Origin of the sequence: Mesorhizobium sp. LMG 17147 (genome assembly GCF_024297145.1) — a bacterium.
Lineage (GTDB): Bacteria > Pseudomonadota > Alphaproteobacteria > Rhizobiales > Rhizobiaceae > Mesorhizobium.
This window is the reverse complement of record NZ_JANCTC010000009.1, coordinates 1-224,204: the sequence shown is the minus strand read 5'-3', so window position 1 is coordinate 224,204 and position 224,204 is coordinate 1. Positions and strand designations below refer to the sequence as shown.

Annotated in this window: 199 protein-coding genes, 2 other RNA genes and 3 pseudogenes; 132 read left to right on the top strand and 72 right to left on the bottom strand. The window is 63.0% G+C overall.

The window, feature by feature from the left end:
* Window positions 1-604: 604 nt before the first annotated feature.
* On the bottom strand, window positions 605-1,543 hold the full coding sequence (locus NMG46_RS18795; RefSeq protein ID WP_254819095.1) for an NAD(P)-dependent oxidoreductase: 939 nt from the start codon (window positions 1,541-1,543) through the stop codon (window positions 605-607).
* A 145-nt stretch (window positions 1,544-1,688) separates the two neighbouring features.
* Here NMG46_RS18795 and NMG46_RS18790 point away from each other — a divergent pair, with 145 nt between their 5' ends.
* Complete coding sequence (locus tag NMG46_RS18790; RefSeq protein ID WP_254819094.1) at window positions 1,689-2,585, top strand: NAD(P)-dependent oxidoreductase; 897 nt, start codon at window positions 1,689-1,691, stop codon at window positions 2,583-2,585.
* 96 nt (window positions 2,586-2,681) lie between these two features.
* Here NMG46_RS18790 and NMG46_RS18785 read toward each other — a convergent pair whose 3' ends face one another.
* The 5 genes from NMG46_RS18785 to NMG46_RS18765 form a co-directional block, all read right to left on the bottom strand.
* Window positions 2,682-3,170 carry a nucleoside deaminase gene (locus NMG46_RS18785; protein ID WP_254819093.1) on the bottom strand — a complete coding sequence of 163 codons (489 nt, stop codon included), beginning with the start codon at window positions 3,168-3,170 and terminating at the stop codon, window positions 2,682-2,684.
* A 52-nt stretch (window positions 3,171-3,222) separates the two neighbouring features.
* A complete protein-coding gene (locus tag NMG46_RS18780; RefSeq protein ID WP_254819092.1) occupies window positions 3,223-3,531 on the bottom strand; it encodes a hypothetical protein in 309 nt (102 codons plus the stop codon).
* An 82-nt stretch (window positions 3,532-3,613) separates the two neighbouring features.
* Window positions 3,614-3,850 (bottom strand): RNA-binding protein, encoded by a 237-nt coding sequence (locus NMG46_RS18775; protein WP_254819091.1) that lies wholly within the window; start codon window positions 3,848-3,850, stop codon window positions 3,614-3,616.
* A gap of 759 nt (window positions 3,851-4,609) precedes the next feature.
* Window positions 4,610-5,467 (bottom strand): EamA family transporter, encoded by an 858-nt coding sequence (locus tag NMG46_RS18770; RefSeq protein WP_254819090.1) that lies wholly within the window; start codon window positions 5,465-5,467, stop codon window positions 4,610-4,612.
* Complete coding sequence (locus tag NMG46_RS18765) at window positions 5,464-6,078, bottom strand: nitroreductase family protein (protein WP_254819089.1); 615 nt, start codon at window positions 6,076-6,078, stop codon at window positions 5,464-5,466. The genes NMG46_RS18770 and NMG46_RS18765 overlap by 4 nt, the downstream gene beginning before the upstream one ends.
* 110 nt (window positions 6,079-6,188) lie before the next feature.
* Between NMG46_RS18765 and NMG46_RS18760 the strand changes: the two genes are divergently transcribed.
* On the top strand, window positions 6,189-7,190 hold the full coding sequence (locus NMG46_RS18760; RefSeq protein ID WP_254819088.1) for a LysR family transcriptional regulator: 1,002 nt from the start codon (window positions 6,189-6,191) through the stop codon (window positions 7,188-7,190).
* Between the two features lie 30 nt (window positions 7,191-7,220).
* Window positions 7,221-7,994 (top strand): FadR/GntR family transcriptional regulator, encoded by a 774-nt coding sequence (locus NMG46_RS18755; protein WP_254819087.1) that lies wholly within the window; start codon window positions 7,221-7,223, stop codon window positions 7,992-7,994.
* 11 nt (window positions 7,995-8,005) lie between these two features.
* Here the strand turns inward: NMG46_RS18755 and NMG46_RS18750 are convergent, their stop codons facing one another.
* From NMG46_RS18750 to NMG46_RS18730, 5 genes are all read right to left on the bottom strand, one after another.
* Complete coding sequence (locus NMG46_RS18750; RefSeq protein ID WP_254819086.1) at window positions 8,006-9,127, bottom strand: Gfo/Idh/MocA family protein; 1,122 nt, start codon at window positions 9,125-9,127, stop codon at window positions 8,006-8,008.
* A 32-nt stretch (window positions 9,128-9,159) separates the two neighbouring features.
* The gene (locus NMG46_RS18745) at window positions 9,160-9,972 is read right to left on the bottom strand and encodes an ATP-binding cassette domain-containing protein (RefSeq protein ID WP_254819104.1); all 813 of its coding nucleotides are present in this window, start codon (window positions 9,970-9,972) and stop codon (window positions 9,160-9,162) included.
* A gap of 14 nt (window positions 9,973-9,986) precedes the next feature.
* Window positions 9,987-11,102 (bottom strand): ABC transporter permease, encoded by a 1,116-nt coding sequence (locus tag NMG46_RS18740; protein WP_254819103.1) that lies wholly within the window; start codon window positions 11,100-11,102, stop codon window positions 9,987-9,989.
* A 205-nt stretch (window positions 11,103-11,307) separates the two neighbouring features.
* The gene (locus tag NMG46_RS18735) at window positions 11,308-12,276 is read right to left on the bottom strand and encodes a sugar ABC transporter substrate-binding protein (RefSeq protein ID WP_254819085.1); all 969 of its coding nucleotides are present in this window, start codon (window positions 12,274-12,276) and stop codon (window positions 11,308-11,310) included.
* Window positions 12,277-12,343: 67 nt separating this feature from the next.
* Complete coding sequence (locus NMG46_RS18730; protein ID WP_254819084.1) at window positions 12,344-13,318, bottom strand: polysaccharide deacetylase family protein; 975 nt, start codon at window positions 13,316-13,318, stop codon at window positions 12,344-12,346.
* Window positions 13,319-13,665: 347 nt separating this feature from the next.
* Here NMG46_RS18730 and NMG46_RS18725 point away from each other — a divergent pair, with 347 nt between their 5' ends.
* Together NMG46_RS18725 and NMG46_RS18720 are read left to right on the top strand one after the other, a co-directional pair.
* Complete coding sequence (locus tag NMG46_RS18725; RefSeq protein WP_254819083.1) at window positions 13,666-14,910, top strand: DegT/DnrJ/EryC1/StrS aminotransferase family protein; 1,245 nt, start codon at window positions 13,666-13,668, stop codon at window positions 14,908-14,910.
* Between the two features lie 164 nt (window positions 14,911-15,074).
* The gene (locus tag NMG46_RS18720; protein WP_023675820.1) at window positions 15,075-15,518 is read left to right on the top strand and encodes an SRPBCC family protein; all 444 of its coding nucleotides are present in this window, start codon (window positions 15,075-15,077) and stop codon (window positions 15,516-15,518) included.
* Between the two features lie 31 nt (window positions 15,519-15,549).
* On the opposite strand, the gene NMG46_RS18715 is transcribed toward NMG46_RS18720, so the two are convergent.
* From NMG46_RS18715 to NMG46_RS18695, 5 genes are all read right to left on the bottom strand, one after another.
* Window positions 15,550-15,915 (bottom strand): GFA family protein, encoded by a 366-nt coding sequence (locus NMG46_RS18715; protein WP_254819082.1) that lies wholly within the window; start codon window positions 15,913-15,915, stop codon window positions 15,550-15,552.
* A gap of 189 nt (window positions 15,916-16,104) precedes the next feature.
* On the bottom strand, window positions 16,105-17,571 hold the full coding sequence (locus tag NMG46_RS18710; protein ID WP_254819081.1) for a PLP-dependent aminotransferase family protein: 1,467 nt from the start codon (window positions 17,569-17,571) through the stop codon (window positions 16,105-16,107).
* A gap of 4 nt (window positions 17,572-17,575) precedes the next feature.
* Complete coding sequence (locus NMG46_RS18705; protein WP_254819080.1) at window positions 17,576-17,782, bottom strand: LacI family DNA-binding transcriptional regulator; 207 nt, start codon at window positions 17,780-17,782, stop codon at window positions 17,576-17,578.
* Between the two features lie 201 nt (window positions 17,783-17,983).
* The gene (iolE, locus tag NMG46_RS18700) at window positions 17,984-18,895 is read right to left on the bottom strand and encodes a myo-inosose-2 dehydratase (RefSeq protein WP_254819079.1); all 912 of its coding nucleotides are present in this window, start codon (window positions 18,893-18,895) and stop codon (window positions 17,984-17,986) included.
* Window positions 18,896-19,013: 118 nt separating this feature from the next.
* Window positions 19,014-19,301: a DUF3175 domain-containing protein gene (locus tag NMG46_RS18695; RefSeq protein WP_254819078.1), complete on the bottom strand. Its 288-nt coding sequence runs from the start codon at window positions 19,299-19,301 to the stop codon at window positions 19,014-19,016.
* Between the two features lie 177 nt (window positions 19,302-19,478).
* Here NMG46_RS18695 and NMG46_RS18690 point away from each other — a divergent pair, with 177 nt between their 5' ends.
* The 7 genes from NMG46_RS18690 (at window position 19,479) to NMG46_RS18660 (ending at window position 27,465) form a co-directional block, all read left to right on the top strand.
* Window positions 19,479-20,711 carry an MFS transporter gene (locus NMG46_RS18690; protein ID WP_254819077.1) on the top strand — a complete coding sequence of 411 codons (1,233 nt, stop codon included), beginning with the start codon at window positions 19,479-19,481 and terminating at the stop codon, window positions 20,709-20,711.
* A gap of 171 nt (window positions 20,712-20,882) precedes the next feature.
* Window positions 20,883-21,911 carry a LacI family DNA-binding transcriptional regulator gene (locus NMG46_RS18685; RefSeq protein ID WP_254819076.1) on the top strand — a complete coding sequence of 343 codons (1,029 nt, stop codon included), beginning with the start codon at window positions 20,883-20,885 and terminating at the stop codon, window positions 21,909-21,911.
* A gap of 296 nt (window positions 21,912-22,207) precedes the next feature.
* A complete protein-coding gene (locus NMG46_RS18680; protein WP_254819075.1) occupies window positions 22,208-23,332 on the top strand; it encodes a sugar ABC transporter substrate-binding protein in 1,125 nt (374 codons plus the stop codon).
* 80 nt (window positions 23,333-23,412) lie between these two features.
* Window positions 23,413-24,954 (top strand): sugar ABC transporter ATP-binding protein, encoded by a 1,542-nt coding sequence (locus NMG46_RS18675; protein ID WP_254819074.1) that lies wholly within the window; start codon window positions 23,413-23,415, stop codon window positions 24,952-24,954.
* The gene (locus tag NMG46_RS18670) at window positions 24,951-25,931 is read left to right on the top strand and encodes an ABC transporter permease (protein ID WP_254819073.1); all 981 of its coding nucleotides are present in this window, start codon (window positions 24,951-24,953) and stop codon (window positions 25,929-25,931) included. Before NMG46_RS18675 ends, NMG46_RS18670 begins: the two co-directional genes overlap by 4 nt.
* Complete coding sequence (locus NMG46_RS18665) at window positions 25,928-26,914, top strand: ABC transporter permease (RefSeq protein WP_254819072.1); 987 nt, start codon at window positions 25,928-25,930, stop codon at window positions 26,912-26,914. The genes NMG46_RS18670 and NMG46_RS18665 overlap by 4 nt, the downstream gene beginning before the upstream one ends.
* 5 nt (window positions 26,915-26,919) lie before the next feature.
* Entirely contained in the window at window positions 26,920-27,465 is a 546-nt protein-coding gene (locus NMG46_RS18660; RefSeq protein WP_254819071.1) for a gluconokinase, read from the top strand.
* On the opposite strand, the gene NMG46_RS18655 is transcribed toward NMG46_RS18660, so the two are convergent.
* Together NMG46_RS18655 and NMG46_RS18650 are read right to left on the bottom strand one after the other, a co-directional pair.
* Window positions 27,462-27,911, bottom strand: coding sequence for an Rrf2 family transcriptional regulator (locus tag NMG46_RS18655; RefSeq protein WP_006202816.1), 450 nt, complete (start codon window positions 27,909-27,911; stop codon window positions 27,462-27,464). The two genes, NMG46_RS18660 and NMG46_RS18655, sit on opposite strands and share 4 nt — an antisense overlap.
* A 245-nt stretch (window positions 27,912-28,156) precedes the next feature.
* Window positions 28,157-29,143, bottom strand: a complete 987-nt coding sequence (locus NMG46_RS18650) for a sulfate ABC transporter substrate-binding protein (RefSeq protein ID WP_254819070.1) — start codon at window positions 29,141-29,143, stop codon at window positions 28,157-28,159.
* 282 nt (window positions 29,144-29,425) lie between these two features.
* Between NMG46_RS18650 and NMG46_RS18645 the strand changes: the two genes are divergently transcribed.
* A complete protein-coding gene (locus NMG46_RS18645; RefSeq protein WP_254819069.1) occupies window positions 29,426-29,698 on the top strand; it encodes an antitoxin in 273 nt (90 codons plus the stop codon).
* Window positions 29,695-30,096 (top strand): type II toxin-antitoxin system VapC family toxin, encoded by a 402-nt coding sequence (locus NMG46_RS18640; RefSeq protein WP_254819068.1) that lies wholly within the window; start codon window positions 29,695-29,697, stop codon window positions 30,094-30,096. The genes NMG46_RS18645 and NMG46_RS18640 overlap by 4 nt, the downstream gene beginning before the upstream one ends.
* 14 nt (window positions 30,097-30,110) lie before the next feature.
* On the opposite strand, the gene NMG46_RS18635 is transcribed toward NMG46_RS18640, so the two are convergent.
* From NMG46_RS18635 to NMG46_RS18605, 7 genes are all read right to left on the bottom strand, one after another.
* Complete coding sequence (locus NMG46_RS18635) at window positions 30,111-31,151, bottom strand: sulfate/molybdate ABC transporter ATP-binding protein (protein ID WP_254819067.1); 1,041 nt, start codon at window positions 31,149-31,151, stop codon at window positions 30,111-30,113.
* Between the two features lie 73 nt (window positions 31,152-31,224).
* On the bottom strand, window positions 31,225-32,109 hold the full coding sequence (gene cysW / locus NMG46_RS18630) for a sulfate ABC transporter permease subunit CysW (RefSeq protein ID WP_254819066.1): 885 nt from the start codon (window positions 32,107-32,109) through the stop codon (window positions 31,225-31,227).
* Window positions 32,102-32,953 carry a sulfate ABC transporter permease subunit CysT gene (gene cysT, locus NMG46_RS18625; protein WP_023720880.1) on the bottom strand — a complete coding sequence of 284 codons (852 nt, stop codon included), beginning with the start codon at window positions 32,951-32,953 and terminating at the stop codon, window positions 32,102-32,104. The genes cysW and cysT overlap by 8 nt, the downstream gene beginning before the upstream one ends.
* Before the next feature lie 18 nt (window positions 32,954-32,971).
* Window positions 32,972-34,000, bottom strand: a complete 1,029-nt coding sequence (locus NMG46_RS18620; protein WP_254819065.1) for a sulfate ABC transporter substrate-binding protein — start codon at window positions 33,998-34,000, stop codon at window positions 32,972-32,974.
* Between the two features lie 221 nt (window positions 34,001-34,221).
* Window positions 34,222-34,926, bottom strand: a complete 705-nt coding sequence (locus tag NMG46_RS18615) for a M15 family metallopeptidase (protein WP_254819064.1) — start codon at window positions 34,924-34,926, stop codon at window positions 34,222-34,224.
* Window positions 34,927-34,980: 54 nt separating this feature from the next.
* Window positions 34,981-37,071, bottom strand: a complete 2,091-nt coding sequence (gene pbpC, locus NMG46_RS18610) for a penicillin-binding protein 1C (protein ID WP_254819063.1) — start codon at window positions 37,069-37,071, stop codon at window positions 34,981-34,983.
* Window positions 37,072-37,284: 213 nt separating this feature from the next.
* The gene (locus NMG46_RS18605) at window positions 37,285-42,765 is read right to left on the bottom strand and encodes an alpha-2-macroglobulin family protein (protein WP_254819062.1); all 5,481 of its coding nucleotides are present in this window, start codon (window positions 42,763-42,765) and stop codon (window positions 37,285-37,287) included.
* Between the two features lie 273 nt (window positions 42,766-43,038).
* Here NMG46_RS18605 and NMG46_RS18600 point away from each other — a divergent pair, with 273 nt between their 5' ends.
* The 6 genes from NMG46_RS18600 (at window position 43,039) to NMG46_RS18575 (ending at window position 57,877) form a co-directional block, all read left to right on the top strand.
* Window positions 43,039-44,967: an autotransporter assembly complex family protein gene (locus tag NMG46_RS18600; protein WP_254819061.1), complete on the top strand. Its 1,929-nt coding sequence runs from the start codon at window positions 43,039-43,041 to the stop codon at window positions 44,965-44,967.
* Window positions 44,967-51,017, top strand: a complete 6,051-nt coding sequence (locus NMG46_RS18595) for a translocation/assembly module TamB domain-containing protein (RefSeq protein WP_254819060.1) — start codon at window positions 44,967-44,969, stop codon at window positions 51,015-51,017. The genes NMG46_RS18600 and NMG46_RS18595 overlap by 1 nt, the downstream gene beginning before the upstream one ends.
* Window positions 51,018-51,278: 261 nt before the next feature.
* Window positions 51,279-52,931: an ABC transporter substrate-binding protein gene (locus NMG46_RS18590; protein ID WP_254819059.1), complete on the top strand. Its 1,653-nt coding sequence runs from the start codon at window positions 51,279-51,281 to the stop codon at window positions 52,929-52,931.
* Between the two features lie 222 nt (window positions 52,932-53,153).
* The gene (locus NMG46_RS18585; RefSeq protein ID WP_254819058.1) at window positions 53,154-54,188 is read left to right on the top strand and encodes an ABC transporter permease; all 1,035 of its coding nucleotides are present in this window, start codon (window positions 53,154-53,156) and stop codon (window positions 54,186-54,188) included.
* A gap of 12 nt (window positions 54,189-54,200) precedes the next feature.
* Window positions 54,201-55,358, top strand: a complete 1,158-nt coding sequence (locus NMG46_RS18580) for an ABC transporter permease (RefSeq protein WP_254819057.1) — start codon at window positions 54,201-54,203, stop codon at window positions 55,356-55,358.
* A gap of 95 nt (window positions 55,359-55,453) precedes the next feature.
* Window positions 55,454-57,877 (top strand): ABC transporter ATP-binding protein, encoded by a 2,424-nt coding sequence (locus NMG46_RS18575; RefSeq protein ID WP_254819056.1) that lies wholly within the window; start codon window positions 55,454-55,456, stop codon window positions 57,875-57,877.
* Between the two features lie 14 nt (window positions 57,878-57,891).
* Here the strand turns inward: NMG46_RS18575 and NMG46_RS18570 are convergent, their stop codons facing one another.
* Window positions 57,892-58,482 (bottom strand): transglycosylase SLT domain-containing protein, encoded by a 591-nt coding sequence (locus NMG46_RS18570; protein ID WP_254819055.1) that lies wholly within the window; start codon window positions 58,480-58,482, stop codon window positions 57,892-57,894.
* Between the two features lie 218 nt (window positions 58,483-58,700).
* On the opposite strand from NMG46_RS18570, the gene NMG46_RS18565 reads away from it, so the two are divergent.
* On the top strand, window positions 58,701-60,239 hold the full coding sequence (locus NMG46_RS18565) for a trimethylamine methyltransferase family protein (RefSeq protein ID WP_254819054.1): 1,539 nt from the start codon (window positions 58,701-58,703) through the stop codon (window positions 60,237-60,239).
* 74 nt (window positions 60,240-60,313) lie between these two features.
* Complete coding sequence (locus NMG46_RS18560; RefSeq protein ID WP_254819053.1) at window positions 60,314-62,755, top strand: FAD-dependent oxidoreductase; 2,442 nt, start codon at window positions 60,314-60,316, stop codon at window positions 62,753-62,755.
* 105 nt (window positions 62,756-62,860) lie between these two features.
* On the opposite strand, the gene NMG46_RS18555 is transcribed toward NMG46_RS18560, so the two are convergent.
* Both NMG46_RS18555 and NMG46_RS18550 read right to left on the bottom strand, forming a co-directional pair.
* The gene (locus tag NMG46_RS18555; protein ID WP_254819052.1) at window positions 62,861-63,253 is read right to left on the bottom strand and encodes a DoxX family protein; all 393 of its coding nucleotides are present in this window, start codon (window positions 63,251-63,253) and stop codon (window positions 62,861-62,863) included.
* 156 nt (window positions 63,254-63,409) lie between these two features.
* Window positions 63,410-64,186, bottom strand: a complete 777-nt coding sequence (locus NMG46_RS18550; RefSeq protein WP_254819051.1) for a VOC family protein — start codon at window positions 64,184-64,186, stop codon at window positions 63,410-63,412.
* 472 nt (window positions 64,187-64,658) lie between these two features.
* On the opposite strand from NMG46_RS18550, the gene NMG46_RS18545 reads away from it, so the two are divergent.
* From NMG46_RS18545 to NMG46_RS18525, 5 genes are all read left to right on the top strand, one after another.
* The gene (locus tag NMG46_RS18545; RefSeq protein WP_254819050.1) at window positions 64,659-66,023 is read left to right on the top strand and encodes an NAD(P)-dependent oxidoreductase; all 1,365 of its coding nucleotides are present in this window, start codon (window positions 64,659-64,661) and stop codon (window positions 66,021-66,023) included.
* Between the two features lie 2 nt (window positions 66,024-66,025).
* Window positions 66,026-67,339, top strand: coding sequence for an NAD-dependent dihydropyrimidine dehydrogenase subunit PreA (gene preA / locus NMG46_RS18540; RefSeq protein WP_254819049.1), 1,314 nt, complete (start codon window positions 66,026-66,028; stop codon window positions 67,337-67,339).
* Window positions 67,340-67,448: 109 nt separating this feature from the next.
* Window positions 67,449-67,967: an Rrf2 family transcriptional regulator gene (locus NMG46_RS18535; protein WP_254819048.1), complete on the top strand. Its 519-nt coding sequence runs from the start codon at window positions 67,449-67,451 to the stop codon at window positions 67,965-67,967.
* A 13-nt stretch (window positions 67,968-67,980) separates the two neighbouring features.
* Entirely contained in the window at window positions 67,981-68,439 is a 459-nt protein-coding gene (locus NMG46_RS18530) for a carboxymuconolactone decarboxylase family protein (RefSeq protein WP_254819047.1), read from the top strand.
* A 51-nt stretch (window positions 68,440-68,490) separates the two neighbouring features.
* Window positions 68,491-68,868, top strand: coding sequence for a DoxX family protein (locus NMG46_RS18525; protein ID WP_254819046.1), 378 nt, complete (start codon window positions 68,491-68,493; stop codon window positions 68,866-68,868).
* 27 nt (window positions 68,869-68,895) lie between these two features.
* Here the strand turns inward: NMG46_RS18525 and NMG46_RS18520 are convergent, their stop codons facing one another.
* Both NMG46_RS18520 and NMG46_RS18515 read right to left on the bottom strand, forming a co-directional pair.
* Window positions 68,896-69,618: an SDR family oxidoreductase gene (locus NMG46_RS18520; protein WP_254819045.1), complete on the bottom strand. Its 723-nt coding sequence runs from the start codon at window positions 69,616-69,618 to the stop codon at window positions 68,896-68,898.
* Window positions 69,615-70,466: an SDR family NAD(P)-dependent oxidoreductase gene (locus tag NMG46_RS18515; protein ID WP_254819044.1), complete on the bottom strand. Its 852-nt coding sequence runs from the start codon at window positions 70,464-70,466 to the stop codon at window positions 69,615-69,617. The genes NMG46_RS18520 and NMG46_RS18515 overlap by 4 nt, the downstream gene beginning before the upstream one ends.
* Before the next feature lie 105 nt (window positions 70,467-70,571).
* Between NMG46_RS18515 and NMG46_RS18510 the strand changes: the two genes are divergently transcribed.
* Window positions 70,572-71,444, top strand: coding sequence for a helix-turn-helix transcriptional regulator (locus NMG46_RS18510; RefSeq protein ID WP_254819043.1), 873 nt, complete (start codon window positions 70,572-70,574; stop codon window positions 71,442-71,444).
* Window positions 71,445-71,466: 22 nt separating this feature from the next.
* On the opposite strand, the gene NMG46_RS18505 is transcribed toward NMG46_RS18510, so the two are convergent.
* Entirely contained in the window at window positions 71,467-72,108 is a 642-nt protein-coding gene (locus NMG46_RS18505; RefSeq protein ID WP_254819042.1) for a TetR family transcriptional regulator C-terminal domain-containing protein, read from the bottom strand.
* A 243-nt stretch (window positions 72,109-72,351) separates the two neighbouring features.
* Between NMG46_RS18505 and NMG46_RS18500 the strand changes: the two genes are divergently transcribed.
* From NMG46_RS18500 to NMG46_RS18465, 8 genes are all read left to right on the top strand, one after another.
* Window positions 72,352-73,680 carry an aspartate aminotransferase family protein gene (locus tag NMG46_RS18500; protein ID WP_254819041.1) on the top strand — a complete coding sequence of 443 codons (1,329 nt, stop codon included), beginning with the start codon at window positions 72,352-72,354 and terminating at the stop codon, window positions 73,678-73,680.
* Between the two features lie 139 nt (window positions 73,681-73,819).
* On the top strand, window positions 73,820-74,221 hold the full coding sequence (locus tag NMG46_RS18495; protein WP_254819040.1) for an endonuclease domain-containing protein: 402 nt from the start codon (window positions 73,820-73,822) through the stop codon (window positions 74,219-74,221).
* A 13-nt stretch (window positions 74,222-74,234) separates the two neighbouring features.
* Window positions 74,235-75,485, top strand: coding sequence for a Zn-dependent hydrolase (locus NMG46_RS18490; RefSeq protein ID WP_254819039.1), 1,251 nt, complete (start codon window positions 74,235-74,237; stop codon window positions 75,483-75,485).
* A gap of 244 nt (window positions 75,486-75,729) precedes the next feature.
* Window positions 75,730-76,110 carry an endonuclease domain-containing protein gene (locus NMG46_RS18485; RefSeq protein WP_254819038.1) on the top strand — a complete coding sequence of 127 codons (381 nt, stop codon included), beginning with the start codon at window positions 75,730-75,732 and terminating at the stop codon, window positions 76,108-76,110.
* 89 nt (window positions 76,111-76,199) lie between these two features.
* The gene (gene hydA, locus NMG46_RS18480; protein WP_254819037.1) at window positions 76,200-77,651 is read left to right on the top strand and encodes a dihydropyrimidinase; all 1,452 of its coding nucleotides are present in this window, start codon (window positions 76,200-76,202) and stop codon (window positions 77,649-77,651) included.
* Window positions 77,652-77,653: 2 nt separating this feature from the next.
* Window positions 77,654-78,031 carry a hypothetical protein gene (locus NMG46_RS18475; RefSeq protein WP_254819036.1) on the top strand — a complete coding sequence of 126 codons (378 nt, stop codon included), beginning with the start codon at window positions 77,654-77,656 and terminating at the stop codon, window positions 78,029-78,031.
* 18 nt (window positions 78,032-78,049) lie between these two features.
* Entirely contained in the window at window positions 78,050-78,247 is a 198-nt protein-coding gene (locus NMG46_RS18470; protein ID WP_254819035.1) for a hypothetical protein, read from the top strand.
* A 49-nt stretch (window positions 78,248-78,296) separates the two neighbouring features.
* A complete protein-coding gene (locus NMG46_RS18465; protein WP_254819034.1) occupies window positions 78,297-78,764 on the top strand; it encodes a hypothetical protein in 468 nt (155 codons plus the stop codon).
* 183 nt (window positions 78,765-78,947) lie between these two features.
* On the opposite strand, the gene NMG46_RS18460 is transcribed toward NMG46_RS18465, so the two are convergent.
* The gene (locus NMG46_RS18460) at window positions 78,948-79,352 is read right to left on the bottom strand and encodes a cupin domain-containing protein (protein ID WP_254819033.1); all 405 of its coding nucleotides are present in this window, start codon (window positions 79,350-79,352) and stop codon (window positions 78,948-78,950) included.
* A gap of 146 nt (window positions 79,353-79,498) precedes the next feature.
* On the opposite strand from NMG46_RS18460, the gene NMG46_RS18455 reads away from it, so the two are divergent.
* The 5 genes from NMG46_RS18455 (at window position 79,499) to NMG46_RS18435 (ending at window position 84,384) form a co-directional block, all read left to right on the top strand.
* Complete coding sequence (locus tag NMG46_RS18455; protein WP_254819032.1) at window positions 79,499-80,290, top strand: ABC transporter ATP-binding protein; 792 nt, start codon at window positions 79,499-79,501, stop codon at window positions 80,288-80,290.
* A gap of 470 nt (window positions 80,291-80,760) precedes the next feature.
* Window positions 80,761-81,639: an ABC transporter permease gene (locus NMG46_RS18450; protein WP_254819031.1), complete on the top strand. Its 879-nt coding sequence runs from the start codon at window positions 80,761-80,763 to the stop codon at window positions 81,637-81,639.
* Complete coding sequence (locus NMG46_RS18445; protein ID WP_254819030.1) at window positions 81,636-82,772, top strand: ABC transporter permease; 1,137 nt, start codon at window positions 81,636-81,638, stop codon at window positions 82,770-82,772. The genes NMG46_RS18450 and NMG46_RS18445 overlap by 4 nt, the downstream gene beginning before the upstream one ends.
* 40 nt (window positions 82,773-82,812) lie before the next feature.
* Window positions 82,813-83,784, top strand: coding sequence for an ABC transporter substrate-binding protein (locus NMG46_RS18440; protein WP_254819029.1), 972 nt, complete (start codon window positions 82,813-82,815; stop codon window positions 83,782-83,784).
* Between the two features lie 147 nt (window positions 83,785-83,931).
* Window positions 83,932-84,384, top strand: a complete 453-nt coding sequence (locus NMG46_RS18435; RefSeq protein ID WP_254819028.1) for a CHRD domain-containing protein — start codon at window positions 83,932-83,934, stop codon at window positions 84,382-84,384.
* A 69-nt stretch (window positions 84,385-84,453) separates the two neighbouring features.
* Here NMG46_RS18435 and NMG46_RS18430 read toward each other — a convergent pair whose 3' ends face one another.
* The 3 genes from NMG46_RS18430 to NMG46_RS18420 form a co-directional block, all read right to left on the bottom strand.
* Window positions 84,454-86,103, bottom strand: a complete 1,650-nt coding sequence (locus tag NMG46_RS18430; RefSeq protein WP_254819027.1) for a thiamine pyrophosphate-binding protein — start codon at window positions 86,101-86,103, stop codon at window positions 84,454-84,456.
* On the bottom strand, window positions 86,100-87,275 hold the full coding sequence (locus tag NMG46_RS18425; RefSeq protein WP_254819026.1) for a CaiB/BaiF CoA-transferase family protein: 1,176 nt from the start codon (window positions 87,273-87,275) through the stop codon (window positions 86,100-86,102). The genes NMG46_RS18430 and NMG46_RS18425 overlap by 4 nt, the downstream gene beginning before the upstream one ends.
* Window positions 87,276-87,353: 78 nt before the next feature.
* A complete protein-coding gene (locus NMG46_RS18420; RefSeq protein ID WP_254819025.1) occupies window positions 87,354-88,289 on the bottom strand; it encodes an alpha/beta fold hydrolase in 936 nt (311 codons plus the stop codon).
* 266 nt (window positions 88,290-88,555) lie between these two features.
* Between NMG46_RS18420 and NMG46_RS18415 the strand changes: the two genes are divergently transcribed.
* The 4 genes from NMG46_RS18415 to NMG46_RS18400 all read left to right on the top strand — a co-directional run bounded on the left by NMG46_RS18415 (window position 88,556) and on the right by NMG46_RS18400 (window position 91,607).
* Window positions 88,556-89,341 carry an alpha/beta fold hydrolase gene (locus NMG46_RS18415; RefSeq protein ID WP_254819024.1) on the top strand — a complete coding sequence of 262 codons (786 nt, stop codon included), beginning with the start codon at window positions 88,556-88,558 and terminating at the stop codon, window positions 89,339-89,341.
* A 23-nt stretch (window positions 89,342-89,364) separates the two neighbouring features.
* Window positions 89,365-89,787: a MarR family transcriptional regulator gene (locus tag NMG46_RS18410; RefSeq protein WP_254819023.1), complete on the top strand. Its 423-nt coding sequence runs from the start codon at window positions 89,365-89,367 to the stop codon at window positions 89,785-89,787.
* 119 nt (window positions 89,788-89,906) lie between these two features.
* The gene (locus NMG46_RS18405; RefSeq protein ID WP_254819022.1) at window positions 89,907-90,920 is read left to right on the top strand and encodes a ribonuclease T2; all 1,014 of its coding nucleotides are present in this window, start codon (window positions 89,907-89,909) and stop codon (window positions 90,918-90,920) included.
* Window positions 90,921-90,992: 72 nt separating this feature from the next.
* Window positions 90,993-91,607, top strand: a complete 615-nt coding sequence (locus NMG46_RS18400) for a hypothetical protein (protein WP_254819021.1) — start codon at window positions 90,993-90,995, stop codon at window positions 91,605-91,607.
* A 27-nt stretch (window positions 91,608-91,634) separates the two neighbouring features.
* On the opposite strand, the gene NMG46_RS18395 is transcribed toward NMG46_RS18400, so the two are convergent.
* Window positions 91,635-92,930, bottom strand: a complete 1,296-nt coding sequence (locus NMG46_RS18395) for a GGDEF domain-containing protein (RefSeq protein ID WP_254819020.1) — start codon at window positions 92,928-92,930, stop codon at window positions 91,635-91,637.
* 241 nt (window positions 92,931-93,171) lie between these two features.
* On the opposite strand from NMG46_RS18395, the gene ettA reads away from it, so the two are divergent.
* Complete coding sequence (gene ettA, locus NMG46_RS18390; RefSeq protein WP_254819019.1) at window positions 93,172-94,821, top strand: energy-dependent translational throttle protein EttA; 1,650 nt, start codon at window positions 93,172-93,174, stop codon at window positions 94,819-94,821.
* 340 nt (window positions 94,822-95,161) lie between these two features.
* Here ettA and NMG46_RS18385 read toward each other — a convergent pair whose 3' ends face one another.
* Window positions 95,162-95,929, bottom strand: coding sequence for a DpnI domain-containing protein (locus NMG46_RS18385; RefSeq protein WP_254819018.1), 768 nt, complete (start codon window positions 95,927-95,929; stop codon window positions 95,162-95,164).
* A gap of 113 nt (window positions 95,930-96,042) precedes the next feature.
* Between NMG46_RS18385 and tam the strand changes: the two are divergent.
* The 3 genes and pseudogenes from tam to NMG46_RS18370 all read left to right on the top strand — a co-directional run.
* A pseudogene (tam, locus tag NMG46_RS18380) lies at window positions 96,043-96,807 on the top strand (trans-aconitate 2-methyltransferase); the annotation flags it as partial.
* 129 nt (window positions 96,808-96,936) lie between these two features.
* Window positions 96,937-98,058: a beta-ketoacyl-ACP synthase III gene (locus NMG46_RS18375; protein WP_254819017.1), complete on the top strand. Its 1,122-nt coding sequence runs from the start codon at window positions 96,937-96,939 to the stop codon at window positions 98,056-98,058.
* A gap of 140 nt (window positions 98,059-98,198) precedes the next feature.
* Window positions 98,199-98,816, top strand: a complete 618-nt coding sequence (locus tag NMG46_RS18370) for an MOSC domain-containing protein (RefSeq protein ID WP_254819016.1) — start codon at window positions 98,199-98,201, stop codon at window positions 98,814-98,816.
* 233 nt (window positions 98,817-99,049) lie between these two features.
* Here NMG46_RS18370 and NMG46_RS18365 read toward each other — a convergent pair whose 3' ends face one another.
* Window positions 99,050-99,361 (bottom strand): DUF2293 domain-containing protein, encoded by a 312-nt coding sequence (locus NMG46_RS18365; RefSeq protein WP_254819015.1) that lies wholly within the window; start codon window positions 99,359-99,361, stop codon window positions 99,050-99,052.
* Entirely contained in the window at window positions 99,358-99,882 is a 525-nt protein-coding gene (gene tsaA, locus NMG46_RS18360; RefSeq protein WP_254819014.1) for a tRNA (N6-threonylcarbamoyladenosine(37)-N6)-methyltransferase TrmO, read from the bottom strand. The genes NMG46_RS18365 and tsaA overlap by 4 nt, the downstream gene beginning before the upstream one ends.
* 139 nt (window positions 99,883-100,021) lie before the next feature.
* Between tsaA and NMG46_RS18355 the strand changes: the two genes are divergently transcribed.
* Both NMG46_RS18355 and metF read left to right on the top strand, forming a co-directional pair.
* Window positions 100,022-101,044 carry a metalloregulator ArsR/SmtB family transcription factor gene (locus NMG46_RS18355; protein WP_254819013.1) on the top strand — a complete coding sequence of 341 codons (1,023 nt, stop codon included), beginning with the start codon at window positions 100,022-100,024 and terminating at the stop codon, window positions 101,042-101,044.
* On the top strand, window positions 101,044-101,961 hold the full coding sequence (gene metF / locus NMG46_RS18350) for a methylenetetrahydrofolate reductase [NAD(P)H] (RefSeq protein WP_254819012.1): 918 nt from the start codon (window positions 101,044-101,046) through the stop codon (window positions 101,959-101,961). The genes NMG46_RS18355 and metF overlap by 1 nt, the downstream gene beginning before the upstream one ends.
* A 460-nt stretch (window positions 101,962-102,421) precedes the next feature.
* Here the strand turns inward: metF and NMG46_RS18345 are convergent, their stop codons facing one another.
* Window positions 102,422-103,339: a DMT family transporter gene (locus NMG46_RS18345; RefSeq protein WP_254819011.1), complete on the bottom strand. Its 918-nt coding sequence runs from the start codon at window positions 103,337-103,339 to the stop codon at window positions 102,422-102,424.
* A 224-nt stretch (window positions 103,340-103,563) separates the two neighbouring features.
* Here NMG46_RS18345 and NMG46_RS18340 point away from each other — a divergent pair, with 224 nt between their 5' ends.
* Window positions 103,564-104,784 carry an alanine racemase gene (locus tag NMG46_RS18340; RefSeq protein ID WP_254819010.1) on the top strand — a complete coding sequence of 407 codons (1,221 nt, stop codon included), beginning with the start codon at window positions 103,564-103,566 and terminating at the stop codon, window positions 104,782-104,784.
* Between the two features lie 88 nt (window positions 104,785-104,872).
* On the opposite strand, the gene NMG46_RS18335 is transcribed toward NMG46_RS18340, so the two are convergent.
* Entirely contained in the window at window positions 104,873-105,604 is a 732-nt protein-coding gene (locus tag NMG46_RS18335; RefSeq protein ID WP_254819009.1) for an SDR family oxidoreductase, read from the bottom strand.
* 123 nt (window positions 105,605-105,727) lie between these two features.
* Between NMG46_RS18335 and NMG46_RS18330 the strand changes: the two genes are divergently transcribed.
* Window positions 105,728-106,621: a LysR family transcriptional regulator gene (locus NMG46_RS18330; RefSeq protein ID WP_254819008.1), complete on the top strand. Its 894-nt coding sequence runs from the start codon at window positions 105,728-105,730 to the stop codon at window positions 106,619-106,621.
* Window positions 106,622-106,703: 82 nt separating this feature from the next.
* Here NMG46_RS18330 and NMG46_RS18325 read toward each other — a convergent pair whose 3' ends face one another.
* Together NMG46_RS18325 and NMG46_RS18320 are read right to left on the bottom strand one after the other, a co-directional pair.
* A complete protein-coding gene (locus NMG46_RS18325; RefSeq protein WP_254819007.1) occupies window positions 106,704-107,876 on the bottom strand; it encodes a peptidoglycan-binding protein in 1,173 nt (390 codons plus the stop codon).
* A gap of 80 nt (window positions 107,877-107,956) precedes the next feature.
* Entirely contained in the window at window positions 107,957-108,748 is a 792-nt protein-coding gene (locus NMG46_RS18320) for a glycoside hydrolase family 25 protein (RefSeq protein WP_254819006.1), read from the bottom strand.
* A 406-nt stretch (window positions 108,749-109,154) separates the two neighbouring features.
* On the opposite strand from NMG46_RS18320, the gene NMG46_RS18315 reads away from it, so the two are divergent.
* Window positions 109,155-110,534 (top strand): serine hydrolase, encoded by a 1,380-nt coding sequence (locus NMG46_RS18315; protein WP_254819005.1) that lies wholly within the window; start codon window positions 109,155-109,157, stop codon window positions 110,532-110,534.
* Between the two features lie 211 nt (window positions 110,535-110,745).
* Here the strand turns inward: NMG46_RS18315 and NMG46_RS18310 are convergent, their stop codons facing one another.
* The 3 genes from NMG46_RS18310 to NMG46_RS18300 all read right to left on the bottom strand — a co-directional run bounded on the left by NMG46_RS18310 (window position 110,746) and on the right by NMG46_RS18300 (window position 116,613).
* Window positions 110,746-111,411, bottom strand: a complete 666-nt coding sequence (locus NMG46_RS18310) for a class I SAM-dependent methyltransferase (protein ID WP_254819004.1) — start codon at window positions 111,409-111,411, stop codon at window positions 110,746-110,748.
* Window positions 111,408-112,655 (bottom strand): DUF3419 family protein, encoded by a 1,248-nt coding sequence (locus tag NMG46_RS18305; protein WP_254819003.1) that lies wholly within the window; start codon window positions 112,653-112,655, stop codon window positions 111,408-111,410. The genes NMG46_RS18310 and NMG46_RS18305 overlap by 4 nt, the downstream gene beginning before the upstream one ends.
* A gap of 82 nt (window positions 112,656-112,737) precedes the next feature.
* Complete coding sequence (locus NMG46_RS18300; RefSeq protein WP_254819101.1) at window positions 112,738-116,613, bottom strand: hydantoinase B/oxoprolinase family protein; 3,876 nt, start codon at window positions 116,611-116,613, stop codon at window positions 112,738-112,740.
* A 174-nt stretch (window positions 116,614-116,787) separates the two neighbouring features.
* On the opposite strand from NMG46_RS18300, the gene NMG46_RS18295 reads away from it, so the two are divergent.
* From NMG46_RS18295 to rnpB, 5 genes are all read left to right on the top strand, one after another.
* On the top strand, window positions 116,788-116,994 hold the full coding sequence (locus tag NMG46_RS18295) for a hypothetical protein (protein WP_254819002.1): 207 nt from the start codon (window positions 116,788-116,790) through the stop codon (window positions 116,992-116,994).
* 248 nt (window positions 116,995-117,242) lie between these two features.
* Window positions 117,243-117,962: a DnaJ family molecular chaperone gene (locus NMG46_RS18290; protein WP_254819001.1), complete on the top strand. Its 720-nt coding sequence runs from the start codon at window positions 117,243-117,245 to the stop codon at window positions 117,960-117,962.
* Complete coding sequence (locus tag NMG46_RS18285; RefSeq protein ID WP_254819000.1) at window positions 117,959-118,726, top strand: N-acetylmuramoyl-L-alanine amidase; 768 nt, start codon at window positions 117,959-117,961, stop codon at window positions 118,724-118,726. The genes NMG46_RS18290 and NMG46_RS18285 overlap by 4 nt, the downstream gene beginning before the upstream one ends.
* A gap of 185 nt (window positions 118,727-118,911) precedes the next feature.
* The gene (locus NMG46_RS18280; protein ID WP_254818999.1) at window positions 118,912-119,655 is read left to right on the top strand and encodes a lytic transglycosylase domain-containing protein; all 744 of its coding nucleotides are present in this window, start codon (window positions 118,912-118,914) and stop codon (window positions 119,653-119,655) included.
* Window positions 119,656-119,714: 59 nt separating this feature from the next.
* Window positions 119,715-120,113, top strand: an RNA gene (rnpB, locus tag NMG46_RS18275) — RNase P RNA component class A.
* Window positions 120,114-120,345: 232 nt separating this feature from the next.
* On the opposite strand, the gene NMG46_RS18270 is transcribed toward rnpB, so the two are convergent.
* Window positions 120,346-121,461 carry a cystathionine gamma-lyase gene (locus NMG46_RS18270; protein WP_254818998.1) on the bottom strand — a complete coding sequence of 372 codons (1,116 nt, stop codon included), beginning with the start codon at window positions 121,459-121,461 and terminating at the stop codon, window positions 120,346-120,348.
* A 405-nt stretch (window positions 121,462-121,866) separates the two neighbouring features.
* Between NMG46_RS18270 and mraZ the strand changes: the two genes are divergently transcribed.
* The 21 genes from mraZ to NMG46_RS18165 all read left to right on the top strand — a co-directional run bounded on the left by mraZ (window position 121,867) and on the right by NMG46_RS18165 (window position 147,917).
* Entirely contained in the window at window positions 121,867-122,325 is a 459-nt protein-coding gene (mraZ, locus tag NMG46_RS18265) for a division/cell wall cluster transcriptional repressor MraZ (protein ID WP_254818997.1), read from the top strand.
* Window positions 122,322-123,353 (top strand): 16S rRNA (cytosine(1402)-N(4))-methyltransferase RsmH, encoded by a 1,032-nt coding sequence (rsmH, locus tag NMG46_RS18260; protein ID WP_254818996.1) that lies wholly within the window; start codon window positions 122,322-122,324, stop codon window positions 123,351-123,353. Before mraZ ends, rsmH begins: the two co-directional genes overlap by 4 nt.
* Window positions 123,354-123,357: 4 nt before the next feature.
* A complete protein-coding gene (locus NMG46_RS18255; RefSeq protein ID WP_254818995.1) occupies window positions 123,358-123,735 on the top strand; it encodes a hypothetical protein in 378 nt (125 codons plus the stop codon).
* Complete coding sequence (locus NMG46_RS18250; RefSeq protein ID WP_254818994.1) at window positions 123,732-125,477, top strand: penicillin-binding protein 2; 1,746 nt, start codon at window positions 123,732-123,734, stop codon at window positions 125,475-125,477. Before NMG46_RS18255 ends, NMG46_RS18250 begins: the two co-directional genes overlap by 4 nt.
* 54 nt (window positions 125,478-125,531) lie before the next feature.
* Window positions 125,532-126,986, top strand: a complete 1,455-nt coding sequence (locus tag NMG46_RS18245) for a UDP-N-acetylmuramoyl-L-alanyl-D-glutamate--2,6-diaminopimelate ligase (RefSeq protein ID WP_254818993.1) — start codon at window positions 125,532-125,534, stop codon at window positions 126,984-126,986.
* Complete coding sequence (locus NMG46_RS18240; RefSeq protein WP_254818992.1) at window positions 126,983-128,416, top strand: UDP-N-acetylmuramoylalanyl-D-glutamyl-2,6-diaminopimelate--D-alanyl-D-alanine ligase; 1,434 nt, start codon at window positions 126,983-126,985, stop codon at window positions 128,414-128,416. The genes NMG46_RS18245 and NMG46_RS18240 overlap by 4 nt, the downstream gene beginning before the upstream one ends.
* A gap of 24 nt (window positions 128,417-128,440) precedes the next feature.
* On the top strand, window positions 128,441-129,523 hold the full coding sequence (mraY, locus tag NMG46_RS18235) for a phospho-N-acetylmuramoyl-pentapeptide-transferase (protein ID WP_254818991.1): 1,083 nt from the start codon (window positions 128,441-128,443) through the stop codon (window positions 129,521-129,523).
* 8 nt (window positions 129,524-129,531) lie between these two features.
* Window positions 129,532-130,932, top strand: a complete 1,401-nt coding sequence (gene murD / locus NMG46_RS18230) for a UDP-N-acetylmuramoyl-L-alanine--D-glutamate ligase (RefSeq protein WP_254818990.1) — start codon at window positions 129,532-129,534, stop codon at window positions 130,930-130,932.
* Entirely contained in the window at window positions 130,932-132,083 is a 1,152-nt protein-coding gene (gene ftsW / locus NMG46_RS18225) for a putative lipid II flippase FtsW (RefSeq protein WP_023676765.1), read from the top strand. Before murD ends, ftsW begins: the two co-directional genes overlap by 1 nt.
* Before the next feature lies 1 nt (window position 132,084).
* Entirely contained in the window at window positions 132,085-133,212 is a 1,128-nt protein-coding gene (murG, locus tag NMG46_RS18220; protein WP_254818989.1) for an undecaprenyldiphospho-muramoylpentapeptide beta-N-acetylglucosaminyltransferase, read from the top strand.
* Window positions 133,209-134,615 carry a UDP-N-acetylmuramate--L-alanine ligase gene (murC, locus tag NMG46_RS18215; RefSeq protein WP_254818988.1) on the top strand — a complete coding sequence of 469 codons (1,407 nt, stop codon included), beginning with the start codon at window positions 133,209-133,211 and terminating at the stop codon, window positions 134,613-134,615. Before murG ends, murC begins: the two co-directional genes overlap by 4 nt.
* Complete coding sequence (murB, locus tag NMG46_RS18210; RefSeq protein WP_254818987.1) at window positions 134,612-135,577, top strand: UDP-N-acetylmuramate dehydrogenase; 966 nt, start codon at window positions 134,612-134,614, stop codon at window positions 135,575-135,577. The genes murC and murB overlap by 4 nt, the downstream gene beginning before the upstream one ends.
* A gap of 313 nt (window positions 135,578-135,890) precedes the next feature.
* Window positions 135,891-136,817 carry a D-alanine--D-alanine ligase gene (locus tag NMG46_RS18205; protein WP_254818986.1) on the top strand — a complete coding sequence of 309 codons (927 nt, stop codon included), beginning with the start codon at window positions 135,891-135,893 and terminating at the stop codon, window positions 136,815-136,817.
* Complete coding sequence (locus tag NMG46_RS18200; RefSeq protein WP_254818985.1) at window positions 136,805-137,746, top strand: cell division protein FtsQ/DivIB; 942 nt, start codon at window positions 136,805-136,807, stop codon at window positions 137,744-137,746. Before NMG46_RS18205 ends, NMG46_RS18200 begins: the two co-directional genes overlap by 13 nt.
* Window positions 137,743-139,050 (top strand): cell division protein FtsA, encoded by a 1,308-nt coding sequence (ftsA, locus tag NMG46_RS18195; RefSeq protein WP_254818984.1) that lies wholly within the window; start codon window positions 137,743-137,745, stop codon window positions 139,048-139,050. Before NMG46_RS18200 ends, ftsA begins: the two co-directional genes overlap by 4 nt.
* Before the next feature lie 67 nt (window positions 139,051-139,117).
* Window positions 139,118-140,788, top strand: coding sequence for a cell division protein FtsZ (gene ftsZ, locus NMG46_RS18190; RefSeq protein WP_254818983.1), 1,671 nt, complete (start codon window positions 139,118-139,120; stop codon window positions 140,786-140,788).
* A 279-nt stretch (window positions 140,789-141,067) separates the two neighbouring features.
* Window positions 141,068-142,015 carry a UDP-3-O-acyl-N-acetylglucosamine deacetylase gene (gene lpxC / locus NMG46_RS18185; RefSeq protein ID WP_254818982.1) on the top strand — a complete coding sequence of 316 codons (948 nt, stop codon included), beginning with the start codon at window positions 141,068-141,070 and terminating at the stop codon, window positions 142,013-142,015.
* A gap of 204 nt (window positions 142,016-142,219) precedes the next feature.
* Window positions 142,220-143,089: an outer membrane protein assembly factor BamD gene (locus NMG46_RS18180; protein ID WP_254818981.1), complete on the top strand. Its 870-nt coding sequence runs from the start codon at window positions 142,220-142,222 to the stop codon at window positions 143,087-143,089.
* A 13-nt stretch (window positions 143,090-143,102) separates the two neighbouring features.
* Entirely contained in the window at window positions 143,103-144,776 is a 1,674-nt protein-coding gene (gene recN, locus NMG46_RS18175; protein ID WP_254818980.1) for a DNA repair protein RecN, read from the top strand.
* A 241-nt stretch (window positions 144,777-145,017) separates the two neighbouring features.
* Window positions 145,018-147,225, top strand: a complete 2,208-nt coding sequence (gene ligA, locus NMG46_RS18170) for an NAD-dependent DNA ligase LigA (protein WP_254818979.1) — start codon at window positions 145,018-145,020, stop codon at window positions 147,223-147,225.
* Complete coding sequence (locus NMG46_RS18165; protein WP_254818978.1) at window positions 147,225-147,917, top strand: DUF2461 domain-containing protein; 693 nt, start codon at window positions 147,225-147,227, stop codon at window positions 147,915-147,917. Before ligA ends, NMG46_RS18165 begins: the two co-directional genes overlap by 1 nt.
* Window positions 147,918-147,933: 16 nt before the next feature.
* Here the strand turns inward: NMG46_RS18165 and NMG46_RS18160 are convergent, their stop codons facing one another.
* Window positions 147,934-148,731 carry a bifunctional 2-polyprenyl-6-hydroxyphenol methylase/3-demethylubiquinol 3-O-methyltransferase UbiG gene (locus NMG46_RS18160; protein WP_254818977.1) on the bottom strand — a complete coding sequence of 266 codons (798 nt, stop codon included), beginning with the start codon at window positions 148,729-148,731 and terminating at the stop codon, window positions 147,934-147,936.
* Window positions 148,732-148,963: 232 nt separating this feature from the next.
* Between NMG46_RS18160 and NMG46_RS18155 the strand changes: the two genes are divergently transcribed.
* From NMG46_RS18155 to NMG46_RS18145, 3 genes are all read left to right on the top strand, one after another.
* Complete coding sequence (locus NMG46_RS18155) at window positions 148,964-149,692, top strand: AzlC family ABC transporter permease (RefSeq protein ID WP_254818976.1); 729 nt, start codon at window positions 148,964-148,966, stop codon at window positions 149,690-149,692.
* A complete protein-coding gene (locus NMG46_RS18150) occupies window positions 149,689-149,985 on the top strand; it encodes an AzlD family protein (protein WP_254818975.1) in 297 nt (98 codons plus the stop codon). Before NMG46_RS18155 ends, NMG46_RS18150 begins: the two co-directional genes overlap by 4 nt.
* Before the next feature lie 321 nt (window positions 149,986-150,306).
* Entirely contained in the window at window positions 150,307-151,191 is an 885-nt protein-coding gene (locus NMG46_RS18145) for a LysR family transcriptional regulator (protein WP_254818974.1), read from the top strand.
* On the opposite strand, the gene NMG46_RS18140 is transcribed toward NMG46_RS18145, so the two are convergent.
* Complete coding sequence (locus tag NMG46_RS18140) at window positions 151,181-153,025, bottom strand: aminopeptidase P family protein (RefSeq protein ID WP_254818973.1); 1,845 nt, start codon at window positions 153,023-153,025, stop codon at window positions 151,181-151,183. The genes NMG46_RS18145 and NMG46_RS18140 overlap by 11 nt on opposite strands.
* Window positions 153,026-153,061: 36 nt before the next feature.
* On the opposite strand from NMG46_RS18140, the gene NMG46_RS18135 reads away from it, so the two are divergent.
* On the top strand, window positions 153,062-153,406 hold the full coding sequence (locus NMG46_RS18135) for a hypothetical protein (protein WP_254818972.1): 345 nt from the start codon (window positions 153,062-153,064) through the stop codon (window positions 153,404-153,406).
* A gap of 39 nt (window positions 153,407-153,445) precedes the next feature.
* Here NMG46_RS18135 and NMG46_RS18130 read toward each other — a convergent pair whose 3' ends face one another.
* Together NMG46_RS18130 and NMG46_RS18125 are read right to left on the bottom strand one after the other, a co-directional pair.
* Window positions 153,446-154,318, bottom strand: a complete 873-nt coding sequence (locus NMG46_RS18130) for a 50S ribosomal protein L11 methyltransferase (RefSeq protein ID WP_254818971.1) — start codon at window positions 154,316-154,318, stop codon at window positions 153,446-153,448.
* A gap of 11 nt (window positions 154,319-154,329) precedes the next feature.
* On the bottom strand, window positions 154,330-154,908 hold the full coding sequence (locus tag NMG46_RS18125; protein ID WP_254818970.1) for an SCO family protein: 579 nt from the start codon (window positions 154,906-154,908) through the stop codon (window positions 154,330-154,332).
* A gap of 204 nt (window positions 154,909-155,112) precedes the next feature.
* On the opposite strand from NMG46_RS18125, the gene NMG46_RS18120 reads away from it, so the two are divergent.
* From NMG46_RS18120 to NMG46_RS18110, 3 genes are all read left to right on the top strand, one after another.
* Window positions 155,113-155,601 carry a CreA family protein gene (locus tag NMG46_RS18120; protein WP_254818969.1) on the top strand — a complete coding sequence of 163 codons (489 nt, stop codon included), beginning with the start codon at window positions 155,113-155,115 and terminating at the stop codon, window positions 155,599-155,601.
* A gap of 96 nt (window positions 155,602-155,697) precedes the next feature.
* On the top strand, window positions 155,698-156,339 hold the full coding sequence (locus NMG46_RS18115) for a DapH/DapD/GlmU-related protein (protein WP_254818968.1): 642 nt from the start codon (window positions 155,698-155,700) through the stop codon (window positions 156,337-156,339).
* Between the two features lie 87 nt (window positions 156,340-156,426).
* Window positions 156,427-156,858, top strand: coding sequence for a low affinity iron permease family protein (locus tag NMG46_RS18110; protein WP_254819100.1), 432 nt, complete (start codon window positions 156,427-156,429; stop codon window positions 156,856-156,858).
* A gap of 41 nt (window positions 156,859-156,899) precedes the next feature.
* Here the strand turns inward: NMG46_RS18110 and NMG46_RS18105 are convergent, their stop codons facing one another.
* Window positions 156,900-157,763 carry an SDR family NAD(P)-dependent oxidoreductase gene (locus NMG46_RS18105; RefSeq protein WP_254818967.1) on the bottom strand — a complete coding sequence of 288 codons (864 nt, stop codon included), beginning with the start codon at window positions 157,761-157,763 and terminating at the stop codon, window positions 156,900-156,902.
* A 128-nt stretch (window positions 157,764-157,891) separates the two neighbouring features.
* Here NMG46_RS18105 and NMG46_RS18100 point away from each other — a divergent pair, with 128 nt between their 5' ends.
* A complete protein-coding gene (locus NMG46_RS18100) occupies window positions 157,892-158,173 on the top strand; it encodes a hypothetical protein (RefSeq protein WP_023721174.1) in 282 nt (93 codons plus the stop codon).
* Window positions 158,174-158,285: 112 nt separating this feature from the next.
* On the opposite strand, the gene NMG46_RS18095 is transcribed toward NMG46_RS18100, so the two are convergent.
* On the bottom strand, window positions 158,286-158,861 hold the full coding sequence (locus NMG46_RS18095) for a TMEM175 family protein (RefSeq protein ID WP_254818966.1): 576 nt from the start codon (window positions 158,859-158,861) through the stop codon (window positions 158,286-158,288).
* Window positions 158,862-159,017: 156 nt separating this feature from the next.
* Here NMG46_RS18095 and NMG46_RS18090 point away from each other — a divergent pair, with 156 nt between their 5' ends.
* A complete protein-coding gene (locus tag NMG46_RS18090) occupies window positions 159,018-160,226 on the top strand; it encodes an MFS transporter (protein WP_254818965.1) in 1,209 nt (402 codons plus the stop codon).
* A gap of 36 nt (window positions 160,227-160,262) precedes the next feature.
* A complete protein-coding gene (locus NMG46_RS18085; RefSeq protein WP_254818964.1) occupies window positions 160,263-160,556 on the top strand; it encodes a PfkB family carbohydrate kinase in 294 nt (97 codons plus the stop codon).
* Window positions 160,557-160,588: 32 nt separating this feature from the next.
* Here NMG46_RS18085 and NMG46_RS18080 read toward each other — a convergent pair whose 3' ends face one another.
* Entirely contained in the window at window positions 160,589-161,614 is a 1,026-nt protein-coding gene (locus NMG46_RS18080) for a LacI family DNA-binding transcriptional regulator (protein ID WP_254818963.1), read from the bottom strand.
* Window positions 161,615-161,809: 195 nt separating this feature from the next.
* Between NMG46_RS18080 and NMG46_RS18075 the strand changes: the two genes are divergently transcribed.
* From NMG46_RS18075 to NMG46_RS18055, 5 genes are all read left to right on the top strand, one after another.
* Window positions 161,810-162,844: a Gfo/Idh/MocA family protein gene (locus tag NMG46_RS18075; protein ID WP_254818962.1), complete on the top strand. Its 1,035-nt coding sequence runs from the start codon at window positions 161,810-161,812 to the stop codon at window positions 162,842-162,844.
* Window positions 162,841-163,749 (top strand): sugar phosphate isomerase/epimerase, encoded by a 909-nt coding sequence (locus tag NMG46_RS18070; protein WP_254818961.1) that lies wholly within the window; start codon window positions 162,841-162,843, stop codon window positions 163,747-163,749. Before NMG46_RS18075 ends, NMG46_RS18070 begins: the two co-directional genes overlap by 4 nt.
* Window positions 163,750-163,853: 104 nt before the next feature.
* Window positions 163,854-164,867 (top strand): substrate-binding domain-containing protein, encoded by a 1,014-nt coding sequence (locus NMG46_RS18065; RefSeq protein WP_254818960.1) that lies wholly within the window; start codon window positions 163,854-163,856, stop codon window positions 164,865-164,867.
* A gap of 86 nt (window positions 164,868-164,953) precedes the next feature.
* Entirely contained in the window at window positions 164,954-165,751 is a 798-nt protein-coding gene (locus NMG46_RS18060) for an ATP-binding cassette domain-containing protein (protein WP_254818959.1), read from the top strand.
* Window positions 165,748-166,797, top strand: a complete 1,050-nt coding sequence (locus NMG46_RS18055; RefSeq protein ID WP_254818958.1) for an ABC transporter permease — start codon at window positions 165,748-165,750, stop codon at window positions 166,795-166,797. Before NMG46_RS18060 ends, NMG46_RS18055 begins: the two co-directional genes overlap by 4 nt.
* 9 nt (window positions 166,798-166,806) lie before the next feature.
* Here NMG46_RS18055 and NMG46_RS18050 read toward each other — a convergent pair whose 3' ends face one another.
* Complete coding sequence (locus NMG46_RS18050; RefSeq protein ID WP_254818957.1) at window positions 166,807-169,509, bottom strand: ATP-dependent helicase; 2,703 nt, start codon at window positions 169,507-169,509, stop codon at window positions 166,807-166,809.
* Between the two features lie 253 nt (window positions 169,510-169,762).
* Between NMG46_RS18050 and NMG46_RS18045 the strand changes: the two genes are divergently transcribed.
* On the top strand, window positions 169,763-172,075 hold the full coding sequence (locus NMG46_RS18045; protein WP_254818956.1) for a glucose/quinate/shikimate family membrane-bound PQQ-dependent dehydrogenase: 2,313 nt from the start codon (window positions 169,763-169,765) through the stop codon (window positions 172,073-172,075).
* Window positions 172,076-172,085: 10 nt separating this feature from the next.
* Here NMG46_RS18045 and NMG46_RS18040 read toward each other — a convergent pair whose 3' ends face one another.
* Entirely contained in the window at window positions 172,086-172,517 is a 432-nt protein-coding gene (locus NMG46_RS18040; protein ID WP_254818955.1) for a hypothetical protein, read from the bottom strand.
* 9 nt (window positions 172,518-172,526) lie between these two features.
* Window positions 172,527-172,676, bottom strand: coding sequence for a hypothetical protein (locus tag NMG46_RS18035; protein ID WP_254818954.1), 150 nt, complete (start codon window positions 172,674-172,676; stop codon window positions 172,527-172,529).
* A gap of 272 nt (window positions 172,677-172,948) precedes the next feature.
* Here NMG46_RS18035 and NMG46_RS18030 point away from each other — a divergent pair, with 272 nt between their 5' ends.
* Complete coding sequence (locus NMG46_RS18030; RefSeq protein WP_254818953.1) at window positions 172,949-173,848, top strand: dienelactone hydrolase family protein; 900 nt, start codon at window positions 172,949-172,951, stop codon at window positions 173,846-173,848.
* Here NMG46_RS18030 and NMG46_RS18025 read toward each other — a convergent pair whose 3' ends face one another.
* The gene (locus NMG46_RS18025; protein ID WP_254818952.1) at window positions 173,849-174,757 is read right to left on the bottom strand and encodes a DMT family transporter; all 909 of its coding nucleotides are present in this window, start codon (window positions 174,755-174,757) and stop codon (window positions 173,849-173,851) included. It lies immediately after the preceding gene.
* 90 nt (window positions 174,758-174,847) lie between these two features.
* Between NMG46_RS18025 and NMG46_RS18020 the strand changes: the two genes are divergently transcribed.
* Complete coding sequence (locus NMG46_RS18020; protein WP_254819099.1) at window positions 174,848-175,327, top strand: Lrp/AsnC family transcriptional regulator; 480 nt, start codon at window positions 174,848-174,850, stop codon at window positions 175,325-175,327.
* Window positions 175,328-175,586: 259 nt separating this feature from the next.
* Here the strand turns inward: NMG46_RS18020 and NMG46_RS18015 are convergent, their stop codons facing one another.
* Together NMG46_RS18015 and NMG46_RS18010 are read right to left on the bottom strand one after the other, a co-directional pair.
* Window positions 175,587-175,784, bottom strand: coding sequence for a hypothetical protein (locus tag NMG46_RS18015; RefSeq protein WP_023676715.1), 198 nt, complete (start codon window positions 175,782-175,784; stop codon window positions 175,587-175,589).
* Window positions 175,785-175,948: 164 nt separating this feature from the next.
* Complete coding sequence (locus tag NMG46_RS18010) at window positions 175,949-176,434, bottom strand: thioesterase family protein (RefSeq protein WP_254818951.1); 486 nt, start codon at window positions 176,432-176,434, stop codon at window positions 175,949-175,951.
* A gap of 119 nt (window positions 176,435-176,553) precedes the next feature.
* On the opposite strand from NMG46_RS18010, the gene NMG46_RS18005 reads away from it, so the two are divergent.
* Entirely contained in the window at window positions 176,554-177,969 is a 1,416-nt protein-coding gene (locus tag NMG46_RS18005; RefSeq protein ID WP_254818950.1) for an FAD-binding oxidoreductase, read from the top strand.
* Between the two features lie 97 nt (window positions 177,970-178,066).
* A complete protein-coding gene (locus NMG46_RS18000) occupies window positions 178,067-182,113 on the top strand; it encodes an AsmA-like C-terminal region-containing protein (RefSeq protein WP_254818949.1) in 4,047 nt (1,348 codons plus the stop codon).
* Between the two features lie 11 nt (window positions 182,114-182,124).
* On the opposite strand, the gene NMG46_RS17995 is transcribed toward NMG46_RS18000, so the two are convergent.
* Window positions 182,125-182,562 (bottom strand): MarR family winged helix-turn-helix transcriptional regulator, encoded by a 438-nt coding sequence (locus NMG46_RS17995; protein WP_254818948.1) that lies wholly within the window; start codon window positions 182,560-182,562, stop codon window positions 182,125-182,127.
* Window positions 182,563-182,716: 154 nt separating this feature from the next.
* Between NMG46_RS17995 and NMG46_RS17990 the strand changes: the two genes are divergently transcribed.
* Window positions 182,717-184,510 carry a chloride channel protein gene (locus tag NMG46_RS17990; RefSeq protein ID WP_254818947.1) on the top strand — a complete coding sequence of 598 codons (1,794 nt, stop codon included), beginning with the start codon at window positions 182,717-182,719 and terminating at the stop codon, window positions 184,508-184,510.
* Between the two features lie 3 nt (window positions 184,511-184,513).
* Here NMG46_RS17990 and NMG46_RS17985 read toward each other — a convergent pair whose 3' ends face one another.
* The 4 genes from NMG46_RS17985 to NMG46_RS17970 form a co-directional block, all read right to left on the bottom strand.
* Complete coding sequence (locus tag NMG46_RS17985) at window positions 184,514-184,735, bottom strand: ribbon-helix-helix domain-containing protein (protein WP_254818946.1); 222 nt, start codon at window positions 184,733-184,735, stop codon at window positions 184,514-184,516.
* Between the two features lie 19 nt (window positions 184,736-184,754).
* Window positions 184,755-184,958, bottom strand: a complete 204-nt coding sequence (locus tag NMG46_RS17980; protein WP_254818945.1) for a DUF4169 family protein — start codon at window positions 184,956-184,958, stop codon at window positions 184,755-184,757.
* Between the two features lie 18 nt (window positions 184,959-184,976).
* Window positions 184,977-185,513 (bottom strand): SspB family protein, encoded by a 537-nt coding sequence (locus NMG46_RS17975; RefSeq protein WP_254818944.1) that lies wholly within the window; start codon window positions 185,511-185,513, stop codon window positions 184,977-184,979.
* Window positions 185,514-185,647: 134 nt separating this feature from the next.
* Window positions 185,648-186,331 carry a TetR/AcrR family transcriptional regulator gene (locus NMG46_RS17970; protein WP_254818943.1) on the bottom strand — a complete coding sequence of 228 codons (684 nt, stop codon included), beginning with the start codon at window positions 186,329-186,331 and terminating at the stop codon, window positions 185,648-185,650.
* Window positions 186,332-186,498: 167 nt separating this feature from the next.
* On the opposite strand from NMG46_RS17970, the gene NMG46_RS17965 reads away from it, so the two are divergent.
* Both NMG46_RS17965 and NMG46_RS17960 read left to right on the top strand, forming a co-directional pair.
* Window positions 186,499-187,704 carry a multidrug effflux MFS transporter gene (locus NMG46_RS17965; protein ID WP_254818942.1) on the top strand — a complete coding sequence of 402 codons (1,206 nt, stop codon included), beginning with the start codon at window positions 186,499-186,501 and terminating at the stop codon, window positions 187,702-187,704.
* A gap of 77 nt (window positions 187,705-187,781) precedes the next feature.
* Window positions 187,782-188,669, top strand: a pseudogene (locus NMG46_RS17960) (LysR family transcriptional regulator); the annotation flags it as partial.
* Between the two features lie 24 nt (window positions 188,670-188,693).
* Here NMG46_RS17960 and NMG46_RS17955 read toward each other — a convergent pair.
* Window positions 188,694-189,432, bottom strand: a pseudogene (locus tag NMG46_RS17955) (SDR family oxidoreductase).
* A 402-nt stretch (window positions 189,433-189,834) separates the two neighbouring features.
* Here NMG46_RS17955 and NMG46_RS17950 point away from each other — a divergent pair.
* A complete protein-coding gene (locus tag NMG46_RS17950; RefSeq protein ID WP_254818941.1) occupies window positions 189,835-191,634 on the top strand; it encodes an acetolactate synthase 3 large subunit in 1,800 nt (599 codons plus the stop codon).
* Between the two features lie 82 nt (window positions 191,635-191,716).
* Here the strand turns inward: NMG46_RS17950 and ssrA are convergent.
* Window positions 191,717-192,072, bottom strand: a transfer-messenger RNA (tmRNA) gene (gene ssrA, locus NMG46_RS17945).
* A gap of 162 nt (window positions 192,073-192,234) precedes the next feature.
* On the opposite strand from ssrA, the gene NMG46_RS17940 reads away from it, so the two are divergent.
* From NMG46_RS17940 to NMG46_RS17915, 6 genes are all read left to right on the top strand, one after another.
* Entirely contained in the window at window positions 192,235-192,546 is a 312-nt protein-coding gene (locus NMG46_RS17940) for a DUF2853 family protein (protein ID WP_254818940.1), read from the top strand.
* 113 nt (window positions 192,547-192,659) lie between these two features.
* On the top strand, window positions 192,660-193,454 hold the full coding sequence (locus NMG46_RS17935; protein ID WP_254818939.1) for a thymidylate synthase: 795 nt from the start codon (window positions 192,660-192,662) through the stop codon (window positions 193,452-193,454).
* 281 nt (window positions 193,455-193,735) lie between these two features.
* Window positions 193,736-194,527, top strand: a complete 792-nt coding sequence (gene modA / locus NMG46_RS17930; RefSeq protein ID WP_254818938.1) for a molybdate ABC transporter substrate-binding protein — start codon at window positions 193,736-193,738, stop codon at window positions 194,525-194,527.
* A gap of 16 nt (window positions 194,528-194,543) precedes the next feature.
* Complete coding sequence (modB, locus tag NMG46_RS17925; RefSeq protein WP_254818937.1) at window positions 194,544-195,248, top strand: molybdate ABC transporter permease subunit; 705 nt, start codon at window positions 194,544-194,546, stop codon at window positions 195,246-195,248.
* Window positions 195,245-196,357 carry a molybdenum ABC transporter ATP-binding protein gene (gene modC, locus NMG46_RS17920; protein ID WP_254818936.1) on the top strand — a complete coding sequence of 371 codons (1,113 nt, stop codon included), beginning with the start codon at window positions 195,245-195,247 and terminating at the stop codon, window positions 196,355-196,357. Before modB ends, modC begins: the two co-directional genes overlap by 4 nt.
* 81 nt (window positions 196,358-196,438) lie before the next feature.
* The gene (locus NMG46_RS17915) at window positions 196,439-196,780 is read left to right on the top strand and encodes a winged helix-turn-helix domain-containing protein (protein ID WP_023676697.1); all 342 of its coding nucleotides are present in this window, start codon (window positions 196,439-196,441) and stop codon (window positions 196,778-196,780) included.
* Between the two features lie 33 nt (window positions 196,781-196,813).
* Here the strand turns inward: NMG46_RS17915 and cobF are convergent, their stop codons facing one another.
* The gene (gene cobF, locus NMG46_RS17910; RefSeq protein WP_254818935.1) at window positions 196,814-197,587 is read right to left on the bottom strand and encodes a precorrin-6A synthase (deacetylating); all 774 of its coding nucleotides are present in this window, start codon (window positions 197,585-197,587) and stop codon (window positions 196,814-196,816) included.
* A gap of 141 nt (window positions 197,588-197,728) precedes the next feature.
* Here cobF and NMG46_RS17905 point away from each other — a divergent pair, with 141 nt between their 5' ends.
* The 5 genes from NMG46_RS17905 (at window position 197,729) to NMG46_RS17885 (ending at window position 203,129) form a co-directional block, all read left to right on the top strand.
* Window positions 197,729-198,739, top strand: a complete 1,011-nt coding sequence (locus tag NMG46_RS17905) for a DUF4424 domain-containing protein (RefSeq protein ID WP_254818934.1) — start codon at window positions 197,729-197,731, stop codon at window positions 198,737-198,739.
* On the top strand, window positions 198,739-199,257 hold the full coding sequence (locus NMG46_RS17900; RefSeq protein ID WP_254818933.1) for a dihydrofolate reductase: 519 nt from the start codon (window positions 198,739-198,741) through the stop codon (window positions 199,255-199,257). The genes NMG46_RS17905 and NMG46_RS17900 overlap by 1 nt, the downstream gene beginning before the upstream one ends.
* Window positions 199,258-199,418: 161 nt before the next feature.
* Window positions 199,419-200,513, top strand: a complete 1,095-nt coding sequence (gene hflK, locus NMG46_RS17895) for an FtsH protease activity modulator HflK (RefSeq protein ID WP_023676693.1) — start codon at window positions 199,419-199,421, stop codon at window positions 200,511-200,513.
* Entirely contained in the window at window positions 200,513-201,469 is a 957-nt protein-coding gene (hflC, locus tag NMG46_RS17890) for a protease modulator HflC (RefSeq protein ID WP_254818932.1), read from the top strand. The genes hflK and hflC overlap by 1 nt, the downstream gene beginning before the upstream one ends.
* 142 nt (window positions 201,470-201,611) lie before the next feature.
* Complete coding sequence (locus NMG46_RS17885) at window positions 201,612-203,129, top strand: DegQ family serine endoprotease (protein ID WP_254818931.1); 1,518 nt, start codon at window positions 201,612-201,614, stop codon at window positions 203,127-203,129.
* 46 nt (window positions 203,130-203,175) lie between these two features.
* Here the strand turns inward: NMG46_RS17885 and NMG46_RS17880 are convergent, their stop codons facing one another.
* Together NMG46_RS17880 and serB are read right to left on the bottom strand one after the other, a co-directional pair.
* Window positions 203,176-203,748, bottom strand: a complete 573-nt coding sequence (locus NMG46_RS17880) for a GNAT family N-acetyltransferase (protein WP_254818930.1) — start codon at window positions 203,746-203,748, stop codon at window positions 203,176-203,178.
* A complete protein-coding gene (gene serB / locus NMG46_RS17875) occupies window positions 203,745-204,632 on the bottom strand; it encodes a phosphoserine phosphatase SerB (protein WP_254818929.1) in 888 nt (295 codons plus the stop codon). The genes NMG46_RS17880 and serB overlap by 4 nt, the downstream gene beginning before the upstream one ends.
* Here serB and miaA point away from each other — a divergent pair.
* The 3 genes from miaA to NMG46_RS17860 all read left to right on the top strand — a co-directional run bounded on the left by miaA (window position 204,622) and on the right by NMG46_RS17860 (window position 207,023).
* On the top strand, window positions 204,622-205,590 hold the full coding sequence (gene miaA, locus NMG46_RS17870) for a tRNA (adenosine(37)-N6)-dimethylallyltransferase MiaA (protein WP_254819098.1): 969 nt from the start codon (window positions 204,622-204,624) through the stop codon (window positions 205,588-205,590). The two genes, serB and miaA, sit on opposite strands and share 11 nt — an antisense overlap.
* Before the next feature lie 104 nt (window positions 205,591-205,694).
* Complete coding sequence (locus NMG46_RS17865) at window positions 205,695-206,489, top strand: GGDEF domain-containing protein (RefSeq protein ID WP_254818928.1); 795 nt, start codon at window positions 205,695-205,697, stop codon at window positions 206,487-206,489.
* Window positions 206,490-206,636: 147 nt separating this feature from the next.
* Window positions 206,637-207,023, top strand: coding sequence for an ester cyclase (locus NMG46_RS17860; protein WP_254818927.1), 387 nt, complete (start codon window positions 206,637-206,639; stop codon window positions 207,021-207,023).
* A 36-nt stretch (window positions 207,024-207,059) separates the two neighbouring features.
* Here the strand turns inward: NMG46_RS17860 and NMG46_RS17855 are convergent, their stop codons facing one another.
* Complete coding sequence (locus NMG46_RS17855; RefSeq protein WP_254818926.1) at window positions 207,060-208,886, bottom strand: ATP-binding protein; 1,827 nt, start codon at window positions 208,884-208,886, stop codon at window positions 207,060-207,062.
* A gap of 152 nt (window positions 208,887-209,038) precedes the next feature.
* Here NMG46_RS17855 and NMG46_RS17850 point away from each other — a divergent pair, with 152 nt between their 5' ends.
* From NMG46_RS17850 to NMG46_RS17795, 12 genes are all read left to right on the top strand, one after another.
* Window positions 209,039-209,605: an XRE family transcriptional regulator gene (locus NMG46_RS17850; RefSeq protein ID WP_254818925.1), complete on the top strand. Its 567-nt coding sequence runs from the start codon at window positions 209,039-209,041 to the stop codon at window positions 209,603-209,605.
* Window position 209,606: 1 nt separating this feature from the next.
* The gene (locus NMG46_RS17845; protein ID WP_254818924.1) at window positions 209,607-209,918 is read left to right on the top strand and encodes a hypothetical protein; all 312 of its coding nucleotides are present in this window, start codon (window positions 209,607-209,609) and stop codon (window positions 209,916-209,918) included.
* A 21-nt stretch (window positions 209,919-209,939) separates the two neighbouring features.
* Window positions 209,940-210,464, top strand: a complete 525-nt coding sequence (locus NMG46_RS17840) for an N-acetyltransferase (RefSeq protein ID WP_254818923.1) — start codon at window positions 209,940-209,942, stop codon at window positions 210,462-210,464.
* A gap of 291 nt (window positions 210,465-210,755) precedes the next feature.
* Window positions 210,756-212,507: an acetolactate synthase 3 large subunit gene (locus tag NMG46_RS17835; RefSeq protein WP_254819097.1), complete on the top strand. Its 1,752-nt coding sequence runs from the start codon at window positions 210,756-210,758 to the stop codon at window positions 212,505-212,507.
* A gap of 66 nt (window positions 212,508-212,573) precedes the next feature.
* A complete protein-coding gene (gene ilvN / locus NMG46_RS17830) occupies window positions 212,574-213,146 on the top strand; it encodes an acetolactate synthase small subunit (protein ID WP_023676680.1) in 573 nt (190 codons plus the stop codon).
* A gap of 61 nt (window positions 213,147-213,207) precedes the next feature.
* Complete coding sequence (locus tag NMG46_RS17825) at window positions 213,208-213,804, top strand: LysE family translocator (RefSeq protein ID WP_254818922.1); 597 nt, start codon at window positions 213,208-213,210, stop codon at window positions 213,802-213,804.
* A gap of 168 nt (window positions 213,805-213,972) precedes the next feature.
* Window positions 213,973-215,220: an efflux RND transporter periplasmic adaptor subunit gene (locus NMG46_RS17820; RefSeq protein WP_254818921.1), complete on the top strand. Its 1,248-nt coding sequence runs from the start codon at window positions 213,973-213,975 to the stop codon at window positions 215,218-215,220.
* Window positions 215,217-218,375, top strand: a complete 3,159-nt coding sequence (locus NMG46_RS17815) for an efflux RND transporter permease subunit (protein ID WP_254818920.1) — start codon at window positions 215,217-215,219, stop codon at window positions 218,373-218,375. Before NMG46_RS17820 ends, NMG46_RS17815 begins: the two co-directional genes overlap by 4 nt.
* A gap of 56 nt (window positions 218,376-218,431) precedes the next feature.
* Complete coding sequence (gene nthA, locus NMG46_RS17810) at window positions 218,432-219,037, top strand: nitrile hydratase subunit alpha (RefSeq protein WP_254818919.1); 606 nt, start codon at window positions 218,432-218,434, stop codon at window positions 219,035-219,037.
* Entirely contained in the window at window positions 219,034-219,693 is a 660-nt protein-coding gene (gene nthB / locus NMG46_RS17805; protein ID WP_254818918.1) for a nitrile hydratase subunit beta, read from the top strand. Before nthA ends, nthB begins: the two co-directional genes overlap by 4 nt.
* A gap of 19 nt (window positions 219,694-219,712) precedes the next feature.
* Complete coding sequence (locus NMG46_RS17800; RefSeq protein ID WP_254819096.1) at window positions 219,713-220,045, top strand: nitrile hydratase accessory protein; 333 nt, start codon at window positions 219,713-219,715, stop codon at window positions 220,043-220,045.
* Window positions 220,046-220,186: 141 nt separating this feature from the next.
* Window positions 220,187-221,314 (top strand): ATP-dependent RecD-like DNA helicase, encoded by a 1,128-nt coding sequence (locus NMG46_RS17795; protein WP_254818917.1) that lies wholly within the window; start codon window positions 220,187-220,189, stop codon window positions 221,312-221,314.
* Between the two features lie 6 nt (window positions 221,315-221,320).
* Here the strand turns inward: NMG46_RS17795 and NMG46_RS17790 are convergent, their stop codons facing one another.
* On the bottom strand, window positions 221,321-221,725 hold the full coding sequence (locus tag NMG46_RS17790) for an STAS/SEC14 domain-containing protein (protein ID WP_254818916.1): 405 nt from the start codon (window positions 221,723-221,725) through the stop codon (window positions 221,321-221,323).
* Between the two features lie 114 nt (window positions 221,726-221,839).
* Between NMG46_RS17790 and NMG46_RS17785 the strand changes: the two genes are divergently transcribed.
* Window positions 221,840-222,580, top strand: a complete 741-nt coding sequence (locus tag NMG46_RS17785) for a pyridoxine 5'-phosphate synthase (protein WP_254818915.1) — start codon at window positions 221,840-221,842, stop codon at window positions 222,578-222,580.
* Between the two features lie 96 nt (window positions 222,581-222,676).
* Window positions 222,677-224,204 (top strand): potassium transporter Kup (locus tag NMG46_RS17780; protein WP_254818914.1); only part of this gene is annotated, 1,528 nt, incomplete at its 3' end.

Genomic DNA, 224,204 nt, shown 5'->3' with positions numbered 1-224,204 from the left:
ACAACGCGTTCACGCAAATCGAGCGAATAGGGCTTGGGCATGGCAAATCACCTCCTTAAGGAAGTGAATCACAAACCCGACGTTAGCGGAATCCTTCGCGATTCAACCTGAATGTCCGACGCTCTAGGAGATTAGCCGAGACCCTCCCTTCGTCATCCCCTCCCTTCGTCATCCCTGGGCAGAGCAAGGAGCGAAGCGACGCGGCGCAGACCCGTTACCTTGCGGCAGTGCTCCAGCGGGCCAGAACCAAACGCTGCCACCCCCGTCCTGCGCAAAAGCTCGAAGCACTCTGGGACTGGTCGTCTCGATCAATTCGGTCGTCCATTGGCGGAGCCAGCGCTTCAGCAGCTTCTGGCTCGCGGTCATGGTGGAAGGGCAACGAGCGCAATGGGATACAAGCGCCGTTCTGAGCCGCTGCATTCTTCGGCTGATATCACGGCATGGATCCCAGGGTCTGCGCGACGTCGCTTCGCTCCTGCTCCGCCCTGGGATGACGAGGTGTGGTGTCATGTGGCTAATCGCTAGCGTTGGAGATTGGCGGCTGTAGCTGGTCGGCAGCGAACGTCTACAGTTGCGACACTCCCAGGCGTTAATCTCAACGTTCTCAGATCGTCTGATTCTTGCCGTCCCTGGTCGGCATCAGGTCGACGCCGTTGACCTTGCCGATATGCGTGGCCAGCATCGGCACGTACTGGTCGGCGGGGCCGGTGGCAAAGGCGCCGGCGAAGGCGTTCTTGGTGGCGTTGCCGAGCGGGTTGGCGATACCGGCGGCACCCGCCATCGATTCGAGATAGGTGAGATCCTTGAAGGCATTGGCGATGGTGAATTTGTGGGCGTCGCGGTCGCCTTCCAGCGTCCAGCGCATGAAGGTCTGGTAGAAGCCGCAATCCATGCGGCCGTTGCGGATGACGCTGTCGAAGCGCGGCGGCGAGATGCCGACTTTCTGCGCCAGCGCCAGCGCCTCGGAATAGATCGCGGCGTAGCCGAGCGAAATGAAGTTGTTGAGTAGCTTCATGCGGTGGCCGTCGCCGGTGTCGCCGATATGGACGATGCGCCCGGCCCAGGTTTCGAGCACCGGCCTCAGCCGGGCAAAGACCGCATCGGGCGCGCCGACCATGGCGTCGAGCGTGCCTTCCCAAGCCTCCTTCGGCGTGCGGCTGAGCGGGGCATCGACATAATCGACGCCTAGCCCCTTGAGTTCGGCGGCCAGCGCCACCGTCGAAACGGGATCAGAGGTCGAGCAGTCGACGACAACCGATCCCTGCTTCAGGCCTTCCTTGAGGCCGCCTGGGCCGCGGATGATGGCTTCGACCTCGCGCGAGCCGGTGACGCAGATGAAGACGATGTCGGAGGCCGTCGCGACGTCGCGCGAGGTCGCCGCTTCCCTGGCGCCGCGGCCGAGCAGGTCTTGCGCCGGCGTGCGGTTCTTGCGGCCGAGAAACGTCAGCGGATAACCCTTGTCGACGATGTTCTTCGCTATGCCGTGCCCCATCAGGCCAAGCCCGATGAAGCCGATCTTTTCGCTCGCGGCGGTCGTGTTCATGTCGTTTCGTCCTATTTTGCAATGATGGATGACGGCGCTGCACCTTGCCGGCGAATTGTTGAAGCGGGTTTTTGCCGCATGCCGTGGCAGGCGATTGCAGAGTTCGGTATTGTCTGACAATACACATGAATCTTAGGAGAGCAAAATGACGAAGCGGATCATGTTCACCGGCGGCAGCGGCAAGGCCGGGCGCCACGTCGTGCAGTATCTGGTCGAGCAGGGCTGCCAGGTGCTCAACATCGACACCAAGCCGCTCGACAATCCCAAGGTGCGCACGCTGATCACCGACATCACCGACAGCGGGCAGGTGTTCAATGCGCTGTCGAGCTATATGGGCCTGCATGAATTCGATCCTTCGCTGCGTTCGCAGCCGGTCGATGCCGTGGTGCATTTCGCGGCGATCCCGCGCATCATGATCACGCCCGACAACGAGGTGTTCCGCATCAACGCGCTCGGCACCTACAACGTCATCGAGGCTGCGGTGAAGCTCGGCATCCGCAAGGTGGTGATCGCCTCCAGCGAAACCACCTACGGCCTGGTCTTCGCCAACGAACCGCGCGACCCGACGCATTTTCCGCTCGACGAGGAGTACGACGTCGATCCGATGGATAGCTATGCGCTGTCCAAGGTCGTCAACGAGAAGACCGCGCGGGCGTTTGCACAACGCGATGGCACCGACATCTACGCCCTGCGCATTGGCAACGTCATCGAGCCGCATGAATATTCGCTGTTTCCGAAATGGTTCGCCGATCCGGGTTTCCGCAAGCGCATCGCCTGGAGCTATATCGACGCGCGCGACCTCGGCCAGATCACGCTGCGCGCCATCGAGAAGGACGGGCTCGGTTACCAGGTGTTCAACGCCGCCAATGACGACACCTCGTCCGACCTGCCGACAGCCGAACTTTTGAAGCGGTTTTACCCCGATGTGCCGGTCAAGGGCGAACTTGGCGAATACGAGACGCTGCTCTCCAACCGCAAGGCGCGCGACATGCTCGGCTTCCGGCCGGAGCACAGCTGGCGGAAGTACGTCAAGACGAGCTGACTGGCGCGCAGCTGACGCGGAGCCGCCACTGAGCCAGCCCCGATTTTTCGTCACGAGGCTAGGCTCGCGTGTTTGCCGCGCGCGCGGGCAATCGAGCTACTTGTCTTTCCAGAAATCGGCCTGGAGTTGCGCCGCTTCATCGGCAAGCAGCGGGCCGACGACTTCAGTCGGACGCTGCCCGGCTTCGAAGACGATCCTGCAGGGCAGGTCGAGCGTGGGATTCTCGACATGTGCACCCGTTACCCGCTTGAGGTCATGTTCGCTCTGCCCAAAGACGACCCGTCCGATGCCCGCCCAATAGATTGTCCCGGAGCACATCGCGCAAGGTTCGGCCGAGGTGTAGAGGGTGCAGGAAGCCAGCTTTTCGAGACTGACATTCATCGCCGCCCACGAGGCCAGCAGCCTTTCGGCGTGAGCGGTGCGGTCGCCGCCGCCGGCTTTGTAACCGTTGGGCTGCTCGCGCAACACATTGCCGTCCTTGTCGGCGAGGAGCGAACCAAAGGGATGTTCGCCAGCATCGCGGGCTCTGCGCGCGACTTCGAACGCCTGACGGAGCAGACGCTCATCATAGGGCCGTTGTGGCATCGGCAGATCCTCCGCCGCCTGACCATAGTGCCGAACAATCCGCCGACACAAGTCAACGGCCTAGGCGGTAGTGAGTCAGTTTTGAATTTTGGACATTTTTCAGAGTCTTGTGAACACGGATGAAGTGCACCAGCCGGTGTACAGCGCAACCATGTAAGCGCGGTTTTCGAACTTTCTTTGAGAACGCATTAGCCAGGGGCGTAAGGGGGCGCATCTGCATGCGCATGGTAAGGATCTGCCGTTCACCGAGCGACGTGCTGGCGGCCCTAATGATGAATTCCGTGGGATTGGGATTAGCTTTGTTGGCAGCCTTGAGGGGCCAGCGCCAGAGCCATTCCGTCTTGAACGGCGCGTTGGTCATGCTTGGGATTCCAACACGTTCTTTTCACTAGCGCCGCTCTCGACCGATGACCATATCGAGACACTTACGGAATTAGAGAAACTTATCTCTTAGCCGCCCAACGCTTCTCAGCAGCCTTCCTAGCGATCTCGGCGTGCCGCACCGGCGTTATGGTCTCGGCGCGCTTCTTTCCGCCCTTTGCGCCAAGTGCCTTTGCGGCAGGGTCTTTGCCGTCGTCCTGCACGTCGTCGGCTTCCTCGCCGGTAGCAATGCGCATGACGCGGACGGCGTTGCCGATAACGTCGGCGGGGCGCTTCTGGCCTTTAGGTTCGGTTGGCATTCAGCCTCGCCCCAAGCGTCCGCGCATCATTTATACCTTCAGTTTTAAGGGCATCGTAGTCGGACCCGTGGCGTTCGACCGAACGACCGTCAAAATGACGGCCACGGATTCGGTATTGGCCAACCGATATCTCGTCAGCCACGAACGTCCAGCCCTCCAATCCATCTTGCGTGAAACTGAGCACTGTCGCTCTCCATGCTTTCGGGTAAGCATATAGGCGTTTCCGCCTTGGCCGACAAAACCGGGATAAGCGCTTTCGCATATTTCAAATTTCAAACTGAGACATCACCGACCGCTGGCGTCACTGGCGAGCTTTGGGAAATCAGTGGTATCGTCGCGCTGATCCAAAGCCAAAGAGGCAGAGAAGCCGATGGTCCGCGGCCAAAAAGCAAGGGAGTGAGGACATTTGAAGTACGAGTGGGCGAACAATCCTCACTTGTTTATTCCAATAACAGCCTGTGTCGTTGTCTTGGCCATGAGCTTCGCAGCCATGTTCGTCGCACTCCTAAGCATAATTCTGCGCACCGATTTCTATGGGTCAATTGATGAGCAGAACCTTCCATGGAGCAAACGACTGGGGAGGCGAGACGCAAGACTTCGTGCTGGATTTTGGTCAGCCCGCTTTCTGATACCGGGCCGGGTGATTGCATGTGGTGCTGTTGTGTTTTTCTGCAGCTTCGGTGCGGTCCCGCTTATTTTAACCGTCTTCGGCCATCCGTCTTGATCGAATTTTCAAACTGACCCACTTCCCGCTCAGGCTCAAGCCTCGTTCCGACTAGGGCGTTGAGCCAGCCAGATGCTGCCGATGACGAAAACGACGCCGGCGATTTGAGGCAAGGTCAGTGTCTGATCCAGGAATACCCATCCAAGCAGCACGGCGGTCACCGGGCTGAGGAAAAGCAGCGATGACACCACTGCGGATTCCAGTCGCGCAATGCCCCGGAACCAGAGGACATAGGTCAGCGCCGCACCGATCAGCCCGAGCCACGCCAGTCCAAGCAGGTTGGCGCCGGTCGGGAGCGGGATGGAAGGCTCGAAAAGCAGCGCCACTGGAACGAGCAGCAGACCGCCGGCGGTCAGTTGCCATGCCGTGAAGGTAAGCAGCGATACTGGCGGTTGCCATTTACGGGCCAATACGCTTCCGAAGGCCATAGAGGCCGCCCCGGCGAGGCCGGCGGCAACGCCAACCGCATCGAGCGCCGCATTCGGGGTCAGCACCAGCAATGCGACACCTGCGATCCCAACAAGGGCGGCCACGATCGCCAACCGGCGGACAGGGCTGTCAAGCAGGGCAGCGGCAAGGAAAATCACGATCAACGGCTGGACCGACAGCACGGTCGCGGCGACCCCGCCCGGAAGCCGGTAGGCGGCGACAAACAACAGGCTCAGGAAGATCGAGATGTTGAGGGCCCCGAGGACGAAACTGCGCAGCCACCAGATGCCCGTCGGCAGTTGCCGAACGATCGCGAGCAGCAGCAATCCGGCGGGCAAGGCTCGCAGCATCGCAACCGTCATCGGCGAAAAGTTCGGCAGGAACTGCGTGGTGACGATGTAGGTGCTGCCCCATATCGCCGGCGCAATGGCTGTAAGCAACAGATCGGAACGGCGCGTTTTCATAAGATTTCCAGTACTTCGGCAAGAGGGCGGCGGGGCTTTTGCGGCCAGTTTCCGGGCGCGGCGCGGCCGACCGCGATGAGCATCACCGGCACTTCATTGCGCCCAAGGCCAAACTCGCGCGCCACGCCTTCGGCATCGAAGCCGGCCATCGGACCGGAGACGAGCCCCAGCGCTTCGGCCGCGAAAATCAGCGTTGCGGCGCCGAGCGTTGCCGAGCGCACCGCCTCGTCGCGGGCCGCTAGAGGATCGGCATATTGGGCGCGGGCGCCCTCCCGCCAGCCCGAAGCCATATCCGCCGGCATGAAACCGGCTTCCACGAAAGGACGCAGCCTGGCATTGAGGGCAGCGTGGTCGGGCAGTACGCCGCAGATAACGAAGGTGACCGCTGCTTCCTGCACCTTGGCCTGGCCATGGGCCACGCTGCGCAACCGCGCCTTTGCTTCCGGCGTTCGCACGGCGATGAACCGCCAATTCTGAAGGTTGTAGGCGGTTGGCGCGCGCGTTGCGAGGCGTGCCAGTTCCTCGACCGCGGCATCCGTCAATGCATGCGAGGCATCGAACCGATTGGCCGACATGCGCCGCTCGATCAGGGAGATTGTGGGGTTGGTCATCATGTCATTCCGAAATTGAGCAAGCCGTTCGGATAGCAGATAGAGAATTTACCAACGAGCGATAATACGCGATAATTGAAAGACATTGTTTACTAGAAGAGAATGATGAGATGGATCGCCTGACTGCGTTGCAGGTTTTCCGCCATGTGGCGGAACTGAACAGCTTTGCCGAAGCCGGACGGCGGCTCGGTCTCTCTCCTCCCGCGGTCAGCAAGAACATCGTCGAATTGGAGGCGCATCTGGGAGTGCGGCTCATCAACCGGACAACGCGGCGCATGGCCCTGACCGAAGAAGGCAGAATCTATCTGGAGCATGTCACGCATGGGCTCGATGCGCTGGCCAGGGCCGACCAGGTCCTCGGCCCGATCAAGACGGCGCCGAGCGGCACGTTGCGGGTCAGCGCGCCGATGACTGTCACGTTGACGCGGCTTTCGGCTGCCATCCCCGCGTTCCTATCGCGCTATCCCGATTTGAAACTCGATCTGCATCTTGACGACAGGCGCGTCGATATCGTGCGGGAGGGATTTGACCTGGCCATTCGCGGCAGCGACAATCTCGAGGATTCCAGCCTGGTCGCGAGAAAGCTTGCGGTCATGCCGCACGTGCTTTGCGCAGCTCCGTCCTATTTCGAGGAGCATGGCCGGCCCAAGACGCCTGCCGATTTGAAGGCGGCCAATTGCATCCGGTTCAGCCTCTCGGGGCATGCGGACATATGGGAATTCCGCAAGGACGGCCGCGTCGAGCGGATCGCTATCGACGGACGATATTCGGTCTCGTCAAGCCTTGCCGTGCGCGATGCGCTGCGCGCCGGCTTCGGCGTCAGCCTGATCCCCTATCCCTATGTCGAGAGCGACCTGAAAGCAGGCCGGCTGCAATCGGCTCTGGATGACTGGGAAAACGTCGAAACCACGCTCTACGCGGTCTATCCGGCACGGCAGCATCTTGCCCCGAAAATCCGCGTCTTCCTTGATTTCCTGATCGAGGAATTCAATCGGAACAAAGAGAAGCTGTTTGTGCCGCTCCGGCGGGAGCGCTCGGCAAAGCGCGGTGTCGAGGAGGGGACTGAGGCGGAAAACCAAACTGAGATATTGCCGTCGATTTCATCTCCTTGACACGCCTCCAAATCCGGACTTTGTGGAGCTATGCAGGACGCGAAGCCGAACAAGGGAAAGACAGCGGCCGAGGCGTTCGCCGAACGCACGAGCGGTATTCGCCGGGCCGATGCGGCGCGCATACCCGGGTCGAGCGTTCACGCGTCGCTGGCCAACGAAATCGGGCTGAGGATCGTGCGCGGCGATTATCCGCCGGGAACCATCCTGCCCAACGAAGCCAAATGGTCCGAGACCTTCGACGTCAGCCGCTCGGCGGTGCGCGAAGCCATCAAAATGCTGATGGCGAAGAGCCTGCTGTCGTCACGTCCCAAAATCGGCAGTTGGGTCGAGCCGAAAGAGCGTTGGAACCTGCTCGATCGCGACGTGCTGGCCTGGTACGCGACCTCGCCGGATCGCGAGGTGTTCCTCAGGACCGTGCAGGAATTCCGCCACATCATCGAGCCGGAGGCCAGCGCCTTTGCCGCGATGCGGCGCACCGACGAGCAGATGGCCGAGATCAGCCAGGCCTGCCGCGAGATGGGCGAGGCGACCAATCTGCAGGAGCGAACGCGCGCCGACACGCGGTTCCACCTCGCCATCCTGCGCGCCTCGGGCAACGATCTGCTGGTGCCGCTCGGCGTGCTGATCGAATCGGCGTTCGATCATCTGTTCGCTTTTACGACGCGGGAACTCGACGATTTGCAGCATGCGCAGAGGCTGCACGAGGCAATCGAGAAGAGCATCCGCCTGCAGCGGCCGGACGCGGCGCGCAATGCGGTGCGCAAGCTGCTTGCCAATACCGACAGCGTCATCAAGTCCAGGTAGCGGCCGTTCGGCTACAGGTTGAGCGCCCAGTCGAAGGGTGCGGTCGCCAGATGCTGCCATGTCAGGCCGAGGAGCAGCTCCTGGTCGCGGGCGGCGTGTTCGGGCGGGTTGACGACGGGGTCGCCATTGACGATGGCCGCCCGGAAGCCACGCATCTCCTCGACGAAGGCTTCTGCGTAGCCGGCCCGCAAATCACGCTTCGACAGTACGTGACCGTCCGAGGTCGTCACCGTCAGCCGGGTCGGATGATGGTTGAGCCAGGGCGAGGGGAATTCGAGCTCGAGGCTGGCATCGTCGAAGAACAGCGTGATCCGCTCCTTGTAGTCGGCAAGCTTGGGCACGGTGAGATGGGTCATGGTCCACAGGGCCTGCCCGTCCAGCGACTTGACGGCGCCCTGGCCGCCGTCGCCATTGGCAAAGATCTGCGCGCCGACGACCTCGCCGTCCGGCACGCCGAGCGCGTCGAGCAGGCCGTGGACGGCGTTGACGTCGTGAATCAAGGCCGAGCTGTAAGCGCCGATAAATCCACGGAAAGCGAGCTTCGTCACAGGGACACCGATGGCGTATTCGACCTGGCGCTTCTGCTTGGCGGCGACAGCAGCGATCAGGTCGTGGGGGATATCGGTGCCGCGCCTGTAGGGCTGGTGGGTGATGAACGGCCAGGCGTCGGGATCGTTCACTTCCACCGAGACCGCGCGCAGCGTGCTTGATGTTCCAGGCAGCGAAGCGAGCGCCAGCCGGTAGCTCGGATCGAAGCGCTTCATATAGCCGACCTGAACGATTTTCCTGGCGGCGTCGCGCGCGGCGATGATCTCGGCGATTTCCGCCAGCGAATAGCAGAGCGGCTTTTCGCAAAAGACATGCAGACCAACCGCCAGCGCCGCCAGCACCTGTTCGTGATGTAGCGGGTCCGGCGAGCCGATCACCACAGCGTCGAGGGGTTGGTCGAAGAGCTGGTCGATCGTTTCGAAATTGGCAATGCCATGGGTGTCGGTGACGAACTGCCGCGAAATCCTCGAGGGATCGGCGACCCCGACGACCTCGAACAATTCACCAAGGCGCAGCAGATTGGGGATATGCTCGACCTGCGAGATCATGCCGGCGCCGACGACCCCGACGCGTATCCTGCTCATTGGATCATTCCCCGCAATGTCCTGATGTCGGCTCAAGGCGCCGCGGGCGGCCGGTTGCCGATCTGGGCGAGCAGGCCGGCAATCTCCGCCTCGACCGCCTTCAGATCCTCGCCGCCCGACATGATCGAGATGACCTCGTCGCGCGAGATCTCCGACTTGGCGTAGGTACCGCGATTGCGGCCGCGGTTGAGCAGGGTGAAAGTGTCGCCGACCGGATAGGCATGGTGGATGTTGTGGCTGATGAAAATGACGGCCAAGCCCCGCATGCGCGCTTCGATGATGAATTTCAGCACCATCGCCGCCTGGTGGACGCCGAGTGCGGAGGTCGGCTCGTCGAGGATCAGCACGCGCGCGCCAAAATGCACGGCGCGGGCGATCGCCACCGACTGGCGCTCGCCGCCCGACAGCGTGCCGACGGCTTGCGTCGGATCGCGCACGTCGATGCCGATATCGGCCATCGCCTGCCTGGCGATGGTGTTGGCGCGCTCCTTGTCGATGCGCGAGAAGGGCAGGCTGCTTTTGGTCGGCTCGCGGCCGAGGAAGAAGTTACGGGTGATCGACATCAGCGAGATCATGCCGAGGTCCTGGAACACCGTTGCCACGCCGAGTTCCTGCGCGTCGCGCGGGCTGCGGAAAGTGACCGGCTTACCGTCGACCAGGATTTCGCCCTTGGTCGGCCGGTAGACGCCGGACAGAACCTTGATCAGTGTCGACTTGCCGGCGCCGTTATCGCCAAGCAGGCAGTGGACCTCGCCCGGATAGACCTTGATGTCGATGTCCTGGAGGGCGCGCACCGAACCGAAATTGACGCTGACGCCGCGCAGTTCCATTGCTGGCGCGGTCATTTGGGCCGGCTCGGTCATTTGCCACCTCCGCGGCCGAGCGCCTTCAGCCTGATGTAGTTGTTGACCAGCACAGCCATCAGGATGACGATGCCGAGGAAGACCTTGAACCAGTCAGTGTCGATGCCGGTGTAGAAGATGCCCATCTGCACCAGCCCGAAGATCAGCGCGCCGAACAGCACGCCATAGACGGTGCCGTAGCCGCCGGTGAGCAGCACGCCGCCGATGACTGCGGCGATGATCGCCTCGAATTCCTTGAGCAGGCCGCGCGTGGTGTCGGCAGAGCCCGCCTCCATCACCTGGATGGTGGCAAGCAGCGTCGCCGCGCAGGCGGTGTAGATGAACAGGCTGATCTTGACGCGATCGACCGGCACGCCAACGTTGCGGGCTGCGATCAGGTCGCCGCCAGTGGCGAAGATCCAGTTGCCGTATTTCGTCTGGGTCAGCACGTAGCCGGCCAGCGCCGTCAGGCCGAGCCACCAGACGATCGACATCGGAATGCCGGCGACGAAGGGAATGCCGTCGCTGCGGGTGGCGATCCAGCCTTGCGCGCCCATCCAGTGGAACAGGCCGGTGAGCAGATGGCCGTTGAAAATGCCGGCCGTCGCCGGATCCGGTGCGCCTTCGAGTATGTAGGGGATCTGGGTGCGGCCGGTGACGGCGCGAGTGATGCCGATCGACAGTCCGCGCAGGATATAGAGCGTGGCGAGCGTGACGATGAAGGAGGGCAGGCGCGTCTTCACCACGATCAGGCCATTGAGATAGCCGGTGAGGATGGCAACGGGGAAGGCGCAGGCGATGCCGCCCCATAGCGGCAGTCCCCAGTACTTCACCGTCAGCCCGATGACGACACCGGCGAAGCCGACCATGGAGCCGACCGAAAGATCGAACTCGCCGGCGATGATGAGGAGTGCTGCCGCGGTGGCGACGATGCCGAGCTCCGCCGACAGCGTCAGGAAGGTCATAGACCCCTGCAGCGAATAGAGGTTCGCGGCGCCCGGCAGCAGCGCAAAGATGATGATCGTCGCAAGCAGCCCACCGGCGGCACCGGCTTCCGGCCGGCGCAGCCACTGGGTCAGCTTGCCGGTGCTGGCCAACCGTTCGTCGGCGCCGGCGGCCCGCTTCGACGTCATGCCGAAGCGGTCGGTCGCCTTCAGTTCACCCGGAGATATCGCCTTGTCTTCCACGACTGCCATTAGGCTCTCCAATCGCTCAAATCGCAATCTTCGAACGAACGGGAGAGCGCTTGGCGCATTCTCCCGTTCCGTCGGAGCGCTGGCCTAAATTTTGATGCATGTCGTTACCGCAAAACCGCTGCACACTTTTGCGCGACATGCATTAGCGGATGCCCTCTTTGGCTAGCGCCAGGATCGCCTTGGCTTTTTCCGGCGTATCGATGAACAGCGGTCCGGTATAGGCGTTGTTCTGCGGCCAGAAGCCGTGCGTCGCCTGCTCGACCAGGTAGATCACCGGCAGATAGCCCATCAGATATTGCTGGGCGTCCATGCCGAAGCCCATTTCGCCGGCGACGACAGAGTCGAGAACCTCCGGGCTGATGTCGAAGGTATAGAGCTTGAGCTTGCCGAACAGTTCCTTGTCGCGGAACATCGGGATCAGCGGGTTGGCGGCAGTGGCGCCAAGCGCGAAGACGGCCTGCGTGTCGGGATGTGCCGACAGATAGGCTTCCGTGCGGCGCTGGATGTCTGCGGGATCGGGCGCTACGGCTAGGACCTCGGTGCCGCCGCCGGATGGCTTCAGCCCGTCATTGAGGCCCTGGCAGCGCTGGTCGAGGCTGACATTGCCGACCTCGTGATTGATGCAAACGACCTTCAGCGTGCCTTCCTTGGCCAGCCGCTCGCCGGCCTTCTTGCCGGAGTCATATTCGGAAACGGTGCCGACATAGAGCGTCGTGCCGAGCTCGGCGCCTTCCTTTTCGCCGGAATCCAGAACCACCATGGGAATATTGGCGGCAAGCCCGGATTTGACCGATTTGCCGAGTGCATTGGCGTCGGCGATGGAGACGGCGATGCCGTCCGGCTTGGTGGCGATGGCGGCGTCGAGAAGCCGGGCCTGCTCGACAACGTCGAAGACCTGCGGCGCGTAATATTCGACCTTGGCGCCGGTGAGGGCGGCCGCGTCATCGACGCCGCGCTTGACCACCGACCAATAGGGATCGGACGCCGACCCGTGCACCACGAAGGTGATGCGGACGTCCTTCGGATCCTTGAGGCCCGCGGCATACGCAATGCCTGTCATCAGGCCCGCCGAGAGGAAGGCGCCAACCGCCGTTTTCAGAAGAGTTTTCATCTTATTCTCCCATTTGTCGTTGCAGTTCCAATCCCTCTGGCGCCGTTTTCCGGCCGCGACGATCGGCTCACGTCGCGGATCGGGTGGCCGCTTTGCGGGCCTTTGCCGACGCCAATCGCTGTTCGCCCGCGTTGCTGCCGCTGGCCGTTGTCGATGATCGCCGGGCCGAGAGCGTGGCGCGAAGCTCCTCGCGCAGCGGCTTCATGCCGATGACGTCGATCGGCTGGGCGGCGAGCCAGTCGCGAAAGCCCTGGTCGCGGAACAGCTCGTACTCTTCGGTGCGGATATAGGCTGAGCGCGGCTCGATCAGCTCGAGTTCACCCGGCGCGTTGCAATGCAGGCAAAAGAAGGTCAGGCCCTCGCGCACACCCTCGATGAGCGCTTTGTAAGCGGGCTCGATCGGCCTGGAACGCGGCCGGCCCCAGGTTGTCTGGATCGCGGCGTCGAAAATGGCAAAGCCGCCGGCGCGGGCCAGCGCCACGCCGCGCTGGAACGCCTCCTCGGTGACGCCGACCAGATTGTCGTTGGGGGAATAGGCGGACAGCGTCTTGGTCAGCAGCACGGGCAGCTGATATTCCAGCCCGAGCTTGATGTAGATGTCGCAAAATTCCGGCGACAATGCCGCGCCCATATGCGCGTCGAGATGGGTAACGTCGATGCCGGCGCGATAGGCGGTGTCGATCTGGGCGCGAAGCTCGGCCTCGACCGCCTGCGGCACCGCCTTGCGGCGCGTGGTCGCCACATCTGGCCAGAAGAAGCCGAACTCGTCGGTCAGGCCGGCCGCCCGCGACGGCGCGGTCAAGGGCCGCCATTTGTAATGCTGCTTCTCGCTGTTCAGCGTCAGGTGGACGCCAAGGTCAAGGCTGGGGTTGGCGGCGGCGCCTTCGGCCATTTCGAGGAACCAGGGGCACGGCACCATCACCGCGCCGGAACTGCACACACCCAGCCCGCTCAATTCGAGGAAGGCGCTGTTGGCGCCGTGGCACATGCCGACATCGTCCTCGTGGAGCACGATCCGTTTGCTGGAGCCGGCGGCGTTCACGAATGGCCGCCTTCCCGCCGACACACCGGTTTCGAGGGTCTTCCAAAGTGTGTCCCGTATTTCATGGAACCAACCGTTTGCCCAACTGGCCGGAATGGAACGCCGAAACCCGGCTTTCCGACAGGGCCACTTTGGCGAATTCGGATGGATACGATTTGCCTGCCGGCTGCGACACTTAGCTGCCGATTTCCCCAATCAGGGTTCAAAACCACTCATAGGAACCGTCGTCCGGGCGCAGATGGCTTGGTCGAATAGCGGCGGAGTGGTTCTTTCAAACTGTGCCGACAGGCCTACAGCTGTCCACACCATCGAGCGACCCACATTACCAAATGACTTGGAGGCCTGTCATGTACACCGCCGGCGAAGAGGAAATCGAAGCCATTGCCAGGGTGATCCGCTCGGGCGCGCTGTTTCGTTACGGCAAGGACAGCGAATGCGACCGCTTCGAGGCCCGCTATGCGCAGCATCTTGGCGTCGAGCATTTCGCGCTGGCCGCCAGCGGCACCTACGGGCTCGCCGCCGGCCTGATCGGCCTCGGCATCGGTCCGGGGGACGAAGTGCTGGTGCCGGCTCACACCTATATGGCGACCGCGACGGCGGTGCTTTCGGTCGGGGCCATTCCCGTCATCGTCGACATCGACGAGAGCCTGACCATCGATCCCATCGCCTTGCGGGACGCCATCGGGCCGCGCACCAGGGCGGTCATCCCGGTGCATATGTGGGGCGCGGCCTGCAACATGAATGCGATCATGGACATTGCGGCCAAGCGCGGACTGCTGGTGCTGGAGGATGTCTGCCAAGGCATCGGCGGCGGCTATGAGGGCCGCAAGCTCGGCTCGATCGGCCATGCCGGCGCCTATTCCTTCAACTACTTCAAGAACATGACCTCGGGCGAGGGCGGCGGTATCGCCACCAGCGATCCGAAAGTGGCGGAGCGGGCGCGCTGCGCCATCGACCCTTGCCATTTCTACTGGCAGGGCAGAAGCGACAGCATCAAACCCTTCGCCGGCATCGGCGCGCGTGCTTCCGAACTGATGGGGGCGATGCTCAATGTCCAGCTCGACCGGCTGGACGGCATCATCGAGGCGATGCGGGCCGAGAAGAAGACGGTGCTGGCCGGTACCCGCCACCTTAGCAATCTTGGGCTGACGCCGTCGCCGATGAACAGCGCGGACGACGACTGCGCCGCACAGGTGATGTACCTGCTGCCGAGCGAGCAGGCGGCGCAGACTTTTTCGAGGACCATTCCGAGCGTCGTTGCCGGCAAGACCGGCCGTCACAATTTCACCCAGTGGGACCAGGTGCTGATGCATGAAGGGGCGCATCATCCGGCGCTCAATCCTTACGCACTGCCCGAGAACCAGGGCCTGCGGCTGGATTATCCCGACGACCTCGGCAAGCGCTCGCTCGACATCCTCAACCGCACCGTGATGGTCGCCATGAACCCGGCGCACAGCGACAGCGACATTCAGGACATGATCCACAACATCGACGCGGCGGCGCGGGTGGCGCTGGAGAATGCTTCGCTCGATGATGTCGAATTGCGCAAGGCGGCACCGGTTGATCTGCAGAAGTTCGACAGTGTGAACTAGACCAGATCCGGCGCGGTTTGCTACCCTGCGGTCGAATTCTCCGGTGGCCGGGCGAGGTTTCCAGCCGGCATAACCGGCCGCCAAAAATCCGCGGGCCCGTGTCGGATAGGCCGGGCTCCGCTCGTCCTACGGGGCATCGATCACCAACACGGAGGATTAACGATATGCCCGGCACCGTACGGCTGCACCGCGTTCTGACAACAAGCCCGGAGAAAGTCTACCGCGCGTTCCTCGAAGCGGATGCACTTGCGAAATGGCTTCCGCCGAACGGCTTCACCTGCACGGTTCATCACTTCGAGGCGAAAGTCGGCGGTACGTTCAAAATGTCCTTCCGCAACTTCACCACCGGCGACAGCCACTCGTTCGGCGGCGAATATGTCGAGCTCGTGCCCAACGAGCAACTGCGTTACACCGACCGGTTCGACGACCCCAACCTGGCCGGCGAGATCGAGGTGACCGTGACATTGAAGAAAGTGTCGGTCGGCACCGAGGTGAATATCACGCAGGCAGGTATTCCAGACGCCATCCCGGTCGAGGCCTGCTATCTCGGCTGGCAGGAGTCGCTGCGAAATCTGGCGAAGCTCGTTGAACCCGAGATCAACCAGTAGGATAAAGCGCTGCCCTGGCGGGTTGGCGTCGCTAACCGGAAACCCAGGGATGGCGCCGTTCTTCCCACCCAACATGCGCCGGAGCCGGAAAGGCGGGATCGGCGAAGCAGCCGACCGCGACGGCGATCCATTCAGGCTTTCGCTCGGGCTCCCAGAAGACGCTCGAACCGCAGCCCGGGCAGAAATGGAAAGTGACGTGATGGCCGCTCCGAGCCGATCGCCTGTAGGTGCTGGCGTCGCCTTCGGCTTCTACCTTGTCGCGCGCAAAGAAGGCTGCGACGCCGTACGTGCTGCCGGTTCGCTTCTGGCAATCGAGGCAGTGGCACTGTGCAACCAGTTGCGGCTCTTCGTTACACGAGATCCTCAGCTGCCCGCAGGCACAGGATGCGGTTCTCATGGCAATCCTCATGGTTCAGATGAAAGCGCCGCCGGGCCATAGCGGCGGTGGCATGCTTCAGGTTTTCGGGGAGTTCGGCCTTGTGAGTGGCTCCTTGCGTGAACGCGGCGAAGGACCAGGACCGATGCCGCATTTCTAATCGCCTCGGGCGACTGTTGCAACCGCGGTGAATGAGATGACGCGCTTGCCCTAGCTTCTGTCCAACCTTAGGAACGCGGCGCGCAGCGCCAGCACGGCGCGCAGGATTTGGCGTTCGTCCATCGCCGCATAGCCGAGCAGCAGGCCGTGCTCGGGTTCAGTAGAGTGGTAGTTGATCGAGATGCCCTGGACGTCGAGCCCCTCCTTGAGGGCGGCGGCAACCACGTCACTGTCCTTGTAGGGCCTGACGAAGCTCGCCAGCAGCTGCATGCCGGAATCGTTTTCCGTGACGGTCAGCCATTCGGCCAGATGCTCCTGGCACAGCTTGACGAAGTTCGCCTGCCGGCGGGCATAGAGCCGGCGCATGCGCTTGAGGTGCGTGGCGAAATAGCCTTGCGCGATGAAGTCGTTGACCGTTGCCTGCAGGATCAGCGGCGCGAACTGGCCGGTGATGCTCACCGCCCGGTCGAACGGCACCGACAGTTCGCGCGGCACGATCAGATAGCCGATGCGCAGCGCCGGGATCAGCGTCTTGCCGAAGCTGCCGATGTAGACGACGCGGTCGGCATGGTCGAGCCCGCGCAGCGCCGGTACCGGCCGGCCGCGGAACCGGTATTCGCCGTCATAGTCATCCTCGACTATCCAGGCGCGGTTGCGCTCGGCGATGTCGAGCAGTTGCAGGCGCTCCTCGATGCGCATGATGGTGCCGAACGGCCATTGGCAGGATGGCGTCACATAGATCAGCCGCGGCGGCGGCAGCTCCGGATCGGCAAGATGCCAGCCGCGCCGGTCGACCTTCAATGGTGCTAATTTGGCGCCGCTGGCGAGAAAGGCGCTCTTGGCGCCGAGATAGCCGGGCTCTTCCATCCAGACATGGTCGCCTTCGTCCATCAGCACGCGCGAGACGAGATCGAGCGCTGCCTGCGCACCGGTGACGATGATCACCTGGTCGGCGGTGCAGCTGATGCCGCGCGACAGGCCGATGGTCGAGGCAATAGCCTGACGCAGGCCGGGGTGGCCGGCAAAGGAGAGATAACCCAGCAGGCTCTCGTCGCGGCTGCGTGCGTTGCGCACCAGAAGGCTCGACCAGATCGTGAACGGAAACGATGCCGTTTCAGGCACGCCCGGATGGAAATTGATGACGCCGGCATTGCGCGGCGGTTGCGGGCCGTTGACGATGGTCTGACCGCGCCGCGACAGTTTTTGCGGCGCTGCCAGTCCGGCGCGCAGGGATGCCAAGGGACGGTTCTGCTGGATCGGCGCCACCCAAGTGCCCGATCCGGCACGCGCCTCGATAAAACCTTCGGCAAGGAGCTGGTCATAGGCGGCGATGACCGTGTTGCGCCCGACCTTCAGATCTTCGGCCAGCGAGCGGGTCGACGGCAGCAGCGTGTTCTGCGGGATCTGGCCGTCAAGGATGAAGCGTCGCAAGGCGCCGTAGATCTGACGATGCATCGGTTCTTCCGAAGCGCGGTCGACCGACATGATGTCGAGGGAAAGGCGCATGTGGTCGGCCACGGCACTATCCCCCGACGAACCGGGCAGCGCGGGCGATCTTTTCCTCGTTGAGCCGACAGACGGTATCAAGCACCAGTCGCCTGGTTTCGGGGCGGACCTCGCGGCTGTTCTTCAGCGCGCGATGCACAGTGGCGGTGCCAAGTTCCGCCTTCTCGGCGATCTCCCGGATGGTGCAAAGCCGTTCCATGCCAAGCGCAGCTTCGAAAGCCATGTCGCTCCTCCTCGGTTGCATCAAGACACGGGCTCCGGCCGGCCTCAAGCTTGAAAGTCGCGGTTTGAAATCCAGAGCCGGGATTTCTGCGATCCGCGCCGCACAGGGAGCAAGGCGGCGCGGATCGCCGGGCGCTTTCGCGTCGCTAACCCCATCGAGGCGCGCGCCCATTATGTTCCTCCGGCTCGCAATGCGGTCCGGTCAGTCTGCCTGCCGCGTCGCCACTTCGAAGCCGGCTTCGCGGGCGGTGGCGAGCAGCGAGACATAGCCTTTGCTGGCATAGGTCAGCGGGTGCGCCTTGGCCGGGTTCTGCTCGGCTTCGACAACGATCCAACCTTCATAGCCGCGCGCGGCGAGGGGTTTAAGCAACGACAGGAAATCGACCGAGCCGTCGCCGGGCACGGTAAAAATGCCGTCCATTACCGCCGCCATGAAGCTCATGTCCTCGCGGCGTGCCCGTTCCAGCACCGCCCTGCGAACATCCTTGCAATGGAAATGCACGATACGGTCGAGCTGCCGTTGCAGCAGCGATTGCGGGTCGCCGCCCGAAAACAGGCAGTGGCCGGTATCGAACAACAGGCCGACTCTTCGGCCCGTCGCCGCCATCAGCCTGTCGACTTCATCGTCCGTCTCGACAATGGTGCCCATGTGGTGGTGGAAGGCCATGCCGACCCCGAATGCGGCCATGCGGTCGGCGAGGGCGGTAAGTTTCTCGCCATAGGACGGCCAGTCGCTGTCGGCGAGGCGCGGACGCTCGGAGATCGGTGCGAAAATACCGTCATGGCGACCACGCGAGGTGTCGGCATAGACGACGATCCTGGCGCCGAGATCGCGCAGCAGCTTCAGATGCGGAGTGATCGCCGCGAATTCCTCGTCGACCGTGCGGTCGAGAATGCGGCCATCATACCAGCCGGAGACGAGTTCCAGGCCATAGGAACACAGGAGCGGCCCAAGCACTTCGGCCTGGCGCGGAAATTTGCCGCCGAGCTCGGTGCCGCGGTAGCCGGCCTGCGCCGTTTCCGACAGGCAGGTCTCCAGGGGCGTATTCCCGCCAAGCGCCGGAACGTCGTCATTGCTCCAGGTGATGGGATTGATGCCGATCTTGACCGTCATGGCGCCAGACTTTTGCAGGCTTGGGACTACAAGCCGAGCCTGCAGACTGGCGGCAAAGAGGACCCATCACTAGGTCCAGTTCGGCCGAATTTGGCAGAACCAATCGATGTGAGCGATTCTAGTCTTCCTTTGGGCGGCCAAAAAGGACGCGCAGTTCATCTTTAGCGTCCTCCAGAACTTTCTTCTGCGCCGCCGGCAGGTTCTTGCCGGCGCGGTTGATGTAAAAATTCAGCATCGACATGGCCGATTGAAACGGCCCTGCCTTGCGTCGGTCGCTGCGCTCGGCCGACCGCTTCAGCGAGGCGGCGATCTTCCTTGGATCGTGCGATTCGAAGATGTGTTCCTCGAGGTCCAGCGCGTCGCTATGCTCGGTGACGTCGGCGGACCATTTCCGTTGCGCGGTCATGGCAAACTCCTTCAACTAGGTCGTTGCCGGGAAAACGCCCCATGGTGGGCCGCTGTTCCACTTCGGCCCGAAATCCCCTGGAGCCACGGATTTGCCCATCGTGGCGCTGCTCGGCGACGCGAATGCGCCGATAGTGGTCTGAACCGCCGATTCAAGAACTGCGGACAGGAAACGCTCTTGACCCCAATCGTCTCAAGCCAGGCAGAAAGTTCCGGCATCGACAGTGCCTATGCCTGGATACGTCTCGGCATCTCGATGCTGCTGGCAACGATTGGCGGGGTCGGCATGTGGGCTGTGGTCGTGGTGCTGCCCGCCGTGCAGGCAGAATTCGGCGTCGATCGCGCCGCTGCCTCGATGCCCTACACGGCGACGATGGTAGGCTTTGCCGCCGGCAATGTGCTGGTCGGCCGCGCCATCGACCGCATGGGGTATTGGGTGCCGGCGCTGATTGCCGCGATTACACTTGGCGCCGGTTTCCTGTTGGCGTCGCTGACCAGTTCGATCCTGCAGTTCACCCTCGTCCAGGGCCTGTTGATCGGCGTCGGCTCGTCGGCAATCTTCGGGCCGCTGATTGCCGACATCTCGCACTGGTTCAACCGGCGCCGCGGCGTTGCGGTGACGGCTGCCGCGTCCGGCAACTATCTCGCCGGAGCGATCTGGCCGACGGCGATGCCCTATGTCATGCAGGCGCAAGGCTGGCGCTTCACCTATGCCGCGATCGGCGCCGTCTGCCTGGTCATCATGGTGCCGCTGATCCTGCTGCTCCGGCGCGGCGCACCGCCCCAGGCGGCTCCGGGATCGCCGGGGAGCCGCGTGGTGCAGCCGATCTCACTGTCGCCGGCGGCCTTGCAGGCACTGCTCATCGTCGCCGGGCTCGGCTGCTGCGTGGCGATGTCGATGCCGCAAGTGCATATCGTCGCCTACTGCATGGATCTCGGCTACGGCGTGGCACATGGCGCCGATATGCTGTCGATCATGCTGGCGGCGGGCGTCGTCAGCCGGCTAGGCTCGGGCTTCCTTGCCGATCGCATCGGTGGCGTGAAAACCCTGCTGATCGGCTCGGTGCTGCAATGCCTGTCGCTGTTGTTCTATATCCCGTTCGACGGGCTTGCCTCGCTCTATGTCGTCTCGCTGGTCTTCGGCCTGTCGCAGGGCGGCATCGTGCCCTGTTATGCGATCATCGTGCGAGAATATATGCCAGCCAAAGAGGCTGGCCAGCGCGTCGGCATCGTCATGATGGCGACCATTTTCGGCATGGCGATCGGCGGCTGGATGTCGGGCTGGATCTATGATTTGACCGGTTCCTATGCCGCCGCGTTCCTCAACGGCATCGCCTGGAACCTGCTGAACATTTTGGCCATGGTGCTGCTGTTGTGGAAGGCCCGGCGCAGCGCTGCTGTGACGGCCTGAAGCACGGCGGTACGGGTACAGCCTCTCCGTCCGTCGCTTGACAATAGCCGAAGGCTGCGCGACGCCAGACAGGTGTGGCAACGGGCCAGATTGGCAGGCAGCAGTGGCAAAGACGCTGAACATCGTCTCACGGTCGCATCTGGGCGGTTGCCCGGCCTCGGGACCCATGCGGTGATCAAGCCGCGCTCGCGCCGCGGCGGCGGCCGCCCGACCATCGCCGACGTCGCGCGCAAGGCCGGGGTCGGCGCCATTACCGTATCGCGCGCCTTGCGTGAGCCGGGGCGTGTCTCGGAAGATCTGCGCCGCCAGATCGAGTCCGCCGTGAATGAGCTCGGCTATGTGCCCGACCCGAATGCGCGGGCGCTGGCTTCGGCGCGCGCCGAGGTCTTTGGCGTTCTGGTGCCGTCGCTTACCAACAACGTCTTTGCCGAAGTGGTGCGCGGCATCTACGACAGCCTGTCGGACGGCCCTTTCCGGATCCAGCTTGGCAACACTCACTATTCCGGCCTCGAGGAAGAGCGGCTGCTGCAGGTGTTTGGCCCGCAACGCCCGGCGGCGCTGATCGTGGCCGGCATCGACCAGACGCCGGCGTCGCGAAAACTGCTGGAAACGGCAGGCTGTCCGGTGGTGCAGGTAATGGAGACCGGGCCCGATCCGGTAGACATGATGGTCGGTTTCTCACATTTCGAGGGCGGCAAGGCGGCAGCCGAACATCTGATCGAGGCAGGCTATCGGCGGATCGGCTTCATCGGGGCGCGCATGGATCCGCGTTCGCAGCGGCGCTTGGCCGGCTATCGCGCGGCGATGGAGGCGGCCGGCCTGTTCGATGCGCGGCTTACCACCACCACGCCGGTGCCCTCCAGCGTCACCCTCGGCCGCGAATTGTTCCGCGACGCGCTGGCCAAGGTGCCGAGCCTGGACGGCGTATTCTGCAACAATGACGACATAGCCCTCGGGGTGCTGTTCGAATGCCATCGCGCTTCGATCGCCGTGCCGAAGACGATCGGCATCGTCGGCTTCAACGATCTCGACATGATGGAAGTGGCGTTTCCGTCGGTCACCAGCGTTCGGACCTATCGTTACGAGATCGGCCGGCGGGCTGTCGCCATGGCGCTTGCGGCGATCGAGGGCAACAGGCCGGAGTCGCGCGTTGTCGATCTCGGCTTCGAACTCAAGCGACGTGAAAGCACGGCGCGCTGAAGCGAGCTTCAACGCAATGGCGCTTTACACTACGTCATGGTAGCGCTACCAGTTATTGCCGGGTGGTACATCGCTCAGAAGATGGGAGGCTGTTTATTATACATAAGCGACAGCTCATGCTTGTTTATTATGTATAATATGATAGTTTTTGCGGGACTAACCGGGCAACGAAGGAGGGGATCGGGTCGGCATTCGGCCACCTGAACGCACAGCGGATACGGCGGGAGGTGCCGGACCGGAAAAGCGCAATTTCATCGACGTAAGAACAAACAAAACTGCAAATGGGAGGAATATCGATGATCAAGTCACTCGTTGGCGGTATCGTTGCCGCCACTGCTTTTGTCATGCTGAGCTCGTCGGCGATCGCCGAGCCTGAAATCGTCAAGGGGCCATCGGCCGAGCCTGACTGCTTCGCGCCCTGGTCGGCCGATACGCAGTTCTTCAAGTTCCCCAAGAAAGACGGCCCGTACCGCATCGCTCTGGCCAACGGCTATATCGCCAACACGTGGCGCATCCAGATGGTGCAGACGGCAAAAGCCTATGCAGCGCAGCCGGAGGTCGCGGCCAAGCTCAAGGAATTCAAGGTGGTCTCGACCGGCGAAGACGTGCCGGCCCAGATTTCGGCGATCAATAATTTCATCGATTCCGGCTATGATGCGATCGTCGTCAACGCCCAGAACCCGACCGCATTCGGCCCTGTCATCAAGCGGGCCAAGGAAGCCGGCGTCGTGTTGGTCGCTTTCGACAACATCCTCGACACCAAGGATGCCATCAACGTCAATGTCGACCAGAAGGGCCTTGGCGAATTGTGGGGCAACTGGCTGGTCAAGCACGTGCCGAATGGCGGCAAGGTGCTGGAAGTGCGTGGCGTAGCCGGCACATCTGTCGATACCGACCGCCATAACGGCATCCACGAGGTTCTCGACGCCTCCGGCAAGAAATGGGATGTCACCGAGGTCGTCGGCAAGTGGGATGACGGCGTTGCGCAAAAGGCTACGGCCGATGCAATTGCCACCAACGGCCCCTTCGACGGCATTACCGGACAGGGCGGCGATACCGGCATCGTGCAGGCGATGATCGATGCCAAGCATCCGTTCGTGCCGTTCGGCGGCGAGACGGAGAACGGCTTCCGCAAATTCTGCGCCAAGTTCGCCGCTGATGGCCTGAAATGCTCGTCGGCCGGCACCGGCCCGGCTCAGGTGGCGGTTGCCATCAAGACGGCGATTGCAGCACTTGAAGGGCAGGTCGTGCCGCAATCGATCAAGCTGCCGCTGGCGATCGTCGAGGATCCGAACTTCAAGGAAGGCCAGGACTACTTCCCCGACCAATCCGACAATTTCTTCGTCGGCAATTCCTTCCCGACCTGCGGCATCAATTTCACGGCGCAGGAAATCATGGGCCAGAGCAAGGAAAACCAGTAAACTCCGACAGCCCGACGCCGCGGGCGATCCCGCGGCGCCGGCGCTCGACATCCTGATTGCCAAGCGCCTGGGGAGGGCCGATGGACGGTGCGGTTCCGCTCTTCCGCATGGAAGGCATATCCAAGCGCTATGGCGGCGTGCGCGCGCTGGAGAAGGCCGAACTGTCGGTCACTCCAGGCAGCATCCACGCCATCCTCGGCGAGAACGGCGCCGGCAAATCGACGCTGATCAAGGTCATGGCGGGGGTCGTCGCGCCCGACGAGGGCCGCATGATGCTGGACGGGAACGAAGTGAGCTTCGCTTCGCCGGCCGCTGCCAACCAGGCCGGCATCGTCTGCATCTTCCAGGAACTGTCGCTCGTCCCCGAACTCAGCGTTGCCGACAACATCGTCATTTCCGATCCGCCGAAGCGTTTCGGCATGATCGACCGCAAGGCGCAGCGCCGCATCGCCGAAGAAGCCCTGGCTCGCGCCGGCGCTTCCGATATCCATCCGCTGGCGCTGGTCAAGGATCTTCCTCTTTCACGAAGGCAGATGGTCGAGATCGCCAAGGCACTGGCGCGCAAGCCACGCATCCTGATCCTCGACGAGGCGACCTCGGCGCTGACCGCGGCCGACGTCGCCAGGGTTTTCGCCGTGTTGAAGCGGCTGCGTTCGGAAGGGCTGGCGCTGCTCTACATCTCGCACCGCATGAACGAGATCGCCGAGCTGGCCGACCAGTGCACGGTGTTCCGCAATGGCCGCAATGTCGCCAGCTACGCGGCCGGCACCAAGAGCGACAACGAGGTCGTCGAACTGATGATCGGGCGCGAATACAGCCACATCTTTCCGCCCAAACCCGCGCGGGCGGCTGCCGCAGACACGCCGGTTCTGGAGGCGCGCAGCCTGTCCTGGACGGATCGGCTGCACGATGTCTCGCTATCGGTCGGGGCGGGCGAGGTGGTCGGGCTCGGCGGCCTCGACGGCCAGGGCCAGCGCGAATTGCTGCTCGCCTTCTTCGGTGTGCTGCGTGGCCTGTCGGGCCAGATCCTGATCGACGGCAGGCCGGTGGCGATCGCCAGTCCGGCCGCGGCGCGTGACGACCGGATCGGCATGGCGCTGATCCCGGAGGATCGCAAGACGGAAGGGTTGATGCTGCCGATGACGGTGCGCGAAAATCTCTCCTTCGCCGCCCTCGACCGGCTGTCCAGTGCCGGCATCATCGATCGCGCCGCCGAGCAGCGGCTGATCGACGACATGGTCGGTCTCCTGGCGATCAAGACGGCCGGCCTCGATATTCCGGTCGGCGCGCTATCCGGCGGCAACCAGCAGAAGGTCGTCATCGCCAAATGGCTGATGCGGCAGCCGCGCATCATCCTGCTCAACGACCCGACGCGCGGCATCGATGTCGGCACCAAGCAGGAGCTGTACCAGTTGATGCGCAAGCTTGCCGATCAGGGTGCGGCGATCCTGTTCTATTCGACCGACTATGACGAGCTGATCGGCTGCTGCGACCGGGTGTTGGTGCTCTATGACGGCGCGGTCAAGCGCGAACTGGTCGGCGCCGAAATCACCGAGAGGGCGCTGATTGCCAGCGCGCTCAACATTCACGAAGAGATGCCAAGGCAAGGAGCGGACGCGTGAAGGATTGGCGCTATTGGTTCGCCGAACAGCGCGGAACGCTGCTGGCGTTCGGCATCTTCGTTGTCATGTTCATCATTTACACCTCGAACCATCCGGCGGGCTTCACCGCCAATGTCGTGCAGACGGCGTCGAACAAGGGCGTGCTGCTCGCCTTCGTTGCGATGGCGCAGACGCTGGTGGTGATCACCGCCGGCATCGACCTCTCCGTCGGCATGATCTTCACCCTGACCAATTGCCTGGCCTCGTGGCTGGTCGTCGGCACCGGTCTCGAGACCGCCTTCGGCGTCATCGCCGTGCTCGGCACCGGGCTGCTGTGCGGGGCAATCAACGGCGCCATCGTCATCTATGGACGCCTGCAGCCGATCGTCGCCACCATTGCCACCGGTGCGGTCTATTTCGGCATCGCCCTGCTGCTTCGGCCGTTTCCGGGCGGCTCGGTCAATGAAGGGCTCGCCGATGCGCTGACCGGGCGCCTGTTTGGTATTGTGCCGGCGAGCCTGGTGACGCTGCTGGCGGTCGTGCTCGTTGTCTGGGTGCCGTTCAGCCGGTCGGTGCTCGGCCGCGCCGCTTATGCGGCCGGCTCCTCGGAGATGGCGGCCTACATGTCCGGCGTGCCGATCCGGCGTGGAAAGTTCGCCGCCTATACGCTTGCCGGGCTGCTGGCCGCGATCGGCGGGCTGTTCCTGACGTTCTTCACCTATACCGGCGATGCGGCCTATGCCAGCGGTAATGCCTATACGCTGTTTTCGATCGCCGCGGTCGTGCTTGGCGGCGTGTCGCTGTTCGGCGGCAAGGGCAGCGCCATCGGCGCGATCTTCGGCGCGCTTGCCTTCCGCACCATCGGCGACCTGCTGTTCGTCTTCGATTTCGATCCGCTCTGGCAGCCCCTGTTCCAGGGCGTCATCCTGCTGATCGCGGTCAGCCTCGGCGCCTTCGCCCTGTTTCGGGTCCGCAACCGGCTGGAGTGGTTCCTGTGAGCGAAACGACTGTGAGCGGTCTCGCCGGCCGCATGCCGAAATTCCTCCGCCGCGCCGACCCTGCGGTACTGACGGCGTTCGCCTGTATCGTGCTGCTGCTGTTCCTCGGCAGCCTCTATTCGCGCAGCTTCCTGTCGCCTGAATACCTTTTGCAGCAGCTCAAGGTGGCGTCGTTTCTCGGCGTCATCGCCACCGGCATGATGCTGGTCATCCTGCTCGGCCAGATCGACCTGTCGGTACCCTGGTCGGTGGCGGCCGGCGCGATGATGGCCTGCGCCGCGGCCGCTTATGGGCCGGTCGGTGTAGCGCTTGCCATTCCGTTCGGCATCTTCTGCGGTGTTCTGATCGGCGTCGTCAACGGCATCGGCGTCGCCTATCTGCGCATTCCCTCGATGATCATCACGCTTGCCACCAACGCCGTCGCGCAGGGGCTGATGGTGGTCTACACGGGCGGTTTCTCGCCGCAGGATTCGGCGACCGGTGCGATGCGCTATCTGGCGACCGGCTTTGCTGTTCCTGGCGTGCCTAACGCCGTTCTCATCTGGGCACTGATCGGCGCCGCAATGGTGTTCGTGCTGACCCGCACCGGCTTCGGCCGCACCGTCTATGGCATCGGCAACCGCGAGCGTGCCGCCTATCTTTCCGGCATCGACACAAGGCGCGTGGTGATGATCGCCTTTGCGGTTTCGGGCGGGCTCTCCGCCTTCGGCGGCGTGCTTTTGGCCGGCTATGCCTCCAAGGCGGCACAGTCGATGGGCGACGCCTATCTTCTGCCGTCGATAGCAGCGGTGGTGCTCGGCGGCACCTCGATCCTCGGTGGGCGCGGTTCCTATCTCGGCACCGTCGCCGGCGTGATCCTGATCACGCTTTTGCAATCCATTCTTTCCGTCATGCAGATGCCGGAGGCGGGACGGCAGATCATCTATGGCGTCGTCATCGTCGCCATGCTGCTGCTCTATGGCCGTGCACCGGCAAGCCGCTGACCTGCATGACCGGGAAAGACGTGGCATATAGACCGGCGAGCACTGTTCGAGCGACGCCCGCCATCGTGGTGATGGGCGTTGCCGGCTGCGGCAAGTCGGTCGTCGGTGAAGCGCTTGCAGCGGCATTGGGCGCTCTCTTTATCGAAGGCGACAGGCTGCATCCGCCCGAAAACGTCGCGCGCATGGCGAGCGGGCAGCCGCTCACCGACGCGCTACGTGAAGGCTGGCTCGACGCGATCGGCCATCGCATAGCCGCGTCGGTCGCAAGCGGGCGAGGTGTCGTCGCCGCCTGCTCGGCGCTGAAGCGCAGTTATCGTGATCGCCTGCGCGGCTTTTGCGCGGATATCATTTTCGTTTACCTGGAGATCGACCCGGCAACGGCGAAACAGCGCGTAGGCAGTCGCAAGGGTCATTTCATGCCGGCAAGCCTGGTCGACAGCCAGTTCGCCACGCTCGAGCCGCCAGCGGCGGACGAGGCGGCAATGACCTTGGATGGCACGCGTTCGGTCGCCGACACCCTCGCGACCGCCTTGAGCCTGCTCGCGCGCTAGATCTGCGACGTCAGCTCGACCGGGAAATCGTCATTGTCGGCGTCGCGCATGGCGGCGAGGCTGCGGTTGTCGAGCACCTCGGCGATCGCCTGACGCACCTCCAGCATCATATGCCGGACCTGGCAGGTCGCCTCGTCGCAATCCTCGCAACGCTGGTATTGCGTGCGGCTGGCGCAGGGGATCGGCGCCAGCGGCCCGTCGAGGACGCGCACGACATGGCCGATCTTGATCTCGGAAGCCGGCCGGGCGAGACGGTAACCGCCTTCCTTGCCCTTGCGGCTCTGGACGAAGCCGGCGTTGCGCAACTCGCCCAGGATGGCATCGAGGAATTTCTTCGGGATGTTGTTGGCGACCGCGATGTCATTGACGAATGCGAGCTGGCCGACCGGCAGGCCCGACAGATGCACGAGGGCCTTGAGGCCGTATTTGCCTTTTTTGGTAAGCATGCCCGAACCAACCCATAAAGCCCCAACCACCCGCATCTGGCGGCTGTTTGTGTGCAAATAATGACGGTTTGGCCGTGTGATGCTGTTCGCGCAGACAGGCCGCCCGACGACATATTGCGCGCAAACGCGTTGATTCTTCGTAACGTTTTGGCGGGCGGGCGGTCTGGAAGGTGCGGAAGCTGCAATTTCGGCGGGCAAAATGGAGGAACAGCCGGCAAGGGCCAGCTTTCAACGAGTTGGCGACCTCAGCGGCTGCCGTAGGTCTGGTCGAGCAGGCCGCCCGCTGCAAAATGCTCGGCCTGGACCTTGGCCCAGCCGCCGAAGACCTCCTCCACCGTCAGCAGCCGGACGTCGGGAAACTCAGCCTTGTATTTGGCGGCGACCGCCGGGTCGCGGGCCCGCAGGCCGTTGCGGGCGGCGATATCCTGGCCCTCCGGCGTATAGAGGAAGTCGAGATAAGTCTTGGCAAGATCGCGCGTGCCATGCTCGTCTGCGACCGTATCGACGATCGCCACCGGAAATTCCGCCAACAGGCTGACCGAAGGCGTCACCTGCTCGAATTTGTCCTCGCCATACTCCTTGCGGACGCCGCGCGTTTCAGACTCGAAGGTGATCAGCACATCGCCGATTTCGCGCTGCACGAAAGTGGTGGTCGCGGCGCGTCCGCCGGTGTCGAAGATCGGCACGTTGTCAAACAGCTTCGTCACAAACTCCTTCACCTTGGCATCGTCGCCCTTGAAGGCTTCCTTGGCGTAGGCGGTGGCCGCGAGATAGGTGTAGCGCGCATTGCCCGATGTTTTCGGATTGGGGAAGATCACCTGGACGTCGTCACGCACGAGGTCGTTCCAATCCTTGATGTGCTTCGGATTGCCGGCGCGCACCAGGAAGGAGGGCAGCGAATAGAAAGGCGAGGCGTTGTCGGGAAAGTCCTTCTGCCAGTCGGCGGAGATGAGGCCCTTCTTGACCAGGAAATCGATGTCGATGACCTGGTTGAACGTGACCACGTCGGCGCCGAGGCCTTCGGCGATGGCGCGTGCTTGTGCCGAGGTTCCGGCATGCGACTGATCGATGGTGACGCCGGGGTGGCCGGCAACGAACGCCTTGTTGACCTGCGCAAACAGTTCGCGACCGACATCGTAAGAGGCGTTCAGCAATCTGTCGGCCGACCAGGCTTGGGAGGATGCGAGGACCAGGCCGGCCAATGTGGCGACGCCAAGCAAAAATCGCTTCATGAAAACAGGGCTCCAATGCGGTACGCTTATTGCCGGACCATAGCGGTAAGGCCTCGTGCGCGACGAGGCACGCAGAGCGGCCCCTCGACGTTATCGCGAGAAAAAGTAGTCCCGCTGTGGGCGATTTCTAGTTTTTTTCTCAAGCAGAGTCTCAGGACAGCTTGGCAGCGGTGCCGATGTCGTCGGCGTGTACGATGGTCCCGGCCGGCCAACGCTGTGCAATGCGATTTCATCGCCGCGCTGTCTGGCATATACAAATAGTATATACAAGGAGCTGTTGTCATGCCTCAACACCGCCATTCAACAACCCCGCCGAAAGAGGCAAAGCTGTTTCGTAATAATCGCAGCCAGGCGGTGCGCATTCCTGTCGAGTTCGAACTTCCCGGCGAAAAGGTCTTGATCAGCCGTGAAGGCGACCGCCTGATCATCGAGCCGGTCCGCAAGCCTGGCCTCACCGCACTGCTCGCGCAATGGGCGAAAGAGCCACCGCCCGGTGTCGAGGAAGACTTTCCCGATGTCGAGGATATGCCTGTCAAATCCGAGGAATTTTTTTGATGCGGTTCATGCTGGACACGAACATTTTCAGCGACATGATCCGAAATCCGGCCGGGAAAGCCGCAAGCGCTGTCCTGCGCGTGGGAGACGCCGCCGTGTGTACCAGCGTCGTGGTCGCGTCGGAACTGCGATATGGCTGCGTCAAGAAAAGATCAGCCAAGTTGCACAAGAAGGTCGAGGAATTGCTGGCTGAGATTCCCGTCTTGCCGCTCGATGTGCCGGTGGATGCCGAGTACGGCGCGATTCGCGCAGAACTGGAAGGCAGGGGCCAGACCATCGGCCAAAACGACCTTTTTATTGCTGCTCACGCCCGTGCGCTGGGAACTACCCTGGTGACGGCCAATACCGGGGCGTTCAACCGGATCAAAGGCCTGAAGGTCGAGAACTGGCTGGCGTAGCGCCTGATAGAAGATCAAGCAGCCGGAAAAAGCTTCCAGCGCCGCGGCCGAAAAGCCACGCGACTTTTCTGCGCCGCAGGATGGTCGACGGGCAATTCGATCTCGACCCGCTGACGTTCGCCGCCAATTTCGAGCTCGACCCGCCTGGTCCCGGCGACGCGGCGGCTGGCGGCGACCGTGCCGGCGATGCAGCCGTTGCACTCTTCCACCAGATCGACGTCGTGCGGGCGGAAGAACAGCGTCGCTTCGCCTTGTGGTGCATGCGGCGCGGAGAGCCCGATCGGCCGGTCGGCGATCCAGACCTGGCCGTCCTCGACCTTGACCGGGATCGAGCTCGATTCGCCGATGAAGCCGTAGACGAAGGGCGAGTTCGGCGTGTCGTAGATCTCGTCGGCGGTGCCGACCTGCTCGATGCGGCCCTGGCTCATCACCACGACGCGGTCGGCAAGCTCCAGCGCCTCTTCCTGGTCATGGGTGACGAAGACCGTCGTGTGGCCGGTGGCGTCGTGGATGTCGCGCAGCCAGCGGCGCAGTTCGCGGCGCACCTGGGCATCGAGCGCGCCGAACGGCTCGTCGAGCAAAAGCACGGCCGGTTCGATCGCCATGGCGCGGGCCAGCGCCACGCGCTGGCGCTGGCCGCCCGAAAGCTGTGCCGGATAGCGTTTTTCCAGACCGGAGAGCTGAACGAGGTTGAGGAGTTCCGAGGCGCGGCGGCGGATTTCCTTCGCCGACGGGCGCGACGGCCCGTGCCGGACCTTGAGTCCGAAGCCGATATTGTCGGCGACCGTCATATGGCGAAACAGCGCGTAGTGCTGGAAGACGAAGCCGACATTGCGTTCCTGGATCGACTTTTGCGAGGCATCCTCTTCGCCGAAGAAGATCTTTCCGCGGGTCGGCCGCTCCAATCCGGCAATCAGCCTGAGCAGCGTCGTCTTGCCGGAACCGGACGGTCCCAGCAGAGCGATCAGTTCTCCCGACTTGATGTCGAGCGAAACGTCGCGGAGGGCCGGAAACCGCTCAAACTCCTTGCGCACGTTGGCAACGCGAACTTCCATGCAAATCCCTTTTGTAGTTGATGCATGTCGTTATCCCAAAACCGGTTCCCACTTTTGGGCGACATGCATTTTGTCAGTGTCCGCGCGTCGCGGCGATCTCGGCGCCGTAGCGCATCTCGAGAAGTGTTTTCAAGACCAGCGTGACGAGCGCCAGGCCGGCAAGCAGCGAAGCGACGGCAAAGGCGGCGGCGGCATTGTACTCGTTATAAAGGATTTCGACATGCAGCGGCATGGTGTTGGTCAATCCGCGTATGTGGCCCGAAACGACCGAGACCGCGCCGAACTCACCCATGGCGCGGGCATTGCACAGCAACACGCCGTAGAGCAATCCCCATTTGACGTTGGGCAACGTCACGTACCAGAACGCCTGCCAGCCATTGGCCCCGAGCGACAGGGCCGCCTCCTCGTCGCCATTGCCCTGCTCCTGCATCAGCGGGATCAACTCGCGGGCGACGAAGGGGAAGGTGACGAAGATCGTGGCCAGCACGATGCCCGGCACCGCAAACAGGATGACGATGCCATGCGCCTTGAGCCAGGCGCCGAGCAGGCCTTGCGCGCCGAACAAGAGCACGTAGACAAGCCCCGAAATGACCGGCGAGACGGAAAAGGGCAGGTCGATCAGCGTGGTCAGGAACGCCTTGCCCTTGAATTCGAACTTGGCGATGGCCCAGGCGGCGGAAATGCCGAAGACGATGTTGAGCGGCACCGAGATCGCCGCGACCAGAAGCGTCAGGCGGATCGCCGAGCGCGTATCCGGTTCGCCTAGCGCCTGTGTGTAGGCCTCGATGCCCTTGGCGAAAGCTTCCTTGAAGACGATGATCAGCGGCAAGAGCAGGAAGATGGCAAGGAACGCAAACGTTACGGCCATCAGCACGGTTCTCGCCGTGCGGCTTTCGGTCACCGCCGGCGACTGGCTTTCATGGTGCGGCGCGTAGGATTTGATCTCCGGGTCAGCCATAGCGCTTGCGGCTCCAGGTCTGCACCAGGTTGATGACCAGCAGCATGACGAAGGACAGTGCCAGCATGATCGCCGCGATCGCGGTCGCCGCCGCGTAATTATATTCCTCCAGCCGGATGACGATCAGAAGCGGTGCGATTTCGGATTTATAGGGCAGATTGCCGGCGATGAAGATGACGGAACCGTACTCGCCGACGCCGCGCGCGAAGGCCAGCGCGAAACCGGTGACGATGGCCGGCGCCAGTCCGGGAAGCAGAACGCGGCTGATGATCTGGAAGCGATTGGCGCCGAGCGTGGCGGCCACTTCCTCTACCTCCTTGTCGATCTCCTCCATGATCGGCTGCACGGTGCGGACGACGAAGGGCAGGCCGATGAAGATCAGCGCAATTACGATGCCAAGCGGCGTGTAGGCGACCTTGATGCCGAGCGGCGTCAGAAGGCTTCCGATCCAGCCGTTCGGTGCGTAGAGCGTGGTCAGCGCAATGCCGGCGACCGCTGTCGGCAGCGCGAAGGGCAGGTCGACCATGGCATCGACGATGCGGCGGCCGGGAAAGCTGTAGCGCACCAGTACCCACGCGACGATCGTGCCGAAGACGACGTTGACAGCGGCGGCAATGAAGGCGGTGCCGAAGCTGATCTCAAGCGCGTTAATGGTGCGGCGGTCGGTGACGATCGCCCAGAAGTCGGTCCAGCCGAGCGCCGCCGAGCGCCAGATCAGCCCGGACAGGGGAATGAGGATGATGAGGGTGAGGTAGGCAAGCGAGAAGCCGAGCGTCAACCCGAAACCCGGAATGACGCTCGGCTGCCTGAATCGCCACCCCGCCTTGGCGGGTGCTGTGGTCATGTCGTCCTGATCTAAATGCTACTGGGCCGGCTTGTAGATCTGGTCGAATATACCACCATCGCCGAAATGATAAGGCTGTGCCTTCTTCCAGCCGCCAAAAAGCGGGTCGTCGATGGTGATCAGCTTGATCTCAGGCAGCTTGGCCAGGTCCTCCGCCGGCACCAGGTCGGGCTTCGAAGGGCGATAATGGTTCTTGGCGATGATCGTCTGGCCCTCCTTGGAATAGAGATAGCTCAGATAGGCTTCGGCAACTTTGCGTGTGCCTTTGGCGTCGACATTGGCGTCGACCACGGCGACCGGCGGCTCGGCCAGGATCGAGGTCGGCGGGTAGACGATATCGAAATTGTCGGCGCCGAACTCATCGAGCGCCAGATAGGCCTCGTTTTCCCAGGCGAGCAGCACGTCGCCCAGCCCTTTTTGCGCGAAGGTCACGGTGGCGCCGCGCGCACCGGTGTCGAGAACCGGGACATGCGCATAGAGATTGCCGACGAATTCCTTGGTCTTGGCCTCGTCGCCGCCATCCTTGGAGCTGGCATAGGCCCAGGCGGCGAGGTAGTTCCAGCGCGCGCCACCGGAGGTCTTGGGATTCGGCGTGATCACCTGGACGTCCTCTTTGACCAGATCGCCCCAGTCATGGATGCCCTTGGGGTTTCCCTTGCGGACGAGAAAGATGATGGTCGAGGTGTAGGGCGCCGAATTGTTTTCGAATTTCGTCCGCCAGTCTGGATTGATCTTCTTCGCTTTCGAAACGATGGCGTTGATATCGCCTTCGAGCGCCAGCGTCACCACGTCGGCGTCGAGGCCGTCGATCACGGCGCGAGCCTGCGCGCCGGATCCGCCATGTGACTGCTGGACGGTGACCGTCTCGCCTGTCTCTGCCTTCCAGTGGGCAATGAAGGCCTCATCGAATTGCTTGTAGAGCTCACGCGTCGGATCATAGGACACGTTGAGAATGGTGGTGTCGGCAAACGCGAAACCGAGCGTGCCGAACTGGACGGATGTGGCGACCAGTGCGCCGAGCAGTTTCCTGAAATGAGGTTTGGTCATTTCCGCCTCCGTTGAACTCGCGCCAAATCTACCGAATTGATAGAATTTAGATGCAATCAATGTTGCCTTTTTTGGCCCATTGAAGCAATTTTTCGCCTGGTTTCGGCGATGCGAGGAACTATTTTCCCGCATGGACCATGATCGCGCTCCCGACGCGATTAACTAGAGACGGCCAGCTCTTCGGCAATGGCTGTGTCTCGTCTGAACGAGGTTTCGGCAGCTTATTCGCCGGTAACGGGAAAGTTGAAGCGCTCTCTTGGAAACGGCTCGTTTTCCAGCGTGAAGTGCCACCATTCGCGTGCGTAATTCTTGAAGCCGCCGGCGCGCATCGCCTCGACAAGTCTTTTACGGCTAGCCGCGGCTTCACTGTCTATCGGTCGGTGAGCCGTTTCGCTCGCCGGATCGAAACAGTCGAAACCGGTGCCGAAATCGGGCGTGTCGGCATCGGTCGCGCCGCAGGCCGGTTTCGGAGCGCTAGTGCGGCCGGCCTGTTTTTTATGGTTGACCCGGGCGATCGCGACATCGACCGTCGATCCGCGCGAATGGGTGGACAGTTCGCCGATATAACCCTTGGCGATGAGATCCTTGCGCTTGACCTTTGGATACCATTGCGGGTCCGGTGGCCCGCCCGTTTTTGTCCATTCACTCATGTCGGACACAGCCCGCGCAGGGCGGTAGCAGTCGAACACGACCATCGTCAGCCCTTCGGCAGCAATCGCTTTCTGCACTGCCGAAAGCGCTTGCGCCGCTTGCCTAGTGAGGACGCATACCGGCGCATCGTAGCCGCTTACCTTGCGATGCAGGAAATTTTCGAGGCCGGCATAGCGGATATCCTGCCGGATACTGGGATCGATGTCGGCCAGCCGAACAAAGCCGGCGGGGAGGGTATCAGCAAAGGCCGAGGAAATACCGGCGGCCGAAAGCAAGGCGTAAACCCCAATCCCCTGAATCACCTGCCGGAATCTATTCAAGGGAAATTTTCACTCGACAAAAACCTTCACGCTGGCCGCGCGTCCCGCCGCGTCGATCACGGTCAGGGTCGAATAGCCGGCGCCGTCCGGCTGCCAGGTCGCGGTGCGCCGCCGGTCGATGCCGACCAGCGGCTTGCCGTTGGCCAGCCAGCGGAATGGTGCGCGGCCGCCCTGCAGCTTGAGAACCAGCGGCGAGGCATCGGCCGAGGAAGTGCCGAGATCGACGCGGGCGCCGTCTGGCGGAAAGATGATGGTTGGCGCAGGTTCGGTCGGCGTCGCCTGCACCAGCCCATCGGTGCCGGCGCCGAAGCGCGTCAGCGTCACCGGCAGCTCCTCGCGTTTCGGACGCCGGACGCCGGACGGCTGGCTTGGCAGTGGTACGGCGGCCAGGCCGGAACGGACAAAGCCTTCGAACAGGATGGGCGCCGCCGAGATGTAGCCGGACAGGCCGGGCACCGCGCCGGCGTCGGGGCGGCCGACCCATACGCCGAGCACATAGCGGCCGTCAAAGCCGACCGACCAGGCGTCGCGATAGCCGTAGGAGGTGCCGGTCTTGTAAGCGATGCCGCGTTGGGCGGCACCCTGAGGCGGCTTGACGCCTGACAGGATGTCGGTGATCTGCCAGGTCGCCTGTCCGTCGAGGATGGTGGTGGTCGAGCGTTCGGCATTCGCCGGCTCGGTGCCGTCACGCAGCGTGTGTGCCTTGCCGCCATTGGCAAGGCCGGCATAGAGCTGAACCAGGTCGCGCAGTGTCATCCCGACGCCACCGAGGCCGATTGCCAGGCCAGGCGCCTCGTTGACGGGCAGTACAGGGATCACATCGGCCTGGCGAAAGCGCGCCATCAGCCGGGCCGGGCCGACCGCGTCGAGCACGCGGATCGCCGGAACGTTGAGCGACAATTGCAGCGCCTGCCTGATGCTGACATCGCCCTGATAGCCCATGTCGAAGTTCTTCGGCCGGTAGCCGGAGAAATCGGCTGGGCTGTCCTCGATCAGCATCTCCTGCGCCACCAGGCCTTGTTCGAAGGCGAGGCCGTAGATGAACGGCTTCAGCGTCGAGCCAGGCGAGCGAACGACTTTGGTCATGTCGATCCAGCCCGAACGGGTGGCATCGAAGAAATCGGCAGAGCCGACCTCTCCAAGGATATCGCCGGTGCGGGCATCGGCCAGCACCATGGCCACCGAGAGGCGAGGGCCGAGCCTGGCGGCTGCATCTTTCGCCACCTGCTCCAGCCCTTCCTGGACACTCTTGCGGATCGTCAGTTGCAGCTTCTGGCCGGGGATGGCCTTGGGCAACATTGCATAGGCCGCATGGGCAGCGAGCGCCGGCAAGGTGCGCCGCCGCCCCGACACATCGTCGAGCGCGGCACGCGCGGCCTCACGTTCGCCGAGCAGGCCTGCCGAGACCATGCGGGTCAGCACCTTGTCGCGGGCAGCGTGGGCAATCTCGAGATTGCGATCAGGGCGTCGCTTTTCCGGCAATTGCGGCAAGGCGACGAGCAGGGCGGCCTCCGAGACCGTCAGCCGCTTCGGCTCCTTGCCGAAATAGGCGAGCGAAGCGGCGCGCACACCTTCGAGATTGCCGCCATAGGGTGCCAGCGTCAGATAGCGTTCGAGGATCTCGCGCTTGGAAAGCCGCCGTTCGATTTGCAGGGCGCGCAGCATCTGCTTGATCTTCGAGCCGAGGCTGCGGCTGTCGCGTGGTTCGATCAGGCGGGCGAGCTGCATCGAGAGCGTCGAACCGCCGGAGACGATATGGCCGCTGGTCGCGAACTGGCCGGCGGCACGCGCCAGTGCCAGCACGTCGATGCCTTGGTGACCCCAGAAGCGCTTGTCCTCATAGGTGACGAGCATGTCGACGAACTGCTTGTCGACCTGGTCCAGGCTGGTAGCGAGCCGCCAGTAGCCGTCCGGCGTGGCGAAGGCGCGCAGCAGTTGGCCGTCTCGGTCCTGCACCTCGGTCGAGACCGTCAAGGCAGCCGGCAGCGGCGGCGGAAATGAGCGGTCGAGCTGCCAGAGGGCGACGGCGGTAATTGCAGCGAGACCGGCCAAGGAAATGCCCGCTATGGCCGCTCGGCGCAGGAATTTTCTGGAGAGCATGGCGCCGCCCCTCATCCGCCTGCCGGCGCCTTCTCCCCGTTTAGTGACGGGGAGAAGGGGGCTGTCGCGACCCTTGGCGCCTTTTCTGCGGTGTTAAAGTTCGGCGAAAACTTCGGCGCATGGCTCTTTCTCCCCGTCTCTATACGGGGAGAAATGCCCGGCAGGGCAATGAGAGGCAGCGCCATCGCCATATTCCTATCCGCCTTTTTTGCCTTACGGCGCCTTGACCTCCATCATGCCGGTGGCGGTGCGGGCCGAATATTGCGGCCGGTACATGTCCTCGATCGTTGCCGCCGGGTGGGCATAGGTGCCCGGCGTCACCGCGCGCACGACGTAGGCGAGCGTTATGTTGCGGTCGCCGTCGCCGTCGTTTGGATTGAACGCCGCGACGAAACGGTCGTCGCGGAATTCGAGATGGGCGGCATCGGTCTGCGCCAGCCAGGAGAAGTTCGTCAACTGAGCGCTGGAGACCAGGCCCGGATTGTCGATCTCGAAGCCGGCCGGCAACAGGTCGGTGATCAGCAGCCGCGAAGGCCAGGTGTTCTGCTCGTAAACCTTGAGCACGACGACATAGCGTTCGTTCTGTTTGACCTCCGTCACGTTGGCCTCTGTGCCGTCGAGCTTGTAGTAGGTACGGCTGATGGTAAAGCCGTTGCCGCCGGCCGGCAGAGGCTGGATCGGCGAGGCCACAGTGGTGACGACCGCCTGCAGCGGATTTCTGCCGGTATTAACGATGGTCAGCGGACTGTCGGCCAGGTCGCCGCCGGCGATCTGGTCCGAATAGCCGCCGGCATGCGGTGCGCCGTTGACGGTCAGCGCGATCGAATCATTGCCGGCCTTCAGCGCCCGGGCCGCCAGCAGCATCCAGGACTCGTCCTGTGTGCTGGTCCACCTGGCGTCGGCGCGTTCCCTGGTCACCAGCTGGATCAGCGCCGGCACGATGGTCGGCACCGGTTTGCTTTCCGCGGCAAGCGCCAGGATCGCCGCGCCGTCACGCAGCGGCGAGCCATAGTCGGATCGGTAATAGTCATATTCGGGTGTCGACTTGGCCAGTTGCAGCGCGGCCTGGAAGGTCGCCTCCGAGCGCTGCGTGTCACCGTAGAGCGCGAGAGACGCCGCCAGCTGGGCGACGGCCATCGGGCTGGTAAAGGCTTCGAGCTGGGTGTCGGCATAATAACGCAGATCGCCGACCGAGGCCTTCTTGTTGCGGGCAAGCACATAGAGCGCGTAGGCGATCTCGCTGCCGCGATCCTGGACGTCCTGATCGTAGCCGATCGCGTTCTGCAGATTGCTCAGCGCCTGGTTCATCGCCAAGGCCGGCACGTCGTATTTCTGCTCGCGCGCCCGGGTCAGGAAATCGGTGACATAGGCGTCGAGCCACAGATCGCCGGAACCCGGACCCCACAGGCCGAAGCTGCCGGCCGATGCCTGGTAGCTCAGCACCTTGTAGATGGCGTCCTGGACGCGGCCATGCAGATCGGGGTCGCTGGCCATGCCGATGCCGGAAGCCATGTCGTTGACGTAGAGAAGCGGCATGGCGCGGCTGGTGGTCTGTTCGGCGCAACCATAGGGATAGCGGTCGAGCGTCATCAGCAGCGACGGCACGTCGAAGGCAGCCGCCTGCGAAACGCCGACGCTGACCGAAGCGCCATCGAGCAGGCTTGCCGCCAGCAGTTCCTTGTCGACGCGCAGCGCGCCGCCATTGCCCTTGAGGTCGACGACCATGCGGGTGGTCACCGGCAGTTGCGCCGGGCGCACCGGCACATAGAGCGTCTGCTCGACGGCGGTGCCGTCGGCATGCGCAAGCCTGATGGTGATCGAGGCGTTGCCTGCGGTCTGCGCAATCAACGGCACGGTTAGTGTCTGCCGCTTGCCTTTGGCGAGCGTCAGCTTTTCAGGCAAGGCGGCATTGCCGGTTGACAGGTCGCCTGTCGTGTTGACGGTCAGCTTGTAGTCGCCTGCGGGGCCGTCGGTGTCGGCGACGTCGAGCCGCATGACGGCGGAATCGCCGGGCGCCAGGAAGCGCGGCAGGCCGGCGGTGATTACCACCGGATCACGCACGATGACGTCGGACTGGGCATGGCCGACCGCTTCCTTGGTCCAGGCGACGGTCATGACGCGCACGGTGCCGTTGAACTGCGGAATGTCGAAGTCGATCCGCGCCTTGCCGTCGGCGTCGAGCTGGACCGGGCCGGAGAAGAAGGCGACCAGCTTTTCGGTCGGCGGACTGCCTTGCGATTGCATGTTGGCGCCGTCGCCGCCGGTGCGCAGCTTACCGGTTGTGCCCAGCGAGCCGTCGATCAGCCGGCCATAGATGTCGCGAACCTCGAGACCGAGCATGCGCTGCCCGAAGAACCAGTTCTCCGGATCCGGCACCTTGTAGTTGGTCAGGTTGAGGATGCCGACGTCGACGGCCGCGACCATGACATAGGCGTTGGTGCCGGGCTGTACGCCGGCAACGGCGACCGGGATCGACAGCTGCTGGCGCGGCATGGTCTTGTCCGGCGTCGCCAAGCTGACGGCAAGCTTCCGCGAGCCGGGATCGAGCTTCAGCCATTTGACGCCGATGGCGCGGGCCGGCATGCGTGTCTCTTGCGCATCGCCCGGCCTGAACAGCGTTGCCGTGACGTAGGCGCCGGCACCCCAGTCGTCGCCGACCGGGATGTCGACAGTGCTGCCGCCGGCCGGCACGCTGGCGGTGACGGTCTTCAGGAGCTTGTCGGCGCCGATGGTGACGAGCAGCTCGCCGGCAAAGTGCGGCGACACTTTGAGCTTGGCCACTTCACCCGCCGCATAGGTATCCTTGTCGAGGGCGATCTCGAGGCCGTCGGGCGTTTCGGTGGTGGTGGAACTGACATACCAGCCGGCGTCGAACTCGTAGCTGGTGGCCGGACCTTCCGGATCCGATGTCTCGATCTCGAGCCGGTAGCGGCCCCAGTCGACCGGCAGCGACACCGTAGCCTCACCATCGGCGCTCAGGTCGACCTGGCCGTTGGCCATCGCCTTGGTGAAGGTGACCGGCTCATAGTTCCAGGAGTTGCTCGAGCGGTACCACTGGTAGCTGCGCTCGACCTTGACCAGCGACCACTGTGCGCCCTTCAGCGCCTCACGCTTGCCGTCTGGGTCGACGGCGATCACGCTGAACTTGGCCGTGCCGCCTTGCGGCACCTCGTCTCCGTCGAAATCCGGACGGATGCCGATCATGTGGCCCTGCGGGCGGATGCCGATATTCAGCGAGCGCTCGACGGCACGGCCGCCGGTTTCACGCATCCTGACAGTGATCTTGGCATCGACCAGCTTGGTGGTCGATGGCAATTGATCGACGGAGACCGGGAAGGTCGCCTTGCCGTCCTCGCCGACCACCGGCAGGCCGGTGAAGGGCGTCACTGTCGGTTCAGCCGACTGTTCGTCGGCCAGACCGAAGGAATAGCCTTTGAAGCGGTCCCAATCGCGGGCGGTCGACAGCGTCAATTCGCCTTCGAGCGCGAGGCCCGCGGCCGGCGCGCCGTAGAGAAAGCGGCCGTCGACGGTAATGTTGGCGGTCTCGCCCTGGGCGATCTCCTGCTTGTCGGAGGACAGGTCGAACTCGATGCGGTCCGGTACGAAGTCCTCGACCAGGAACATCTGGCTGGCGACCGCCGCCTGCTTGGGATCGGTATGGATCGCCAGCGTCCAGGTGCCGCGCATGGCGTTGGGTTCCAGCGGCAGGTCGACTGCGTGACCGCCGGCCGACGCGCCGTCGCTGACGATGCGGCGGTCCTCGACGCCGTCGGGCCGCGAGAAGATGAAGGTCAGCGGCAGGTTCTCGACCGCCTTGGCGGCACTGTCGCGGGCAAGAGCCGCGACATGGACATCTTCGCCGGCGCGGTAGATGCCGCGCTCGGTCCAGGCATAGACGTCGAGCGCGCCAGGTGCCGGCCGTCCGGCGACGCCACGGTCGGACAGGTCGAAGCCGGCGCGGCCCATATCGAGGAAGACGAAATCGTCGTCGCCCTGTTTGGCCATCAGCACGGCCGGCGCCATGCCGCTGTCGCCGCGCGTCAGGCCGGGATTGAACACCGCCCGCCCTTCCGCGTCGGTGGTCGCGGTGCCGAGGATTTCATTGTTCCTGGCCAGCAGCGTCAGCTCGGCGCCGGCAATCGGCTTGGCGGTTGCGAGCGAACGCGCAAAGACGTTCAGTCCATCCTGTCCGGTATAGGTCGACAGGCCGATATCGGAGACGACGAACCATTGCGTGGCGTGCGAATCATAGTCGTCGCTGCGATCGTCGACGGCTTGTGCGGTCAGCACATAGACGCCGGGCTTGCGCTTCGGCAACGCCTCATCGATTGGGAAGGAGGTGGTGACTTCCTTGTTGAGGTCGTTGGCGATATCGAGCTGACCCTGCCAGACCGGCTCGCCCATCTGCTCGGAGATGTTCGAAATGTCGTAGCCGTCAAGCTGGCGCAGGAACTGATATCCCGACAGAAGTTGGGCCAGCGAGCGGTCGCCGATGCGGAAGAGCTTCATTTCGGCGGCATTCATGTTGACGGTGACGACCGGTATGCCGCGGCGTGCGCCGGCGGGCAGCACGAAGCTGTCGCCGGTGAAGCGGGCCGAAGGCGCGCGGTCCTGCACGTAGATCGACAGCACCACCGGTGCCGCGGTGACCTCGCCAATGGCGGCCGGCAGGCCGGCGCGGAAGGTCACGTCATAATGTTGGCCGTGCTCGAGCCCTTCGACGCAGATCTGCTTGTCCTTGGCTTCGACGCCCTTGGGAGCGGCGTTGTCGACAGTAACGAACTGCGAGTAGTCGACGCCGGTCTTGACCAGCTCCTCGGAGAACTGCGCGCAGATGCGTGGCGCGCTGGTGTCGGCATCGACGGTATGATCGATGACGCGGAAGCCCTTGCGGGCCTTGAGATCCTGGTAGGCGGCCCTGACTGCCGGCGAATTGACGAGAGCGAGGCTCGCCTCGTAGGCCTGCAGGGCCGGCCTGTACAGATCGCGGCGATCAAGGCCGTCCCCGAGCAGCGCCAGCACGTCGGCGCGCGTCCTGGTGGTGCGCAGCAATTTGTAGGCATTGAAGGCGGCGGATGTGGCGTTCGCCGGCAGCGTCGACGGCTCCGAACTGTTGGCGGTCGGATGGACGGCAAGCGTTTCGCGCGCCAGCTCGAGCCAGAGTTGGCCGTCATCAGGCAACACCGAAACCGCCGCCTCGTATTTGTGCATGGCCGCGCGATGATCGCCCGTCAGCGCCGACTGTTCGGCGGCGGCGCTCAGCGCCGTCAGCCCCTCGGTCGGCTTGGTGTAGGTCGGGCCGGTGAGCTTGTTGCGGTATTGCTGGGCCTGGTCTGCCATCCAGTTCGGGAAGAAGGCGAGTTCGGGTGGCGCGCCAATGTCGGGATCGCCATCGATGTTGACGACCTTGCCGGCGACAGCGCCGCTGAAGGGTTTCAACGAATTGTAATCGGATTTAAGGAAGCACCATTTGGCCTTGAGGTTGTAGGTGAAGGCGCGGCAGGCCGGGTCGCCGAGGCAGGTGGTCTTGCACTGGTCGAGGCTGACATTCTGGTCGGATCTGAGATCGAAACCAAAATAGTCGGAATTGTTCGACGTCACCACCCGCCGGGCTTCGGCCGCTTGCGCGACACCGCTCCAGGCAAAAAAGAGAAGGAAAAGAATCGATAGACCACGAGCCGCGCGCATTGCCATAAACCCCTCCAGACAAGTGCTGACGTCCAGAAATCTTCAAGCTTCAGTCGCGCTTGTCAACATCAGGACGCGGCAGGATCCGCCTGCCAACGGTTTGCTTTCCGGCCGATGACCGGTAGTAGCTCCATAGGACAGGGGATCACGCTTTCTTGCGGCGACGCAGAAGGTGTGAGTTCCAAGCCCTGTCTATTTCAGCAATTGGATTGTGGCCCCTTTACGAGTGCTTCAGAACTTCATTCCAATTTTAGGTTTGCGAGCTAGGCTAGGAGCGTAATGCCGGCGTATGAAAGGCAGATGTCGGGAGGAACCGCGCCACGGCGCGCGCTTTCGCGCGCCCTGCTTTTCGCCTTGCTGTGCTCGGCGGCACTTATTGTCGAGACCGGAAATGCGGCAGCCTTCGAGATTTTCGGCATCAAGCTATGGGGATCGTCGAAGGACGAAGATGCCGAGATCGTCGACCCGCTGCGCTATGCCGTGACGATCGAGACAGCCGACGCCGACAAGGATCTCGCCGAGAAGCTCGAAAACGCCTCGGCGCTGAAAGCCGACGAGGAACACCCGGTATCAGGTTCGCTGGGTCTTTTAGCCAAGGCGCGCAGCGACCGTGAGCAACTTGTCGCCGCGCTCTACGCGGACGCGCGATACGAGGGTGTCGTCACCATCACCATTCAAGGCAAGCCGCTCGACGATCTGCCGCCCGATGCCGAGTTTTCCGGCCCGCAGCCGATTCCGGTGGTGATAAGCATAGCGGCCGGGCCGAAATTCACGCTTGGCAACATCAGACTGAAAGGCGATGCAGCGGGGCTGGCAAGTGCCGATTTCGGTCTGATCGCCGGCGGTGACGCCAGTTCGGGCGCCGTGCTCAAGGCCGAGGCGGCGATCGTGCGGGCACTCAAGCAAGAAGGCAGGCCGCTGGCCAAGGTGACGGGCCGCGAGATCGTCGCCGAGCACGCCGGTTCGACGCTCGACGTGACGCTCACCGTCGCGGCCGGCCCGGTCGCCGGCTATGGCGACACCACTGTCGAGGGCACCGAAAAGGTCGACCGCGACTTCACCGAATATATGACCGGCCTGAAGCGTGGCCGCCAGTATTCGCCCGATGAGATCGACGATGCACGCGACAGGCTGCTCGGCCTCGAGGTCTTCAACAGCGTGACGGTGAAGGAAGCCGACGCCCTCGACGCCGAGGGCAATGTCCCGATCGGTGTCCAGGTCAGCGAACGCAAGCCGCGCTATTTCGGCATTGGCGGCAGCTTCTCAAACACCGAAGGGCTGGGCCTCGAAGGCTATTGGGGGCATCGCAATCTGTTTGGCCGCGCCGAAAAGCTGCGCATCGACGGCAAGATCAGCGGCATCGGCAGCAACGACTTGACCCAGCTCAATTACAATGCCGGCGTCATGTTCGAAAAGCCGGGCGTGGTCGGGCCGGCGTCGAAATTCATTGCCAGCGTCAATGCTGTGCTGGAGCACCCCGACGCCTATGACCATTTCTCGGTCAAGGGCAGTACCGGCCTATCCTACGAACTCGACAAGAAGCAGACGGTTTCCGCGCAAGTCGCGCTGGATTATTCGAGGATCCACGACGCTTTCGGCAAGCACACCTATCTGATCGCCAGCATTCCACTGCAATATGTCTACGACAATCGCGACAGCAAGCTCAATCCGACTCGGGGCTTCAGGGTGCTGGCCTATGCCGAGCCGAGCTACGACATTTTGAGCGGGGCTGCCTTCGTCAAGCTGAAGGGCGAGGGGTCGGCCTACCAGTCGCTCGATTCGGCCTCGAAATTCGTTTTCGCCGAACGTGCCGCCATCGGCTCGATCATCGGCGCCAGTCTTCAAGATGTTCCGGCCGACCGCCGCTTCTACTCCGGCGGCGGCGGTTCGGTGCGCGGCTATGCCTATCAAGGCATCGGCCCGAAGGACAGCAACGGAGAGCCGATCGGCGGGCTTTCCTTCTTCGAGACCTCGGTCGAGATGCGCATCGCCGTCACCGACAAGATCGGCGTCGTGCCGTTCGTCGATGCCGGCACGGTGTCGACCAGGCAGGTCCCCGATTTTTCGGACATGAAGGTCGGCGCGGGTGTAGGCTTGCGCTATCTGACGGCGTTCGGGCCGCTGCGCATCGACGCGGCAGTGCCGCTCAACCGCGGCCCCGACGATCCTCATTTCGGCATTTATGCCGGCATCGGCCAGGCATTCTGATGGCAATATTCAGGCGTATCCTTCGTATCCTTTTCTACACGCTGCTCATCGTCGTGGCAGCGGCGGTGGGGGCGCTCGTCGTGCTGACCAAGACCGAGCGCGGCCGCGAAAACCTTGCCGGCATCATCTCGACCATGGCCTCGACCAGTGATCGCACGGTCACTGTCGTCGGCATCGACGGTATCTGGTCGGGCGCGCTGAGGGTCGATCATGTCGTTCTGGAGGATCGCGAAGGCGCCTGGATGGTGGCGCGCAAGGTGGCCGTCGACTGGTCGCCGCTGGCACTCCTGTCGAAGAGCTTCAGCGCCGATCGCATTGGGGCCGAGCGTATCGAGTTGGCAAGGCTGCCGATGGCCAATACACAGCCGCGCCAAAGCGGGGCGACCACGCTGCCGGTTTCCATCGATGTCAAGCAGCTCGACCTTCCCGAAATCGCACTCGGGCAGGCTCTGGCCGGCAGCGGTGTTGCCGAGCTCGCAGCCAAGGGAGCGCTCAAGGCGGATGCCTCGCCGTTGGCGATCGAGACCAATCTCAACATCGTTCGCCATGACGGCAAGCAAGGCACGGTCGACGCCAAAGCCCAATTCGCGCCGGCCGACAACAAGCTCGACCTCGACTTGAGGGCATCCGAGCCGGCCGGCGGCATCATCGCCAACCTGCTCAAGCTGCCGGGCGCGCCGCCGGTCGAGATTGTCGTTTCCGGCACCGGACCGCTCGCCAACTGGAATGGCATCGGGACCTTTGTCGTCGATCGCCGGATCGTCACCCAGCTCACCGGTCGTCATCAACTCACGGACAAGGGTCATTATGTCGAGGCCAACGGTGACGGCGAATTCGAGCGCTTCCTGCCCGAAAATCTGAAGCCGCTGTTTGCCGGCAAGACCAGCTTCGACCTCGCCGGCACAGCGACCGCGGCCGGCGGCGTCGACGTGGAGCGCGCCAATATCGACAGCGATGCCGTGCACGCGACGGCCGCCGGCACTGTCGATCCGAACGGTGCCAGCGATCTTTCCGTTAAGCTCGCCGCAAAGGGGCCGCCGATCGTGCTTAGTCTCGGCAGCGAGGCGCAGCCGATAACCGTGGCGATCAAGGACGCCACGGCCCGCGCTTTCGGCGATGGCAAGGCGCCGATGGTCGATATCGGCGCGTCGCTGGTCTCGGTGGTGGCGGGCGGCACGCGGGTGGACGACCTGATCGGGCAAGTGCATTCGGATGGTTTCGACATCCAGAACCGTAGCGGGCCTGTCACCATCAAGCTGACGGCGGCCGGCCTGAACACCGACGTTGCGACGTTGGCGCCGCTGATAACGGGCAGGGTCAGCGCCGGTCTCGCCGGCTCCGTCAGCAAGGACCAGGTCGTCGTCGACCAAGGCACGCTGCGCAGCGACGCGCTCAATGCGTCCGTAACGGCCACCGTGGTGCTGGCCGATCTGTCGATGACGCTCAAGATGAATGCCGACGCGGCTTCGACGGCGCTGCCGCCGCAGGTCAGTTCGGTTCTCGGCCAACGCGTGCAGTTTTCCGCAACCGCGACCCGCGACCCGGACGGTGCGTTTGCCGCCAATGCATTGCAGCTCACCTCCGGCACGCTCAACGCCAGCGGCACCGCCAGCGCGCAGGGCACCGATATCCGAGCCGATATCAAAGGAACGCTCGGCGACGTGTCGGTGCTGTCGCCGCTGGTTGGCGCGAAGGTCGGCGGCGCAGTCGATTTCGCGCTGACCGCAAGCGGTGCGCGCACCGCGCCGGACTTCTCGGTTTCGGCCAGCAGCGACAGCCTGACGGCGTCCGGCCATGCGGTGAAGCAGATCAAGCTGAGCGCGCGCGGCAAGGCCGATATCGCCAGTCCCGCCGCCGATGTCTCGCTGACCGGCTCGGTCGACGACCAGCCGCTCGACCTCAAGGCATCGCTGGTCACAACCGACGGCAAGCGCTCCATCAATGGACTTGCCGTCTCGCTGGCCGACAACAAGGTCTCCGGCGACCTCGGGCTCGACGACAACCTGCTGCCGCTCGGCACGTTGGCCCTCGATGCCGCCGATATTGCCCCGCTGGCCAGACTTGCCGGCCAAACGGTTGCGGGCGACGTGCGTGGCACGATCCGCTTCGCCAACGACAATGGAGCACCGACGGTCGCGATCGATGCGACGAGCACCGCGATTTCGCGCGGCGAACTGGCGGCCAAGACAATCGCCGTCAACGCGCTGGTCGCCAATTATCTCAAAGCCCCGGCGATCGCCGGCAAGGTCAAAGCCGACACGATCACCTCGGGAACCACGGTGATCAGCGGCATCGATGTGGACCTGAAGCGCGACGGCGACTGGACCGGCTTTAGCGGCGGCGCCACGGTCGCCGGCATTCCGGCCAGCGCGGCCGGGCGCGTCAGCATCGCGAACGGCATCACCGCCATCGAGCTTGCCTCGGGCGAGGCAATCATCCGCGGCATCAAGGCAGCGATCGCACAGCCGTCGGCGCTGACAATCGCCAATGGCATGGTGAGCATTGAGAACCTGGCGCTCGGTGTCGGCGGCGGTTCGGTTGCCGTGTCGGGTACGGCTGGCCAGACGCTCGATCTCGCTGCCACCTTGTCGGCGGTGCCGGCAGCGCTTGCCAATGATTTCTCACCGGGTCTCGATGCCGTGGGCGCGCTCAGCGGCACAGCGCAGGTCACGGGATCGTCGGATGCCCCCGACATCCGTTTCAACGCCCGGCTCAGCGGCGCCGAAACGAACCAGACCCGGCGGGCCGGGCTCGGGCCGCTCGATCTCGATGCGGCAGGCCGCTTCTCGTCGGTCAGCGGCCTGGCCATCGAGCAGGCGACGCTTGCCGGCGAGAAAATCTCCGGCAAGGCAGCCGGCACCATCAATCCGAACGGCGCCAGCGATTTCTCGCTCGACCTCGCCTCGACCGGTCCGAGCCTGCCGCTGTCGTTCGGCAGCAAGGCAAGCCCGATCAAGCTCGAGCTGCAGGCGATATCGCTAAAAGCGGCCGGGCAGGGCACGCAGCCGAAGCTCGACATCTCCGCGACGCTGCCATCGGCCGCCACCAATCTGGCTAGGATCGAGGGCATCACGCTGGCGCTGCACTCCGATCGCTTCGACGTGAAAGCCCGGACCGGGCCGATCTCCGGCACCGTGACCGCCGAAAAAATCGGCCTTGACAATCCGACCGTCGCACCGCTGATCGCCGGCAAGGTCACTGCCAAACTCGCCGGCAGCCTTGCCGCCGACGCTGTCATCATGGATAGCGGCACCGTGACCAGCGACGCGTTGAACAGCGCCTTCAACGGGCGGGTCTCGCTGGCCGACGGCGCCATCGATCTAAATCTCAAGGCGGACGCCGCCTCGGCGGCGCTGCCGGCGGCGATACGTGGCGTGCTCGCCGAGCGAACCCAACTCAGTGCCGCGCTGAAGCGGGACGCCAACGGCAATGTCACCGCCAACGCCGTCAGGCTGTCGTCCGGTTCGCTGACGGCAGACGGGCAGGCGAGCCTTGCCGACAACAAGCTCAGCGCCGACGTCAAAGGCGCGCTGGGCGACGTCTCGCTGGTATCCAAGGACGCCAAAGGCGCCATCTCTTTCGCGCTGAATGCGCAAGGCGCCAGTACCGCGCCGGATCTGTCGCTGACTGTCAACAGCGACAGGCTTTCGGTCGCGGCGCGCGAGATCACTGGCCTGAAGCTTACTGCCACAGGCAAGGCTGATGCCGCCAACCCGGCTGCGAATGTGCAACTCACCGGAAACGTCGCGGGTCAACCGCTGCAGGGCAGCGCCGTGCTGGCGACATCCGACGGCAAACGCGCCATCAATGGGCTTTTGCTGTCGCTGGGCAAGAACCGTATTTCCGGCGACCTGGCGCTTGACGATGCCTTCGTCCCGGTCGGCACGGTGGCACTTGACCTGCCCGATATCGGTCCGCTTGCTGCCCTGGCACTGGAAAAGGCCGATGGCGATGTGCGCGGCACTATCGCCTTCTCCAAGGCGGGCGCCGTGCCGCAGGTCGCCGTCAAGGCGATGACGGGCTCGATCTCGCGCGGCGATGTCTCGGCCAAGGCCGTGACCATCGATGCGCTGATCGCCAACTATCTGGCGGCACCAGTGATCTCGGGAAAAATTCGTGCCGACAGCGTCACCTCTGGCGGCACGGTTATCCGTGGCGTCGACGTCGATCTGAAGCGCGACGGCGAATGGACCGGTTTTTCCGGTGGCGCCACTGTCAAGGATATTCCGCTGAAAGCCGGTGGGCGGGTCAAGGCGGTCAAGGGCACGACGACGGTCGAACTTGCCTCCGGCGAGGCGACCATCCGCGGCATCAAGGCGGCTATCGCCCAGGCCTCGACCATCAACATCGCCAATGGAGTGCCCAGCTTCGACAGGCTGGTGCTCAACCTCGGCGGCGGCACGGCGACGGTCACGGGCAAAGCTGGGCAGGCGCTCGACCTCAACGCGACGCTGGCCCGAGTCCCGATCTCGATAGCCAACGGTTTTTCGCCGGGCCTCGATGCCGCCGGTTCCATCTCGGGCACGGTGAAGGTGACGGGTGCGCCGGCCAATCCGGCCGTTGCCTTCAAGATCGATGCAGCAGGCGTTCAGACGTCGCAGACCCGTGGTGCAGGCTTCGGCGCCATGGGCGTTTCATCCTCAGGTACCTATTCGGGCAACAGACTGACCTTTGACGCCAACATGAGCGATGCCGCCGGCCTCGGCCTCAAGGGCGGCGGCACGATGACGACATCAGGCGCGCCCACCCTTGATCTCAACTTTTCCGGCAAGGTGCCGTTCGCCTTCCTCACCAGGACACTCGCCGCGCAAGGCTTGTCCTTGAGCGGCACGGCCGACGTCGATATACAGGTACGCGGCCCGGCAACGTCGCCGGTGATCTCAGGCACGGTCCGCACGTCAGGCGCCCGCCTTCTCGACGCGCGTTCGGGGCTTGCGATCAACGATATCACTGCCGATGTCGCCGTCGGTGGCGGCGTGGCAAGGATCAATCGACTGACCGGCACGCTGTCGACGCGCGGCAGCCTTTCGGCCAGCGGCACCGTCGGCATCGATCCGGCTAAGGGTTTTCCGGCCGATCTGTCGATCAAGCTCGTCGACGGCCGCTATACCGACGGCAAGGTAGTCACCGCCAATCTTGGCGGCGACCTGACCGTTAAGGGGCCGCTCACCTCCGCGCCGGTGATTTCCGGTACCGTCAACCTGGCCAAGACCGTCATCACCGTACCCGAAAAGCTGCCCGGCTCGCTGGCCGAGCTCAACGTAAAGCACAAGAATGCGCCGGCCGCCGTGCGTGCGCAGGACAAGGCGTTGCGCCCGGCCGCTGCAAGCAGCGGTGGCGGCGGCAGCGGCCTCAATCTCGACGTCACGGTCAATGCGCCGAGCCAGATCTTCATCCAGGGCAGGGGCGTCGACGCCGAGCTCGGCGGTTCGCTGCGGCTGACAGGCCCGGCATCGTCACCCCAGGCGGTCGGCACCTTCACCTTGCGGCGAGGGCGGCTGACGATCCTTGCCAAACGGCTGACCTTCACCGAAGGCACGGTCGGCTTTTCCGGCTCTCTGGTGCCCTACCTCAACCTCACGGCGCAATCGAAGACGACCAGCGCCACCGTGACCATCGTGGTGTCGGGCGAGGCGACCAACCCGAAATTCACCTTCTCCTCGGTACCGGCGCTGCCGGAGGACGAGGTGCTGGCGCAGCTGATCTTCGGCCGTTCGATGTCGAACCTGTCGCCGCTGCAGATCGCTCAGCTTGCCGAGGCTGCCGGACAACTGGCCGGCGTCGGCGGCTCGACCTCCCTGCTGCAGAACCTGCGCAGCGCGATCGGCGTCGACGACCTCGACGTGATCACCGACGAAGAGGGCGGCACCGCCGTCTCGGCGGGCAAGTATCTCAACGACCGCACCTACGTGACGATCCAGAAGGGCGACAGGCCGGGCTCGGGCAAGGCAACCGTCGATCTCGACGTTGGGCGCGGCGTCAAGCTGCGTGGCGAGGCAACCGACGCCGGCGAAGCCAAAGGCGGTGTTTTCTACGAACGGGAATATTGAAACCGGCCGTTCGCGCAGAACAACTGGTTGCCCGAAGAACGAGCGGCGCAGCAGCAAATGTCCCGGTTTAATTGCCCGTGGAGATTTCGGGCGAAATCCCTGGCGCACTAGCAAATTTGCGCCAAGACTGTCGTTATCGCGCGAACCGGCCTGCTTCCAAAGTTGCACATTCCTTGGCATGTTCCCAATCCGTGCCGTCTTTGACATCATGGCGCGGATGCGGAATGTTAAAAGGCAGAAAGCCAACAATGGGAGTTAGTCATGACGATCTACAAGAGTAACGGCGACCGCGTTCCCGATCACATCCTGGCCATGGCCGAAGACGCCAAGGCAGGCAAGATGGATCGTCGCGAATTTCTGGCTCTCGCCAGCGTCTTCGGCGCCTCGACGGCGATGGCCTATGGCATGCTTGGCCTTGCAGACCCGACGCCGGCCAAGGCGGAAGAGGTCCAGGGCAAGAAAGGCGGCGTGTTGAAGGTCGCGCAATGGATCAAGGATCCGAAGGATCCGCGCAAGGCCGACTGGTCGGAAATCGCCAATGCCGAGCGCCAGGCGCTCGAGCCGCTGGTCAAATATACCACCGAATACACATTCCGCCCCTATCTGCTGGAGAGCTGGGACGTGAATGACGACGCTACCGAATACACGCTGCATGTGCGCAAAGGCGTCACCTGGAACAACGGCGATCCGTTCACCGCAGACGACGTCATCTTCAACCTCAAGCGTTGGGCCGACAAGAAGGCCGAAGGCAATTCCATGCCGGGTCGCCTCGGTTCGCTGGTCAAGGACGACAAGCTGGATGAGAGCGCAGTGACCAAGGTCGACGACCACACGATCAAGCTGACGCTCAGCAAGCCGGATATCGCCCTCATTCCCAACGTGTGCGACTATCCCGGCCTCATCGTCCACAAGACGTTCGATGAAAAAGGCGGCGATTTCAAGTCCTGCCCGATCGGCACTGGGCCGTTCGAGCTGGTCTCCTACGATGTCGGCCAGAAAGTGGTCTACAAGCGCCGCGAAGACAACAAGTGGTGGGACGGCGAGGTCTTCCTCGACGGCATCGAATTCATCGACTACGGCACCGATCCGGCAGCCATGGTCAGCGCCTTCGAAGCAGGCGAGGTGCACACCAATTTCGAGACGTCGGCCGACTATGTGTCGATCCTCGACGGCATGGACCTGGTGAAGTCGGAGATCGTCACCGCCTCGACGATCGTCTGCCGCACCAATGTGACCAATAAGCCTTATGGCGACCAGAAGGTTCGCAACGCCCTGCAGCTCGCGGTCGACAACAATGTCGTCCTCCAGCTCGGCTACGGCAATGCCGGCACGGTTGCCGAAAACCACCATGTCGCCCCGATCCATCCGGAATACTACGAACTGCCGAAGATTGCTCGCGACCCGGCCAAGGCGAAGGCGCTGATGGCGGAAGCCGGCCAGGCCGATTTCGAGCACGAGCTGATCACGGTCGACGAGGACTGGCACAAGAATACAGGCGATGCGATCGCCGCGCAGATGCGCGACGCCGGCATCAAAGTGAAGCGTACGGTGCTGCCGGGTTCGACCTTCTGGAACGACTGGACGAAATATCCGCTGTCGATGACCAACTGGAACATGCGGCCGCTCGGCGTCCAGGTTCTGGCGATCGGCTATCGCACAGGTGAAGCCTGGAACGAGACGGCGTGGTCGAATCCGGAGTGGGATGCCAAGCTCAATGCTGCGCTCGCAGTCGCCGACGCCGCCAAGCGCAAGGAAATGATGAAGGACATCGAGCAGATCCTGCAGGATTCCGGCATTATCATCCAGCCTTATTGGCGCAAGCTCTACAGCCATTCGGTCAAGGCGGTGCAGAACTACAAGATGCACCCGACCTTTGAGCGCGACTACGGCAAGGTCTGGCTCGACCAGGCCTGACCCGGACGATCCGGAAAGGGGCGTCTCGCCCCTTTCCGTCGCTCTTTGCATGGTCCTTGGACCGGAAGTCGGCGCAGCAAAAAGTTGCGGACTCTTCGGCCGGGGTCTGCAATAAAAAGGGTATTGCATCTGGGACTGGTCTGGAGGCTTGTTCTGCCGCTGGCGGCAGGGCACGGCTTGCAAACCGGTTCCAACCCCCAACCCGACCGGCAGGGGACCGCCATGCTTTCTTTCGTTATCAGGCGTCTCGGCACCATGGCATTGACGATGCTGTGCCTGACGATGATCGTCTTTTTCCTGGTCAATCTCGGGCCCAATCTGAAGAAGCTCGCGATCAGCCAAACCGAAATGCACACATCCGCCGAGCAGCTTGAGGCCTGGCTGGTCAACCATGGCTATCGGCAGAATTTCTTTGTCCGCTACGGCCAATGGCTGGGCATCATGCCAAAGCAGCCGGTGACCGACCCGGCGACCGGCAAGCCCGCACAGCGTTTCTCCTTCTGCAACGATCCGGTCGTGCCGACATTCTCCGGCATCCTGCAAGGCGATTTCGGATGCTCGACCAAGTTCAAGACGACGGTCGCTTCGAAACTCTTTCCGGCGCTCAGCGCCACCGGCATCCTGATGCTCTGCGTGCTGGCCGTAATGGTGCCGATCTCGCTTTTGGTCGGCATTCTCGCCGGCATGCGCGAGGGCTCACGCACCGACCGTACATTGTCGGTGGCTTCGATCGCCTCGACGGCGACGCCCGAATACGTTTCGGGCGTCATCTTCACCGTGATCTTCGCCTCCTGGCTCGGCGTGCTGAACGGTTCGGCGGCCTCGGCCAGCCAGGGCATCACCTTCTATAATTTCACCTTGCCGGTAATGACGCTGGCGATCTACGGCATCGGCTACATCGCCCGCATGACCCGCGCCTCGATGGTGGAGGTGATGACACAGCAATATATCCGAACCGCCCGGCTGAAGGGCCTCTCCTTCGGCAGCGTGGTGATAAAGCACGCTCTGCGCAACGCGCTGATCGCACCGTTCACGGTCATCATGCTGCAGTTTCCCTGGCTGCTCACCGGTGTCGTTATCGTCGAGGTGATGTTCCGCTACCAGGGTTTCGGCTACACGCTGGTCGAGGCTGCCGGCAACAACGACATCGATCTTCTGCTCGGCTGCTCGCTGGTCTCGGTGTTTATCGTCCTGATCACACAGCTCATCTCCGATGTCGGCTACGCGTTCCTCAATCCGCGCATCAGAGTTCAATAGGAGACCGGGCGGATGCAGGTCGAATATCTCAGCGCCCTCAACGTCGTACTCGGCGTGCTTGCCCGCTTCTGGCCGGTCTGGATCGCTCTTGCCCTGGTGATGGGAGCGAGCTTCGGCTACAAGAAGAAACTAGGCCTTTACGGCCAGCTTTTCGACAGCGGCGTCGGCATCGTCGGCGTCGGCATCTGCCTGTTCTGGCTGTTTACGGCGATCTTCGCGTCGACCATCTCGCCCTTCGATCCGCTTGCCCAGGTGCCGATCATGAAGGACGCGCTGCCGGGCGCGATCGAGCCGGCGTCGAAACTTGTATACTATTTCGGCGGCGACAAGCTCGCCCGCGACGTGTTCTCCCGCATGGTCTATGGCAGCCAGATCGTGCTGATCATCGCGCCGGCGGCGACCGGTTTTGCGCTGATGGTCGGTATTACGCTCGGCCTGCCGGCCGGCTATTATGGCGGCAGGATCGATACGGTGCTGTCCTTCCTCGCAAACCTTGTGCTGGCCTTCCCGGTGATCTTGCTGTTCTACCTGCTGGTGACGCCGGGCATCATGGACACGCCGATCCCCTACGCGATGGCAGGGCTGTTCTTCCTGTTTCCGATCATCTTCTTCAGTGTGCTGTTCTGGACGCGCTACAAGAACCGTCCCGACCGCCTCTATATCCTGCTTGGCCTGACGTTGGTACTTGGCGGCTGGATCTATGCCGGCCTGGTCTTCGATGCCGATCCGTTCAAGATCATCCACATCGATCCCAACCAGCTCAACATCTTCGTGGCGGTGGTGTTCGCCTCCAGCCCGGGCGTGTTCCGCATCGTGCGCGGCCTGGTCATGGACATCAAAACGCGTGACTATGTTGCGGCGGCGCAGACGCGCGGTGAATCGCCCTGGTACATCATGCTGTGGGAGATATTGCCCAATGCGCGCGGGCCGCTGATCGTCGACGCCTGCCTGCGCATCGGCTACACTACGATCCTGCTCGGCACGCTCGGCTATTTCGGGCTGGGACTGGCGCCGGAAAGCCCGGACTGGGGCACGGCGATCAAGGATGCAAGCCGGCTGCTGCGCTCCTTCATCCACCCGGCGCTGCCGCCGACGATCGCGTTGATGTCGTTCGTGCTCGGCCTCAACCTCCTGGCGGATTCGCTGCGCGAACAGTCTATGAAAGATTGATGCCGGGAAAGATTGATGCCGGGAAAGATTGACGCCGGGAAAGCCGATGCCGGGTTCGGTCCGACGTGCCTGAAGAACAAGGATTGGAGCGACCCATGAATGAGGCAGTTCGAAATCCCGCCAAGCCGACCAGTGGGCCGACCAATGAGCCGATCATCGAGATCGAGAACCTGTCGATCTCCTTCTTCACCCGTAAGGGCGAGATCCCGGCGGTCATGGATTTTTCCTGCACGGTCATGCCCGGCGAGGCAATGGGCATTGTCGGCGAATCCGGTTGCGGCAAGTCGACCGTGTCGCTCGGCATCATGCGCGACCTCTCCAACATCGGAAAGATCGTCGGCGGAAAGATCAAGTTCCAGGGCAAGGACATGGGAGAACTGTCCGACGAGGAACTGCGCGCCATCCGCGGCAACAAGATCGCGATGATCTACCAGGAGCCGATGGCCAGTCTGAACCCGGCAATGAAGGTCGGCCAGCAGCTGATGGAAGTGCCACTGATCCACGACAAGGTATCGAAGGACGAAGCTTATAGACGCGCCTTGGAAATGGTGCGCGCGGTGAGGCTGCCGGATCCCGAACGCATGATGCGTTCCTATCCGCACCAGCTTTCGGGCGGCCAGCAGCAGCGCATCGTCATTGCCATGGCGCTGCTGTCGAAGCCGGCGCTGCTCCTGCTCGACGAGCCGACGACAGCGCTCGACGTGACGGTGGAAGCCGGCATCGTCGACCTGGTCAAGGGGCTAGGCGAGAAGTTCGGCACCTCGATGATCTTCGTGTCGCACAATCTCGGGCTGATCCTGGAGACCTGCGACCGCATTACGGTGATGTATTCGGGCGAAGCGGTGGAGACCGGCAAGATCAAGGACGTCTTCGACCGGATGCGCCATCCCTACACGCAAGGCCTGTTCCGCTCGATCCCGCTGCCCGGCGCCGACAAGAATTCGCGGCCGCTGATCTCGATCCCGGGGCAGTTGCCGCTGCCGCACGAGCGGCCGAAGGGCTGCAATTTCGGCCCGCGCTGCCACCATTTCGTCGAGGGTGTCTGCAACGCCGCCGAAATTCCGATGATCGCGGTCGAAGGCCATGACGGGCATTTCTCGCGCTGCGTGCGCTTCAACGAGATCGACTGGGAGGCGCTGCCGCCCGGCGCCAAGAAGGTCAACGAGCGGGTGGTGCCCGGTGCGCCGGTGCTCCAGATCGAAGACCTCAGGAAGTATTACAAGGTCGGCGGCAGCGAAGTGTTCGGCTCGAGCGAGGGCCGCGTCGTCAAGGCCAATGAGACGATCTCGTTCATGGCCCGCGAATCCGAGACCGTCGCTATCGTCGGCGAATCCGGCTGCGGAAAATCGACCCTGGCCAAGGTGCTGCTCGGCCTCGAAACGGCGAGCTCCGGCCGCGTTAAGCTCGGCAACAAGGAGATCCAGTCGACCGGGATCGAGAAGCGCAGCGTCGACACGGTGTCATCGATCCAGATGGTGTTCCAAAATCCGTTCGACACGCTCAATCCGAGCCATTCGGTCGGTTCGCAGATCATCCGTACGCTGGAAAAGTTCAATGTCGGCAACACGGTGGCCGACCGCCGCAAGCGGATGCTGGAATTGCTTGACCTGGTGAAGCTGCCAAGGGCGTTCGAGTCGCGCAAGCCGCGCCAGCTTTCAGGTGGTCAGAAACAGCGCATCGGCGTGGCGCGGGCTTTTGCAGGCGACGCCAAGGTGGTGGTGGCCGACGAGCCGGTCTCGGCATTGGATGTGTCAGTGCAAGCGGCGGTGACCGAGCTGCTGATGGATATCCAGCGTAAGAACAAGACGACGATGCTGTTCATCAGCCACGATCTGTCGGTGGTGCGCTACATCGCCGACCGCGTCGTCGTCATGTATCTCGGCTATATCGTCGAGCAAGGCACGACCGACCAGATCTTTTCGCCGCCCTATCACCCCTACACGGAGGCGCTGCTGTCGGCGATCCCGATCGCCGACACCAGCGTGGTGAAGAGGCACATCGTGCTTGAAGGCGACATTCCGTCGGCGATGAACCCGCCCTCGGGCTGTCCGTTCCAGACGCGCTGCGGCTATAAGAAGCTGGTGCCGGACAATCTTTGCGAAACCAAGGTGCCGCCGGTCAAACATCTCGGTGACGGCCATATGAGCCTGTGCTGGTTGGCCGACGACGTGCTGGCGAAAATGGAGCCGGTGATCAAATTCGACAAGGAGCACGCGGCGAATGAGGGCGTGCCGGACGATGCGCCGCACGGTACTGGTCCGGGCTTTGCCGGCGATCCGCCCAAGCGTCCACACGGCAAGACCGGCAGCGCGGAAGCCGATGCCGAGAGCCAGGCAGCGGAGAATGGAGAAGCGGTCGCCAAAGCCCGCCGTCACGAGGTCCGCGACGAGGTTTCAGAGACCGGCGGCATCTCAAGCTCTGACGACAGCGCGGTGGCACCAATCATGCCGCCGACTGTCGGCGACGGCCGCCAGGCCGAGGACGCCACGCGCAAGCCGCGCAAACCCAAGGGCGGCTGAGAGCCGTTAGTAGGCTAGGGCGCGCATTGCCGTAGCTGCGCGGCGTAGTCCTGCGCCATCTGCTCCGTGGCGTGCGCATAGCGCTGCACGTCGGCGTCGCCGCGACTGCCGCGCTTGTAGGCATTCCAGCCGAGATAGTAGGCGAGATACAGATTGTATGTGTCGTTGCGGGCGACGCCGAGCGTGTCGGCGGTCTTGGAATGATACCAGCCGACAAAATCGACGGCATCGGCAAACCGGGTGCGGCGCGCCGCCCAGCTGCCGGTCTCGTTCTGGTATTGCGCCCAGGTCCCGTCGAGCGCCTGCGAGAAGCCGGTGGCGCTGGAGATATGTTTCCAGGGAATGAAGCCCAGCAGCTTGGTGCGCGGCGGCCTGGCATTGCTCTTGAAGCCGGACTCCTTGCGCACCGTCGCCATCAGCACGGGGACCGGCACACCGTACTTCTGCTCGGTGCGTTGTGCCGCCGCCTGCCAATTGTCGAACCAGCCGTCATTCTGGTCGAAAACGGCACACACATCGTTGATGTGGTTGGGCGGCGTCGCGCAGGCCGAAAGCGCCAGCGGTGCGGCAATCGCTACAATTTTACTAAAACTCGACCTACGCATCGGAAGAGCATTAGGCCGAAAACATAAAAGGAATCTTGCGGCGTTTCTTAACGGCTGGTCAGCAGCTTTAGCAGGCGCTGAGGAAGTATGAACATTCCGACGTTTGTTGTCGCTTTTACCGACGTGAAATTCCCACAATGGCGCCTTGGCTAAAATCACGCCCGCAGGTGGCGGATTCTTGACAGCTTGATCCTCATGCCGGCGCTTTGATGCGCCGCATGAGCGAACCAAGACGCAAGCGTGGCGCCGAGCGAACAAGCAACAGGGGACTGACCGCCATCCCGCAACTGCCGCTCAGGCGGGTGACAAACCCTTATCCGCCGATGGCGATGCTCTCGGCCGACCAGATCGAGGCGATACATGAAGCCTCTATGCATATTTTGGAGAATTTCGGCATCGAGGTGATGAGCCAGCGGGCCCTGTGGCTATTCGAGAAGGCCGGGGCCAAGGTCGATCATGCCTCGATGAACGTCCGCATCGATCGTGGCATGATCGACAAAGCGCTGAAGACGACACAGTCCAGCTATACGCTTACGCCGCGCAATCCCGCCCATGCCGTCCACCTCGGCGGCAATACCATCAACTTCACGCTTGTCGCCGGGCCGCCGAATGTGCACGACATGGAGCGCGGCCGCCGTAGCGGCAATTTGCGCGATTATTCCGATCTCGTCCGTCTGGCGCAGCATTTCAACTGCATCCACATGCTCGGCAACCAGGTCTGCGCGCCGGTGGAGCTGCCGGCGAATTCCCGTCACCTCGACACCTATTTCGCCAATCTGACACTGACCGACAAAAGCTTTCACGTCTCGGCCATCGGCCGCGGCAGGGCGCTCGACGGCATCGAAATGATGGCAATCGCGCGCGGACTGACGGTTGACGAGATGCGGGACGATCCCGGCGTCACCACGATCATTTCGGTCAACTCGCCGCGCCGCTTGGACGAGATGATGGCCGAGGGACTGATGACCATGGCCGAATTCGGCCAGTCGGTGGCGGTGACGCCGTTCACGCTGATGGGAGCGATGAGCCCGGTGACGCTTGCCGGGGCGCTCGCCCAGCAGAATGCCGAGGCGCTGTTCGGGGTGGTGCTGACGCAGCTCGTCCGCCCCGGCGCGCCGGTGATGTATGGCGCCTTCACCTCCAATGTCGACATGAAGTCGGGTGCACCGGCCTTCGGTACGCCTGAAAACACCAAGGCGAATATAGCGTCCGGACAGTTGGCGCGGCGCTACAAGTTGCCTTACCGCACGACGCCGGGCTCGGCTTCCAATGCCGCCGACGCGCAAGGCGCCTATGAGACGCTGATGGCGCTGTGGGGCGCGGTGCTCGGCCACGGCAACCTCATTTACCACGCCGCCGGCTGGCAGGAGGGCGGGCTGACTGCGTCGTTCGAAAAGTTCATCATCGACGTCGAGATGATCCAGCACATGATGGAGTTTTTGCGCCCAATCGAAGTCAACGAGGCCGAGCTCGCCGTCGAAGCTCTGGGTGCGGTGCCGACCGGCGGCCACTTCTTCGGCGAGCCGCACACGTTGGAACGCTACGCCACGGCCTTCTACCAGCCTATGCTGTCCAACTGGCAGAATTTCGAGGCTTGGCAGGAAGCTGGTGGGCTAGACGCCACGGCGCGAGCGACAAGGCTGTGGAAGAAGGCGCTGGAGGACTATGTCGAGCCGGTGATGGAAATCTCCAGGCGCGAGGCGCTGGACGCGTACCTGGTCAAGCGCAAGGAAGCGATCGGGGCGGGCGAGCCCTAAGCGCCACTGTTCTCGGATTTCTTCTCCTTCAGAATCATAAAACCCATCCAACTCTTTGAAATAACGAGAATCCTATGAAATCACATGCAAAGGTCGTGGTTGTCGGCGGTGGCGTTGTCGGGTGCTCCGTGCTGTTCCATCTAGCCCGCCATGGCTGGACCGACGTCGTTCTATTGGAGCGCGACGAGCTGACCTCCGGCTCGACCTGGCACGCGGCCGGCGGAATGCACACGATCAATGGCGATCCCAACGTCGCCAAACTGCAGAAATACACGATCTCGCTCTACAAGGAGATCGAGGAACTGTCGGGGCAGGCGACCGGCGTGCATTTGACTGGCGGCGTGCTGCTGGCCGCGACAGAGGCACGGCTCGACTGGCTGCGTGGCGTCGTCGCCAAGGGCCGGTATCTCGGCATCGAGCTCGAGGAGATATCGCCTGATGAGGCTGCCGAGCTGATGCCGTTGCTCGATCCCAAGCAGTTCGTCGGCGCGGTCCGCAACAAGGAGGACGGCCATCTCGATCCGTCGGGCGTGACCCACGCCTATGCCAAGGCGGCGAGGAAGCTTGGCGGCGAGGTCGAGCGTTTCACCAAGGTCGAGGACATCGTGCAGCGCACCGACGGGCTGTGGCGCGTCATTACCAACAAGGGCGAGGTGGTGGCCGAGCATGTGGTCAACGCGGGCGGCCTGTGGGCGCGCGAGGTCGGCCGCATGGTCGGGCTGGAGCTGCCGGTGCTGGCGATGGAGCACATGTACCTGATCACCGAGGACATGCCGGAAGTCGCCACCTGGAACCAGAAGACCGGCACGGAGATCATCCATGCAGTCGATTTCGACGGCGAGCTGTATCTGCGCCAGGAGCGCGGCGGCATGCTCATGGGCACTTACGAAAAGGCCAACAAGCCATGGTCCGAGTTCCAGACGCCATGGAATTTCGGCCACGAACTGCTCGAACCCGACATCGACCGCATCGCACCGTCGCTGGAGATCGGCTTCCGGCATTTCCCGGCGTTCCAGAACATCGGCATCAAGCAGATCATCAACGGACCCTTCACCTTCGCGCCGGACGGCAATCCGCTGGTCGGACCGGTGCGCGGCCTGCCGGGGTTCTGGGTGGCCTGTGGTGTCATGGCGGGGTTCTCGCAGGGCGGCGGCGTCGGGCTGGCGCTGTCGAACTGGATGATCGAAGGCGATCCCGGCGCCGATATCTGGGCGATGGATGTGTCGCGCTACGGTGACTGGGCCACGATGGCCTACACCAACGCCAAGGTGCGCGAAAACTATTCGCGGCGGTTTTCGATCCGCTTCCCAAACGAGGAATTACCGGCCGGCCGGCCGCTCAAGACGACACCGGTCTACGATCTGTTGTCGGCGAAGGGCTCGCAGTGGGGGGTCGCCTATGGGCTGGAGGTGCCGCTGTGGTACGCGCCCGAAGGCGTCAAGGACGAATTCTCCTGGCGCCGCTCGAGTGATTTCGAGCATGTCGCGAAAGAAGTGGAGACGGTTCGGCAACGCGTTGGTCTGTCGGAAATCTCGTCATTCGCCAAATACAAAGTAACCGGCGAGGGCGCTGCGGCCTGGCTCGACCGCTTGCTGGCCTGCAAGCTGCCAAGGCCCGGACGCATGACGCTGGCGCCAATGCTGAAGGAAGACGGCAGGCTGATCGGTGATTTCACGCTGGCCAATCTCGGCGGTCCAAATTCTGCAAGTAAGGATTGGTTCCTGGCCGGCTCCGGCGTCGCCGAGCAGTACCACATGCGCTGGTTCGAAGCGCATCTGCCGAAGGACGGCTCTGTCAGCATCGAGGCGCTGGGAGCAAAACTCACCGGCCTGTCGATCGCCGGGCCGAGCGCGCGGAAGCTTCTTGAAAAGGTCACACGATCTGACGTGTCGAATACGGCCTTTCCATTCATGGCCATCAGCAGGATGGATATCGGCATGGCGCCGTGCCTGGTCGGGCGCGTCAGCTACACCGGCGACCTCGGCTACGAAATCTGGGTGGCGCCGGAATATCAGCGTGCCGCCTATCAGGCGCTGATGGCGGCGGGGGAGGAATTCAGCATCGGCCTGTTCGGCTCGCGCGCCCTCAATGCGTTGCGGCTCGAGAAGAATTACGGCTCATGGGCGCGCGAATACCGGCCGATCTATGGGCCGCTGGAGGCCGGCCTCGACCGCTTCGTCGCCTACGGCAAGCAGGCCGATTTCATCGGCAAGCAGGCGGCGCTGGCCGAGCACAAGCAAGGCGGCAGATTGCGGCTGCGGGCCTTTGTTGTCGATGCTGCCGATGCCGACGTCATCGGCGACGAGCCAATCTGGTATGGCGGCGCCGTGTGCGGCTGGGTCACGTCGGGTGGCTACGCGCATCATTCAAAAAAGTCCGTCGCCATCGGCTATGTGCCGAAAGAGATTGCCGACGAAGCCTGCGGTTTCGAGATTGAGCTTCTGGGCAAACGCCACGCCGCGCGCATGCAGCCGACCCCGCTGTTCGACGCGAATTTCGAACGGATGAGAGGGTGAGGAACCGGTTCGCACAGCGAATTCGCCGTGCCGGTGGCACGGCGAAAAGTTCCGAACGCCGGGGAGCTGTCGGAGGCAGCGGGCCCACGGCCGGGAGACGGTGAATTACGAAGCCTGGCGGTTGTCCAGCGCCAGGGCGCCGGCGCCGGCGAACACCAGATAGAGGAAGATGAAGCAGAACGATATTGCCGCATCGCCGCCGTTGTTGACCGGGAAGAAGTCGCGCGGCATGTGCGCCATGAAATAGGCGATCGCCATCTCGCCGCTGAGAAGGAATGCCACCGGCCTGGTGAAAAGCCCCAATACCAGCAGGATGCCGCCGGCGAATTCCAGGATGGCCGCAGTCAGCGACAGCCCGCTCAGGGTGCCGGCATGGTCGCCGACAGGGAAATTGAAAAGTTTCTGAGTGCCGTGCTCGATGAACTGCAGCGCCGTCATGATGCGCAAGGCGGCAAGAGCGAACGGTTGATATCCGGCCAGGCCTTCGAAAAGCTTCATCTACGACTCCATTTTCACCTCGCCCGGCCATAGGTCATCACCAAAGGCCGGACCATTCACATGATCCGGCCTGCCATCAACTGTCGGTGAGTGAGTCGTGAGGAGTGCTGCAGCCTTGGGGCCGCACGAAGGCGGCCCCGCAATTGGCGCGGCCTGTTACCGCGTCGGTGCCATCAGCGCGAAATGGGCGCCTTGCGGGTCCGTGCACTGCACGATCCAGCTGCCGCCGGGAACCTCCATCGGACCCATGAGGATCTTGCCGCCATTATCGGTGACACGCTTGGCTGCCGCGTCGATGCCGGGCACGTTGAAATAGAACTGCCAGACCGGCGCCGGGATCTGCTCGGGCTTGTTCATTATGCCGCCAACCGGCCCGCCGCCGAAGGCGAAAAGCTGGTAGACCCCCATCGGACCCATATCCATGGCGTCGCCCTTCTCCCAGCCGAACTGGCTGGAATAGAAATCGAACGCCGCCTTCCAGTCTGACGTGTAGAGCTCATGCCAGCCGATGTTGCCGGGTGTCGTCAACGGCAGCGGCGGCTGGTCGGGGCCGCTGGGCTGCAGGAAGTTGAATATCGCGCCTTGCGGGTCGGCAACGACGGCGAAGCGGCCGACGCCAGGAATGTCGTCGGGCTCGCGGTGAACCGCGCCACCAGCCTTCTTGAGGGACGCCGTTGCGGCATCGACGTCCCTGGTGAGGATATAACCGATCCAGGCCGGCGGCATGCCCATCTTGCGCGCGTCCTCGGGCAGCGTCATCAGCCCGCCGACGCCGCGCTCGCCGACATTCATGACGATATAGCGCGGCATGCCCGGGGCGCCTTCGAAAGGCTGCCCCCTCCAGCCCACCACCGAGGTGTAAAACGCCTCGGCGGCGTCGAGATCGGTGGTCATCAACTCGTACCAGAAGAAGGGCATCGGGGACTGTGGCATTGTCGTGCTCCTTGCGGTTTGTACATCGATCATGCGCGATCCATTCTAGGACGATCTTCGCGACGAAAATCCGACAGCGGCCAAAAAAAAGTTATGGCGCACAGCCCGTGGCCTGCGCGCTTTGTGTTTGGATTTCCTACAGCGGAGGATCTTCGGTCTATACCACCCGGCTGGAACGCCGGCGGCCTATATCGCTCGTGGCGGCTTAGCCGGCGAGACGTGCATGCGCATGGTTGTTATGCGTTTCTTCCTCGTTCGCGGGGGATGGCATCAAGTGCTCAAGCTTATGCAAGCGCCTAGCGCCGACGAAGCGGCATTTCGGCCTTTCGACAGAGCCATCAGGCAGCTCAAAATATGAGTTTGATCATCATGTTTGTTGAACCGTTCCAGCGGCTTGCGCCGAAAATTGACCAATTGATAAAAAAATAAAACGTGCTAGCCTTCCCCAAAACAAGAACATGGGGAACTGACGATGCCAGAAGGCCAGTTCAAGCAAGGCATTGCCGGCGGGCGACTTTCGCCGGAACAATATGCCGACAATTTTTCCGATCTGCATCCGCCGCTCGATCATCACGAGGCGCTGGTCGAATCCGACCGCTGCTATTTCTGCTACGACGCGCCGTGCATGAATGCGTGCCCGACCTCGATCGACATCCCGCTGTTCATCCGCCAGATCGCGACCGGCAATCCGATCGGCTCGGCCAAGACGATCTTCGACCAGAATATTTTGGGCGGCATGTGCGCCCGCGTCTGCCCGACCGAGACGCTGTGCGAAGAGGTCTGCGTGCGCGAGGTGGCAGAAGGCAAACCGGTGCAGATTGGCCGCCTTCAGCGCTACGCCACCGATGTCGCGATGGCTGAAAACAAGCAGTTCTACAAGCGCGCCGAACCGACCGGCAAGACGGTCGCCGTGGTCGGCGCCGGACCGGCCGGGCTCGCGGCCGCGCATCGGCTTGCCCGCCACGGCCACGACGTGACCATCCTGGAAGCCCGGCCGAAGCCCGGCGGGCTCAATGAGTACGGTATCGCGGCCTATAAGAGCGTCGACAATTTTGCCCAGGCCGAAGTCGACTATGTCACGTCGATCGGCGGCATCGACATCCAGAACGGCAAGGCGCTCGGCCGCGATTACCAGCTGTCGGACCTGACCAGGAATTACGATGCGGTGTTCCTCGGCATGGGGCTTGCCGGCGTCAATGCCTTGCGGGCGGACGGCGAGGAGGCGCAAGGCGTCACCAATGCCGTCGAGTTCATTGCCGAGCTGCGTCAGGCCAGTGATCTGGCCAGCCTGCCGGTCGGCCGGCGTGTTGTCGTCATCGGCGGCGGCATGACGGCGATCGACGCGGCTGTGCAATCGAGGCTGCTTGGTGCCGAAGAGGTGACGATCTGCTATCGGCGCGGCCCGGAGCACATGAATGCCTCCGAATTCGAACAGGATCTGGCTGCCGCCAACGGCGTCATCATCCGGCACTGGTTGCAGCCGAAGCGGGTCATTGCCGACGCCGGCAAGGTGTCGGCGATCGAGCTCGAATACACCGCGATGGACGGCGACCGGCTCGTCGGCACCGGCGAACGGCTGACGCTCGTCGCCGATCAGGTGTTCAAGGCGATCGGCCAGAGCTTTGTCCCGGCTGCGCTCAACGGCAGCGGAGCCTTGCTTGCCCTGGAAGCCGGCCGCATCAAGGTCGACGCGGAAGGGCGCACCTCGCTGGCCAATGTCTGGGCTGGCGGCGACTGCATTTTCGGCGGCGACGACCTGACTGTTTCAGCCGTCGCGCAAGGCCGCGATGCGGCGGAGAGCATTCATCGGGCACTGACCTCGAACGGGAGGGCATGAGCATGGCAGACATCCGCAACAATTTCGTCGGCATCAAGTCGCCGAACCCGTTCTGGCTGGCCTCGGCGCCGCCGACCGACAAGGCTTACAACGTCATCCGCGCCTTCAAGGCGGGCTGGGGCGGCGTGGTGTGGAAGACGCTCGGGGAAGAGGGCCCACCGGTGGTCAACGTCAACGGGCCACGCTATGGCGCGATCTGGGGCGCCGACCGTCGTCTGCTCGGCCTCAATAACATCGAGCTGATCACCGATCGCGACCTGCAGGTCAATCTGCGCGAGATCAAGCAGGTCAAGATGGACTGGCCCGACCGGGCAATAGTCGTCTCGCTGATGGTGCCGTGCGAGGAGCATGCCTGGAAGGCGATCCTGCCGGTGGTCGAGGAGACCGGCGCCGACGGCATCGAACTCAATTTCGGCTGCCCGCATGGCATGTCGGAACGCGGCATGGGTGCGGCGGTCGGCCAGGTGCCGGAATACATCGAAATGGTGGTGCGCTGGTGCAAGGCCAATACCCGCATGCCTGTCATCACCAAGCTGACGCCCAACATCACCGACATACGCAAGCCGGCACGCGCTGCCCTTGCCGGCGGCACCGACGCGGTGTCGCTGATCAACACCATCAACTCGATTACCGGCGTCAATCTCGATAGTTTCGCGCCGGAGCCGACGATCGACGGCAAGGGTTCGCATGGCGGCTATTGCGGCCCGGCGGTGAAGCCGATCGCCATGAACATGGTGGCCGAGATCGCGCGCGATCCGGAAACGAAGGGCCTGCCGATCTCCGGCATCGGCGGCATCACCACCTGGCGTGACGCCGCCGAATTCATGGCGCTCGGCGCCGGCAATGTGCAGGTGTGCACGGCGGCGATGACCTATGGCTTCAAGATCGTGCAGGACATGATCGCCGGCCTGGAAAACTGGATGGACGAGAAGGGCCATGCCTCGCTGGACGACATCATCGGCCGCGCCACGCCCAACGTCACCGACTGGCAGTATCTCAACCTCAATTACGTCGCCAAGGCGCATATCGACCAGGACGCCTGCATCAAATGCGGCCGCTGCCACATCGCCTGCGAGGACACCTCGCACCAGGCGATCACCAGCATGGTCGACGGCGTCAGGCATTTCGAGGTGATCGAGGCCGAATGTGTCGGCTGCAATCTCTGTGTCAATGTCTGTCCGGTCGAGAATTGCATCACCATGGAGCCGCTGGCGGCCGGCGTGATCGACCAGCGCACCGGCAGGCCGGTGTCGCCGATCTATGCCAACTGGACGACGCATCCGAACAATCCGATGGCCAAGGTGGCGGCGGAGTAGCGAACAGCGCGTTGTGGGAAAGCGGCACCTGCGGGCGCCGCTTTTTTCAAATAGATATTGCGGATGCTTCTTATCCAGGATAACATGTATCCATGAATAGGAGAGCGAAATGAAGCTGGGCGAGGGCGTCGAAGCGGCCATCCACTGCGCCGCCATGCTAGCCGGCATGGAAGGCGCGGCGACTATGCCGGGTGCTGCCATGGCCGAAGCGTTCGGGCTGTCGCCGAGCTATCTGCTTAAGCATCTCAACATGCTGACAACGTCGGGCATTCTGGAATCGGTGCCGGGGCCGTACGGCGGCTACCGGCTGGCGCGGCCGGCGGAACGCATAACGCTGCTCGATATCGTGCTGGCCGTCGAGGGGCGCGAACCGGCCTTCCGCTGCGCCGAAATCCGCCAGCGCGGCCCAGCGAAGCTCGATGCCTCAGTCTATGTCAAACCTTGCGGCATCAACGTAGCCATGCTGAAGGCCGAGCGTGCCTATCGCGCCGCGCTCGCCGACGCCCGGCTGTCCGACATCGTTGCAGAATACACGGCGGACGCCGATCCCCGTTCGATCGTCGCGAACTGCGCCTTCGTCGAACGCCATCAGCGGCCGCAGAAATCAAGTTCCACCAAGCAAGCATGAAAGGCTACAGACGATGAAACAGAGGCTGCAATTTTTCGGCGCGGCGCCGGAGATCATGAAAGCGGTGTCGGCGCTCAACAAGGCAGTCGACGAATGCGGGCTCGAAAAAAGCCTGTTGCATCTGATCAAGCTCAGGGCGTCGCAGATCAACGGCTGCTCGTATTGCGTCGAGATGCACAGCCGCGAAGCGCGCCGCGACGGCGAAGGCGAACAACGGCTCTATCTCGTCTCCGCCTGGAAGGAGTCGCCGCTGTTTTCCGAGCGTGAACGCGCAGCATTCGCCTGGACCGACGCGCTGACCAGGATCGCCGATAACGATATTTCGGACGAACTCTATGCAAGGACGCTCGAGCATTTCTCGGAAGAGGAACTGGTCAAGCTGTCGGTTGCGCTCGGCATGATCAATACCTGGAACCGGCTTTGCGTTCCGTTCCATGCAATCCATCCGATGCCGGCGGTCAAGGCCGCTTGAGGACAGGCGCGCGGCCTTGCGCCGCGCGCCTCTTTTCCAAGGACCGACAGCATGCTTTCAAACTTTAATAATGAAATCCTATTCGCCGCCCGCCTGCTGCTTGGAGGCGCTTTTGTCTTTGCCGGCCTACGCAACATTCAGAACGCAGCGTTGGTGAGCCAATTGATGACGACGCGTGGCGTGCCACAGGCGCGGCTGGTGCTGTGGCTGGGGATCGTCCTGCAGATCATCGCCGGAGCGCTGGTGATCGCCGGCATCTGGACCGCTCTGGCGGCGGCATGCCTGATCCTGTTCCTGATTGTCGCTACACCGATGTTCCATAATTTCTGGGATCATCAGGGCCCGGAGCGCGCGTCCCGCATCAATGGCTTTGTCGGCAACGTGGCGTTGACCGGAGGATTTCTGGCGCTGATCGCGCAGCCGCTTTGACAACGACCGTCGCCTGGGGCAGCCGCTTTACGCCGCATATCGCAAACCTCCGTCGCAGGTCAGGACCTGGCCGGTGACGAAGCTGTTCGAAACCAGGAAGGCAATCGCCTCGGCGACGTCCTCGGCGCGGCCGATGCGGCCGACCGGCGTCTTGCCGGCATATTCGGTAAACACCGCCTGCCGCTGATCGTCGGGCAAAAAATCCCACCATGGCGTGTCGATGACACCCGGCGCCACGACATTGACGCGTAATGGCTTCAGCTCCATCGCCAGGATCGGCACCACGGTCAGCAGCATGCCGTTGACGGCGGCGATGCCGGCGACGCCGGGCGCCGACAATTGCGCCGACACCGCCGAGATGAAAGTCACCGAGCCGCTCTTGTTCAGCGTCGGCAAGGCGGCCTGCAGGCAGGAGAGCTGTGGCCGGACCTTCTCGTCGACGCCACCGCCGATGTCGGTCAGGTCAAGTGTTTCGAACGGGCCGAGCCCCTTGCCGCCGCTGGCGGCCAGCACCAGGTGATCGAAAGGGCCGAGATCGCTGAAGAACTGGCGAACCTCGTCCGGCTTCGCGGCGTCGAAGGCAGCTTTTTCGACCGCGCCGCCAAGGCTTTGCCATGCGTTGTCGAGCCTTTCCTGGTTGCGCCCGGTGATCGTCACCTTCATGCCCGGGCCGAGCAGCTTTTTCGCGGTGGCGAGGCCGATGCCGGAGGAGCCGCCGACGACCACGGTGTGATTGGTTTTCTGGATCATGAATTTTCTTTCTTCGATGTTGCGGAGGAGCGTGCGAGCCCGACAAGGCCGAGACTCAATTCGCGCAGCTGCTGCCTCGCCTTCGCGTCATAGGCTTGTGCATCGGCGCGGGATTCTCTTTGGCCGTCGAAATAGAGGCCGCTTCGCCCCTCAAGCGCCGGCGATGTGGCGAGGTTGATGATGGCCTCGGCGCCGGTTTCGACCGAGCTCCAGGGTGTGATGCCCGCCTGCCGCACCATCGTAGTGTTCATGTAGCTTGCCGGATGCAGGCTGTTGACCGTGACGCCGGTGCCGTTCAGCTGCTCCGCCAGATCGATGGTGAACATGATCTGCGCCAGCTTGCTCTGGCAGTAGGCACGGACGCCGTCATAGGAGCGGGTCAGCATGACGTCGTCGAAGTCGATCGCCTGCTGGCCGGCCGAGGCGACGTTGACGATGCGCGCCGGCGCGCTGGACTTGAGCAGAGGCAACAGCTCCGTGGTGAGCAGGAAGCCGGCGAGATAGTTGACGGCAAAGCGCAGCTCGTAGCCGTCGGCGCTGACCTGGCGTTTCGCGTTGGGGCCGGCGGTGCCGATGCCGGCATTGTTGATAAGGACATCGAGCCGCTTGGTCCTTGCGCGCACGGCCTCGGCGAGGCGGCGAACTTCCGCCAGGGAGGAGAGGTCGGCGACCAGCAGCTCGGCCTTGCCGCCGGCGGCTTCGATTTCGGCCACGATCGCCTTGCCCCTTGTCGCGTCGCGGCCATGCACCAGGATGCGCGCGCCGCCAGCGCCGAGCCTTTGCGCGACGACGCGGCCGACGCCGTCGGTAGACCCTGTGATGAGGATTGTCTTGTCTTTCAGTTCCATGTTCGGAGCCTCCATCTCATAGCGCTGAGCGGAAAGATGGGGCACCAGCCACTTGGCAAACAGTTCAAACTTTATCCTGGTATCGGTACTGCTATAATAGCGCCGATGGATTCCACCACGCATTCCGCCGAAGACAGCCGCCGCCGCGAGCTTGGCGCCTTCCTGCGCTCGCGGCGCGAAAGGCTGACGCCTTCGGCCACCGGCATATCAACCGGATTGCGCCGGCGCACGCCCGGGCTGCGGCGTGAGGAAGTGGCGATGATCGCCGGCGTCGGCACGATCTGGTACACCTGGCTGGAGCAGGGCCGCGACGTTCGGCCATCGGCAGAGGTGCTGACGGCGCTCAGCCGGGCGCTGCGCCTGGACACGGCCGAGCAACGGCATCTGTTCATCCTTGCCGGCCGACCGCAGCCGGAGCGTCGCGTCGATGCGCCGGAAAAAGTCGATAGCCCGTTACTGCACATGCTGCAGAGCCTGGTCCTGCAGCCGGCCTATGTCCTTGGGCGGCGCTGGGACGTGCTGGCCTGGAACTCTGCCGCGGCAGCCGTGTTCGGCGACTATGGTCTGCTGGAGGGCGATGCCCGCAACATTGTCCATATGGTGTTCACCAGCCCGCAGCACCGGCGCCTGCTCGTCGACTGGGAGGAACTGGCGCGTGCCGTGCTGGCGTCATTCCGGGCAGAAAGCGCCAGATATGTCGGCGATCCGGATTTCGAGCGGCTGATCGCGCTGATGACGCGCTCGAGCCCGGAGTTTCGCGCCTGGTGGCCGCTACGCGACGTGGCCCGCAACCTATCGGGTGTGAAGCATGTCCGGCACCCGATAGCGGGCGCCATGGCTTTCGAGCATATGAGCCTGTCGATCGACGACGGCTCGGACATGAAGCTGATCGTCTACACGCCGCTCGCCGAGCAGAACTCGATCGCCAAGCTCGAACAACTGCTGGAGACGCTTCCGGCCGAGCGGCGCAGCGCGTGATGCCCATCGCTTCGCTGAAGCCTCAGCCCTTCGGCTTCAGCCCGTCGATGAACAGTTGCTCGAGAAACCTTGCGGCATCCTCGAAGCGGCCGTCGCCGCCGCGATCGGGGCCGAGCACGGCGCGGACCTGGACGTCGAAATCGGCATAGTGCTGCGTCGTCGCCCAGATCGAGAAGATCAGGTGCCAGGGGTCGGTGCGGGCAATCTTGCCGGCGCGCATCCAGCCCTTGATGACGTTGGCCTTCTCGTCGACCAGCGTCTTCAACTCGCCCTCCAGCATCGGCATGATGCGCGGCGCGCCCTGCAGGATCTCGTTGGCGAACAGCCGGCTCTCGCGCGGGAAATCGCGCGCCATTTCGAGCTTGCGCCTGATATAGCTGCGCAGTTCGGTCAAGGGATCGCCAATATCGTCGAGTTCGCGCAGCGGTGCCAGCCAGGTGTCGAGAAGCCGCTGCATCAGCGTCTCGTGGATGTCCTCCTTGCGGCGGAAATAATAGAGCAGGTTCGGCTTCGACATGCCGGCGGCTTCGGCTATCTGGTCGATGGTCGAGCCGCGAAAACCGTTGGTGGAGAAGACTTCGAGCGCCGCCTCTAGGATGAGCTCGCGCTTTTCCAGCTGGATGCGGGTGCGGCGAGGAGCGGAGCTTTCGACCGCCCCCGTCACCTCGAAAAACCTTCGCCACGAGGGGTGTCTGGACCAATTCTCTGGACCAGTTTTTCTCCGCCCTGTGGAGCGCACTTCGAAAGCCGCATTTCCGCTAGTAATCCCTTGACCGCCGATAAGGCGGTGCTAACGTTTGTCCAACCGGTCAAAAATTTGCGTAGCACGAAAACGCAGCAAAGACCAAGTGTTGGAAAGACCAGGCGTTAGCCGCACCGAAACGGGTTACAGGGGGAAGTCTTGGTCATGTCCAACCGGCTGAAAGTCACGCCGAACGATCTCAGCGCATTCTGGATGCCGTTCACGGCAAACCGGCAGTTCAAGCAGGCGCCGCGCATGTTCGTGTCCGCCAAGGACATGCATTACACGACCAGCGACGGGCGCAAGGTTCTCGACGGCACCGCCGGCCTGTGGTGCGTCAATGCCGGCCACTGCCGTCCGAAAATCACCGAGGCGATCCAGAGCCAGGCGGCAGAGCTCGATTATGCGCCGGCGTTCCAGATGGGTCACCCGATCGTGTTCGAGCTTGCAAATCGGCTGGTCGATATCGCGCCGAAGGGCATGGACCATGTGTTCTTCACCAATTCCGGATCGGAGTCGGTCGAGACCGCGCTGAAGATGGCCATCGCCTATCACCGCGCAAAAGGCGAGGGATCGCGCACCCGCCTGATCGGCCGCGAACGCGGCTATCACGGCGTCAATTTCGGCGGCATTTCGGTTGGCGGCATCGTTACAAACCGCAAGATGTTCGGCACGCTGCTCGGCGGCGTCGATCACATGCCACACACCCATCTGCCGGAAAAGAACTCCTTCACCAAGGGCGTGCCCGAACATGGCGCCGAACTGGCGAACGAATTAGAGCGTATCGTTGCCCTGCACGACGCCTCGACAATCGCCGCCGTCATCGTTGAGCCGGTTGCCGGTTCCACCGGCGTCATCCTGCCGCCGAAGGGCTATTTGCAGAAGCTTCGCGAGATCTGCACCAAGCATGGCATCTTGCTGATTTTCGATGAGGTCATCACCGGCTTCGGCCGTCTCGGCACGCCGTTTGCCGCCGACTATTTCGGCGTCACGCCCGATATCATGACCACCGCCAAAGGCGTCTCCAACGGCGTCATCCCGATGGGCGCGGTGTTCGTGAAGAAGGAAATCCACGACGCCTTCATGACCGGGCCCGAGCACATGATCGAGTTCTTCCACGGCTACACCTATTCGGGCAATCCGATCGCCTGCGCCGCGGCGCTGGGCACGCTCGACACCTACAAGGAAGAGGGGCTGCTGACGCGCGGCGAGGAACTGGCGCCGTACTGGGAGGACGCGCTGCATTCGCTGAAGGGCGAGCCGAATGTCATCGACATCCGCAATATCGGCCTGATCGGTGCGATCGAACTGGCGCCGATCGCCGGTCAGCCGACGAAACGCGCCTTCTCGGCTTTTGTGAAGGCGTTCGAGCGCGGTGCATTGATCCGAACCACCGGCGACATCATCGCGCTGTCACCGCCGCTGATCATCACCAAAGGCCAGATCAACGAATTGATCGACCACGTGCGCGAAGTGCTGAGGGCGGTGGATTGAAGAATCGGGCGCGGATATCCCTCCCCCTTGAGGGGAGGGTGGCCGCGAAGCGGCCGGGTGGGGTCGGTGCGGCAGTGCGCCGACCTGATCTTTTGCTGCGAGGTCGTTTTTGATGCCCCGTACCCGTGTGAGCTTCGAAATGCGCCAAAAGGCACGGGCGCTGCGAGTTCACGCGACCAAGGGCGAATCCCTGCTTTGGTATGAACTGCGCGAGCTGAAATCGGCCGGCATCAAGTTCCGGCGCCAGTGCCCCATCGGACCGTATATCGTCGACTTCGCTTGCCTCGCTGTAAAGCTGGTGGTGGAAGTGGATGGCGACTTGCACGAACAGGAGAAGGGCAAACGGCACGACGCCGTCCGTGATGCCTATCTGCGATCGCTTGGGTTCGATATCTTTCGTGTCGATGAGCCCGATGTCATAAACAGCGCTTGGCATGTCGCACAGGTGGTCAAGGAGAAGGTCGCGCGCATGTCAGCCGACCCCACCCGACCGCTTCGCGGCCACCCTCCCCTCGAGGGGGAGGGGGACGCCGCGCAATAGAAGAGGACTTTATATGGCAGCCCCCGGCGAGAATCTGCGAATCAATTCAGACCGTTTGTGGGATTCGATAATGGAGATGGCGAAGATCGGCCCCGGCATCGCCGGCGGCAATAATCGCCAGACCGTTACCGACGAGGACGGCGAAGGGCGGCACCTGTTCAAGCGCTGGTGCGATGAGGCGGGGCTCGAAATGGGCGTCGACGAGATGGGCACGATGTTTGCCCGCCGCGAAGGCACCGACCCCAGCCTGCCGCCGGTCTATGTCGGCAGCCATCTCGACACCCAGCCGACCGGCGGCAAATATGACGGCGTGCTCGGCGTGCTCGGTGGGCTGGAGGTTGTGCGCTCGCTCAACGATCTCGGCATCAAGACGAAACACCCGATTGTCGTCACCAACTGGACCAACGAGGAGGGTGCGCGCTTCGCCCCTGCGATGATGGCGTCAGGCGTCTTCGCCGGCGTACTCGACCAGACCGACGTCTACGAGCATGTCGACAAGGACGGCAAGAAGTTCGGCGAAGAGCTCGAACGCATCGGCTGGAAGGGCACCGAGAAGGTCGGCGAGCGCAAGATCCACGCCTTCTTCGAACTGCATATCGAGCAAGGGCCGATCCTCGAGGACGAAGGCATCGACATCGGCGTCGTCACCCATGGGCAAGGGCTGAAATGGGTGCAGGTCACACTGATCGGCAAGGAAGCGCACACCGGCTCGACGCCAATGCCCAAGCGCCGCAATGCCGGGCTCGGCATGGCGCGGGTGATCGAATTGGTGCACGAGATCGCCATGGACTACCAACCCGACGCCGTCGGCGCGGTCGGCCATATGGAGGCATATCCGAATTCGCGCAACATCATCGCCGGGCGCACCGTCTTCACCATCGACATCCGCTCGCCGGAAAAGGAGGTGCTGGACGCCATGGACGGGCGCATCCGCGAAGGCATCGACACGATCTGCGATGCGCTCGACATCAAATATCAAATCGAGCAGGTCGGCCATTTCGACCCGGTCACCTTCGACGCGGGCTGCGTCAAGGCTGTGCGGGATGCGGCGGAGCGCTTGGGATATACGCATCGCAATATCGTCTCGGGCGCCGGCCATGACGCTTGCTGGATCAACCGCGTTGCGCCCACCGCAATGGTGATGTGCCCTTGCGTCGACGGTCTCAGCCACAACGAGGCCGAGGAAATCACCAAGGAATGGGCAGCGGCCGGCGCCGATGTGCTGTTCCATGCGGTGGTCGACACGGCGGAGATCGTAGGGTGAGAGGTTTGGGCTGGAGCAGACGGATTCTTGCGAAGAGGGACCCCCACCCTAACCCTCCCCACAAGGGGGAGGGAACTCCTGTCAGCGCCGATTTGCGGCAAATTACTAACGTTTCCAACGCCAAGGTCGTAAGTCGGATTGCGCGGCAGCATTCCCTCCTCCTTGTGGGGAGGGTTAGGGTGGGGGTCCCTCTTCGCAAAAAATTCGTACGCGATTTCTCTGCCTTTGCGGGAAGAGATTGAGGGTGGGGGTACTCGTTTTGGCACCGACCGGTATCGACCCCGCCGCCATCAAACGTGCCAGGGCATTACGCCGAAACATGACGGATGGCGAACGCAAGCTCTGGTCGGAATTGAAAGAGTTCGGTCATCTCTACGGCCTGCATGCCAGGAAGCAGGCGCCGATCGGGCCTTACATTGCGGACTTCGTTCTGCATGAGAAGAACCTCGTCATCGAAGTAGACGGAGAGCATCACTTCACGCCGGAGCAAATGGACAAGGATCGGATACGCGATGCATGGTTTGGCCGGCAGGGCTATCGTGTGCTGCGGTTTTCGACCGGAGATCTGGCGGAATCTTTCGACGGGTGTATCGAAGAGATACTGCGGGAAGTTGGAGTCATGTAGAGGCCATTAACAGCCCCGTTGGTCCTGACCCCACCTGTAACACCGACAAGACGCTCACAAGAAGCGCGAGAGCACAAGGGAACAAGAAAATGACCAAAGTCATCCGAAACGGCACCATCGTCACAGCCGACCGCACCTGGAAGGCCGATGTGCTGATGCAGCACGGCAAGATCGTCGCCATCGGTTCCAATCTTCACGGCGACCATGAGTTCGACGCCAGCGGCTGCTATGTGATGCCGGGCGGCATCGACCCGCATACCCATCTCGAAATGCCGTTCATGGGCACCTATTCGGCCGATGACTTCGAATCCGGCACCCGCGCGGCCCTTGCCGGCGGCACGACGATGGTCGTCGATTTCTGCCTGCCGGCACCGCAGCAATCGCTGCTCGAGGCCCTGCAGATGTGGGACAACAAGACCTCGAAGGCGTCCTGCGATTATTCCTTCCACATGGCGATCACCTGGTGGGGCAAGCAGGTGTTCGACGAAATGGCAACCGTCGTCGACAGGGGCATTACCTCGTTCAAGCATTTCATGGCCTACAAGGGCGCGCTGATGGTCGACGACGACGAGTTGTATTCGTCGTTCCAGCGCTGCGCCGATCTTGGCGCGCTGCCGCTGGTCCATGCCGAGAATGGCGACGTGGTGGCCGCCCTGTCGCAGAAGCTGCTGGCGGCGGGCAACAATGGCCCGGAGGGGCACGCCTATTCGCGCCCGCCGGAAGTGGAAGGCGAGGCGACCAACCGCGCCATCATGATCGCCGACATGGCTGGCGTGCCGCTGTATGTCGTGCATGTCTCCTGCGAGCAGGCGCACGAGGCCATCCGCCGCGCGCGGCAGAAAGGCATGCGGGTGTTCGGCGAGCCGCTGATCCAGCATCTGACGCTGGACGAGAGCGAGTATTTCAACAAGGACTGGGACCATGCGGCGCGCCGTGTCATGAGCCCGCCCTTCCGCAACAAATGGCACCAGGATTCGCTGTGGGCCGGCCTGCAGGCCGGGTCGCTGCAAGTGGTGGCGACCGACCATTGTGCCTTCACCACCAAACAGAAGCGCAACGGCGTCGGCGACTTCACCAAGATTCCGAATGGCACCGGCGGGCTCGAGGATCGTTTGCCGGTGCTGTGGACGACCGGCGTCAACACCGGCCGGCTGACGATGAACGAGTTCGTCGCGGTGACCTCGACCAACATCGCCAAGATACTCAACATGTACCCGAAGAAGGGCGCCATCGTCGAAGGCGCGGACGCCGACATCCTCGTCTGGGACCCGAAGCGCAAGAAGAAGATCACGGCCAAGAAGCAGCAGTCGGTGATCGACTACAACGTGTTCGAAGGTTTCGAGGTGACCGGCCTGCCGCGCTTCGTCTTCTCGCGCGGCGAACTGTCGATCGAGGAAAACGAAGTCAAGGCAAAGCCCGGCCATGGCGAGTTCGTCGCTCGCGAGCCGAACGCGGCGGTCAACCGGGCACTGTCGACCTGGAAGGAGATTTCCGCGCCGCGCAAGGTGGAACGTACAGGCATCCCGGCGACGGGCGTTTGAGCATGCGTGGTTTTCACCTCGTCTTTGCCGCCTCGTTGGCGCTGGCGGCCAGCCATGCTTCGGCAGCGGCGATCGACCTCTCCAAGCCCTATGGCAACAAGTCAGGGTGCATCAACAGGAACGGCCAGCAGGTCTATGCCGAGGACATGCTGCTGCTCAACGACACCGAATTCATCACGGCGACCAGCGCCTGCACGTTCACCGAAAAGCGGGCGAAAGCCGACGGTTCGCTGGTGCTGAAAACCCTATGCGAGGCGGAAGGCGAGGAAGGCCAGTCGCCAATCACATTCACCGTCAGGCGCAGCCCCAAGAATGCCAAGAAACTGGTGATCGCCGATGAGGACGGCATGGTCATGGGGGAAGTCTCCAGGTGCAAGTGAACACCATCGGAGTGTTTGATGTCGCCGAAAATTGAGGAATCCTTGTCGGGCGAATCTCCGCAAAAGCCGAGTCTATCGAGCTTGATCGGAGAGGCTTTGGCCAATGGGGGAAAACTTTCTATAACCGCGAAAGAGAATAAGTTAGATCTTTCCGACGACGAACTAAGAAGTTATGCGTCAATTGGAAAGTACGTTAGTGAAATAGCATTGCCTTGAATATGATTTAGACGAATTTATTCTGTTGTTTGCTAAGGAATTCCCCAAATTGTCGTTTTCCATAAGTAAAAAACAGCCATTTAAAATTGAAGAGAAAGCGGCCTTTTTCGCATACGCTCACGTACTCTATCCGAAATTGCGAGAATGCGGAGACCCCGATGGCATGATGGACCTGAAATATCTATACTACGGAATCGTCGAATTGTTCGACAAAAGAAATAGCGTAGTCCATGGAACTATCGTATTTACAAAGTATCTTGATGAGAAGTTTTGGATTAAGGTGCGAAAATATAAGCGTAGTGGCAACCAAAACTACGTTGAAGAAGCAAGGTACGGTTCTGGATATTTAGAGCAGGCGCTTAGAGACGCCCATTACATCAGTACATTTATATGGAGGGCTAAGAGGGTGATTGAGGGGAAGGCGGACTTATGGAAAGAACGAGACGAAATTCTGCGAGGTCAGGTGGCTTGGCGGTTTCTCCAGCACAATTTCCCCGAGTTGATATCGAATGTCTGAGGCCGTTATAGACCCAGGGGGTCCCAGCCTCACCCTCCAGACCAATGACAGTCCGGTGCAGGTTTCGTCTAATATCAACCCGGTAACCGGCAAAGGCGAATTCGTGTCTTTCATCGATCTATCGTGCTGCAGCGAAGTCTCCAGGTGCCGATGACGGCCGAGTCCCCTGTCACGACACAGACCTCAGGCGACCAACCCGTCCAGTGCCGGCAGCAGGACGACGCTTTCCTGTTCGTTGGGATCGGTGCGGGCAATGACCGCCGAGGCGGGGCTGTCGCTCAGATTGGCCGGCAGATGCGGCACGCCGGCCGGAATGTAGAAAAGATCGCCGGCCTTGACCACGATATGCTGTTCAAGCCGGTCGCCATACCAGGTATGGACTTCGCCGGAGAGCACATAGATCGCGGTTTCATGGTTTTCGTGCAAATGCGCCTTGGCGCGGGCACCCGGCGGCATGGTCAGCAGATGCATGCAGATGCCGGACGAGCCGACTGTTTCGGCGGCGATGCCGGCGAAATAACTCAGGCCCTGTTTGCCTTCATAAGAGCTTTCAGGGCGGATAAGATGGCACGTCGGTTTGGGCGACATCGGGGTAACTCCGGGCGTCTATCTGATGGGACAAGGGCGCGTCGATTTGGGGCGAGTAGGACTGGGCGAGTGGAAAGCAACATCGGGGTAAAATCAATGGGATTCCGGCCGGCGCCGCAGTGGCCGGAAGCGACAGGCTACGGCCGATGACGGGAGTATCGCCAGCCGTTGTTTCGGCAAGCAAGCTTGGCCTGACCTTCCAGACCAACGATGGTCCGGTGCAGGCGCTGTCTAATGTCGACCTGACCATCGGCAAGGGCGAATTCGTGTCCTTCATCGGGCCCTCCGGCTGCGGCAAGACAACCTTGCTGCGCGTGATCGCCGATCTGGAGAAGCCGACATCGGGAACCATCTCCGTCAACGGCATGACGCCCGAGCAGGCGCGCCAGAGCCGCGCCTATGGCTATGTCTTTCAGGCGGCCGCACTTTATCCGTGGCGCACGATCGAGCGCAATGTGGCGCTGCCGCTGGAGATCATGGGCCTGTCCAGGGCTGAGCAGGCGGCGCGCATCAAGCGAACCCTCGACCTCGTCAACCTCGGCGGCTTCGAGAAGAAATACCCCTGGCAGCTTTCGGGCGGCATGCAGCAGCGCGCTTCGATCGCGCGGGCGCTCGCCTTCGACGCCGACCTTTTGTTGATGGACGAGCCGTTCGGCGCGCTCGACGAGATCGTGCGCGATCACCTCAACGAACAGTTGCTGGAGCTTTGGAAGCGGACCAACAAGACCATCTGCTTCGTCACCCATTCGATCCCCGAGGCGGTCTATCTGTCGACGCGCATCGTCGTCATGTCGCCGCGCCCGGGGCGTGTCAGCGACGTCATAGGATCGACGCTGCCGAAAAAGCGGCCGCTCGATATCCGCGAGACGCCGGAGTTCCTGGCCATCGCCGCGCGGGTGCGGGACGGGCTGAGGGCGGGGCACAGCTATGATGATTGAGGCGGCGCGGAACGGGCTTGCGCGTTCGGCACGGGAGGTGCATCGCCCTCGCGAGGGAGGCGCTAACCGTGCTGTCGTCATCCTAGGGCGGAGCTGCGGCGAAGCGGCGTGCGCAGACCCTAGGATCCATTCCGTGACGTCGGCCGAAACGCGCATGCGGTCGAGAATAAGCGCCGGGCAAGCCACCGCAACCGTCGTTCCTTCCAGAAAGGGAGCCATCTTCAGCACCGCTTCGGAGCGGGAAGGTAACGGCACGGATCCTAGGGTCTGCGCCGCGTCGCTTCGCTCCTCGCTGCGCCCTAGGATGACGAAGGGGTGGTTGGGGGCGCCCTTTACGCACGCCGCTTCGCGGCTGCTCCGCCCTTCGAAAGAAACGATTGCCGGGGCGAAAGTACCCGGCCTCCGCTTCGCTCCAGCCACCCTCTCCCCGTTGGGGAGAGGAGGGCGCTTACCCGGCGAGGCCTGCTAGAATGGACTCGTTTCGCGACAAGATCGTTCCGGTGACCTCGATCCTCCTGGGCGTTGTCGTCGTCTGGTACGTCATGGCTGTCATCCTCAACACGCCGTTCCAGCGCGATCTAGACCGCCGCGCCAATCAGACACCGGGTATTGTGGAATTCATCGGTAAGACGCTGGCGCAGCCGAAGCCGACGCTGCCGGCGCCGCATCAGGTGGCAGTGAATTTTTTCGAAAACACGTTTCTGCGCAGCATCACCTCGAACCGCAGCCTTGTCTACAATGCCTGGGTGACGCTGTCGTCGACGCTGCTCGGCTTTGCCTTCGGCACGGCGCTCGGCATCGTCATCGCCGTCGGCATCGTGCATGTGGCGACGCTCGACCGCAGCCTGATGCCGTGGATCATCGCGTCGCAGACCATTCCGATCCTGGCGGTGGCACCGATGATCATCGTTGTGCTGGCCGCTGTCGGCATCACCGGGCTGATCCCGAAGGCACTGATCTCGACCTATCTGTCGTTCTTCCCGGTGGCGGTCGGCATGGTGAAGGGGCTTCGCTCGCCCGAGCTTACCCATCTCGACCTGATGCACACCTATAATGCCAGTCCTTCGCAGACCTTCTGGAAATTGCGGGTGCCGGCCTCGGTGCCGTTCCTGTTCACCTCGATGAAGGTGGCGGTGGCCGCCAGCCTGGTCGGCGCCATCGTCGGCGAGCTGCCGACCGGCGCCGTCGCCGGCATCGGCGCCAAACTGCTCGCCGGCGCCTATTACAGCCAGACCATCGACATCTGGTCGGCGCTGGTTGCCGGGTCGGTGGTGGCGGCGCTGCTGGTTATGCTGGTCGGCATTGCCGGGCGCCTTGTCGACCGCGCCATGGGCGGGAGGCCGGCATGAGCTCCATCCTGAGCCTTTCCTCAATCACGCCTCGATCCTGGCAGGGGTATGCCGCGCTTGTCCTGTTTGTCGGCGCGCTGCTTGTTTTGCCGCTCGTCAGTGCTACGCCCGGTTACGGCATAGCGACTACGGTTTCGATTTTCATTCTGCTGCTCGTGGCAATCGAGGCCGACAACTTTCCACCGATGATCGGGGTGGTGTTGCTGTTCCTTGGCGCGCATGGCGCGGCGTGGATGCTGCTCGCCGGCATAACCGGCAATGAGGGCAGCGCTCGCGCATCCTTCTATCTGCTGCTCGCCGCCGCGTGGTTTTTGGCCTGGCGCTGCGTAACCGTGTTGTCGTCGTTTCGCCCGACGTCGCGCTGGGCGTCAACCGCCCTGCGCCTGATCATTCCGGCCATCTTCGGCGCCTGGATCCTGATCATCTGGGAAGCGGTGACGCGTGGTGCCGGCATTCCCTTCATCCTGCTGCCGCCGCCAAGCGCCATCGGTGCCCGCATCGTCGGCTCGCTGCCGGTGCTGGCGGCCGATGTCAGGCAGACCATCTTCAAGGCGGTCATCTTCGGCTATGTGGTGGGGAGCAGCGCCGGCTTCCTCGTTGCCATCGCCGCCGACCGCGTGCCGTTCCTGCGGCGCGGGCTTTTGCCGATCGGCAATATGGTATCGGCGCTGCCGATCATCGGCGTCGCGCCGATCATGGTCATGTGGTTCGGCTTCGACTGGCAGTCGAAGGCAGCGGTGGTCATCATCATGACCTTCTTCCCGATGCTGGTGAACACCGTCGCCGGGCTTGCCGCCTCCGGCCATATGGAGCGCGACCTGATGCGCACCTATGCCTCGAGCTATTGGCAGACGCTGTTCAAGCTGCGGCTGCCGGCGGCCGCGCCCTTCATCTTCAATGCGTTGAAGATCAATTCGACGCTAGCGCTGATCGGCGCCATCGTCGCCGAGTTCTTCGGCACCCCGGTGGTCGGCATGGGGTTCCGCATTTCGACGGAAGTCGGGCGGATGAACATCGACATGGTGTGGGCCGAAATCGCAGTTGCAGCACTTGCGGGTTCGGTCTTTTATGGCGTGGTCGCTTTTTTCGAGAGAGCAATCACGTTTTGGCATCCCTCTGTCCGTGGTGGATAGGGGCGGTGGGTTTAGGGCGCTAACTTCAGAGGGTAAAAACATGAAAAGACTTGTTGTTTCGATGCTGGCCGGCGCGATGTCGCTTGCCGCGTTCCAGGCGATGGCCGCAGACAAGGTGACACTGCAGCTGAAATGGGTCACCCAGGCACAGTTCGCCGGTTATTATGTCGCCAAGGACAAAGGTTTCTATGAGGCCGAAGGCCTCGACGTCGAGATCAAGCCCGGCGGTCCCGATATTGCGCCGGAGCAGGTCATCGCCGGCGGCGGCGCCGACGTCATCGTCGACTGGATGGGCGGCGCGCTGGCTGCCCGCGAAAAGGGCGTGCCGCTGGTCAACATCGCCCAGCCGTTCAAGAAAGCCGGTATGGAGCTGGTCTGCCCGAAGGACGGGCCGGTCAAGACGGAAGCCGACTTCAAGGGCCACACGCTCGGCGTCTGGTTCTTCGGCAACGAGTATCCGTTCTATGCCTGGATGAACAAGCTTGGCCTCAAGACCGATGGCGGGCCGGACGGCGTCACCGTGCTCAAGCAGAGCTTTGACGTGCAGCCGCTGATCCAGAAGCAGGCGGATTGCATTTCGGTGATGACCTATAACGAGTACTGGCAGCTCATCGACGCCGGCTACAAGCCGGAAGAGCTGACCGTCTTCAACTATTCCGCCATGGGCAACGATCTCCTCGAAGACGGGCTCTATGCCCTGGAGGACAAGCTCAAGGATCCGGCCTTCGAGGACAAGATGGTGCGTTTCGTGCGCGCTTCGATGAAGGGTTGGAAATACGCCGTCGACAATTCCGACGAAGCGGCCGGCATCGTCATGGACAATGGCGGCCAGGACGAGAATCACCAGAAGCGCATGATGGGCGAAGTCGCCAAGCTGATCGACAATGCCGATGGCAAGCTCGATCCGGCGACCTACGAGCGCACCGCCAAGGCGCTGCTCGACCAGAAGATCATCAGCAAGGAGCCTACCGGCGCCTACACGACGGCGATCACCGACAAGGCCATCAAATAGGGCTGTCAAACTGGCTTGTAGCGGAAAAGGGGCGAGCGACCGCCCCTTTTTAGTGGGATGTAAAATGAACGTTACCGGCGGAAACATCCGCTCGCAAAATCGTTGTGCCGGTGCATCCGCCTCAAGGGTGTCACAACGGAGGTTTCCATGCGCATCCAGTCCTTCACGCCGATGCTTTCGGCGCTGGCCATTTCTGCAGCCATCTTCTCTGCTTCACCGGCCCTGGCCGAAACCATAAAGATGACTGCGACGCTCGATGGCGCTCAGCAGAGCCCGCCCGTCACAACGAAGGGCAAGGGCACCGCCACGCTCAGGTTCAACACCACAACCAAGAAACTCAGCTGGACAGTGAGATATTCCGGCCTCAGCGGGCCGGCGAAGGCCGCACACATTCACGGCCCGGCGGCAAAGGGCGAAAACGCCGACCCGGTGATACCGTTCGAAGGCAAGCTGAGGAGCCCGATCAAGGGCTCGGCGACGTTGACCGATGCCCAGGCGACCGATTTGGAGGCGGGCAAGTACTACGTCAACATCCACACCGCGGCCCACGCGGATGGCGAGATCCGCGGGCAGATCGAAAAGGCGCCATCGACGATGTAGCGCAGCGATCATAGCGCTGTATCAACCTGTTGAAGTTTGGGAAGGGAATTCGACCTATCCCTTTGGCGCTTAGGCCCCGTCCCGTATCTGGGTCATGGTCCGCGTCGGCGTGATTGCCTCGGGATCGAGCCTGATCTCGACGATCGACGGTTTGCCGCTGGCGCGGGCGCGTTCAAAGGCCGGCGCGAAGTCGGCGGTCTTCTCGACTGTTTCGCCATGACCACCATAGGCACGCGCGAGCGCCGCGAAGTCGGGATTTTTCAGATCCGTGGCGACGACACGGCCGGGATATTCGCGCTCCTGGTGCATGCGGATCGTGCCGTAGATGCCGTTGTTGACGACAACGACGATGATCGGCAGTGCGTATTGTACGGCGGTGGCGAATTCCTGGCCGTTCATCAGGAAACAGCCGTCGCCGGCGAAGGCGATCACGTCGCGGTCGGGGAAAAGCTGCTTGGCGGCGACCGCCGCCGGCGTGCCGTAGCCCATCGAGCCGGATGTGGGTGCTGCCTGCGTGCCGAAACGCCGGAAGCGATGGTAACGATGCACCCAGGTGGCGTAGTTGCCGGCACCGTTGGTGAGGATGGCGTCGTCAGGCAGCATCGTTTCGAGATAATTCATGATCGGCCCCATCTGGACGGTGCCGGGGCCGCTCTCCGGAGGCGTCGACCAGTCGAGATAAGCGGCGTGCAGCTTCGCTGCCTCAGCCGCCCACACCGGCCCCGCGGCCGGCTTGCGTCGGGCAAAGGCTTCGACGAAAGCGGCAGGCGAGGCATTAATCGCCAGCGCCGGCCGGTAGACGCGGCCGAGCTCGCCGGCGTCGGCATGGACATGGACCAGTGTCTGGTCGGGGTAGGGGCTCTTCAGCAGCGTGTAGTCGGATGACGGCATCTCGCCCATACGGCCGCCGATGAGCAGCACAAGGTCGGCCTGCTTGATGGCGGTTGCTACCTTGGGGTTGATCCCGATGCCGACATCGCCGGCATAGTTCGGGTGGAGATGGTCGAACAGCATCTGGCGGCGGAAGGAGCAGCCGACCGGCAGCGACCAGGCTTCGGCTATCGTCCGCATCCGTGCAACGGCCGGCGCGTCCCAGCGCGTACCGCCGAGGATGACGAAGGGCCGCTTTGCCTTGTTGAGCAACCCTTCCAGCGCGTCGAGCTCGACTTCGCCGGGCCGCGTCTCGACAGGGGTGTAATGCTGGGCTTCCGGTGCCTCGGCGAGGCTGGTCAGCATGTCCTCGGGCAGCGAGATGACGACCGGGCCGGGCCGGCCGGAGGTCGCCACCGAAAAGGCCCGCGTGACGAATTCAGGGATGCGTGCGGCGTCGTCGATCTCGACCACCCATTTGGCGATATCGCCGAAGAACCTGACGTAGTCGACCTCCTGGAAGGCCTCGCGCCCCTTGGCGTGGCTGGCGACCTGGCCGATGAACAGGATGAGGGGGACCGAATCCTGCATCGCGATGTGGATGCCGGCCGAGGCATTGGTGGCGCCGGGGCCGCGGGTGACGAAGCAGATGCCGGGCCTGCCGGTCAGGCGGCCGTGGCAGTCGGCCATCATCGCGGCACCACCCTCCTGGCGGCAGACGATGGTGCGGATCGGTGAATCATGCAGCGCGTCGAGCACCGCCAGATAGGATTCGCCGGGTACGCAATAGATACGGTCCGTTCCGTTGGTTTCGAGCGCATCGACGATGAGTTGTCCGCCGGTCTTCATTTTCCTGACCTCTCCAGTTCGGCAAGGATTTCTTCGGTGTGTTCGCCGAGACGCGGTGACGGACGTTCATAGACCAGCGGCGTGCCGGACATGACCATCGGCGCCCGCACCGAGGGCAAGAGATTGCCGTGGCCGTCATCGAGGTCGAGCCGCATGCCGCGCGCGATAGTCTGCGGGTCGGCAAACATCTGGCCTATGTTGTTGATCGGGCTGGCCGGCACGCCGGCGGCTTCGAGCCTGGCCAGCAGCGGATCGCGATCGAAGGCCTTCAGCGCCTCTATTATGCGGTCGCGCAGCTTCGCCCGGTTGGCGACGCGGGCGGGATTGGTGGCGAAGTCAGGGTTCGACGCCAGCTCGTCGAGGCCGACGGCACCGCAGAACTTTGCGAACTGGCCGTCATTGCCGACCGCCAGGATGATGTGGCCATTTTTCACCGGCACCACTTCGTAGGGCGCGATGTTCATATGCGCATTGCCCATCTGCACCGGCGACTGTCCGGAGACGAGGTAGTTGAGGTTCTGGTTGCCGAGCGTCGAGATCTGGGTGTCGTAGAGCGCCATGTCGATATGCTGGCCTTCGCCGGCCTTCTCGGCATGGCGAAGCGCCGCCTGGATGGCGATGACCGAATAAAGCCCGGTGAAAACATCCGATATAGCGACGCCCGCCTTTTGCGGTTCGCGCCCGGCTTCGCCGGTGATCGACATCATGCCGGCCATGCCCTGGATGATGAAATCATAGCCGGCGCGCGGCGCGTACGGCCCCGACTGGCCAAAACCGGTGATCGAGCAATAGATCAGCCGTGGGTTGATTTTCCTCAGGCTGTCATAGTCGAGGCCGTATTTCTTCAGTCCGCCGACCTTGAAGTTTTCGATCAGCACATCCGATGTCGCGACCAGCCGGCGCACCGTCTCGGCACCCTCGGGCGTCGAGAAGTCGATGGCGATGGAGCGCTTGCCGCGGTTGCAGGAATGGTAATAAGCGGCCGAAAGGTTCTCGCCGTCATGGCCGATGACGAAGGGCGGTCCCCATTTGCGGGTGTCGTCGCCGCCGTCCGGGCTCTCGACCTTGATCACGTCGGCGCCGAGGTCGGCAAGCAGCTGTCCGGCCCATGGCCCGGCAAGGATGCGTGCGAGTTCGATGACGCGGATGCCTTTGAGCGGCGGCTCAGTCATGGATCACCATGGTTGGTCGAAAGCGCAGCCTCTATCAATCCCGCGCGCCGCTGTCACGGCCCTTGCAATGGGCCAGTATCACTGTGCCCTCAGCACGCGGTCGGCCCAGGCGGCAAAATCCTCCATGATGATGTTTCGGTTGATCTCGTTCAGGCTTTCGTGGCGGGTTTTGGCGTAAACCTTTGAAACGAGATTCGAAAAGCCCATCATGTGCATTCGGCCGGCAAGATGGCTGACCGCCTTGCCGCCGTCCGAGGCCGGATCCTCCTCGCCTCCGACCAGATTGACGAACAGGTCGCGCCGCACGCCGGAAAAATTGCGGTCGCTGCCGCAATGCAGCGTCATCATGACGATGTCCTGCCACATCGACACCGATGCGTCCCAGCCGCAGAGCGGGTCGGCGATGTATTTCTCGACTTCGGCGGCATCGCGCGACAGCCAGTCGAATGGCGTCCGGCGATCGGGCACTGCCTTGCCCCAGGCCCGGAACGTCAGCCGGGGCAGCATGCGCGACGGCACGTCTGAGCCAAGCCGGAACCTTTCCCAGGCAAGCACGCCCAGCGCGATTTGGCCGAGCAGTCCGGCCGAGAAATTGCCGTTCCAGATCGCGGCGGCATGGATGCGCGCCGAGTGGCGGAGGACAAAGTTCAGCGCGACCGACGCGCCCAAGGAGTGGCCGAAGACGATGACCGGCAGGCCAGGTTGTTCCCTGGCGATGAGATCATGGACGGCAGCGACATCGGCGATGACCTTGGCACCGCCATCCGCATCGGCGAACCTGCCAGGTGGCGCATCGGGTCCCTTGGTGGCGCCATGGCCACGGTGGTCGTGCGCGTAGACCTGGTAGCCGCGCTCGCCGAGGAAATCGGCGAAGCGGGCATAGCGCGCCGCGTGCTCGGCCAGCCCGTGATTGATCTGGACAATGGCGTGCGGTTGGCCGGTGGCGTGTTTCACATAAAGGTTGAGCTCGGCGCCGGTCGGCGATGCCAGCATCCTCTGCTTGTCAAATGGCATGTCTCGCTCCAGTCGGCGACTGTTGGGCGACGCGGCGATCGAGGTCAAGAGACGTAGGTACCCATTCGACGGCAATTGACAGCATGCTGTCAATGTGATTACATGACAGCATACTGTCAAATTGTCAGCGGCAGATTGCGGGTATGACTGTCAAAACCACCGGGGCCATTTCGCGGCGTGCAATCTTGCTGGCGGGCTTCGCCTTCACGACGGCCACCCTGTTGTCAGGGATTGCTGCGTTCAGTCAGGAAACCAGGGAGATGACCATGATGACGTCCACTGTTCCAGGCCCGCAAGGCCAGCTTGCCACTTATAGGATCAAGGCCGGCAATGGCCTGCCGATCATGTTCCTGCATGGAGATTGCAGCCGCGCTTCCCACTGGGACCGGGTGATGCAGCTCTCCGTCGAAGGCCGCGAGGCGGTAGCCTTCGATTTTCGCGGTCATGGCGCCTCCGCGCCGGCGCAGGACGGTGACTATGGTTATGACGGTCGTGCAATGGATGTCGGTGCCGTGGCCGACGCGTTTGGCCTGAAGCGGTTTCTCATTGTCGCGCACAGCGGCGGCGGTGGCGTGGCGCTCGCTTATGCCGCCAGCCATGCCGACCGGGTCGCCGGTGTCTTGCTCGTCGACCCGGCGACCGATCCTCGTGCGCTGCCGCAGGCGATTCGTGACGGCTTTGTCCGCGATCTGGCCGGTCCGCAAGGCCGTGATGTCCTGAACGCCTATTACACGTCGATTGCCGGCCCTAACGCAGCTGTTCGCCAGCGTGTTCTGGCCGATGCGGCAGTGGTCGATCCGGCCGCGAGGGCAGGTGTCGGCAAGGCACTGGCCGAATGGAACCCGGAGCCGGCACTCGATGCGTATCGTGGGCCTATGTTCGTATTGGCTACGGAGGCCAGTGACACTCCAGCCGCGCTTTACCGGTTGCGCACGGACATTCCGCGCCAGATCGTGGCGGGCAGCGGCCATTGGGTGATGCTTGACAAGCCCGAGGTCGTAGCCGAAGCCGTTAATAGTTTCGTCGCGACCATCGAGGCCGGCCAGAAATGACGACCAGGACCGAAGCGGCAAATGTGCTCACCGAACTGGTGCTTGCCGTGTTCAGGATGAACGGCCGTTTTCTGGATGCGGCCGACCGGCTGGCCGCTCCAACCGGGCTGACGGCAGCGCGCTGGCAGGTTTTGGGTGCAGTTTTGAAGGAGCCGAAATCTGTGGCCGACATCGCCCGCGACATGGGTCTCGCCCGTCAGAGTGTGCAGCGGCTGGCCGACATACTGGCTGCGGAGGGGCTTGCCGCCTACGCCGACAACCCGGCGCATCGCCGCGCCAAGCTGTTGTCAATAACCGATGCCGGCCGGGGAGCGGTCGAGAATATCGGCACACGCCAGCATGTTTGGGCGAACCGCGTTTCGGAGGGTATGGACGCCGACGCGCTGAAAGCCTCGCTTGATCTGCTGCGCACCCTGACGGAACGGGTGGAGGCGGGCGGATCCTGATCGACCACGCGGGAGCCTCTCAATGCGCTGGCGATTGTTTTTACGGCCGGCGAAAGAAATCGTAATTCTGACATGTCGCAAGTTTCTAGCTTGCGGCGTGATTCACGAGGAGTGCCGGAATGCGGATTTGGGCGATATGGGGGGCGGTGTTTCTTGCGTTTGGCGGCGCAAGCGCGGCGCGGGCCGATGTGAAGATGACCGGCTCTTTCGTCGCCGACGCCGCCTGTCCGGCAACGCAGGCGATCAAGAGCGGCAAGAATCCCGGCAATGTCTCGACCGCGGCTGGTCAGAGTTATGATCTGCTGGCCGGCAACAAGGACGCGCCCACGCACTATCTCATTCGCGTGCCGGGCGCCGATCCGGAGCGCCGCTGGGTCAAGATCAGCTGCGGTCACGTTTCGGGCGGCAGCGCGTCGACGATGCCGGCTGCACCGGCGCCTGCCGAGCCGAACAAGCCATCGGCGTCCGGAAAGCCGGAATATGTCTTCGCGCTGAGCTGGCAGCCGGCTTTCTGCGAGACCAAATCCAGCAAGACCGAATGCCGGGCGCAGACCGCCGCCGGTTTCGATGCGACCCACTTCACCTTGCATGGATTGTGGCCGCAGCCGAATGGAAATTTCTATTGTCAGGTCGCGGCAAGCGACAAGGCGAATGACGATCCGGCGCACTGGCGGGATTTGCCGCCGGTCACCCTTGACCCGAAAACGCGATCGGAACTCGACCAGGTGATGCCGGGCACCGCGTCCGCACTCGAAAGGCACGAGTGGATCAAGCACGGCACCTGCTACGGCAAGAGCCAGCAGGAGTATTTCTCCGACGCCTTGAACCTGATGCGCGCGATGAATGCTTCGCCGGTGCGCGATCTCTTCATCAAGAACATCGGCAAGCAACTGACATCCGATCAGATCCGCAGCACCTTCGACGTTACCTTCGGCAAAGGCGCGGGCGACCGGGTCCGCGTTTCCTGCGTGGTCGATCCCTCGAACGGCAGGCGGCTGATCGGCGAGCTGACGCTCGGCCTGACCGGCCCGATTGCGTCGAACGCCTCGCTCGGTGCGCTGCTGCTTGCCTCGGCGCCTACAGCCAAGGCCGGCTGCCCGAAGGGCGCGGTCGATGCCGTCGGGTTCCAGTAAACAGGCCGTACGCGACTGTCGCTTTGCACCGGGGATGGTATGATCCCGGGGCATCATTCATAGGGAGTGGCGATGAGTGGCGTGCCGAGCGGCGCGCTGGCGCGGTTGGCGTTCTGGGCCAAGGGCATGACGGCGATCCGCGACGGCCATATGGAGTGGCCGGGCTTTTCCTACACCGAAGTGGAGTGGGCGCGTATGACCACGCTCGCCAAACCCGTCGGCGGCGGCACGTACCAATTGTTCACGCTGGTCAACGCGGCGATCTTCATCGCCATCGCCGCGCTCCGGATATTCTGTGTCTTCCTGCCGCTGGCGGCGCTGCTGTTCCCGCTACCGGCCGAAACCAGTGCGCTCAAGTTTTCGCTGCTCCTGGCGGCATGCGCCTTGCTGATCATCGGCATCGGCCTGCCGATTTCGCTGCGTCTTTCGACCGCGCTGGTGGCGCCGAAGTCGCTACATGCCGCGCTTGTCGCCGTGCCCGGCGATCAGGCGCTTGCGGCAAAAGTGTCATGGCAGATCAACCGGATCACGCTCGTGCTCTGCGGCCTGCTGGTACCGGGCACTCTTCTGTTCATTGCCTACGACATCGAAGCCGGCCCGATTATTACCGCGTTGAAATGGCTGGCGATCGCGCTGATGGCGGTTTCGGTTGCGATAGGCGCATGGCAGCGGCGCAAACAATCCTGATTGAGCCAATCGCAGGCCAGGGTAGCGTTACGCGCCGGCGCTGCGCTCCGGCCTGGTCCATGTGTTGCGCCCGTCTGCTTCGTTGCCGCCCGGTTCGCCGACAACGCGATCGCGTCCCGTGGATTTGGCCTTGTAGAGACGCTGGTCGGCCAGCGCGAAGAGATCGGCAAGGCAACGGGTCGTCTCGCTGACCGTCGAGATGCCGGCGCTGACGGTAATGTCGAACCGGCTGGTGCTCGCGGACATCTTGACCGCTTGCCTGACGGTTTCGCCCAGCAGCCTGGCGAGCGGCTGCGGACGCCAGCCGAGGATGGCGAATTCCTCGCCGCCGATTCTGAACAATTGATCGTCGGTCCCGACAAGTTCGCCAAGCAAAATTGCCAGGGCTTTCAGCACCCTGTCGCCCTCGGCGTGGCCGAAGCGGTCGTTGATCGATTTGAAGTGGTCGACATCGATGATCAGCAGGCTGAGCGGCCTGGCGGTCCGCAGGCTGGTTGCCACGGCGGCCTCGCCGTCGCTGTCGAAGCGCCCCCTGTGGAGCAGGCCGGTGAGGCCGTCGCGACCGACATGCTCGACCAGCGCCTCATAGCGCTCGCGATAGGTCAGCGTGTCGAAAATGTCGGAAAGCCCGCGCGGCGCCGGCACCTGCCGCGCCTCGAACCACCTGATATAGGCGACCAGCATGGTGCTGTAGACCACGGCCGCTGCCATCTTGGCGAACCAGCCGCCGAAAAACACGGCGACCGGCGCACCGGTGACGAAATGCAGCGCCGTGAAAAAACCTGCCTGGTCGAAGGTGAGCACGCAGGCGACGCAGACTAGGATGCGGGTGAAAAGCGCCTTGCGCAGATATTTGCCGAGCTCTTCATAGAGCAGAATGACCAGGATGGCGTCGACGAACAGCAGCGTCGTGCCCCACACCATCAGCCAGCCCATCTCGTCGATGAAGCCGATGTCGGGAAGCCCGCCGCCGGGCAGCGGTGCGATGTCGTGCAGGCGCAGGATCAGCACGAGCCCGATCATCAGGGCATTGCCGAGCAGCAGGCCGTAGATCGGCTGGCGGACGGTTGCCGCGTCCTCCTTGATGTAGAGCAACAGAAGCATGACCAGCTTGCCGGAAAACAGCACAGCCGAGCCCGGCGATACCATGCCGAACGGCAGCGCGACGTAGAAGACGCTGGCGAGGTAGGTTTCCAGGAAATGCATGACGCCAAGGGCGCAGACAAAGACGCCGAGGCCGATGCGGCCTCTGAACCGGAAAAGCGTGACCATGATGCCGAAATAGAGAACCGCTTCGGCAAAAAGCAGGAAACTGTTCAGCACGGCCCGATCTCTCTCCCCGAAATCGCGGCTGCCAGCGATTTCCCATCCAATATTGTTTGACGCGGAATGGTTAACCGGAGCTTTCGCCTGGGTGCCGGCATGAAATGAAGCGTCTAAGCGTTTGTGGGTGCGACCAAATCCGCTTGGGGCCAAAACTGTTTGCCGTTCGGGGCCGCATCGCTTACATAGCCCCCAACTTCCATTCAATCCGACATCAGTCGACTTTTCAGGGAAAGCGCGCGTGGCACGCCAGTTCATCTATCACATGGCCGGCCTCAACAAGGCCTACGGCACCAAGAAGGTGCTCGAGAACATCCATCTGTCCTTCTACCCGGACGCCAAGATCGGCATCCTCGGCCCCAACGGCGCCGGCAAGTCGACGATCCTCAAGATCATGGCCGGCATCGACAAGGAGTGGAGCGGTGAGGCCTGGCTGGCCGAGGGTGCTACCGTCGGTTACCTGGCGCAGGAGCCGGCACTTGATCCGAACAAGAACGTGTTCGAAAACGTCATGGAAGGCGTCGCGGCCAAGACCGCGATCATCGAGCGCTACAACGAATTGATGATGAACTATTCCGACGAGACGGCGGACGAGTCGGCCAAGCTGCAGGACGAGATGGACCGGCTCAACCTCTGGGATCTCGAACAGCAGGTCGAGATGGCGATGGAGGCGCTCGGCTGTCCGCCCAAGGAGGCCGATGTCACCAAGCTGTCGGGCGGCGAGCGCCGCCGTGTCGCGCTCTGCCAGCTCTTGCTGCGCCAGCCCGATTTGCTGCTGCTCGACGAGCCGACCAACCATCTCGACGCCGAGACGACGGCGTGGCTGGAAAAGCATCTGCGCGCCTATCCCGGCGCGGTGATGATCATCACCCACGACCGCTACTTCCTCGACAATGTCACCGGCTGGATCCTCGAGCTCGATCGCGGCCGCGGTATCCCGTACGAAGGCAACTACACCAAATACCTCGAAGCCAAGGCCAAGCGGCTCAAGCAGGAAGGCCGCGAGGACGATGCGCGCCAGCGGGCGATCGGCCGCGAGCGCGAGTGGATCCAGTCCAGTCCGAAAGCCCGGCAGACCAAGTCGAAGGCCCGTATCCAGGCCTTCCAGGATCTGCTGGATGCAGCCGACAAGCGGCGTCCGAGCGACACGCAGATCGTCATTCCGCATGGCGAGCGGCTCGGCAATGTGGTGATCGAGGTCGAGGGCCTGTCGAAGGGGTTTGGCGACACGCTTTTGATCGACGACCTCGAATTCAAGCTGCCGCCGGGCGGCATCGTCGGCGTCATCGGCCCGAACGGCGCCGGCAAGACGACGCTGTTCCGCATGATCACCGGCCAGGAAAAGCCGGACGCCGGCACCATTCGCGTCGGCGAGACGGTCAAGCTCGGTTATGTCGACCAGAGCCGCGACGCGCTCGACCCGACCAAGACCGTCTGGGAAGAGATCTCGGGCGGCGCCGAAGTGGTCAAGCTCGGCAAGTTCGAAGCCAACACCCGCGCCTATTGCGCGTCGTTCAATTTCCGCGGCGGCGATCAGCAGCAGAAGGTCGGCAACCTGTCTGGCGGCCAGCGCAACCGCGTGCATCTGGCCAAGATGCTGAAGACCGGCGGCAATGTGCTGCTGCTCGACGAACCGACCAACGATCTCGATACCGAAACGCTGGCCGCACTGGAAGACGCGCTAGAAAACTTCGCCGGCTGCGCCGTTATCATCTCGCACGATCGCATGTTCCTCGATCGTCTGGCGACGCACATCCTGGCCTTCGAGGGTGACAGCCATGTCGAATGGTTCGAAGGCAATTTCGAGGATTACGAGCAGGACAAGATCCGTAGACTCGGGCCGGACGCGGTCAACCCGCACCGCATGACGTATAAGCGGCTGACAAGATAGTCCGTGCGCCTCGTTTAGAATTCTCTGTCGAGTGTCTCTATGAAGTCCTCGGCGAGTTTGGCTGAAGAGAACCGCGCAACTTCCCAGTAGTCGGGGTGGTGTTCTGCCGTCGGTGGCGAGTTAAGGACTATAAACGCGTCGTTTTCTTGAACCACAATGTTGGTCAGATCGACGCTATCGATGGCTGTCGCATTGCGCGCTTGGCAATATGGACACTCGTCGTCACAGGCGCAGGACCAATCAGTAGCCCAATACCTGTGACATTTATAACATCTGTAGTTGTTGAGATACCAAGCCATTCTTAGACCTGACCAAAACGATCTGACGTAGATCACCTGCGTTATCGCGCTACCTGATATCGACCACGGGACAGGAACCTAAGATATCCCTTGTCGCGAAGAAACTGAAGTTGTTGACGGATTTTAGGTCTAATATTCTGGTTGTTCGGGTAAAGGAGAGCCAACTGTGGCTCAAATGCGTAGGCTTGGTCGATGTCAAATTCGTCTGTGCCGATCGACTCGATACATCGCATGACCTCAACGAGCCATCCCCTGGTGTCGTGGGGCGCATCGCGTAGGAACACAGTTCGCTTCCAAGCTGCCAAAACCTCTTCTTTCGAGGTGATCACACCGTTTCTGACAAGGTGGATTCTTCCCGCTTCAGGGACCCGGCTAAGAAGGATATTCGAACCAATCCAGCCGGCGCGGCGTGCTGCTTGGGAGAGCGGCGTCCTGCGTTCTACGATCGCTGGCGTGAAAAACTGTTTTGGGATAACGCAGACGGACTCCACCAGTCGCTGGTTAAAATCGCATTTGAGTAGAAAAAAGTTGGGGTTCGTTGACGAATTCAGCCGCTCGATTTTTCTGCTATACGCACCATTGGCGAGTTTTCTGCCGAACGGTTTCTTTGCGCTTTTTAGTTCGTATTGATCATCGCACTTATCGCAGTAAAAATCGGCAACAGGGAGATTTGCCGGAAACTGCGTCAGGCGCGAATTCCCGCAGTTGGGGCAGTATAGCCATTCTGACGCCCACCGCTCCGTCCAGATTCTCGCGCTTTGCGAACCGCTGTCGTATGCTGCTTGAGTCTCTTGGAATCCCATTTTCATGGTCAAAGGGTCTACGCAATATGCGTGAACGTCAATCAACGCATGGCGGCGAGTCGTTATGACGGCACAGAAAAGATTCACGGGGCGGAAAGTTAACTTTCAAAACAGGAAAAGACTGGTCCGCCGCCCTCTACCTGAAATTCGAGGATGAGCGCACGCGGCCGGCGCGCGATCTCGTTGCGCAGGTGCCGGTGCCAGAACCGCGCCGGGTGGTCGACATTGGCTGCGGACCGGGCAATTCGACCGAATTGCTGGTCGAGCGCTGGCCGCAGGCGCAAATCAGCGGCTTCGATACCTCGCCCGACATGATCGAGAAGGCCAAGGCGCGCCTGCCCGGCGTCAGCTTTGCGCTGGCGGATGCGGCGGCGTGGCAGCCGACCGAACCCGTCGACGTGATCTTCGCTAACGCGGTGTTCCAGTGGCTGCCGGAGCATCCGGCAGTCTTCCAGCGGCTGATGGGATTTTTGGCGCCCGGCGGCGCGCTTGCCGTGCAGATGCCGGACAACATGGCTGAGCCCTCGCACCGGCTGATGCGCGAGACCGCGGCCGAGATGCCGTTCACCGAAAAGCTCGAGCGCGCGGCTCGCGTGCCGCTGCCGCCGGTCTCGTTCTACTACGACCTTCTGTCGCCATTCTCGGACCGGCTCGATATCTGGCACACGATTTACAACCATCCGCTGGCTGATGCCGAGGCGATCGTCGAATGGGTGAAGTCGACGGGGCTGAAGCCGTTCCTCGATCCGCTCGACAAAGACGAGCGGCAGCTTTTCCTGAAGCGCTACACGGCCAGGATCAGCGAAGCCTATCCGAAAACGGCAAGCGGCAAGGTGTTGCTGCGCTTTCCCCGTCTCTTCATCGTGGCGCGGCGCGCTGCTTAGGAACTTTTAGACCCTTTCCAGGGACTTGATTTAAGCCGGCATAAACTGGCTAGGTGCAAAAGAGGTTGCGCCGAGCTTTTTGCGGCGCCGACATGAAGCCGCAACGCCTGCGCACGGGACGAACTGGAAATGCATCGCGTCATCATCAGCGGCATCGGCGTTGAAATCCCCGAGGCTTCGATCACCAATGAGGAACTCGTCGCCAGCTTCAACAGCTGGGTGGACATGGAGAACGTCCGCCGCGAGGTGTCCGGCGAGCCGCTGCTGCAGAAATCCGACAGTGCCTTCATCGTCCATGCCTCGGGCGTCCAGACCCGCCATGTCATCGAACGTGAGGGCATCCTCGACCCGACCCGCATGGCGCCGCGCTTCCCGGCGCGGCCCGACGATGCGCTGTCGCTGGAGGCCGAATTCGGCATCGCCTCGGCCAGCAAGGCGCTCGATCATGCCGGGCTGAAGCCAGGGGATATCGACCTGGTGATCTGCTCGGCCTCGCACCATCAGCGGCCCTATCCGGCGATCGCCATCGAGATGCAGCAGGCGCTGGGGACGAAGGGCGCCGGCTTCGACATGGGGCTTGGCTGCTCGTCGGCGGCGGCCGCGTTGCACATCGCCGTCAACCTGGTGCGGGCAGGGGCGCACAAACGCGTGCTGGTGTCGACGCCGGAGATCATCACCGGCCATCTCAATTTTCGCGACCGGCAGACGCATTTCATCTTTGGCGACGCTTCCGTGTCGATGGTCGTCGAAGGGCTCGCCCAGGGCGAGAAGCGGCCGGGCCGATTCGAGGTGCTGGATACGCGTACCTGGACGCAGATGTCGAACAGCATCCGCACCAATCTCGGTTATTATACCCGCGCCACCCAGGACGATCCGTACATGATCGATCTGGAAGGCAATCTGATCAAGCAAATCGGCAACAAGGTGTTCAAGGAAGTCACCGTTGCCGGCCACAAATTCATCGTCGAGTTCCTGGCCGAGCACGGGCTGACGCCGCAAGCGATCCGGCGCTTCTGGCTGCATCAGGCCAATGCGCGGATGAACGCCATGATTCTGAAACTGTCGTTCGGCCATGACGTCGACCATGACCGCGCGCCGATGGTGCTGGAGCGCCTCGGCAACACCGCCGCCGCCGGCGCCATCATCGCCCTGTCGGAGAACCATGCCGACATGAAGGCCGGCGACTACGGCCTGCTCTGCGCGTTCGGCGCCGGCTACTCGATCGGCGGCGCGCTGTTGCGCATGCTCTGACTGTTTCGGCGCGGACGGCACCGGCATCGGAGCGCGCCTGGCAAATCGCATCAGTCCGCTTGATCTGAGCATCAGCGCTTTCGACTGGACCTGATGAGCTGACCGCGGCTAATTGCGCGTATCACGCGAGGCACGAACCCATGCTGGATCTTTTTCCCGAAGCCGAAACTCCGGTCGAGATCGTGCCCGCGCGAAAACTCGCCGCCAGGGTGGCAGCGCGTTACCTCGCACCGTTCGATCATTTCGAGACACGGGCAGTGGATACGTTGCAGCTCGGCTTCGATGGCATCGATGGCGATTTCCACGTCGGCACGACGCGGCGCTCCGGCGGGCGCGAGCCCTGGTATCCGCGCGGCACCGAGATGCGCAACGAGCGGCAATTGTCGATCGTGGCAGCGGACGAACTGGCAATCGTCGCTGAACGGATGGGCATCGCCGAGATCAAGCCGGAATGGATCGGCGCCAATCTCGTGATCGAAGGCCTGCCGCACCTCTCGATGCTGCCATCCGGCACGCTGCTGTTCTTCAAAGGCGGCGCAACCGTCAAGGTCGACGCGCAGAACGGGCCTTGCCGGATCGCGGGCCGGTCGGTCGCCGAGCATGCCGGGATGGCCGACGTCGAGGCCGGCGCGCTGCTGTTCCCGAAAGCGGCGAAGCGGTTGCGCGGGCTCGTCGCCTGGGTCGAGAAGCCCGGCACGATCACTGCCGGCGAGGAGATTTCGGTGCGCGTGCCGGAGCAGTGGATTTACCGGGCCTGATTGTTTGCCAGGCAAGGCGGCAAAGCCAGTCAAAGCCGCGCGCGGGGTATTTTGTTCTTGCTTTGTGCCGGCAGCTATGCTACTAATTTCGGTATGGTGCTAATTGGCTCCAACGATCCGCCCTCCGAGGCGGTTTTTTTGTTTCTGGCTTTGAAAGTTCCGATGTTGCCGGCCTGACGTCGGAAGGACAGAGGGGGGCGCCGTAGAACTCGACGCGTGTGTCTGCCATCGCTCTATTCCTCGTCCTCATCATCGAGCAGACGGGTGGCACGCCAGCGGGTTAGCACGATGTTGGTTTGCTCGATGACGAAGAAGCGCGCGGAATCGCGGTCATATCCTTCGGCCAGCAGCTTTTCGTAGTCGGTATGGGCATGGCGAATATGCGCTATCGTCGCCAGCCACACCGCAATGCTCGGTGGCAAGGTCTTCATGTGCACGGCGCCGGCATCGGCACGGATCTTTTCCATGTCGGCATAGGGCGCCAGCGGCAGGAGCGCTGTCAGCGCCTTGGCGATGGCGCGGCGGCGGCCGGTCGGGGCGCTCACTGCCCGTCCGACCTGGACAACTCGTCCCGCCCGGCCATGGTCGCTTCGGCGAAGGCATCGGTCGAGGCGAAGTAGGGCTTGATGTCGATGACCGGCGTGCCGTCGAGCACGTCGATGGCATCGACATCGATGCGGCCGGTATCGATATCGACGGCAACCAGCCCGGCGACATGCAGCCCAATTGGGTTCGGCCGGGCAGGGGAGCGCAGCGAAAAGACGCCTTTCGGCTCTGTGGCATGGCGAGGTTTCTGGACAATCAGTTGCCGCGGCGCATGGTGCAGCCAGGACAGGACGATCACGTGGCTGGCGCGTTCCAGCCCAAGCAGGCCCTCACGATAAAGCGGGTCGATGACCAAGTGCGCCGGCTGTCCCGTCTCCCGCGCGGCCTTCATGTTTTTGGGGCAAGTCTCCCGCGTGATCCAAGGCGAAGCGATGCGGCCGATGAAGACGACATGGCCATCCGGCGGCATCGTTGCCGGGTCGGTTTCCAGGAGCTTTTCGCCGCTGCGCGTTTCGAACATGGGCCTCGCCTCGATGCATCCGGCTTTGCGCGATCCGCTGCGCATGCGTCATTTTCTTGTCCGGAAGCGACATAGCGCTTGCAAGCCTATCAAAACCGACATAAACATATGTTTATATCTTTTCAAAGAGAATGCTCGCATGCATGTCGCTCTCGACACGATGGTAGATACATTGAAGGCGGCTGCTGAATCCAGTCGGCTGCGTATATTGGCGCTGCTGTCGCGCGGCGATCTGACCGTTTCAGATCTCACCGAAATCCTCGGCCAGTCGCAGCCGCGCGTCTCGCGGCATTTGAAATTGCTGCTGGAGGCAGGGCTGATCGGCCGCTACCAGGAGGGCTCGTGGGCTTTCTTCCGGCTTTCGGATTCCGACACGTCGCGCGATTTTGTGCTCAGGCTGGTCTCCGGCATCCGCGGCGCCGATCCGCAGGTCGAGCGTGATCTCGAACGGCTGGCCGCGGTCAAGCGCAAGCGGCAGGACCGGGCTGCCGAATATTTCTCGGTCAACGCCGCGAGCTGGGACCATATCCGCTCGCTGCATGTGCCGGACCGCGCCGTCGAAGCAGCCCTCATCAAGCTCGTCGGCAAGCGGCCGTTCCAGTCGATGCTCGATCTCGGCACCGGCACCGGACGGCTGCTCGAGATCTTTTCGCCGCTCTATCGGCGCGGTATCGGCATCGACATGTCGCGCGAAATGCTGACGGTGGCGCGCGCCAATCTCGACAAGGCCGGCATTTCGAATGCGCAGGTGCGGCAGGGCGACATTTTCGCGCCGCCGGTCGAACGCGACGCCTTCGATCTCGTTACCATCCATCAGGTGCTGCACTATCTCGACGATCCTGCCCGCGCCATCCGAGAGGCGGCGCGTCTGTTGCGCCCGGCTGGCAGGCTGGTGATCGTCGATTTCGCGCCGCACACGCTGGAGTTCTTGCGCGAGGAGCACGCGCATATGCGCCTCGGCTTTTCCGACCGGCAAATCGCCGACTGGTTTTCCGAGGCCGGCCTCGAGCTCGAGGACAGCCAGGAATTCGAACCGCGCGGTGGCAACGAGGCCAAGCTCACCGTCAAACTCTGGCTCGGCCGCGATCGGCGCATGCTGATTGCCGAGCCTTCCAACGACAGACAACCGGCCAATGCGTATCCGATAGGGGAAACCGCCTGATGAACCAGTTCCGCTTCTCCCGCCGTCCCGACATCGGCGACAAGGTCAGGGTGTCGTTCGAGTTCTTTCCGCCGAAAAACGACGAGATGGAAGCAAGGCTGTGGGACACAGTCACCCGGCTGGAGCCGCTCAAGCCGAAATTCGTCTCGGTCACCTATGGCGCCGGTGGTTCGACCCGCGAGCGCACGGCCCGCACCGTCAAGCGCATCCTCAACGAAACGTCGCTGACGCCGGCGGCGCACATGACCTGCGTCGACGCGGCGCGCCACGAGGTCGATGCGGTGATCCGGGAGTTCGCCGATATGGGCGTCAAGCGTTTCGTCGCCCTGCGCGGCGATCCGGCCGAGGGCGTCGGCGCGGCTTACCGGCCGCATCCGGAAGGCTATGCCAATGGCGCTGAACTGGTGGATGCGCTGAAGGGCGCCGGCGATTTCGACATATCGGTCTCGGCCTATCCGGAAAAACATCCGGAGAGTCCGGATTTCGCCACCGATTTCGACATGCTGAAGCGCAAGGCCGACAATGGGGCGACGCGGGCGATCACCCAGTTCTTCTTCGACAACGATCTCTATGAGCGCTATGTCGAGCGGGCACGGCGGGCCGGCATCTACATACCGATCGTGCCGGGCATATTGCCGGTGCACAATTTCACCCAGGTCGCCAACTTCTCGGCGCGGTGCGGCGCCTTGGTGCCGGCATGGCTGGCCGAGCGTTTCGATGGGCTGCAGAACGATCCGCAAACGCATGCGCTGGTGGCATCTGCCGTGGCCGCCGAGCAGGTGCTGGACCTTGTCGAGCGCGGCGTCGGCGATTTCCACTTCTACACGATGAACCGGGCCGATCTGGTCTTCGCCATCTGCCACATGATCGGCATCAGGTCGCACGAAGTCGAGGCTGCGGGATCCGCCGCGGCGTAAGGCGGCAAGCTCCTTTTTGAAATGTCAAAGATCGGGGGAATGCAAAGGCCGGGCAAAATGCCCGGCCTTTTCAATGGTTTGTAATATTCGGTGCTGGTCTTCCCCCGCTCAGCGGCCTTATGGAAGGACGCCCATAATGAGGGCGCCGATGAATGCAAACGCAGCACAAATCATCAATGCGTTGATCGGCCTCGTCAGTCCCATGTCATAGCCTCCTCTTAAGAGCTATGGCGAGAGTCTAGGGTCATTTGTGCCACAGGCAAGCAGAAACTTTGCTGCAATGCGACGAGATTGTGGAATTTGCGACCTGCCGTTTGCCGTTAGGCATTGAAACTCTTGGTCAAAAGCCGGCGTTGGACCTGTGAATAATTTGTGGCGAAGCCGGGGCAGCAACGAGAATGGCAGCGCTACCGCGGCGGAAATCGGAATCGATTTCGAGCCGAGAGTTGGGGAACATGCTCTAACGCCGCCCGAACAAGCGACCGTCGATGGTGACGAGGCCGAGCGCAATCAGCGCCATGCCACCCAATTCGAACAGTTCGAGCCGCTCGCCCAGGAACAGCAAGCCGAGCAGGATGGCACTGGCCGGCACGATGAGCGTGACCAGCGAGGCGTTAATGGCGCCGGCCGAGGCGACGAGGTTGAAATAGAGGATGTAGGCGAAGGCGGTCGACAGCAGCGCCAGCGCCAGCACCGCCGCCCATACCGGCGGCGAAGCCGAAAACAGAGTGGCAGCGTCATAGGTGAACAGAACGACCGGGATCATGATGATGGTCGAGCAGGTCAATTGTCCGGCGGCAATGACCGGTGACGGCACACCCTTGAAGCGGCGGGCGATCATCAGCGCAACCGCATAGGAGACCGAGGCACCGATGAGCGCGAATTTCGCCCAGACCGGCCCGCCGAGCCCGGCGACAAGGCCAGGACCGATCATCACCGCCGTCCCCGCGATACCGAGGGCGATGCCGGCAAGCTTGTTCCACGACAGTTTTTCGTCGCTGGTCAGGGCGTTGGCGAGGATCAGCGTCCAGAACGGCGTGGTCGAATTAAGCACCGAGGCGACGCCGGCGCCGAGCTCGGTCTGGCCGGCAAAGATCAGCGAGAAAGGGATGACATTGTTGGCGAGCGCCAGCAGGAAGAACAGGCCGGTATGCGGCAAGGCGAGGCGAAACGACGGGCCGCGGACCGCAAGGTAGAGCTGCAACGCGGTCGCCGCGATGGCGACGCGAAACAGCACCAGCACCAGCGGAGGGAGTTCCGACACCGCAATGCGGGCAAAGAAGAACGAGCCGCCCCAGATGGCGCCGAGCAGCAGAAGCTGCGCCCAGTCCTTGAGCACCATCGGCCCGCGCATCGTGGTGGTGGCAGCTATCGCCATTGGTCGTCCTCCCAGACGAGAGCCTTGCTCTCTTCAGGCATCTGTTCACGCTCTACCGGTCCGGCGGCAAGGGCCACCCGAAACCTGAGTGATGGCCTAGCTCGCTGATAACGGGCGCACAGAACGGCGTAGCGCCGCGAAGCCGGGGCGGCGAGACATAGAATTGTTTTCATTAGCCGCTAGCTTGGATTAATTGTGCGCAGCCTCAGTCAAGGGATTCGTCCATGCAGCGATTCGAAAATGCCCGCGAGGCAGCGCTGGCGCTTCGCCCGGACGATCCCATCTATTGCTTCCGCCCGCAGGTGCTGAAGGCGGACGCCAAACAGTTCATGGGCATGTTTCCCGGCAAGACCGCCTATGCGGTCAAGACCAATGGCGAGCAGATCGTGCTCAACGCGCTGGTCGAGGCCGGCGTCAGCGCCTTCGATGTGGCCTCGCCCGGCGAATTCGCCGCCGTGCGCGCCGTCTCGCCGGACGCCGAGATGCTCTACATGCACCCGGTGAAGGCGCAGTCGGACATCAGGCTGGCGCTGGAAAAATACGCCATTCGCGTCATTTCGCTCGACCATGAGGACGAGATCACCAAGCTGACCAGGGTGGTGCGGGCTCTCGACATCGATCCGGGCGCCATCACCGTGTTCGTGCGCATCCAGACGAAAGGCTCGGCGGCCTACGAACTGTCGAAGAAGTTCGGCGCCGGACCGGCCAACGCGGTCGAACTGGCCGAACGGCTGAACCGAACCGGCTACAAGGTCGGGCTGTGCTTTCACGTCGGCAGCCAGATCGAGGATCCCGACACCTACGAGCGGGCGCTGGCCTCCGCCGACTGGGTGCGCAACCGCGTCGGCTTCGACATTGCCGGGCTCGATGTCGGCGGCGGCTTTCCCGCCGAATACGGTCATGATCCGAACAGCCGCAAGCCGGAAATGCCGTCGCTCGGCCAGATCATGTCGCGGCTGTCGGGCGACCTCCAGGAGTACCAATTCGACCAGATGCAGCTGGTGGCCGAGCCCGGCCGGGTGATCGTGGCGCGCTGCCTGTCGCTGATCGTGCGCGTGCTGCTGCGCAAGGGCAAAAGGCTCTACATCAATGACGGCATCTGGGCGTCGCTGTCGGATTCATGGACCGGCAAGATCACGCTGCCGGCACGCTTCATCCCCGATCCGGCGATCCGCTCGCGCAATGGCGAGGACAAGACCATCGTGCCGTTCAAGGTCTGTGGCGCGACCTGCGATTCCGTCGATATACTGTCGCGGCCGTTCTGGCTGCCCGAAACCGTCGATACCGGTGACTGGATCGAGATCGGCCATATCGGCGCCTATTCGCTGTCGCTCCGGACACGGTTCAACGGCTTCTATCCCGATACTTTCGTCGAGGTGGCGACGCCATTCGACGAAGGCGATGCACCGCAGGGGTTTGCCAGCCTGGAGACGATGGCGGATTAGTTGGTGGCGGATAGTGAATGGAAGCGGTTCTTGCGTTCCGTCCGCTTCGGTGAATCGTCACCACCATTCACCATTCACCTCCCCGTAGTCAGGCTACTCCGCCGCCGGCCTGGATGTTCTCGCCGGTCAGCCAGCGAGCTTCGTCCGAAGCCAGGAAAACCGCGACATCGGCGACGTCGCGCGGTGCTCCGATCCGGCCGAAGGGCGACATGCCTGCGGCCACGGCCCGGTCCCGCTCCGGAAGCAGGTCGGTGTCGGTGAAGCCTGGCGACAGCGCATTCACGGTAACGGCGCGCGGGCCGAGTTCGCGCGAGAGGATGCGGACGAACTGCTCGACGGCTCCCTTGCTGCCGAGATAGAGCGCCGTCTGCGTGAAGAACATCTTGGTTCCACCAGTGGAGACGGCAATGATGCGGCCACCGTCGCGAACGCGGCGCGCGGCCTCCTGAAGCGTGAAGAAGGTACCCTTGGCATTGGTGCCGAACACATGATCGAAGTCCGCTTCGGTAGCCTCGACGAGCGGCTTTATGACGGCGACGCCGACATTGGCGACGACGATGTCAATCGGCCCCATCTGCCTTTCGGTTTCGTCGAACAGCCTGCGAATGTCGGGAATGCTGGAGACGTCCGCCTGGATGGCGATGGCTTTTCCGCCATTCCCTTCAATGGCGGCAACGACTTCCCTGGCGGCTTTCTTGTTGCCGACATAGTTGACGACCACGGCAGCACCCTTGGTTGCGAGCCCCTCCGCGATGGCGCGTCCGATGCCGCGCGAACTGCCGGTCACAAGTGCGGTTTTGCCTTCGAGTGGACGATGCATGGCTGTTCCTTCCGTCTGGATACGGCCGCCCCGATCGAGCGGCGTTCCAGCGATAGCTAGGGGTATGCTATTGGTTAGAGAATAGCCTATTATCTAACTGACTTGTTAAGCTTGGGGTATATAATGCGCGGAACCGAGTTTTCCGAACTCACGGCATTTGCAACAATCATCGAAGAGGGCAGCTTTGTCCGCGCCGCGGCCAAGCTCAGGATTTCGCCTCCAGCACTCAGCCAGACGATACGCGGGCTGGAAGAGCGTCTCGGTGTCCGCCTGCTCAACCGCACCACGCGCAGCATGTCGCCGACCGCTGAGGGCGAAAAGCTGTTTGCCCGCATCGCGCCGGCGTTCAGCGAACTGGAAGGGGCCGTCGCCGACGCGCATGCATCACGCGGCCGGCCGGCAGGCTCGCTGCGCATCAATGTTCCGCGCATTGCCGCCACGCGTTTCATCGCGCCGATCCTCGGCGACTTCCGCCGCGCCTATCCCGATATCGCCCTCACCATCATCGTCGACGACATGCTCACCGACATCGTCGAAGGCCGCTTCGATGCCGGAATCAGATTGGGTGAGCGGCTGCACAAGGACATGGTGGCGGTGAAGCTCAGCGACGAACTCGAGATGGCCGCAGTGGCGGCGCCGAGTTATCTGGAGCATCGCCCGATACCCCGCCATCCCGCGGACCTGCATCAGCACCAGTGCATCAATTTCCAGTGGCCGAGCGGCGGCAATCTCTACCGCTGGGAGTTCGCCCAGGGCCAACGTGCCCTGGAAGTGGCCGTCAGCGGCGGCCTGACGGTAAACGATACGGACCTGATGATGGGGGCGGTTCTGGATGGGGTCGGGGTGGCGTACATGCTGAAATATCAGGTCCGGCCGTGGATCGAAGCGGGAAAGCTTATCCGCTTTCTCGAAGCCTGGTCGCCGAGATTTCCGGGCTTTTATCTATATCACGCGAGTTCCCGGCAGGTTCCCGCGCCGCTGCGAGCCTTTATCGATTTCCTGCTGGCGAGGCGGTGAATAGTGAATAGTGAATAGTGAATAGTAGCATCTCTGGTGCTCAAGTGCGGCTCCGGTGCTATTCTTTTACCATTCACCACCCTCACAGTCTCGCCAGCAGCTCCGGCGTCGGCCAGCCGTCGACCGGCAAGCCCAGCCGCATCTGCTCCTTGCGGATCGCTTCGCGGGTGTTGGTGCCGAGGATGCCGTCGACGGTGCCGACGTCATAGCCTCTCGCCTCGAGCTTGGTCTGTAGCGCCTTCATCTGCTCGCCGTCGAGGCCGGGGTCGGGGTTGCGCGGATCGAATCGCGGAGCGCCCCCCAGCCGGGCGGCAAGATTTGCCGCGGTCAGGGCATAGGTGAAGGACTGGTTCCACTCGAGATAGACGTCGAAATTGTCGTAGGTCAGGAAGGCTGGCCCCTTGCGACCCATGGGCAGCGCCAGGCCGGCCTTCAGGCCGTTGTCGAGAAGCGGCGTGCCGTCTGGCCTGGTAACGCCCCACTGGCTCCATTGCGTCAACGGCAGCTTGTTGGTGCGCCCCGTCTGCTCCCACGGCAAGTTGTCGGGCACACGGACTTCCTCGATCCAGGGCTGGTCGCGCTTCCAGCCGCGCGACTGGATCTTGCTGGCCGTGCTCATGATCACGTCCGGCGCGCTGCCGCGCAGGTCGACCAGGCCATCGCCGTCGCCGTCGACGCCGTGGCCGAGATAGTCGGAAGGCAACATCTGCGTCTGGCCGATCTCGCCGGCCCAGGCACCGGTCACGTCGGCCGGCACCACGCCGCGATCGATCAAGATCAGCAGCGGCACGATCTGCGGCCGGAACAACTGCGGGCGGCGGCAGTCATACGAGAGACTCACCAGCGCGTTCAGTGTGTGAAAATCGCCTTGCACGGCGCCAAAATCGGTTTCCAGGGCCCAGAAAGCGGCAATGACCGGCGCCTGGACGCCGTATTCGCGATCCGCGCGGGCAAAGACCTCGGCATATTTTTGCAGATTGGCCGCACCTTGCTTCAGCCGATGGGACGAGATCATGCGGTTCGAGAATTCGATGAAGGTCTGGGTGAAGACGCCCTGGGCGCGGTCGCGTGCCAAGGCCTTCTCATCGAGGGTGGCGTTTTCCAGCGCGTCAAGGCCGGCAGCGCCGACGCCGGCCGCCCTGGCCTCCGCCGCCACGCCCTGCTTCCATGCCTCGAAATCGCCGCCGCATTGCTGTGCCGCCGCCGGCACGGCGCTCAGGAGCAGCGCCGCGAGAAGTCCAAAGCGCAATCGCATCGCCATCCTTCCGAAAAGATTACCAGCGGTTGCAGGCATTTGTCATTGGCTGTGTCGAAAAGCAGGCGGCAGGCCCGGTGTCAACGGGTGTTCTGCCGCAACCACTTCTTCCACGCGGCTTCGGAGCCGTTGAAGACGTTGATGTCGGCGTTTCCGGCCATGCCCGGCACGACGCCCGTTCCGGTATACTGCCAGAAGGTGAAGGGATGGCTGCCGTATTTCTGGCGCGGATGCCCGGCGACGGAGCGCAGCCAATAGGGGTAGCCGCGGAAACCCGACAAACCATTATCTTCGAAGAAGTCGAGCGACGTGTAGATGATCGGCTTCTTGCCGTAGTGTTTTTCGACGATTTCGAGGAACGTGCTCATCTCGCTGCGTACCGTGGCGGGATCGGGCCGCAGCTTGCAGGTCGGCGATTTCGGGTTCCATTCCATGTCGAGGACCGGCGGCATCGCCGAGCTGTCTTTGGGCACGTTCTGGATGAACCAGCGCGCCTGGGTCGCGGCCGGCGTGCAAAAGTAGAAGAAGTGATAGGCGGCGCGGGGGATGCCCGAGGCCTTGGTGCGGCTCCAATGCTCGTTGAAAGCTTCATCGAACCGGTCTCCGCCCTCGGTTGCCTTGATGAAGGCGAAGGAGATGCCGCTGGCCCTGGCCGCCGGCCAGTCGATCGAGGTCTGGTATTTGGAGACGTCGGTGCCGTGGACGGCATAGCTCCACGGTGCGCCGCTATCCCATTCATGCGGGTCGGAATCGGCAAAACGGGGCGCGCGTACCACAACCGTCGCGGCACTGGACGACGATGGCGTCAGATCCTCGACCGTCGAGCAGGCACCAAGCAGCATCAGCGTGATGAGGACCGCGAAACGGCGCATCGCTACTTCCCGAGCCGGTTTCAGCCGGCCGCTGATGGGTCTTTCCGCGGGTGGCCCCTCGACCGGGCGCAGCGTGTCTGAAACCGACTTACGCGACGCGCCTGGATCTTCGTTTCATGCATTTCCCAAACCGTTGCGCAGTTTTGGGACGCATGCATTCAAGCCCCGCCGGACGGTCACCCCACAGGATCGCCCGGTCTGTCCAAGCGCGTCGCTTCGACGCGCTTGGCTCTTTTGTCTGTGCATGTCGTCGTCCCAAAACCGCTGCGCGCTTTTGGGCGACATGCACCTGTGATCGCCGATCATGGTTGATATTCGGTTGACGGCGCTCGACAAGAGCCGCGATTTTGCCGAAACAATGGCGGCAAATCGATGACATAGATCGAGCGCGCCGGGGGAACTCAAAATGCAGATCCTTTTGAAGTTCGTCAAATGGCTGCTCGGCCTGGCTGTGCTGGCCGCCGCGATACTCGCCGGCTGGCTGTATTTCGCGCCGCCGGAACTGATCCGCGTCGGTTCCGGCTATGCGGCCAAGATCGTCTGCTCGAACGTCTTCATCGCCGGGCGCGACGCCAACGACGTGCTCGCCGTCGATGTGCAGGCGCCGGGTCATCCGCTGCTGAAGCTGATGAGAGTGTCGGTGGACAAGGAGAAGGGAACGGTTTCGGCGGGCCTGTTCGGCGCGCTCGGCAAAAGTGTCGCGGTCGCTCGCGAGGGGCTCGGCTGCGCCTCGGTTCCCGACGGGGATATTGCCGCCGCCAAGGTTATCGCCGGCGCTCCACCGACGCCGGCGCCGCTGCCCGATGCGATGTGGCCGGAAGGCGACGATGTCGGTGCCTCGCAGGATCCCGAGGTCGTGAAGGTCCTCGACGATCCAGCAATGACCGGCGCCGGGATGCGGGCGGTGGTGGTGGTCAAGAGCGGCCGCATCGTCGCTGAGCGCTATGGCGACGGCTTTTCCGAAAAGACGCCACTATTGGGCTGGTCGATGACCAAGACGGTGAATGCGGCGATCGTCGGCACGCTGGTGAAGGGCGGCAAGCTGGCGATGACCAACCAGGGCCTGTTCGGTCCCTGGAAGGGAGATGGCCGCGCCATGATCAGCCTCGCCGACATGATGGCGATGTCGAGCGGGCTGGAATTCAACGAGGATTATGGCGACGTCGCCGATGTGACGCGTATGCTCTATCTCGAACCGGACATGGCGGGCTTTGCCGGATCCAAGCCGCTGACCGGCGAGGTCGGCAAGGTGTTTTCCTATTCGAGCGGCACGGCGGTGATGCTGTCCCGATTGTGGCAGGACGCGATCGGCGACAAGGACAAGGCGCTGGCCTGGCCGAGGGCCGCGCTGTTCGATCCGCTCGGCATGCACAGCGCGGTGCTTGAAGCCGACGAGCACGGCACCTTCGTCGGCTCGTCCTATCTCTATGCCACGGCACGCGATTGGGCGCGCTTCGGCCAGTTCCTGCTGCAGGGCGGCGTCTGGAACGGCAAAGAGATACTGCCCGCCGGCTTCGTCGACTGGATGCGGGAACCGGCAACTGCCTCGAAGGTCTACGGCAAGGGGCAATTATGGATCGAAGGACCGGGCGACGAAGAAAACCCCGGCGCCGGCATTGCCGCCGGCCTGCCCAAGGACACCTATTGGATGGAGGGGCATGACGGGCAAACGGTCGCCATCGTCCCCTCGGAGCAGCTGGTTGTGGTGCGGCTCGGCCTGACGCCGGCCAGGCTCGGCTACCGGCCGCAGGCGATGGTGGCGGCGCTGGTCAAGGCGCTGCATTAGGCTGTATCGATACTAAGGTGATGCCGGCCTGCAAACGGTGGTTTCCTGCGCTTCCGGCCTTCGCCGGGCCAAAGCACTCATGGAGCGGTCGGGGCAGTTAAGGCTACGGCTGGCGTAGGCCGGTGCTCACGTACCCAAAAGGACGCTCCGCTCCGGTCCTCGGAAGCCCCCGTCTTCGACTCGGCCTGACCTGAATCTCACCACATCCTGGTTATCGACCTGGGCCGATCACGGCGAGCCACGCATAGCCGCGACAAAGTGTTTGGAAACGGAAGCTTGCGCCGGTTCTTGCAGATTCCGAATCCAGAACCGCGCGCAACGATTCACGCGGCTCGACGTGGAATTTTTTCAGCCAGCCACGCAACAGCGTGCGGAACCAGCTGGGCAAGGCTTCCTGCTGGCCAAAATCGACGACGTGCAGCGAGCCGCCCGGTGATAGGGCAGCAAGTGCCGCAGACACCGTCTTCTCCCAGCCGGGGATCATCGACAGCGAATACGAGACAAAGACGAGGTCGAAACTTTTGACGCCGAACAGCGCCTTTGCGTCGAAATCAGTGGCGTCGCCGCGCGCCAGGGTGACGCGGCCGGAGAGGCCTTCGCGCGCGAGGGCGGCGGTGGCCGTCTCCAGCATCTCGGCCGAAATATCGAGGCCGAAGAAGCGCGCGCCGGGATAGCGGCGGGCAGCCAGGATAATGTTGCGGCCGGTGCCGCAGCCAAGCTCGAGCACCGTGCTGCCGGCCGGCACATCCAGTCCGGCGATAAGCCGGTCGCGGCCGAGCAGATAATATTTGCGGGTCAGGTCGTAGATATGACGCTGCCAGCGGTAGACACCGTCCATCAGTTCGGCATGGCTGGCCGGCAATTCGGTCGTGCTCATGCGGACCGCTTCACATAGAGATGGAAGCCGCCATAGATGGCCGAGCGATCGCAGGCCGAAAACTCGCGCGAGGCGTCGTTCTCGTAGCGCCACTGGTCGAGCAGCGAATTCGAGACGCGGCCGGGCAGCAGGCTGGGTTCCGCTGCGGTGCGGAAGATGACGCGGGCGCCTGTGGAGGCGGTTCGGGTGATCTCGGCCCACAACCCGTTGAGCTGGCCGTCGGTCATCCAGTCCTGTGCATCGAGCAGCACGAAGCGGTCGACCGAGCCGGCATCCTTGCCCGCAAGGAACTCGATCAGATTGGCGTGGTGGACGGCAACGCGATCGACATTGTTGCGGATCGTCTTGTAGTTGCGTTCTTCGAGGTAGGCGGGCAGGGCGGCCTCGCCCGGATTAGGGTAGCGGCGGGCGAAAGCCTGCCAGGCGAAATAATTGGTCTTCAGCGGAAAATCGCAGGCGAGCTTTTCCAGTCGTGCCTTCAGCACGCTGGCCATGGTGCCGTCACCCGAGGTGATCAGCGAATCGTACTGAGCCGGCGGAATGCCGAGGCCGAACAGCGAGGCTTTTCGCGAGGTCGCCCATTTCAGCAGTGGTTTTTCGAAGACCGGCGCCAGCTCTTCGTCGAAGAAGCGGCGTTGATCCGCGATGCTCTTGGCGTCCATGATGCCGGCCGGGTCGACGCCGAAGAATTTTGCGGTGCGGTGGCCCATGGCGATGAACAGGCCAAGCAGGCCGGTCTGGTAGAAATTGCGGTCGAAGACAGCGATGCGGCGACGACCGCGCCAGTTGCGGCGCTCCCAATAATGGCGGCTGACGGGGTCGAGATGCGGTGCGATGAAGCGATCATAGGCCTGCGAATTGTGCCCGGTCCCAGCCGCACCGAAGAAACGGAACAGGTCGCCCTGCGACGGCAGGTGACGCACCGCTGCGAGCTTCATGCGGTTCAGCGCAATATGCGCGGCGTTGAGGTCGACGGCATCGATCCTTTCTGGCGACCGGGTGAGATAGGCGAGGATGTTACAGCCGCCGGAGGCAATGGTGACGACGCGGTGGCCCTTGCCGAGTTGCATCGCGTCCATGTCGATTTCGGGGTCTTCCCAGATCTGCGGGTAGACAAGGCCGGAGAACAGGAAGGCGAACAAGCGCTCGGAGATGCCGGCTTTCGACAGCGGGCGGTTCTGGTAGACGGCCTTGCCGACTTCCTTGCCGCGGCGAAAAACCAGTTCCCCAGAAATGTCCGTCATGGCAAGGCGATTCCCCGTTTGCTTTGCCGCAAGCGGGTAACGCAGGTGGATGACAGGCCGGTGACAACCTGTTGATGCGAGTTCAGGCTTCGCCAAATCCGCCTGCGGTGGGTGTCATCACAATGACTGCCTCGCCGGCGTCGAGCACCGTTTGATCGCAGGCTTTCAGCGTCTCGATCGCGCCGGTCTTGCGGCGAACCTTGGTCGAGCCGGCTTCGCCGTCGCCGCCGCCGTCCAGGCCTTGCGGCGGTCGGTTGCGATGCGAGGACAGGATCGCGCATTCCATCTTTTCGAGGAAGCGAATGATGCGCTTGGTGCCGTCGCCGGCATTCCATCTGCCTTTGCCGCCGGAGCCTTCGCGGATATGAAAATCCTCGAGCAATACCGGGAAACGCAGTTCCAGCACTTCCGGATCGGTCAGGCGCGAATTGGTCATATGGGTGTGGACGCCGGAGGTGCCGGCAAAGCCGCGGCCGTCGTTCATCCGGCCGGCCGGCGAGCCCGAGCAGATCGTCTCGTAATACTGGTACTGCTTGTTGCCGAAGGTGAGATTGTTCATCGTGCCTTGCGCATTGGCCATCGCCTTCATGGCGCCGAACAGCGCGTTGGTGACATGTTGCGAGGTCTCGACATTACCGGCCACGACTGCCGCGGGATAGGTGGGCTTCAGCATCGAGCCGTCGGGAATGATGATGTTGATCGGCCGCAGACATCCGGCATTCATTGGGATGTTGTCTTCGACCATGACGCGGAAGGCATAAAGCACCGCGGCTCGGGCGACCGGCTCTGGCGCATTGAAATTGTTCTTCATGACCGGCGACGTGCCGGTGAAGTCGACGGTGGCTTCGCGCTTCCGCCGGTCGATTGTGATCTTCACTTTGATCTTTTGCCCGGTGTCGGTCGGATATTCGTATTCGGAACTGTCGGGCAGCCGCTCCAGCACGCGGCGCACGCTTTCGGCGGCATTGTCCTGAACATGGCCCATGTAGGCTTCGACCACATCGAGGCCGAAATGCGAGACCATCTTACGCAGCTCGGCGATGCCCTTTTCGTTCGCGGCGATCTGCGCCTTGAGGTCGGCGATGTTCTGGTGCGGATTGCGCGCCGGGTAGGGGTGGTCGGTGAGCAGCGTCTCCAGGTCTTTCTCGCGGAACCGGCTGCGATCGACGATGCGGAAATTGTCAAACAGCACGCCTTCCTCGTCGACGGTGGTGGCAAGCGGCGTCATCGAGCCGGGCGCGGTGCCGCCGATGTCGGCGTGGTGGCCACGCGAGGCGACGTAGAAGAGAATGAGGGGTTCCTCCCTCCTTGAGGGGGAGGTGCCGCCGAAGGCGGCGGAGGGGGTCGCCGCGGCAGTGCTCGACGTTCTTGTGGTGCCTCCTGAGACGACCCCACCGGGCCGCTCCGCGGCCACCCTCCCCTCAAGGGGGAGGGAAAAAACAGGCGTCACCACGGTGATATCAGGCAGATGCGTGCCGCCATTGTAAGGCGCGTTCAGCGCAAAGACGTCGCCGGGGTGAATGTCGCCGGAATTGAGCCGGATGATGGTCTCCACCGAGCGATCCATGGAGCCGAGATGCACCGGCATGTGCGGTGCATTGGCGACCAGCGCGCCGTTCCGGTCGAAGACGGCGCAGGAGAAATCAAGCCGCTCCTTGATATTGACGGAATAGGCAGTGTTTTGCAGCGTTACGCCCATCTGTTCGGCGATCGACATGAACAGGTTGTTGAAGACCTCCAGCATCACTGGATCGGCTTCGGTGCCGAGTGCGGCGTGCCGGCGCTTCTTCTCGACGCGCCGCATCAATACGTGGTCCTTGGCGGTGATCTCGGCCTGCCAGCCCGGCTCGACGACAATGGTCTGGTTCGGCTCGATGATCAAAGCAGGGCCGGCGATCTTGTTACCAGGCTTCAGTGTTTCGCGAGGGAAGATGCCAGCGTCGCGCCAGACGCCGTCGACAAAGATTTTCCGGTTCCCGGAAGGACTTGCGGCCATATCTGCAACAACTGAATCGCTTTCATCGCGGCCGGTGCCGCCGGTGTCGGTACCTTCGACGCCGATCGATTCGACGATCATCGGCTTGTCGTCGTAGACAAAGCCGAACTGCGCCTTGTGCGCCGATTCGAAGTCCGTCTTGACCTGCGCGATCGAGCCGTGACCAAAGTTCACAGGCAGCGCAGTATCGGTGCCGTCATAGCGGACCTGCAGCACCGGCTTCGAGGCGACCGCGTCTTCGGCGATGCCTTGTGCGGCGAGTTCGTCGATGACGGCTTTGCGCAGCGTTGCGATGAGTTCATCGATCGCCGCCCCGGAGTCCTCCACCAGCGGCTTCAGCAGCGCCTGCTGGCGTGACGCAAATACAGAGGACAGGCCGATGCCGTATGCCGATAGCAGGCCGGAGAACGGATGGATCAGCACCGCCTCCATGCCCAGCGCATCGGCAACCAGGCAAGCGTGCTGGCCGCCGGCGCCGCCGAAACAGTTCAGGAGGTATTCGGTGACGTCATAGCCGCGCTGCACGGAAATCTTCTTGATGGCGTTGGCCATGTTTTCGACGGCGACGGTGACGAACCCCTCGGCGACGGCTTCCGGCGAGCGGCCGTCGCCGATCTCGGCGGCAAGGGCCGTGAATTTTTCGCGAACCGTCTGCACGTCGAGCGGTTCGTCCTGCCCCGGTCCAAAAATAGCCGGGAAGAACTCGGGCTGCAGCTTGCCCAGCATGACATTGGCGTCGGTGACGGCCAGCGGACCGCCGCGCCGGTAGGCGGCCGGGCCGGGGTTGGCGCCGGCCGAATCCGGCCCGGCGCGAAAGCGGCCGGCCTCGTAATGCAGGATCGAGCCGCCGCCGGCGGCGACGGTGTGGATGCGCATCATCGGCGCACGGATGCGCACGCCGGCGACCTCGGTGTCGAAGGCGCGCTCGTAGTCGCCATCATAGTGGGCGACATCGGTGGAGGTGCCGCCCATGTCGAAGCCGATGACCTTGCCGAAACCGGCGAGTTTTGCCGTCTCGACCATGCCGACGACGCCGCCGGCCGGGCCGGATAACAGCGCGTCCTTGCCCTGGAACATATCGGCAGCGGTGAGGCCGCCGGAGGACATCATGAACATGAGGCGAGGGCTTTCCCTCCCACCCGAGGAGAGGGTGGCGGCGAAGCCGCCGGGTGGGGTCGTTGCGGCAGTGCTCAATGTTCTGGCGGTGCCTTCTGAGATGACCCCCTCTGGCCGCTGCACGGCCATCTCCCCCTCGAGGCGGGAGAGGACGCCGAGCTCCTTCGCCACCTTCTGCACATATCTTGACAGAATCGGCGACAGATAGGCGTCGACCACCGTGGTGTCGCCGCGGCCGACCAGCTTGATCAGCGGCGAGACCTCGTGACTGACCGAGACCTGCGAGAATCCGAGCTTTCGACAGACTTTGGCGACCGCCTTTTCGTGCTCGGGGTGCTTCCAGGCATGCATGAAGACGATCGAGACCGCATCGATGCCGTCCGCCTTGGCTTGCTCAATAGCCGGGCGTACGGAAGCAATGTCGAGCAAACGCTCGACACTGCCGTCGGCACGAACCCGTTCGTCGATTTCGACGACACGCTCATAGAGCTGTTCGGGAAGGATGATCTGCTTGGCAAAGATATCGGGCCTGGCCTGATAGGCGATCCTCAGCGCATCGCGGAAGCCTTTGGTGATGAGCAGCAGCACGCGGTCGCCCTTGCGCTCGAGAAGCGCATTGGTGGCGACCGTGGTGCCCATCTTGACATCGCCGATCAGCGCGGAGGGGATCGGGGCGCCGGGCTGGACGCCGAGCAGTTCGCGAATGCCCTGGATGGCTGCATCGGCATAGGCTTCGGGATTTTCCGAAAGGAGTTTCCTTGGATGCAGCCCGCCTTGCGGGTCACGGCCGATGACATCGGTGAAGGTGCCGCCGCGGTCGATCCAGAAATCCCATTTTGCGGTCATGGCAGCGCTTCCGGGCATTTTCATTTAGGCATCCTGTTAGTGCTCAACGCTTTGTACGGCCAAGCGCTTGATGTTACACGCGGAAACGCAACGTTACGAAACTGATCATGATCTGACGCATTGTGCCCTCGATCGTCGCCGGCAACGGTGGCGTGATTAGAGGAGAGATATATCATGAAGAAACTCATTCTTGCGTCGGTCTCGGCGCTTGCCTTGCTTGGCGTTGCGGCCTGCAGCGACAGCGGCACCGACACCACCACGACGCAGAGCACCAACCCGCCGGCATCCGACCAGACGATGAAGCCGGCTGCTCCTGACGCAAACAAGCCTGCCGAGCCGGCCCCGGCTCCGGCGCCTGCGCCGGCTGCCCCGGCGCAGTAGTCGCAGTAGTCAACGTGACAGCCAAGAAAGGCCGGCCTCACACGCCGGCCTTTCTGCTGCTTACGATACCCGCGCATTGTGGCCGAGTGCGACGACACGGGTTTGCGCGCAGCGGCTTCCGTCTGCAGATTTTCCATGGATGAGCACTAGCGCCAGCCGCCTCAGGCATTCCGCCAAATCGATTGGGCCAGCCCCTGCGGCACTGTCTTGGCTTGATAGCGATGGGTGGTTGGCCCTATGAAGCCCCCATGTCGATTTGGGACCGCCTCGGCGACTTCGTCACACGCGTTTCATCTTCAGCGTCGTCAGGCGTCGCCGAAGTGGTCGAAGCCGTGCGTACGGTTTTCTCCGGCGATGCCGATTTGCGCCGGCGTGTCGCCTTCTCGGTGGCGATGATCGCGCTTTCGGCCAAGATGGCCAAGGCAGACGGCATCGTCACGCAAGACGAGGTGCGCGCCTTCCAGGAAATATTCGAGGTGCCGAAGGAACAGAGGCGCAATGTGGCGCGGCTCTACGATTTGGCCAAACGCGACATTGCCGGTTTCGAGACCTATGCCGAGCGTATGGCGCAGCTTTGCGGTTCGGGCCATACCAACTGCCTGATGCTCGAGGATATACTCGACGGGCTGTTCCACATCGCCAAGGCCGACGGGCTGGTGCATGAGCGCGAGGGCGAATTCCTGCATCGCATCGCCGAGATCTTCCGCATCGATGAGGCGCATTACCAGAGCATCCTGGCGCGGCATGTCGATCTGGGTGCCGCCGACCCCTATGTCGTGCTCGGCATCGAGCGTGGGAAGCCGTTCGACGAGGTCCGGAGGCGCTACCGCAAGCTGGTTTCCGACAATCATCCGGACCGGCTGATCGCACGCGGCCTGCCGCAGGAATTCATCAAGATCGCGACGACCAGGCTGGCGGCGATCAACGCGGCCTATGAAATGATCGAGCGAGGCCTGCGGCACGCATGAGCGGCTTTCCGCCCGACGAGCCGAGTGCCGAGGTCAGGGTATCGCCGAATTTCGGACCGCGGCGCGGGACGCCCGGACCCGATATGATCGTGCTGCACTACACCGGCATGGCAACCGGGGCCGCTGCCGAGGCATGGTTGTGCGATCCGGCAAGCGAGGTGTCGTCGCACTATCTGGTCCATGAGGACGGCCGCATTGTTCAGATGGTAAGGGAAAGCGACCGCGCCTGGCATGCCGGCAAGAGCTCGTGGTTCGGACAGAGCGACATCAACTCCTGTTCGATCGGCATCGAGATCGTCAATCCGGGGAATACGCTCGGCTATCGCAACTTTCCAAAACCGCAGATCGACGCGGTGATCGGCCTGTGTGCCGGCATCGTCAAGCGCCATTCCATTCCGGCGCAGCGGGTGCTCGCCCATTCCGACGTGGCACCGGGGCGCAAGGTCGATCCGGGCGAGAAGTTTCCATGGAAAGCCTTGTTTGCTGCCGGCATCGGCCATGTTGTGCCGGCAGCACCGATCCGGCGCGGCGCCGTGCTGAAGCCAGGCGATACCGGCGCCGATGTTGAGGCACTGCAGTCGATGCTGGCGCTTTATGGTTATGGCGTCGAGATCACCGGCGCTTTCGACCGGCAGACCGAAATCGTGGTCGAGGCATTTCAACGGCATTTCCGGCAGCGCCTGGTCGACGGCGTGGCTGACGGATCGACGATCCGCACGCTGGAAAGGCTGCTCGCTTCCGTAAGGATAGCCTCTCTCAAATAACCTTTTGCCAGATTAAAAGTTACAATCTGTTACTCAAAGTGACTTGCGTCGCCTTCTTTGGCGCCAATTCCGTCGTCAAAGGCGATCCGTACAGATTGTCGGACCTCTATCCCCCCAGATGTCCCGACGTTGATTGAGGGTATCTGCGCGAAGTTCTTTGTGTAGATCAAACAGAACAGGATCACATGCAGAAATTGACCGTTTTAACGGCAGCCATTGCTGCCGGCGTAATGACTTTTGCCTTCAGCGCGGCAAACAGCGCACCGCTGAGCCAGCGGGCCGATCAGGGCTTCAGTGCCGCAGCCGGCAAAACCGCCATGCCGAAGGATGGTGCAAAAGTAGAGAAGACCGCCATCGCGAAAGTGGAAAAAGCGGCCGCGGTAAGGACGAAAAAGGCAGTCTCCGCGAAAAGGCCAACCGCTGCGAGAAAGACAATCGCCAAACAGCATGTGAAGCGTAACCGCAAACGCATCGACCGCATGGCAACGGCGTCAGTCGCTCCGAAGAGCAGGCCAGCGCCCCAGGCGGCGGTTGTCGGCGGCAGCGGACAGTATTCGGCGATCATTGCGCGTTATGCCGCCAGCTATGGCGTGCCGGTGTCGCTCGCCAATGCCGTCATCAAGATCGAAAGCAACTACCAGCCGAACCAGGTCGGCAGCGCTGGCGAGATCGGCCTGATGCAGATCAAGCCGGCGACGGCAAGAATGATGGGCTATAGCGGTTCGGTTCAGGGTCTCTACGATCCCGATACCAACATCAAATACGGCATGAAGTACCTTGCCATGGCGCGGGATCTCGGCGGCGGCACGACCTGCGGCACGATCCTGAAATACAATGCCGGCCACGCCGCCACACGGATGAACCCGGTGTCCGCAGCCTATTGCGGCAAGGTCAAGGTGCAACTGGCAGCACTTGGAGCGCCCGCCTGACAATGGATAACTTGCTTTTTCGTTTGCGTTTTCGGGCCCGAACCCCTTTATACGCCTTGCCAGCTGGCCGGGCGGCCGCACCCGCGAAGCCGAAAGGCTGCGGGTGAGGAAAGTCCGGGCTCCATGGAGACACGGTGCCGGTTAATGGCCGGCGGGGGCGACCCCAGGGAAAGTGCCACAGAAAGCAAACCGCCACGATCCAATCGTGGCAAGGGTGAAAGGGTGGGGTAAGAGCCCACCGCGCGACTGGCAACAGGAGCGGCACGGTAAACCCCACCGGGAGCAAGACCGAATAGGGACGGTGCGAGGGGAAACCCTCGGGGGCTGTTTCCGGCTCACCGTCCGGGTAGGTTGCGTGAGGCGCATGGCAACATGCGCCCAAGATGAATGGCCGCCGCGTTCTCGCCCCGAAAGGGGCGAGGGCCATACAGAACCCGGCTTACAGGCCAGCTGGCAGTTTTCTACCCATGTCGCGCAAAACAGCGAGGCTGCGGCCGATCGATTGCTCGATCGGATCGAAGCCCGCTGGCAGCAAGTGGCCACTTATCCCTTCTCAGCTGCGCGCGCGAAGACATCGCGCCCGGCATCCGTCACCTGATCGTCGGCGAATACCTCACCCTGTGTCGTGTCGTCGAAGAGGCGACCGAAATCGTTCGCGTCCTCCACGGCCGGCGCAAGATCGACGCCGGCTCAGCCACCGATTGCGTCCAGCGACGCCTCGATCGCCTGCCAAAGCTCTTCCACCGGCTCGCAGCCGACCGACAGGCGAACGAAGCCGGGCGGAACGGCATCTCCCCTTTTTGATCGCCGTTCGGCCGACGTGTGCACGCCGCCGAACGATGTCGCGGCCTGCATCAAGGCGCAATTGTTGATGAAATCCTCGGCCTTGTCCTCCGAGGCGAGCACGAACGAGATGAGAAAGCCGAAGCGCTCCATCTGGGCGCGGGCAAGATTGTGCGATGGGTCGCTCTCCAGTCCCGGAAAGCGCAAGCCGCTGATCGCGCGATGGGTCTTCAGCCGTCGCGCTATCATTTCGGCGGAAGTGCACATGCGGTCGAAGCGCACGTCCAGCGTTTCGAGACCGCGATGCACCAGCCATGCCTCGAACGGCCCGGGGATGGCGCCCGACGTCTCGCGCCAGTCGGTCACCCTCGAGATAATGTCCGCGTCGCGGCTGGCGACATGGCCGAACAGCACATCGGAATGGCCGTTTGGTGCCTTGGTGTCGGCAGCAATGACGATATCTGCGCCGAGATCGAGCGGGCGCTGGCCGAAAGGTGTCATCGTCGTGTTGTCGACCACAAGCACCGCACCCGCTCTATGCACGGCTTCGGCGACGGCTGCGATGTCGCATATGTCCAGTCCTGGGTTGGCGGGTGTTTCGACGAAGGCAAGCCGATAGCCGTCGAAGCCGCCGTCGAGAAAGCTCGACGTTGGCCGGACATCGTAGGCAACGCCGAAGGCTTTCAGGAAACGGTCTGCCAGCGCTCGCGTCGTATGATAACCGTCGGACGGCAGCAGGATACGGTCGCCGGCTTTGAGCAGGCCGAAAAATACCCCCGAGATGGCAGCCATTCCCGAGGGAAAGGCGACGCATGGGGCGTCCTCCAAATGCGCCAGCATGTGCTCGACCGCATCCCAGGTCGGATTGCTGAAGCGGCCATATTGATCGAAGCCGGTGGCGTCGCCGGGCGCATGAAAGATGGCGGCCATGGTCAGGGGCAAGGGGATCGGGTCGCCCTTGGCCAGCCCGCCGCGGCGCAGATGGGGAAGTGCCGCGGCGCGTGACTTGGCTGTATCGGACATGATTTCAAACCTCGTTACTGACCGGAAAAGGAGGTGCCGAGGCTATGCGCGGCAGCGATCCGCAGCAAGTCGGCTCCGGTGGGCCACACGGCTCTAAACGCTTCGTTAGGCTTAATAGACGATAAAGACGGGAGTGCCGTCAAAGCTGCTCTCCCCAGTTGTGGCAGGCGCGTTTTGAAGACTGTTCCCGTTGACGCCCATAACACCCCATGATATCCCATTCCGATACTCAAGCCTTCGTTCCGTGTCAGGGTGAAGCGTACGCCAATCGGGCAGCCGCTGCGGCTGCGCGTTTGCCTGCGTTCGCCCGTCATAACGAAGTGGGTTTTGGACGCCGACCGGGCTGGGGCGGCGCGGACAGGAAGATGCAGAGGGGTGCGGCGGCGCAAGCGGCCGTAACGCGTAATGGACCGGTTTCTGTCGAACGCGGTGAACAGGATCGATGCGAAGGGACGGGTGTCCGTGCCGGCGCATTTCCGTGCCGTTGTGCAGAAACGCGGCTATTCGGAACTTTATGCGCTACGCTGCCTGGATCGCCCGGCGATGGATGTCGGTGGGCTCGACCTGCTCGATCGCTACGAGCAGCGCATCGCCCAGGAAGACCCGTTCCTGCAGACGGCGGACGACATGTCGTTCTTCTGCCATGGCGATGGAACGTTTCTGAAGCTCGACCAGGACGGCCGTATCACGATGAGCGATTTCATTCGCGAGCATACCGGCATTTCAGCGGAAGTGGCCTTCGTTGGTCGCGGCAATTTCTTTCAGATCTGGGAGCCCGGACGGCTCAGCGCCTATGGGACGGAAGCACGCGCCCGGCTTTTGCAGCTTCGGCAGGGGACGAAGCCCGGGGAGCGGCCGGAATGATGGCGGGCGACGGCGATGAAGTTCATGCCGCTGGCGGACCAGCCCGCCACATTCCGGTCCTCCTTGCCGAAGTTCTGGAGGCGCTGGCCCCGACAAAAGGCGAGGTGATCGTCGACGGCACGTTCGGTGCCGGCGGCTACACCAAGGCCATTCTGGCAAGCGGAGCCTCGGTCGTCGCTATCGACCGCGATCCGGATGCGATCGCGGCGGGGCGGGCCCTTGAACAGCAGTCCGGCGGCAAGCTCAGGCTTGTCCAGGCACCGTTCTCGACGCTCGACGAGCAGGTTGAAAGTGCCGATGGCGTCGTGCTCGACATCGGCATCTCCTCCATGCAGATCGACCAGCCGGAGCGCGGCTTTTCGTTCCGGGCCGATGGACCGCTCGACATGCGCATGGCGCAGGCGGGCCTGAGCGCCGCCGACGTCGTCAACACCTTCAAGGTGGGCGATCTTGCCCGCATCTTCGGTTTTCTCGGCGAGGAACGCCATGCCGGGCGCATCGCCCGCATGATCGAAAGCCGTCGCGAAAAACGCCCCTTCGAGCGCACGCTCGACCTTGCCGATGCCATCGAGACGCATATCGGTCGCGCGCCGAAAGACAAGATCCATCCGGCCACCCGCGTTTTCCAGGCGCTGCGGGTCTTCGTCAATGACGAACTCGGCGAACTGGCCAAGGCGCTGTTTGCCGCCGAGCGCGTGCTGGAACCGGGCGGGCGGCTTGCCGTGGTGACCTTCCATTCCCTGGAGGACCGCATTGTCAAGCGCTTCATCGCCGACAGAGCCGATTCAGCGACCGGATCGCGGCATCTGCCCGAGGCCCAGGCGCGCACCGCCACCTTCACCAAGAAGGGCGGCGGCGTGACGCCTGGCGATGCCGAGATATCAGCAAATCCGCGGGCGCGCTCGGCAAGGCTGCGCGCTGCGATCCGTACAGAGGCGCCGGCGCGTGCCGGCGATTTTTCGATTTTCGGCCTGCCAAAACTGCCTGGCCCAAAGCTTCCCGGCGCCGATCGACCGGGAGAGAGGTGAGCACGTGTTTCGTACCAGCGACATAGTCCTGATCGCCGTCATGGTTTCGGCGGCTGCCCTGACCTACAAGACCAAGCGCGAGGCCGAGGAGCAACTGGCGGCAGTGCACAAGATCCAGGCGCAGATCCGTTATGAAGAGGACACGATCGACCTGCTCAAGGCGGACTGGAGCCTGCTTACCCAGCCGTCCCGCCTGCAAAAGCTCACCGAAATCTACAAATCGCAACTCGGACTCGAGCCGGTCAATGCGCGGCAGATCGTCGGGCTGGACGATCTGCCGGCGAAGCCCGTCAACATCGAGGACCTTTCATCGCAGCGGCTGGGCGGCATGGCCGATGTCGGCGGCAAGGATCCCGTGGTGACCGGAGGCATCATCCAATGATCCGCGGATTTCCAATCGCCGCCAGATTTCCAAAGGTTGGGAGGCTACTGAAGCGCGGTTCGAAGCCCGGTGCGGGCGGATCGATCGTCGTCGAAGGCGCCCGCAAGGCGACCGGTGGCAAGGGCAGGACCCGCATCGTCATGACGATGGCGGTGTTCTTCGGTATCTATTCTACCATTGCCGGGCGGCTGGTCTATCTGGGTTTCCAGAATCCCGACCTGTCGGGCGGCCCCCAGAGCCGAGTGACGGCATCGCGACCCGACATCGTTGACCGTAACGGTGAAGTGCTGGCGACCGACATCAAGACGGCGTCGCTGTTTGCTGAGCCGCGCCGCATCGTCGATGCCGACGAGGCGATCGAAAAACTGTCGACGGTGCTTCCCGAGATCGACTACGAGCAGACATACAACAAGCTGAAGAGCGGCGCCGGCTTCGTCTGGCTGCAGCGGCAACTGACGCCGAAGCAGCAGGCCGACATCATGCAGCTCGGCATCCCCGGCTTCGGCTTCCGCACCGAAAAGCGCCGGTTCTATCCGGCCGGCGAAACCTCGTCCTACATTGTCGGCCTCACCAACATCGACAATCAGGGCATCTCCGGCATGGAGAAATACATAGACGAACAAGGCTTGAGCGACCTTCAGGCGTCGGGCCTGGCGGTGGCCAAGGATTTGAAACCGGTGCAGCTCTCGATCGACCTGCGCGTCCAGCATATCGTGCGCGACGAGGTCGCCACCGGCATGGAAAAGTACCACGCGATCGCGGCGGGCGCCGTCGTGCTCAATGTCAAGACCGGCGAGGTGCTGGCGATGGCCTCCGTTCCGGATTTCGATCCGAACAACCCCTATAATGCGCAGGACAAGGACCGGCTCAACCGAATGTCCGCAGGCCTCTACGAAATGGGGTCGACCTTCAAGAGCTTCACCACCGCCATGGCGCTCGATTCCGGCAAGATAACGCTGCAAAGCCGCTTCGACGCGTCGCGCCCGATCAGGATCGGCCATCAAACCATCCATGATTTCCATGCCAAGGGCCGGATACTGTCAGTTCCGGAAGTGTTCATCTACTCGTCCAATATCGGTTCTGCCAAGGAAGCCGAAGCGGTTGGCATCGACGGACACCGCGAATTCCTGCATCGCCTGGGAATCCTCGAGAAGATGCAGACCGAACTGCCGGAAGTCGCTCGGCCGACCGAGCCCAAGGTCTGGAAGCAGGTCAATTCGATCACCATCGCCTTCGGCCACGGCGTGTCGACGACGCCGCTGCAGACAGCGGTCGGCTGCGCCGCGCTGATGAATGGCGGCTATCTGATGGACCCAACCTTCCTGCCTCGCACGCAGGAGCAGGCGATGGCGGTGGCCAAGAAAGTGGTCAGCGACAAGACGGTCGAGGGCATGCGCTATCTCTATGCACTCAATGCCGAAAAGGGATCCGGTCGCAATGCACGGGTGCCAGGATACCGGGTGGGCGGCAAGACGGGAACGGCGGAGAAGGTCGTCAACGGCCGCTACTCGAAGGAAAAGAATTTCAACGCCTTCGTTGCAGCTTTCCCGATGGACGATCCGCAATACATAGTGCTTACGATCGCCGACGAACCGAAGCCGGAAAAGCCCGGCATGGGTGCTACGGCCGCCTCGAACGCGGGCATCATGGCTGCAAACATCATCCGACGTGCGGCTTCCATGCTTGGCGTGAAGCCAGATTTCAGCCATGAAAATGGTGCAACGCTGGTTTCCTATCAGTGATTCTTCGGGCGCGCCGGCAACTGCGCGCTATTTTGTTGCGATGAACGGGGTTCGATGAAGCTGAAAAATCTAGCCGGTATCCTGCCTGTCGATGGGACGGCTCCCTTCGACATGGAGGTTACAGGGATTTCGTCGGATTCCCGCCAGGTAACAGAGGGCGTCGTCTTTTTCGCGCTCACCGGCTCCAAGGCGGATGGCGCAGCCTATGCAGCCGACGCCGCGAGCCGCGGCGCCGCAGCGATCGTGGTCGGCAAGGGCAGTGCGGTCGCCGGGCTGCCAGTGCCGGTTCTTGTCGTAGACGATCCGCGCCTTGCGCTGGCGCAGAGTGCGGCCCGTTATTTCGGCAAGCAACCACAAACCATGGTCGCGGTGACCGGAACCAGCGGCAAGACCTCGGTCGCCGCATTCACCCGGCAGATATGGGAGCAGGCGGGTTTCGCCGCCGCCTCGATCGGCACGACCGGCGTGGTGGCGCCGGGCCGCAACGAATATGGCTCGCTGACCACGCCGGATCCGGTGGCATTGCACAGGCTGCTCAAGGAACTGGCGGAGGCCGGCGTCACCCACGCCGCGATGGAAGCGTCCAGCCATGGCCTCGACCAGCGCCGGCTCGACGGCGTCAAGCTTACGGCCGGCGGCTTCACCAATCTCGGCCGCGACCATATGGACTATCATCCGACGGTCGAGGACTATCATCGCGCCAAATTGCGTCTGTTCGACGCGCTGCTGCCGAAGGGCGCGCCGGCCGTCATCTTTGCCGACGACCCGTGGTCGGAGCCGACGATCAAGGCGGCGCATGCTGCGGGACTGAACGTGCTGACGGTCGGACGCCACGGCGATTTCCTGCGGCTGAAGCGGGTCGAGCACGAGCGCCACCGCCAGCGCGCCGAGGTTGAAGCGGACGGCGTTCTCCATGAAGTCGACTTGCCGCTGGCTGGCGACTTCCAGATTGCAAATGCGCTGGTGTCGGCCGGCCTCGCCATTTCGACTGGAACATCTGTTGCCAAAGCGTTGATGGCGCTGGAGAAATTGAAGGGCGCGCCGGGACGGCTCGACCTTGTCGGGACGGCCGCCAACGGCGCGCCCGTCTATGTCGACTACGCTCACAAGCCGGATGCACTGGAAAACGTGCTGGCTTCGGTGCGCCCCTTTACCACGGGCCGCGTCATCGTCGTATTCGGTTGCGGCGGCGACCGCGACCGGGGCAAGCGGCCGATCATGGGCGAGATCGCCACAAGGCTGGCCGATGTCGTCATCGTCACCGACGACAATCCCCGCTCGGAAGTCCCCGAGACGATCCGCGCCGCGATCCTGGCGGCTGCACCGGGGGCGATCGAGATCGGCGACCGGCGCAAGGCCATCCACCAGGCAGTCGGGATGCTTCACGCCGGCGATACGCTGATCGTGGCCGGCAAGGGCCATGAGGAAGGCCAGACCATCGGTGCCGAGACGCTGCATTTTTCCGATCATGAGGAAGTTCGCTCGGCGCTCAGGGAGCAAGCGGCGTGAGCTATCTGTGGACCTCCGAGGCGCTGGTTGCCGCCATGGATGGCCGGCCGCTCGGTCCGATGCCTGAAGGTATCGCCGGCATTTCCATCGACAGCCGCAGCCTGCAGCCGGGAGACGCCTTCTTCGCCATCAAGGGCGAGGCCATGGACGGCCATGATTTCGTCACCGCCGCCATCAAGGCGGGTGCCGGCGTGCTGGTCGTCGCCGAGGGCAAGCTGCCGTCGTTGGGGCGGCTGACGGCACCGATGATCGTCGTGGAGGATGTGCTCGTCGCGCTGGAAAAGCTCGGCGTTGCGGCGCGCGCACGCTCAAAGGCGAGGGTGATTGCCGTGACCGGATCGGCGGGCAAAACCACCACCAAGGAAGCACTGCGCCACGCTCTCTCCGCGGTCGGTACCGTGCATGCATCGGCCCAGTCGTTTAACAATCACTGGGGTGTGCCGCTGACGCTGGCGCGCATGCCCCGGGATTGTGATTTTGCCGTCTTCGAGATCGGCATGAACCATCCGGACGAGATCCGGCCTCTGGTCAAGATGGTCCGGCCGCATGTCGCCATCATCACGCTGATCGCGGCCGCTCACCTAGGCTTCTTCCGCAACCTGGACGAGATTGCCAAGGCCAAGGCGGAGGTTTTCGAAGGACTGGAGCCCGGTGGCGCCGCCCTTCTCAACCGCGACGACTCGCGCTGGAAGCTGCTGGAGAAGATGGCGAAAGAGGCCGGCGTCGAGCATGTTTACGGATTCGGCGAGAATGCCCGGGCGACCTTCAAACTGATCAAATGCGAACTCGATGCCGATCATTCCGTGATAACCGCCAAGATTGGCGGCCATGAGATCGTCGCCAGGATCGGCGCGCCGGGCCGCCATATGGTGCAGAATGTGCTGGCGGTGCTGGGTGCAGCGCATCTGGTCGGAGCCGACGTCACCAGGGTTGCGCAGGCGCTGGCTGATCTTTCGCCCGAACGCGGACGCGGCAAACGCTATATGTTGCGCCACCCCAAGGGGCCGATCACGCTGATCGACGAGAGCTACAACGCCAATCCGGCGTCGATGAGCGCTGCAATGGCGCTGCTCAACACGACGCCGGTGTCGGGCGAGGGCAGGCGTATTGCCGTGCTCGGCGATATGCTCGAGCTCGGCAGCCATTCGGCGAAATTGCATGCCGCCCTTGCCGACCTGATCGTCGGCACCGACACGCGCACGGTTTTTCTCGGCGGCCCGGAAATGCGGGCGCTGGCCGACGTTTTGCCCGGCGAGATCAGGACGGAGTACCGCGCCGGCGCGGAAGATCTGAAACCGGTGCTTCTGTCGGAGTTGAGGCCGGGTGACGTGGTTATGATCAAATCGTCGAAGGGCATAGGCTTTTCAAAGCTGGTCGAGGCATTGCTCGGCAAGTTTCCGGCGGAAGCCACAACCAGCAGACAGACCTAGGATCGGTCCGGGGGACGCAAGCGCATGTTAACACTGCTCGTCGAATTTGCGGACAAGATCTCGGTCTTCAACGTCTTCCGCTACATAACTTTCCGCACCGGCGGGGCACTGATCACGGCGGCGCTGATCGTGTTCATCTTCGGACCGACCATCATCAATTCGCTGAGGCTGCGGCAAGGCAAGGGACAGCCGATCCGCGCCGACGGGCCGCAGACGCATTTCAAGAAGGCGGGAACGCCGACCATGGGCGGGCTGATGATCCTGTCCGGCATCATCGGTTCGTCACTGCTGTGGGCGAACCTGTCGAGCATCTACGTCTGGGTGGTGATGCTGGTGACGCTGGGGTTCGGCTCGATCGGCTTTTACGACGACTACCTCAAGGTGACGAAGCAATCGCATCTCGGCTTCTCCGGCAAAGCTCGGCTGGGGCTCGAATTTGCCATCGCAGGCATCGCCGCTTGGGTGATCATGCATAACGGCCAGGCGCCGTTCTCGTCGTCGTTGACATTCCCTTTCGCCAAGGAGTTTCTCGTCAATCTCGGCTGGTTCTTCATCCCGTTCTCGTGCTTCGTCATCGTCGGCGCCGGCAATGCGGTGAACCTGACCGACGGCCTCGACGGACTGGCGATTGTGCCGATCATGATCGCGGCGGCGTCCTTCGGCGTCATCGCCTATCTCTCCGGCAACGCGGTATTCGCCGAATATCTTCAGATCCATTTCGTGCCCGGTACCGGCGAACTGGCGGTGGTCCTTGGAGCGGTGATCGGCGCCGGGCTCGGCTTCCTGTGGTTCAATGCGCCGCCGGCGGCCATCTTCATGGGCGATACCGGCTCGCTGGCGCTGGGCGGGCTGATCGGCACGGTCGCCGTGGCGACCAAGCACGAGATCGTGCTGGTCATTGTCGGAGGCCTGTTCGTTGTCGAGATATTCTCGGTCATCATCCAGGTCGGCTACTTCAAGATGACCGGCAAGCGCGTCTTCCTGATGGCGCCGATCCACCATCATTTCGAAAAGCTCGGCTGGACCGAAAGCCAGGTGGTGATCCGCTTCTGGATCATCGCTGTCATCCTGGCGCTGGTCGGCCTGTCGACCCTGAAGCTCAGATAGGAGGCCGCTTGATCCCCGCCGCATCCTTTTCAGGCAAGCGCGTTTCGCTCTTCGGGCTCGGCGGCTCGGGGATCGCCACGGCGCGCGCGCTGATCGAAGGCGGCGCAGATGTGCTGGCCTGGGACGACAATCCCGACAGCGTCGCCAAGGCTGGCGCGGTCGGTATTGCAACCGCGGACCTGCGCGGCGCGGACTGGGCGAGGTTTTCCGCCTTCGTGCTGTCGCCCGGCGTGCCGCTGACGCACCCGAAGCCGCACTGGACTGTCGAGCTCGCGCGGGGCTCCGGCGTCGAGATCATAGGCGATATCGAGCTTTTCTGCCGCGAGCGGACGGCGCGGGCGCCGGAAGCACCTTTCATTGCGATCACCGGTACCAACGGCAAGTCGACGACCACGGCATTGACGGCGCACATACTCAAGTCGGCCGGGCGCGACACGCAGATGGGCGGCAATATCGGCCGTGCGGTGATGACGCTCGATCCGCCGCAGCCCGAGCGGCACTATGTGGTTGAGTGCTCTTCCTACCAGATCGACCTTGCCCCCTCGATCGATCCGACGGCCGGCGTCCTGCTCAATCTGACGCCGGATCATCTCGACCGCCATGGCACGATGCAACACTACGCCTCGATCAAGGAGCGGCTGGTGGCCGGCAGCGAGACGGCAATCATCGGCGTCGACGATTCCTGGTGCGCCCAGATCGCGGACCGGCTGGAGCGGGCCGGCCGGCAGGTCATTCGGATTTCCAAGCGCCTGCCACTGACCGACGGTTATTTTGCCGACGGTACGAATTTAATGGAAGCCGTGCACGGCCGCTACAGCCGGGTCGCCTTCCTCGAAGGCATCGGCTCCTTGCGCGGCCAGCACAATGCGCAGAATGCACTGGCCGCCGCCGCCGCCTGCCTCAAGGTCGGGCTCGAACTCGGCGAGATCCAATCCGGACTGGAGAGTTTCCCGGGGCTGGCGCACCGCATGGAGCAGGTCGGCCGCAAAGGGCATGTGCTGTTCGTCAACGATTCCAAGGCGACCAATGCCGATGCCGCTGCACCGGCGCTGTCGAGCTTTGCGCGTATCCATTGGATTGCCGGCGGCCTGCCGAAGGAGGGCGGCATCGAGCCGTTGCGCGGCTTCTTCCCGCGCATCGCCAAGGCCTATCTGATCGGCGAAGCTGCACCGGCCTTTTCGGCGACGCTTGGCGAGGCGGTGCCTTACGAGATCTCAGGCACGTTGGCCGCGGCAGTCGAACACGCCGCCCGTGATGCGGCCAGGGATAGTAGCGGCGAGGCGGTGGTGCTGCTGTCGCCGGCCTGCGCCAGTTTCGACCAGTTCAAGAATTTCGAAGTGCGCGGCGAGGCGTTCAGGCAGGCCGTAACCGCCATTGATGGCGTGATGCCCATCGGAGGGACACGATAATGCAAAGCCGTCTCGACAAAAGCCCGGTTGCGACCTGGTGGTGGACGATCGATCGCTGGTTCCTGGCGGCGTTCCTGTCGCTGATGGGGCTCGGCATCGTTTTGTCCTTCGCCGCAAGCCCGGCGGTGGCCGAGCGCATCGGGCTCGACAGTTTCCACTTCGCGACGCGCCAGATCATCTTCACCATTCCGGCACTTGGGGTGATGCTGGCTGTCTCGTTCCTTGAATCCAGGCAGATCCGGCGCATGGCGCTGGTCATGCTGTGCATCATGCTGTTTCTGATGGTGGCAGTGCTCTATATCGGCGTCGAGGTGAAGGGCGCGCGGCGCTGGGTGTCGCTTGCCGGCCTGTCGATCCAGCCATCCGAGTTCCTGAAACCGGCCTTCGTCATCATCTGCGCCTGGCTGTTCGCCGAGCACAAGCGGCAGCCCGACATTCCCGGCAATCTGTTCGCCATGTTGCTGCTTGCACTGGTTATCTCGCTGCTGGTGGCGCAGCCTGACCTGGGGCAGACTATGCTGGTGCTCGGCACCTGGGGGGTGATGTTCTTCATGGCCGGGTTGCCGTGGCTGTGGATCGTCGCGCTGGGTGCTGCCGGCGTCGGCGGCGTGTTCGCCGCCTATGCGGTGTTCCCGCACGTTGCCGGCCGCATCGACCGCTTCATGACCGGCGAGGGCGACACGTTCCAGGTCGATATGGGCCGCGAGGCGCTGATCAATGGCGGCTGGTTCGGCGTCGGGCCGGGCGAGGGTACCGTCAAGCGGGTCATCCCCGACAGCCACGCCGACTTCGTCTTCTCCGTCGCCGGCGAGGAATTCGGGCTGATCATGTGTTTCTTCATCATGTCCATCTTCGGCTTCATCGTGCTGCGCGGTCTCAACACGGCGCTCAAGGAGCAGGACGATTTCACCCGCTACGCGGTTGGCGGCCTGGTCACGGTCTTCGGACTGCAGTCGGTCATCAACATGGCCGTCAATCTGCAGCTGATGCCGGCCAAGGGCATGACACTGCCGTTCATCTCCTACGGCGGCTCTTCGCAGATCGCGATCGCCATCTCGATGGGCATGGTGCTGGCGCTGACGCGCAAGCGCCCGGAAAAGCGCAAGCAGCTGGGCTTCATGCCGTCGCCGCGTGCGATGCCGGCGGAGTGAGATGGCAAAGGGGGTTATCCTGCTGGCGGCAGGCGGCACGGGCGGACATCTGTTCCCGGCCGAGGCGTTGGCGCACGAACTGACGAGGCGCGGCTGGACGGTGCATCTTGCGACGGACGAGCGCGCCGAGCGCTTTACCGGGCAGTTCCCGGCAGCCGCTATCCATCCGATCCAGTCGGCGACGATGGGGTCGAAAAATCCTTTTGCCGTGCTCGCCGCGTTTTGGAAAATCTGGCGCGGGGTGCGGCAGGCCTCGGCCGTCATCGCCAGCATCAAGCCCGCCATCGTGGTCGGCTTCGGTGGTTATCCGACACTGCCGCCGCTTTACGCGGCGACCCGGCGCAAGGTGCCGACGCTGATCCACGAGCAGAATGCGGTGATGGGCCGCGCCAACCGGGCGCTTGCCGGCCGCGTCGACGCCATTGCCGGTGGGTTCCTGCCTGAAGTCAGCAGTGCCGCAGGCGCCAAGACGGTGACCACCGGCAATCCGGTCAGACCGCAAGTGCTGGAGGCGGCGAAGACACCTTATGCCGCATCGGCCGGCGAAGAGCCGTTCCGATTGCTGGTGTTTGGCGGCAGCCAAGGCGCGCAGTTCTTTTCCGACGCGGTGCCGGCGGCAATCGCCCGGCTTTCCGGCGCACAGCGCAGGCGGCTGGCGATCACACAGCAGGCGCGCGCCGACGATGTGACGCGGGTGAAAGCCGCCTATGCCGCACTTGGCATTGGGGCCGAGGTGTCGCCGTTCTTCACCGACATGGCAGAGCGGCTGGCGGCGGCGCATCTGGTGATGTCGCGCTCCGGCGCATCGACCGTATCGGAAATCGCGGTGATCGGCCGGCCGGCGCTGCTGGTGCCCTATCCGCACGCGCTCGACCACGACCAGGCGGCGAATGCGGCGGCCCTTGCGGCAGCGGGCGGCGCCGAGGTGCATCCGCAATCCACGCTTTCGCCCGAGCACATTGCTGCGTTGATCGGGGCCTTGATGGATGATCCGGGCAGGGCGGCGACAATGGCCGCGGCGGCGAAATCATCCGGAAAACCGGATGCCGTGCGGTTGCTCGCCGATCTGACAGAGGCTATTGCGTCCAGGAAATCCGTTTCGGAATTCAGGAAGGAGACGCACGAATGAAGATGCCACAGACGATCGGCCTCGTGCATTTCATCGGCATTGGCGGCATCGGCATGAGCGGCATCGCCGAGGTGCTGCACAATCTCGGCTACAAGGTGCAAGGGTCCGACCAGGCCGACAGCGCCAATGTGCAGCGGCTGCGCGACAAGGGCATCGAATGCTTCGTCGGCCACCAGGCCGAAAACCTCGGCGAGGCCGAGGTGGTCGTCGTCTCCACCGCAATCAAGAAATCCAATCCGGAACTGAAGGCGGCGAGAGAGAAGTTGCTGCCGATCGTGCGGCGCGCCGAAATGCTAGCCGAGTTGATGCGGTTCCGCCAAGCGGTCGCGATCGGCGGCACGCATGGCAAGACGACGACGACTTCGATGGTGGCGACGCTACTCGAAGCCGGCGGGCTCGACCCGACGGTGATCAATGGCGGCATCATCAATGCCTATGGCACCAATGCCCGCATGGGCGACGGCGAATGGATGGTGGTCGAGGCCGACGAGAGCGACGGCACCTTCCTCAGGCTGCCGGCCGAGATTGCCGTCGTCACCAATATCGACCCCGAGCATCTCGATCATTACGGCTCCTTCGACAAAGTGCGCGAGGCGTTTCGTCAGTTCGTCGAGAATGTGCCGTTCTACGGCTTCGGCGTGATGTGCACCGACCATCCCGAGGTGCAGGCGCTGGTCGCCCGCATCGAGGACCGGCGCGTCATCACCTATGGCGAAAATGCGCAGGCCGACGTGCGCTTCACCAATCACCGCATGGACGGCCCGACCTCGGAATTCGACGTGGTGATCCGCGATCGCAAGACGCACGGCCAGATAACGATATCAGGTCTGCGGCTACCCATGCCCGGACGTCACAATGTCTCCAATGCGACGGCGGCGATTGCCGTCGCGCATGAGCTCGGCCTTTCGGCTGAGGCAATCAAGAAGGGCCTGTCGTCCTTCGCCGGCGTCAAGCGGCGTTTCACCCATACCGGGTCGTGGAACGGTGTCGATGTGTTCGACGATTACGGTCATCATCCAGTCGAGATCACGGCGGTACTGAAGGCCGCGCGCAGCGCCACCAAGGGCCGCATCATCGCCGTTACCCAACCGCACCGCTTCACCCGGCTGCGCGATCTGTTCGACGAGTTTTCCGTCTGCTTCAACGACGCCGATACGGTAATGGTGGCGCCCGTCTACGCGGCCGGCGAGGAACCGATCGACGGCGTTACGTCCGACGCACTGGTGTCGCGCATCCGCTCCGGCGGCCATCGCGACGCACGCTACATCGAAGGTCCGGCGGCGATCGGGCCGATCGTTCGCGAGGTGGCGAAGCCGGGCGATTTCGTCGTTTTCCTCGGCGCCGGCAACATCACCCAATGGGCCTATGCGCTGCCCAGGGAACTCGGCGGGACCATCTCATGATGCGCGGCCAGGCGTTGATCGAGAAGCTTGGCGACCGGCTTGCCGGACTGCGCGGCCGCATCACGCCCAATGCCGAGATGGACAAGATCACTTGGTTCCGAGCCGGCGGGCTCGCCGACGCATTGTTCCAGCCGGCCGACGAGGACGATCTTGCCGCGTTCCTGAAGGCGGTGCCCGAGGAAATACCACTGACCATCGTCGGCGTCGGCTCGAACCTGCTTGTCCGTGACGGCGGGATTGCGGGCTTCGTCATCCGGCTTTCGGCCAAAGGCTTTGGCGAGACCGAAGTGATTGCGCCGACCATGATCAAGGCGGGCGCCGCAACGCCCGACAAGCGTCTTGCGGCCGTTGCCTACGAGGCCGGCATCGGTGGCTTTCATTTCTACCACGGCATTCCCGGCGCCATTGGCGGAGCGCTGAGGATGAACGCCGGCGCCAATGGCGTCGAGACACGCGAGCGTGTGGTCGAGGTGCGGGCACTCGACCGCAAGGGCAATGTTCATACGCTGAGCAATGCCGACATGGGCTATGCCTATCGCCATTCAGCGGCGCCGTCGGGGCTGATCTTCACATCGGCGCTGCTCGAAGGCGTTCCCGAGGACAGGGCGGCGATCAAGGCCGCGATGGATGCTGTCCAGAACCATCGCGAGACCGTGCAGCCGATCCGCGAAAAAACCGGGGGCTCGACCTTCAAGAACCCCGAGGGCACCTCGGCCTGGAAGGAAATCGACAAGGCCGGCTGCCGCGGCCTGATGGTCGGCGGGGCGCAGATGTCGCCGATGCATTGCAACTTCATGATCAACACCGGAACCGCCACCGGCTACGAGCTTGAATATCTCGGTGAGACGGTGCGTGCGCGCGTGCTCGAAAAATCGGGCATCCGGCTGCAGTGGGAGATCAAGCGCATCGGTAATTTTCGGCCGGGCCATGCGGTCCAGGAATTTCTCGGGCAGTTGCTTTAGGCAAGTCGACCGCCGTTGCTTTTCGGACTCATGAATTCACATTTTGCTGCCGTTTTTGCGGAAAGTGAATCCATCGGAATCGTAAGCACTTGCCAGCGAATCAACTCTCTGATTCTCTGCCCTGAAGCGTTTCCTGATTTGAGTCGTTTCGACGCGTTGCTCGCGTTTCCGTCTGGGGGGCAACCTGCCGGGAGACTCGGACTCAATGTTGCGGAAAACACGGAGCGAAGTTGCTCGGCGCGTGTGAGTGTGCGCGATGCTTTTCGGGTCATGCACGATAGTGCAGGCCTGCTGTGAGAGGAAATGACGGGGAATGACAAGCAAGCACGTGGCCGTCCTTCTGGGAGGATTCTCGTCCGAGCGGCCCGTGTCCCTGTCGTCGGGCAAAGCCTGTGCCGATGCGCTCGAGGGAGAGGGCTACCAGGTCACCCGCGTCGACGTCTCGCGCGACATCGGCTCGGTGCTCAGCGCGCTCAAGCCTGACGTCGTCTTCAACGCACTGCACGGCCCTTTCGGCGAGGACGGCACCATCCAGGGCATCCTCGAGTACCTCGCCATTCCGTACACCCATTCGGGCGTGCTTGCCTCGGCGCTCGCGATGAACAAGGAACAGGCCAAGAAGGTCGCCAAGGCGGCCGGCATTCCGGTGGCGGAATCGAAGGTGGCCAATCGCTTCGCCATCCAGAACAAGCACCCGATGAAGCCGCCCTATGTGGTCAAGCCGGTCAACGAAGGGTCGAGTTTCGGTGTCGTCATCGTGCATGAAGGCCAGTCGCATCCGCCGCAGATCATCGGCTCGTCCGAGTGGAGATACGGCGATACGGTCATGGTCGAGCGTTATGTGCACGGGCGGGAATTGACCTGCGCGGTGATGGGCGATGTGGCGCTCGGTGTCTGCGAGATCATCCCGACCGGCCATTCCTTCTACGACTATGATTCAAAATACGTCGCGGGAGGATCAAAACACGAATGCCCGGCAAAACTTTCACCGAATATTTACCAAAAAATACAGACACTGGCACTCAAGGCTCATCAAGCTATCGGCTGTCGGGGCGTTTCCCGGTCGGACTTCCGTTATGACGATCGTCACTCCGAAAACGGCGAAATTGTCTGGCTCGAGGTCAACACCCAGCCGGGCATGACGCCGACGTCTTTGGTGCCGGAAATCGCCGCGCAAGCGGGACACTCGTTCGGCGATTTGTTGAGTTGGATGGTGGAGGACGCTTCGTGTCTGCGTTGAAGTGGGGACAGGGCAGGGGGAAGGGCGCGGCCGGGCCGGCGCTGTTCGGCATGCCGTTGTCGTTCGACCATTTCGTGCTGCCGCGCCTGCTCCGCCGGCCGGTGCGCGTGCTGGCGCGCCTCGGCGAGGGCGACTTCGAAGCGCCGCCCTATTGCGCTGCCATGCTGTCGGCGGCATTGCTTATTTCGAGCAGTGCCTATGGCGCATATCTCGGCGGACATGCCGACGCCATCGTCCAGAGTGTCACCGCCCGCACCGGCTTTGCCGTCGACCAGGTCAAGGTCGTCGGCAACCGCGAAACATCCGAGATCGATATTCTCGACAGGCTGGAACTCGACGGCTGGACCTCGCTGATCGGCTTCGACGCCGAAACCGCGCGCGAACGCATCACCACGCTACCCTGGGTCGAAGCCGCGGCAGTGCGCAAGGTCTACCCGCATACGCTGGAAGTGCGCGTCGAGGAGCGCGAGCCGTTCGCGCTGTGGCAGCAAGGCAGCGCGCTTTCGGTCATCGAGAAATCCGGCGCCGTCATTGCGCCCTTCTCCGGCGGCAAGCAGATATTGCTGCCGCTGATCATCGGCACCGGCGCACCGGCCAAAGCGCCGGATTTCCTGGCGAAGATCAAGAATTATCCGGAGCTCGCCGCGCGGATCAAGGGCTATATCCGCATCGGCGAACGGCGCTGGGATCTCAAGCTTGAAAACGGCATCACGATCAAACTTCCCGAAGACGGCGAGGACCAGGCGATTGCCGACCTGGTCAGGATGGACCACGAGAACGGGCTTTTGACGCGCGACATCGCTGCCGTCGACATGCGCCTTTCCGATCGTCTGGTCGTCCAGTTGACGCCGGAGGCGGCGACACAGCGCCAGGCCGCGCTCAACGAAAAGCCCAAGATGCTGAAGCGCAAGCCGGAGACGAAAATATGAGCTGGCTTGGCGGCAATAGCGATGCTTCGGCGCGCCGGTCCGGCATCTTGACGGTGCTGGACGTCGGCTCCAGCAAGGTCTGCTGCGTGGTGGCCAAGCTCAAGCCGCGCGAGGATGGCAAGCTGCTGCGCGGACGCTCGCATCGCGTCCAGGTCATCGGCATCGGCCACCAGAAATCGCAAGGCGTGAAATCGGGCGTCGTCATCGATCTCGACCGCGCCGAGCACGCCATCCGTCTTGCCGTCGACGCCGCGGAACGCATGGCGGGACTGACGGTCGATTCGCTGATCGTCAACATGACTGCCGGCCGGTTGAAGAGCGAGGCTTTTTCGGCCACCATCAATCTCGGCGGCCATGAGGCCGACGAGGCCGACATCAAGCGCGTGCTTGCCGCCGGCGCCAAGCAGGCGCTGCGGGCCGAGCGCGAGGTGATCCATTCGCTTCCCGTAGCCTTTTCTCTGGATGCCGAGCGCGGTGTGCGCGATCCGCGCGGCATGGTTGGCGACCAGCTTGGCGTCGACATGCACGTGCTGACGGGCGACGCGGCGCCTTTGCGCAATCTTGAGCTCTGCATCAACCGCTCGCATCTGTCGGTCGAGCGCATGGTGGCGACGCCTTATGCCAGCGGGCTTGCCGCGCTGGTCGACGACGAACTCGAAATGGGCGCGGCCTGCATCGACATGGGCGGTGGCACGACGACGATCTCGGTATTTTCGGAAGGCAAGTTCGTCCACGGCGACGCCATCGCGATCGGCGGCAACCACGTCACGCTAGATATGGCCAAGGGCCTGTCGACCTCGCTCGATGCCGCCGAAAGGCTGAAAGTGATGCATGGCTCGGCGCTGCCTGGCAGTGCCGACGACCGCGACCTGGTTTCCATCCATCCGATCGGCGAGGACGGCGAGGTGCCGTTGCAGATCCCGCGCTCGGTGATGACACGCATCATCCGCGCCCGCATCGACGAGACGCTGGAATTGCTGCGCGACCGCCTGAACAAGTCCGGCTACGGCAATGCCGTCGGCAAGCGTGTGGTGCTGACCGGCGGCGCCAGCCAGCTTGCCGGCCTGCCCGAAGCAGCACGCCGCATTCTCGGCCGCAATGTGCGCATTGGCCGCCCGCTTGGCGTGGCAGGCCTGCCCGAGGCGGCCAAGGGGCCGGCCTTTTCGACGCCCGTCGGGCTTCTGATCTACCCGCAGATGGCGAGCTTCGAGAGCCGCCCGGCGAAGGGAATTTCCGGTCTTCGGATGACCGGAACAGGCGGAAAACTGCATCGAATGAGTCAGTGGTTGAGAGACAGTTTTTAATTTGACGGGGACAGCCCCATAGGCGGCCGCGGCGGCGAAGCGGCGGGAAAGGCAAAGGACGAAGACAATGACCATCAATCTGCAGAAGCCGGACATCACCGAGCTCAAGCCGCGCATCACCGTGTTCGGTGTCGGCGGCGGCGGCGGCAATGCCGTCAACAACATGATCACCGCCGGCTTGCGCGGCGTCGAGTTCGTGGTGGCCAACACCGACGCACAGGCACTGACGATGTCGAAGGCCGAGCGGCTGATCCAGCTCGGCGCGCATGTCACCGAGGGTCTCGGCGCCGGATCGCAGCCTGAAGTCGGGCGTGCGGCGGCGGAAGAGTGCATCGACGAGATCATCGATCATCTCTCCAACACGCATATGTGCTTCGTCACTGCCGGCATGGGCGGCGGCACCGGCACCGGGGCGGCTCCAGTCGTTGCCCGCGCTGCCCGCGAAAAGGGTATCCTTACCGTCGGCGTCGTCACCAAGCCGTTCCACTTCGAAGGCCAGCGCCGCATGAAGACGGCGGACATGGGTATCGAGGAATTGCAGAAATGCGTCGATACCCTGATCGTCATTCCCAACCAGAACCTGTTCCGGCTGGCCAATGACAAGACCACCTTCGCCGATGCCTTCGCCATGGCCGACCAGGTGCTCTATTCGGGCGTTGCATGCATTACCGACCTGATGGTCAAGGAAGGCCTGATCAATCTCGACTTCGCCGACGTCCGCTCGGTCATGCGCGAAATGGGCAAGGCGATGATGGGAACCGGCGAGGCTTCGGGCGAGGGCCGCGCAATGGCCGCGGCTGAAGCCGCCATCGCCAACCCGCTGCTCGACGAGACCTCGATGAAGGGCGCCAAGGGCCTGCTGATCTCGATCACCGGCGGCCGCGACCTGACCCTGTTCGAAGTCGATGAGGCCGCAACCCGCATTCGCGAAGAGGTCGACCAGGACGCCAACATCATTCTGGGCGCCACCTTCGACGAGGAACTCGAAGGCGTTATCCGCGTGTCGGTGGTCGCCACCGGCATCGACAAATCGGCGGCCGAAATCGCTGCCGCGCCGATCGCCATCCGCGCGGCTCCGCCGAAGCCGGTCAGCCGCCCGGCAGCCCAGGTCACGGAAATGCGCCCGGCGCCTGTCCAGCAACCGATCTATGAACCACGTGCTGCCGATCCTGTCGCCGAGGCCATTCAGCTCGCCGAGGCGAATGCTGCAGCGATGGCGCAGGCTCGCCCGGCACCGGTCGCCCATGCGGAAGACTTCCGTCCGCAGAGCAAGATCTTCCAGGCGCCTCCCGCTCAGCCGCAGCCGATGATGCAACCAGCGGTTCAGCAAGCGATGCAGCCCGCTCCGCATCGTGAAATGCCGCAGCCGGTTGCCGCGGCACCCCAGCGCATGCCGCGGGTCGAGGATTTCCCGCCGCAGGTGAAGGCCGAAGTGGAAGCCAAGGCCCGCCCGGCCGACCACGAGAACAGCGGCCCGATGGGCTTGCTCAAGCGCCTGACCAACGGCTTGACCCGCCGCGAAGAGGAACCTGCAAGACTGCAGCCGGCGCAGCCTCGCGAACCGAAACTGCGCCAGGCGCCGGCGGAAGTGCGCCGCCTAGCCAGCCAGGATCCGCAGCTTTACGCACCGCGTCGCGGCCAGCTGGATGAGCAGGGCCGCCTGACGCCGCAGAGCCGGGCTGTCCAGGAAGACGATCAGTTGGAGATTCCCGCCTTCCTGCGCCGACAGGCCAATTGATCTGTTAACGGTTTGTAACAGTTGTTAACAGGCGAGCAGGAAACTGTTCGCCTGTTAATATTAAAAGCACTTTTAAAACAGGGACTTACGGGGCAATTCCGCGCTGGGCTGCGGTTACAACGAGTAAGAAACCGTGATTTGGAGTCTCCCCGCGGGACCATTATCTTCGCCACCGACCAAAGTCGGTTTGCTGGGAGTCTCGGGGAAGTGGCCCTGCCTGCCGATCAATCAAGAGCCGCGCCCTCAGGGCAGATGAAGCGGACCTAGGCAGTACGGGCTATGGGGATTGTTTTGCACGACTATCAGACGACACTTAAATCGCGTGCGACGCTGACCGGCATCGGCGTTCACAGTGGCAATCCGGTCACCGTCCATTTCCTGCCGGCAGACGCCGATACGGGTGTCGTCTTCCAGCTTTCGAATGCAAGCGGAAGCCACGAATTTCGCGCGCTCGTTTCCGAGGTCGGTGCCACCGACCTCTGCACCATGCTCGGCGATCCGCAAGGCGAGCACATCGCCACGGTCGAGCATCTGATGGCGACGCTTTTCGGCCTTGGGATCGACAATCTCGTCATCGAAATCGATGGCCATGAGGTGCCTATCCTCGACGGTAGCGCAGTGATGTTCGTCGAGGCCATTGACCAGGCAGGCATCGAAACGCTGCCGGTCAAGCGTCGCTACATCAGGGTGGTCAAGCCGGTTCGTATCGAGAACGGCGCCTGCTGGGCGGAGTTCCGGCCCTACGACGGCACGCGCTTCGAGATCGAGATCGATTTCGAAAGCCCGGCGATCGGGCGTCAGCTTTTTGCATCCGACATGAACGCCGACATTTTCCGGCGTGACGTCGCGCGGGCCCGCACTTTCGGTTTCATGAAGGACGTCGAGCGGCTGTGGGCGGCCGGCTATGCGCTCGGCTCCTCGTTGGAAAACTCCCTGGTGATCGGCGACGACAACCGCGTGATCAACATGGGAGGCCTGCGCTATCCCAACGAGTTCGCGCGCCACAAGACGATGGATGCGATGGGCGATCTGGCGCTCGCCGGCGCCCGGTTCATCGGCTGCTTCCGCTCCTATCGTGGTGGCCACAGGCTGAACGCCGCTGCGCTGCGCCGTCTATTGTCGGACCGTTCGGCTTTCGAGATCGTCGAGACGACGCGCCGCGAGCGCGGGCGTACCGCGGAGATGAGCGCCGTCAACGCACCCCTCTATGCGCCCTGGATGATCTGATTCTTAAGGTCTTACGGCCCACGTTGCGGTCAGGCTGTGTTGCATGGATGCATCACTGGCCGGCCAAATTACACAGCTTTCCAGGTGGCGCCAAACCGCCACAAAAATGTGCGATTGGCCGGGGATAGCGTTGCCGGGCAAGGCAATTATGGTTTATGGCTGCTGCCGTCGACTGAAATGACGCCGAAAGGGCGGAATCCAAACATGTTTTTCAAGCGAGTTGGTCAATCGAAGGCGCTGCGGCGGGCTGTTTTCCTGGCGCTTTCGGTGGTCGTTCCATCGCTGTTTCTGTCGGCCTGCATGTCGTCCGAGAAGGACGTCGACCTGTCGACCTATGTCGATCAGACCGAGCCGGCCGACGTGCTCTACAATCAGGGTCTCGCCAATCTGAATGCCGGGCGACTGCAGGAGGCAAGCCGCAAGTTCGATGCCGTCGACCGCCAGCATCCATATTCCGAATTCGCCCGCAAATCGATGGTGATGGGTGCCTTTGCCGACTACCGTCAGGGCAATTACGATGAGGCGATCGGTTCGGCCAAGCGCTACCTGACCCTCTACCCGTCGACCGACGATGCAGCCTATGCCCAATATATTATCGGGCTGAGCTACTACCGCCAGATCAAGGACGTCACCCAGGACCAGAAGGAAGCGCGTCTTACCGCGCAGACGATGCAGGACCTGGTGACGCGCTGGCCGACTTCCGAATATGTCGACGATGCTAAGGAGAAGATCCGCTTCGCCAACGATCAGCTCGCCGGCAAGGAGATGCAGATCGGCCGCTACTATCTCGAGCGCCGCGAATACATCGCAGCCGTCAAACGGTTCCGCAACGTCGTGGAGAACTATTCCAACACACGTCATGTCGAGGAAGCGCTGGCGCGTCTTACCGAGAGCTACTATGCGATGGGTCTAACGTCGGAAGCGCAGACCGCTGCGGCCGTGCTCGGCACCAACTATCCCGACAGCCAGTGGTACAAGGACTCCTACAAGCTCCTGCAGAGTGGTGGGCTCGAGCCGCGCGAGAATGCCGGATCGTGGATCTCCAAGGCCGGGAAGCTGATCACCGGCGCCTGAGCGGCGCGTCACCATGCTCTCCAGACTGTCGATCCGCGATATCGTTCTGATCGAGAAGCTGGACATCGACTTTTCGTCCGGCCTTTCGGTCCTTACCGGCGAAACCGGCGCCGGAAAATCTATCCTGCTCGACGCTTTGTCGCTGGCGCTTGGCGCCCGCGGCGACGCTTCGCTGGTGCGGCATGGCGCGGCACAAGGCCAGATCATCGCCGTGTTCGACGTACCGCGCAACCACGCGGCTCGCATGCTGCTTGCCGAGAATGCCATCGAGGACGACGGCGACATCATCCTGCGCCGCGTCCAGACGGCTGACGGCCGCACGCGCGTGTTCGTCAACGACCAGCCGTCCAGCGTGACGCTGATGCGCGACATCGGCCGTGCGCTGGTCGAGATCCACGGCCAGCATGACGAGCGCGCTTTGGTCGATCCCGGCGCCCATCGCGAGTTGCTCGACAGTTTCGGCGGCCATCTCGGTGCTGCTCGGGCAACCGGCGAGGCGTGGCGGCATTGGCGTACCTGCGAGCAGGAATTTTCACGGCACCGGGCCAGAGTCGAGGCAGCTGCCCGTGAGGCCGATTATCTGCGTGCTGCGGTCGCCGAATTGACCAGGCTCGATCCGCAACCGGGCGAAGAGACCGAACTGGCCGAACTGCGCGCCTCGATGATGCGTGCCGAAAAGATCGCCTCGGAAATCCACGATGCGCAGGATGTGCTCTCGGGCCCGTCCTCGCCCTTGCCGCAACTGGCCAGCCTGCTCAGGCGGCTGCAGCGAAAGGCGACCGAAGCGCCCGGGCTGCTCGAGGACGTCGTCAAATCGCTCGACGAAGCGATGCTGTCGCTCGACGCGGCGCAGTCGGGCGTCGAAGCAGCACTTCGCGCGACCGAATATGATCCGCAGCGGCTGGAGAAGGCTGAGGAGCGGCTGTTTTCGCTGCGTGCCGCCTCGCGCAAGCACAGCGTCGCCGTGGATGACCTGGCGCAATTGCGTGACACCATGGCTGCCGACCTTGCCGATCTCGACGCCGGCGAGGAGCGCCTGCATGCGCTGGAGAAACAGGCTGCAGCGGCGCGCCAGGCCTACGACATTACGGCGGCCCAGCTGTCGTCGCTTCGCCATGCGGCGGCCGTCGGGCTGACCAAGGCGGTAATGGCCGAACTGCCGGCGCTGAAGCTCGAACGGGCCGAGTTCATCGTCGAGATCGCAAGCGATGCCGAGAGCCGCATGGAAGAAGGCATCGACCAAGTCGAGTTCTGGGTGCGCACCAATCCCGGCACCAGGCCCGGCCCAATGATGAAGGTCGCTTCCGGCGGCGAGCTTTCGCGCTTCCTGCTGGCGTTGAAGGTCGCGCTGGCCGATCGTGGATCGGCGCCGACTTTGGTCTTTGATGAGATTGACACCGGCGTCGGCGGCGCGGTTGCCGACGCCATCGGCCAGCGGCTGGCGCGGCTGGCAAAACGCGTGCAGGTGCTTTCGGTCACGCATGCACCGCAAGTGGCGGCGCGCGCGGCGACGCATTTCCTGATCTCCAAATCCGGTGGTGCCGACCGGGTCTCGACCGGCATCGCCGAGATGGACCGGGCGGCACGGCAGGAAGAGATCGCACGCATGCTCGCCGGCGCCACCATTACAGACGAGGCGCGCGCGGCGGCCGAGCGGCTGCTGCGGGAGAACACCGCGGCAGCCTAGAGCGGTTCATCCTTTCACGGAAACGCCGAACCGCTCTACCTCTTTGTTTTGCGCAATTCCGGACGGAAAACCGTTTCACGGTTTTCCTGGAATTGCTCCAGACGAGTTCGTTTCCGGCGCTCGCGACCTGAGTCAGGGTATGGCGCCATCCTGCTGTTCAGGAATGATTTTCGGCGTCTGGTCTCTCCCTCATGGGAGAATCCTGTTCTATTGTGTCGCGCCACCGTGGAGGGAGCAGTGCATGGACGAAAAACCAGTCGATTCGCTCAGCGACAGCGAGGCGGCAAGCGAGTTGATGCGGTTGGCGCAGGAGATCGCCGAGCACGACCGGCGCTACCATGGCGAGGACGCGCCGATAATCACGGATGCGGAATATGACGCGCTGACCCGGCGCAACCTCGCCATCGAACAGCGGTTCCCGCATCTTGTGCGCGAGGATTCGCCCTCGCGCAGGGTCGGCGCGCCGCCGGCGGAAGGTTTTGCCAAGGTGCGGCACGCGGTGCCGATGCTCAGCCTGGCCAAGGCTTATAGCGACCAGGACGTCGCGGACTTCATAGAACGGGGCCGGCGATTCTTTGATCGCGACAAGGATCTGAACATCGCCTTCACGGCAGAGCCGAAGATCGACGGGCTATCGGCCTCCCTGCGGTATGAAGGCGGTGTGTTCGTGCAGGGGGCAACGCGCGGCGACGGCGTCGTCGGCGAGGACATCACCGCCAATCTCAAGACCATCGCCGACATTCCCAAGACCTTGAAGGGATCAGGCTGGCCCGAGGTCATCGAAATACGCGGTGAGGTCTACATGACCTACGCGGAATTCGAGGCGCTGAAGCAACGCTCGGCGGCGATCGGCGGCCAGGATTACGTCAATCCGCGCAATACGGCGGCCGGATCGCTCCGTCAGAAGGACCCGTCCGTTACCGCCAGCCGCAACCTCAAATTCTTTGCCTACGCCTGGGGCTATACTTCGAAGGATCCAGCTCCGACCCAATACGATTCCGTGCAAAAATTCGCGGAGTGGGGGTTCAAGGTCAGTCCGCTGATGGTCCGGGCAAAGTCGGTCGACGAACTGATCGCGCATTATCACCTCATCGAGGCCCAGCGCTCATCGCTTGGCTACGACATCGACGGCGTGGTCTACAAGGTCGATCAATTGGAGCTGCAGCGCAGATGGGGCTTCGTCACCGGCGAACCACGCTGGGCCATCGCTCACAAATTTCCGGCCGAACAGGCGATGACGACCGTGCGCAGGATCGACATTCAGGTCGGCCGTACCGGTACGCTGGCGCCCGTTGCCCGGCTTGCGCCCGTCACGGTCGGCGGCGTCGTGGTCGAGAATGTCACGCTTCACAACGAAGACTACATCAAGGGTCTGGACAGCAACGGCCAGCCGATCCGCGACGGCAACGACATACGTATCGGCGACACGGTGGTCATCCAGCGGGCGGGGGACGTCATTCCGCAGATCGTCAGCGTTGTGGTCGACAAGCGTCCGCCAGATGCCGTGCCCTACGAATTCCCGCACAAATGTCCGATCTGCGGCTCGCCGGCAACGCGCGAGATCAACGAGAAGACCGGCAAGGAAGATTCCCGCCGACGTTGCACTGGCGAACTGATCTGCCCCGCCCAGGCCGTGGAAGGATTGCGTCACTTCGTGTCACGCGGCGCCATGGATATCGAAGGCCTGGGCGCTGAAAACATTGACCTGTTCTTCAATGCCGGGTTGGTCAAGACAGCAGCCGATATCTTCACTCTCCGGGATCGCCGTCCCGCCGTCATCAAGGCATTGGCGGAGCGGCGGGAGGAGCAGGCCAGACAGCGTGAGGCCGCATCGGGCAAAACGCGGAAGAATGTACGCGGTGTCGAGGAACGCAACTATGAAGGTCTCGACAAGCTCTTCGCTGCCATCGACGCTCGCCGCGAGCCGGAACTTGATCGCTTCATCTTTGCGCTGGGCATCCGCCATATCGGCGAAACGACGGCCGCTGTGCTCGCTCGAACCTTCTCGACGATCGAGGAGTTGATCCGCATTGGCAAGGAGACAGCAGCGGCAGCCGATCCACACAGCGTTTTTCCTTCGATCAACGGCATCGGCGATACCGTGATAGGCGCTCTTCGCGATTTCTTCGGCAATGAACGCAACGACGCCGTGCTCGAAGCGCTGCTCACGCAGGTCCATCCGAAGCCGTACATCGTGAACGTCTCAGCCGATAGTGCGGTCGCCGGCAAGACGATCGTGTTTACAGGCACGCTCGAAAGGATGACGCGCCCCGAGGCCAAGGCGATGGCTGAACGTCTCGGCGCGAAGGTCGCCGGCTCGGTTTCCGCGAAGACCGACCTCGTCGTCGCCGGGCCCGGTGCTGGCTCGAAGCTCAAGCTGGCTGCCGAACACGGTATCGAAGTCATCGATGAGGATGCCTGGCTCGAGCGGATCGGCAAGGGCTCGTGATGCCGGCTGAATTCAATGGTTTTGGTGACAAGGCCATTCCCTTCCTCAAGGCACTGGATTTTCATCAGAGCCGGGAGTGGTTTTTGGAAAACCGCGACCTTTTCGAGCGGGACCTGCGCAATCCCTTCGGCGATCTGGTCGAGGCGCTCTCCGAGCGCTTCACGGCATTGGGGCTCGGCCTGCGCGGCGACCGCAAGAAGTCGCTGTTCCGGATTAATCGCGACGTGCGTTTCGCCAAGGACAAACGGCCCTACAACCGGCATCTGTCGGCGATCCTTTCGCCCGACGGCACCAAGATGGAACAGGGCGTGTTTTACATCCACATCGGGCTCGAGCGCTGCTTTGCCGCTGTTGCCTGGTGGCAGCCCGGACCGGAGCTATTGCTGGCGCTGCGCAACGCCATCGCAAAGCGGCCGGCTGAGTTCCGCACGCTCGTCGCGGCGCTGAAGAAGAATGGTCTCGAGCTCGACCCGGACGGCTGTATGAAGCGCACGCCGCGCGGCTTCGAGCACGTTATCGAGCCCGATCTCGTGGCCGCCATCCGCAACCGGCATTTCGCCGTCCGGCACGCAATCGAGCCGGCGGATATCTACGGAGCTGGATTGGTCGACGAACTCGTCGACTTCGTCATGCGGGCAAAACCGCTGCTCGACTGGGGCAGGGCGATCGACGGCAAGGCTTCGCAGCGCTAGCGGAAAAGTCAGACGGTCAGCTGCGCCGCGCAGTGTAGAGGCTGGTGGTCATATTGCGGGTTATGGAGCCTTGGAACTCGTCGCGGACGATGCGACCCAGCTCCGCCAGGATTGCTTCGCGGTCACTGCGGATGTTGATATTGGAAAAAGTGGCATAGAGGGCGACTGTCTGGTCAGGATCGAGGACGAGCGACCAGACACTTGTCCGATGTTCGATGGCATCAAACGCGCCGGTTCGCTCCAGTGCCGCCACGCGGGCCTCGGCATCAAGGGCGAACGGAATACCATTTGAGCCCGCCGACGGGCTCGAAGGCCCATCAAGCAGCACCTTGGTCGCATCATGAAAGGGATCGGGGCGACTGTCGTCGCCGAATACATTCCAGACCATTGCCCACCAGCCGCCCGGCCGAAGCAGCTCTGCGACCTTGATCAGCGCCGTGTCCTCATCCAGCCAATGAAAGGCAGTTGCGCTGACACCGAGATCAAAACCGGCCTTCTCAAGGACGGCATCCTCAAACGCAGAGACGCTCACCGAGAGCGCCTTGTCCTGAATAGTCTCGCAAAGGAAAGTCGCGAGGCGGGAATCCGGCTCAATGGCGAGCAACGGGCTCGCGCCCAGTTCGAGTAAGCGGCGCGTTGCAGTTCCTGTACCTGCGCCAATCTCGAACGTCGCCGTGCCATGCGCGAGACGGCACCGCTCACATAGAATTTCGAATACCCAATCAGGATAGCCAGGTCGCGTCGCGTGATAGCTGCCGGGATCGGCGCCGAAGGCCAGGCGGCCGAATTTTGGATCGATGAAAAATTCGCTCATTGGAACCACCTGTCCGGCCCAGCAGGTTGGTCTATGGCCGTCGCTTCGGCAAGGACCGATCGTCGCCAACGAATATGCGCTCAGGTACCAAGCCTCTGATTTTGTCCACAAGTCTGGAAGCGAGCTTGCCGCGATGCTTCAGCTATCATTTCCGCTGATCGTTTGCCTCAAGCGAATTGGTGTGACAAGCCGGACCGCCCTCTCTACATACGGCCCTCCCAAGGAGCGGTCGATGTCGGCGGAAGCAATCTCCGAAAACGGTGCGAAAAGCGATTTCTGGGACGGCGTGCGGCTCAGCATGCCCGTCGTGGTGGCGTCGGCGCCGTTTGCGTTGCTGTTCGGGGCGCTCGCCGTCGACAACGGCTTTTCCGTGATCGAGGCGTTCTTGATGAGCGCAACGGTGTTCGGCGGCGCCAGCCAGATGGTCGGCATCGAGCTGTTCGGCCAGCATGTCGCGCCGTGGCTGATCGTGCTGTCGATCTTCGCCGTGAATTTTCGCCATGTGCTCTATTCGGCCGGTATCGGCCGGCGAATCGCGCATTGGCCCCTAGTGCAGCAGGCGATAGGCTACTTCGTGCTGACCGATCCGCAGTTCGCGGTGGCCGAGCGCAAGGCGGAGGCCGGCGAGACCGTCGGCTTTGCCTGGTATATGGGGCTCGGGCTGCCGGTCTATGTGTTCTGGGTCATCGAAAGCGCGCTCGGGGCGGTGTTCGGCAAACTTATTCCCGACACCCACGCGCTGGGCATCGACTTCCTGCTGCCGATCTATTTTCTCGGCCTGGTCATGAGCTTCCGCATACGGCCGCTGTGGCTGCCGGTGGTCGTCGCAAGCGCTGCCGCCTCCATCATTGCCTACAAGACGGTCGGCTCGCCCTGGCATGTCTCCATCGGCGCGCTGGCCGGTGTGCTGCTCGCCGTCATCCTACCGCCCCGCCACAGCGGCGTGGAGGCACGGCCATGAGCACGACGTTGTGGATCATCGTCGCCGCTTCGATCGCGACCTATTTGACACGCATTGGCGGTCATCTGGTGATCTCACGCTTCGACCATATCCATCCGCGTGTTGAGGCCGGGCTGAACGCCGTGCCGGCGGCGGTGCTGACCACGCTTGTGGCGCCGGCAGCGCTGAGCGCCGGACCGGCGGAATGGGGGGCCTTGGTCGTCGCCGGCCTGGTCTCGCTGCGCGGCGGCCTTATGGCGATGTTCCTGGCGGGTGCTGCCGTGCTGATCCTCGCGCGGCAGGTCGTCGGCTGATCGACTTTTGCCTTGGCGGCGAGAGCACACATGCGCTTTACCGCAGCGATTATTGCCGCGCTGACCCGCGACAGGCTCAGCCGGATAGCCTCCGATCTCTCCTGGTGGGCGCGACGCACGGCGTCGCTATAGAGCGCTTCGCGCTGCTTCGGCGTCAATGCGCTTAGATCGGTCGGCTGGATGCCGAAGGGCTCACGCGACATTTCCATCTCCCTGGTTTGCCGTGTTTATCGGCAGCTACACCGGCGATTTACGGGAAAGGCATAATCAGCTAAAATGAATAATTAAGATCGTTATGTTCTCCAGGAGAGATGTATGGACTTGGCCGATCTGCGCATCTTCCGCACGGTGGTGCGCGAGGGCGGAATCACCAAGGCGGCGGAAAAACTGTTTCGCGTGCAATCGAACGTGACCACACGCATCCGGCAGCTCGAAGAGGATCTCGGCGTGCAGCTGTTTATCCGGGAGGGCAAGCGCCTGCACGTATCGCCCGCCGGTCACAAATTGGTCGGGTATGCGGATCGGTTGCTGGCGCTTGCAGAGGAGGCGCGAACGGCGATGCTCGATCCACGCCCGCGCGGCACGCTTCGCCTAGGTGCCATGGAGAGTACCGCCGCGGCACGGCTTCCAAGTCTGCTCGCCGAATATCACGCACGTTATCCCGACGTGGAAATCCAGTTGCGCACCGGCAATCCGCAGGTTCTCGCGACGGCCATGCTTGCCGGCGACCTCGATGCAGCGTTCGCCGCCGAGCCGATCGCCGACGCTCCGTTCGAAAAGCTGCCCGCATTTCACGAGCAACTGGTCATTGTCTCGGCGGCATCGCGCGTTTCGATCGACGACCGCCAGGACATGCCCAAAACCATGATAGCCTTCGAGCACGGCTGCCCGCACCGCCGGCGGCTGGAACAATGGTATGCGCGAAGAGGGTTCATGGCCGAGAAGACCATCGAGCTTGGTTCATACCATGCCATCCTCGGTTGCGTGGTGGCCGGCATGGGCATAGCGCTGATGCCAAAAAGTGTGCTTTCGGGTTTCCCAGAGAGCCGCTGGCTAAAGCTGCACGAACTGCCCGCTGACGAAGACAACGCCGTCACGGTGTTGTTTTGGCGTAAGGGAGCCGGCTCTCCCAACGTCACGGCTTTGCAGGGACTGCTTGCGGAGCAAAGTCTGTCACTCGGCGTTGCGGCCGCGACTATTGCTTGAAGTCGTGCGGCAGAGGGGCGGTTGCTTTTTCCAGCCAGGCCAGCGTTTCGCCGTCGAGCATCGGTCCAATCTCGGCCAGTACGCGCGCATGGTATTTGTCAAGCCAATGCAACTCGTCGCGGGTTAAAAGGTCCGATCGGACCAGCCGCTTGTCGATCGGCGCCAGCGTCAGTGTCTCGAAGCCGTGCATGGCGATGTCGCCGCCCTCGATTGCCTCGGCCGGTGTCACCAGGATCAAGTTCTCGATGCGGATGCCGTAGGAACCTTCCTTGTAATAGCCGGGTTCGTTGGAGAGGATCATGCCGGCTAGCAGCTTTTCGGTGCCGGTCTTGGCGATACGTTGCGGGCCCTCATGCACGGCAAGATAGGACCCGACACCGTGCCCGGTACCATGGGCGAAATCGCAGCCGTGTCTCCATAGCGCCAGGCGCGCCACCGCATCGATTTCGGAGCCGCGCGTGCCCGGGGGAAAGCGCAGCATGGAGATGCCGATCATGCCTTTCAGCACCAGCGTGAAGCGTTCGCGCATCTCTTCGGTCGGCGCGCCGACCGGCACCGTGCGGGTGATGTCGGTGGTGCCGTCCTGGTACTGCCCGCCGGAATCGAGCAGGAACAGCTCGCCATCCCCCAGCTTGCGATTGGTGGCGCGGGAGACGCGGTAGTGCATGATGGCGCCGTTAGGGCCGGCGCCGGAGATGGTGTCGAACGATACGTCGCGCAGCGGCATCTGCGTTTCTTCGCCGGTCTGACGGCGTGTCTCCTCAAGCCTGGTGACAACGGCGATTTCGTCGAGCGTGCCGGGCTTCTGGCGGTCGAGCCAGCACAGCAGCTTGGCGACCGCGGCGCCGTCGCGGCGATGTGCGGCGCGGGCGCCGGCGATCTCAGCTTTGTTCTTTGTTGCGCGTGGAATGCGGGCCGGATCGGCCGTGGCAATGACGGTGCCTCCATTATCCTCGACCAGCATTCTGAGCTTGTCTGCCGCGAGAACCGGGTCCAGCGCGATTTTTGCGCCGCCCTTGGCCCGGGTGACGATTGCCGATTCGAATTCACCTGGTTCGTGCAATTCGGCGAGCTGCGTCAGGTAGGCCGCAACGGTGCGCGAAAACTTGCGCTGGTCCATGAAAAGCAGATGCGAGCCGTCGGCGGCCAGCAGGGCAAAGCCGAGCGCCAGCGGTGTGTGCGGTACGTCGCCGCCACGGATGTCGAACGCCCAGGCAATGGAGGAGGGGTCGGTCAGCACCGCATGGGTGGCGCCATCCTTCTCGATGGCCGTTGCCAGCCGCACCAGCTTGTCCTTAGCCAGTTCGCCGGCAAAGCCGATCGGGTGGATCTCGACCGGCGCCAGTGGCGGTCCAGGCTGGTCCTGCCAGATCGCGTCGATCGGATTCTCGTCGAGCGGCACCAGTATCGCGCCGGATTTCTCGGCCGAGGCTTTCAGCGCCTTGACGTCGCTGATCGTATGCAGCCACGGATCGAAGCCCAATCGCACGCCCTTGCCGAGATTGTCCTTGATCCAGTTGGCCGGCGGGTTGTCGACAAGGCTCTCGATCGAAAAGATGTCGAGATCGACCTCTTGGCGTACCTGCAGCGTGTAGCGCCCGTCGACAAACATGACGGCGCGCTCGGCAAGCACAATGGCGACACCGGCCGAGCCGCTGAAACCGGTCAGCCATTTCAGCCGTGCCGAGCGGTCGGCGACATATTCGCCCTGGTGCTCGTCGGCGCGGGGCACGATGAAGCCATCCAGCCCGTTCGTCGCCAACCATTGGCGCAGCATTGCCACGCGCGGCTTGCCAACGGCCGGATCGCCGGCGGAATCGAAGGTCTGGAACATGTCGGCTCTCCTCGAATGCTGGCGCGACCGTAGCGCATGACTTCGAAAATCGGAATCGATTTTCGGAACGATCATCCCTGGTCGCCACAATGTCTTTTTGTGCATGGAGGCCATGCAGAATCGGCGATTTCAAAAAGCGTCAGCAGAGCTTACCTTCTTAACGTGGAGGAAAAGTCCTGTTGCCCTGCAAAGGAGACCGTCATGTCCTCGATTTCAGCCAGACGTGGATTTTTCAGAAACGCTGTGAAAGCGCTGATCGAAGCTCGCCAGCGCGAAGCGAGCCGGTATGTGAGCGGCGTTCTGCTTGGCTTTGATGACGAAACGCTGAAAGCTCACGGCTACGATCGCGAACAGCTGAAGAAAGCGGCGAACTCGCGCTAGGTCCGAGCAGGTTCCGGCTTGCGTTGAAAGCGTCGCGCCTCAGCGCTTGAGGTGAATCGTCACCCAGCCCTCGCGGTGCAAGGTGCGGACGTGCCGGAATTTCTGGCCGACATAGGCCGCGATTACCGCATCGCGCTGGCGCTCGAGGATGCCTGACAAAACAATCGAGCCACCGAGCGCGATACGCCCAGCCATTTGCGGCGCCAGACGCATCAGCGGCCGCGCCAATATGTTGGCGACAATCAGGTCGAAGGGCGCACGCGCGGCAAAGATCGGATGATGAAAACCGGGCGCCGCTACCGTTTCAATGAGCCCCTTGACGTGGTTCAGCCGCGCATTGGCAGCGGCCACCTTGACGGCGACCGGGTCGATGTCCGTTGCCAGCACCGGAACATGCGCGAGCTTGGCCACCGCGATGGCGAGCACCGCGCTGCCAGTGCCAAGGTCGAGCGCGTTGCGCGGATGCTCGCGCTGTATGACCTGCTCCAGCATTTCGAGGCAGCCGGCGGTGGTGCCGTGATGGCCGGTGCCGAAGGCAAGGCCGGCCTCGATCTCGATGGCGAGTTCGCCGCTGTGGCGCTTCCTGCGGTCATGCGCGCCATGGACGAAGAAGCGCCCGGCCCGCACCGGCTTCAATCCCTCCAGCGAGCGCGCCACCCAGTCGATGTCGGGCAGCGCTTCTCGCTCTATCGGTTTCGACAGCGACAGCCCGGCCAGGATGTCCCTAAGCCGCGCCTCGACCGCATCGACGTCGTCGTCGGCATAGAGCGATACTTCGTGGATATCGCGGTCCTCGTCGACCTCGAGCACCGCAACCGGCAGGCCCTCATCGTCGAACGCCGCACCGAGCGCCGCGAAGATGCGATCGGCCTCGATCTTGCCCGCGGTGAAATACAAACGCGTCTGCGTCATTTCTTGATACGTCAACCTTCCGCCGCCAGCCGTTTGAGCTTGGCCATGGCGGCGTCCGGGCTTTCGCCATAGGCAATTGTGCCGGCGAAATCGCCCTTGGCATTGAGCAGCAGCACCGAAGCGGTGTGGTCCATCGTGTAGTCGCCGTCGTTCGTTTCGACTTTCTTCCAGTAGATGCCGAAGGACTTGGCCATGGCGTGGACCTTGTCCGGATCGCCGGTGATGCCGAGGATGCGATCGGAGAAATTGCTGATATAGGCGTTCATGATTTCGGGCGTATCGCGCTCCGGGTCGACCGTAACGAAATAGGCGCGCAGGTTCTTGCCGTCGTCGCCCATCGTCTTCAGCCAGCCCGCCAACTCGAAAAGCGTGGTCGGGCAGACTTCCGGGCAATGCGTGAAGCCAAAAAAAACGACACTGGGGTGGCCGCGAAAGGCGGCTTCGGTGACCGGTGCGCCCTTCTGGTCGACCAGCGTGAACGGCGCTCCGAAAGGCTCGCCGCCATAATGTCCGCGGTACCAGTCGAACGTTAGCCAGCCGATGCCAGCGGCCATCAGGACGAGAATACCGACCAGAATTGAACGCATCATCAGTGAAGTCCGTCGTCATTTCCATCGGGCGCCGGATTGGCGCCATGAAGCCCTGGCTTGGCGGACACTCTTAGCGGTTCGGTCGCGCCGACGCAAAGATGTCGCGTTGCCGCAACCGGCAATGCTGTGGGAGGCGATCTGCTTGCAAAGCGCTGCCGTTCGTCCCACCTGAGGACGGCAAAATTCGAACCGCAGGAGGCCTCTTTGCGAAAACTGATTGGCGGCGCGTTGGCCGCATGCCTTGTCATTGGCGCCGGCGCGGCCGCCGCCGAGGAAGTCGGCAAGGTCGGCGTCGATTGGCTCGGCAACGACATCATCGTCGAGGCGATCAAGGATCCGAAGGTCGAGGGAGTGACCTGCCACGTCTCCTATTTCGACCGTGGCATGATCGACCGCCTGCAGAAAGGCAACTGGTTCGAGGACCCGTCCGATTCCTCGATCTCCTGCCGCCAGACCGGGCCGATCACCATTGGCGACATCGACATGAGCGAGGCCGGCGAGGAGGTGTTCAAGCAAGGCATCAGCCTGATCTGGAAAAAGCAGGTGGTGAACCGCATCTACGACAAGGCCAATGAGACGCTGATCTACCTCTCGCATTCGCGCCAGGTGCAGGATGGCTCGGCAAAAATGTCGGTCACCACCGTGCCGCTCTACGGCCAGAATGTGGTGTGGACCAGCGGCAAGCCGAAATAGAGACTGAAGGTGCTCCAGGGTCCTTGGCGCGTCCAAACGGATGCACGGCGCTGCACTCGGCTTGCGAGACTATGCGCGCGGGCGTAAAGCGCCCGCATGGACCGTCCCGAACACCTTGTCCTGAAAGATCCCGAGCCGCGCATCCATACGACGGCGGAGCTGAAGGCGTGCAAGCTTGGACGCTATGCGTCGATCGGCGAGCGCGTCATCTTACGTGAAGTCATGGTCGGCGACTTTTCCTACTTCGAGCGGCATGCCGAGGCGATCTATACGACGATCGGCAAATTCTGCTCGATTGCCGCCAACAGCCGCATCAATGCGCTGGAGCATCCGGTCGAGCGGCTGACGCAACACAAGATCAGCTATCGGCCCAACGAATACTTCCGCTGGCTGGGTGTCGATCAGGCGTTCCGCGACCGGCGGCAAGCGAAAGCCGTCAGCATCGGCCATGATGTCTGGATTGGCCATGGCGCCGTGATCATGCCTGGCATAGTGATCGGCAACGGCGCGATCGTCGGTGCCAATGCGGTGGTGACGCGAGACGTGCCGGCCTATTCAATCGTCGCCGGCGTTCCGGCCAGGCCATTGCGGCAGCGCTTCAGCGCGGGAACTGCGGCCCGGATCGAACGTCTTGGCTGGTGGGACTGGCCGGTCGAGAAACTGGCCAGGGCAGTCCCCGACATGCAGGCCTTGCCCATCGAGGCTTTCCTCGACCGCTGGGAAAACGACGCTACCTGATCGTTGCGAGCGCGGCGCGTGCACGGTTTGACAGTGAATTCCTCCTCGCAGGGAACTCGAAGCAGTTGCCGATTGTTTCTCCCTGCCATGATCGAAAAGCTGTTCACCAGGATCGCCAACTATATCGCCCATCTTGCCGGTCTGCCGCCGACGTTTGCCGTCTGTTTCCTGATCATTGTGGTCTGGGCGGTAAGCGGTCCGGTCTTCGGCTTTTCCGATACCTGGCAACTCGTCATCAATACCGGCACCACGATCGTCACCTTCCTGATGGTGTTTCTCATCCAGAACACCCAGAACCGCGACAGCGCGGCGATCCAGGCCAAGCTTGACGAGCTGATTCGCGTCAGCAAAGCCAAGAATACCTTTATCGGCATCGAGCACCTGACCGAATCCGAGCTCGAGGAAATCCGCGCCAAATGTGAACGCGCGGCGAAGCGGCACGACGAACAGATCGCCGACATGGCCGCAGCCAAGGCGGTGGCTAAAAAACGCAACGCGAAGAAGCACGCGGCGGCGTGAGCAAGCTTGTTGTCCGGGTTCCTGCCCGAACGGTCGCGGGATCATTCCATGAATGCTGCAAAGGCTTCCTTGTAGTCCGGGTGCCAGCGCGACAGAGCAGGACGATTCTCGATGATGTCGCCAATCGCCCAGGCCATGCGTTTTTCGTCCATGGACCGGGTCGCCTCGTTATCGGGACACAGGATGTAGAAGTCGCCACGCAGCAGCGAGGCCAGCATGAAGTCGATGACCTGCTCGCCGGTCCAGGCGCCGGCCGGCTTTTCGGTGGCGCCTTCGGTCAGGCCGGTAAAAGTGAACCCGGGAATGAGCAAATGCGCCGCGACGTTGGCGCCGGGCTCGTTGCGCAACGCGTGTGCAAGGCCCTCGGTATAGGTCTTCACGCCGGCCTTGGAGACGTTGTAGGCGAGGTTGCCGGGCGGCGTGGTAATGCCTTGCTTGGAGCCGGTGTTGACGATCAGGCCGGGCTTTCCCGCCGCCAGCATGCGCGGCGCGAAGGCCTCGACGCCATGGACGACACCCCAGAAATTGATGTCCAGCAGTCGCTTCCAGGCGTCACGGTTCTCCCACGGCTTGCCGGGGTTGTTGCCCACGCCGGCATTGTTCATCAGAAGCGAGACGTCGCCGAAGGTGCCGAATGTCTTTCCGGCCAGCCGTTCGAGGTCTTCGGCTTTCGAGACGTCAGTGGCGACGGCAAGCACGGCGCTCTCGCCGGCGAAGGTGGCGACGGCGTGTCGGGCCTCATCGAGGCGTGCGCCGCCGATATCGGCCAGCACGATCTTCATGCCCATCGCCGCCAGCCGTTTGGCCGCGGCGAGGCCGATGCCGCTGGCCGCGCCGGTGATGACGGCGACATTACCGGAGGCAAGTGCGGGCAGGGCGGTCTGGATATCGGCGTCGGTGGTCATGATTTTCTCCTGTTCTGGCCGCGGCGAACTTAGCGCGGAAAGAGGCTTGCGCAAGCCGGTGCGGCATCTTCGGGTTGACCGCGTCGGCGGGCGCTGCGCATGCTGATATCCAAAAAGGAGACTGACGATTGACCGACTGGATCGAGATCCTGAAAGAACAGACCGCAACCGGCGACCAGATGAGCCGCGAAGTGCCGCAAATGCTTGCCAACCCCGACATCAGCGAAGCGCAAGTGAAAACGCTGTTTTCGGCGCTCGAAAAACAGGCCGAATTCGTCGAAAAGCTGCGCATGGCGCTGGAAAAATTCGGCCATGATTTTTCAGTGATCAAAGCGGCCGAGCGGCTGGAGGAGCGCTACGCCGACCTTGCCGCTTCGGTAGCGGAAAAGCTCAAAGAAATGCGGGGCTAGAGCCTGTTCCATTCGATAAATTCGGTATGGGCTCTATCTTCCCATGATCTTGTCCGAAAACCGGCATCCACTTTTCGTTGACGCGGTCCTTCGGTTCGGGATCTTGGTCTGCCTATTTCTCGATTAGCCGCTCGAAGCGCCTGTCCGGCACTAACCAGACCATCGCCACCAGGACATAGATCGAGACACCGATCCAGTGATTGACGAAGGTCAGCGCGACGGCGGCGATATAGAGGGCCAGCGAGATTTTTCCCTTGAGGTCATTGCCCAACGCCCTGGCGAAGAGGGTTTCGCTGCCGTGCAGCCGATGCAGGGCTATGGTGAGGATGTTGAAGCCGATGGCGCAGAGCGCCAGGTCGATGCCATAAACGGCGACCGGCACCGGCGCGAAATGGTTCTCACCCATGAAGGCTGTCGTCGCCGGCATCAGCGATAGCCAGAACAGCAGGTTGAGGTTCGCCCACAGCACGCGCCCGTCGACCCGCTGCACGGTATGGAACATATTGTGCAAATTGTTCCAGTAGATGCCGACATTGATGAAGGACAGCACATAGCTGAGGAATACCGGCCAGAGTGGCGCCAGCGCGGAAAAATCCTCGCCATGCGGCACCTTCAATTCCAGCACCATGATGGTGATGATGATGGCGACCACGCCATCGGTGAATGCCTCGACTCGTCCCTTGCCCATCAATCTCCCCTGACAATCCGCTGAAGTTAAAAGAGGATCTCGCTCAGCGCCATCGCAAAGCTGCCAAAATTGTCAGGAGCAAGTCGGGGAGGGGGAACGGCTGACGAAAAGAAGGCGTTAGGGTGTCAGATCCCGAACAGCAAAAAGGTCCGAAAAATGACTGCTCACGCTCAAGTCATGACGCGCGATTACGAACTCGGCGGGCGCGCTGCAACGGCCGCCGTGGCCGCCATGATCGCGGCTCTTTTCGCCGGCAGCACGGCGCTGACGCCGCTTTACATCATCTACAAGCAGGTCTTCGGCTTCTCGCAGATCACTTTGACGCTGGTCTACGCCGTCTATGTCATAGGTAATCTGGCGGCGCTGCTGATGTTGGGGCGTGTGTCAGATGTCATCGGGCGCCGTCCGATGGCGTTGGCCGGAATGGCGGTGGCCGTCGTTAGCGCGGTGGTTTTCCTGTTCGCCGAAAATGTCGCCTGGCTCGACGTCGCCCGAATTCTGAGCGGATTGGGAATCGGCGTCGGCGCGGGTACCGGCACCGCCTGGCTCGCCGAATTGCTCCCGACCGACGACAAGTCACAGGCGGCGACGATCGCCACCAGCACCAATTTCCTCGGTCTCGGCCTTGGTGCGCTGGGGGCCGGGTTGCTCGCTGAATACGCGCCTTGGCCGCTCAGGCTGACATTCGTCGTCTACCTGGCGATGCTCGCGACTGTAACCCTGCTGGTCTGGCGCACGCAGGAAACCGTTTCGCGGCCGGGGAAACTGGCTGGCGTTTCGATGCGGCCGCGCCTTTCCGTGCCCGATGCCATCCGCGCAAATTTCGTTGCGCCGGCGGTGACCGGCTTTGGCGCAATGGCGCTGGTCGGCTTTTATGCAGCACTCGCACCGAGCATTTTGGCGCAGCAACTGCAGGTAACCAACCATGCTGAAGCGGGCGCTCTGTTCTTTGAATTGGCGATCGTGACGGCCGCCACCATTGTAGTGACGGCACGTCTTTCGAGCCGAGCCGCGATGTTCGCGGCGCTTGCGCTGATGATTCCAACCGTCGCGCTGATTGTTGCGGCGCAGGTCTTCGCATCGATGGCCACAATGATTGCCGGGACCGCCTTGTGCGGCGTGGCGGCAGCGCTCGGTTATCGCGGCGGCTTGCAAGTGGTGAACGAGATCGCGCCAGCGGACCGGCGCGCCGAAGTTGTCTCGGCCTTCTTCATCTGCTGTTTTTGCGGCAACGCGCTGCCGGTGATCGGCATCGGCGTCCTGTCGACCATGACAAGCGCGACGGTGGCAAGCGGGGCCTTTGCCGGCATGATCGTTATCTTTTCCCTGTTGGCGCTCGGGTTCGGCGCGAAATACGCGCACTGAACCGATCTTTCAGCCGTTCGGTGTCTCGGGCGAAAGGTGCGCGCGCTGGCGCGGTACGCCGAGGCCGGTATCCGGCGGTTCGCCGGCAGCCGGCCGGCTTTCGAGGCAGGTGGGGAGGGGGTCGCCTATTGCGACTGCAATGGCCTGGCGTTCGCCTTGCCGGCGATGCCGGTGGAGGTGGTCAGCACCCACGGTGCCGGTGACGAATTCTTCGGCGCCTTTGCGGCGGGGCTTGCGCGCGGAGACCCTGTCGAGGCGGTACTAGCCGTCGCCAATGCCGCCGCTGCCTCGCTGGTCGCAACGCCGGAGCGCGAGCGCGGGCGGATTTGAGCAAAGCCGGCCTGCCCCAGTGACTGCCACGGTCAGTCGCTGTCGCGCGCGATCAGCTGCAGCGGCCAGACTTCACGGATGATGCGTGCGCCTGCGGCGCCGGCGTAAGCCGGGATCGATGCCAGCAGCATTTCGGCCAGCCGCTCGCCCATCGGCTCAAGCGCCGGGCGGAAGCCGGTCAGCGCCGGCGAAAAATAGCGGCAGAGCGGGGTGTCGACGATGACGATCACCGCGATGTCGTGGCCGGGCTTGATGCCCGCCTCGGCCAAAGCCTTGCAGCCGCCAAGCGCCATCGCGTCATTGTTGAAGATGATGGCGGTCGGCGGGTCCTTGGAGCGCATGACCTTCGGCGTCACCGCGTAGCCGCCTGCCTCGTTGATGAAGCCGTCGGCGATCAACTCGGGGTCGAATTCGATGCCGTGCCGCCGCAACGCCCTGCGATAGCCGGCGAGGAACAGATAGCCGAAATTGAGATCGAGCGACGGGCGGATGGCCGCGATGCGGCGGTGACCGCGCGCGACAAGACGATCGACCGCGTCAACACCGGCTTTTTCGAAGTCGAGGTCGAGCGAGGGGTAGGCATCGCCGCCGGAGCGGCTGCGGCCGAGCGTTGCGAAAGGGAAACCGGCCTGGGTCAGATAGTCGATGCGCTCGTCCTCGCGCCGCGTCCAGGCCAGCACCACCGCATCGGCCCGCCGGGTCTCGACGACACGGCGCAGGCGCTCCTGCTGATAGTCGCCCGGCGCGCCCATCACAACGATCAGGTCGAGTCCGCTTTCGGCGAGCTTGGCCTGCAATCCGGTCAGGAACGGAATAAAGAACGGCTCGCCATATTCCTGATCGCCCGGATGCGGCTGCAGCATGAAGGCGATCGAATGGGTGGCGCCGCGCCGCAAACTGCGGCCGGACTGGTTCGGCGAATAATTCAGCTTCTTGGCCGCATCGAGCACGCGCTGGCGTGTGTCGGCGTTGACGTCGGCGCGGCCGTTGAGCGCGCGCGACACCGTGCCGATCGAAATGTTCAGATGACGCGCAAGGTCGTGAATGCTGGACGCCAAAGGACAGTTCTCCCCCTTGCTTGGCTAGCACCGGCTGCTCTTCAGGCCAAGCCGGCATCACGTTTTTCGCTATCGGCCGATTGACATTCTACGCCATCGGGTGTGTTCTCGTAAACGTTTACGGAAAAACATTCACGGCCCTGCCGTGAACGCCGTGACGATCGGTCTGGAGGGGCCGAGAGGGAGGAGCACTGGATGATCAATGTCGTCCTGGTCGGCTGCGGCGCCATGAGCAAGGCATGGCTCGATGCAGCCAGGCAGATCGACGGGCTCGCCATTGTCGGCCTGGTCGATATCGATGTCGAACGGGCGCGGGCGAGGGCGCGCGAATACGAGCTTTCGAGCGCCATCATTGGAACCGACCTCGACGCCGTGCTCGACCAGACCAGGCCCGACGCGGTATTCGACGTGGTGGTTCCCGCTGCCCGCCGCGAGGTCGCGCTTTCCGCCTTTGCCCATAATTGCCACCTGCTGACCGAAAAGCCACTCGCCGACAGCCCGGACAATGCGCGTGCCATCGTCGAGGCCGCCCGCAGCGCCGGGCGTATCCATGCCGTCGTCCAGAACCGCCGCTATGTCGCCAATGTCAGGCGCATCCGGCGCTTTCTCGATTCCGGCGCCATTGGTGCGCCAACCAGCATCCATGCCGAGTTCTTCGTCGCGCCGCATTTCGGCGGCTTTCGCGAGGAGATGCGTCATGTGCTGCTGCTCGACATGGCGATCCACACATTCGATGCCGCCCGCTACATGGCGGCCGGCGAGCCGACCGATGTCTATTGCCAGGAGTGGGAGCCGGCCAATTCCTGGTATCGGCAAGGGTCGTCGGCGACCGCAAGCTTCGACCTCGGCGGCGGCAAGCTGTTCACCTATGCCGGCAGCTGGTGCGCGGGCGGCTTCCGCACCAGCTGGGACAGTACATGGCGGATCGTCGCAGAGCGCGGCAGCATTGTGTGGGACGGCGAGGACGGGCTGAAGGCGGAAATCGTGCAGCCGGTCCGTGAAGGCCTGTTCGACCGCACCGAACCGATAGCCGTGCCGCCGCTCGACCCGGCCGATCGCGTCGGCGGCCATCTCGGCATCATCCAGGATTTCGTCCGCGCCGTCGAAACCGGCACCGAGCCGGAGACGCGCGGCGCCGACAACATCAAGAGCCTGGCCATGGTTTTCGCTGCGATCGAGAGCGCCGAGACCGGGCGCCGGGTCGCCATCGCTGCACAGGAAGGATCATGATGCCAAACCCGCTGCTCGACATCAGGATCGGCACAATGGTGCGGGCCAATCTCGACGACCCGGCCGCCTATGTCAGGCAGATCCTGCCGCTCGGCTTCGAGAGCATCCAGCCGTTCTTCTGGCAGACGCTGGGCGGCAAGGACATTCCGCGGCTGGCGGGCGAGATCCGCGAGGCGATCGGCGATGCCGATGTCATCGTTTCGTCGATCGGCGTGTTCGGCAATCCGCTGGAGAGCGGCGAGATCGATCGTGGCGTGCTCCAGGCGTGGGAAACGATCATCGACAACGCGCATCTGTTCGGCACCAATATGGTCAGCGGCTTTACCGGCCGCATTCGCGGCAAGCCCCTGCCCGACAGCCTGCCGCGTTTCCGCGAGGTCTGGGGACCCTTGGCCAGGCATGCCGCCGACAAGGGCGTGCGCATCGCGTTCGAGAACTGCGCCATGGACGGCAACTGGACCAGCGGCGACTGGAACATCGCCCACAATCCGGACGCCTGGGAGTTGATGTTCAACGAGTTGCCGGACGACAATCTCGGCCTGGAGTGGGAGCCCTGCCATCAGCTGGTCTATCTGATCGATCCGATCCCGCAGATCCGCAAATGGGCGCCGCGCATCTTCCACGTCCATGGCAAGGACGCGACCGTGCGCTGGGACGTGATCCGCGAACATGGCGTGTTCGGCCGCCTGCCGTTCGTTCAGATGCGCACGCCGGGTTTCGGCGACAGCGACTGGACAAGGGTGATCAGCGAGCTGCGGCTGGCCGGCTACAAAGGCGCCATCGACATCGAGGGCTGGCACGACCCGGTCTATCGCGGCGATCTCGAGATCACCGGCCAGGCGCGTGCGCTGGATTATCTCCAACAATGCCGGGGAGGCGCGAGCTACCTGCCGAACCCGGTGTGAGAACTCGGCCGGCGGGAGGTGCCGGCCAGGGAAAGATTGCGGCGCCTTGCCGAAGCGATCGTCAAAACCCCTCGGCTAGCGAGGGAACAAAGGAGGATAAGTGCATGAGCATTACGATGAGAAGGACAGTTCTGCGCTCGACCGTCGCGGTGGCCGCGATGGCGCTCGCCGCCGCACTCTCGACCTTGCCGGCGCAGGCGCTCGATGCCCAGTGGTGCAAGGATGTCCATATCCGTTTCTTCGTCGGCGGGGCGGAGGGCGATGCCTTCGGCACGATCGTCTATAATGGTGCCAAGCAGGCGGCGGCCGATCTTGGGCCGAAGGTCGACTACATCTTTTCCCAGTGGGATGTCGAGAAGATGGTGCAGCAATTGCGCGAGGCGGTCGCGGTCAAGCCCCAAGGCATCGCCATGATGGGCCACCCCGGCGACGCCGCGATCATGCCGCTGGCCGAACAGGCACACAAGGACGGTATCAAGATGATGTACCAGAACGTGCCGGTGCCGACCGTCACGGCGGCGTTCGGCGGCGGCTATGTCGGCGCCCAGCAGGAGCAGCAGGGCCGCGCGCTCGGCGGCGAGGCGGTCAAGCTGGCCGGGCTCAAGGCCGGCGACAAGGCGATCATGATCGGCCCGTTCGAGAACGAGAGCCGCGGCGCGCGCGAACGCGGCACAGTCGCCGCGCTCAAAGAGGCGGGGGTCGAGGTCATCCAGCTCTCCTCGCCGCCGAGCGGCGAGTGGGCTTCCGATCCCAACCTGGCCATTCCGGTGATCACCGCGGCACTGCTCAACAATCCCGACGTCAAGGCGGTCGGCTATCCCGGCGGGCAGATGCTGGGCAACGTGCCCACCTATATGCAGGCGGCGGGCAGGAAGCCGGGCGACATCTTCAACTTCGGCTTCGACACCAGCCCGCAGATCGTAGAGGGCTTCAAGGGCGGCTGGGCGCAACTGACGGCCGACCAGCAGCCGTTCCTGCAGGGATATCTGCCGATCCTCAGCCTCTGCCAGCAGGTGGTGCTCGGCCTTGCGCCGATGAACGTCGACACCGGCGCCGGTTTCGTCACGCCACAGAATTACGAGATCGTCGCCGAGCTCGCCAAGCAGGCGCTGCGCTGACCTCCCAAGCCGTCGGCCGGGATCGAGCCCGGCCGGCGGGACCGCCGGCAAAAAGGCCGGCACGCGACAATCAAGCGAGGATCGCCATGGCCGAACGCATCATCGAACTGCGTGACATCAGCAAGTCCTACGGCCAGGTCTATGCGCTGGGCGGGGTCAATCTCAGCGTCGATCGCGGCGAAGTGGTTGGCCTGATCGGCGATAATGGCGCCGGCAAGTCGACGCTGATCAAGATCCTGTCCGGCGTGGTCAAGCCGACCAGCGGCGAGATTCTCGTCCGCGGCAAGCCGGTGACCGGATGGAACCCTGCGCGCTCGCGCGACGCCGGCATCGAGACGGTGTTCCAGGACCGGGCGCTCGCCGTGCAGCAGACCATCGTGCGCAACATCTTCATGGGCCGCGAACTCACCGGCTGGCTTGGCTGGCTGAAGGTCGACAAGGAGGTCGCGGAGGCGAGCCGGCTGATGCGCGAGATCGGCTTCACCTCGAAAGTGTTCACGCCACAGTCGATCGTCGGCCAGCTCTCGGGCGGCGAACGCCAGGGCGTGGCGATCGCGCGGGCCATCTATAAGAAGGCGGAGCTGATAGTCCTCGACGAACCGACGACCGCGCTATCGCTGACCGAGACCGCCAAGGTCTTCCACTTCGTGCGCCAGGTGCGGGCGAGCGGGCGGTCGATCCTGTTCATCGGCCACAATATTCACCACGTCTTCGACATCGCCGACCGCTTCGTGGTGCTCGACCGCGGCAAGGTCGCGCTCACCGCCGACCGCAGCGAGGTGAAGTCGGCCGAGGATCTGATCAATTTCATGGAAGACGTCGCCCACCCCAGCGGATTGCCGGGATTGCACGACGCGGGCGATACGGAGAGGGCGGCACGATGAGCAAGACCATGGAACCCGATCTGCAGAGCCCCCTCGGCGGCACGCATGGCGAAACCGCGGGGAAAGAGTGGCGACACCCGTCCGACAATTGGCTGCGCGGGTTCATCCTCGACAACCGCGCCGCACTCGGCACGTTGGCCGTGTTCATCGTTATGATGGCGGTATTCATGATCGCCAATCCGACGGTCTTCACCACCTGGTATCTTTACAGTTCCGTGCTGACCACGCTGCCGGTGGCGTTGTTCGTGGTGGTGCCGCTGGTCTTCGTCGTCACCTGTGGCGAGATCGACCTGTCGTTTCCGGCGACAATGGGCTTTGCCTCATGGGTGTTCGCGCTGGTCGTGCAGGCCGGCTACGACCCGTTCCTCGGCATTGCCGCCGCAATCGTCACCGGCATGCTGCTCGGCTTCCTGGTCGGCTCCCTGGTCGTCTATGGCGGGCTGTCGTCGCTGATCGCCACGCTCGGCATGAATTTCCTGCTGCGCGGCCTGATCCAGATCATCAACGAGGGCAGGTCGACGGCACTGACCGGCCTTGCCGACAGCTGGGCCTACAAGATCTTCTCCAGCCAGCTTTACGGCATTCCGGTGCAGATCTTCTGGGCCATCGGCTTCGTCGTGCTGTCGGCGCTGCTCTACAACCGCCATCGCTTCGGCGCGCAGGTCAAGGTGGTCGGCGACAATCCCGACAGCGCCCAGCAGATGGGCATCGACGTCAAGCGCGTGCGGGTAAAAGTGTTCGTCTTCGTCGGCATCGGCGCGGCGATCGCCGGCACGTTTTCGGTGATGATCAACTTCACCTGGTGGCCGACGGCCGGCGACGGCTACCTGCTGCCGGTGCTGGCATCGGTGTTCGTCGGCGGCACGCCGACCTGGGGCGGCATCGGCACGGTCGTCGGCGGCGCCATCGGTGCGGTCACGGTCTCGTTCATCCAGACCGGCGTCGTGGCGGCGGGCCTGAGCGGCTTCTACGTCCAGTTCTTCAACGGCCTGATCATCATCCTGTCGCTGCTCGGCCATAAGTGGAACCAGGCGCGGTATCGGTGACCGGCGGCCTCACACTCCCGTGACAAACCCGTCCAGCACGCGTTTCTGGCCGGCTTTGTCGAAGTCGATGGTCAGCTTGTTGCCTTCGATGGCCGAGATGTTGCCGTTGCCGAATTTCTGGTGGAAGACGCGGTCGCCGACGTTGAAGGGGGACGGCGTGTCGGCGACGGATTTGGCGACCAGTTCGCCGTCGATTGTCCGGCCCTTGACCGAGGTGCGGCCGGCGCCGTAGCCGGAGTCGGTTTCGCCATAGCCGATGCGCTCGACCTGGTGGCCGGAGCGCGTGCCCCAATTGCGGTCGGTGGCTTCGGTGCGGTTGGCCTGAGCACGCTGCCAGCCCGGCGTCGCATAGGTGCTGGAGAAAGCGCCGGATTTCTCGGCGCCGTTATTGCCGCCGATGTTGTCGAAGCGCGATGCTCCATAGGGGTTCTGCCTGCCCGCCCCTTGGCCGCCACGACCGGAGGCGAACGAGCCGCCACCATAGGCATTGCCGTAGCCGCCATAGGAGTTGCCGCTCTCGGAAACTTCGATATGGGCTTCCGGCAGTTCTTCGAGGAAGCGCGACGGGATGGTCGACTGCCAGAGGCCGTGGATGCGGCGGTTGGAGACGAACCAGATGTGCAGGTTCTTCTTGGCGCGGGTCAGGCCGACATAGGCGAGGCGGCGTTCCTCCTCGAGGCCGGAGCGGCCACCCTCGTCGAGGGAACGCTGATGCGGGAACAGGCCTTCCTCCCAGCCGGGCAGGAACACGGTTTCGAATTCGAGGCCCTTGGCCGAATGCAGCGTCATAATGTTGACGGCATCGAGCTCGGCGTTCTGCTCGGCGTCCATCACCAAGGCGACATGTTCGAGGAAGGAGCGCAGCGATTCATACTCCTCCATGGAGCGGATCAGTTCTTTTAAATTCTCGAGCCGACCGGGCGCTTCAACCGAGCGGTCGTTCTTCCACATGTCGGTGTAGCCGCTCTCCTCCAGTATGGTCTCGGCGAGCTCGGTATGCGGCGTGGTTTCCAGCGCCTTCTGCCAGCGCTCGAAATTGGCCGACACCTCGCGCAGTGCCGCGCGCGGCTTCGGCTTCAGCTCGTCGCTCTCGGCAAGTTTTGCCGCCGCCTCCAGCATCGGGATGCGCAGCGCACGTGCGGTGTCGTGGATCTGGCGGATGGTGGCCTCGCCCAAGCCGCGTTTCGGCACGTTGACGATGCGCTCGAAGGCGAGGTCGTCGGTGCCTTGCGCGACGACGCGGAAGAAGGCCAGCGCATCGCGTATCTCGAGCCGCTCATAAAAGCGCGGGCCGCCGATGACGCGGTAATTGAGGCCGAGCGTGACGAAACGGTCCTCGAATTCGCGCATCTGGAAGGAGGCGCGGACGAGAATCGCCATGTCGTTCAAGTTGTGCCTCTGGCGCTGGTAGGCCTCGATCGTCTCGCCGACGGCGCGGGCCTCCTCCTCGGAATCCCAGGCGGCGTGGACATGCACCTTCTCGTCGTCCTCGGCGATCTTTTCGGTGAACAGCGTCTTGCCGAAACGGCCCTCGTTGTGGGCGATGAGGTGGGAGGCGGTGCCGAGGATGTGCGCGGTCGAGCGGTAGTTGCGCTCCAGCCTGATGATGGTGGCGCCGGGAAAATCCTTGTCGAAGCGCAGGATATTGTCGACCTCGGCGCCGCGCCAGCCATAGATCGACTGGTCGTCGTCGCCGACGCAGCAGATATTTACGGTGGACAGGCGCGGGCTTCCCTCCCCCTTGAGGGGAGGGTGGCCGGGCAAAGCCCGGTCGGGTGGGGTCCGAGAGCCAGTGCTCGACCCCGTGGCGGTGCCTTCTGCGGCAACCCCCTCCGCCCGCTTCGCGGGCACCTCCCCCTCGAGGGGGGAGGACTGCGGCCGCTGCGCCAGCAGGCGCAGCCACATGTATTGCGCGGTGTTGGTGTCCTGATATTCGTCAACGAGGATGTAGCGGAAGCGCTTGTGGTATTCCTTCAGCACGTCCGGATTGGCGCGGAAGATGCGGATCGGGTGGCATAGGAGATCGCCGAAGTCGCAAGCGTTCAGCGTTTTCAGCCGCTCCTGATAGGCCCTGTAGAGCTCGCGGCCCTTGCCGTTGGCGAAGGCACGGGCATCGCCCTCGGGGATGTCGGCGGGACCGAGGCCCTTGTTCTTCCAGCCGTCGATCATCTGAGCGAACTGCTTGGCCGGCCAGCGCTTGTCGTCCAGCCCTTCGGCCTGGATCAGCTGCTTGATCAGGCGCACCACGTCGTCGGTGTCGAGAATGGTGAAGTCGGATTTGAGCCCGGCCAGCTCGGCGTGCCGGCGCAGCAGTTTGACGCCGATCGAATGGAAGGTGCCGAGCCACGGCATGCCCTCGACATTGCCTTCGCCGATCAACAGGCCGATGCGGTGCTTCATCTCGCGCGCCGCCTTGTTGGTGAAGGTGACGGCGAGGATCTGCGAAGGGAAGGCCTTGCCGGTGGCAAGGATGTGGGCGATGCGGGTGGTGAGCACCCGCGTCTTGCCGGTGCCGGCGCCGGCCAGCACCAGCACCGGGCCTTCGGTGGTTTCCACCGCCAGCCGCTGCTCGGGATTGAGGCCGTTGAGATAATCGGGCGCGTTGTTCTGGTTGCTGCGGGCAGCCATGGCGCGCGCGGCAATGCCCGACGGGGCCACAGGCCGCGCGTTCGGTTCGTCAAAAAAGGGCATGTCTTCCGAAAAGCCGGACATCTCTCCCCGAATGTAGTGATTCGGCAGCGAAAGGCCAGAAGCGTCTCCGTTTTGTTCTCTGTCCGGTCGGTAGACTCACAATCTGAATGGGTCTGCTAACCAAAACGCCGGGCTTGCGATGGGCCGGCGCCGTAAAACGCCGAGCTTGCTTGACAGGGGAGGCGGGCCGGAGAAAGTTGTGCTCGGGGCAGGAGCGCAATGCCGGGTTGCCCATGGACGCGTCGCGGAGCGCACCAGTCGAAGGAGCACCGTCTTGGCTGTGGTCATCACCTCCCTGATCCTTGTCCTCATCGGCCTGGCGCTTGGCGGCGGCGGCATCTGGCTCGTGACGCTGGGCGGCAGCTGGTATTATGTCATCGCCGGTCTAGCTTTCCTTGTCGCGGCCTGGCTACTCTACAGGCGCAGATCCACGGCGCTGTGGCTCTACGCGGCGATCGTGCTCGGCACGCTCGCCTGGGCGGTCTGGGAGATCGGCTTCGACTGGTGGGAACTCGGTCCGCGCGGCGGCATCATCGTGCTTGTCGCGCTATGGCTGTTGACGCCATGGGCGCGGCGCGGGCTTACCGGTCCCGACGGACGCGCACCGCTTATCCTCGCCGTGCTGGCATCGCTTGCCGTCGCCGGCTATTCGATGACGGTCGATCCAAAGGATATTGCGGGTGAACTCAACACCGACAAGGTGACGCCGACGGCCGATCTCGGCGGCAATGTGCCGCCCGGCGAATGGCACTATTACGGCCGTACGCCCTATGGCCAGCGCTATTCGCCGCTCGACCAGATCACCCCGGAAAACGTCGCCAATCTGCAGCCGGCCTGGACCTATCAAACCGGCGACGTGAAAGGGCCCGACGACATCGGCGAGACGACCTATCAGGTGACGCCGCTGAAGATTGCCGACACGCTCTACATCTGCACGCCGCATAATTTCGCCATCGCCATCGACGCCGCGAGCGGTAAGGAGAAATGGCGCTTCGATCCGCAGGTCAAGCTCAACAAGGACCGCCAGCACCAGACCTGCCGCGGCGTATCCTATTATGCCGACGCCAAGGTCGCCGCCGGCCAGCCCTGCGCCACACGCATCTACCTGCCGACATCCGACGCTCGGCTGATCGCCCTCGATGCGGCGAATGGCCAGGTCTGCCCCACATTTGCCGAGGGTGGCACGCTGAACCTGCTCGCCAACATGCCATATCCGAAGCCGGGCTATTATTATTCGACCTCGGCGCCGCTGATCGTCGCCAACAAGATCATCGTCGGCGGCGCGGTCAACGACAATTATTCGACGCAGGAGCCGTCCGGGGTCATCCGTGCCTACGATGCCGACACAGGCGCGCTGTTGTGGAACTGGGATTCCGGCAATCCGGACCAGACGACCCCGCTGCCGCCGGGCCAGACCTACACCAACAACTCGCCCAACATGTGGTCGACGGCAAGCGCCGACGAAAAGCTCGGCCTGCTTTATGTGCCGCTCGGCAACAAGACGCCGGACCAGCTCGGCGCCGGGCGCAGCGCCAATGACGAGAAATTCTCCTCGTCGATCACCGCGCTCGATCTCAACAGCGGACAATTGCGCTGGGTGCGGCAGACCGTACATCACGATCTCTGGGACATGGACGTGCCGGCGCAGCCGACGCTGGTCGACATCACCACGGAAAATGGCGTGGTGCCGGCGCTGGTCGGGCCGACCAAGCAGGGCGACCTCTATGTGCTCGACCGGCGCAGCGGCGAGCCGATCGTTCCGGTCAAGGAAGTGCCAGCACCCGGCGGCGCGATCGAGGGCGACCATACCTCGCCGACACAGCCGACCTCGGACCTGAGCTTCAGTCCGAAGCCACTGACCGGCGCCGACATGTGGGGCATTACCATGTTCGACCAGCTGGCCTGCCGGATCGAGCTTCGCAAGTTGCGCTATGAGGGCCGCTATACGCCGCCGTCGCTGCAGGGCTCGCTGATCTATCCCGGAAATTTCGGCACCTTCAACTGGGGCGGTGTGGCAGTCGATCCGGTCCGGCAGGTGATGTTCGGCATGCCGACATACCTGGCGTTCATCTCCAAACTGGTGCCGCGCGCCGACGTGCCGCCGCCCGGTGACACCAAGGGCAGCGAACAAGGCCTGAACCGCAATGAGGGTGCGCCTTACGCAGTGATATTGAAGCCGTTCCTGTCGCCGCTCGGCATTCCCTGCCAGGCGCCGCCCTGGGGCTATGTGGCGGGTGCCGACCTTCGGACCGGCAAGATCGTCTACAAGCATCGCAACGGCACCGTCTACGACATGACGCCGCTGCCGCTGCCGTTCAAGGTCGGCGTGCCCGGCATTGGCGGGCCGATGATCACTGCCGGCGGCGTCGCCTTCCTCGGCGCGGCGGTCGACGACTATGTGCGCGCCTATGACCTGACGACCGGCAAACAGCTCTGGCAGGCGCGGCTGCCTGCCGGCGGGCAGTCGACACCCATGACCTACACGGTAGCCGACGGACGCCAGTTCGTCGTCATCGTTGCCGGCGGCCACGGCTCGGTCGGCACCAAGCCGGGCGATTATGTGATGGCCTATACGCTGCCGAAATAGAGAAGTTCCTTCAGAGCCCGAGATGTCCTTTCAGATCGGGTACCGATGCAAGGACCTCATTGGTTAGCTGCGGGCCGGCTGCTGCCTCGGCCTGCTGGACCAGCATCGTGCCGGCCTGACTGATTTGTGCGAGCGTAAGGCCCGATGCCTTGAGTATGGCGACGCCGTTGATCAGCGCGCCGGTCTTTTCGCCGAGAGCGCCGCCGAGCGCGCCCTCCAGCGAGGACAGGAGGCCACCACCGGAAGCCGCGCCGGGAGCCATGACATCATATTGCTTGGCCAGGGCGTCGGCTCCCGGGATTTTGGCAAAGAAGCTCGACAGGGTCGTGCCTTCCGCCTCGTGTTCAAGCACCGAGAAAATCGTGCCGGCGATCTTTTCCGTCAAAGCCTGGTTGAGACCGGATTTCTGGGAGACGGTGTTGATGATGTCCTGAACGTCCATGATCTTTCCTCAGGCCTTGGTGTTTGCGGGCGGGTGCCGGTTGACGCAGATCTTGATCAACGATCGTTTGAAGGCGGTGAAGGCAGTGAACCGCAGCGCCAGCAAAGCCATGGCGGCGAGGGCGAACCCACTTGCCAGAAGCGGGGAGGGAAAGGTCATGGGCGTATTCCTTCGTCGTCAATCAGGCATTCTTTTCCCGCCAAATGGCCATTCTCGTTCGCCAGATGGCCCGAATGAGGCATAGCCCGGTAACTTCTTTTTACATCGTGGCGCGTGCATTTAGCATTGCCACAAAGGACCAAAATTTAACGACAGTGCGGCGCCGGGCATCACGGTCGTCGTGCAGGGACTTTTGGCAGCCTCACTCCGCCGTGACTGGACCAGGCAAGCTTCGGCTCTATGTTGCCGCGGGGGCCCACGAGGAGCGCGCCATGACAACACCTGCCGGACCCACTGCCGCCAAGCCTGTCATTACCCAGGCGATGATCGATGCCTATGACGAATACACGCATCTGACGCTCGACCGGCGGCGCTTCATGGAGCAATTGACCAGGCTTGCCGGATCGGGTGCGGCAGCTGCCGCGATCGCGCCGCTGCTGGCGGCGAACTCGGCCCAGGCGGCAATCGTGGCGGAAGACGATCCGCGTGTGAAAGGCGAGGACATCAGCTATCCCGGCAGCGGCGGCGAGATGAAGGGCTATCTGGTCAGGCCGGGAGACCAGACCGGCAAGCTTGGTACCGTCATCGTCGTGCATGAGAACAGGGGTCTCAACCCGCATATTCGCGACGTGGCGCGGCGCGTTGCGCTGGAAGGGTTCGTGGCGCTTGCGCCGGACTTCATGACACCGCTCGGCGGCACGCCGGACGATGAAAACAGGGCACGTGACCTCTTTTCCCAGCTCGATCCAGCACAGGTCGCCGCCAATGCCGTCGCAACTGTCGCCTACCTCAAAGGCTACAAGGACGGCAACGGCAAGATCGGCGCCGTCGGCTTCTGCTGGGGCGGCGGCACGGTGAACATGCTGGCCGTCAACGCGCCGGACCTCGCAGCCGCCGTCGCCTATTACGGCATGCAGCCAAAGGCCGAGGACGTACCGAAGATCAAGGCCGCGCTCATGCTGCATTATGCCGGCCTCGACACCCGCACCAATGCCGGCATCGATGCCTTCAAGAAGGCACTCGACGCGGCTCATGTCGAATACTCGGTCTATGTCTATGAAGGCGCCAACCATGCCTTCAACAACGATACGTCGGCGGCCCGCTACGACAAGAAGGCGGCTGACCTCGCCTGGGGCCGGACGATCGCTTTCCTCAAGGAGAAGCTGGCCTGATCAGGTGGGCGCCGGCGCCGGTTTGTGAAGGGCGACGCCGGCCACCACCAGCGCGATGCCGATGCAGTCGGTGAGGCTCGGCACCTGCCGCAGCACGATAACGCCGATCAACGTCGCGGTGACCGGCAGCAAAGACAGCATCAGCGCGAAGCTGGAGCGCGGCAGCCGCGACATGGCAAGCTGGTCGCATATATAGGGAATGACCGACGAGCAGATGCCGACGCCGATCGCCGCAAGCAGCAGCGGCGGCGCCGAGAAAGCCGGCAGAGCATCGGCGAAACCGATCGGCAGAACGACGAGAAGGGCGACCGCCATGGCGGCACCCAGCCCGGCGATGCCATCGTCGGCGCCGCCGCGCGCGACGCGGTGGCCGAGCACGATGTAGCCAACGAACAGCGTGCCGTTGAGGAAGGCCCAGAACAGGCCGACGGGATCGCTCGACCATTTGACGTCGATCAGCAACAGGGTGCCGGCGACAGCGATTGCGAGTGCGGCGAGATTGCGCGGGCTTCTGAGGCCAACAAGCGCAACGCCGATGGTGCCGACGAATTCGATCGCCGCCACCAGCGAGATCGGCAGCCCGTCAAGCGCCAGGTAGAACGAGCAATTCATCACCCCAAGGCAGACGCCGAAAGCCACAAGCAACAACCGCGTCGAGCGATCGGCGCGGGCGAAGACCGCCCATGGCCGGGTCAATGGGGCAAAGACGAGTGCCGCGGTGGCGATGCGCAGCCAAGCCATGCCGAGCACGCCGACATGCGGGAACAGCAGCACCGCGAAGGCCGGTCCGAGATAGTGGAACACGGCGCTGACGCCGAACCAGAGATGCGGCGGGACCGCGTTTGCCAAGGTAAAGGCGGGTCCGGCGAGTGCCGGACTTGCCGCGGGGGCTTGCGTCCGATCTTGCATGGGATCAGTATCGCAGGCGATTTTTGCCATTGATATGGATGATGGCCGGTTATTGCGGCTATTTGCTTTCCGAAAGCAAGGAGTTGTCCGCTGAAACGCCTTCGAAATGAAAATACCGATCTGGACCCGGCGGATCTGAAAATCCTGCGCCTGCTGGAAAAGGACGCGCGCACCAGCACCGCCGAACTGGCGCGATCGGTGGGCCTGTCGGCGCCGAGCGTGGCCGAGCGCATCAAGCGGCTGCAGGAAAGCGGTGTGATCGAGGCCTACACGGTGCGCATCAATCCGGTCGCGCTGGGCATGAAGCTGTCGGCATGGCTGCGCATCAGGCCGGTGCCGGGGCAACTCGCCGTCGTGGCCGAAATCATTCGCGACCTGCCGGAAATCGCCCAGTGCGACCGGGTCACCGGTGAAGACTGCTTCATCGCGCTGGCGCATGTCGGCTCGGTCGCGGAACTTGAGCGGGTTGTCGACCGGATCATTCCCCATGCGATGACCAACACGGCGATCATCCAGTCGTCGCCGGTGGTGCCGCGCTCGCCGCTGGGGGCGGTGAAGCGCGAGCCTTGATGCTTGGGGTCGTTCGTCAGCACGTCGTCCGCTTAGCTCGAAACGTCGCGCCGCCTCTTCATCGCCCTGCCGAGCACTTCTCGGACGCTGTCACCAATGGTTTCGCCAATTGCCAGCGTTGCTGAAAGAGCGCCGAGGCTGCGGCCAGCCCCTTCTCCCCGTCACTATACGCGGAGAAGATGGCGGCAGCCGGATGAGGGGCAGCGCAAACGTCCCAGAAATGCAAACCGGACGGCCGGTCTGTTTCTTCCCGCACCGTTCAGGCGTGGCCGCGTTTCATCCGCGCCTGCTTCAGGATGGCGCGCCAGCGGATCATGGCGAAGGGAATCGGCTCGTTGTTGTTGGCGATGTGGAAGATCTCGTTGTTGAGGTTCTTCAGCGAGCGCCAGAAATCATAGTCGGTGATGCGTGGATCAGCCGCCAGCCTGTCCGCCTCGACCTTGATGTCGGTTTTCATGCACGTTCCCCGAACCGCTGCTGCTCCGCCGCCCGTATCGCAATTCGATGCGGATGGTTTTCCAACGCCGCGTTGAGTCGTTCAACGTCTCAATTCGGCTTGTTCACGTTAAAACCTCAGTAAGGTTAACGGCGGTTGGCCAGTGGTTCAAGCGCTCTCTTGGTTCAAGCCGGCTTACGACGAATACCGATCGAGCGGCCGGCGCGCTCCGGCATCGGCAGGGCGGCATGGGCGGCGCGCATCGCTTCCACCCTGGCCAGGACGTCAGCGGGGAAGGGTGCGACCTTCGGGCCAGCCATGTCGACGTGCAGCGACAGCGTTTCGGAGGTGGCGGCGAGCCAGCCGTCGAGATGGCGGATTTCCTGGTAGGCCCTGAGCCGCTTGTCGTCGTGGTCCAGCAACTGGAACGAAACCGTGACCTTGTGGTCGAGATGCAATTCCTGAACGTAGCAGACATGGACTTCCGCGGTGTAGATGGTCAGCCGCCGTTCCCTTACATAGTCCGGCCCCATCCCCATCATCTCGAAGGCTTCGTCGGAGCACCGGTCGAACAGCACGTTGTAATAGGCCATGTTGAGATGGCCGTTGTAATCGATCCAGGCCTCCTCGATGTCCATGGCGCGAGAGACGAAAGGGGCGGGGATGGGCATCGGAAACTTCCTTCTCGTCATGCCGGGGTGAGCGTGGACTGGACAGAGCGTGGTTGGTGAGACTACGCATCCGTAGATGCAGAACAAGGGTGGATGCTGGTCCATTCGCGGAGGAATCGATGGCTCTAAGCGACCTCAATCCGGTCGAGCGCAACGAAGAAGGCATCGCCGCTGTGCTCGGCATCCTCAAACAGCGGCTCGGCGAGCGATTCCAGACCGGCCAGGCGATCCGCGCCCAGCACGCGCACACCACGACCTATATTCCGACGCAGGCGCCGGACGGCGTCGCCTTTGCCGAGACGACGGAGGAGGTGCAGGAGATCGTGCGCGCATGCGCCGCGCACCGCGTGCCGGTGATCGCCTTCGGCGTCGGCTCTTCGCTGGAAGGCCACACCAATGCGCCGGGCGGCGGCATCTCGCTCGATACGTCACGGATGAACCGGGTCATAGCGGTCAATCCGCAGGACCTCGATTGCACCGTCGAGCCCGGCGTGACGCGCGAGGACCTCAACCGGCATCTGCGCGACACCGGCCTGTTCTTTCCGATCGACCCGGGTGCCAACGCTTCGCTTGGCGGCATGGCGGCGACGCGGGCCTCGGGCACCAACGCCGTGCGCTACGGAACGATGCGCGAAAACGTCCTGTCGCTGACCGCGGTGATGGCCGACGGTGAGGCAGTGACGACCGGCAAGCGCGCCAAGAAAAGCTCGGCCGGCTACGATCTGACACGGCTGCTGATCGGCTCGGAAGGCACGCTCGGCATCATCACCCAGCTGACGTTGAAGCTGCAGGGCATTCCGCAGGCGATTTCGGGCGGCGTCTGCCCGTTCCCCAGTGTCGAGGCGGCGTGCAATGCGGTGATCGCGACCATCCAGATGGGCATTCCGGTGGCGCGCATCGAATTGGTCAACGCGCTGCAGATGCGGGCGATGAAGACCTATTCGAAGCTTGATTATCCCGAGAGTCCGTGCCTGTTCGTCGAGTTCCACGGCAGCGATGCCGGCGTCGCCGAGCAGGCCGAAACCTTCGGCATGATCGCCGAGGAAAATGGCGGCGGCCCGTTCCTGTGGACCAGCGTCGCCGAAGAGCGGACGAAATTGTGGAAGGCGAGGCACGATGCCTACTGGTCGTCGCTGACGCTGCGGCCGGGTGCCAAGGGCCTGTCGACCGATGTCTGCGTGCCGATCTCGCGCTTTGCCGAATGTGTCACCGAGACCGAGGCGGATATCACCGAGATGGGCCTGATCGCGCCGATCGTCGGCCATGCCGGCGACGGCAATTTCCATGTGCTGGTGCTGATGGACGTGGACGATCCGAAGGAGATCGCGCTGGCGGAAAAATTCGTGGCGCGGCTCAACATGCGCGCCATCGCCATGGACGGCACCTGCACCGGCGAGCATGGCATAGGGCAAGGCAAGATCGGCTTCCTGCGGCACGAGCTTGGCCATGGCGTCGACATCATGCGCACGATCAAGCAGGCGCTCGACCCGCTGAATATAATGAACCCCGGCAAGATATTGCCTGGAAAGGACTGATCTTCAGGCCGCTGCCGTGCCACCCATTTGCCTCTTTATCGACACGCTGATGCGGGTAGAGTGCCACTGACTTTCAACCAAAACTATCTAGGAGCTGATGCTCGCACGCCTGTTCGTGATCTTCGGTGGGCTTCTTGTGCTGGTGCTGTGTGCGGCGCTGGTGGTGCCGTACTTTGTCGACTGGACGGGTTACCGTGCCGATTTCGAGCGCGAGGCGAGTGCCGTCCTCGGCCGCAAGGTGACTGTGCAAGGCGATGCGACGGCAAGGCTGCTGCCGTTCCCCTCGGTGACCTTTTCCAACGTCGCCGTTGCCGGTGGCCCCAACGGCCAGCCGGCGATGACCGTCGAAACCTTTTCGATGGATGCAGAACTCGCGCCATTCCTGCGCGGCGAGGTGCTGATCTTCGACATGCGGCTGGTGCGGCCGAAGGCGACGATCGACATCGCCGCCGACGGCACGGTCGACTGGACGATACGGCCATCCTCGCCCTTCGATCCCGGCCAGATCTCCATCGAGAAGCTGACGGTGACGGAAGGACAGATCGCGCTCAGCCACGCCGCGGGCGGGCGCAGCCATCTTATTTCCGAGATCAACTCAACGATCTCGGCCAAGTCGCTGGCCGGCCCCTGGCGGCTGGACGGCTCACTGTTGCTGGACGGGTTGCGGACCACGATCGCCGCTTCCACCGGCAAAGCCGAACCGGACGGGCAAATGCGGCTCCGGCTCAAGGCCGATCCGGATGCCTATCCGCTGGTCATCGAGACCGACGGCAATGTGGGCCTCGTCGAGGGCGCCGCCGTCTATTCGGGCCAGTTCAAGATATCGGGCGCAGACCGGACCGCGGCGCGGCCGCGCGGCACCGGCGGCGAGGCGCTGAAGGTCAGCGCCGGCAAACCGGACCCGGGCTTCAGGCTGAACGGCAAGTTTTCGCTCGACCACCAGAAGCTCGGCGTCGACGAATTCCGCTTCGAGACCGGGCCGCTCGACAATCCCTACACGGCCGACGGCAAGGCTGCGGTCGACCTTGGGCTGAAGCCGCATTTCTCTATCGAGGCCAATGGCGCGCAGGTGCAGTTCGACGAGGCCGTCGGGGCGGCGGCCGGGGCCGGATTGACGCTGTCCGAACGGGTGGCGGCGCTCGAGCAGGCGCTGCTCGATCTGCCGAAGCCGACAATACCGGGCACGGTCGAGGTGAAACTGCCGGCGGTGGTCGCAGGCGACACGACGGTTCGCGACGTGCATCTGTCCGCCGAGCCGGCCGAAGGCGGCTGGGCGGTAAAATCGCTGGCCGCCACGCTGCCCGGCCGCGCCAAGCTGGAAGCCAATGGCATGGTCAGCGTCGAGGACCATTTCGGTTTCACCGGATCGCTGCTTCTGGCGGTGGCGCAGCCCTCCGGCTTTGCCGCCTGGCTGTCGAAGGACGTCGACGAGGCGATCCGCCGTTTGCCGGCCGCCGGCTTCAAGGCCAAGGTGGATTTGAGCGAAAGACACCAGGCCTTCAGCGATCTCGAACTCATCCTCGGCAAGGCGAAGTTCTCCGGCCGCATCGATTCCAACCAGCCCGACGAAACCCGTCCATCGGTGCTGATGCAACTCGAAGGTGGCGAACTCGACGTCGATGGGCTCGCTGCCTTCGCCTCGATCTTCGTCAGCGACAAGGGCGCCAACCGCTTTTCCGATCGCGACCTCGATTTCCAGATCAAGGCCGGGCCGGTCAGCGCCGGCGGCTTGACCGCCGATAGCGTCGATACTTCACTTAGATTGCGTGAGGGGCTGCTTGAGATCGACCGCCTGTCGGTCGGCGGACTTGCCGGCGCCTCGATCAGTGCCACCGGCCGGATCAAGGATTTCCCGGCGAGCCCGACCGGCAAGCTCGACGCCTCGGTGGTCGCCGTCGACCTCAAGCCGCTGATCGACGTCGCCGTCCAGCATTATCCAGATAATGCGGTGCTGAAGTGGCTGGCGGAGCGCGCTGCTGCCTATCCCGAGCTGTTCCAGGATGCGCGTATCGACGCGGTCACGAGTGCCGCAGACAATGGCGATGGTACGACCGGACTGGCCATGAGCGCACAGGGCAAGGCCGGTGGCTCGGCCTTTTCGGCGTCGTTGTCCGGCAAAGGGGCGCTCGACCGGCCTCTCGAAGCGCCGGTGACGCTGACCTTCAACGCAAGGAACGCCGACGCCACCGCGCTTCTGGCGCTTTACGGTCTGCCGGCGCTGCCGCTCGGCATGCTCGGCGAGGCGACCACCGACGTCTCGGCCAAAGGCACGCTTGGCGGCGGCCTGGCGACACGATTCAGCCTGGCCGGCAATGACTTCAAAGCTGGTTTCGACGGGACAATTGCCGACACGCCTCAGGGCGCGGCCGCCAAGGGCAAGGTCAGCCTTGAAACAGCCGACATCTCGCCATGGCTGATGACGACCGGCGTCGGCCTGCCCGGCATGGAGACCGGCATGTCGACGTCGCTTGCTGCCGATGCCGACTACGGCAATGGTCTCCTGGTGCTGAGCGGGCTCAGCGGCGCCGTCAACGAAGCGGCGGTTTCCGGTGACGTAAATATCGACATCAAAGAGGGACTGCCGCATCTTGCCGGCGCGCTGTCGCTGGACGAACTGGACCTCGATCCGATGGCGGTGATGCTGTTCGGCGACCAGGCTTTCCTTGTCAATGACAGGACCTGGCCGACGGCACCGTTCAGCCAGAAATCCAGTCTGCCATTTACCGCCGATCTCGATCTGACGGCGGCGTCGCTTGCCGCTGGCCCGCTTGCCACCGCCTATGACGCTGCGCTTTCGCTGCAGCTCGACCAGGAGGGCATCCGTGTTTCCGACCTCAAGGCAAAATTCCTCGGGGGCGAGTTGAGTGGCCTGTTCGAGCTCAAGAACAATGACGGCACCGGGCTTTTCTCCGGTCAGATGAAACTCGCCGGCTCCGATTTGACAGCTGTGCTGCCGGAGGCCGGCATCCGCGGAAGCGGCGATTTCTCGACGGCGCTTTCGACCAGCGGCAAATCGGTCGACGCGATGGTCGCGGCGCTGTCCGGTTCCGGCACGGCGACGCTGAAGGGTATGACTATTGCCGGCTTTAATCCCGATGCCTTTGGCGCATTTATTGCCAAGGCCGACCCGATCGGGCGCGATATCGACGCATCGAAGACTGCCGGTTTTGTGCCGCAGATCGCCGCGGCGGGCAGTTTTCCGGCGCAGGACACCGATATTGCCTTCACCATCGCCGGCGGCACGCTGAGAGCACCGCCGGTCAAATTGGAAAGCCCGGGCGCGACGCTGTCCGCCGACATCACCGCCGATCTGAACACCAGCACCGTCGATGCCAAGGGCGAGATCGCCTATCGACCCGGCGATGAGGCGCTGGTCGGCTCCGAACCGATTTTGAATTTCAGCGTCGACGGTCCGTTCGGCGCCACCAAACGGCAGTTCGACAGCGAGCCGCTGGCCCAGTTCCTGACCCAGCGTGCGCTGGAAAAGGAGCAGCAGCGAGTCGAAGCCATGCAAGCCGCACTGCTCGAGAAACAAAGGCTGCGGCGTGAGGTGCGCTACTACGCTGCCTTGCAAACCGAGCGTGAAAGAGCGGCGGCGGAACGGCGCAAGCAGGAGGAGGAAGCGGCGCGGCTGAAGGCTGAGGCCGACGCCAGGGCAAAGGCCGAAGCCGAGGCTCAGGCCCAAGCCGAAGCGGAGGCGAGGGCGCAGGCTGAAGCCAAGGCGAAGGCTGAAGCGGACGCCAGGGCAAAGGCCGAAGCTGAGGCGCAGGCCCAAGCCGAAGCGGAGGCCGAAGCCAAGGCGAAGGCGGATGCAGCGGCGAAGGCCGAAGCCGAGGCGAGGGCGAAAGCCGAGGCGGCTGCAAAGGCCAAAGCGGATGCCGAAGCCAAAGCCAAGGCGGCGCAACAGGCTGCCGAGGAAGCAGCGCAGGCCGAAGAACAGCAACGCCAGAGGGCGGAAGAGGCGTTGCGGATCGCCTCGGAAGAGAAGGCAAGGCTCGACGCCGAACGCAAGGCCGCGGCGGAGCGAGCGGAACGGGCGCCACCGGCCACAAATAACGTGCCACCGCCAGTGCAGCCCCCGCCAAAGCTCAAGTTCGATCCCTCGTCGATCGACGATTTGCTAAAATCGCTGAATGGCGGGTGACGGCGCATCCCTTATGTGTCGCGTCCAGCAAGCAAGCGCTTGAGCATCGGCTCGATCCGCCCGAGTTCGTCGAGATGAGCGGCTGACAGATCGGCGAGACTGTCGTCGGCGCGCTCGGTCAGCCGCAGCAGCACGCGGCGGTGGTCCTCCTCGTCGTGGTCCCTCGCGACGAGCCCGGCTTCGCAAAGACGGTTGACCAATTCCACTGCGCTGTGATGGCGGATGCGCAGGCGCTCCGCGAGGTCGCCAATGGTCACCGGCCCTCCGCCGGGAAACCCTTTGATTGCAAGCAGGGCCTGATGCTGGCGCGGTGTCAGGCCGGCTTCCTGCGCCTGGATCTGGCTGAATTCGAGAAAGCGGCGGATCAGGTAACGAAATTCGGACAGCCTCTGGTAATCGGCCGGCCCGATCGTTGCGCCGCGCTTTTGTGGCTTCGAAGTCTCTGCCATCGAATCCTTTCCGACAAAGCCGCAAACGGGCCTTGAACATTTATATCGTGTTACGATACAGAGCGCACCAACATGGCTCGTGCCCGCCATCATCGGTGGCACGGCCAGCGACCCATCCGCAAGTCGGCACGCCGTCAGAAAGCAAGGTTTGCAAATGAACTCCGATCACGCCAACCCCGGGCATCTGCGCGATTTTACCACCGATGCCCGGGTGCTGCTCATTGCCGGCATAGCGGTGATGGTGGCGACGGCGGGGTTGTTTGCCGGCATTGCCCTTTTGAAGCTGATCCGGCTTGCCACGAACATCGCCTATTTTGGCCAGTTCACGCTCGCCGACCTGAAACTGCAGGATACGCCGCTTGGCTATGCCTCGGTATTCGTTCCGGTCATCGGGGCATTGATCATCGGTATGATGGCTCGCTTCGGAAGCGAAAAGATTCGCGGCCATGGCATTCCCGAAGCCATCGAGGCGATCCTGCTCGGACGCTCGCGGCTCGACGCCAAGGTGGCGATCCTGAAGCCGTTGTCGTCGGCAGTCTCGATCGGCACCGGTGGGCCATTCGGCGCGGAAGGGCCTATCATCATGACCGGCGGCGCCGTCGGCTCGCTGATCGCGCAGATGCTGCCGGTCAGCGACAATGAACGCAAGACGCTGCTGGTGGCGGGTGCGGCGGCCGGCATGACCACCGTGTTCGGAACACCGATCGCTGCCATCATGCTTGCGGTGGAATTGCTGCTCTTCGAATGGACGCCGCGCAGCTTCATTCCCGTAGCGGTCGCCGCGGTTATTGCCGAGGTCGAGCGCACCATGCTGCACCTGCCGGGGCCGATCTTCCCGTTTCAGGGCGGCATGGAGGTTTCATTTCCAGCCCTTGCCGGCTGGGTGCTGGTCGGCATGGCAGCCGGGCTGCTATCGGGGTTGCTGACCCAGATGGTCTATGCCTGCGAGGACGGTTTCCAGAAGCTGCCCATCCACTGGATGTGGTGGCCGATGCTCGGCGGCCTGGTGGTCGGCATTGGCGGGCTGATCGAGCCGCAGGCGCTCGGCGTCGGCTATGACAATATCGCCGACATGCTGGATGGCCGCACGATAGCGACCGCTGCGCTCACCCTGTTGGTGGTGAAGGCGATCATCTGGTCGGTCGCACTCGGCTCGGGAACGTCGGGAGGTGTGCTGGCGCCGCTGCTGATCATGGGCGGGACGATGGGCGCGGTCCTCGCCGGCTTCCTGCCGGCCGCCGATCCGGGCTTCTGGGCGCTGCTGGCGATGGCGGCGACGATGGGCGGCACCATGCGTGCGCCGCTGACCGCCACCTTCTTTGCGGTCGAACTGACCGGCAACACCCATGTCCTGGTGCCGCTGATCGCGGCAACTGCCACTGCGCATGCGGTGACCGTGCTGTTGATGAAGCGTTCGATCCTCACCGAAAAAATCGCACGGCGAGGGCATCACATGGTTCGCGAATACCGTGTCGATCCGTTCGCCCTGACCAGGGTGCGCGAGGTGATGACCAGCGAGGTCGAGAGTGTGCCGGCGACAATGACGCTACACGGCGCGGCAGCGTTCCTGACGGCGCCCGAGACACGGCATCCGAGCTTTCCGGTCGTCGATGAAGAGGGCCACGTGCTCGGCGTCATCGACCCGCCGGCGATCCTGCACTGGAGACGCGCCGGCAAGCACCGCACGACGACGCTTGGCGAACTGCTGGCCGGCAGCAAGGTCACGCTGGCCTATCCGGATGAGTATCTCGAGGGCCTCTCCGACAAGCTGTTGATGGCGAACGTGTCCCATTTGCCGGTCGTCACGCGAGAAAATGCCCGGCTGGTGGGCTATGTCGGCTGGAAGGACCTGATGCGCGTCAGATCGAAGAAACAGGCCGAAGAACGCGACCGCTCGGCTTTGCTGGGCTTCCATATCCGGCGCAGGAAACAGGATAGCGTTGCCTGAAGGCTAAAACTTGCCGCGCTTGGCCCAATCCAGCACATAGAGCCTGAGCGCCGAGGAGAGGTTCGCATCGCGCGGGCGGCTCTCGTCGATTTCGGCGACAAGCGCGGCGAGCGTCAGTTTTCGCACGGCCGCAATAGCGATCAGGTCGTCGTAAAAAGGCTTTTCGAGCGAATAGCTGGTGCGGTGGCCGCGAATCGTGACCGAGCGCTTTTCGACCGGGCTCACGCGACGATCCTATTCACATTCAAGCATCGGATTTGTCCGAATCGCCCGATTTTTCGCGGCGATGGCCGGCGACGAACTTATCGGCCTTGTTGGCGATCAGGCGGTCGCGATCCCGGCTGGTTTTGGAACGGCCATGCAGCGCCCGGTTCTGCTCGGCCAGGCGCTCCTTCTCGGTTCGCGCCTTCTGCTTGCGTGCCTGACGGAGATTGACGATCTCGGCCATGTCACGCCGCCCGTCGGGTCATTTCTTGCGGAAGGCGTCGAGCGACACCACGTCGGCGCCCTTGGCACCGGCGTCGGCCGCGGCAGGCTTCTTTTCCACCTCAGCGTTTTTCTTCTTCGTCTCAGGCTTTTTCTCGGCGACGATGGCCAGCGGCTCGGGAGCAGGCTTGGCCTTTGTCTCCTGTTCCGCCGGGGTGTCGGTCTTGACGTCGAATTCGAGCTCGAAGTTGACGGATGGATCGTAAAAGCCGCGCACTGCCGAGAACGGGATTTCCAGTTTCTCCGGCACGTCGGAAAACGACAACCCGACTTCGAAGCCGGTGTCGCTCACCTTCAGGTCCCAATACTGGAACTGGATGACGATGGTCATCTGTTCGGGATAGCGCTCGCGCAGCCGCGACGATACGCGCACACCCGGCGCGCCGGTGAGAAAGGTGATGAAGAAGTGATGGTTGCCCGGGAGACCGGTGCGCGCGACCTCGGCCAGGACTTTGCGCATGACGCCGCGCAACGCCTCCTGGGCCAGAATGTCGTAGCGGATGTGGTCGTCGGCCATGTGGCTGTCGGGTTCCGTTGAATCGTCCTGATAGCTGTAATCAAGCTTGAGCGCGGCGTAAACCGGATATAGATCGCCTGCGTGCGGAAGCGAAGCCCATTGGCGACGATTTGATCGTCAAACGGCTTTGATCGTCAAGCGCTGGCGAGCGCGCCCTGTTTACGAGCCACAGGCTGCCGCTTGCCGAAGGCGCGCAGGAAGGTGCGCACGCCATTTGTCGCCGACTGCACCACCTCGTCCTCGGTCGGTGTGCCGCCGAGCATGAACGTCGTCTGCAACTCGGCATTGGCAAGCGCCATGAACTGGCGCGCTGCGACATCGGGATCGTCGATATCAAGGAAGCCGGCATGAGCGAGGCGGGCGAAGCGGGCGGCGATCGCCGGCCATGTCCTGCCCGGTCCTTCTTCGCGCCATTCGGCGAACAACTCGGGATAGCGCCCGCCCTCGGTCTGGATCAGCTTGCGCAGGAATTTGCCGTCGCGGTTGCAAATGCAATTGTGGGTCATCCGCACAGCAAAGGCGATGAGGTCGGCCTCGAGATTCTTCGGCTGATCGGGAAAAGTGGAAATCGTGGCAAAGATGCCCGCGTTGCAACGTTCGGTGAGGTCGCGGACGATGGCAACGAAGAGTTTTTCCTTGTCGCCGTGATGATTGTAGATGGTCTGGCGGGAGACGCCGGCCTCGGCGGCAATCATATCGATATTCGCACCGGCGAAGCTTTCGCGGCAGAAGACCGAGGTGGCGGCATCGACAATCGATATCCGCTTGGCCTCATGGCCCCGTGGCGGGAAAATGTCAGGAGAAACGTTGGCCTTCATGCAAAACTATATAGAGGTGGTTGACGAATTAGACAAGCCTGTCTAAATTTGTGGACTGCACGAAGGGAGTTTCGTTCCGCAGAAGAGTCGGAACTCCATGGGATGGAACGTCCTAGGGTTACGCGCCGGTCCTCGGCGGCAACCAGAATTCGAAAGAGCCTGCTATCATGAACGCCAAATTCCTCCGCATTGCGGTCGTGCTCGGCCTATTGTCCGCGATCGGCCCGTTTGCCATCGACATGTATCTTCCGGCCCTGCCGTCAATAGGCGAGGATCTGCATGCCGGCACTGCCGCGGTGCAGATGAGTCTGCTGATCTTCTTTCTTTCCATGGGCTTCGGCCAGATCGTCGTCGGACCGATCTCCGACATGGTCGGCCGCAAGCTGCCGCTCTACGGCGGCCTGGTGCTGTTCATGGTCGGCGGCGTCGGCTCGGCGCTGGCTCCCTCGATCGAATGGCTGATCGCCTTCCGCTTCCTGCAAGGGCTCGGCGCCAGCGCCGGCATGGCCGTGCCGCGCGCGATCGTGCGCGACCTGCATACCGGCACCGAGGCCGCTAAGTTGATGTCGCTGCTGATGCTGGTGTTTTCGGTCTCGCCGATCCTGGCGCCGCTGACCGGTAGCCAGATCATCGAGAACTTCGGCTGGCGCGCCGTGTTCTGGACGGTGACGGGCGCGGCCGTGCTCGCCACCATCCTGCTGGCGACCTCTCTCAAGGAGACGCGGCCGGTCGAAGAGCGCGCCGGTTCGTCCTTCGGGACGGCACTTTCCGGCTACCGCTTCCTGATGGGCGACCGCAACTTCCTTGGGCTGACGGCCATCGCCGGCTTCGGCATTGCGAGCTTCTTTGTCTATCTGTCGAGCTCGTCCTTCATCCTGATCGACCATTATGGCCTGTCCCCTTCGGTTTACAGCGTGTTCTTCTCGATCAATGCGGTTGCCTTCATCGGCATGTCGCAGCTGACCGGGTTGCTATCGGAGCGGTTCGGGCTGCAGCGCGTGGTGCGCGTCGCGGTGACCGGCTATGCGACGACGATGGTGGTGCTGTTCGCGGTGATGGCATCGGGTGTCGACCGGCTCGACGTAATGGCGGCGCTGCTGTTCATCGGCTACGGCTTTCTCGGCCTGGTCATCCCGACAACGTCGGTGCTGGCCATGGAAGAGCATGGCGAGATCGCCGGCACCGCTTCGGCGTTGATGGGCACGCTGCACTTCGCCATCGGCGCGGTCGCCATGGGCGTCGCCGGCGTGTTTTTCGACGGCACGCCGCTGCCGATGGTGGCGGGCATCACGCTGTGCGCGGCGATCTCCTTCACACTGGCCAGGATAACGCTCGGCCGCAGCCGGGACGTTGCGGAAGCGCCGGCGGAGTAAGCTTCACCTATCGAGACAAAAAGGCCGGGCGATGTTCCCGGCCTTTTCACGTTTGCGGTCCCGGTTCAAAGCAGCCTATGCCTATACGACGGGTTCAAGACATGCAGCTTCGACATCTCAAGACCTTCGTGGCGGTCGCCACCACCTTGAACATCACGCGCGCCTCCGAGCGGGTTCATCTTGCCCAATCGAGCGTGACCGAACAGATCCAGGCGCTGGAAGCCGATCTGGGCACGTCGCTGTTCGACAGGTCACGGCGTGGCTTGAAGCTGACAGCGGCAGGACAGCGCCTGCTGGACTACGCAAACGATCTCCTCGACCTTGCGGACGAAGCCCGTTCCGCTGTCGCCGACGCGAGCGGTACGGTTGCCGGTCGTCTGACGGTCGGCGGCCTGGAGACGCTTTGCTCGACACGCTTGCCGGCTTTGCTGGGGGAATTCCATCGGCGTCATCCCGATGTGGAACTGGACCTCAGGGCGAACGATAGCAGTGGGTTGCGTGCCGGCGTGACAAGCGGGGCGCTGGACGTATCGTTCCATTTCGGAGCCGTCCCGGCGGCGGCGCCGGAGCTGCGAAGCGAACAGATAGCCGAGGAAGAGCTCGTCGTCATAATGCCGGCAAATCACCGGTTGGCCGGATATTCTGCCATAAGATCCGACGACCTGGCTGACGAGGCCTTCCTCGTCACCCAGCCCGGTTGCGTCTATAGGCGGATGTTCGACGAAACGTTTGCCGCAACATTGCCTGACTGTCCAAAACTCGTCGGCGAGTTCGCAAGCATGGGTGCGATACGGGGCCTTGTTGCAGCCGGTCTTGGATGCGCGCTGGTTCCGCGTCTCGTGGCTTCCGCGGCCGACGCCAATATCGTCGTGTTGCCTTGGGTCGGAAGCAGCCCGGTGACGCCGGTCACCATGGTATGGCGCCACCGGCGCATTCAAGCGCCGGTGCTGCGGCTGTTCCTCGCAATGGTTCGCGAAATTTGGCCATGGCTAGACCAGCCGCTGGCCACCATCGACATGAAGCACCGTTCCGGTGATGAAGCCGTTATGCATCAGGGACGTGATGGCCTGGGCAATGTCGGCTGCCTGCCCGATCCGGCCGACGAGCAGGCGCTTTGCCATGCCGTCCAGCGCAGCCGTCTTTCCGCTGCCGGCGACGGCATTCCAAATCGGCGTGTCGACCCAGCCCGGCGAGAGGACGTTGACGCGGATCGGCGCCAGTTCGACGGCAAGCGCGTAGGCGAGTGAGGCGAGGGCCCCATTAACGGCTGCCACCACCGAGCCTTTCGCAGCCGGACGATAGGCGGCGATGCCCGAGGTCAGCGTGATCGATCCCCTGGGCGTCAGACGAGGCGCGCCATGCTTGGCAAGAAGAAGCGGTCCGACGACCTTGGAATCCATCACTTTCCGCGCCAACGAGATGTCCATGTCGGGAAGCAATACATAGACGCCCGTGACGTCGGCGGCGGTCGAGACGATGTGGTCGAGCGTACCGACATCCTGGAACAGGCGTCGGATCGTCCTCGCTTGTGACGTCGGCTGCGATCGTCCTAAGCCTTTCCGGGTGAGGCGAGCGCCGCCGTGCGGCCGACAACCGGTCCTGGGAGCGGCCGACGATCGTAACCTCGGCGCCGGCGGCAAGCCGCTGTTCGGCCAGCGACAGCCCCATGCCGGAACTGCCGCCCACGATCAGGATGCGTTCGTGTTTTGGTGTGGTTTCCTGGTTCATCTTGTCTCCATCAGGTAGCTCGCCGGGCATGACCACACGCGGCGAGAAACTGAGGCCTTGTCCCGCAAAGGCATGAGAGAAGGGAAACGGGAAGATACGAATGCTGCCATCGGAGGTTCCGATGATGGGAAGCCCTTGGGCTTTCGCCTCAACCTGAGACGCTCAGCCCGAGACGTTGACGATGCGCGATTTTCTGTGTAGCAGCGATCATCATGAAAATCGCAACGGTTCTTGCAGTGGTAGGAAAGCGCACGGGCAGGATGGTGTAACCATCCGGCGACAGCCACCCGTGCGCGACAAACAGGCTCCTGACGGGGCCTTTTTTTATGCCCGAAATTCCTCTTACGCCCGAATTCGGCGACGCCCCGTCAACCCATCCTCATCACGCTACGGGACAGAACCATGACAGGCGATAATTCCATTCGGCATACGAGCAACCGCATGACAGGAGCGGAGATCGTTCTCCGCGCACTCAAAGACAATGGTGTGGAGCATATTTTCGGCTATCCCGGCGCGGCCATATTGCCGATCTATGACGAGATATTCCAGCAGGACGACATCAAGCATATCCTTGTGCGCCACGAACAGGGTGCCGGCCATGCCGCCGAGGGTTATGCCCGGTCCACGGGCAAGGTCGGCGTGATGCTGGTCACGTCAGGCCCAGGCACGACAAATGCCGTGACGCCCCTGCAGGACGCACTGATGGATTCAGTGCCGATCGTCTGTCTGTCCGGACAAGTGCCGACAACATTGATCGGCTCCGATGCGTTTCAGGAATGTGACACGATTGGCATCACGCGATCCTGCACCAAGCACAACTCTTTGGTCAAAGACGTCAATGACCTGGCGTCAGCGATCCACAGGGCATTCCACATCGCCCGGTCGGGGCGACCGGGCCCTGTTCTCGTCGACATGCCGAAGGACGTTCTGTTTGCGTCCGGAATGTACACGCCGCCTTCGGACATTGTCGCGCTGAAGAACTATCAACCGAAGCTGCAGGGCGATATCGGCAAGATCGGCCAGGCGATAGAATTGATGGCCAATGCCAGCCGACCCGTTATTTATACCGGCGGCGGCATCGTCAATTCCGGCCCGGAAGCATCCAGGTTGCTCCGGGAGTTGATTCAACTGACCGACTTTCCGGTCACCTCGACGCTGATGGGCCTTGGAGCTTACCCCGCCTCCGGCAAGAACTGGCTCAAGATGGTCGGTCTGCATGGTTCCTATGAGGCGAACATGGCGATGCACGATTGCGACGTCATGATCTGTGTCGGCGCGCGCTTCGATGACCGCGTGACCTCGCGTGTGGACGCTTTTTCGCCGAACTCCAGCAAGATCCATATCGACATAGATCCGTCCTCGATCAACAAGAACGTCCACGTCGATATCGGCATACAAGGCGATGTCGGCAATGTTCTGGATGACATGGTTCGTCTATGGCGCGCATTGCCTCAGAAACCGGATGGAGGCCGCCTCCAGGACTGGTGGAGAACGATCGCCGGCTGGCGCGCACGCAATTCATTCTCCTATGAGATGAACAAGGATGTGATCATGCCGCAATATGCGGTGGAGCGTCTCTACGCGCTGACGAAGGATCGCGACACATACATCACCACTGAAGTGGGCCAGCATCAGATGTGGGCGGCCCAATTCTACGGCTTGGAAAAGCCGAACCGCTGGATGAGTTCGGGCGGCCTCGGGACGATGGGCTACGGCCTGCCGGCGGCGCTGGGCGTGCAGATCGCACATCCAGACAGCCTTGTCATCGATATTGCCGGCGACGCATCGGTTCAGATGACCATGAAAGAGATGTCGACGGCAGTCCAGTACGACGCGCCGATCAAGATCTTCATTCTGAACAACGGATATATGGGCATGGTTCGCCAGTGGCAGCAAATTCTTCACGGCAACCGCCTCGCGCATTCCTATTCCGAGGCCTTGCCCGATTTTGTCAAATTGGCCGAGGCGTTCGGAGCGGTCGGCCTGCGCTGCGACAAACCAGCCGACCTTGACGATGCGATAAAGGAGATGATCGATGTGGGCGGGCCGGTGCTCCTTGACTGTCGTGTTGCCAAGCTTGCCAATTGTTTTCCGATGATCCGGACGGGCAGGGGGCACAATGAAATGCTGTTGCCCGACGACGCGGCCACAGGTGAAACATTCGCCGGTGCGATCGATACGGTCAGCCAGGGACTGGTATAAACGCCGCGGCGCCTTGGGTCTGTCAGGGCGCACGAAAAAAGCCGCCGGCCAACCTGCAGCTGCGCGTATCAAAAAAAGGGAGAATGGAGGTTTCTGTTGCCAGGTACCTCCGAACCCCGCCTAGAAGTGCGAACCACTAGGGCTTGAATTGAAGCTATCGCACCGCTTACGCGGCGAGACGTGCTTCCGCATAGTTGTCGTTGGCAACTATAAGTTTAGCCCGATAACGGTGGTACAATGCCGGGCAAAAGTACGATCTTTACACCTTCGTCGATCCTATTTCGCCCCCAGCAAAAGCCGCTCCTGAGCAGCGGTTTTTGGTGGAGGCGCCGGGTACCGCCCCCGGGTCCGAACGGCTTATTTCATCGCCTGTTTATCGCCATAGTCGGTCGAGCCGACGAAGCGAATATAGGGACTGGCGGTGGAAAATGAAAGGCCGGAATGCCACTTTCGTCCGTATCAAAGTGGATCGCGAAGGGTTGACTTGCAGCCGGTCTCAACCGAAGCTTTGTGGCGGTGAGGAGACCTAGCGCATACTTGCGGCAGCGCGCCACAATCCTCATCAACCGGGATCCCGTGGCGCCGACGAGGGGAAATTCGATGGCCGATTATCTTGCAGACGTAAAGAAATATGATGCGGCGGCGGATGCCGACGCGGTCGCCAAGATCGTCAAACATCTGGGCATCGCGCTCAGGAACCGCGATTCCTCGCTGGTGTCCTGCACCGACCCGGAGGAACTGAAGCGCGTCAGGAACAGCTGGGTCGCCGGCAAGCTCGGCGTCACCGACGGCGCCAAGGCAGATGCGGCTATCGAAAAGGCCTGCAAGGCGATGGCGGCCGACAACAGCAAGAGCCGGGTGACGTTCTATTACCTTGTCGCCAGGGATCTGGGCATGCTCGGCTCGCTCTGAGCAACCTCGCCGCTGATGCTGGTGAGGCTTCTGCTGGAATCGTCTCGCTTTGCTGTGTTCGGCCGACGGTCATTCGGCTATGTTGGCTGACAACCCGAATCGGACCGGAGCCGATGCGCCAGTATCTCGACCTTCTGAAGCATGTGCTGGAAAACGGCGCTGATCGCGGCGACCGTACCGGCACCGGAACGCGCTCGGTATTCGGCTACCAGATGCGCTTCGACCTGGCCCGCGGCTTTCCGGTCACTACCACCAAGAGGCTGCACCTGAAGTCGATTGTCCACGAGCTTTTGTGGTTCCTGGCCGGCGACACCAACATCAAATATCTCAACGATCACGGCGTCTCGATCTGGGATGAGTGGGCCGACGAGAACGGCGATCTTGGCCCGGTCTATGGCAAACAGTGGCGGTCGTGGCCGGACGGCCATGGCGGCGCGATCGACCAGATTGCGAATCTTCTGAAGGAGATACGCAAAAATCCTAATTCGCGGCGGCTGATCGTTTCGGCGTGGAACCCGGCCGAGGTGGAGGCCATGGCGTTGCCGCCCTGCCACTGCCTGTTCCAGTTCTATGTTTCGGAAGGCAAGCTTTCCTGCCAGCTCTATCAGCGTTCGGGCGATATTTTTCTCGGTGTGCCGTTCAACATCGCTTCCTATGCGTTGCTGACGCTGATGGTGGCGCAGGTGACCGGATTGAAACCCGGCGATTTCATCCACACGCTCGGCGATGCGCATCTTTACTCGAACCATTTCGAGCAGGCGTGCGAGCAATTGCGGCGCACGCCCAAGGCGTTGCCGACGCTATGGATAAACCCCGAGGTGAACGATCTCTTTGCCTTCCGCTTCGAGGATTTCCGGCTCGACAACTATTTCGCCGACGCGACGATCAAGGCGCCGATCGCGGTCTAGCACCATAGCTGACCGTCCATATCGAAATTGCCTACTACGGCTACGCCCTTGGGCGTTGTCAGCATTCAACTTGCTCGGCCGACGTCGACTTGACGCAATCCCTGGTCGCTGTTTTATGCAATATTTCCTTCGGCCTCGATACCGCTGTATCCGACGAAGATTATCGCAGGCCAGGAAAACCTCAGCCCAGAAGACCGTGGCCGGTAAAGAACCTTTCCTTGTTATGTTCACATGGATATATCGATAGACGGCTTCGGGCGATCCAGGGCGAGGAGAGTTTCATGCTGACGCGCAAGGGTTCGACGACGATTGCCAAAGTCGGTCTCGCCGCCATGCTGATGGTCGTGGTGCCGGCGGCCTATGCCGATGACAAGGTGGTCGCGTTTGCCGCGGCGAGCCTCAAGGAAGGGCTCGACGCCGTCAACAAGGCCTGCGAGGCCGACGTCGGCGAGGTGGCAACCATTTCCTACGCGGCGAGCTCGGCGCTGGCCAGGCAGATCGAAAGCGGCGCGCCGGCAGACGTGTTCATCTCGGCCGATCTCGACTGGATGAAATATCTTTCCGACAGGAAGCTGACCAAGCCCGAAACCGAAGTGAAACTGCTCGGTAACCAGATCGTGCTGGTCGCGCCGCGGGATTCCAAGGTCGAGACCAGGATTGAAAAGGGGTTCGCTCTTGCCGGGCTCGTCGGTGACGGCAAACTTGCCATGGGCGATGTCAAGGCGGTGCCGGCCGGCAAATACGGCAAGGCAGCCCTCGAATCGCTCGGTGTCTGGTCTTCCGTCGAAGGCAAGGTGGCGCAGGCCGAGAATGTCCGCGCCGCTCTAAAGCTGGTATCGACCGGCGAGGCAGCACTCGGCATCGTCTACGCGACGGATGCGCATGCCGAGCCCGGCGTGAAGGTGATCGGCACTTTCCCCGCGGGTACCCATCCGCCAATCATCTATCCAGTCGCCCAGCTTGCGGATTCTAAGAGCAAGGATACCCCGGCATTCCTAAAATGCCTGCAATCCGCCAAGGCTGGCGAACTCTTTAAGGCGCAAGGTTTTACCGTGCTCGCGCCGAGCAATTAGGGCAACGCGCTGACGCATGAACTGGCTGCTGGATCTTACTCCCGACGAATGGAACGCGGTCCGGCTGTCGATAAAGGTGGCGACCGTGGCGATGATCGCCAGCCTGCCGCCGGGCGTAGCAATCGCCCTTGTGCTCGCCCGCGGCCAGTTCTGGGGCAAGACGCTGCTCAATGGTCTGGTGCATCTGCCGCTGATCCTGCCGCCGGTGGTGACTGGCTATTTGCTGCTTTTGACTTTCGGCAAGCGCGGTCCGGCCGGGGCTTTCCTGGCCGAGCATTTCGGCATCGTTTTTTCCTTTCGATGGACGGGCGCCGCGCTCGCCTGCGGCGTAATGGGTTTTCCGCTGATGGTGCGGGCGATCCGGCTGTCTATCGAGGCCGTCGACCGCAAAATCGAGGCGGCCGCCGGCACGCTCGGCGCCAATCCGCTATGGGTATTCGGCACGATCACCCTGCCGCTTATCCTGCCCGGCCTGATCGCCGGTGCGATCCTCTCCTTCGCCAAGGCGATGGGCGAATTCGGCGCGACGATCACCTTCGTCTCCAACATCCCGAACGAGACGCAGACGCTGCCGTCGGCTATCTACACTTTCACGCAGGTTCCCGGCGGCGACGCCGGAGCGCTCAGGCTGACGCTGATCTCGATCGTCATATCGATGGCGGCACTCGTGGCCTCGGAAGTGCTGGCGCGGCGTGTCGGCCGGCGGATGGACATCGAATGACGGTTCAGGTCGACATCAGCCACCGGCTTGGCGGTTTCGCCGTCAATGCCCGCTTCGAGAGCGCCGGGCGGCTGACTGCGCTGTTCGGGCCTTCCGGCTCCGGAAAGACGACGCTTATAAATTTGATTGCCGGGCTGATCCGCCCCGACAAAGGCCGTATCGCGGCCGAGGGCCGCGTGCTGGTCGATAGCGACGCCGGCCTGTTCGTGCCGAAACACAAGCGGCGGATCGGCATGGTGTTCCAGGATGCGCGGCTGTTTCCGCATATGAGCGTGGCGAGCAATCTACGCTACGGCCGTTGGTTCACGCCGGCTGCCGAGCGCTACGCTGATATCGATGGCGTGGTCGAACTGCTCGGCATCGGTCATCTGCTCGACCGGCGGCCGGCAAAACTCTCCGGTGGCGAGAAGCAGCGCGTGGCAATCGGCCGGGCGCTGCTTGCCAGTCCGAAATTGCTGCTGATGGACGAGCCGCTGGCGTCGCTCGACGAGGCGCGCAAGGCCGAGATCTTGCCTTATATCGAGCGGCTACGCGACGAGACAAAAATTCCGATCGTATATGTCAGCCACTCGATCGCCGAAGTGGCGCGGCTGGCGAGTGACGTCGTGGTGCTGATGCAAGGCAAGGTCGCCGCTTCCGGTCCGACCGGAGCGATCATGCAGCGGTTGGATCTATTGCCGGCCGAAGAGCGCGGCGAGGGCGGTGCCGTGCTGGATACCGCGGTTCTGCGCCACGACGAAGCCTTTGGCATGACGGTGCTAGGCTCATTGGCGGGCGAGATCCGGGTGCCGCTTCTGGCAACGCCAGTCGGTGCGCCGGTGCGCGTCCGCATCCGTGCCCGCGACGTGATGATCGCCACCGAGCAGCCGGTTGGCCTCAGCGCGCTCAACATATTGCCGGGCACGATCGTGGCGATAGAGCCGGGCGAAGGGCCTACGGTCGAGATTGGCCTCGACTGCAATGGCGCAACCGTGCTTGCCCGCATCACCGAAAAGTCGCGGCAGACGCTGGGGCTCCGGCTTGGTCGACAGGTCTTCGCCGTGGTCAAGACAGTGAGCTTCGACCGGGCGAATACCGGCACCGGCTTGCCGGCCGAGGTGGATGGGTGAACGGCCGATGATTCGCTATATCGTTTGGGAATAGCGGTATCGCTGCAGAACTTGTAGAATAGCGTGACCGCGGAGGAGCAAATGCCGTCGCTGAGTTTGCGGATAAATCTCGATCCAGATGGCCGCATCGGGCCAGGCAAGATCGAGCTTCTGGAACAGATCGCCGCCTTCGGCTCGATTTCGGCCGCGGCGCGCGGCATGGAGATGTCCTACAAGCACGCCTGGGATCTGGTCGAAGACATGAACCGGGTGTTCGGCAAGCCGCTGGTTGCGGCACAAACGGGCGGCAAAAAAGGCGGTGGCGCTCAGTTGACGTCGGTCGGGCTTGCTGTGGTCAGCCGCTTCCGCGCGATCGAGCGGGCTGCGTCTTCAGCAGCGGCGGCGCATATGGAGGCGCTGCAGGCCGAGATCGACGCTGCGTGAACTCGGCGGAATTCATGCCGCGCTCGATCCCTGCTACTCCTCCGGCTCGCCCGGCTTGCGCAGCAGATAGGTGTCCATGATCCAGCCTTTTTTCCGGCGGGCCTCCTCACGGGTGCTCACGATCTTGTCGCCGACGTCGCCAATCCGGCCCGAGATGACGATCTCGTCGGGGGTGCCGAGGTAGGCGCCCCAGTGGACGGTGACGTCCTTGTCGTCCAGCGTGTTGAAGGCGCATTTGCCGTCCAGCATGACGATGGTGCTGCCGGCGTTTTCGGGCAGACCTTCCTCGGTGAGCCGGCGGCCGGTGGTGATCAAAACGGCGTCGCCGATTCGGTTCAATGCCATTTTGTGGCTGGCGGCGAGTGCCTGGATGGCGGTGATGCCAGGGATGACCTCCAGCTCGAACGCGATATTGCCTCTGAGGCGCACGCGATCCAGGATGCGCAGCGCGCTGTCGTAGAGCGATGGATCGCCCCAGATCAGGAAGGCGCCGCAGCCATCTTCGGGGAGTTCGTCACGGATCAGGCCTTCGTAGATCACGGCGATCGCTTCGTGCCAGTCGTCGACGGTCGAGCGGTAGGAAGGCGCCGGTTCGGCGCGCACCGGCACCTCGAATTCGACACGGCGCGAGTTCGGATTAGTGACGAAGCGCTCGCAGATCTGGCGGCGCAATTCGGCGAGATCGCTCTTCTTGGCGCCCTTGTCGGGAATGAACAGCACGTCGGCCCGATTGAGGCCGTTGATGGCCTGGACCGTTATGTGCTCCGGATTGCCGGCGCCGATGCCGATGACGAGAAGCTTGCGCATGGGCCAACTCCTGCCCGATCGGAACCGGTGTGTCCAGACCGACACGACATGCCGGCAGGCGCCGGCGCATTTGCCGAAAGGCTTTGAAACGCCACATTGAACAGCTAGAGTCATGTTGGCATTCTCGCCGGGGGAGTCTCCATGTTCCGTTACGTCCTGACCGCAGCCTTGGCGCTCTCGGCTACGCCTGCGCTCGCCAATGATTCGGTCGCCGAACTCGGCACTGGTGGGCTGATCCTTTCGCGCAGCGATGCGGTGGCGATGGAAAGCGAGGATCTCTACATCTCGCCGGAAAAGGTGACGGTCGACTACGTCTTCCGCAACAACACCGACAAGGATGTCAATGCGATCGTCGCCCTTCCGATGCCCGACATCGAAGGCGACCCCGAAGAAATACCGGCAATTCCGGAGGCGCAGAGCGACAATTTCCTCGGCTTCGAAGTGACGATCGACGGGGTGCCGGCAAAGCCGCAGCTCGAGCAGAAGGTGTTCGCGCTCGGCATCGACATCGGCGCTGACCTGAAGGCGCAGGGCGTACCGTTCTATCCGTTCGGCGATGCGGCCAAGGCAGCGCTGGCAAAGCTGCCGCAAGCGGTCACCGACGACTGGGTCAATCGCGGCATCATCATCGAGGACACCGCCGACGACGGTTCGGGCATGAAGACCGTCTATACGCCGTTCTGGCAATTGCGCTCGACCTATTGGTGGCGCTCGACCTTTCCGGCCAACAGGGCGGTCCATGTCTCGCATCGCTACAAGCCGAGCGTCGGCGGCACCTCCTCGGTCAGCTTCTTCTATGACGGCCAGTTCCAGGGCCAGTATGCCGCCTACAAGACACGCTACTGCATGGACGATGCCTTCGAGAATGCCGTGCGCAAGGCAGCCAAGGACGATCCCGACGGCTACCCCAAATATTTCGAGAACCGCATCGCCTATATCCTGACCACGGGCGGCAACTGGGCCTCGGGAAACATCGGTACGTTCAAGCTGACCGTCGACAAGGGCGATCCGAAGAACCTGGTCTCGTTTTGCGGCGAAAACGTCAGGAAGATCGGACCGACGACGTTCGAGATGAAGGCGCAGAACTTCTACCCCGAGCACGACATCGACATATTGCTGCTGGAGTCATCCGATGGCGGGAACGGCGGCTGATGGATCTCGCGATTTATGTCGCCATCGCCGAGAACGGCGTGATCGGGCGCGAGGGTGGGTTGCCGTGGCGGCTTTCCACCGATCTCAAGCGGTTCAAGGCCGATACGATGGGCAAGCCCATCATCATGGGTCGCAAGACCTATGAAGGCATCGGCCGGCCATTGCCGGGCAGGCTCAACATCGTGGTGACACGAGACAGGGCATGGCGCGCCGAGGGCGTCGAAGTCGCGCATTCGATCGAGGACGCGATCGCGCTGGCGACGGTGCGCGGGCGCTGCATGGCCAGCGCCGACGAGATCTGCGTCATCGGCGGCGGGGAGATCTACGCTCAGGCGCTGCCGTTGGCTGATCGGCTGCACGTGACCCATGTTCTAGCCGCGGTCGAAGGCGATGCCCATTTCCCGCCGATCGATCCGGCGCTGTGGCGGATCGTCCGCTCGCAAGACGTGGCGGCTGGCGAAAAGGACAGCCATGCGACACGCTATTCGGTTTACGAGCGGCGCCGCGACGTGCATTGAAGACGACAAGGGGTCGCGACAGGTCTAAATGGACCCAAAAGGCGGACAGTGGCGGCAGCCGATCGCGTTGAAAGCGTGCCGTTGCATCCCTATAGAAGAATAATATTGGATTTTGCGCCGGTGAGCCGGCGCTTGAGGGAATTCCAAGCGAAAGGACATTCATGCCCTGGAACGACAAGAGCGGCGGCGGCGGCCCGTGGGGCGGCGGCAACAATCAGGGGCCTTGGGGTCAGGGACCCAAGGGACCCAGCGGCCCACAAGGCTCGCCTCCCGATCTCGAGGACATCATCCGGCGCGGGCAGGACAGGTTGCGGCGCGCGCTGCCGGGCGGCGGTGGCGCGAGCCCGGCCGTGTTCGGGCTGATTGCCGCGGCGCTGGTGGTGCTATGGGCATTCAAGGCGGTCTACACCGTGCAGCCCGACGAAGTTGCGGTCGAGCTCAGGTTTGGCAAGCCGAAGGCGGAGCTCTCGCAGCCTGGCCTGCATTTCCATTGGTGGCCCATCGAAACGGTCGAGACCGCCAACATCGCCGAGCAGCTTGTCAGCATCGGCGGCGGCAGTTCCAGCGGCAATGGCCTGATGCTTTCCGGCGACCAGAACATCGTCAATGTGCAGTTCTCTGTGGCCTATCAGGTCTCCGACCCTAAGGCCTATCTGTTCGACGTGTCCGACCCGGACGGCATGCTGCAGCAAGTCGCCGAAAGCGCGATGCGCGAAGCGGTCGGCCGGCGCCCGGCGCAGGACATTTTCCGCGACGACCGGCAAGGCATTGCGGCGTCGGTCCGTGAGATCATCCAGACGACGCTGGACGGCTACAAGGCCGGCCTCAACGTCAACGCAATTTCGATCGAGGACGCCGCGCCGCCGCGCGAGGTGGCAGACGCGTTCGACGAGGTGCAGCGGGCTGAACAGGACGAGGACAAGTTCGTCGAGCAGGCCAATCAGTATTCCAATCAGAAGCTCGGCCAGGCGCGCGGTGCGGCCGCACAGATCCGCGAAGACGCGGCCGCCTACAAGAACCGGGTCGTGCAGGAGGCCGAAGGCGAGGCGCAGCGCTTCATCTCGGTCTATGACGAATATGCAAAGGCGCCGGAAGTGACGCGCAAGCGGCTCTACCTGGAGACGATGGAGAGGGTGCTGAAGGATTCGAGCAAGGTCATCGTCGAACAGGGCAATGGGCAAGGGGTGGTTCCCTACCTGCCGCTGCCGGCATTGCAGCAGAAGGCGCCGGCACCGGCCACCGGAGGAAACCAGTGATGGCCAACCGTCTTCCCGTCATTGCGGTCATCGCCGCGGTCATCCTGTTCCTGCTCTATTCGTCGGTCTTCGTCGTCAATGCGCGCCAGCAGGCGCTGGTGCTCAGGTTCGGCGAAATCGTCGACGTCAAGAACCAGCCGGGCATCTATTTCAAGGCGCCATTCTCCTTCTTCGATGCCGACACCGTGCAGCTGATCGAAAACAGGGTGCTGCGCTTCGACCTCGACAACATCCGTGTCCAGGTTTCGGGCGGCAAGTTCTATGAGGTCGATGCCTTTATCGCCTATCGTATCTCGGACCCGCGTGTGTTCCGCGCCGCGGTCTCTGGCCAGATAGAACTGGCCGAGGCCCGGCTGAGGACGCGTCTCGACGCCGCTTTGCGCCGCGTCTATGGCCTGCGAGACTTCGAGGCGGCGCTCTCGGAAGAGCGCGCCGTGATGATGCGCGAGGTGCGCGATCAGCTGAGGCCGGATGCCACCTCGCTTGGCCTGCAGATCGAGGATGTCCGCATCCGCCGCACCGATCTCACGGCCGAAGTCTCACAGCAGACCTTCGACCGCATGAAGGCCGAACGTCTCGCCGAAGCCGAGCGGCTGAGAGCGCGCGGCAACGAAGCAGCGCAGCGGATCAGGGCTCGCGCCGACCGCGAAGTGGTGGAAATCGTCGCCGAAGCGCAAAAAGAGTCTGAAATCCTGCGTGGTGAAGGTGAAGCCCAGCGCAGCGCCACGTTTGCCGGTGCCTATCAGCGCGATCCGGCCTTCTTCGATTTCTATCGGTCGATGAATGCCTATGGCACGGCGCTGAACAGTACCGGAACGACGATGGTGCTGTCGCCGAATTCCGAGTTCTTCCGCTTTTTCCGCGACCCGAACAGCAAGGAAACGCCTGCGGCACCGGCGGCACCACCGCCTGCCGCTCCCGCCGCACCGGCGGCACAGCCAAGCACCGGCCAGTAGGGCCGGTGCAGGGGCGCCGGCGTAACGGAGGATTTATCCTCTGGCCGTAGCCATAGCCGCAAACGTGCCTTATTTCTTGCCAACATGACGCGGACCGGCATTTTGCCGAAGCGGTTTTTTCAGAACACCCGGAGGCCTTTCGATGACATCCACCACCCTTCTGCGTGCAGCGAGGCGGACGTTCATCGCCGGGGCCGCTGCGCTTCTGGTCGGCGCCGTTGCCGTTCCGTCATTTGTGGCGCCGACGATGGCAGCCGACGGGCCGCCCTCGGTTGCCGATCTCGCCGCCGGCCTGCTTGGCGCTGTGGTCAACATCTCGACGTCGCAGACTGTTAAAGGCACGGAGGGGCCGGGCGCAGTGCCGATGCCGCAGCTGCCGGAAGGCTCGCCCTTCCAGGACTTCTTCGACGATTTCTTCAAGAACCGTGGCGGCGACAAGGGCGGCGGCGGGCAAAAGGTGCAGTCGCTGGGCTCCGGCTTCGTGGTCGACGCCGAGCAGGGCATCGTGGTCACCAACAACCACGTCATTGCCGATGCCGACGACATCGAGGTGAATTTCTCCGATGGGGTGACGCTCAAGGCGACGCTGGTCGGCACCGACACCAAGACCGACGTCGCGGTGCTGAAGGTCGATCCGAAAGGGCACAAGCTGACGGCTGTGAAGTTTGGCGATTCCAACAAGATGCGTGTCGGCGACTGGGTAATGGCGATCGGCAATCCGTTCGGTCTCGGCGGCACGGTGACGGTCGGCATCGTCTCGGCGCGCAATCGCGACATCAATTCGGGCCCGTATGACGACTTCATCCAGACCGATGCCGCGATCAACCGCGGCAATTCAGGTGGACCGCTGTTCAACAGCAGCGGCGAGGTCATCGGCATCAACACGGCAATCATCTCGCCGTCGGGCGGCTCGATCGGCATCGGCTTCTCGATCCCGTCACAGCTTGCCTCGGGCGTCGTCGACCAGCTTCGCCAGTTCGGCGAGACGCGGCGCGGCTGGCTTGGCGTGCGCATCCAGCCGGTGACCGACGACATTGCCGAGAGCCTGGGCATGGCGACCGCCAAGGGCGCGCTGGTCGCCGGCGTCATCAAGGGCGGGCCGGTCGACAACGGCACCATCCAGGCCGGCGACGTCATCATCAAGTTCGACGGCAAGGACATCCATGAAATGCGCGACCTGCCTCGCGTCGTGGCGGAGAGCCCGGTCGGCAAGGCCGTCGACGTGATCATCGTGCGCAAGGGTGTCGAGCAGACCGTCAAGGTGACGCTCGGCCGGCTCGAGGATGGCGAGAAGCTTGCCAGCGGCGGTGAAAACGGCAACACCGACCAGGACGACGCCGACAAGGCGCCTGCGGTTTCGACGGCTTCCGTGCTCGGTATGACGATCGGCGAGCTCAATGACGAGACGCGCACGAAGTTCGGCATCGCCGCCGACGTCTCCGGCGTCGTCGTGACCGACGTCTCCAAGGATTCGGCGGCGGCCGAACGCGGCATCCAGCCGGGCGAGGTGATCACCGAGATCGCGCAGGAATCGGTCGCAACGCCCAAGGACGTCATGGACCGGATCGGTGCGCTGAAGGAGCAGGGGCGCAAGAACGCGCTTTTGATGCTGGCGTCGAAGACCGGCGAGCTGAGGTTTGTGACAATCCGGATGGATTGAGTCCGGAAGAGCCTGCAACATTCTGATGTTGAAAGGAAAAGGGCGGCTAGCGGGCCGCTCTTTTTCTTGCCTGCCAGTCTGTGCGTGACAGCCTGTAGAAGACATGTCGCCTGAGTGCGGTGTGGTTGTCCGGAACACCTGGATGGTCGAAGTCGGAGGCGGGGTCGGGGATCATGCCCAGGCGCTCCATGACGGCAGTGGACCGGCTGTTATCCTTGACTGCGAAGGACACGATTTCGTCGAGGCCAAGTCTTTCAAAGCCATAGGTGAGCCAGGCTTCGGCTGCTTCGGTGACATAGAAGCGGCCCCAGAATTCGGGTGCCAGCCGCCAGCCGATCTCGATCGTGCCGGGCGGCAGGAAGGGCAAATGATCGGTTCGGGTTATGCCGACGAAGCCGATGCATTCACCTGTGGCTGCGATCTCAGCGGCCGCGAAGCCGAAGCCGTCGCGATCGATAGCCGCGCGCAACTCCTCCATCTTGGCGTCAGCCTGGGCGCGGTCGCGGCGAAACGGAAAGAATTCCATGACCAACTCGTCGGAATTGATGCGATGGAAGAGCTCGCGGTCACGATCTTCCCAGTTGCGCAGGATCAGGCGCTCGGTGCGGATCGGCGTCATTCGACAAATTCCGCCCGGCGATAACCCTGCAGATAAAGCAAGGCGGTGAGGTCGCCGTGGTCGATGCGGATCTTTGCCTCGGCTGCCACGGCCGGCTTGGCATGCAAGGCGACGCCGATACCGGCTAGACGGATCATGTCGAGATCGTTGGCGCCATCGCCGACGGCAATGGCATCGGCAGGTGTCAGGCCGAGGCGGGCGGAAATCTCGATAAGCGCCTCGGCCTTGGCGGCGCGGCCGAGGATCGGTTCGGCGACCAAGCCGGTGAAGCGGCGACCCTGCTCGATCAGACGGTTGGCGCGATTTTCGTGAAAGCCGAGCAATGCTGCGATGCGGGTGGTGAAGATGTCGAAACCACCGGAGATCAGCGCCGTCCAGGCGCCGCTGGCCGCCATCGTCTGGACGAGCGTGCGGCCGCCGGAGGCAAGCGTCAGGCGATTGTCGATGATGCGGTCGATGATTGCGGCATCGAGACCCTTGAGCAGCGCCACGCGCTCGCGCAAGGCCGGCTCGAATGCGATCTCGCCGTTCATCGATCGCGCGGTGATGGCGGCGACACGATCCTTGACGCCGATCTCGTCGGCAAGCTCGTCGATGCATTCCTGGTCGATCATCGTCGAATCCATGTCGGCGATCAGGATCTTCTTGCGCCTGTTCTCAGCCGGCTGGACGGCCACGTCGATCGGTTCGGAAGCAAGCGCGGCATGCAGGCGCGCCGTTATTTCGGAAGCGTCGGCGGTCTCCGGCAAGTCGAGCTCGCAGGCGATGTCTTCGGCCAGCCAGCGAACAGCGCTTGCGCCGACCGACCGCGAGGCCATATTCGCTAGCGTCGGCGTCAATGCGCGGTCGGCGGGATGGGATAGAAGCGTGGCGATCAGCGGCATTGAAAATTCCAGCGGACAGGCGGGCGAAGGCCGCGTGAAGAACGCGATCCTGATAGCCGGGCCGACCGCCAGCGGCAAGTCGGCGCTCGCACTCGACCTCGCCGAGCGCAATGGCGGTGTCATCGTCAACACCGATTCCATGCAAGGCTATTCGGTGCTCGACGTGCTGACGGCGCGGCCTGGTCCTGCCGAACTCGCCCGCGTCCGTCACTTTCTTTATGGACACGTCGATCCGTCCACTGCCTATTCCACCGGCGCCTGGTTGCGTGATGTCACGAAGCTGATCGACGACGGCATGCTCTCGGAGCGGCCAGTGATTTTCGTCGGCGGTACCGGGCTTTATTTCCGGGCGCTCACGGAAGGTATGTCGGAGATGCCCGACATTCCGAAGTCGATCCGCGATCGCTGGCGCTACGAACTCCAGGAACAGGGCGCAGTGAGATTGCACCGCATCCTGTTGCGCGAGGATTCTGCGGCCGGCATGATGCTGAAGCCGACGGATGGTCAGCGCATCGTGCGGGCGCTGGAGGTGCTCGACGCATCGGGCCGTTCCATCCTGGAATGGCAGGCCGCGCGTGGCCGGCCGTTGATCGACAGGAGCAGCGCGCGCTTTTTCGTCATCGAGCCGGAGCGAGCGGCGCTGGTGGAGCGGATCGATGTCCGCTTCGACCGCATGCTGGACAAGGGGGCACTGGACGAGGTGAAGCAGCTTTCGGCGCTCGGCCTCGATCCCGACCTGCCGGCGATGAAGGCGATCGGTGTTCGCGAGCTCCAGGCCGCGCTGGCCGGCGCCATCAGTTTTCCCGAGGCCATCGAGCGCGCGAAGATCGCGACGCGGCAATATGCCAAACGGCAGACGACCTGGTTCAGGCACCAATTGGGCCCGGAATGGCAGAGATTGCGTTCGGGTGAGGGGATCGACTCGATGCCCTCACCCCCTCCTTCGAGCGCAACCTGAAAAGTCGACACCGAGGGGCCATTTCGCGTTGAAGTTGTCCAGGTTAACTGTCCGTAAGTTCCCGCATGCCATAAGATCGATAGGAACTTTCCAACGGGGAGCAGATGCGTTTCCACAAGGCGGAATCAGCCTTTTTTGTGTTTATTTTTGTGATCCTGGCCGCCGGCCTGGTGACGCTTTACGCCTATGGGCTCCTGCAAACCCTGGCCGCCGACATTAGCAATACGCCTTCGGAACTCGATGAAATCATCTATCTCAACAAGCTGCTGTTTGCGACCGGCGTGCTGCTGGCGACTGCGCTGTTCTTCGGCATTTTCTTCATCTACCCACTGATCCGAAAGCAGGCGACGGAAGAAGGCAAGCTGCGTGCCATGACCGTTTCGCTCAGCGCGCGTTCAGAGACGCTGGAGCACGCGGCGCTCACCGACAGCCTCACCGGCATGCAGAACCGGCGCTACTTCGACGATGCGCTAAAGGAATATCTCGAAGAGTTCCGCCGCATCGAGAAACCAGTCGGGCTGATGATCCTCGACCTCGACCATTTCAAGCAGGTCAACGACAGCCACGGCCACGATGTCGGCGACGAGGTGTTGCGGGCGGTCGCCAACTGTCTCAAGGACATGACACGCTATCACGACGTGGTGGCGCGCCTCGGCGGCGAGGAGTTCGCGGTGGTCACGCCCAATATGGATGCCGAGCTGCTATCCAAATTCGCCGAGCGCATCCGCAAGGCGATCGCCAACATGTCGGTGCTGACAGGTAATGTCCGACTGAAAATCACCACCAGCGTCGGGCTTGCTGTCTGGGATCGCAAGGAAACCGCCGAGGAATTCTATCGCCGCGCCGATCGCCAGCTCTATGAGGCGAAGAGGCAAGGGCGCAACCGCGTCTGCGCCTGAAATTCCGTCGTCAAATTCGTGATGTGGAAATTCGTGATGCTGGCCGTCTGGTATCGTTTTCTGCGTTTCCGGTGCACGCAGACCGACGTCACCCAGTCAAGCTGAGATGCTGCCTTTGTGGGGCTTGCCGGAAATAGAGGTGTTGCCGTGACTAAATCCGACCTCTCAGATCGTTATCGGGGCTATATTGCATGTCTAAACAAGCAGGATTGGCCAAACCTGGGGCGGTTTGTCCATGATGAAGTGACCCACAACGGTCGCAAGCTCGGATTGTCCGGCTATCTCGAAATGTTGGTGAGAGACTTCGACCAAATTCCGGACCTTTACTTCGACATTCAGCTATTGGTTGCCGATCCGCCTTATGTAGCGAGCCGGCTAAGCTTCGACTGCACGCCAAGGGGAACGTTCCTTGGGCTCGATGTGAGCGGGAAGAGAATTTCGTTTGCCGAGAACGTATTCTATGAGTTTCAGAGAGGGAAAATTCGCCAGGTGTGGTCAATTATAGACAAGACAGCCATTGAAGCTCAGCTGTGATATCTGCGAGCGCTGCCTAAAAGTCGCTCGGCTCGATCATTCTGGCGGACGCAGCCCGAAGGTCGCCGGCTTAAGGCCGTATCGCAAGTCGAAATCGTCGTTCCGCTGGGTGCGTGCGGCCGACGGCTTGCGATAGTCCGAATCGCCGGCCTGCCGGCCCGGATCGACGACTTCCGCGAAAGGCATTGCCTGCTGTGATTTCGGCATGTTGCGCAGCCGTTCGACGATCGCCACTAGGTCGACCTCGTCGCCGGTTTCGGACGGCAAGGCATTCTCGCGTTTGGCGGTGCCTGGGATCAAATCCTCGGCGAGTTTTTCGAACTTCATCCGCATCGTCGTCGCCACGCCTTCTCCGAAGGCGATGGCCTCGCGCTGGCCCATGGAGGACAGGAACGCCAGCGTCGAGGCCGAGGAATCGGCGATTGCCGAGCGGATGATCGCCTGGTCCTGCTCGTTGGCGAGCCGCATGGCAAAGAACGTCGAGCACTGCGACAGGATGGTCGGGTCGAGTTCGCCCGGGCGCTGCGTGACGACGCCGAGATAACAGCCATACTTGCGGCCTTCCTTGGCGATGCGCGACAGCGCGTGCCGCGTAGGCGCGAAACCGAGGCGCGGATCGGCCGGCATATAGCGATGCGCTTCCTCGCACAGGAAGAGCAGCCGCAAGCGGCCTTCGCTCCACAATGCCAGGTCGAAGGCCAGCCGCGCCAGCACCGAGCAAACGGAATTGACCACCTCGGACGGCATGCCGGCCATTTCGAAGCAGGTTACCGGGCGGCCGTGATGCGGCACGCGGAAAATGTTGCCGATCGTCTCGTGGATGGTGTCCTCGATCAGGCGCGAGTTGAACATGAAACGGTAGCGCGGATCGGATGCCGCCGATTCGATACGTGCCTTCAGTGACCTGAGGGTCGGGCGATCGTTCTTGCTTTCCAGCAATCCCATGCGCTCGTCGACCAGCTTGATGAGGTCGGCAATGCGATAGGGCACCGGCGCGTCGGCGGTCAGCGCGTCGGTGCTGCGCCGTAGGTAGTTGCCGGAGTTCGGATTGCGGTAGAGGTTCTTGGCCGCGGGGATGAGATCGCGCAAGGCGTCGACCTCTTCCGGGACCGTCTCGCGGCCGCGAAACAGCACCTCGGCAAATTCCTCGAGCTTGAACATCCAGAAGGGCAGGTCGAGCGTCGTCGAATCGACCCTGACGCAATGTTCGGGCAACGACGCGGCGAACTCATTGTGTGGATCGAGGATGAGCACGCGCAGATCGGGCCGGGCGGCGATCGACTTGCGCAAGAGCAGCGACACGGCGGTCGATTTGCCAACTCCAGTGGTGCCGACAATGGCGAAATGGCGCGCCAGCGTATCGTCGATGGCGATATTGGCGTCGATGGCCTCGTCCTGCGACAGCGTGCCGATGGTGATCGAATGACGACCGGCGAGATCGTAGACGGCCTGCAGGTCGCGGCTGCGGATACGATGGGCAATGGCGCCGATATGCGGGTAGGTTGTGATGCCACGGTCGAAGATCGGCTTCGCGCCGGGTTCGGCACCGTCGCGCACCTCGCCGATCAATTCGATGCTGACCTCGATCGGATTCTGGCCCTCGCTGCTCCAGGCACGATCCGACTTGCCGATTTCATAGACAAGGCCGACGGTTCGTGATGTGCCGAGATTGATCGAGATCATCTTGCCGACGCTCCACAGGCCGGTGACCGTGCCTTCGATGTCGTCGGCATAGGCGCTGATGGTGGCGCGCGCGCCGTCGCATTGCACGACATTGCCCAGAATGCGCTTGTCGTTCTGCTCCGCCCTGCGGCGCTCCAGCAAAGTCGGTTCCCCAATGGAGGCTTCGCGTTCAACGAGCATGGACAGGCCGGTCCCCTTTTCCCAAGCGATGAGCCTAGGCGAACGGGGTTAAGGTGGGATGTGGCCGGATGGTTTAGCGGGCATTAAGGAGTTTGCGAAAACTGGACGAAACGGTCGTTGCCTCGCAGAAAAATTTTCGATATATTGTATTAATGGATGTTATAGCGAACGATATATCCTCGACTATCGGCAGAAGGATACACACTGAAAGGGTGGCTCGCAGCTGGTCCCTGGCTGAATTGGCGGAGCGGTCCGATGTCTCGAAAGCGATGCTGAGCACGATAGAGCGCGGTATGACCAGCCCGACGGCGGCACTCCTCGTGCGCATCGCGGCCGCCTTCGGCATGACGCTGTCCACATTGATCGCAAGGGCGGAATTGGAGGGCGGTGGCCTGCTTCGCGAAGGTGACCAGCCGCTGTGGCGCGATCCGGCTACGGGTTATGTGCGGCGGCATCTTTCGCCGGTCTCCGACATGCCGCTCGAACTGATCCGGATCCAGTTGCCGGCCGGCGCCAAGGTAAGTTTCCCGGCGGCATCCTATGCCTTCATCAGGCAACAGATATGGCTGATCACCGGGCGGCTGGAATTCACCGAGGGCGACATCGTTCACAGGCTCGAACCCGGCGACTGCCTGGCGCTCGGCGCGCCATCAGATTGCGTCTTCCACGCTCCGGGGCCGGACGCCGCCGACTATCTGGTTGCGTTGGCCAGGCGCTGAGGTGAAGGCACGCCGTCCGAAACGCTCCGACAATGGTGGACCGCCGCTCGACGACTATGACGGTCCGCCCTGGGGCAAGGGCGATCCCTATGTCTTTCTTGCCTGGCGGACCGCCCATGCCCAGGCATGGAAAGCGCCGAGCCGCGAGATCATGCTGATGCGGCTGGACAAGGCCGAGCGGCTGGGCCTGACCTATGAGGAATACACGCTCGAACTGCTGGAACGCGGGCGACATCTGCAAGAGGAAGACGCCGATCGCATCGCGGAAATCCGCCGGGCCAGGAAGCGGAAGCGGACCAGTCATTTCGACTGACGGGCGGCGAAGGGGAACCACATGAGTTCGATCGAAATCAGGCCACTCAGCAATATTGACGGAACGCAAAAAATGCTGGCGGATCTGCTGATCGGGACAGTCGCTGCCGGCGGCTCGGTCAGCTTCATGCATCCGCTGGCGCCGGAGATGGCCGCGGCCTTCTGGAACAAGTCGCTTGATGCGGCCGCCAGAGGCGAAAGGGCGGTGCTTGGGGCCTGGAACGGCGAGGCTCTGGTCGGCACAGTCACCTTGCTGCTCGACTGCCCTCCCAACCAGCCGCACCGGGCCGAGATCGCCAAGCTGATGACCCGCCTCGATTGCCGCGGCAAGGGCATAGCAAGGCGCCTGATGGAGGCGGCGGAAGCCGTTGCCGTGGAGAAAGGCCGCACGTTGTTGGTCCTTGACACGGCAAAAGAGGAGGGGGCTTCCGGCTTCTATGAAAAGCTCGGCTTCACGCTGGCCGGCGAAATACCGGATTATGCGCTGAAGCCGCATGGCGGGCTCACAGCCACCCTCATCTACTGGAAACGCATTGGGTCAGCCTGATCCGACCCGTGCACATTCGCCGTTGACAGCGGCGTCAAACCAATTCTATTGTCCGCCACCATGAAAAAGGCACTCATTCTCGTAGGAAAGCGCATGGGCGAGGCGGTGTAACCGCCGGGCGATGACCTCCCATGCGCAAGACACAGGCTCCCTCGGGGGCCTTTTTTATTGCCCGAAACACGACTAAACGACGAGCAATCGCCAGATGGCGAACAGTACGGGACCAGACCGATGAGCAGTGGACAGAATGAGCGGCGCGACATGGCAAGAACTGAAATGCCAAGAACTGAAATGACCGGCGCCGAAATGGTGGTGCAGGCGCTGAAGGACAATGGCGTCAAGCATGTTTTCGGCTATCCGGGCGGCGCGGTTCTGCCAATCTACGATGAAATCTTCCAGCAGGACGAGGTCGAGCACATCCTCGTCCGCCACGAGCAGGGCGCGGGCCATGCGGCGGAAGGCTATGCGCGCTCGACCGGCAAGGCCGGCGTCATGCTGGTGACCTCGGGGCCGGGCGCCACCAACGCGGTGACGCCATTGCAGGACGCGCTGATGGACTCGATCCCGCTGGTCTGCCTGACCGGCCAGGTGCCGACTTCGCTGATCGGCTCGGATGCGTTCCAGGAGTGCGACACGGTCGGCATCACGCGACCCTGCACCAAGCACAACTGGCTGGTGAAGGACGTCAACGAGCTCGCGGCAACGATCCACGAGGCCTTCCATGTGGCAACGACAGGGCGCCCCGGTCCGGTCGTCGTCGACATTCCGAAGGACGTTCAGTTCGCCAAGGGTATCTATGTCCCGCCGCAGACGGCGCCGCGCACCAGCTACCAGCCGAAGGTCCAGGGCGACCTGGAAAAGATCAAGGCGGCGGTCGAGCTGATGGCCGGCGCCAGGAAGCCGATCATCTATTCGGGCGGCGGCGTCATCAATTCCGGCCCGGAGGCGAGCCATCTGCTGCGCGAGCTGGTCGACCTGACCGGCTTTCCCATCACCTCGACGCTGATGGGCCTCGGCGCCTATCCGGCGTCGGGCAAGAACTGGATGGGCATGCTCGGCATGCACGGCACGTATGAGGCGAACATGGCGATGCACGATTGCGACGTCATGCTCTGCATCGGCGCGCGCTTCGACGACCGCATCACCGGGCGGCTGACGTCGTTTTCGCCGAATTCGAAGAAGATCCACATCGACATCGACCCGTCGTCGATCAACAAGAACGTCCACACCGACGTGCCGATCATCGGCGATGTCGGGCGCGTGCTGGAGGATCTGGTGCGGCTGTGGCGGGCAGCCGCCAAGGCCGACAAGAAAGCGCTTCACCCGTGGTGGGAGCAGATTGCCAAATGGCGCGCCCGCGATTCGCTCGCCTACAAGATGAACCACGAGGTGATCATGCCGCAATATGCCGTCCAGCGGCTCTATGCGCTGACCAAGGACCTCGACACCTACATCACCACCGAGGTCGGCCAGCACCAGATGTGGGCGGCGCAGCACTATCATTTCGAGAAACCGAACCGCTGGATGACCTCCGGCGGACTGGGCACGATGGGCTACGGCCTGCCGGCGGCGCTCGGTGTGCAGATCGCGCATCCGGATGCACTGGTCATCGATATCGCCGGCGACGCTTCGGTGCAGATGACGATGCAGGAGATAAGCGCGGCGGTGCAGCACGAGGCGCCGATCAAGATCTTCATCCTCAACAACCAGTATATGGGCATGGTGCGGCAATGGCAGCAGCTGCTGCACGGCAACCGGCTGTCGCACTCCTACACCGAGGCGATGCCGGATTTCGTCAAGCTCGCCGAAGCCTATGGCGGCCACGGCATTCGCTGCGACAAGCCGGACGAGCTCGATGACGCCATCAAGGAGATGATCGCGGTCAAGAAGCCCGTCCTCTTCGACTGTCGCGTGGCGACGCTCGCCAACTGCTTCCCGATGATCCCGTCCGGCAAGGCGCATAACGAGATGCTGTTGCCTGACGAGGCGACCGACGAAGCTGTGGCCAACGCGATCGACGCCAAGGGCAGGGAACTGGTGTAGCCTGGTTCGAGGAAGCTGTGCGGAAACAGCAGATTAGCGCAAAAGTTTTAAATCGAGATTCATGTCATGAACGCACAGTTGCAACCGACCGGCTCGGCCTATTTCATCGCCAAGGAGACGGAAAAACCAGAGAACCACACGCTTTCGGTCCTGGTCGACAATGAGCCGGGCGTGCTTGCCCGGGTCATCGGCCTGTTTTCCGGACGTGGCTACAACATCGAGAGTCTGACGGTTTCGGAAACCGAGCACGAAAAGCATCTGTCGCGCATCACCATCGTGACGCGCGGCACCCCGCATGTGCTGGAGCAGATCAAGCACCAGCTCGAGCGCATCGTGCCGGTGCACCGCGTCGTCGATCTCACGGTGCGGTCGCAGGAATTTGGACAGGAGCGGCCACTGGAGCGGGAACTCGCGCTGGTTAAGGTCGCCGGCACCGGCGAAGCCCGCGTCGAGGCGCTCCGGCTCGCCGATGCATTCCGCGCCAGCGTCATCGATGCCAACACCGAGCATTTCATCTTCGAGATCACCGGCAAGGGGTCCAAGCTCGATCAGTTCATCGCCATCATGAAACCGCTCGGGCTCGTCGAGATCTGCCGCACCGGGGTGGCGGCGATGAACCGCGGCCCGCAAGGGATGTGATCGTTCGGCCGGGCTCTATCTTGTCGCTTTGCCACCGATCGGACTGATTGGGGGGAACACCATGACCTTCGATGCATTCCTTGCTCTGCTGGTTTATGCCTTCGTGACCTCGGTCACGCCGGGTCCGAACAATTTCATGCTTCTGGCCTCGGGTGTGAATTTCGGCTTGGTCAAGACCGTGCCACACATGCTCGGCATCGGCTTCGGCTTCCTCGTGCTGTTGCTTGCCGTAGGCTTCGGGCTTGGCGCCGTGTTGACGGCCTTTCCGGTGCTGCATACCGGGTTGAAGATCGCCGGCGGCCTCTACCTGCTTTATCTCGCCTGGAAGATCGCCATGTCGCGCTCGCTCGGCGGCGAAGGCGAGGCGAAGGGCCAGCCGATGCGCTTCATCCAGGCTGCGGCTTTCCAGTGGGTCAATCCCAAGGCCTGGGTGATGGCGATTACGGCCATGGCCGTCTATACCAACCCGGAACGCCCGTTTGTGTCCGTGGTGCTCATCGCGGCTGCGTTCGCCGTCGTCATGCTGCCGAGCATTTCGACCTGGGCCGGTTTCGGCATGGCGCTGCGCGGTTTTCTGGCAGATGCGGTGCGGCTCAAATGGTTCAACATCGCCATGGGCGTGATGCTGGCGGCGACGCTGTGGCCGATGCTGCGTTAGCTGCCGTTTTATTGTGCACTGCACATTAAATCTTCGTAATGACGGGTTTTGGCCCTTTTTCGCCTTCGGCGTCCTCTATTATCTGGCAAAAGCGCGGCAATCGGCTGCGAGTTGAGCTAGACTACGGCCACCGGATAGCGGCGTGTCGGATCGAGAGGCCTTTTGTCGATGCGCGGAAAGATCGTATTTGCGGTGATCGCTGCAGCCTGCGTTGCCGCGGCGTGGCTCTATCTTTCGCCCAGCGCAACGAGCGATCTTCAGCACCTGCTGTCGGCGAAGCAGACGGCGGCGGCGGACAAACCCGCTGCAGCGGCAAGTGCCGCGCGTTCGACTTCCGTGGTTGCCGCCAGCGCCTCGACGGCCGATTTTCCGGTCCGGCGCTATGCCATCGGCTTCGTGTCCTCTCCTGCCGTGGTCAGCATCGACGCACGGGTCTCGAGCCAGATCGTCGCAATCGCGGTCAAGGACGGACAGATGGTGAAGGCAGGCGACCTTCTGTTCTCGCTGGACGATCGCTCGTTGAAGGCGCAATTGGCACGCGATCAGGCGACGCTCGCAAAAGATCAGGCGCTGCTTGCCAGCGCCACGGCCGATCTTCAGCGGGCCAAAAATCTTGTCGCCAGGCAAGCCGGCACACAGCAGACCTACGATCAGGCTGTCGCGGCGCAGAAATCCGCAGCGGCCACCGTCGACGCCGACAAGGCAACGATCGATGCCGACCAAATCCAGCTTGGCTTCGCCACGATCAGGGCGCCGATCTCCGGCAGGCTTGGCGCGGTCAGCGTCGCCGTCGGTGATCTCGTCACCACCAGCAACAGCAGCAGCACGTCGACCCCGCTGGTGACGATCACGCAGGTCGACCCGTTGCAGGTGAATTTCAATCTCCCCGAAAGCGATCTTGCGTTACTGCACAAAGCGCTGGCGGCGCCGCAGCAAGGCGCGGTGACGCTGACCAAGGATGGCGACCCGAAGCCGATCGGCAAGGGAACGCTGGATTTCGTCGATTCCAGCGTGGACACGGCGTCCGGCACGATCGCAACGCGGGCCAGCGTGCCCAACGCCGATCTTTCGCTGTGGCCGGGCCAATATGTCAATGTCGTGCTCGATGCCGGCATTATGCCGCAAATGACGTCGGTTCCGACGGTTGCCGTCCAGCCTAGCCAGAAGGGGCCGTTCGTCTATGTGATCAAGCCGGACAACACCGTTGAGATGCGGCCGGTGCAGGTCGCGCTGACAGAAGGCGCCAACACCGCGATCAGCCAAGGATTGAAAAGCGGCGAGCGTGTCGTCGTCGAAGGCCAGACCAAGCTGAAGAACGGCGCGGCGGTGCGCGAAGGCAAGGCTTCGACCGGCACCGGCGACCAGGCGGCTCCGAAGGTCGCCGAGGCCGACCGGACGGGCGGAACACAGCCATGATTTCCGAATTCTGCATCCGCAGGCCCGTCGCCACGCTGCTCATGTCGTTCGCTCTGGTTCTGGGCGGGCTATTTGCTTACAAATTCCTGCCGGTGGCGGCACTGCCAAGCGCGGAATTTCCGGTGGTCAACGTCTCGGCCTCGCTGCCCGGGGCCTCGCCGGAAACCATGGCGACCTCGGTGGCAACGCCGCTGATCAAGCAGTTTGCTACCATCGCCGGCATCGATTCGATTTCGACGACCAACTCGCTCGGCTCGACCTCGATCGCCATTCAGTTCGTGCTCAACCGCGACATAGACGACGCCGCCGCCGACGTGCAGGCGGCGATCGCACGCACGCAACGACAATTGCCGCCGGAGATGACCAGCCCGCCGAGCTATCGCAAGGTCAATCCAGCCGACGCGCCGATCCTGCTGATGTCGCTGGTCAGCGACACCATTCCGCTGACCGATCTCGATGCCTTTGCCGAGAATGTGATTTCGCCATCGCTGTCGACGATCGATGGGGTTGCGCAGGTTTCGATCTACGGCCAGCAAAAATATGCCGTACGCGTCCAGATCGATCCGACGGCGCTCGCCGCGCGCGGCATCTCGATCGACCAGCTGCAGACCGCCATTGCCTCGGCAAACAGCAACACGCCGCTCGGCGTGCTCAAGAACAACAAACAGCAGCTGACGATCACTGCGAACACGCAGCTGACCAACGCGGCGGGATTCTCCAACATCATCATCGCAACCAAGAACGGACATCCGGTGCGGCTCGGCGAGGTGACCCGCGTCATCGATTCGGTCGAGACCACGACGACGGCAAGCTGGTACGACGGCACCCGCGCCATCATCATGGCGGTGCAGCGTCAGCCGGATGCCAATACCGTCGACGTCGTCGACCGCGTCAAGGCGATGCTGCCTTCCTTCGAGGGTCAGATGCCGGCGGCGGCGAGCATCCAGTTGCTCAACGACCGCTCCACGTCGATCCGCGAGGCGGTGGATGACGTGCAGTTCACGCTGCTGCTCACCATCGCGCTGGTAGTGATGGTGATCTTCCTGTTCCTGCGCCGGGTGACGGCGACGGTGATCCCCGCGGTGGCGGTGCCGATTTCGCTCATCGCCACGCTGGGTGTGATGTACCTGTTCGGCTTTTCCATCGACAACGTCTCATTGATGGGGCTGACGCTGGCGGTCGGCCTTGTCGTCGACGATGCCATCGTCATGCTGGAAAATATTTTCCGCCATATGGAGGAGGACGGGCTCTCGGCCCTCGAGGCGTCGCTCAAGGGCGCGCGCGAGATCGGCTTCACCATCATCTCGATCTCGATCTCGCTGGTCGCCGTGTTCATTCCAGTGCTTTTGATGGGCGGCGTGATCGGGCGCATCTTCAACGAATTCGCGGTGGTGGTGACGGTCGCCATCCTGGCGTCGATGTTCGTCTCGCTGACGCTGACGCCGATGCTGTGCTCGCGGCTGCTGTCATTATCGAAAGCCGAGCAGAAAGCAGCGCATGGCGGGGACCACAGACAAAACGTCTTCATACGGGGCTATGACAGGCTGCTGAGATTCTGCCTGCACCACAATTTCCTTGTCTTCCTTGTCTTCCTCGTGACCGCCGGGCTGTCGGTATGGCTGATCCAGATCTCGCCGAAGGGCTTTTTCCCGCAGGAGGATATCGGCCAGGTCTCAGTGACGACCATTGCGCGCCAGGATATTTCGTTTGACGCCATGGTGAAGCTGCAGGGGCAAGTGGCGGATGTCTTCACCCATTCGCCCTACGTCGCGCATGTCGGCTGGTCGGCGGGCAGTGGAAGCAATGCGCTCAACCAGGGCCAGCTGTTTGTGCAGCTGAAAGACAAGGACCAGCGACCGAACATCGACAAGGTGCTTTCGGACCTGCGGCGCCAACTTGCCAACGTGCCCGGCATCGAAACCTACATGCAGCCGGTGCAGAACCTGCGGCTCGGCGCGCGTTCTTCGGCGAGTGCCTACCAGCTTGCCGTGCAGGGCCTCGATACCCGCCTGACGAACGTCTGGGCGCAGAAGCTGACGGACGCTATGGCTGCCGACCATGCCGCCTTCACCGACGTCACCAATGACCTGCAGAACAATGCGCTTCAGGCGACGCTGGTGATCGACCGCGACAAGGCGGCGACGCTCGGCGTCGATACCGACACGCTGCGTTCCAGCCTTTATGGCGGTTTCGGCACCCAGCAGGTGTCGACCATCTTCGGCTCGGCCGACAGCTACGACGTGATCATGGAACTCGATCCGAAGATCGAGTGGTCGCCCGAGCGGATGCTGGCCATCAAGGTGAGAACGGCGAGCGGCAGCCTGGTGCCGCTCGGCGCGTTCGCCCGCGTCGATCGGACCGCTGGTGTGCTGACCGTCAACCAACTCGGCCAGCTTCCGGCTGTGACCATCTCCTACAATCTGCCGCAGGGCGTAGCCCTCGGTGACAGCGTGAGCCACATCAATGCCCTGAAGGAAAAGATCGGCATGCCGCCGACGATCTCGACCACTTTCTCGGGCACGGCGAAGACCTTCCAGGATTCGCTTTCCAACCAGGGACTGCTGATCGGTGGCGCGATCCTCACCATCTATATCGTTCTCGGCATGCTCTATGAGAGCTTCATCCATCCGCTTACCATCCTGACCGGGCTTCCGTCGGCGGTGCTTGGCGCGCTGGTGGCACTGCGGCTGGCGGGGATGGACCTGTCGGTGATCGCGGTGATCGGCATCCTGATGCTGATCGGCATCGTCAAGAAGAACGGCATCATGATGATCGACGTGGCGCTCGAGCTTAGGCGCGAGGGGATGTCGCCTGTCGAATCCATCCACAAGGCCTGCCTGATGCGCTTCCGGCCGATCATGATGACCACGCTTGCCGCGCTGATGGGTACCATCCCCATCGCGCTCGGCACCGGCGCCAGTGCGGAACTGCGCCAGCCTCTCGGCGTGGCGGTGGTCGGCGGTCTGGTCGCCTCGCAGGCACTGACGCTGTTCGTCACGCCCGTCATCTACGTCTACATGGAGCATTTTTCCGGCTGGCTGGTCAGGCTGTGGGCGCGGCGCCGGGGCGAGCCGAGGCCGGTCGAAGCGGTCGACCAGCCGTCACTGTTCGACGAGGAGGAAGAACCGGTGCCGCAAAAGGCCGCAGCCGAATAGCGCTGGCCCAAGCCGTGGTGCTTGCGGCCGGGGGTCCGCAATCGTAATTTGACGCCATGCCGCATAATCACCACCATGACAACGAGCTTGATCCTTTTGCGGCGCGCGTGCGCGCGCTGGAGACGATTCTCACCCGCAAAGGCCTGATCGATCCGGCGGCGATCGATGTCATTGTCGACACCTACGAGACCAAGATCGGGCCGCGCAACGGCGCAAAGGTGGTGGCGAAAGCCTGGGTTGATCCCGCCTTTGCCGCATGGCTGAAGCGTGACGCGACGGCGGCAATCGAATCGCTCGGCTACACCGGCCGGCAAGGCGAGCACATGCAGGCGGTCTTCAACACGGCCGAAGCGCACAACCTCGTCGTCTGCACGCTATGCTCCTGCTATCCGTGGTCGGTGCTCGGCCTGCCGCCGGTCTGGTACAAGGCGCCGCCCTATCGTTCGCGCGCAGTGATCGATCCGCGCGGCGTGCTTGAGGAATTCGGGCTGATCTTGCCGGCGACGACAACAATCCGGGTGTGGGATTCGACCGCCGAGCTTCGCTATCTGGTGGTGCCTATGCAGCCAAGGGGCACCGAGGGCTGGGATGAGGGACGGCTCGCCGATCTTGTGACGCGCGATGCCATGATCGGCACCGCGTTGGCGCGGGAGCCGGCATGAACGGGCCGCAGGATCTCGGCGGCCAGATGGGTTTCGGGCCGGTCGCGCCAGAACCGGACGAACCCTATTTCCATGCCGATTGGGAAAGGCGGGCGCTGGGCGTGACGTTGTGCGCCGGCGCCATGGGCGCTTGGAACATCGACGAGAGCCGGCACGCGCGGGAATCGCTGCATCCAGCGGATTATTATGCCTCCAGCTACTACCAGATATGGATCAAGGCGCTGGAGGTGCTGCTCAAACGCCATGGTTTCGTCGGCGACCGCGACCTGGCCACGGGCGACGCAGTCGACCCGGCAGCGACACCCAAACGGGTGCTGAAGGCTAAAGATGTTCCGGCGGTGCTGGCCAAGGGCGGGCCTTGCGACCGGCCGGTCGCTATGCCGGCGCGGTTCAAGGCGGGCGACACTGTGCGTACGAAGAATTTCCATCCGACGGGCCACACCAGGCTCCCGCGCTATGCACGCGGCAAGCAAGGTGTCGTCGAGGCTGTGCGCGGCGGCTTTGTTTTTCCCGACACAAACGCGCACGGCCAGGGTGAAAACCCGCAATGGGTCTATACGGTGGCCTTCACCGGCAGCGAAATCTGGGGCGAGGGCGCCGACCCGACACTTGTCGTTTCGATCGATGCCTGGGAGAACTACCTTGAGCCGGCGTGAGACGAGCTCAATCGCCGCTATGCCGCCAGCCGGTGTCGAGGCGCCTGTGTTTGCCGAGCCGTGGCAAGCAGAGGCCTTTGCCATGACGGTAGCACTGCACGATAACGGGTTGTTTTCGTGGAGCGAATGGGCGGATGCTTTGTCGGCAGAGGTGAAGCGGCCGGGCGCCGCGCGCGACGGTCGCGATTACTACGAGCACTGGCTGGCGGCGCTGGAAAAGCTGCTGTCGGCCAAAGGCATTGCCGGCAAGAAAGACGTCGACACCATTGCCGCTGCCTGGGAACGCGCCGCGCACGCAACGCCGCATGGCAAGCCGATCCTGCTGGAGAACGATCCACGGCGGGTTCGGTAAGCTGCGGTCGCCTGGTTTGTTCTCTTTACGTTCCTGTTCGTCACTGATAATCCTGTCGCAGCGGCGCAGTTGCCGGCGGTGAAATTTGATGGTGATGGCACTCACCTTGTCTTTCCCTCGCGAATCCGGTCTGTCGCGCTGATGGAATTCTCTCCTCAACAGGACGAGGCGCTGAAGGCAGTGGCCGGCTGGCTGAAAGCCGGCAAGCCGCAGCTGTTCCGGCTGTTCGGCTATGCCGGCACCGGCAAGACGACGCTGGCGCGCTATTTCGCCGAGCATGTCGACGGCCAGGTGCAGTTCGCCGCGTTTACCGGCAAGGCGGCGCAGGTGCTGCGTTCCAAGGGCGCGGTCAATGCCCGTACCATCCATTCGCTGATCTACCGGCCGAAAGGCGAGGAATCGATAGCGGACGAGGTGACCGGCAAAACCTCGATGTCGCCGACCTTTTCGCTCAACCGGCAGAGCCCGATCTCGCGAGCCAAGCTCGTCGTCATCGACGAATGCTCGATGGTCGACGAGCAGCTTGGCCGTGACCTGATGAGCTTCGGCACGCCGATCCTGGTGCTTGGCGATCCCGGCCAGTTGCCGCCGATCTCCGGCGGCGGCTTCTTCACCGACCACGAGCCGGACATTCTGCTCACCGAAATCCACCGCCAGGCGCGCGACAACCCGATCATCAGGCTGGCGCTCGACGTGCGCGAGGGCCGCGAGTTCATGCGCGGCGACTATGGCGCGGCGCAAGTGATCGGCAAGGAAGACGTCACCCAGGAACTGGTGCTGAAGGCGGACCAGGTGCTGGTCGGTACCAACCGCACGCGCCGCCGCTATAACCAGCGGCTGCGCGAGCTGAAGGGGTTCAACGCCGATTATCCGCAAGCCGGCGACAAGCTGGTCTGCCTGCGCAACGATCCGGCCAAGGGACTGCTCAACGGCTCGCTGTGGAAGGTGATGACCTCGTCGCGCGAGACGGTCAAGCCCGGCATCAATCTTCTGGTTTCGCCGGAGGAAGACGACCCGGATCGCGGCGTCGCCAAGATCAAGCTGCTCAAGGCGGCGTTCGAAGATCCGGACGCCGACATTCCCTGGCAGCAGAAGAAGCGTTTCGACGATTTCGACTATGGCTACGCGCTGACCGTGCACAAGGCGCAGGGGTCGCAGTGGAACGAGATCGTGCTTTTCGACGAAAGCTGGGCGTTCAAGGAAACCCGGCAGCGTTGGCTCTACACCGCTATCACGCGCGCGGCCGAACGGCTGACGATCGTCCGATAGGCCGCATCAGCGCTGGGCGATCGGGTTGGCGCCAAGCCATTCCCAAGCGGCGGCCTCGTCCTTGGCCTCGAAATGCCGGAGTTCGATAGGCACAGAGGTAGGCAGAAAGGCTCTTGCCTCGGCTATCCAGTTCGGCTCACCGACCGCGGCGCAGCGGCTGATATGCTCCACTGCATGAGCTATGCCCTGTTCGATCGTCTCGTCCGACACGTCGGTCCAGTCGACACCCTCATGATCGATCAGGCGCACCAGCACGTCGATTTTCGAGTGCAGCGCGTAGGCCGCCTCCAGCAATCCGAACAGGTTTTCAGCGTCAGCCGCGGTGACGTGGCCGACGACATCGATGGCGAAGAGATCCTCGCGATCGGTGTCGATGCGGCGCACCGCCGGCACGTCGTCGAGAAAATTCAACAGGAAACTCCTTGCGCTCGATTTCTTCGTTCCCTTTGGAACACCTGAAACCCTCTGTCTGTTCCCCCTAAAGACGGTATAGATGCGCGCCGATATCAGCCTGGAGCCGTGCAAATGCCTGCAAAGCTTTCCGTCAACCTCAATGCCATCGCCATGCTGCGCAACCGGCGCGACCTGCCGTGGCCAAGCGTGACGGGGCTCGGACGCATCGCCCTTGCCGCCGGCGCGCATGGGCTGACGGTGCACCCGCGACCCGACGAGCGGCACACCAGGCATTCCGATCTGCCTGAGATCAGGGCGCTGATCGACGACGAGTTCCCGAATGCGGAATTCAACATCGAGGGCTATCCGACCGCGGAGTTCCTGGCGCTTGTGGAAAAGCATCAACCCGAGCAGGTGACGCTGGTGCCCGACGACCCGGCGCAGGCGACTTCCGACCATGGCTGGAACTTCGCGGCCGAGGCCGCGTTCCTGACACCGGTTGTCAAGCGCCTGAAGAAGGGAGGCTTTCGCGTGTCGCTGTTTTCCGATCCTGACCCCGATGGCGTGAAAGCCGCTCGCGACACCGGCGCCGACCGGATCGAACTCTATACGGGTCCATACGGCAGCTATCATTCCGATTCGGCAAAAGCGGCGAAGGAATTGGAGAAATTGGGAAAGACGGCGGATGCCGCACTGGCCGCAGGGCTCCAGGTCAATGCCGGGCACGACCTTGTGGTGAGCAATTTGCCGGCACTGGCCAGGCGCATCCCGGCATTGGCCGAAGTGTCGATCGGGCATGGGTTGACAGCCGATGCGTTGGAGTATGGCATGGCTGGAACGGTCAGGCGGTTTCTGAAGGCTTGTGGCTGGTAGAGAGAGGCGAGCCGATAGCCCTGCGTTCCCGGCACGGCAGCGCGCCCTTTCCATCCCCGCAGCATAGAGCACCGAACGTCTATGGGAGTGTCGTCCATGGCCCTTGCCAACGCTGGTAGCGAGGCAGAACCCATCGAGCAATCCAGCCATTCCACCGTCGAGCAGCACAGCACCAAGGTGCTGATGCTGGGCGCGTTGGGCGTGGTTTACGGCGATATCGGCACCAGCCCAATTTACGCATTTCGGGAAGCACTGCACGCGTCGTCGGGACCAGTAGCGCGCAACGACGTCCTCGGTGTGCTGTCGCTTATCGTCTGGGCGCTGACGATCATCGTCACGATAAAATACGTCGCTTTCGTCCTCAGAGCCGACAACAAGGGCGAGGGCGGCACGCTGTCGCTGATGTCGCTTGCGCGTAGTGCTTATCCAAAGGGAGCCCCGTTCATTCTGGGGATCGGACTTTGCGGCGCGGCGCTTTTTTTCGGCGACGCGATAATAACGCCCGCCATCTCCGTGCTTTCGGCTGTCGAGGGCCTGGAAGTGATGGCTCCGACGCTCGAAACCTTTGTCGTTCCGATCACTCTTGTCATCCTGGCAATGCTCTTTGCCGTGCAACGGTTCGGCACCGGCAGGGTGGCGGCCGTGTTCGGGCCGGTGACGGCAGCGTGGTTCCTGGCAATCGGCGCCGCCGGGGTCTACCATCTGCTTGACGATCCGTCGGTCCTGCTGGCGGTCAATCCCTATTACGCGGTCGCTTATCTGGCCAATACGCCCACCGGCGCTTTCGTCACGGTCGGGGCGGTGTTCCTGGCGGTCACCGGGGCCGAAGCCCTCTATGTCGATCTCGGCCATTTCGGGCGCAGGCCGATCGTGCTGGCATGGTTTGCTGTCGTGTTTCCTTGTTTGCTCCTCAACTATTTCGGACAAGGCGCGTTCGTTCTTGCCAACGGCGGCAAACCCACCAATCCATTCTTCCAGATGCTGCCGGATTGGGCGCTAATGCCCATGGTTGGGCTGGCCACGGCAGCGACGGTGATCGCCAGTCAGGCGGTGATCTCCGGCGCTTTCTCACTGACCCGTCAGGCGGTGCAGCTCAATCTGCTGCCACGTATCGAGGTGCAGCATACTTCCGAGATGCAGTCCGGCCAGATCTACATGCCGCGGGTCAATCTGGTGGTCGCGCTGGGCGTGATGTTGCTGGTGGTCGGCTTTGGCAGTTCGAGTTCGCTGGCTTCCGCCTATGGCATTTCGGTGACTGGCGAAATGCTTATGACGACCATCCTGCTGTTCGTGGTGATGCGGTTCCGGTGGAAATGGCAGCTTGCACTGGCGGCCGCGCTCACACTGCTGTTCGGCACGATCGATACCGGATTTTTCCTCGCAAACGTCGTCAAGATCCTCGAAGGCGGGTGGGTGTCGATCACGGTCGCCTGCGGCATGGGACTGATCATGTCCACATGGATCCGCGGCACCCGCTATTTGTTCGACAAGACCCGGCGGAACGAGATCCCGCTGGATTTCCTTGCCGGCAATCTGCTGAAGAAGAAGCCGCATCTGGTGTCGGGCACCGCGGTGTTCCTGACCAGCGATCCGCTGAGCGCGCCGACCGCACTGATGCACAGCC

Coding starts and splice junctions, on each gene's coding strand:
- NMG46_RS18450 (WP_254819031.1), top strand. CDS start 80,761: ATGGACTCGTTTCGCGACAAGATCGTTCCGGTGACCTCGATCCTCCTG.
- NMG46_RS18785 (WP_254819093.1), bottom strand. CDS start 3,170: ATGCCACAACGGCCCTATGATGAGCGTCTGCTCCGTCAGGCGTTCGAA.
- NMG46_RS17970 (WP_254818943.1), bottom strand. CDS start 186,331: ATGAAGGCCAACGTTTCTCCTGACATTTTCCCGCCACGGGGCCATGAG.
- NMG46_RS17935 (WP_254818939.1), top strand. CDS start 192,660: ATGCGCCAGTATCTCGACCTTCTGAAGCATGTGCTGGAAAACGGCGCT.
- NMG46_RS18160 (WP_254818977.1), bottom strand. CDS start 148,731: ATGAGCGAATTTTTCATCGATCCAAAATTCGGCCGCCTGGCCTTCGGC.
- NMG46_RS18435 (WP_254819028.1), top strand. CDS start 83,932: ATGCGCATCCAGTCCTTCACGCCGATGCTTTCGGCGCTGGCCATTTCT.
- mraY (WP_254818991.1), top strand. CDS start 128,441: ATGTTAACACTGCTCGTCGAATTTGCGGACAAGATCTCGGTCTTCAAC.
- NMG46_RS18545 (WP_254819050.1), top strand. CDS start 64,659: ATGCCAGAAGGCCAGTTCAAGCAAGGCATTGCCGGCGGGCGACTTTCG.
- NMG46_RS17940 (WP_254818940.1), top strand. CDS start 192,235: ATGGCCGATTATCTTGCAGACGTAAAGAAATATGATGCGGCGGCGGAT.
- NMG46_RS18760 (WP_254819088.1), top strand. CDS start 6,189: ATGGATCGCCTGACTGCGTTGCAGGTTTTCCGCCATGTGGCGGAACTG.
- NMG46_RS18755 (WP_254819087.1), top strand. CDS start 7,221: ATGCAGGACGCGAAGCCGAACAAGGGAAAGACAGCGGCCGAGGCGTTC.
- pbpC (WP_254819063.1), bottom strand. CDS start 37,071: ATGCTCTCCAGAAAATTCCTGCGCCGAGCGGCCATAGCGGGCATTTCC.
- NMG46_RS18720 (WP_023675820.1), top strand. CDS start 15,075: ATGCCCGGCACCGTACGGCTGCACCGCGTTCTGACAACAAGCCCGGAG.
- NMG46_RS18375 (WP_254819017.1), top strand. CDS start 96,937: ATGCATCGCGTCATCATCAGCGGCATCGGCGTTGAAATCCCCGAGGCT.
- NMG46_RS18035 (WP_254818954.1), bottom strand. CDS start 172,676: ATGACCTTTCCCTCCCCGCTTCTGGCAAGTGGGTTCGCCCTCGCCGCC.
- NMG46_RS18405 (WP_254819022.1), top strand. CDS start 89,907: ATGCGGATTTGGGCGATATGGGGGGCGGTGTTTCTTGCGTTTGGCGGC.
- nthB (WP_254818918.1), top strand. CDS start 219,034: ATGAACGGGCCGCAGGATCTCGGCGGCCAGATGGGTTTCGGGCCGGTC.
- NMG46_RS18030 (WP_254818953.1), top strand. CDS start 172,949: ATGACAACACCTGCCGGACCCACTGCCGCCAAGCCTGTCATTACCCAG.
- ftsA (WP_254818984.1), top strand. CDS start 137,743: ATGAGCTGGCTTGGCGGCAATAGCGATGCTTCGGCGCGCCGGTCCGGC.
- NMG46_RS18655 (WP_006202816.1), bottom strand. CDS start 27,911: ATGCTTACCAAAAAAGGCAAATACGGCCTCAAGGCCCTCGTGCATCTG.
- NMG46_RS18180 (WP_254818981.1), top strand. CDS start 142,220: ATGTTTTTCAAGCGAGTTGGTCAATCGAAGGCGCTGCGGCGGGCTGTT.
- NMG46_RS18165 (WP_254818978.1), top strand. CDS start 147,225: ATGCCGGCTGAATTCAATGGTTTTGGTGACAAGGCCATTCCCTTCCTC.
- NMG46_RS18090 (WP_254818965.1), top strand. CDS start 159,018: ATGACTGCTCACGCTCAAGTCATGACGCGCGATTACGAACTCGGCGGG.
- NMG46_RS18330 (WP_254819008.1), top strand. CDS start 105,728: ATGCGCGGAACCGAGTTTTCCGAACTCACGGCATTTGCAACAATCATC.
- NMG46_RS18580 (WP_254819057.1), top strand. CDS start 54,201: ATGCAGGTCGAATATCTCAGCGCCCTCAACGTCGTACTCGGCGTGCTT.
- NMG46_RS18025 (WP_254818952.1), bottom strand. CDS start 174,757: ATGCAAGATCGGACGCAAGCCCCCGCGGCAAGTCCGGCACTCGCCGGA.
- NMG46_RS18065 (WP_254818960.1), top strand. CDS start 163,854: ATGAGCATTACGATGAGAAGGACAGTTCTGCGCTCGACCGTCGCGGTG.
- NMG46_RS18470 (WP_254819035.1), top strand. CDS start 78,050: ATGTCGCCGAAAATTGAGGAATCCTTGTCGGGCGAATCTCCGCAAAAG.
- serB (WP_254818929.1), bottom strand. CDS start 204,632: ATGCCGCTGATCGCCACGCTTCTATCCCATCCCGCCGACCGCGCATTG.
- NMG46_RS18425 (WP_254819026.1), bottom strand. CDS start 87,275: ATGACTGAGCCGCCGCTCAAAGGCATCCGCGTCATCGAACTCGCACGC.
- NMG46_RS18490 (WP_254819039.1), top strand. CDS start 74,235: ATGGCAGCCCCCGGCGAGAATCTGCGAATCAATTCAGACCGTTTGTGG.
- NMG46_RS18515 (WP_254819044.1), bottom strand. CDS start 70,466: ATGGAACTGAAAGACAAGACAATCCTCATCACAGGGTCTACCGACGGC.
- metF (WP_254819012.1), top strand. CDS start 101,044: ATGAACCAGTTCCGCTTCTCCCGCCGTCCCGACATCGGCGACAAGGTC.
- NMG46_RS18075 (WP_254818962.1), top strand. CDS start 161,810: ATGATCAATGTCGTCCTGGTCGGCTGCGGCGCCATGAGCAAGGCATGG.
- NMG46_RS18605 (WP_254819062.1), bottom strand. CDS start 42,765: ATGGCAATGCGCGCGGCTCGTGGTCTATCGATTCTTTTCCTTCTCTTT.
- NMG46_RS18765 (WP_254819089.1), bottom strand. CDS start 6,078: ATGACCAACCCCACAATCTCCCTGATCGAGCGGCGCATGTCGGCCAAT.
- NMG46_RS18370 (WP_254819016.1), top strand. CDS start 98,199: ATGCTGGATCTTTTTCCCGAAGCCGAAACTCCGGTCGAGATCGTGCCC.
- NMG46_RS18585 (WP_254819058.1), top strand. CDS start 53,154: ATGCTTTCTTTCGTTATCAGGCGTCTCGGCACCATGGCATTGACGATG.
- NMG46_RS18315 (WP_254819005.1), top strand. CDS start 109,155: ATGCAGATCCTTTTGAAGTTCGTCAAATGGCTGCTCGGCCTGGCTGTG.
- NMG46_RS18735 (WP_254819085.1), bottom strand. CDS start 12,276: ATGAAAACTCTTCTGAAAACGGCGGTTGGCGCCTTCCTCTCGGCGGGC.
- murB (WP_254818987.1), top strand. CDS start 134,612: ATGATGCGCGGCCAGGCGTTGATCGAGAAGCTTGGCGACCGGCTTGCC.
- NMG46_RS17815 (WP_254818920.1), top strand. CDS start 215,217: ATGATTTCCGAATTCTGCATCCGCAGGCCCGTCGCCACGCTGCTCATG.
- NMG46_RS18285 (WP_254819000.1), top strand. CDS start 117,959: ATGAGCGGCTTTCCGCCCGACGAGCCGAGTGCCGAGGTCAGGGTATCG.
- NMG46_RS17950 (WP_254818941.1), top strand. CDS start 189,835: ATGACAGGCGATAATTCCATTCGGCATACGAGCAACCGCATGACAGGA.
- NMG46_RS18130 (WP_254818971.1), bottom strand. CDS start 154,318: ATGACGCAGACGCGTTTGTATTTCACCGCGGGCAAGATCGAGGCCGAT.
- hflK (WP_023676693.1), top strand. CDS start 199,419: ATGCCCTGGAACGACAAGAGCGGCGGCGGCGGCCCGTGGGGCGGCGGC.
- NMG46_RS18310 (WP_254819004.1), bottom strand. CDS start 111,411: ATGAGCACGACCGAATTGCCGGCCAGCCATGCCGAACTGATGGACGGT.
- NMG46_RS18455 (WP_254819032.1), top strand. CDS start 79,499: ATGACGGGAGTATCGCCAGCCGTTGTTTCGGCAAGCAAGCTTGGCCTG.
- NMG46_RS18530 (WP_254819047.1), top strand. CDS start 67,981: ATGAAACAGAGGCTGCAATTTTTCGGCGCGGCGCCGGAGATCATGAAA.
- NMG46_RS17785 (WP_254818915.1), top strand. CDS start 221,840: ATGCCTGCAAAGCTTTCCGTCAACCTCAATGCCATCGCCATGCTGCGC.
- NMG46_RS18445 (WP_254819030.1), top strand. CDS start 81,636: ATGAGCTCCATCCTGAGCCTTTCCTCAATCACGCCTCGATCCTGGCAG.
- NMG46_RS18550 (WP_254819051.1), bottom strand. CDS start 64,186: ATGCCACAGTCCCCGATGCCCTTCTTCTGGTACGAGTTGATGACCACC.
- lpxC (WP_254818982.1), top strand. CDS start 141,068: ATGGGGATTGTTTTGCACGACTATCAGACGACACTTAAATCGCGTGCG.
- ilvN (WP_023676680.1), top strand. CDS start 212,574: ATGAACGCACAGTTGCAACCGACCGGCTCGGCCTATTTCATCGCCAAG.
- NMG46_RS18430 (WP_254819027.1), bottom strand. CDS start 86,103: ATGAAGACCGGCGGACAACTCATCGTCGATGCGCTCGAAACCAACGGA.
- NMG46_RS18205 (WP_254818986.1), top strand. CDS start 135,891: ATGACAAGCAAGCACGTGGCCGTCCTTCTGGGAGGATTCTCGTCCGAG.
- NMG46_RS18400 (WP_254819021.1), top strand. CDS start 90,993: ATGAGTGGCGTGCCGAGCGGCGCGCTGGCGCGGTTGGCGTTCTGGGCC.
- NMG46_RS18245 (WP_254818993.1), top strand. CDS start 125,532: ATGAAGCTGAAAAATCTAGCCGGTATCCTGCCTGTCGATGGGACGGCT.
- NMG46_RS18750 (WP_254819086.1), bottom strand. CDS start 9,127: ATGAGCAGGATACGCGTCGGGGTCGTCGGCGCCGGCATGATCTCGCAG.
- modB (WP_254818937.1), top strand. CDS start 194,544: ATGAACTGGCTGCTGGATCTTACTCCCGACGAATGGAACGCGGTCCGG.
- NMG46_RS18345 (WP_254819011.1), bottom strand. CDS start 103,339: ATGGCGATAGCTGCCACCACCACGATGCGCGGGCCGATGGTGCTCAAG.
- NMG46_RS18010 (WP_254818951.1), bottom strand. CDS start 176,434: ATGCCCATCCCCGCCCCTTTCGTCTCTCGCGCCATGGACATCGAGGAG.
- NMG46_RS18150 (WP_254818975.1), top strand. CDS start 149,689: ATGAGCACGACGTTGTGGATCATCGTCGCCGCTTCGATCGCGACCTAT.
- NMG46_RS17995 (WP_254818948.1), bottom strand. CDS start 182,562: ATGGCAGAGACTTCGAAGCCACAAAAGCGCGGCGCAACGATCGGGCCG.
- murG (WP_254818989.1), top strand. CDS start 132,085: ATGGCAAAGGGGGTTATCCTGCTGGCGGCAGGCGGCACGGGCGGACAT.
- NMG46_RS18575 (WP_254819056.1), top strand. CDS start 55,454: ATGAATGAGGCAGTTCGAAATCCCGCCAAGCCGACCAGTGGGCCGACC.
- NMG46_RS18250 (WP_254818994.1), top strand. CDS start 123,732: ATGATCCGCGGATTTCCAATCGCCGCCAGATTTCCAAAGGTTGGGAGG.
- NMG46_RS18680 (WP_254819075.1), top strand. CDS start 22,208: ATGATCAAGTCACTCGTTGGCGGTATCGTTGCCGCCACTGCTTTTGTC.
- NMG46_RS18775 (WP_254819091.1), bottom strand. CDS start 3,850: ATGCCAACCGAACCTAAAGGCCAGAAGCGCCCCGCCGACGTTATCGGC.
- NMG46_RS17980 (WP_254818945.1), bottom strand. CDS start 184,958: ATGGCCGAGATCGTCAATCTCCGTCAGGCACGCAAGCAGAAGGCGCGA.
- NMG46_RS18280 (WP_254818999.1), top strand. CDS start 118,912: ATGCAGAAATTGACCGTTTTAACGGCAGCCATTGCTGCCGGCGTAATG.
- iolE (WP_254819079.1), bottom strand. CDS start 18,895: ATGACGGTCAAGATCGGCATCAATCCCATCACCTGGAGCAATGACGAC.
- NMG46_RS18040 (WP_254818955.1), bottom strand. CDS start 172,517: ATGGACGTTCAGGACATCATCAACACCGTCTCCCAGAAATCCGGTCTC.
- NMG46_RS18535 (WP_254819048.1), top strand. CDS start 67,449: ATGAAGCTGGGCGAGGGCGTCGAAGCGGCCATCCACTGCGCCGCCATG.
- NMG46_RS18500 (WP_254819041.1), top strand. CDS start 72,352: ATGTCCAACCGGCTGAAAGTCACGCCGAACGATCTCAGCGCATTCTGG.
- NMG46_RS18070 (WP_254818961.1), top strand. CDS start 162,841: ATGATGCCAAACCCGCTGCTCGACATCAGGATCGGCACAATGGTGCGG.
- NMG46_RS17825 (WP_254818922.1), top strand. CDS start 213,208: ATGACCTTCGATGCATTCCTTGCTCTGCTGGTTTATGCCTTCGTGACC.
- modA (WP_254818938.1), top strand. CDS start 193,736: ATGCTGACGCGCAAGGGTTCGACGACGATTGCCAAAGTCGGTCTCGCC.
- NMG46_RS18050 (WP_254818957.1), bottom strand. CDS start 169,509: ATGTCCGGCTTTTCGGAAGACATGCCCTTTTTTGACGAACCGAACGCG.
- NMG46_RS18340 (WP_254819010.1), top strand. CDS start 103,564: ATGCAGCGATTCGAAAATGCCCGCGAGGCAGCGCTGGCGCTTCGCCCG.
- murC (WP_254818988.1), top strand. CDS start 133,209: ATGAAGATGCCACAGACGATCGGCCTCGTGCATTTCATCGGCATTGGC.
- NMG46_RS18790 (WP_254819094.1), top strand. CDS start 1,689: ATGACGAAGCGGATCATGTTCACCGGCGGCAGCGGCAAGGCCGGGCGC.
- NMG46_RS18290 (WP_254819001.1), top strand. CDS start 117,243: ATGTCGATTTGGGACCGCCTCGGCGACTTCGTCACACGCGTTTCATCT.
- NMG46_RS18140 (WP_254818973.1), bottom strand. CDS start 153,025: ATGTTCCAGACCTTCGATTCCGCCGGCGATCCGGCCGTTGGCAAGCCG.
- NMG46_RS17975 (WP_254818944.1), bottom strand. CDS start 185,513: ATGGCCGACGACCACATCCGCTACGACATTCTGGCCCAGGAGGCGTTG.
- NMG46_RS18335 (WP_254819009.1), bottom strand. CDS start 105,604: ATGCATCGTCCACTCGAAGGCAAAACCGCACTTGTGACCGGCAGTTCG.
- NMG46_RS18060 (WP_254818959.1), top strand. CDS start 164,954: ATGGCCGAACGCATCATCGAACTGCGTGACATCAGCAAGTCCTACGGC.
- NMG46_RS18510 (WP_254819043.1), top strand. CDS start 70,572: ATGGATTCCACCACGCATTCCGCCGAAGACAGCCGCCGCCGCGAGCTT.
- NMG46_RS17990 (WP_254818947.1), top strand. CDS start 182,717: ATGAACTCCGATCACGCCAACCCCGGGCATCTGCGCGATTTTACCACC.
- NMG46_RS18460 (WP_254819033.1), bottom strand. CDS start 79,352: ATGTCGCCCAAACCGACGTGCCATCTTATCCGCCCTGAAAGCTCTTAT.
- NMG46_RS18770 (WP_254819090.1), bottom strand. CDS start 5,467: ATGAAAACGCGCCGTTCCGATCTGTTGCTTACAGCCATTGCGCCGGCG.
- cysW (WP_254819066.1), bottom strand. CDS start 32,109: ATGGCTGACCCGGAGATCAAATCCTACGCGCCGCACCATGAAAGCCAG.
- NMG46_RS18525 (WP_254819046.1), top strand. CDS start 68,491: ATGCTTTCAAACTTTAATAATGAAATCCTATTCGCCGCCCGCCTGCTG.
- preA (WP_254819049.1), top strand. CDS start 66,026: ATGGCAGACATCCGCAACAATTTCGTCGGCATCAAGTCGCCGAACCCG.
- NMG46_RS18115 (WP_254818968.1), top strand. CDS start 155,698: ATGGACCGTCCCGAACACCTTGTCCTGAAAGATCCCGAGCCGCGCATC.
- NMG46_RS18305 (WP_254819003.1), bottom strand. CDS start 112,655: ATGACGGACATTTCTGGGGAACTGGTTTTTCGCCGCGGCAAGGAAGTC.
- cysT (WP_023720880.1), bottom strand. CDS start 32,953: ATGACCACAGCACCCGCCAAGGCGGGGTGGCGATTCAGGCAGCCGAGC.
- NMG46_RS18110 (WP_254819100.1), top strand. CDS start 156,427: ATGATCGAAAAGCTGTTCACCAGGATCGCCAACTATATCGCCCATCTT.
- NMG46_RS17820 (WP_254818921.1), top strand. CDS start 213,973: ATGCGCGGAAAGATCGTATTTGCGGTGATCGCTGCAGCCTGCGTTGCC.
- NMG46_RS18570 (WP_254819055.1), bottom strand. CDS start 58,482: ATGCGTAGGTCGAGTTTTAGTAAAATTGTAGCGATTGCCGCACCGCTG.
- NMG46_RS17800 (WP_254819096.1), top strand. CDS start 219,713: ATGCCGCCAGCCGGTGTCGAGGCGCCTGTGTTTGCCGAGCCGTGGCAA.
- recN (WP_254818980.1), top strand. CDS start 143,103: ATGCTCTCCAGACTGTCGATCCGCGATATCGTTCTGATCGAGAAGCTG.
- NMG46_RS17905 (WP_254818934.1), top strand. CDS start 197,729: ATGTTCCGTTACGTCCTGACCGCAGCCTTGGCGCTCTCGGCTACGCCT.
- NMG46_RS17885 (WP_254818931.1), top strand. CDS start 201,612: ATGACATCCACCACCCTTCTGCGTGCAGCGAGGCGGACGTTCATCGCC.
- NMG46_RS18660 (WP_254819071.1), top strand. CDS start 26,920: ATGACCGGGAAAGACGTGGCATATAGACCGGCGAGCACTGTTCGAGCG.
- NMG46_RS18125 (WP_254818970.1), bottom strand. CDS start 154,908: ATGATGCGTTCAATTCTGGTCGGTATTCTCGTCCTGATGGCCGCTGGC.
- NMG46_RS17965 (WP_254818942.1), top strand. CDS start 186,499: ATGAACGCCAAATTCCTCCGCATTGCGGTCGTGCTCGGCCTATTGTCC.
- mraZ (WP_254818997.1), top strand. CDS start 121,867: ATGGACCGGTTTCTGTCGAACGCGGTGAACAGGATCGATGCGAAGGGA.
- tsaA (WP_254819014.1), bottom strand. CDS start 99,882: ATGTTCGAAACGCGCAGCGGCGAAAAGCTCCTGGAAACCGACCCGGCA.
- NMG46_RS18300 (WP_254819101.1), bottom strand. CDS start 116,613: ATGACCGCAAAATGGGATTTCTGGATCGACCGCGGCGGCACCTTCACC.
- NMG46_RS17900 (WP_254818933.1), top strand. CDS start 198,739: ATGGATCTCGCGATTTATGTCGCCATCGCCGAGAACGGCGTGATCGGG.
- NMG46_RS18415 (WP_254819024.1), top strand. CDS start 88,556: ATGATGACGTCCACTGTTCCAGGCCCGCAAGGCCAGCTTGCCACTTAT.
- NMG46_RS18270 (WP_254818998.1), bottom strand. CDS start 121,461: ATGTCCGATACAGCCAAGTCACGCGCCGCGGCACTTCCCCATCTGCGC.
- NMG46_RS18135 (WP_254818972.1), top strand. CDS start 153,062: ATGACTTCGAAAATCGGAATCGATTTTCGGAACGATCATCCCTGGTCG.
- NMG46_RS18795 (WP_254819095.1), bottom strand. CDS start 1,543: ATGAACACGACCGCCGCGAGCGAAAAGATCGGCTTCATCGGGCTTGGC.
- NMG46_RS18295 (WP_254819002.1), top strand. CDS start 116,788: ATGAAGAAACTCATTCTTGCGTCGGTCTCGGCGCTTGCCTTGCTTGGC.
- NMG46_RS18745 (WP_254819104.1), bottom strand. CDS start 9,972: ATGACCGCGCCAGCAATGGAACTGCGCGGCGTCAGCGTCAATTTCGGT.
- hflC (WP_254818932.1), top strand. CDS start 200,513: ATGGCCAACCGTCTTCCCGTCATTGCGGTCATCGCCGCGGTCATCCTG.
- NMG46_RS18325 (WP_254819007.1), bottom strand. CDS start 107,876: ATGCGATTGCGCTTTGGACTTCTCGCGGCGCTGCTCCTGAGCGCCGTG.
- NMG46_RS18005 (WP_254818950.1), top strand. CDS start 176,554: ATGGCTCTAAGCGACCTCAATCCGGTCGAGCGCAACGAAGAAGGCATC.
- NMG46_RS18595 (WP_254819060.1), top strand. CDS start 44,967: ATGGCAATATTCAGGCGTATCCTTCGTATCCTTTTCTACACGCTGCTC.
- NMG46_RS18420 (WP_254819025.1), bottom strand. CDS start 88,289: ATGCCATTTGACAAGCAGAGGATGCTGGCATCGCCGACCGGCGCCGAG.
- NMG46_RS18320 (WP_254819006.1), bottom strand. CDS start 108,748: ATGCGCCGTTTCGCGGTCCTCATCACGCTGATGCTGCTTGGTGCCTGC.
- NMG46_RS18095 (WP_254818966.1), bottom strand. CDS start 158,861: ATGGGCAAGGGACGAGTCGAGGCATTCACCGATGGCGTGGTCGCCATC.
- modC (WP_254818936.1), top strand. CDS start 195,245: ATGACGGTTCAGGTCGACATCAGCCACCGGCTTGGCGGTTTCGCCGTC.
- NMG46_RS17915 (WP_023676697.1), top strand. CDS start 196,439: ATGCCGTCGCTGAGTTTGCGGATAAATCTCGATCCAGATGGCCGCATC.
- NMG46_RS18590 (WP_254819059.1), top strand. CDS start 51,279: ATGACGATCTACAAGAGTAACGGCGACCGCGTTCCCGATCACATCCTG.
- NMG46_RS18475 (WP_254819036.1), top strand. CDS start 77,654: ATGCGTGGTTTTCACCTCGTCTTTGCCGCCTCGTTGGCGCTGGCGGCC.
- NMG46_RS18055 (WP_254818958.1), top strand. CDS start 165,748: ATGAGCAAGACCATGGAACCCGATCTGCAGAGCCCCCTCGGCGGCACG.
- NMG46_RS18705 (WP_254819080.1), bottom strand. CDS start 17,782: ATGGCTTTCGAAGCTGCGCTTGGCATGGAACGGCTTTGCACCATCCGG.
- NMG46_RS18780 (WP_254819092.1), bottom strand. CDS start 3,531: ATGACCAACGCGCCGTTCAAGACGGAATGGCTCTGGCGCTGGCCCCTC.
- NMG46_RS17835 (WP_254819097.1), top strand. CDS start 210,756: ATGACCGGCGCCGAAATGGTGGTGCAGGCGCTGAAGGACAATGGCGTC.
- NMG46_RS17850 (WP_254818925.1), top strand. CDS start 209,039: ATGGATGTTATAGCGAACGATATATCCTCGACTATCGGCAGAAGGATA.
- NMG46_RS18650 (WP_254819070.1), bottom strand. CDS start 29,143: ATGAAGCGATTTTTGCTTGGCGTCGCCACATTGGCCGGCCTGGTCCTC.
- NMG46_RS18105 (WP_254818967.1), bottom strand. CDS start 157,763: ATGACCACCGACGCCGATATCCAGACCGCCCTGCCCGCACTTGCCTCC.
- NMG46_RS18560 (WP_254819053.1), top strand. CDS start 60,314: ATGAAATCACATGCAAAGGTCGTGGTTGTCGGCGGTGGCGTTGTCGGG.
- ftsW (WP_023676765.1), top strand. CDS start 130,932: ATGCAAAGCCGTCTCGACAAAAGCCCGGTTGCGACCTGGTGGTGGACG.
- NMG46_RS18385 (WP_254819018.1), bottom strand. CDS start 95,929: ATGAAAATGGGATTCCAAGAGACTCAAGCAGCATACGACAGCGGTTCG.
- ligA (WP_254818979.1), top strand. CDS start 145,018: ATGGACGAAAAACCAGTCGATTCGCTCAGCGACAGCGAGGCGGCAAGC.
- NMG46_RS18695 (WP_254819078.1), bottom strand. CDS start 19,301: ATGACCGCGCAACGGAAATGGTCCGCCGACGTCACCGAGCATAGCGAC.
- NMG46_RS18565 (WP_254819054.1), top strand. CDS start 58,701: ATGAGCGAACCAAGACGCAAGCGTGGCGCCGAGCGAACAAGCAACAGG.
- NMG46_RS18155 (WP_254818976.1), top strand. CDS start 148,964: ATGTCGGCGGAAGCAATCTCCGAAAACGGTGCGAAAAGCGATTTCTGG.
- NMG46_RS18635 (WP_254819067.1), bottom strand. CDS start 31,151: ATGGAAGTTCGCGTTGCCAACGTGCGCAAGGAGTTTGAGCGGTTTCCG.
- NMG46_RS18715 (WP_254819082.1), bottom strand. CDS start 15,915: ATGAGAACCGCATCCTGTGCCTGCGGGCAGCTGAGGATCTCGTGTAAC.
- NMG46_RS18600 (WP_254819061.1), top strand. CDS start 43,039: ATGCCGGCGTATGAAAGGCAGATGTCGGGAGGAACCGCGCCACGGCGC.
- nthA (WP_254818919.1), top strand. CDS start 218,432: ATGCCGCATAATCACCACCATGACAACGAGCTTGATCCTTTTGCGGCG.
- NMG46_RS18645 (WP_254819069.1), top strand. CDS start 29,426: ATGCCTCAACACCGCCATTCAACAACCCCGCCGAAAGAGGCAAAGCTG.
- NMG46_RS18725 (WP_254819083.1), top strand. CDS start 13,666: ATGTACACCGCCGGCGAAGAGGAAATCGAAGCCATTGCCAGGGTGATC.
- NMG46_RS17865 (WP_254818928.1), top strand. CDS start 205,695: ATGCGTTTCCACAAGGCGGAATCAGCCTTTTTTGTGTTTATTTTTGTG.
- NMG46_RS18495 (WP_254819040.1), top strand. CDS start 73,820: ATGCGCCAAAAGGCACGGGCGCTGCGAGTTCACGCGACCAAGGGCGAA.
- NMG46_RS17855 (WP_254818926.1), bottom strand. CDS start 208,886: ATGCTCGTTGAACGCGAAGCCTCCATTGGGGAACCGACTTTGCTGGAG.
- NMG46_RS18015 (WP_023676715.1), bottom strand. CDS start 175,784: ATGAAAACCGACATCAAGGTCGAGGCGGACAGGCTGGCGGCTGATCCA.
- NMG46_RS18000 (WP_254818949.1), top strand. CDS start 178,067: ATGCTCGCACGCCTGTTCGTGATCTTCGGTGGGCTTCTTGTGCTGGTG.
- hydA (WP_254819037.1), top strand. CDS start 76,200: ATGACCAAAGTCATCCGAAACGGCACCATCGTCACAGCCGACCGCACC.
- cobF (WP_254818935.1), bottom strand. CDS start 197,587: ATGCGCAAGCTTCTCGTCATCGGCATCGGCGCCGGCAATCCGGAGCAC.
- rsmH (WP_254818996.1), top strand. CDS start 122,322: ATGATGGCGGGCGACGGCGATGAAGTTCATGCCGCTGGCGGACCAGCC.
- NMG46_RS18555 (WP_254819052.1), bottom strand. CDS start 63,253: ATGAAGCTTTTCGAAGGCCTGGCCGGATATCAACCGTTCGCTCTTGCC.
- NMG46_RS18620 (WP_254819065.1), bottom strand. CDS start 34,000: ATGACCAAACCTCATTTCAGGAAACTGCTCGGCGCACTGGTCGCCACA.
- NMG46_RS18520 (WP_254819045.1), bottom strand. CDS start 69,618: ATGATCCAGAAAACCAATCACACCGTGGTCGTCGGCGGCTCCTCCGGC.
- NMG46_RS18355 (WP_254819013.1), top strand. CDS start 100,022: ATGCATGTCGCTCTCGACACGATGGTAGATACATTGAAGGCGGCTGCT.
- ftsZ (WP_254818983.1), top strand. CDS start 139,118: ATGACCATCAATCTGCAGAAGCCGGACATCACCGAGCTCAAGCCGCGC.
- NMG46_RS17880 (WP_254818930.1), bottom strand. CDS start 203,748: ATGACGCCGATCCGCACCGAGCGCCTGATCCTGCGCAACTGGGAAGAT.
- NMG46_RS17840 (WP_254818923.1), top strand. CDS start 209,940: ATGAGTTCGATCGAAATCAGGCCACTCAGCAATATTGACGGAACGCAA.
- NMG46_RS18740 (WP_254819103.1), bottom strand. CDS start 11,102: ATGACGTCGAAGCGGGCCGCCGGCGCCGACGAACGGTTGGCCAGCACC.
- NMG46_RS18440 (WP_254819029.1), top strand. CDS start 82,813: ATGAAAAGACTTGTTGTTTCGATGCTGGCCGGCGCGATGTCGCTTGCC.
- NMG46_RS18675 (WP_254819074.1), top strand. CDS start 23,413: ATGGACGGTGCGGTTCCGCTCTTCCGCATGGAAGGCATATCCAAGCGC.
- NMG46_RS17795 (WP_254818917.1), top strand. CDS start 220,187: ATGGAATTCTCTCCTCAACAGGACGAGGCGCTGAAGGCAGTGGCCGGC.